The 230,686-nt window shown below is 45.0% G+C and carries 210 protein-coding genes, 1 tRNA gene and 7 pseudogenes (1 of these 218 running past the window's edge); 98 read left to right on the plus strand and 120 right to left on the minus strand.

Translation table 11 applies throughout. The features are described from left to right. Positions 1–141 (minus strand): annotated as a pseudogene (locus PLE7327_RS03225) (NCS2 family permease) (its annotated part extends 258 nt beyond the left edge of the window); the annotation flags it as partial. A 60-nt stretch (positions 142–201) separates the two neighbouring features. On the opposite strand from PLE7327_RS03225, the pseudogene PLE7327_RS23105 reads away from it, so the two are divergent. Then, positions 202–1,044: pseudogene (locus PLE7327_RS23105) on the plus strand (IS5 family transposase). Between the two features lie 18 nt (positions 1,045–1,062). Here PLE7327_RS23105 and PLE7327_RS03235 read toward each other — a convergent pair. Beyond that, a pseudogene (locus tag PLE7327_RS03235) lies at positions 1,063–2,031 on the minus strand (NCS2 family permease); the annotation flags it as partial. Positions 2,032–2,201: 170 nt separating this feature from the next. Here PLE7327_RS03235 and glcD point away from each other — a divergent pair. After that, positions 2,202–3,683: a glycolate oxidase subunit GlcD gene (gene glcD, locus PLE7327_RS03240; protein ID WP_015142428.1), complete on the plus strand. Its 1,482-nt coding sequence runs from the start codon at positions 2,202–2,204 to the stop codon at positions 3,681–3,683. Between the two features lie 203 nt (positions 3,684–3,886). Here the strand turns inward: glcD and PLE7327_RS03245 are convergent, their stop codons facing one another. Continuing rightward, entirely contained in the window at positions 3,887–4,567 is a 681-nt protein-coding gene (locus tag PLE7327_RS03245) for a Crp/Fnr family transcriptional regulator (protein WP_015142429.1), read from the minus strand. Between the two features lie 176 nt (positions 4,568–4,743). On the opposite strand from PLE7327_RS03245, the gene PLE7327_RS03250 reads away from it, so the two are divergent. After that, complete coding sequence (locus PLE7327_RS03250) at positions 4,744–5,637, plus strand: hypothetical protein (protein WP_015142430.1); 894 nt, start codon at positions 4,744–4,746, stop codon at positions 5,635–5,637. A gap of 71 nt (positions 5,638–5,708) precedes the next feature. Beyond that, positions 5,709–5,996: a DUF2288 domain-containing protein gene (locus PLE7327_RS03255; protein WP_015142431.1), complete on the plus strand. Its 288-nt coding sequence runs from the start codon at positions 5,709–5,711 to the stop codon at positions 5,994–5,996. Between the two features lie 118 nt (positions 5,997–6,114). Here the strand turns inward: PLE7327_RS03255 and PLE7327_RS03260 are convergent, their stop codons facing one another. The 3 genes from PLE7327_RS03260 to purE form a co-directional block, all read right to left on the minus strand. Beyond that, positions 6,115–6,543, minus strand: coding sequence for a hypothetical protein (locus PLE7327_RS03260; RefSeq protein ID WP_015142432.1), 429 nt, complete (start codon positions 6,541–6,543; stop codon positions 6,115–6,117). Between the two features lie 12 nt (positions 6,544–6,555). Next, entirely contained in the window at positions 6,556–7,311 is a 756-nt protein-coding gene (locus PLE7327_RS03265) for a tetratricopeptide repeat protein (RefSeq protein ID WP_371265291.1), read from the minus strand. 421 nt (positions 7,312–7,732) lie between these two features. Next, a complete protein-coding gene (gene purE / locus PLE7327_RS03270; protein ID WP_015142434.1) occupies positions 7,733–8,254 on the minus strand; it encodes a 5-(carboxyamino)imidazole ribonucleotide mutase in 522 nt (173 codons plus the stop codon). A 14-nt stretch (positions 8,255–8,268) separates the two neighbouring features. Between purE and PLE7327_RS03275 the strand changes: the two genes are divergently transcribed. Further along, complete coding sequence (locus tag PLE7327_RS03275; RefSeq protein WP_015142435.1) at positions 8,269–8,571, plus strand: hypothetical protein; 303 nt, start codon at positions 8,269–8,271, stop codon at positions 8,569–8,571. Between the two features lie 130 nt (positions 8,572–8,701). Beyond that, complete coding sequence (gene nagA, locus PLE7327_RS03280; protein ID WP_015142436.1) at positions 8,702–9,949, plus strand: N-acetylglucosamine-6-phosphate deacetylase; 1,248 nt, start codon at positions 8,702–8,704, stop codon at positions 9,947–9,949. Here nagA and PLE7327_RS03285 read toward each other — a convergent pair. Then, positions 9,937–10,641: a PHP domain-containing protein gene (locus PLE7327_RS03285; RefSeq protein WP_015142437.1), complete on the minus strand. Its 705-nt coding sequence runs from the start codon at positions 10,639–10,641 to the stop codon at positions 9,937–9,939. The two genes, nagA and PLE7327_RS03285, sit on opposite strands and share 13 nt — an antisense overlap. A gap of 236 nt (positions 10,642–10,877) precedes the next feature. Then, a complete protein-coding gene (locus PLE7327_RS03290) occupies positions 10,878–11,579 on the minus strand; it encodes an HAD family hydrolase (protein WP_015142438.1) in 702 nt (233 codons plus the stop codon). Positions 11,580–11,918: 339 nt separating this feature from the next. On the opposite strand from PLE7327_RS03290, the gene PLE7327_RS03295 reads away from it, so the two are divergent. The 8 genes from PLE7327_RS03295 to PLE7327_RS03330 all read left to right on the plus strand — a co-directional run bounded on the left by PLE7327_RS03295 (position 11,919) and on the right by PLE7327_RS03330 (position 18,871). After that, complete coding sequence (locus PLE7327_RS03295) at positions 11,919–12,140, plus strand: hypothetical protein (protein ID WP_015142439.1); 222 nt, start codon at positions 11,919–11,921, stop codon at positions 12,138–12,140. A 116-nt stretch (positions 12,141–12,256) separates the two neighbouring features. Beyond that, positions 12,257–12,607, plus strand: coding sequence for a hypothetical protein (locus PLE7327_RS03300; protein WP_015142440.1), 351 nt, complete (start codon positions 12,257–12,259; stop codon positions 12,605–12,607). A gap of 447 nt (positions 12,608–13,054) precedes the next feature. Continuing rightward, the gene (gene der / locus PLE7327_RS03305) at positions 13,055–14,413 is read left to right on the plus strand and encodes a ribosome biogenesis GTPase Der (RefSeq protein WP_015142441.1); all 1,359 of its coding nucleotides are present in this window, start codon (positions 13,055–13,057) and stop codon (positions 14,411–14,413) included. Between the two features lie 262 nt (positions 14,414–14,675). Continuing rightward, positions 14,676–14,987 carry a TIGR03792 family protein gene (locus tag PLE7327_RS03310; protein WP_015142443.1) on the plus strand — a complete coding sequence of 104 codons (312 nt, stop codon included), beginning with the start codon at positions 14,676–14,678 and terminating at the stop codon, positions 14,985–14,987. Positions 14,988–15,096: 109 nt separating this feature from the next. Further along, positions 15,097–15,459, plus strand: a complete 363-nt coding sequence (locus tag PLE7327_RS03315; protein WP_015142444.1) for a hypothetical protein — start codon at positions 15,097–15,099, stop codon at positions 15,457–15,459. 341 nt (positions 15,460–15,800) lie between these two features. Beyond that, positions 15,801–16,115: an NfeD family protein gene (locus tag PLE7327_RS03320; RefSeq protein ID WP_254658078.1), complete on the plus strand. Its 315-nt coding sequence runs from the start codon at positions 15,801–15,803 to the stop codon at positions 16,113–16,115. Between the two features lie 39 nt (positions 16,116–16,154). Continuing rightward, a complete protein-coding gene (locus PLE7327_RS03325) occupies positions 16,155–17,546 on the plus strand; it encodes a flotillin family protein (RefSeq protein ID WP_015142446.1) in 1,392 nt (463 codons plus the stop codon). 35 nt (positions 17,547–17,581) lie between these two features. Next, positions 17,582–18,871 (plus strand): flotillin family protein, encoded by a 1,290-nt coding sequence (locus tag PLE7327_RS03330; protein ID WP_015142447.1) that lies wholly within the window; start codon positions 17,582–17,584, stop codon positions 18,869–18,871. Between the two features lie 99 nt (positions 18,872–18,970). Here the strand turns inward: PLE7327_RS03330 and PLE7327_RS03335 are convergent, their stop codons facing one another. Then, on the minus strand, positions 18,971–20,770 hold the full coding sequence (locus PLE7327_RS03335) for a glycosyltransferase family 39 protein (protein WP_015142448.1): 1,800 nt from the start codon (positions 20,768–20,770) through the stop codon (positions 18,971–18,973). 168 nt (positions 20,771–20,938) lie between these two features. Here PLE7327_RS03335 and glgX point away from each other — a divergent pair, with 168 nt between their 5' ends. Both glgX and eno read left to right on the plus strand, forming a co-directional pair. Then, positions 20,939–23,041: a glycogen debranching protein GlgX gene (glgX, locus tag PLE7327_RS03340; RefSeq protein ID WP_015142449.1), complete on the plus strand. Its 2,103-nt coding sequence runs from the start codon at positions 20,939–20,941 to the stop codon at positions 23,039–23,041. 80 nt (positions 23,042–23,121) lie between these two features. Then, positions 23,122–24,417, plus strand: coding sequence for a phosphopyruvate hydratase (eno, locus tag PLE7327_RS03345; protein WP_015142450.1), 1,296 nt, complete (start codon positions 23,122–23,124; stop codon positions 24,415–24,417). Positions 24,418–24,781: 364 nt separating this feature from the next. Here the strand turns inward: eno and gatC are convergent, their stop codons facing one another. Continuing rightward, the gene (gene gatC, locus PLE7327_RS03350) at positions 24,782–25,078 is read right to left on the minus strand and encodes an Asp-tRNA(Asn)/Glu-tRNA(Gln) amidotransferase subunit GatC (RefSeq protein WP_015142451.1); all 297 of its coding nucleotides are present in this window, start codon (positions 25,076–25,078) and stop codon (positions 24,782–24,784) included. Positions 25,079–25,137: 59 nt separating this feature from the next. Further along, complete coding sequence (locus tag PLE7327_RS03355) at positions 25,138–25,659, minus strand: photosystem I assembly protein Ycf3 (protein ID WP_015142452.1); 522 nt, start codon at positions 25,657–25,659, stop codon at positions 25,138–25,140. Positions 25,660–25,761: 102 nt separating this feature from the next. Here PLE7327_RS03355 and PLE7327_RS03360 point away from each other — a divergent pair, with 102 nt between their 5' ends. The 5 genes from PLE7327_RS03360 (at position 25,762) to PLE7327_RS03380 (ending at position 30,750) form a co-directional block, all read left to right on the plus strand. Beyond that, complete coding sequence (locus PLE7327_RS03360; protein WP_015142453.1) at positions 25,762–25,992, plus strand: hypothetical protein; 231 nt, start codon at positions 25,762–25,764, stop codon at positions 25,990–25,992. A gap of 7 nt (positions 25,993–25,999) precedes the next feature. Continuing rightward, positions 26,000–27,217 (plus strand): AI-2E family transporter, encoded by a 1,218-nt coding sequence (locus PLE7327_RS03365; protein WP_015142454.1) that lies wholly within the window; start codon positions 26,000–26,002, stop codon positions 27,215–27,217. Beyond that, positions 27,195–28,409 (plus strand): homocysteine biosynthesis protein, encoded by a 1,215-nt coding sequence (locus PLE7327_RS03370; RefSeq protein ID WP_015142455.1) that lies wholly within the window; start codon positions 27,195–27,197, stop codon positions 28,407–28,409. Before PLE7327_RS03365 ends, PLE7327_RS03370 begins: the two co-directional genes overlap by 23 nt. Before the next feature lie 179 nt (positions 28,410–28,588). Further along, positions 28,589–29,953: an AAA family ATPase gene (locus PLE7327_RS03375; RefSeq protein ID WP_015142456.1), complete on the plus strand. Its 1,365-nt coding sequence runs from the start codon at positions 28,589–28,591 to the stop codon at positions 29,951–29,953. Then, positions 29,953–30,750 carry a hypothetical protein gene (locus tag PLE7327_RS03380; protein WP_015142457.1) on the plus strand — a complete coding sequence of 266 codons (798 nt, stop codon included), beginning with the start codon at positions 29,953–29,955 and terminating at the stop codon, positions 30,748–30,750. Before PLE7327_RS03375 ends, PLE7327_RS03380 begins: the two co-directional genes overlap by 1 nt. A gap of 35 nt (positions 30,751–30,785) precedes the next feature. Here the strand turns inward: PLE7327_RS03380 and PLE7327_RS03385 are convergent, their stop codons facing one another. Beyond that, positions 30,786–31,622, minus strand: a complete 837-nt coding sequence (locus PLE7327_RS03385; protein ID WP_015142458.1) for a metal ABC transporter permease — start codon at positions 31,620–31,622, stop codon at positions 30,786–30,788. 64 nt (positions 31,623–31,686) lie between these two features. Continuing rightward, the gene (locus PLE7327_RS03390) at positions 31,687–32,433 is read right to left on the minus strand and encodes a metal ABC transporter ATP-binding protein (RefSeq protein ID WP_015142459.1); all 747 of its coding nucleotides are present in this window, start codon (positions 32,431–32,433) and stop codon (positions 31,687–31,689) included. 72 nt (positions 32,434–32,505) lie between these two features. Between PLE7327_RS03390 and PLE7327_RS03395 the strand changes: the two genes are divergently transcribed. Continuing rightward, the gene (locus PLE7327_RS03395) at positions 32,506–33,582 is read left to right on the plus strand and encodes a metal ABC transporter solute-binding protein, Zn/Mn family (protein ID WP_015142460.1); all 1,077 of its coding nucleotides are present in this window, start codon (positions 32,506–32,508) and stop codon (positions 33,580–33,582) included. 8 nt (positions 33,583–33,590) lie between these two features. Here the strand turns inward: PLE7327_RS03395 and PLE7327_RS03400 are convergent, their stop codons facing one another. After that, complete coding sequence (locus tag PLE7327_RS03400) at positions 33,591–34,532, minus strand: alpha/beta hydrolase (protein WP_015142461.1); 942 nt, start codon at positions 34,530–34,532, stop codon at positions 33,591–33,593. 33 nt (positions 34,533–34,565) lie between these two features. After that, positions 34,566–36,374: a translation elongation factor 4 gene (gene lepA, locus PLE7327_RS03405; protein WP_015142462.1), complete on the minus strand. Its 1,809-nt coding sequence runs from the start codon at positions 36,372–36,374 to the stop codon at positions 34,566–34,568. A 195-nt stretch (positions 36,375–36,569) separates the two neighbouring features. On the opposite strand from lepA, the gene PLE7327_RS03410 reads away from it, so the two are divergent. From PLE7327_RS03410 to PLE7327_RS03420, 3 genes are all read left to right on the plus strand, one after another. Beyond that, positions 36,570–36,797 carry a type II toxin-antitoxin system CcdA family antitoxin gene (locus PLE7327_RS03410; RefSeq protein ID WP_015142463.1) on the plus strand — a complete coding sequence of 76 codons (228 nt, stop codon included), beginning with the start codon at positions 36,570–36,572 and terminating at the stop codon, positions 36,795–36,797. A 314-nt stretch (positions 36,798–37,111) separates the two neighbouring features. Further along, a complete protein-coding gene (locus tag PLE7327_RS03415; protein ID WP_371265292.1) occupies positions 37,112–38,803 on the plus strand; it encodes an ATP-binding protein in 1,692 nt (563 codons plus the stop codon). 104 nt (positions 38,804–38,907) lie between these two features. After that, positions 38,908–39,144, plus strand: a complete 237-nt coding sequence (locus PLE7327_RS03420) for a NifU family protein (RefSeq protein ID WP_015142465.1) — start codon at positions 38,908–38,910, stop codon at positions 39,142–39,144. 66 nt (positions 39,145–39,210) lie between these two features. On the opposite strand, the gene PLE7327_RS03425 is transcribed toward PLE7327_RS03420, so the two are convergent. From PLE7327_RS03425 to PLE7327_RS03460, 8 genes are all read right to left on the minus strand, one after another. Then, on the minus strand, positions 39,211–40,005 hold the full coding sequence (locus PLE7327_RS03425) for an ion transporter (RefSeq protein WP_041391822.1): 795 nt from the start codon (positions 40,003–40,005) through the stop codon (positions 39,211–39,213). Positions 40,006–40,077: 72 nt separating this feature from the next. Further along, the gene (locus PLE7327_RS03430; RefSeq protein WP_015142467.1) at positions 40,078–40,998 is read right to left on the minus strand and encodes a prephenate/arogenate dehydrogenase; all 921 of its coding nucleotides are present in this window, start codon (positions 40,996–40,998) and stop codon (positions 40,078–40,080) included. Then, positions 40,991–41,353 (minus strand): cupin domain-containing protein, encoded by a 363-nt coding sequence (locus PLE7327_RS03435; protein WP_015142468.1) that lies wholly within the window; start codon positions 41,351–41,353, stop codon positions 40,991–40,993. The genes PLE7327_RS03430 and PLE7327_RS03435 overlap by 8 nt, the downstream gene beginning before the upstream one ends. 154 nt (positions 41,354–41,507) lie before the next feature. After that, the gene (locus PLE7327_RS03440) at positions 41,508–41,777 is read right to left on the minus strand and encodes a hypothetical protein (protein WP_015142469.1); all 270 of its coding nucleotides are present in this window, start codon (positions 41,775–41,777) and stop codon (positions 41,508–41,510) included. 236 nt (positions 41,778–42,013) lie between these two features. Then, a complete protein-coding gene (locus PLE7327_RS03445; RefSeq protein WP_015142470.1) occupies positions 42,014–42,925 on the minus strand; it encodes an Hpt domain-containing protein in 912 nt (303 codons plus the stop codon). A 220-nt stretch (positions 42,926–43,145) separates the two neighbouring features. Further along, the gene (locus PLE7327_RS03450) at positions 43,146–43,826 is read right to left on the minus strand and encodes an HAD-IA family hydrolase (RefSeq protein ID WP_015142471.1); all 681 of its coding nucleotides are present in this window, start codon (positions 43,824–43,826) and stop codon (positions 43,146–43,148) included. Positions 43,827–43,842: 16 nt separating this feature from the next. Further along, positions 43,843–45,036, minus strand: a complete 1,194-nt coding sequence (locus PLE7327_RS03455) for an NAD(P)/FAD-dependent oxidoreductase (RefSeq protein WP_041391825.1) — start codon at positions 45,034–45,036, stop codon at positions 43,843–43,845. A 74-nt stretch (positions 45,037–45,110) separates the two neighbouring features. Beyond that, entirely contained in the window at positions 45,111–45,692 is a 582-nt protein-coding gene (locus PLE7327_RS03460; RefSeq protein ID WP_015142473.1) for a GUN4 domain-containing protein, read from the minus strand. A gap of 359 nt (positions 45,693–46,051) precedes the next feature. On the opposite strand from PLE7327_RS03460, the gene PLE7327_RS03465 reads away from it, so the two are divergent. Both PLE7327_RS03465 and arsS read left to right on the plus strand, forming a co-directional pair. Further along, positions 46,052–47,263 carry a methyltransferase domain-containing protein gene (locus PLE7327_RS03465; protein WP_015142474.1) on the plus strand — a complete coding sequence of 404 codons (1,212 nt, stop codon included), beginning with the start codon at positions 46,052–46,054 and terminating at the stop codon, positions 47,261–47,263. Between the two features lie 261 nt (positions 47,264–47,524). Beyond that, positions 47,525–48,538 carry an arsenosugar biosynthesis radical SAM (seleno)protein ArsS gene (gene arsS, locus PLE7327_RS03470; protein WP_015142475.1) on the plus strand — a complete coding sequence of 338 codons (1,014 nt, stop codon included), beginning with the start codon at positions 47,525–47,527 and terminating at the stop codon, positions 48,536–48,538. Positions 48,539–48,673: 135 nt separating this feature from the next. Here arsS and PLE7327_RS03475 read toward each other — a convergent pair whose 3' ends face one another. The 4 genes from PLE7327_RS03475 to PLE7327_RS03490 form a co-directional block, all read right to left on the minus strand. Next, positions 48,674–50,338, minus strand: a complete 1,665-nt coding sequence (locus tag PLE7327_RS03475) for a response regulator (RefSeq protein WP_015142476.1) — start codon at positions 50,336–50,338, stop codon at positions 48,674–48,676. Between the two features lie 65 nt (positions 50,339–50,403). After that, positions 50,404–50,886, minus strand: coding sequence for a response regulator (locus tag PLE7327_RS03480; RefSeq protein ID WP_015142477.1), 483 nt, complete (start codon positions 50,884–50,886; stop codon positions 50,404–50,406). A 10-nt stretch (positions 50,887–50,896) separates the two neighbouring features. Continuing rightward, a complete protein-coding gene (locus tag PLE7327_RS03485; RefSeq protein WP_217523321.1) occupies positions 50,897–53,350 on the minus strand; it encodes a PAS domain S-box protein in 2,454 nt (817 codons plus the stop codon). A 475-nt stretch (positions 53,351–53,825) separates the two neighbouring features. Continuing rightward, positions 53,826–55,304, minus strand: a complete 1,479-nt coding sequence (locus PLE7327_RS03490; RefSeq protein ID WP_015142479.1) for a leucyl aminopeptidase — start codon at positions 55,302–55,304, stop codon at positions 53,826–53,828. A 594-nt stretch (positions 55,305–55,898) separates the two neighbouring features. On the opposite strand from PLE7327_RS03490, the gene PLE7327_RS03495 reads away from it, so the two are divergent. Beyond that, positions 55,899–56,357, plus strand: coding sequence for a hypothetical protein (locus PLE7327_RS03495; protein WP_015142480.1), 459 nt, complete (start codon positions 55,899–55,901; stop codon positions 56,355–56,357). A 249-nt stretch (positions 56,358–56,606) separates the two neighbouring features. On the opposite strand, the gene PLE7327_RS03505 is transcribed toward PLE7327_RS03495, so the two are convergent. The 3 genes from PLE7327_RS03505 to gor all read right to left on the minus strand — a co-directional run bounded on the left by PLE7327_RS03505 (position 56,607) and on the right by gor (position 59,574). Continuing rightward, on the minus strand, positions 56,607–57,461 hold the full coding sequence (locus PLE7327_RS03505; protein WP_015142481.1) for a M48 family metallopeptidase: 855 nt from the start codon (positions 57,459–57,461) through the stop codon (positions 56,607–56,609). Positions 57,462–57,594: 133 nt separating this feature from the next. Then, on the minus strand, positions 57,595–57,888 hold the full coding sequence (locus PLE7327_RS03510; RefSeq protein WP_015142482.1) for a hypothetical protein: 294 nt from the start codon (positions 57,886–57,888) through the stop codon (positions 57,595–57,597). Positions 57,889–58,221: 333 nt separating this feature from the next. Beyond that, positions 58,222–59,574 (minus strand): glutathione-disulfide reductase, encoded by a 1,353-nt coding sequence (gene gor, locus PLE7327_RS03515; RefSeq protein WP_015142483.1) that lies wholly within the window; start codon positions 59,572–59,574, stop codon positions 58,222–58,224. A gap of 210 nt (positions 59,575–59,784) precedes the next feature. Between gor and PLE7327_RS03520 the strand changes: the two genes are divergently transcribed. The 5 genes from PLE7327_RS03520 to PLE7327_RS03540 all read left to right on the plus strand — a co-directional run bounded on the left by PLE7327_RS03520 (position 59,785) and on the right by PLE7327_RS03540 (position 66,523). Next, positions 59,785–62,106, plus strand: coding sequence for a DUF3488 and DUF4129 domain-containing transglutaminase family protein (locus PLE7327_RS03520; RefSeq protein ID WP_015142484.1), 2,322 nt, complete (start codon positions 59,785–59,787; stop codon positions 62,104–62,106). Between the two features lie 57 nt (positions 62,107–62,163). Beyond that, on the plus strand, positions 62,164–62,880 hold the full coding sequence (deoC, locus tag PLE7327_RS03525; RefSeq protein WP_015142485.1) for a deoxyribose-phosphate aldolase: 717 nt from the start codon (positions 62,164–62,166) through the stop codon (positions 62,878–62,880). 107 nt (positions 62,881–62,987) lie between these two features. Continuing rightward, positions 62,988–63,845: a DNA repair protein RecO gene (recO, locus tag PLE7327_RS03530; RefSeq protein WP_015142486.1), complete on the plus strand. Its 858-nt coding sequence runs from the start codon at positions 62,988–62,990 to the stop codon at positions 63,843–63,845. A gap of 107 nt (positions 63,846–63,952) precedes the next feature. Next, positions 63,953–65,305 carry an MFS transporter gene (locus PLE7327_RS03535; RefSeq protein ID WP_015142487.1) on the plus strand — a complete coding sequence of 451 codons (1,353 nt, stop codon included), beginning with the start codon at positions 63,953–63,955 and terminating at the stop codon, positions 65,303–65,305. 60 nt (positions 65,306–65,365) lie between these two features. Further along, complete coding sequence (locus PLE7327_RS03540; RefSeq protein ID WP_015142488.1) at positions 65,366–66,523, plus strand: glycosyltransferase family 4 protein; 1,158 nt, start codon at positions 65,366–65,368, stop codon at positions 66,521–66,523. 208 nt (positions 66,524–66,731) lie between these two features. On the opposite strand, the gene PLE7327_RS23110 is transcribed toward PLE7327_RS03540, so the two are convergent. Further along, positions 66,732–66,956 carry a hypothetical protein gene (locus PLE7327_RS23110; protein WP_015142489.1) on the minus strand — a complete coding sequence of 75 codons (225 nt, stop codon included), beginning with the start codon at positions 66,954–66,956 and terminating at the stop codon, positions 66,732–66,734. Positions 66,957–67,462: 506 nt separating this feature from the next. On the opposite strand from PLE7327_RS23110, the gene PLE7327_RS03550 reads away from it, so the two are divergent. Next, positions 67,463–68,272: a squalene/phytoene synthase family protein gene (locus tag PLE7327_RS03550; RefSeq protein WP_015142490.1), complete on the plus strand. Its 810-nt coding sequence runs from the start codon at positions 67,463–67,465 to the stop codon at positions 68,270–68,272. A 60-nt stretch (positions 68,273–68,332) separates the two neighbouring features. Here the strand turns inward: PLE7327_RS03550 and PLE7327_RS03555 are convergent, their stop codons facing one another. From PLE7327_RS03555 to PLE7327_RS03565, 3 genes are all read right to left on the minus strand, one after another. Next, positions 68,333–68,908, minus strand: a complete 576-nt coding sequence (locus tag PLE7327_RS03555) for a hypothetical protein (protein WP_015142491.1) — start codon at positions 68,906–68,908, stop codon at positions 68,333–68,335. Between the two features lie 106 nt (positions 68,909–69,014). Continuing rightward, positions 69,015–70,106, minus strand: a complete 1,092-nt coding sequence (locus PLE7327_RS03560; protein ID WP_015142492.1) for an ABC transporter ATP-binding protein — start codon at positions 70,104–70,106, stop codon at positions 69,015–69,017. A 27-nt stretch (positions 70,107–70,133) separates the two neighbouring features. Beyond that, complete coding sequence (locus PLE7327_RS03565) at positions 70,134–71,216, minus strand: PotD/PotF family extracellular solute-binding protein (protein WP_015142493.1); 1,083 nt, start codon at positions 71,214–71,216, stop codon at positions 70,134–70,136. A 173-nt stretch (positions 71,217–71,389) separates the two neighbouring features. On the opposite strand from PLE7327_RS03565, the gene PLE7327_RS03570 reads away from it, so the two are divergent. Further along, complete coding sequence (locus PLE7327_RS03570) at positions 71,390–71,896, plus strand: dual specificity protein phosphatase family protein (protein WP_015142494.1); 507 nt, start codon at positions 71,390–71,392, stop codon at positions 71,894–71,896. 51 nt (positions 71,897–71,947) lie between these two features. Here PLE7327_RS03570 and lysS read toward each other — a convergent pair whose 3' ends face one another. Continuing rightward, entirely contained in the window at positions 71,948–73,666 is a 1,719-nt protein-coding gene (lysS, locus tag PLE7327_RS03575; RefSeq protein ID WP_041392734.1) for a lysine--tRNA ligase, read from the minus strand. Positions 73,667–73,855: 189 nt separating this feature from the next. Between lysS and PLE7327_RS03580 the strand changes: the two genes are divergently transcribed. Next, positions 73,856–74,434 (plus strand): GNAT family N-acetyltransferase, encoded by a 579-nt coding sequence (locus tag PLE7327_RS03580; RefSeq protein WP_015142496.1) that lies wholly within the window; start codon positions 73,856–73,858, stop codon positions 74,432–74,434. A 78-nt stretch (positions 74,435–74,512) separates the two neighbouring features. On the opposite strand, the gene PLE7327_RS03585 is transcribed toward PLE7327_RS03580, so the two are convergent. Next, the gene (locus tag PLE7327_RS03585; protein WP_015142497.1) at positions 74,513–75,133 is read right to left on the minus strand and encodes a DUF938 domain-containing protein; all 621 of its coding nucleotides are present in this window, start codon (positions 75,131–75,133) and stop codon (positions 74,513–74,515) included. 35 nt (positions 75,134–75,168) lie between these two features. Here PLE7327_RS03585 and PLE7327_RS03590 point away from each other — a divergent pair, with 35 nt between their 5' ends. After that, a complete protein-coding gene (locus tag PLE7327_RS03590) occupies positions 75,169–76,005 on the plus strand; it encodes a class I SAM-dependent methyltransferase (protein ID WP_015142498.1) in 837 nt (278 codons plus the stop codon). 363 nt (positions 76,006–76,368) lie between these two features. Here PLE7327_RS03590 and PLE7327_RS22525 read toward each other — a convergent pair whose 3' ends face one another. The 9 genes and pseudogenes from PLE7327_RS22525 to PLE7327_RS03625 all read right to left on the minus strand — a co-directional run bounded on the left by PLE7327_RS22525 (position 76,369) and on the right by PLE7327_RS03625 (position 83,344). Continuing rightward, the gene (locus tag PLE7327_RS22525) at positions 76,369–77,889 is read right to left on the minus strand and encodes a hypothetical protein (protein WP_015142499.1); all 1,521 of its coding nucleotides are present in this window, start codon (positions 77,887–77,889) and stop codon (positions 76,369–76,371) included. Between the two features lie 87 nt (positions 77,890–77,976). Next, positions 77,977–79,257 carry a histidine--tRNA ligase gene (hisS, locus tag PLE7327_RS03600; RefSeq protein WP_015142500.1) on the minus strand — a complete coding sequence of 427 codons (1,281 nt, stop codon included), beginning with the start codon at positions 79,255–79,257 and terminating at the stop codon, positions 77,977–77,979. A gap of 20 nt (positions 79,258–79,277) precedes the next feature. Then, a complete protein-coding gene (locus tag PLE7327_RS03605; protein WP_015142501.1) occupies positions 79,278–79,493 on the minus strand; it encodes a hypothetical protein in 216 nt (71 codons plus the stop codon). Continuing rightward, the gene (locus PLE7327_RS26335) at positions 79,490–79,585 is read right to left on the minus strand and encodes a hypothetical protein (RefSeq protein WP_371265156.1); all 96 of its coding nucleotides are present in this window, start codon (positions 79,583–79,585) and stop codon (positions 79,490–79,492) included. Before PLE7327_RS26335 ends, PLE7327_RS03605 begins: the two co-directional genes overlap by 4 nt. 37 nt (positions 79,586–79,622) lie before the next feature. Then, positions 79,623–79,685, minus strand: a pseudogene (locus PLE7327_RS26340) (hypothetical protein); the annotation flags it as partial. Positions 79,686–79,721: 36 nt separating this feature from the next. After that, the gene (locus PLE7327_RS22530; RefSeq protein ID WP_015142502.1) at positions 79,722–80,225 is read right to left on the minus strand and encodes a hypothetical protein; all 504 of its coding nucleotides are present in this window, start codon (positions 80,223–80,225) and stop codon (positions 79,722–79,724) included. Positions 80,226–80,230: 5 nt separating this feature from the next. Further along, positions 80,231–81,043, minus strand: a complete 813-nt coding sequence (thiD, locus tag PLE7327_RS03615) for a bifunctional hydroxymethylpyrimidine kinase/phosphomethylpyrimidine kinase (RefSeq protein ID WP_015142503.1) — start codon at positions 81,041–81,043, stop codon at positions 80,231–80,233. Positions 81,044–81,045: 2 nt separating this feature from the next. Next, positions 81,046–82,296 (minus strand): cell division protein FtsZ, encoded by a 1,251-nt coding sequence (gene ftsZ, locus PLE7327_RS03620; protein WP_015142504.1) that lies wholly within the window; start codon positions 82,294–82,296, stop codon positions 81,046–81,048. Positions 82,297–82,528: 232 nt separating this feature from the next. Further along, a complete protein-coding gene (locus PLE7327_RS03625) occupies positions 82,529–83,344 on the minus strand; it encodes a cell division protein FtsQ/DivIB (protein ID WP_015142505.1) in 816 nt (271 codons plus the stop codon). Positions 83,345–83,704: 360 nt separating this feature from the next. On the opposite strand from PLE7327_RS03625, the gene ctpC reads away from it, so the two are divergent. Beyond that, positions 83,705–85,003, plus strand: coding sequence for a carboxyl-terminal processing protease CtpC (ctpC, locus tag PLE7327_RS03630; protein ID WP_015142506.1), 1,299 nt, complete (start codon positions 83,705–83,707; stop codon positions 85,001–85,003). A 128-nt stretch (positions 85,004–85,131) separates the two neighbouring features. Here ctpC and PLE7327_RS03635 read toward each other — a convergent pair whose 3' ends face one another. Further along, positions 85,132–85,356: a hypothetical protein gene (locus PLE7327_RS03635; RefSeq protein ID WP_015142507.1), complete on the minus strand. Its 225-nt coding sequence runs from the start codon at positions 85,354–85,356 to the stop codon at positions 85,132–85,134. Positions 85,357–85,389: 33 nt separating this feature from the next. Between PLE7327_RS03635 and PLE7327_RS03640 the strand changes: the two genes are divergently transcribed. Continuing rightward, on the plus strand, positions 85,390–85,761 hold the full coding sequence (locus PLE7327_RS03640; RefSeq protein WP_015142508.1) for a hypothetical protein: 372 nt from the start codon (positions 85,390–85,392) through the stop codon (positions 85,759–85,761). A 5-nt stretch (positions 85,762–85,766) separates the two neighbouring features. On the opposite strand, the gene PLE7327_RS03645 is transcribed toward PLE7327_RS03640, so the two are convergent. The 3 genes from PLE7327_RS03645 to PLE7327_RS03655 form a co-directional block, all read right to left on the minus strand. Next, positions 85,767–86,549 carry an ABC transporter ATP-binding protein gene (locus PLE7327_RS03645; RefSeq protein WP_015142509.1) on the minus strand — a complete coding sequence of 261 codons (783 nt, stop codon included), beginning with the start codon at positions 86,547–86,549 and terminating at the stop codon, positions 85,767–85,769. Positions 86,550–86,559: 10 nt separating this feature from the next. Beyond that, positions 86,560–87,849: a response regulator gene (locus PLE7327_RS03650; protein WP_015142510.1), complete on the minus strand. Its 1,290-nt coding sequence runs from the start codon at positions 87,847–87,849 to the stop codon at positions 86,560–86,562. Positions 87,850–88,083: 234 nt separating this feature from the next. Continuing rightward, the gene (locus PLE7327_RS03655; protein WP_015142511.1) at positions 88,084–89,961 is read right to left on the minus strand and encodes a DNA-directed RNA polymerase subunit gamma; all 1,878 of its coding nucleotides are present in this window, start codon (positions 89,959–89,961) and stop codon (positions 88,084–88,086) included. A gap of 292 nt (positions 89,962–90,253) precedes the next feature. Between PLE7327_RS03655 and PLE7327_RS03660 the strand changes: the two are divergent. Further along, positions 90,254–91,354, plus strand: a pseudogene (locus tag PLE7327_RS03660) (precorrin-8X methylmutase). 1 nt (position 91,355) lies between these two features. Here the strand turns inward: PLE7327_RS03660 and PLE7327_RS03665 are convergent. From PLE7327_RS03665 to PLE7327_RS03675, 3 genes are read right to left on the minus strand one after another with little or no spacing between them, the layout of a single operon-like run. Next, the gene (locus tag PLE7327_RS03665; protein WP_015142512.1) at positions 91,356–91,880 is read right to left on the minus strand and encodes a TolB family protein; all 525 of its coding nucleotides are present in this window, start codon (positions 91,878–91,880) and stop codon (positions 91,356–91,358) included. After that, positions 91,877–92,413, minus strand: coding sequence for a TolB family protein (locus tag PLE7327_RS03670; RefSeq protein WP_041392744.1), 537 nt, complete (start codon positions 92,411–92,413; stop codon positions 91,877–91,879). Before PLE7327_RS03670 ends, PLE7327_RS03665 begins: the two co-directional genes overlap by 4 nt. 50 nt (positions 92,414–92,463) lie before the next feature. Continuing rightward, the gene (locus PLE7327_RS03675; RefSeq protein WP_015142514.1) at positions 92,464–93,417 is read right to left on the minus strand and encodes a Ycf66 family protein; all 954 of its coding nucleotides are present in this window, start codon (positions 93,415–93,417) and stop codon (positions 92,464–92,466) included. Between the two features lie 392 nt (positions 93,418–93,809). On the opposite strand from PLE7327_RS03675, the gene PLE7327_RS03680 reads away from it, so the two are divergent. Next, positions 93,810–95,117, plus strand: a complete 1,308-nt coding sequence (locus tag PLE7327_RS03680; protein ID WP_015142515.1) for a pitrilysin family protein — start codon at positions 93,810–93,812, stop codon at positions 95,115–95,117. A 100-nt stretch (positions 95,118–95,217) separates the two neighbouring features. Beyond that, the gene (locus PLE7327_RS03685) at positions 95,218–96,087 is read left to right on the plus strand and encodes a fructosamine kinase family protein (RefSeq protein WP_015142516.1); all 870 of its coding nucleotides are present in this window, start codon (positions 95,218–95,220) and stop codon (positions 96,085–96,087) included. Between the two features lie 63 nt (positions 96,088–96,150). On the opposite strand, the gene rpsU is transcribed toward PLE7327_RS03685, so the two are convergent. Both rpsU and purH read right to left on the minus strand, forming a co-directional pair. Continuing rightward, on the minus strand, positions 96,151–96,327 hold the full coding sequence (rpsU, locus tag PLE7327_RS03690; RefSeq protein WP_015142517.1) for a 30S ribosomal protein S21: 177 nt from the start codon (positions 96,325–96,327) through the stop codon (positions 96,151–96,153). Positions 96,328–96,647: 320 nt separating this feature from the next. Continuing rightward, on the minus strand, positions 96,648–98,198 hold the full coding sequence (gene purH / locus PLE7327_RS03695; RefSeq protein ID WP_015142518.1) for a bifunctional phosphoribosylaminoimidazolecarboxamide formyltransferase/IMP cyclohydrolase: 1,551 nt from the start codon (positions 98,196–98,198) through the stop codon (positions 96,648–96,650). 515 nt (positions 98,199–98,713) lie between these two features. Between purH and PLE7327_RS03700 the strand changes: the two genes are divergently transcribed. From PLE7327_RS03700 to PLE7327_RS03715, 4 genes are all read left to right on the plus strand, one after another. Continuing rightward, positions 98,714–99,061 (plus strand): YtxH domain-containing protein, encoded by a 348-nt coding sequence (locus tag PLE7327_RS03700; protein WP_015142519.1) that lies wholly within the window; start codon positions 98,714–98,716, stop codon positions 99,059–99,061. An 11-nt stretch (positions 99,062–99,072) separates the two neighbouring features. Next, a complete protein-coding gene (locus tag PLE7327_RS03705; RefSeq protein ID WP_015142520.1) occupies positions 99,073–99,546 on the plus strand; it encodes a hypothetical protein in 474 nt (157 codons plus the stop codon). Positions 99,547–99,659: 113 nt separating this feature from the next. Further along, a complete protein-coding gene (locus PLE7327_RS03710; RefSeq protein ID WP_015142521.1) occupies positions 99,660–100,466 on the plus strand; it encodes a TPM domain-containing protein in 807 nt (268 codons plus the stop codon). A gap of 110 nt (positions 100,467–100,576) precedes the next feature. Further along, positions 100,577–101,188, plus strand: a complete 612-nt coding sequence (locus PLE7327_RS03715) for a precorrin-8X methylmutase (protein ID WP_041391833.1) — start codon at positions 100,577–100,579, stop codon at positions 101,186–101,188. An 11-nt stretch (positions 101,189–101,199) separates the two neighbouring features. Here PLE7327_RS03715 and PLE7327_RS03720 read toward each other — a convergent pair whose 3' ends face one another. Beyond that, positions 101,200–101,754, minus strand: a complete 555-nt coding sequence (locus tag PLE7327_RS03720) for a peroxiredoxin (RefSeq protein ID WP_015142523.1) — start codon at positions 101,752–101,754, stop codon at positions 101,200–101,202. Positions 101,755–101,940: 186 nt separating this feature from the next. After that, a complete protein-coding gene (aroA, locus tag PLE7327_RS03725; RefSeq protein ID WP_015142524.1) occupies positions 101,941–103,290 on the minus strand; it encodes a 3-phosphoshikimate 1-carboxyvinyltransferase in 1,350 nt (449 codons plus the stop codon). A gap of 180 nt (positions 103,291–103,470) precedes the next feature. On the opposite strand from aroA, the gene PLE7327_RS24705 reads away from it, so the two are divergent. Beyond that, positions 103,471–106,512, plus strand: a complete 3,042-nt coding sequence (locus PLE7327_RS24705; RefSeq protein WP_015142525.1) for an EAL domain-containing protein — start codon at positions 103,471–103,473, stop codon at positions 106,510–106,512. After that, positions 106,512–107,819, plus strand: coding sequence for a hypothetical protein (locus PLE7327_RS03735; protein WP_015142526.1), 1,308 nt, complete (start codon positions 106,512–106,514; stop codon positions 107,817–107,819). Before PLE7327_RS24705 ends, PLE7327_RS03735 begins: the two co-directional genes overlap by 1 nt. A 65-nt stretch (positions 107,820–107,884) precedes the next feature. Here the strand turns inward: PLE7327_RS03735 and polA are convergent, their stop codons facing one another. Continuing rightward, on the minus strand, positions 107,885–110,809 hold the full coding sequence (polA, locus tag PLE7327_RS03740; protein WP_015142527.1) for a DNA polymerase I: 2,925 nt from the start codon (positions 110,807–110,809) through the stop codon (positions 107,885–107,887). A gap of 139 nt (positions 110,810–110,948) precedes the next feature. Here polA and PLE7327_RS03745 point away from each other — a divergent pair, with 139 nt between their 5' ends. Further along, positions 110,949–111,161, plus strand: coding sequence for an AbrB/MazE/SpoVT family DNA-binding domain-containing protein (locus tag PLE7327_RS03745; protein WP_015142528.1), 213 nt, complete (start codon positions 110,949–110,951; stop codon positions 111,159–111,161). Positions 111,162–111,256: 95 nt separating this feature from the next. Here PLE7327_RS03745 and PLE7327_RS22535 read toward each other — a convergent pair whose 3' ends face one another. From PLE7327_RS22535 to PLE7327_RS03760, 3 genes are all read right to left on the minus strand, one after another. Continuing rightward, on the minus strand, positions 111,257–112,102 hold the full coding sequence (locus tag PLE7327_RS22535; RefSeq protein ID WP_015142529.1) for a GUN4 domain-containing protein: 846 nt from the start codon (positions 112,100–112,102) through the stop codon (positions 111,257–111,259). A gap of 288 nt (positions 112,103–112,390) precedes the next feature. Then, positions 112,391–113,215, minus strand: a complete 825-nt coding sequence (locus PLE7327_RS03755; protein ID WP_015142530.1) for a SirB1 family protein — start codon at positions 113,213–113,215, stop codon at positions 112,391–112,393. A gap of 20 nt (positions 113,216–113,235) precedes the next feature. Further along, the gene (locus PLE7327_RS03760; RefSeq protein WP_015142531.1) at positions 113,236–114,777 is read right to left on the minus strand and encodes an NAD(P)/FAD-dependent oxidoreductase; all 1,542 of its coding nucleotides are present in this window, start codon (positions 114,775–114,777) and stop codon (positions 113,236–113,238) included. Between the two features lie 299 nt (positions 114,778–115,076). Between PLE7327_RS03760 and mrdA the strand changes: the two genes are divergently transcribed. Together mrdA and PLE7327_RS03770 are read left to right on the plus strand one after the other, a co-directional pair. Then, positions 115,077–116,912, plus strand: a complete 1,836-nt coding sequence (mrdA, locus tag PLE7327_RS03765; protein WP_015142532.1) for a penicillin-binding protein 2 — start codon at positions 115,077–115,079, stop codon at positions 116,910–116,912. A 91-nt stretch (positions 116,913–117,003) separates the two neighbouring features. Beyond that, entirely contained in the window at positions 117,004–117,618 is a 615-nt protein-coding gene (locus PLE7327_RS03770) for a hypothetical protein (protein ID WP_015142533.1), read from the plus strand. 22 nt (positions 117,619–117,640) lie between these two features. Here the strand turns inward: PLE7327_RS03770 and PLE7327_RS03775 are convergent, their stop codons facing one another. From PLE7327_RS03775 to PLE7327_RS03785, 3 genes are all read right to left on the minus strand, one after another. Further along, positions 117,641–118,966: a phenylacetate--CoA ligase family protein gene (locus PLE7327_RS03775; RefSeq protein WP_015142534.1), complete on the minus strand. Its 1,326-nt coding sequence runs from the start codon at positions 118,964–118,966 to the stop codon at positions 117,641–117,643. After that, on the minus strand, positions 118,963–120,585 hold the full coding sequence (nuoF, locus tag PLE7327_RS03780) for an NADH-quinone oxidoreductase subunit NuoF (protein ID WP_015142535.1): 1,623 nt from the start codon (positions 120,583–120,585) through the stop codon (positions 118,963–118,965). The genes PLE7327_RS03775 and nuoF overlap by 4 nt, the downstream gene beginning before the upstream one ends. Positions 120,586–120,684: 99 nt before the next feature. Further along, complete coding sequence (locus PLE7327_RS03785) at positions 120,685–121,116, minus strand: hypothetical protein (protein ID WP_015142536.1); 432 nt, start codon at positions 121,114–121,116, stop codon at positions 120,685–120,687. A 217-nt stretch (positions 121,117–121,333) separates the two neighbouring features. Between PLE7327_RS03785 and PLE7327_RS03790 the strand changes: the two genes are divergently transcribed. The 4 genes from PLE7327_RS03790 to PLE7327_RS03800 all read left to right on the plus strand — a co-directional run bounded on the left by PLE7327_RS03790 (position 121,334) and on the right by PLE7327_RS03800 (position 123,472). Next, on the plus strand, positions 121,334–122,182 hold the full coding sequence (locus PLE7327_RS03790) for an alpha/beta fold hydrolase (RefSeq protein WP_015142537.1): 849 nt from the start codon (positions 121,334–121,336) through the stop codon (positions 122,180–122,182). 96 nt (positions 122,183–122,278) lie between these two features. Then, positions 122,279–122,881, plus strand: a complete 603-nt coding sequence (locus tag PLE7327_RS03795) for a cytochrome b/b6 domain-containing protein (protein WP_015142538.1) — start codon at positions 122,279–122,281, stop codon at positions 122,879–122,881. Positions 122,882–122,886: 5 nt separating this feature from the next. After that, the gene (locus tag PLE7327_RS24710) at positions 122,887–123,057 is read left to right on the plus strand and encodes a hypothetical protein (RefSeq protein WP_015142539.1); all 171 of its coding nucleotides are present in this window, start codon (positions 122,887–122,889) and stop codon (positions 123,055–123,057) included. Between the two features lie 25 nt (positions 123,058–123,082). Further along, positions 123,083–123,472 (plus strand): nuclear transport factor 2 family protein, encoded by a 390-nt coding sequence (locus PLE7327_RS03800; protein WP_015142540.1) that lies wholly within the window; start codon positions 123,083–123,085, stop codon positions 123,470–123,472. A 40-nt stretch (positions 123,473–123,512) separates the two neighbouring features. On the opposite strand, the gene PLE7327_RS03805 is transcribed toward PLE7327_RS03800, so the two are convergent. Further along, positions 123,513–124,280 carry a glycosyltransferase family A protein gene (locus PLE7327_RS03805; protein ID WP_015142541.1) on the minus strand — a complete coding sequence of 256 codons (768 nt, stop codon included), beginning with the start codon at positions 124,278–124,280 and terminating at the stop codon, positions 123,513–123,515. A 13-nt stretch (positions 124,281–124,293) separates the two neighbouring features. Further along, a complete protein-coding gene (locus tag PLE7327_RS03810; RefSeq protein WP_015142542.1) occupies positions 124,294–125,316 on the minus strand; it encodes an Npun_R2821/Npun_R2822 family protein in 1,023 nt (340 codons plus the stop codon). Between the two features lie 107 nt (positions 125,317–125,423). Here PLE7327_RS03810 and PLE7327_RS03815 point away from each other — a divergent pair, with 107 nt between their 5' ends. From PLE7327_RS03815 to PLE7327_RS03825, 3 genes are all read left to right on the plus strand, one after another. Continuing rightward, the gene (locus PLE7327_RS03815) at positions 125,424–126,347 is read left to right on the plus strand and encodes a glycosyltransferase family 2 protein (protein WP_015142543.1); all 924 of its coding nucleotides are present in this window, start codon (positions 125,424–125,426) and stop codon (positions 126,345–126,347) included. Positions 126,348–126,464: 117 nt separating this feature from the next. Next, entirely contained in the window at positions 126,465–127,439 is a 975-nt protein-coding gene (locus PLE7327_RS03820) for a GDP-mannose 4,6-dehydratase (RefSeq protein ID WP_015142544.1), read from the plus strand. Between the two features lie 197 nt (positions 127,440–127,636). Further along, entirely contained in the window at positions 127,637–128,842 is a 1,206-nt protein-coding gene (locus PLE7327_RS03825) for a glycosyltransferase family 4 protein (protein WP_015142545.1), read from the plus strand. A 6-nt stretch (positions 128,843–128,848) separates the two neighbouring features. On the opposite strand, the gene PLE7327_RS03830 is transcribed toward PLE7327_RS03825, so the two are convergent. The 6 genes from PLE7327_RS03830 to pheS form a co-directional block, all read right to left on the minus strand. Beyond that, entirely contained in the window at positions 128,849–129,697 is an 849-nt protein-coding gene (locus PLE7327_RS03830; protein WP_015142546.1) for a carbohydrate ABC transporter permease, read from the minus strand. 54 nt (positions 129,698–129,751) lie between these two features. Further along, positions 129,752–130,651 (minus strand): carbohydrate ABC transporter permease, encoded by a 900-nt coding sequence (locus tag PLE7327_RS03835; protein ID WP_015142547.1) that lies wholly within the window; start codon positions 130,649–130,651, stop codon positions 129,752–129,754. Positions 130,652–130,783: 132 nt separating this feature from the next. Then, positions 130,784–131,845, minus strand: coding sequence for a recombinase RecA (gene recA / locus PLE7327_RS03840; protein ID WP_015142548.1), 1,062 nt, complete (start codon positions 131,843–131,845; stop codon positions 130,784–130,786). 337 nt (positions 131,846–132,182) lie between these two features. Continuing rightward, the gene (locus PLE7327_RS03845) at positions 132,183–133,199 is read right to left on the minus strand and encodes a WD40 repeat domain-containing protein (RefSeq protein WP_015142549.1); all 1,017 of its coding nucleotides are present in this window, start codon (positions 133,197–133,199) and stop codon (positions 132,183–132,185) included. 61 nt (positions 133,200–133,260) lie between these two features. Next, the gene (locus tag PLE7327_RS03850; RefSeq protein ID WP_015142550.1) at positions 133,261–133,614 is read right to left on the minus strand and encodes a DUF4870 domain-containing protein; all 354 of its coding nucleotides are present in this window, start codon (positions 133,612–133,614) and stop codon (positions 133,261–133,263) included. Positions 133,615–133,642: 28 nt separating this feature from the next. Further along, positions 133,643–134,650, minus strand: coding sequence for a phenylalanine--tRNA ligase subunit alpha (pheS, locus tag PLE7327_RS03855; protein WP_015142551.1), 1,008 nt, complete (start codon positions 134,648–134,650; stop codon positions 133,643–133,645). Between the two features lie 126 nt (positions 134,651–134,776). Here pheS and surE point away from each other — a divergent pair, with 126 nt between their 5' ends. After that, positions 134,777–135,586 (plus strand): 5'/3'-nucleotidase SurE, encoded by an 810-nt coding sequence (surE, locus tag PLE7327_RS03860; RefSeq protein WP_015142552.1) that lies wholly within the window; start codon positions 134,777–134,779, stop codon positions 135,584–135,586. Positions 135,587–135,657: 71 nt separating this feature from the next. After that, on the plus strand, positions 135,658–136,221 hold the full coding sequence (locus PLE7327_RS03865; RefSeq protein WP_015142553.1) for a DUF3727 domain-containing protein: 564 nt from the start codon (positions 135,658–135,660) through the stop codon (positions 136,219–136,221). A gap of 222 nt (positions 136,222–136,443) precedes the next feature. Here the strand turns inward: PLE7327_RS03865 and PLE7327_RS26345 are convergent. Then, a pseudogene (locus tag PLE7327_RS26345) lies at positions 136,444–136,959 on the minus strand (M23 family metallopeptidase); the annotation flags it as partial. Positions 136,960–138,436: 1,477 nt separating this feature from the next. After that, positions 138,437–138,898 (minus strand): tRNA (cytidine(34)-2'-O)-methyltransferase, encoded by a 462-nt coding sequence (locus PLE7327_RS03875; protein WP_015142555.1) that lies wholly within the window; start codon positions 138,896–138,898, stop codon positions 138,437–138,439. 151 nt (positions 138,899–139,049) lie between these two features. Here PLE7327_RS03875 and PLE7327_RS03880 point away from each other — a divergent pair, with 151 nt between their 5' ends. Beyond that, complete coding sequence (locus PLE7327_RS03880; protein ID WP_015142556.1) at positions 139,050–139,646, plus strand: peroxiredoxin; 597 nt, start codon at positions 139,050–139,052, stop codon at positions 139,644–139,646. 100 nt (positions 139,647–139,746) lie between these two features. On the opposite strand, the gene PLE7327_RS03885 is transcribed toward PLE7327_RS03880, so the two are convergent. The 5 genes from PLE7327_RS03885 to PLE7327_RS03910 form a co-directional block, all read right to left on the minus strand. Then, the gene (locus PLE7327_RS03885) at positions 139,747–140,079 is read right to left on the minus strand and encodes a type II toxin-antitoxin system PemK/MazF family toxin (protein ID WP_015142557.1); all 333 of its coding nucleotides are present in this window, start codon (positions 140,077–140,079) and stop codon (positions 139,747–139,749) included. Positions 140,080–140,332: 253 nt separating this feature from the next. Then, positions 140,333–140,863: an O-acetyl-ADP-ribose deacetylase gene (locus PLE7327_RS03895; RefSeq protein ID WP_015142559.1), complete on the minus strand. Its 531-nt coding sequence runs from the start codon at positions 140,861–140,863 to the stop codon at positions 140,333–140,335. Positions 140,864–140,951: 88 nt separating this feature from the next. After that, a complete protein-coding gene (locus tag PLE7327_RS03900) occupies positions 140,952–141,377 on the minus strand; it encodes an EVE domain-containing protein (protein ID WP_015142560.1) in 426 nt (141 codons plus the stop codon). A gap of 57 nt (positions 141,378–141,434) precedes the next feature. Next, positions 141,435–141,950, minus strand: coding sequence for a hypothetical protein (locus PLE7327_RS03905; protein WP_015142561.1), 516 nt, complete (start codon positions 141,948–141,950; stop codon positions 141,435–141,437). Between the two features lie 112 nt (positions 141,951–142,062). Continuing rightward, on the minus strand, positions 142,063–142,791 hold the full coding sequence (locus PLE7327_RS03910) for a 2-phosphosulfolactate phosphatase family protein (protein WP_015142562.1): 729 nt from the start codon (positions 142,789–142,791) through the stop codon (positions 142,063–142,065). Positions 142,792–142,949: 158 nt separating this feature from the next. Between PLE7327_RS03910 and PLE7327_RS03915 the strand changes: the two genes are divergently transcribed. Both PLE7327_RS03915 and trpB read left to right on the plus strand, forming a co-directional pair. Then, positions 142,950–144,272, plus strand: a complete 1,323-nt coding sequence (locus PLE7327_RS03915; RefSeq protein ID WP_015142563.1) for a DUF3747 domain-containing protein — start codon at positions 142,950–142,952, stop codon at positions 144,270–144,272. Between the two features lie 368 nt (positions 144,273–144,640). After that, on the plus strand, positions 144,641–145,894 hold the full coding sequence (trpB, locus tag PLE7327_RS03920; protein ID WP_015142564.1) for a tryptophan synthase subunit beta: 1,254 nt from the start codon (positions 144,641–144,643) through the stop codon (positions 145,892–145,894). A 71-nt stretch (positions 145,895–145,965) separates the two neighbouring features. Here trpB and PLE7327_RS03925 read toward each other — a convergent pair whose 3' ends face one another. Together PLE7327_RS03925 and PLE7327_RS03930 are read right to left on the minus strand one after the other, a co-directional pair. Continuing rightward, entirely contained in the window at positions 145,966–146,430 is a 465-nt protein-coding gene (locus tag PLE7327_RS03925) for a DUF29 domain-containing protein (protein WP_015142565.1), read from the minus strand. Between the two features lie 202 nt (positions 146,431–146,632). Continuing rightward, positions 146,633–146,878: a hypothetical protein gene (locus PLE7327_RS03930; protein ID WP_015142566.1), complete on the minus strand. Its 246-nt coding sequence runs from the start codon at positions 146,876–146,878 to the stop codon at positions 146,633–146,635. Between the two features lie 295 nt (positions 146,879–147,173). Between PLE7327_RS03930 and PLE7327_RS03935 the strand changes: the two genes are divergently transcribed. Together PLE7327_RS03935 and PLE7327_RS03945 are read left to right on the plus strand one after the other, a co-directional pair. Beyond that, positions 147,174–148,901, plus strand: coding sequence for a diflavin flavoprotein (locus PLE7327_RS03935; RefSeq protein WP_015142567.1), 1,728 nt, complete (start codon positions 147,174–147,176; stop codon positions 148,899–148,901). 533 nt (positions 148,902–149,434) lie between these two features. Beyond that, the gene (locus tag PLE7327_RS03945; protein ID WP_015142569.1) at positions 149,435–151,165 is read left to right on the plus strand and encodes a diflavin flavoprotein; all 1,731 of its coding nucleotides are present in this window, start codon (positions 149,435–149,437) and stop codon (positions 151,163–151,165) included. A 79-nt stretch (positions 151,166–151,244) separates the two neighbouring features. Here PLE7327_RS03945 and sds read toward each other — a convergent pair whose 3' ends face one another. After that, positions 151,245–152,216, minus strand: a complete 972-nt coding sequence (gene sds, locus PLE7327_RS03950) for a solanesyl diphosphate synthase (RefSeq protein WP_015142570.1) — start codon at positions 152,214–152,216, stop codon at positions 151,245–151,247. 855 nt (positions 152,217–153,071) lie between these two features. Then, a complete protein-coding gene (locus tag PLE7327_RS26220) occupies positions 153,072–155,339 on the minus strand; it encodes a putative calcium-binding protein (RefSeq protein ID WP_015142571.1) in 2,268 nt (755 codons plus the stop codon). A gap of 938 nt (positions 155,340–156,277) precedes the next feature. Between PLE7327_RS26220 and PLE7327_RS03965 the strand changes: the two genes are divergently transcribed. The 3 genes from PLE7327_RS03965 (at position 156,278) to PLE7327_RS03975 (ending at position 160,308) form a co-directional block, all read left to right on the plus strand. After that, on the plus strand, positions 156,278–157,282 hold the full coding sequence (locus PLE7327_RS03965) for a pentapeptide repeat-containing protein (RefSeq protein WP_015142573.1): 1,005 nt from the start codon (positions 156,278–156,280) through the stop codon (positions 157,280–157,282). A gap of 175 nt (positions 157,283–157,457) precedes the next feature. Beyond that, entirely contained in the window at positions 157,458–157,856 is a 399-nt protein-coding gene (speD, locus tag PLE7327_RS03970; protein WP_015142574.1) for an adenosylmethionine decarboxylase, read from the plus strand. A 205-nt stretch (positions 157,857–158,061) separates the two neighbouring features. Next, positions 158,062–160,308, plus strand: a complete 2,247-nt coding sequence (locus PLE7327_RS03975) for a PBP1A family penicillin-binding protein (protein ID WP_015142575.1) — start codon at positions 158,062–158,064, stop codon at positions 160,306–160,308. Positions 160,309–160,320: 12 nt separating this feature from the next. On the opposite strand, the gene PLE7327_RS03980 is transcribed toward PLE7327_RS03975, so the two are convergent. Then, entirely contained in the window at positions 160,321–161,034 is a 714-nt protein-coding gene (locus tag PLE7327_RS03980; protein ID WP_015142576.1) for an SDR family oxidoreductase, read from the minus strand. Positions 161,035–161,302: 268 nt separating this feature from the next. On the opposite strand from PLE7327_RS03980, the gene PLE7327_RS03985 reads away from it, so the two are divergent. The 3 genes from PLE7327_RS03985 to PLE7327_RS03995 all read left to right on the plus strand — a co-directional run bounded on the left by PLE7327_RS03985 (position 161,303) and on the right by PLE7327_RS03995 (position 163,961). Then, positions 161,303–161,755 carry an LpqB family beta-propeller domain-containing protein gene (locus PLE7327_RS03985; protein ID WP_015142577.1) on the plus strand — a complete coding sequence of 151 codons (453 nt, stop codon included), beginning with the start codon at positions 161,303–161,305 and terminating at the stop codon, positions 161,753–161,755. A 98-nt stretch (positions 161,756–161,853) separates the two neighbouring features. After that, positions 161,854–162,837 (plus strand): LysR family transcriptional regulator, encoded by a 984-nt coding sequence (locus PLE7327_RS03990; RefSeq protein WP_015142578.1) that lies wholly within the window; start codon positions 161,854–161,856, stop codon positions 162,835–162,837. Positions 162,838–162,890: 53 nt separating this feature from the next. Further along, a complete protein-coding gene (locus tag PLE7327_RS03995; protein WP_015142579.1) occupies positions 162,891–163,961 on the plus strand; it encodes an anthranilate phosphoribosyltransferase family protein in 1,071 nt (356 codons plus the stop codon). A 275-nt stretch (positions 163,962–164,236) separates the two neighbouring features. On the opposite strand, the gene PLE7327_RS04000 is transcribed toward PLE7327_RS03995, so the two are convergent. Further along, a complete protein-coding gene (locus PLE7327_RS04000; RefSeq protein ID WP_015142580.1) occupies positions 164,237–164,800 on the minus strand; it encodes an NUDIX hydrolase in 564 nt (187 codons plus the stop codon). Positions 164,801–164,857: 57 nt separating this feature from the next. On the opposite strand from PLE7327_RS04000, the gene PLE7327_RS04005 reads away from it, so the two are divergent. The 3 genes and pseudogenes from PLE7327_RS04005 (at position 164,858) to PLE7327_RS04015 (ending at position 167,248) form a co-directional block, all read left to right on the plus strand. Continuing rightward, on the plus strand, positions 164,858–165,922 hold the full coding sequence (locus tag PLE7327_RS04005) for a dipeptide epimerase (protein ID WP_015142581.1): 1,065 nt from the start codon (positions 164,858–164,860) through the stop codon (positions 165,920–165,922). Continuing rightward, a pseudogene (locus PLE7327_RS04010) lies at positions 165,913–166,183 on the plus strand (hypothetical protein). The gene PLE7327_RS04005 and the pseudogene PLE7327_RS04010 overlap by 10 nt, the downstream one beginning before the upstream one ends. 30 nt (positions 166,184–166,213) lie before the next feature. Continuing rightward, a complete protein-coding gene (locus tag PLE7327_RS04015) occupies positions 166,214–167,248 on the plus strand; it encodes a DUF1611 domain-containing protein (RefSeq protein WP_015142583.1) in 1,035 nt (344 codons plus the stop codon). Between the two features lie 350 nt (positions 167,249–167,598). Here PLE7327_RS04015 and PLE7327_RS04020 read toward each other — a convergent pair whose 3' ends face one another. Genes PLE7327_RS04020 through PLE7327_RS04035 form a run of 4 tightly spaced genes read right to left on the minus strand, consistent with a single transcriptional unit; the run spans position 167,599 to position 172,532 of the window. Beyond that, positions 167,599–169,050: a c-type cytochrome gene (locus tag PLE7327_RS04020; protein ID WP_015142584.1), complete on the minus strand. Its 1,452-nt coding sequence runs from the start codon at positions 169,048–169,050 to the stop codon at positions 167,599–167,601. A gap of 39 nt (positions 169,051–169,089) precedes the next feature. Then, positions 169,090–169,542, minus strand: coding sequence for a hypothetical protein (locus tag PLE7327_RS04025; RefSeq protein ID WP_015142585.1), 453 nt, complete (start codon positions 169,540–169,542; stop codon positions 169,090–169,092). A 10-nt stretch (positions 169,543–169,552) separates the two neighbouring features. Then, positions 169,553–171,043, minus strand: coding sequence for a hypothetical protein (locus tag PLE7327_RS04030; protein WP_015142586.1), 1,491 nt, complete (start codon positions 171,041–171,043; stop codon positions 169,553–169,555). Positions 171,044–171,086: 43 nt separating this feature from the next. Further along, positions 171,087–172,532 (minus strand): NADH:flavin oxidoreductase, encoded by a 1,446-nt coding sequence (locus PLE7327_RS04035; RefSeq protein ID WP_015142587.1) that lies wholly within the window; start codon positions 172,530–172,532, stop codon positions 171,087–171,089. Positions 172,533–173,369: 837 nt separating this feature from the next. Between PLE7327_RS04035 and PLE7327_RS04040 the strand changes: the two genes are divergently transcribed. Both PLE7327_RS04040 and PLE7327_RS04045 read left to right on the plus strand, forming a co-directional pair. Continuing rightward, the gene (locus PLE7327_RS04040) at positions 173,370–175,538 is read left to right on the plus strand and encodes a hypothetical protein (RefSeq protein WP_015142588.1); all 2,169 of its coding nucleotides are present in this window, start codon (positions 173,370–173,372) and stop codon (positions 175,536–175,538) included. Positions 175,539–175,685: 147 nt separating this feature from the next. Further along, positions 175,686–176,486, plus strand: coding sequence for an SDR family oxidoreductase (locus tag PLE7327_RS04045; protein ID WP_015142589.1), 801 nt, complete (start codon positions 175,686–175,688; stop codon positions 176,484–176,486). A gap of 147 nt (positions 176,487–176,633) precedes the next feature. Here PLE7327_RS04045 and PLE7327_RS04050 read toward each other — a convergent pair whose 3' ends face one another. From PLE7327_RS04050 to PLE7327_RS04095, 10 genes are all read right to left on the minus strand, one after another. Then, entirely contained in the window at positions 176,634–178,484 is a 1,851-nt protein-coding gene (locus PLE7327_RS04050; protein WP_015142590.1) for a serine/threonine-protein kinase, read from the minus strand. Between the two features lie 104 nt (positions 178,485–178,588). Further along, a complete protein-coding gene (locus PLE7327_RS04055; protein ID WP_015142591.1) occupies positions 178,589–179,467 on the minus strand; it encodes a tetratricopeptide repeat protein in 879 nt (292 codons plus the stop codon). A gap of 45 nt (positions 179,468–179,512) precedes the next feature. Beyond that, a complete protein-coding gene (locus PLE7327_RS04060; protein ID WP_015142592.1) occupies positions 179,513–179,827 on the minus strand; it encodes a 2Fe-2S iron-sulfur cluster-binding protein in 315 nt (104 codons plus the stop codon). Between the two features lie 34 nt (positions 179,828–179,861). Then, the gene (locus PLE7327_RS04065; RefSeq protein WP_015142593.1) at positions 179,862–180,335 is read right to left on the minus strand and encodes a phycobilisome protein; all 474 of its coding nucleotides are present in this window, start codon (positions 180,333–180,335) and stop codon (positions 179,862–179,864) included. Positions 180,336–180,422: 87 nt separating this feature from the next. Continuing rightward, entirely contained in the window at positions 180,423–180,905 is a 483-nt protein-coding gene (locus tag PLE7327_RS04070) for a 2Fe-2S iron-sulfur cluster-binding protein (protein ID WP_015142594.1), read from the minus strand. Positions 180,906–180,924: 19 nt separating this feature from the next. Further along, positions 180,925–181,587: a V4R domain-containing protein gene (locus PLE7327_RS04075; RefSeq protein WP_015142595.1), complete on the minus strand. Its 663-nt coding sequence runs from the start codon at positions 181,585–181,587 to the stop codon at positions 180,925–180,927. Between the two features lie 19 nt (positions 181,588–181,606). Then, positions 181,607–182,095 (minus strand): hypothetical protein, encoded by a 489-nt coding sequence (locus tag PLE7327_RS04080; protein WP_015142596.1) that lies wholly within the window; start codon positions 182,093–182,095, stop codon positions 181,607–181,609. Between the two features lie 11 nt (positions 182,096–182,106). Beyond that, positions 182,107–182,487, minus strand: coding sequence for a hypothetical protein (locus tag PLE7327_RS04085; RefSeq protein ID WP_015142597.1), 381 nt, complete (start codon positions 182,485–182,487; stop codon positions 182,107–182,109). Further along, complete coding sequence (locus tag PLE7327_RS04090) at positions 182,484–183,206, minus strand: V4R domain-containing protein (protein WP_015142598.1); 723 nt, start codon at positions 183,204–183,206, stop codon at positions 182,484–182,486. Before PLE7327_RS04090 ends, PLE7327_RS04085 begins: the two co-directional genes overlap by 4 nt. A 244-nt stretch (positions 183,207–183,450) precedes the next feature. Then, entirely contained in the window at positions 183,451–184,062 is a 612-nt protein-coding gene (locus PLE7327_RS04095) for a TetR/AcrR family transcriptional regulator (protein WP_015142599.1), read from the minus strand. Between the two features lie 92 nt (positions 184,063–184,154). Between PLE7327_RS04095 and PLE7327_RS04100 the strand changes: the two genes are divergently transcribed. Together PLE7327_RS04100 and PLE7327_RS04105 are read left to right on the plus strand one after the other, a co-directional pair. Continuing rightward, on the plus strand, positions 184,155–184,391 hold the full coding sequence (locus PLE7327_RS04100) for a hypothetical protein (RefSeq protein WP_015142600.1): 237 nt from the start codon (positions 184,155–184,157) through the stop codon (positions 184,389–184,391). Between the two features lie 50 nt (positions 184,392–184,441). After that, on the plus strand, positions 184,442–186,088 hold the full coding sequence (locus PLE7327_RS04105) for an NAD(P)/FAD-dependent oxidoreductase (protein ID WP_015142601.1): 1,647 nt from the start codon (positions 184,442–184,444) through the stop codon (positions 186,086–186,088). Here the strand turns inward: PLE7327_RS04105 and PLE7327_RS04110 are convergent. The 9 genes from PLE7327_RS04110 to PLE7327_RS04140 form a co-directional block, all read right to left on the minus strand. Then, positions 186,052–187,047, minus strand: coding sequence for a cyclase family protein (locus PLE7327_RS04110; protein ID WP_015142602.1), 996 nt, complete (start codon positions 187,045–187,047; stop codon positions 186,052–186,054). The two genes, PLE7327_RS04105 and PLE7327_RS04110, sit on opposite strands and share 37 nt — an antisense overlap. Before the next feature lie 165 nt (positions 187,048–187,212). Continuing rightward, positions 187,213–187,611: a hypothetical protein gene (locus tag PLE7327_RS04115; RefSeq protein ID WP_015142603.1), complete on the minus strand. Its 399-nt coding sequence runs from the start codon at positions 187,609–187,611 to the stop codon at positions 187,213–187,215. 39 nt (positions 187,612–187,650) lie between these two features. Next, on the minus strand, positions 187,651–187,806 hold the full coding sequence (locus PLE7327_RS25605; RefSeq protein WP_015142604.1) for a hypothetical protein: 156 nt from the start codon (positions 187,804–187,806) through the stop codon (positions 187,651–187,653). Between the two features lie 301 nt (positions 187,807–188,107). Next, positions 188,108–188,386, minus strand: a complete 279-nt coding sequence (locus PLE7327_RS23120) for a DUF4419 domain-containing protein (protein WP_083888282.1) — start codon at positions 188,384–188,386, stop codon at positions 188,108–188,110. A gap of 66 nt (positions 188,387–188,452) precedes the next feature. Then, on the minus strand, positions 188,453–191,338 hold the full coding sequence (locus PLE7327_RS04120; protein WP_015142605.1) for a glycerol-3-phosphate acyltransferase: 2,886 nt from the start codon (positions 191,336–191,338) through the stop codon (positions 188,453–188,455). A gap of 195 nt (positions 191,339–191,533) precedes the next feature. After that, entirely contained in the window at positions 191,534–192,385 is an 852-nt protein-coding gene (locus PLE7327_RS04125) for a hypothetical protein (RefSeq protein WP_015142606.1), read from the minus strand. Between the two features lie 401 nt (positions 192,386–192,786). Further along, entirely contained in the window at positions 192,787–194,097 is a 1,311-nt protein-coding gene (locus PLE7327_RS04130) for an ATP-binding protein (RefSeq protein ID WP_015142607.1), read from the minus strand. Positions 194,098–194,136: 39 nt separating this feature from the next. After that, positions 194,137–195,828, minus strand: coding sequence for a TrkA family potassium uptake protein (locus PLE7327_RS04135; protein ID WP_015142608.1), 1,692 nt, complete (start codon positions 195,826–195,828; stop codon positions 194,137–194,139). 76 nt (positions 195,829–195,904) lie between these two features. After that, positions 195,905–198,631 carry a CBS domain-containing protein gene (locus PLE7327_RS04140; protein ID WP_015142609.1) on the minus strand — a complete coding sequence of 909 codons (2,727 nt, stop codon included), beginning with the start codon at positions 198,629–198,631 and terminating at the stop codon, positions 195,905–195,907. Between the two features lie 450 nt (positions 198,632–199,081). Here PLE7327_RS04140 and psbZ point away from each other — a divergent pair, with 450 nt between their 5' ends. Both psbZ and ribH read left to right on the plus strand, forming a co-directional pair. Next, the gene (gene psbZ / locus PLE7327_RS04145; protein ID WP_015142610.1) at positions 199,082–199,270 is read left to right on the plus strand and encodes a photosystem II reaction center protein PsbZ; all 189 of its coding nucleotides are present in this window, start codon (positions 199,082–199,084) and stop codon (positions 199,268–199,270) included. A 127-nt stretch (positions 199,271–199,397) separates the two neighbouring features. Next, entirely contained in the window at positions 199,398–200,003 is a 606-nt protein-coding gene (gene ribH, locus PLE7327_RS04150) for a 6,7-dimethyl-8-ribityllumazine synthase (protein ID WP_015142611.1), read from the plus strand. Positions 200,004–200,019: 16 nt separating this feature from the next. Here ribH and PLE7327_RS04155 read toward each other — a convergent pair whose 3' ends face one another. The 5 genes from PLE7327_RS04155 to PLE7327_RS04175 all read right to left on the minus strand — a co-directional run bounded on the left by PLE7327_RS04155 (position 200,020) and on the right by PLE7327_RS04175 (position 202,827). Continuing rightward, positions 200,020–200,247, minus strand: a complete 228-nt coding sequence (locus PLE7327_RS04155) for a hypothetical protein (RefSeq protein ID WP_015142612.1) — start codon at positions 200,245–200,247, stop codon at positions 200,020–200,022. A 77-nt stretch (positions 200,248–200,324) separates the two neighbouring features. After that, positions 200,325–200,702: a hypothetical protein gene (locus PLE7327_RS04160; protein ID WP_015142613.1), complete on the minus strand. Its 378-nt coding sequence runs from the start codon at positions 200,700–200,702 to the stop codon at positions 200,325–200,327. Positions 200,703–200,720: 18 nt separating this feature from the next. Further along, positions 200,721–201,035 carry a DUF1830 domain-containing protein gene (locus PLE7327_RS04165; RefSeq protein ID WP_217523324.1) on the minus strand — a complete coding sequence of 105 codons (315 nt, stop codon included), beginning with the start codon at positions 201,033–201,035 and terminating at the stop codon, positions 200,721–200,723. A gap of 256 nt (positions 201,036–201,291) precedes the next feature. Next, a complete protein-coding gene (locus PLE7327_RS04170; protein ID WP_015142615.1) occupies positions 201,292–202,002 on the minus strand; it encodes a Crp/Fnr family transcriptional regulator in 711 nt (236 codons plus the stop codon). Positions 202,003–202,107: 105 nt separating this feature from the next. Beyond that, positions 202,108–202,827 (minus strand): Crp/Fnr family transcriptional regulator, encoded by a 720-nt coding sequence (locus PLE7327_RS04175; RefSeq protein WP_015142616.1) that lies wholly within the window; start codon positions 202,825–202,827, stop codon positions 202,108–202,110. 206 nt (positions 202,828–203,033) lie between these two features. Here PLE7327_RS04175 and PLE7327_RS04180 point away from each other — a divergent pair. The 8 genes from PLE7327_RS04180 (at position 203,034) to PLE7327_RS04215 (ending at position 210,478) form a co-directional block, all read left to right on the plus strand. Continuing rightward, positions 203,034–203,105 (plus strand) — tRNA-Gly (locus tag PLE7327_RS04180). 166 nt (positions 203,106–203,271) lie between these two features. Next, a complete protein-coding gene (locus PLE7327_RS04185; RefSeq protein ID WP_144266179.1) occupies positions 203,272–203,673 on the plus strand; it encodes a hypothetical protein in 402 nt (133 codons plus the stop codon). 10 nt (positions 203,674–203,683) lie between these two features. After that, positions 203,684–204,946, plus strand: coding sequence for a glutamate-5-semialdehyde dehydrogenase (locus tag PLE7327_RS04190; protein WP_015142618.1), 1,263 nt, complete (start codon positions 203,684–203,686; stop codon positions 204,944–204,946). Positions 204,947–205,079: 133 nt separating this feature from the next. Then, on the plus strand, positions 205,080–205,865 hold the full coding sequence (locus PLE7327_RS04195) for a response regulator transcription factor (RefSeq protein ID WP_015142619.1): 786 nt from the start codon (positions 205,080–205,082) through the stop codon (positions 205,863–205,865). A gap of 140 nt (positions 205,866–206,005) precedes the next feature. Continuing rightward, positions 206,006–207,007 carry an NAD(P)-dependent alcohol dehydrogenase gene (locus PLE7327_RS04200; protein WP_015142620.1) on the plus strand — a complete coding sequence of 334 codons (1,002 nt, stop codon included), beginning with the start codon at positions 206,006–206,008 and terminating at the stop codon, positions 207,005–207,007. Positions 207,008–207,109: 102 nt separating this feature from the next. Then, entirely contained in the window at positions 207,110–208,126 is a 1,017-nt protein-coding gene (gene dusB / locus PLE7327_RS04205; RefSeq protein ID WP_015142621.1) for a tRNA dihydrouridine synthase DusB, read from the plus strand. 130 nt (positions 208,127–208,256) lie between these two features. Beyond that, positions 208,257–208,436 carry a hypothetical protein gene (locus PLE7327_RS04210; protein WP_015142622.1) on the plus strand — a complete coding sequence of 60 codons (180 nt, stop codon included), beginning with the start codon at positions 208,257–208,259 and terminating at the stop codon, positions 208,434–208,436. 146 nt (positions 208,437–208,582) lie between these two features. Continuing rightward, positions 208,583–210,478 (plus strand): alpha/beta hydrolase, encoded by a 1,896-nt coding sequence (locus tag PLE7327_RS04215; RefSeq protein ID WP_015142623.1) that lies wholly within the window; start codon positions 208,583–208,585, stop codon positions 210,476–210,478. A 12-nt stretch (positions 210,479–210,490) separates the two neighbouring features. Here PLE7327_RS04215 and plsY read toward each other — a convergent pair whose 3' ends face one another. Together plsY and mnmG are read right to left on the minus strand one after the other, a co-directional pair. Continuing rightward, positions 210,491–211,141, minus strand: a complete 651-nt coding sequence (plsY, locus tag PLE7327_RS04220; protein ID WP_015142624.1) for a glycerol-3-phosphate 1-O-acyltransferase PlsY — start codon at positions 211,139–211,141, stop codon at positions 210,491–210,493. A gap of 240 nt (positions 211,142–211,381) precedes the next feature. Next, a complete protein-coding gene (gene mnmG, locus PLE7327_RS04225) occupies positions 211,382–213,286 on the minus strand; it encodes a tRNA uridine-5-carboxymethylaminomethyl(34) synthesis enzyme MnmG (RefSeq protein WP_015142625.1) in 1,905 nt (634 codons plus the stop codon). Between the two features lie 120 nt (positions 213,287–213,406). Between mnmG and PLE7327_RS04230 the strand changes: the two genes are divergently transcribed. From PLE7327_RS04230 to prmA, 3 genes are all read left to right on the plus strand, one after another. Next, positions 213,407–214,792, plus strand: coding sequence for a dolichyl-phosphate-mannose--protein mannosyltransferase (locus PLE7327_RS04230; RefSeq protein WP_041391842.1), 1,386 nt, complete (start codon positions 213,407–213,409; stop codon positions 214,790–214,792). 494 nt (positions 214,793–215,286) lie between these two features. After that, positions 215,287–216,867, plus strand: coding sequence for a phosphoglycerate dehydrogenase (serA, locus tag PLE7327_RS04235; protein WP_015142627.1), 1,581 nt, complete (start codon positions 215,287–215,289; stop codon positions 216,865–216,867). 91 nt (positions 216,868–216,958) lie between these two features. Then, positions 216,959–217,849: a 50S ribosomal protein L11 methyltransferase gene (gene prmA, locus PLE7327_RS04240; RefSeq protein WP_015142628.1), complete on the plus strand. Its 891-nt coding sequence runs from the start codon at positions 216,959–216,961 to the stop codon at positions 217,847–217,849. Here the strand turns inward: prmA and cobM are convergent. Continuing rightward, entirely contained in the window at positions 217,836–218,642 is an 807-nt protein-coding gene (gene cobM / locus PLE7327_RS04245; protein WP_015142629.1) for a precorrin-4 C(11)-methyltransferase, read from the minus strand. The two genes, prmA and cobM, sit on opposite strands and share 14 nt — an antisense overlap. Positions 218,643–218,819: 177 nt before the next feature. Between cobM and PLE7327_RS04250 the strand changes: the two genes are divergently transcribed. Continuing rightward, positions 218,820–219,089 carry a hypothetical protein gene (locus tag PLE7327_RS04250; RefSeq protein WP_015142630.1) on the plus strand — a complete coding sequence of 90 codons (270 nt, stop codon included), beginning with the start codon at positions 218,820–218,822 and terminating at the stop codon, positions 219,087–219,089. A gap of 94 nt (positions 219,090–219,183) precedes the next feature. Then, on the plus strand, positions 219,184–219,714 hold the full coding sequence (locus tag PLE7327_RS04255; protein WP_015142631.1) for a hypothetical protein: 531 nt from the start codon (positions 219,184–219,186) through the stop codon (positions 219,712–219,714). A gap of 251 nt (positions 219,715–219,965) precedes the next feature. On the opposite strand, the gene PLE7327_RS04260 is transcribed toward PLE7327_RS04255, so the two are convergent. After that, positions 219,966–220,709, minus strand: a complete 744-nt coding sequence (locus tag PLE7327_RS04260; protein WP_041391843.1) for a hypothetical protein — start codon at positions 220,707–220,709, stop codon at positions 219,966–219,968. A 287-nt stretch (positions 220,710–220,996) separates the two neighbouring features. On the opposite strand from PLE7327_RS04260, the gene PLE7327_RS04265 reads away from it, so the two are divergent. Then, complete coding sequence (locus PLE7327_RS04265; RefSeq protein ID WP_041392776.1) at positions 220,997–221,848, plus strand: ABC transporter ATP-binding protein; 852 nt, start codon at positions 220,997–220,999, stop codon at positions 221,846–221,848. A gap of 130 nt (positions 221,849–221,978) precedes the next feature. Then, on the plus strand, positions 221,979–222,533 hold the full coding sequence (gene scpB / locus PLE7327_RS04270; protein ID WP_015142634.1) for an SMC-Scp complex subunit ScpB: 555 nt from the start codon (positions 221,979–221,981) through the stop codon (positions 222,531–222,533). 338 nt (positions 222,534–222,871) lie between these two features. Here scpB and PLE7327_RS04275 read toward each other — a convergent pair whose 3' ends face one another. Continuing rightward, positions 222,872–223,825 (minus strand): metal ABC transporter solute-binding protein, Zn/Mn family, encoded by a 954-nt coding sequence (locus PLE7327_RS04275; protein ID WP_254658084.1) that lies wholly within the window; start codon positions 223,823–223,825, stop codon positions 222,872–222,874. A 131-nt stretch (positions 223,826–223,956) separates the two neighbouring features. On the opposite strand from PLE7327_RS04275, the gene PLE7327_RS04280 reads away from it, so the two are divergent. The 3 genes from PLE7327_RS04280 to PLE7327_RS04290 all read left to right on the plus strand — a co-directional run bounded on the left by PLE7327_RS04280 (position 223,957) and on the right by PLE7327_RS04290 (position 227,100). After that, on the plus strand, positions 223,957–224,712 hold the full coding sequence (locus PLE7327_RS04280; protein ID WP_015142636.1) for a metal ABC transporter ATP-binding protein: 756 nt from the start codon (positions 223,957–223,959) through the stop codon (positions 224,710–224,712). Between the two features lie 52 nt (positions 224,713–224,764). Beyond that, positions 224,765–225,667 (plus strand): metal ABC transporter permease, encoded by a 903-nt coding sequence (locus tag PLE7327_RS04285; protein WP_015142637.1) that lies wholly within the window; start codon positions 224,765–224,767, stop codon positions 225,665–225,667. A gap of 548 nt (positions 225,668–226,215) precedes the next feature. Then, a complete protein-coding gene (locus tag PLE7327_RS04290; RefSeq protein WP_041392780.1) occupies positions 226,216–227,100 on the plus strand; it encodes a choice-of-anchor L family PEP-CTERM protein in 885 nt (294 codons plus the stop codon). A gap of 152 nt (positions 227,101–227,252) precedes the next feature. Here PLE7327_RS04290 and PLE7327_RS23125 read toward each other — a convergent pair whose 3' ends face one another. The 3 genes from PLE7327_RS23125 to clpS form a co-directional block, all read right to left on the minus strand. After that, on the minus strand, positions 227,253–227,591 hold the full coding sequence (locus PLE7327_RS23125) for a type II toxin-antitoxin system PemK/MazF family toxin (protein ID WP_015142639.1): 339 nt from the start codon (positions 227,589–227,591) through the stop codon (positions 227,253–227,255). A gap of 239 nt (positions 227,592–227,830) precedes the next feature. After that, a complete protein-coding gene (locus tag PLE7327_RS04300) occupies positions 227,831–229,783 on the minus strand; it encodes a pentapeptide repeat-containing protein (protein ID WP_015142640.1) in 1,953 nt (650 codons plus the stop codon). Positions 229,784–229,937: 154 nt separating this feature from the next. Continuing rightward, positions 229,938–230,264, minus strand: a complete 327-nt coding sequence (clpS, locus tag PLE7327_RS04305) for an ATP-dependent Clp protease adapter ClpS (RefSeq protein WP_015142641.1) — start codon at positions 230,262–230,264, stop codon at positions 229,938–229,940. Positions 230,265–230,686 lie beyond the last annotated feature (422 nt).

Consider the following 230,686-nt stretch of genomic DNA (forward strand, 5'->3'; position numbering starts at 1 on the left):
TAACAAAGCAGGAACGGTCGCAAAAGCAGGAATGGCTGAAATTAGAGGAATAAAAAAGATAGAAATCGTTAATAAAATTGCGACAATAACTGCGGCAAAACCTGTCCTTCCTCCTTCAGAAACACCGGCTGCTGATTCAACAGACCTCCAGCAAAAGTCAGAGTAAGTTAGGTAAAATAAAACCAAATTACAATTCGAGTTATGACTTACTCTCAAGTAAAAAATTTAAAACCGACAGAGTTTAAACGGCTTTGTGGAGTATATCCAGAGACGTTTAAAGAGATGGTAAAAGTTCTAGAAGCCGAAAAAGTCTTACAAAAAAAAACAGGACGACCAAATAAATTAAGCGCAGAAGACCAAATCTTAATGACTCTTGAATATTGGCGAGAGTATCGCACCTATTTTCATATCGGAACTAGCTGGGGAATAAACGAGACAACGGCTTTACGAATCACCAGAAAAGTAGAAGATATTTTAATGAAATCGGGACTTTTCAATCTGCCTGGGAAAAAAGCTGTTCAACCCCAAAATACAGAAATTGAAATTGTCGTAGTAGATGTAGCAGAACATGAAATAGAAAGACCGAAAAAAACAAAAAGCTTACTACAGTGGTCGGCAAAAGTGTCACACGATAAAATCGCAAGTTTTAGCTGACGCAAAAACGAGACAAATTCTTTGTATTGCTCATGAGAAGGGAAAAAGTCATGATTTTAAGATTTGGAAAAATAGTAAAATAGGAATCGAACAACAGATAGAATGTTTGGCTGATAAAGGATATCAAGGAATTCAGAAACTTCATCCCAACAGTAGAATTCCCAACAAAAAAAGCGCAATCAACAGTTAAGTCTAGAGCAAAAGAAGTTTAATCGTAAGTTAGCAAGTGAAAGGATTGTAATTGAAAATATTCATCGCAGTCTAAAAATATTCAGAATTCTTTCAAGTCGATATCGCAACCGAAGAAGACGGTTTGGGTTGAGATTTAATTTGATTGCTGGCATTTATAATTATGAACTTCTTTCCCACTCCAATTATGCGATCGCGTAACACTTTTGCAGGAGGTCTAACATAAGTAGTTACAGTAGAAGTTCCCAAAAATGCGCCTACAGTAGTTCCAATTGCGTCTGCCATCAATGCTCGATTAGCGCGGGGCAATTCTCCTTTTGCATTAATATAACCTGCTTGGATTCCAACACCAGATAGCGTTCCAATTGTGTCAAAAATATCGACAAATAGAAAAACAAATGTTACTGCTATAAAATCCCAGATTGTAGATAATTTAATTTGTGAGAAACCAATTAGCGCTTGACCGATTAAATCTATAGGAAATTGCGGAATTGCAACAATTCCTGTAGGCAAAGGAGCAATTCTTAGAATCCATCCTAATAGTGCGGTTGCTAAAATGCCCCAGATTAAGGCACCTTTAACGCGACGGGCAACAAACGCAGCAGTAATCAAAATTCCTACCAATGCCATCAGAGTTGGGGGGTTATTGAAGTTGCCTAATGTCGTGGTGGTTGCTTCGCTAGAAACGATAATTCCCGAACCCGTAAAGGCAATATAAGCAATAAAAAAACCGATTCCTGCTGCCGTTGCTTGTTTAAGACAACTGGGAATCGCTAAGATGAGCTGGCGGCGAATATCTGTAAGCGTTAGCGCGATAAAAATTACCCCTTCAATAAAGACTGACGTAAGTGCGACTCGCCAATCAATTCCCAATCCTTTGACGACGGAAAAAGCAAAAAAGACATTTAATCCCATTCCCGGCGCAAGAACAAAAGGATAGTTGGCCATTAACCCCATCATTAAAGTTGCGATCGCGCTCGAAATTGCCGTAGCGATAACGAGTTCGCTAAAAAGATCTTGGGGTTGTTTGAGAAAGATGGCATTGGACAGAATCGTCGGATTAACCGCCAAAATATACGCCATCGTCAAAAAGGTGGTAATTCCTGCCAAGATTTCAGTGCGAAAATTGGTTTGATATTCTTGAAAGCGAAAGAAAAGAGCGATCGCGCTTAATAAACCGTCATACATTTCAGTGCGTTTCTTGAGACTATTACGGTCACATGATACTGAATCCCAATTAGAAAGACAGCGATCGCGCCAATAAAATCCAAAACCCGCTAGCAGCAGAGACAATTGGTTAGGGGAATCGGGAGAAAGACTTAGAATGATAGAAAAATCTCTACAAAGCGCGATCGACCATGCTACTAAGAAAAATCTTTAACGATACAGATAGTAAATGGAAACCGATTATTCAAGAATTTGAAGCTGTCCTCGGTAAAGATGGAGTAGTGCGGCGCAAAGATGAATTGCTGACCTACGAATGCGACGGATTGACGGCATACCGCCAACGCCCCGCAGTTGTCGTCCTGCCACGCACCACCGAACAAGTCGCCGCCGCCGTCAAAATCTGCGATCGCTACAATCTCCCTTGGGTTGCCAGAGGCGCGGGAACGGGTTTATCTGGGGGGGCTTTACCCGTCGAAGATTGCGTTCTCATCGTCACCGCCCGCATGAAACAAATCCTAGACGTTGACCTAGAAAATCAGCGCGTCGTCGTGCAACCGGGAGTTATTAACAACTGGGTCACTCAAGCTGTTAGCGGGGCTGGATTCTATTACGCCCCCGATCCGTCCAGTCAGATTATTTGTTCCATTGGCGGCAACGTCGCAGAAAATTCTGGCGGCGTTCACTGTCTCAAATATGGCGTTACTACCAATCACGTCATGGGATTAAAATTAGTTATTCCCGACGGTTCGATTATCGATGTTGGCGGTTTCGTCTCGGAAATGCCGGGATACGATCTAACGGGATTATTTGTCGGATCTGAGGGCACCTTGGGCATTGCTACAGAAATTACCCTGCGAATTCTCAAAACTCCCGAATCGATCTGCGTTCTTTTGGCAGACTTTACTAGTATTGAAGCGGCGGGAAGTTCGGTGGCGGATATCATCAGCGCGGGGATTATTCCCGCTGGAATGGAAATTATGGACAACCTCAGCATTAATGCCGTAGAAGACGTCGCCAAAACCAATTGTTACCCCAGAGATGCAGAGGCAATTCTGTTAATAGAATTAGATGGATTAGAGGTAGAAGTTGCCGCCAATAAGAAGCGCGTTGCCGAAATTTGTCAAAAGAATGGGGCAAGAAATATTACTTCGGCAAATGACCCAGAAACGCGCCTAAAATTGTGGAAAGGTCGCAAAGCCGCTTTTGCTGCGGCAGGGCATATCAGTCCCAATTATTTCGTGCAAGATGGGGTAATTCCTCGCACTCAGTTAGCCAGGGTACTTAAAGAAATCAATGCGTTAGGGGAACGATATGGCTATCGCATCGCCAATGTTTTCCACGCAGGAGATGGCAACCTTCACCCCTTAGTTCTATACGATAATTCCGTGCCCGGTGCCTGGGAACAAGTCGAAAAATTAGGCGGGGAAATTCTCAGACTCTGCGTTGAAGCGGGAGGCAGTCTTTCTGGAGAACACGGCATCGGTTCGGATAAGAACTGTTATATGCCCTATATGTTTAATCAAGTCGATTTAGAAACCATGCAATACGTGCGAGATTGTTTTAATCCTAAAGGATTAGCAAATCCTGGCAAGGTGTTTCCGACTCCTCGCACCTGTGGCGAAGCGGCTAATGCTCAAAAGATGGCGCAGTTTAAGGAAGCGGAGTTGTTTTGAAGACAAGTTAGAGGATTGGGGAGACGGAGGTGTAGGGAGTGTGGGAGGTGTGGGGAGAAGGGAAACAAGACTAACCACTAACTTCTATCCGCTGTACGGGCGGGTTTTTGACAATAACTTTAGGGAAATCTCCAGGTTTTTAGATAAACCCGTCCCTAGGGCTACTCCCTAATCCCCAATGACCAAAATCCTTTCATTTAAAATCAAATAGCTGATTTGTTCGGCCAACAAATTAAATTTTCTCCTTCGAGCGAAATAAGTCCTTGCCGACGCAACCTACCCATCAAACGCGTGACAGTAACGCGAGTTGCCCCGATCGCGCTGCCGATTTGGGCGTGGGTTAATGGATAGGGCAGACAATAACCGCGATCGCTCGGTTCTCCATATTCTTCGATCGATAGTTTGAGAAAGCCTACCAATCTGTCAATGGTACGCCTTTGTCCTAACAGGCACAACCAAAGTTGTTTGCGTTGGTGCTGGTAGCGGAAAATTTCTAAAACCTCTCGGCGCAGGTGAGTCCAATTGTCTAGTTCTTGCCAATACATCCAGATGACTGCGGTTTCCTCTACATGGGCGTAGGCTTGCAGGCTAAAAGGCGACTGTACTACAATTTCAAACGGTTGACCCGCCCCGACAAACCCTAAAAAGGCTTTCTCGATGGTTTCTGAAGGCGGAGGATTTTCAGTCTGGCTTGCTTGCATCGATCCGACGATGCGGACGGCACCTTGCCGTACTAAATACAACAAACCCGGACGAGTCGGAATTCTTTCGTCTTTGCTAAAAATTCTCTCGCGGTAGTGAGATTGTGCCCAGTCAATAATATCTTGCCAAGTTAAAAATGGTCGAAATTCTTGGGGATCTGGTGAGGGAGTAGACGAAGACATGACTTGTACCAATTCGCAATTCGCAATTCGCAATTATTAATTCGTAATTGGCTATATATAGTTAAGAATTCCCAATCGGACAATTATTTTGATTAGAATTTTTATTCATTTTTATCAAGGTCAATTATTAGATAATTCCTTTGGAAACATCAGAGATCGAGTACTTTAGAGGCTGTATGAGGTTAAATGTATCAGAAATTCATTTTTCTTGTCAGAAGTTTTCACTCGCAGTTCCTTTTGGTTTTTTATCGATAGGCAGATTACTTCGGCAAAAACTTTTTGCCCTAGCACTTTTAGAGCAAAAAAAACAAACAGAAATCATCTCGGACGATTTTTTTCCAGAGAAATTTACTTTGTATTATCTAAAATCTCAAATTGGCTATCGTAGCGCGATCGCGCTGCAATTGGCAAAAGGACAAACTCGCTCGTCTCAAGAAATTGCAGAACAATTAGTCAAGCATTTGACTATACCCGAAGAAAGCGATCGCGTCTCGTTAGATTTTATAATTCGAGTTTGGGAACCCGGTTGGATCGATTTTTACATCAGCGATCGCGCTTTAGCTTTGTGGTTGCAACAACTGCCGCAAATTTTCTATCCGACGCTTGTAAGATCGGTAAAAGAAGCGATCGTTCCTTATCTATTTTCTAGCCAATACGCTTATGCTCGCTGTTGTTCCCGATTGCGTTTAGGACATCGGGAGGGATTAATTGAACTGCACGAACTAGATTTCAGTCAACCCATTTGGCAATGGAAACATCCCCATCCCATTCCTTTTCTCGCCTCCGGCAAGTTTCAGTTAGTTCGTCCGACAGAACAAAATTTGATTCGTCAAATCCTCGTAGTTACAGACGCGCTGGATGGCAATGCAACAGAAAACTGGATCGAACTAGCGACTAATTTGAGCGAAGCCATTTTGGAGTTTGAGCGTCGCTGTCGAATCTGGGGAGAAGTAAAGCAAGAAACGCCACAATTATCCCAAGCGAGATTGGGATTAATCGCGATCGCTCAATTTTTGTTGCAGCAGCTTTTACAAGAAAAAATAGGTGTTTGGGCACCCGCAGAACTGTAACCTCTTATCGCGATCGCGTTATCTATAGGAAGATATACTAAACCAAAGTCGATGAAAAGGATTTTTCGATCGTGTCGGATGTAAAAGCTCAGTTAACCGAACAACTCGCCGAGATCGAATGGAGCGATCTGATTCCTCACGCTCAACGCGATGCCGTCATCGTAGTTAACGAAGAACTTTCCATCGTTAATGTTGGCGTAGCGATAGCCAATGATAATGTCGCGTTAGTTCAGCAGTGGATCGGTCAAAAGCTAATTCACAAACCCTCATTTGACGAACTCAGCGACTGGAACAGTCAACCCGGTAAAAAATTTAGCACTTTAATCGTGCAGCCTTTTGTTTTAGTGTGTGCGGCATAGCCCTTGTTTCCAAGAGTGCGATCGCTCAAACAAATTGTTTCCAAGGGGTTAGAGCAAACCCCATTGCTTTGGTCTCCCATTAAAACTGCTTATGCCTGGGTTCGGGAGGTGGCTTAGGTTATTTTTCTGTTTCTGTTTCTAAGCGAATCGCGTTTCCTTGGGCATCTGTCCGATAAATCCAACTGCGATCGCCGTGGGACAAGACAACTCGCCAACCTTCTACCAGTGCTTGCGTACAAATTTCATCGGGTTTAGCCAATCCCAGACAACCATCCGACCAAATTTGTTGACGGGTTTCCACGACTTTGAACTTGTTAGGTGCGATGCGAGTTCGATTCGATAACTCTTGGCGCACTGCATCGATAACTTGGGAAGGAACGCTTTCTCTGGGTTGTTCGCTCATGAATGCTTGTTGGATCGTCCCGGAGCGATTGCCTAAAGAATCTGCCAGAATAATTTGAGTGTTTCCCAAACAAAAGATATTTGCTAGCAATAGAATCCCAAACCAAAAGCGAAAGCGTATTTTTAGGGAACGGGGCGCGTGCATCGAATGGTCTCTCTACTTCAGGTTCAAAAATTTATCTAATGCTGCTACCATTTGCGGAGGCCAGCGGCGTGTAGTTTTAACCCAATTGAGATCTTGATAGCGATTGTCCATGCCAACCGCTGCTACCCAGTTACTTTCTGCTTCTCCCTGCTGTCCCTTCTCCCAAAGGACTGCCGTAAGAGCAGCTCGCATGTCTGGAAACATCGGATATTTGCGGACTAAATTGCGGATTTCGCGGAGAGCTTCGTCTTTTTTGCCGACTTGATAGATAGCTAGAGCTGCATTAGCGCGAGCAAAGGCAAAGTTAGCAGCTAAGTTGGCCGCCTTCTGATAATCTATCAAAGCTTCTTCCCATCGTCCCAATCCGCCTTTGGCATTGCCTCGGTTATTATACGCCATGGCATCGTTGGGATCGATCTCTAGGACTTTATTATAATCGGCGATCGCGGCTTCGTATTGTCCTTTTCCTTCTAAAGCTGCACCGCGATTGAGATAGGGATCGGGTGCATTGGGTGCGAGTTCGAGCGCTTTATTAAAATCGGCGATCGCTTCGTCTAATTTATTCTGACTGACTCGGGTATTTCCTCGGTTGCTCCAAACTGCGGGATTTGTTGGAAAGTCTCTAATCAGTTGCGTCCAATATGCCTCAGCTTGGGCAAAATTCCCTTTTTCCGTAGCTTCAAAAGCTTTCTTGGCTATTTCTTCGCCCTTCTGTAACTGTTGCTCAGTATAGCTAGGGAGTTGAACTTCTTGCGCCAAGACAGGCATCGTCCAACTGCAAACAAACAGCACGAATAATAAACTCAGAATCCAGCGAATCATTGCTCTAAAAACTTTTAGGCTTTATATTAACACATTTATTTGGCTCACCTCAGACCTTGCCAAAATGGCAACTTTCGTCTTCTTTTTCTATCTAAGCTGGAGATAAATCTTATGAGCTAAAAGTAGCGATCGATATTAAATTAGTTGCTATGTCAATCTAGTAAAGGAATGCGATCGCTACTAACCCAAGTTACTGCTAACAATTGTAGGGATAGAAGGTAATTTCATTCAGTTTAGCTTTAAGAAATTGACCTTCATGCAAAACGCGATCGCCGACATTTTCTTATTTTAGCAATATAAGCCATCTGCCGATCGGTAGAGTTTCTCAATTGTTATGCTCATTTTCGAGCGAATAGTAGTTGCATTGTTACATTTGCTCCAAATACTGCTTGTAACCTAGCTGCTCTAATTTAGCTTGCTTTTCTAACACTGACTGAGCTAAATTTTGACGGTACTGCCGAACTTTTTCGAGTAATTCTGGGTTGTGAGAAGCGAGAATTTGCACTGCTAATAAACCTGAATTTTTAGCATTACCAATGGCAACCGTAGCAACAGGGATTCCGGCTGGCATTTGGACGATGGAATAGAGAGAATCCAAGCCTTGTAGGTGTCGGCTAGAGACGGGTACGCCAATGACGGGTAAAGGGGTAAGAGATGCTACCATTCCTGGTAGATGAGCGGCACCGCCCGCACCGGCAATGATAACTTTGATGCCTCGTTGGTGGGCAGTTTGAGCATAGTTAACCATTCTTTCTGGGGTACGATGGGCAGAAACGATCGCGACTTCGCAAGCGATACCAAATTCTTCGCAAACTGCGATTGCGTCTCGCATAGTAGGCAGATCGGAATCGCTGCCCATGATAATGCCGACTAATGGGGGATTACTCATAAAGGAAGGTCAATATGGCTATTCAAGCAATCGAACATCTGACAGACGAGCAAATTGACGACTTACACCGCCTATATCAAGACGAATGGTGGAGTCGAAGTAGAAAAAGAGCCGACATCGAGGGCATGTTACCACATTCGGATCTTATTGTGGCATTTTGCGACTCTGACAGCAAACGACGGGTAGCTTTTTCTCGTATCCTTACCGATTCTGTTTACAGAGCGGTAGTTTTTGACGTTATTGTCGAGCTTACTTACCGAGGCAATGGTTTGGAACATATTTTGATGGATGCGATCGCGAAATTTATTAACATTTAATTTTGCTAGTTAAGAAAAGGCAACAAGCAGATGATAGACAAAAGTTATAAAAACGTTCTATGAAACGTTTCTAAAAAAAAACTGCAATTTAGATTTGGCAATAATTATAGCTGCGTCGCTTGGTAAAATAATGAGTCAATTTTCTATTCAAATCATTAACGTATCGATGCCATCTACTGCGCGTTTAGATATTATCAACGCCCGTTTGCCAGGGTATCAAGGTTTATACCAAATTCATATTAATAATCGAGGAGTAATTGAAGCGATAATCGCTTTAGATGAGCCTATCCTACCAAGCCATGATAAAAAAGTTTTAGATGTTCGCGGAGACTGGATTTCTCTAGGTGGAGTCGATTTACAAATTAATGGCGGATTGGGTTTGGCTTTTCCCGATCTAGAAGAAACAAATCTTCCCCAGCTTCAAGAAATTTGCGATTATTTATGGCAACAAGGAGTCGATGCATTTTTACCAACTATCGTAACAACATCGGTGGAAAAGATACAGCGATCGCTTTCAGTTATCGACGATTTTATTAAACTACAAAAAACTGAGCCAAAACCCACTGCTAAGGTGCTTGGCGTTCATTTGGAAGGTCCTTTTCTCAATTATGAAAAGCGGGGCGCTCATCCAGCCGAATATTTATTGCGTCCAACCCAAGAAACCGTTGAATGGGTTTTAGGAAACTTTGCCCGCGTCGTAAAAATTATTACCCTAGCACCAGAATTAGATCCGGCTGAAGAAGTCATTCCCTATTTACGTTCTCTGGGAATTATTGTTAGTTTGGGTCACTCGACCGCATCGGCAGCAGAAGCTAAAAAGACATTTGAGCTAGGGGCTTCTATGGTGACTCATGCTTTTAATGCCATGCCGCCTTTACACCATCGAAAACCGGGATTATTAGCAGAGGCAATTGTCAACAAAAACGTTTATTGCGGCTTAATCGCTGATGGCGAGCATGTCTGTCCGACGATGATAGATCTCTTATTGCGGGCGAGTCGCTACGAAAAGGGAATTTTCTTGGTTAGTGATGCACTAGCCCCAATCGGTTTGCCAGATGGAATTTATCCTTGGGACGAACGTCAAATAGAAGTCAAAGATGGAACGGCTAGACTCGCAGATGGAACGCTAGCAGGAACGACTTTACCGTTGCTAGTTGGGGTAGAAAATCTGGTCAAGTGGGGAATTTGTGGAGTGGGTTCGGCGATCGCGATGGCTACCGAATCTCCCAGAAAAGCGATCGGGATGCCAGGAATTTCTGTAGGACAATCGGCTAATTTACTGCGCTGGCATTGGGATAAAATTAACGCGCAATTAACCTGTAAGCGATTAAAATTCAGAATTTATAACCCACAACTCAAAACCGTTCAGATACGTTGAAGCAAGCTCATCCCATGGGTATCGGTTCCACAAGTCGTATATAAATTGTAAATCTCGCTCAAGTACTTAACCTTCTCGGTTTCTTTGAGGCTAGCTCTCCAGGGCTTGGGATTATTATAAGCATAGTAAGCTTCTACGCCATCGACTCCTATTTCAGCCGCAGCTGGAATGAGTTCGTGGGCGGGACGGTGATAGCGGGCGGGGTGCGCTAGAATGGTCAATCCTCCGGCTTCGTGAATGGCAGCAATAACGCGATCGGCATGGGCATCGCTTCCCAAAGGGCGATCGCCTTGAAGATAAGGCTGCATGACCGAGCGATCGGGATCGAATCCATAGCCGAGGATATGGACTTCTGTTCCCAGCAACTGAGAAGTCACTTCTATCCCCGTCCAGAGATGGGGCAGGTGAGATTTCGGTTGTTGGGAGCGGATTCGCTCCAGCCAGCTTTGAGCCACTCGATAGCCGCCAACCGAGTGATGGTCGGTAATTGCCATGCCTTTCAGCCCAATGGTGAAAGCTTGTTCCATCAGTGTTTCTGGAGTCAGTTGTCCGTCAGAACAGATGGTGTGCATGTGGAAGTTGTAGTGATAGGGGCAACTCTCCAGATGAATTGTATCCCAAACTTCTGCTAGAGCTTGAGTGTTTTGAGCATCTAGCTCGTTGATAGGAGAAACCACTAAATCCAAAGTCATAGGTTTTAGGAACGAGTCCGAGTTAGAGGTTTAATCTTACAAAAGATTACAAATTATTAAGATCAAAGATAGCAAAACTTAGAGCAAAGTGACAGCTGGGATTGTGTGGAATATCGATTGGCTTTTCAGATGAGAACTATAAGTCAATGTATCAAATGTAACAAATCAAGCTAACAGGTAATTATACTTACCGTTAATCGCGAATTTGACTTAACCAAAAAGATCGAAAATCCGGGCTAAATTCTGGGAATTTGAGCCGTTTCTAAGACTTTTTTAAAGTTTTTGATGCGATTGAAGTTTTCAAAAACGCGATCGCTTCCTTGTTCAAATAATTTTTTGGCTTCATTTGCTCCAGCAATACCAATAAAAGGAATACCGAGCTTTCCTGCTGTTTTTACATCCCAAATTCCATCCCCAACAAAAACAATTTTCTTAAAATCTTTAATTCCATATAAATACTTGGCTTTTTCAACAGATTCCTTGATGATATCTTCACGGGAAAATTTATCATCGTTTGAAACAAAAGGAATCCCCGAAATTCCAACCTCAGCTTTCTTGAGTTTGAGCAATGCGGGATCGCGCCAACATCCAGTGGCAATGGCAATATTCCAGTTGGGATCTGTTTTTAATTCTTGAATTATCTTGGAAGCGCCAGGAATTTCAAAAAATAAACCGGAATGGCGATCGCAAGCTTCTTTAAGCAAATGAAAAAAACGGATTTTTATTCTTGATAATTCTTTATCTGACGGAAAACATCCCAGTCGCTCTTGCAAAATTTGAGAGGCAATTCCAGAGTCCGTTACATGAGTATATTCTGACCAGTTAGGATTAATCCTAACTATGCCAAATTCTTCTGCAAAAGCACGGATAAAACAATCTTCTTCTATTTTGTTTATATTAATCAGTGTGCCGTCAACATCAAAAACAACCAACTTCATGATTAAATAGGGAATCTAACTCGTAGAAGAATTTTAGCTCTATCCCCTATCCCAGTTATCTATTCTTTTAATTCAGTAACATTACAAAAAATTTCTTTGAGGCAAAATTACTTAATATACTGGCGATCGCATTTCGTTCTTCTACAGTAATCTTACTTAATCGAGTATAGTTACCTAGCCACCCTTGCGAACACTCCATCCAATATTTTATGGAACTCAATTCTTGAACTTGAAGCAACTCTAAATCCAGAAATCGTAATAGTAGAAGGTATTTTATGAAATTTGAAATAAGGGTTCAAAAAATAAATAACGATAGCTGGCAAGCAAAGATCAAAGGTTATGATATCTAGGGATATTTTTCTTTCTTTTTTATGTATTGTTTTAGTCGCATCGCTAGCTGCTTTAATATTTAAATTTACGAATAAAGAAGTTGTTTTTGCCGCTATTCTAACAACATTAACAGCGATTTCTATTACCTTGATTCAAAACAAACACAAACCCAAAAACAAAACCGATCTTGTTGAAGAAATACAAACAGTTTACAGAGATTTTCCTAGTTGAGTGACAAAACTCAGATCGCCCTCACCCCAACCCCTCTCCCGCTCTGGGAGAGGGGCTTTCAACATGAGACTTTTGCCTGAAGTCCCTTCTCCCACAAGGGGCGAAGGGATTTAGGGATGAGGGGACAAAGATTTGTCAGTCAACCAGGAGATTTTCTGCAAATTCCTTCTAGATATAAATCCGGTGAAATTCAAGAGAATGAACTTAAAAAGTTTATCAATGATCCTAGCTCAAAAGTCTACTCGGAGGCTTCCCAGCCAATAATCTATCGATGGAAAGAGTTACAAAAAGATTTTATTTACATGTTAAATAAACGAAGACTGTCTAAACTTGAAAAGTATAAACTGGTTATTTTTAGGATGACAATAAGAAAAGAGTTTGGTTGCATTGATGATGTTAGAGGTCGTCTTTATCAAGCTCAAGAAATGGAAAGAATTTGGGAAATAGAACCAAAAAGAAATAGTTAAATGTCTTTGAGAGGATGTGTGGAAAGTCCAAGATAAGTATACTTTGTCATTGGTCGCGCAATGAAATGGAGCGAAGAATCCTAATTTTTCGTTGAAGCTGAGATACTTCACTTCGCTGCCCTACGTTCGGCATGACAAAAACTATACTTTTCAAACATCCTCTAAAAGAAGCTTGCAACAATTTTGAGTTCAAAAAAGATAGACTCAATTAAGATATTATTAAAATATGATTGCGCTAATTAAAGATTAACTTAAAGTATTCAAGCTAGCTGATAGGTTACTTGGTTGTTTGATTACTGCTTGTTGAAGATAGCTGGCAAGGCAAGAATAGAATATTGCTTGAACTAAACTATTCTGCCAGTCTTATCTTCTAGCCGCTATTATAGAAGATTGAACTTTAACTCTCCACAGAGATAAATTATTAAACTTTCTAATTGAAAAATTATTATGCCTCTTCCTATTGTTGCAATTATTGGACGACCGAATGTAGGGAAATCGACGCTGGTGAATAGACTGGCGGGCGACCAACAGGCAATCGTACACGACGAACCGGGAATCACGCGCGATCGCACCTATCGTCCTGCCTTCTGGCGAGACAGAGAATTTCAGGTAGTCGATACGGGCGGCATCGTCTTTGACGAAGACACCGAATTTTTGCCCCTGATTCGCGAACAGGCAATGCTGGCACTAGCAGAAGCTTCCGCAGCCATTTTCGTCGTAGACGGACAAAGTGGTCCCACGACAGGCGATCGCGAAATTGCCGACTGGTTGCGCCAACAATCCGTCCCCGTCCTCTTAGCAGTCAATAAATGCGAATCTGTCGAACAGGGACTCGTTCAAGCTGCCGAATTTTGGGAGTTAGGATTGGGCGAACCCTATCCCATTTCTGCCATTCACGGCAACGGTACGGGCGAATTACTCGATGACTTGATTGCCTATCTTCCCCCGACAAGCGAACTGCCGGAAGTCCCAGAAATAAAAGTCGCTATCATCGGTCGTCCAAACGTGGGCAAATCCAGTCTACTCAATGCCCTGACTGGAGAAAAACGCGCGATCGTCAGCCCGATTTCTGGCACCACTCGCGACGCGATCGATACCGTTATAGAGAGGAAGGGCAAAAATTACCGCTTGATTGACACCGCTGGCATTCGCCGCAAAAAAAATGTCGATTACGGTGCAGAATTTTTCGGGATCAATCGCGCTTTTAAAGCCATTCGCCGTTCTGATGTCGTCCTCTTCGTCATCGATGTCCTCGATGGCGTAACCGATCAAGACTTAAAACTCGCCGGACGCATCATCGATGATGGCAAAGCTGCTGTTATTGTTGTCAATAAATGGGATGCAGTCGAAAAAGACTCTTACACCATTTATGATTACCAAAAACTGATTCAAGACCGCCTCTATTTTATGGATTGGGCGGAAAAAATTTTTGTCAGCGCCATGACGGGGCAACGGGTTAACAAAATTCTCGATTTGATAGATACCGCTGCCGAAGAACACGGTCGCCGCGTCAGTACGGCAGTAATTAATGAAGTCCTTCAAGAAGCAATGAGTTGGCACTCTCCTCCTGCCACTCGACAAGGCAAGCAAGGAAGGATTTACTATGGCACTCAAGTCTCCACTAAACCTCCTACCATTGCTTTATTTGTCAACGATCCCGATCGCTTTAACGACAATTACCGCCGCTACATCGAAGGGCAATTTCGACAGCAATTGGGCTTCACTGGAACGCCCATCCGCTTGCTGTGGCGAGGCAAAAAAGCCCGTGAAGTAGAAGGTAGCATCAATCGGGCAACGAGGGTATAGTTAGCACTCACTCTCAAACGACAGGGGCAGAAGTAAAGACCAACCAAACCAGTATCGCCAGAATGAGGACGCAGATTTTAACGATGAGAAAAGTTAGGCTATCAGGATAGAGAAATGAGTTCAGCATTTTGCCCTCCTTTGCCAAGCTTGCCCAAGGAAGAGGGAATAGTCTAATTCTCCTCTATCTCCATCTTGCTTCCAAAAGCAGCAAAGGAAGGATGAAATTTATTAACCTTAATGTATAGAGGTTAATTCAACGGTTATGGTCATAGAGTGGCTCAAATTTCGCGTTTCTCCCCAGTCGAGAGAAAAGTTTATTCAAAAGGACGAGGAAATTTGGACGGCAACGCTAGCTAAGTATCCCGGTTTTTTAGGCAAAGAAGTTTGGATTAATCCAAGCGCACCAGAAGAAATCGTTCTTGTGGCACGCTGGCAAACCCGCGAAGAGTGGAAAGCCATTCCTCAAAAGGATTTAGACGAAACCGAACGGCAATTCGCTCAAGCGATGGGCGAAGATAGATATCAGATGATAGAAACCGGAGAATATCAGGTACGAAAGTTTCCAGCTAGTTGAGCATTCAATCTCATACTATTTTGGATTTTGGATTGAGAAAGACTGATCCCATAAAGGTTTTAAAAATCCATCTGTAGCCAAGATTTTTCAAATTGGTATCATTTTTCCTATGACTACTTGTCCTCGCTGTCATCAGTCCGTCGATGCAAAAGCCGTTCGCTGTCCCCATTGTTTTGCCGTCCTAAAAGCCTACGGTCATCCCGGAATTCCTCTCTATCAAACCACTGGAGAGACTTTTTTATGTGATAGTTGCCGCTATCACGAAGACGATACTTGCATCTTTCCCCAACGTCCCTACGCGAAAACCTGCACCATGTATCGGGATAAATTCGAACCAGTAGAAGCTGAGTTAAAGTCTCCTCTCTATCCGTCGGATGTGTGGGGTCGGTTTAAGACTTGGTGCCGCAGAAATAAAGGTTTATTGTTACTGATTGGGTTGATTGGAATTAGCATCCTGGTTGCAATAAGGTAAACCATCGCATAACCGTTTTCGATCCTAATGCCTGCGAACGTCTAGGGTAGGGGTTTAGCATTGTCAAATTCCTACCCTAGCCTTTTTTAGATAGCTGGCTATTTATAAATTTTTGTAAAGAAATTGAATAATTTACGCGATCGCTCCCAATACACCTATAGCAAGCTCAATAGTTTGAATTTTTGCTAAAGCATTTGGCAGTTAAGAAATTCTAGATTACGATTGAAACATATTATTGCAGTATGGGTATTCAAGCAAGCTATCTATTGCCGATTTTATTTTCCAAAATTAACCGCTAAAATATGAACCATCAGCTGATTGCAATAGCGATTATTTCAATCTTGATTGGAATATCGTGTGGTATTTTAATTGCTATTTTAATCAAAATCATACGAAGAAAACAAGAAGTAGATAGTCTCATCCGTCCCCGCAATATTGTCGGTTTATTTGGCACGGTAGAAGTTCCTTTCGATCGAGATAGTAAAGGAAAAATTAGAGTCAATATCAAAGGCTCGATCGTCGATTTTATTGCCATGACCGATCGACCCATAACCTTAAATAAAGGAGATAAAGTTTTCATTGTAGAAATGAAAGATAGTCGAGTTTGGGTTATTCCGGCTGAGGATTTAAAACTTGGTTACGATGCAGAAAATTAAAACTCACTCAAAAGCTTTACAGAAGAAGGAGTATTACCAGTGAAATTCAACCAGGAATTGAAATCATCCTTTGAAGAAAAAACGATAGTATTGCAACTAGCTCAGCTCGAACAAAATTCGTCAATTAATCAGCCTAGAAATAGTTTTGACGGGTTATTTTTTACTAGCATTCCCATTGCTTTATTAATTTTTGGTGCTATCGGGACTGTTTGGTTTCTTAACTCATTTTTGTGTATTTGCAAGCCCAATGAAGTTGTCATTATCTGCGGTAGAAAAAGACGATCTAAAGATGGGCAAGAAGTTGGGTATCGCGTCCTTTCAGGAGGGCGATCGATTCGGGTTCCAATTATCGAAACCGTCAAGCGAATGGACGTAACGACTATGCCCATTAGAGTTGAAATTCGCAATGCTTATTCTAAAGGAGGAACGCCAATTAATATTCAGGCGATCGCTAACGTAAAAATATCTAGCAATCCCGATGTAGTTGGCAATGCGATCGAACGATTTCTCGATCGCGATCGTTCGGAAATTATTCGCGTCGCCCAGGAAACTCTAGAAGGAAATTTACGCGGAGTTGTCGCCACTTTAACCCCAGAACAAGTCAATGAAGATCGCCTGAAATTTGCTGAAAGAATTACTTCGGGAGTGAGTAGCGATTTAATCAAACTAGGATTAGAAATCGACACCCTAAAAATTCAAAATGTCTCTGACGATGTGGATTATTTAAATTCTCTGAGTCGAGAAAGAATTGCTCAAATTATCCGCGATGCAGAAATTGCCGAATCAAATGCCCTCAGTGAAGCAGAACAAATCGAAGCCGAATGCGAAGAAAAAGCTGAAGTGGCTAAAACTCAGGATCGAATCATCATTCTAGAACAAGAAAACGACCTGAGAAAAGTTAAAGCAAAACTCGAACAACAAGCCAAAACTGAAGAAGAAATTACTACTGCCGCAGCGAAAGAAAAACGTGCCAAAGTCGAACAAAAATTACAAGCAATACGCGCAGAATTAGAACGCCTGCGACTGGAAGCCGATGAAGTTTTACCAGCCCAAGCACAAAAACAGGCACAAGAATTGCGGGCTAGAGGCGAAGCTTCCATCTTTGAAGAAAATGCCAAAGCAGCTGCATTAGTAACGGAAATGCTATCGCAAGTTTGGCAAGAAACTGGTAGAGATGCATCAGAAATTTTCCTAATTCAGCAATTAGAAACTGTCCTAAAAGAAGCCGTTCAAATTCCCAGGCGACTGCATTTAGATAACATCAATGTTGTAGACAATGGCAACGGCAAATCGGTATCAACTCTCGTCAAAGTCTATCCAGAAATTGTCGCTCAGTTCCTAGAAAGCGTCAAACAAACCCTCGGCATCGATGTTGTTGGAACGCTGACTCGTAAAGATGAAAACGGACATCAGTTACCAGTAAATAAATAACCAAAGACAAATGACCAAGGATAAATCACAAAACTATGGATATTCTGGCAATTTTATTAGGAATTTTTGGTCTTGGTACGGGGACAGGATACTTCGTATTTCGGAACCTTTACTACATCTGCCAACCCAGCGAAGTTCTCATTTTTGCGGGTTCCAAAAAAAGAATTTCTAGCAGTAAAGAGGTTGGCTATCGCTTAGTCAAAGGAGGAAGTAGCTTCCGTACTCCCTTACTAGAACAAGCTTTCCGCATGGATTTAACCAATATGATTATTGACCTCAAAGTGGTCAATGCTTACTCAAAAGGAGGAATTCCTCTGACAGTAGAAGGTGTAGCCAACATCAAAATTGCCGGAGAAGAACCGACCATTCACAATGCGATCGAACGCCTTCTCGGAAAAAGTCGCAAGGAAATCGAACAGCTTGCCAAAGAAACCTTAGAGGGCAATTTACGAGGCGTATTAGCCAGCTTAACGCCCGAACAAGCTAATGAAGATCAGATTGCCTTTGCTAAAAGCTTGCTAGAAGAAGCCGAAGATGACTTAGAAAAATTGGGCTTGGTCTTAGATAGCTTGCAAATTCAGAAAATCTCCGATGACGTGCGCTATCTCGATTCCATTGGACGCAAACAACAAGCAGATCTGTTAAGGGATGCGCGAATTGCGGAGGCAAAAGCCAAGGCAGAATCGATTATCAAAGATTCCGCCAACAAGCGGGTTACTGCCTTGCGACGCATTCAACGAGATTTAGAAGTTGCCAAAGCCGATGCCCAAAAACGGGTGCGAGATGCCCAGACGAAGCGAGTCGCCATGGTTGCCGAGGTAGAATCCATCGTCTTGGCAGAAATCGCGCGAGTGCAAGCAGAAGTTGCCGTACAAACCGAACGAATCAAGCAAGTCGAACAGCAACTACAGGCAGATATCGTTGCCCCAGCAGAAGCGGAATGCAAGCGGGCAATTGCTAAAGCCCAGGGAAAGGCAGCAAAAATTGTCGAAGAAGGCAAAGCACAAGCAGAAGGAGCAAAACGCCTAGCCCAATCGTGGCAAGCAGCGGGGACAAGCGCCAAGGAAATCTACCTTTTGCAAAAACTAGAAGTTTTGATGAAGATGATGGCAGCCAGCGTACCCGAAGTCGAAGTACAAAACGTAACGGTTATCGATGGTAACGATGGTAAGAATGTTGCCAAAATTGCCTCGTTTGCCGAACAGTTGCGCCAGGCAACAGGAGTAGACTTGGTGCAGCTGGCAAATCGGTTAGCTGGGGAGAAGCCTTCAAGTCAAGAAATCTTGACGCAACAGCCTCCCAATTTTAAAACATTAAAACCGTAAGGGGGAAAGGGGAAAGTTAAGCTCATCCCCTTTTCTTAGCGCGGGGGATTTCACGTCCTTCGTCATTTGTCAATAGTCATTTGTCCTTTGTGCCAATGACTATTGACAGTAATAAAGACTATAGTGATAGCCATAAACCTTACGTTTAAAATTAAGATTTCGAGCGCAGTTACGGGCTTCTAATGCTTCTTGAGAAGTCGGAAAATTAACCAGCCACAATTGAAAAGGGCGGGCAAGTTGCGGTAGAACTTTATGAAGCGTTTGAGATGCCGTTGGGATATCTTCGTTTGCTTGGTGGGCTAAAAGAAATTGAGGGGAATAGACAATCGAATTTGGCGACAATCGCGCCATCTGCTTCTTCATTCTCTCAAACTCCCAAGCCAATCCCATGATTTCTCCTGTTTGTTCGTGGGTTTTGTGAAGGTTGGCGATGAAGATGGGCGTATCTGGAGAGACGAGTCGATGTGCTTCGAGCATGGTAGTAACGACGAGATCGGGGCGATCGGGTTTCTGAAAACCAAAATCGCCAACAACCGTCAGCCCGCCCAATAAACTCATCAGCAAGACGGCGACAACAGCACCTTTGCCTTGCGCGGGAAAATAGCGAGGAAGCTTAAAAGCAAGCCGCTTCTTCGGAGATTGTTGCCAAATTTGGGCAAGTACGGCTGCCATCAACAAGATAACCGCAGGAAAATAGATAAATTGGTAGCGAGCAGCCAACGATAAATCCGTGCCCAGGGTGTAGGTGACGAGCAAAATTAACGCGATCGCGCCGACGATAAATCCCTCGAAAATCCTCATCTCCAAACGACTTGAATGCCCCTGGATTGGCGCTCGTAAGTAGCGAACGATCGCTGGCATCAACCAGCAGAGAAACAACAAGATAACAACAGCCGACGTTATAGTGACCGGGCGAGGCGTTCCCTCTACAGGAAGCAGAAAAAGCATCGTGATTATCCACAGCAGAAGTCGCCCGATTGGTTCGAGAAAAGCTATCCCTAAATGTTCGCCCCGATAAATCCAATCGACCAGCTTATCTTCAGGGATGGTGCGCCAAGCCGACAGCCAAACAGCGCCTCCTATCGCCGTCCCCGCCACAGCAGCGTAAATCCTCAGCCAATAGGAAGGAAATAACGCCGCCCAACCAGACTTTTTAATCGCTTCCATTTTTAAATCTGCCAGCCAAACTCCTATTAGAACTAGCATCTGAGCCATCAAGGTCAAAGCAAAAAAATAATGGGTAGCAATCCCCAAACTGTTGACTGCCACCCAAACCAAGACAATCCATATCGGTAAAGGAATGCGATCTCGAACGTGTCGCACGGCAACGATAAAGCAGACAAGCGAGGCAATAATCCATAGAATAGAAATGGTATAGTGACGAGATTCTTGCGCTAAATAGATCCCGAAAGGAGAAACAGCCATCAAAGCCGCAGCCAACTGAGCGACTAACAGCGAACGAAACGCCAGCCACCCCAAACCGAACGCGGCAGGAATCGAAACAACCCCGAATAGAGCGCTCGGCGATCGCGCCGCCCACAGAGAAACTAAACTGCCTTCACTAGAAAAAAGCTTCAGCCACAGATGGGTTAGTACGAAGTAGAGAGGCGGATGGGTACTTTCCGCCATCAAGCGATCGATAACATCTCCCGGCTGAGTCGTTCCAGTGACTTGTAGCGGCTGCAACAGTTCTTGTGCAGAAATGACGCGATCGAGGGGAACTGTCCGAAAACTATGACCTAGACTGAAAACAATCGTTGCCCATTCATCAGACCAAGGAGGCTTGAACTCTAGATGATAAAAGCGCAATCCAGTTCCCAGTGCCAGCCACCCTAAAAGCAACCATAGATGCAACCAAGCATTCCTATTTTTCAATCCGGGCGGGGTTAAGCTGGTCATATTCCAAACCTGGGACAGAACTGTCAATTCATTGTAGAGGCTATTGACAGAACAATTATCAATTGGCTTGCTCCTTATCTGATTTAAGCTTTTCCTCCAATCTAAATCGGTCGAGTCTCCTTAGAATGATGGTTAGGGGACAACCCTTGTATACATTAGTGAGAGGAAATGACTGGCTATGTCTTGCCCGGCAAAAGTTTTCCCATAGGCGCTACCGTGTATGCCGATGGGGTGAACTTTTGCATTTTTTCCAAACATGCTACGAGGATCGAGTTATTGCTATTTGACGAACCCAACGACCCAAAACCCGCCCGCGTTATCGCACTCGACTCCAAACGCAATAGAACCTTTCACTACTGGCACGTTTTTGTTCGAGGCATTGGCGCGGGACAGATTTATGCCTATCGAGCTTACGGTCCTTTTGAACCAGAAAACGGACATCGATTTGATGGCAACAAAGTCCTGCTCGATCCCTACGCGCGGGCGATCGCGGGAGAGGAAATTTACGATCGCCAAGCGGCGATTAACAAGGGCGATAATTGCGATCGCGCCTTGCGAGGCGTGGTCTTCGATCCGAGTACCTACGATTGGGAAGGCGATCGTCCCCTGCGCCATCCCTATGCCAACACCGTTATCTACGAAATGCACGTGGGCGGTTTTACCCGCCATCCCAATTCGAGTGTCGCACCAGAAAAACGCGGGACATTTGCGGGATTAATCGAGAAAATTCCCTATCTCAAAGACTTGGGGATTACGGCAGTAGAGCTATTGCCCATCCATTATTTCGACGTTGAAGATGCGCCACCGGGACATGACAACTATTGGGGTTACAGTACCATTGCCTTTTTTGCGCCCCATCGGGGTTACAGTTCTCGTCGCGATCCCCTCGGATCCATCGATGAATTTCGGGATATGGTCAAGGCGCTGCATCGCGCCGGGATCGAAGTTATCCTCGATGTCGTCTTCAACCATACGGCAGAGGGCAATCAAGAGGGACCGACCCTCTCGTTTCGCGGCTTGGACAACTCAATTTACTACATTCTAGAAGAGGACAATCTTGCCGAATATAGCAACTATAGCGGCTGCGGCAATACCTTTAAAGCCAATCACCCCATCGCTGGCGAATTAATCTTAGACTGCTTGCGCTATTGGGTTGCCGAAATGCACGTCGATGGGTTTCGCTTTGACTTGGCATCGGTATTATCGAGAGACACCTCTGGTTCTGCCCCGCGCGATTATCCGAAAACGCGAGAAATTCTCTGGGCGATCGAATCCGATCCGGTTTTAGCAGGCACGAAACTGATCGCGGAAGCTTGGGATGCTGCGGGATTGTATCAAGTCGGGACGTTTATTGGCTTTGCCGATTGGTTCTCCGAGTGGAACGGACCTTTTCGAGACGACGTGCGTCGCTTTGTTAGGAGCGATTCGGGAACGGTTGACAAGTTAGCCCAAAGAATTCTCGCCAGTCCCGATATCTACCCGCGACGGGATATCGATGTCAACCGCAGCATTAACTTTGTCACCTGTCACGATGGCTTTACTCTCAACGATCTCGTTTCTTATAACGAAAAACACAACGAAGCCAATGGGGAAAACAATCGAGATGGTTCTGATTACAACTTTAGTTGGAATTGTGGGCAGGAAGGAGAAACAGACGATCCCCAAATCCAAGCGCTGCGTTTGCGTCAGATAAAAAATCTGCTGACGATCCTATTTATTTCTCAAGGTACGCCCATGTTATTGATGGGAGACGAAGTGCGGCGATCGCAAAAAGGTAACAATAACGCCTACTGCCAAGATAACGAATTGAGTTGGTTTGACTGGAGTGCCGTCGCAAAAGAAACCGATCTATTGCGCTACGTCAAGGGACTCATCAAGTTAGTTCAGTCTTTCAAAATCTTTCAAGAGGAACGCCTTCTAGAAGTGGCGAGCGAAACTCATAAACCCCATCTGGTTTGGCATGGAGTCAAATTGGAACAGCCAGATTGGGGATATGATTCCCATAGCTTGGCGTTTACGCTACGCCACCCAGCAGCAGACGAACGCTTGCACGTAATGCTTAACGCCTATTGGGAACCCTTGACCTTTGAATTGCCCTTGCTGGGATACTGCGATGGCTGGCATCGAATTATCGATACATCTTTAGCTTCACCCGACGATTTTTGCGATCCCAAAACCGCGCCGCCTGTTAGAGGAGAACAATATCAAGTTATGGCGCGATCGACGGTGATTCTTACGGTCAAGCCAATCGATAGTTGCGATCTTGTCTAGATTCAGAGAAACAATAATCAATTAGACTAGACTTTCCGGAGATGAATTAAAAAAACAGTCGATTTTGGAGAATACAAGTCATGTTAAACAAACCCGAAGTCAGAATTGAGGCGATCGCGGCGAGAGAGATTTTAGATTCTCGCGGTCGTCCCACGGTTGAAGCAGAAGTCCTCCTGGAAACGGGAGCATTGGGGATCGCTCAAGTGCCTAGCGGCGCTTCTACCGGAACCTTTGAGGCACACGAACTGCGGGATGACGATCCCCATCGCTACGGCGGAAAAGGAGTTCTGCAAGCCGTCCGCAACGTCGAAGAAAAAATTGCTCCCGAACTGATCGACATGAATGCATTCGACCAGCTATCCGTTGACCTGAAAATGATCGATCGCGACGGTTCTCCCAACAAAAAATACTTGGGAGCCAATGCAATCTTGGCAGTTTCTCTTGCCAATGCGAAAGCCGCAGCAGCCGAGTTGGAATTGCCCCTCTACCGCTATCTAGGCGGTCCTCTCGCCAATCTCCTTCCCGTACCGATGATGAACGTTCTCAACGGCGGCGCCCACGCAGACAACAACGTGGACTTTCAGGAGTTTATGATTATGCCCGTGGGGGCGGACTCTTTCGCAGAAGCCTTGCGCTGGGGCGCCGAAGTGTTTGCGGTGCTGGGCAAGGTACTCAAGGATAAAAAATTGCTCTCTGGAGGAGTGGGCGATGAAGGCGGTTATGCGCCTAACCTGGGTTCTAACCAAGAAGCATTGGATTTATTGATGGAGGCAATTGAAAAAGCTGGCTATAAGCCAGGAGAACAAGTCGCCTTGGCGATGGACGTAGCCGCCAACGAGTTCTATCAAGACGGTCGGTATATCTACGACGGCAGCGCTCATTCTGCCCAAGACTTCATCGATTACCTTACTAAATTAGTCGATACCTATCCCATCGTCTCGATTGAGGACGGACTTCACGAAGAAGATTGGTCGAACTGGGAGCTTCTGACACAGAAGTTGGGATCGCGGGTTCAGTTAGTCGGCGACGATCTCTTCGTCACTAACCCAACCCGACTGCAAAAAGGCATCGATGCGGGAGTCGGTAATGCCATTTTGATCAAACTCAACCAAATTGGTTCTCTCTCGGAAACCCTACAAACAATCGAACTAGCCACGCGCAAAGGCTATCGTTGCGTTATCAGCCACCGTTCCGGCGAAACGGAAGACACGACGATCGCGGATTTAGCAGTTGCTACCCGTGCCGGACAAATTAAAACGGGTTCTCTGTGCCGCAGCGAACGAGTGGCGAAATACAATCGGCTGTTGCGGATTGAGGATGAATTAGGCGATCGCGCTATTTACGCCGGCAAAGTCGGACTCGGACCCAAGCAGTAATCGGCGAGAAAGGATAATTAGTTGTCATTCCCAACGAAGTGAAGAATCTACCAGAGCTTTTGCTTCACTGCCTTATGCTCGGTATGCTAGTTGAGTGACAAAACTCAAATCGCCCTCACCCCAACCCCTCTCCCGCTCTGGGAGAGGGACTTTCCACTTAAGACTTTTGCCTGAAGTCCCTTCGCCCCTTGTGGGAGAAGGGATTTTTTAGGGATGAGGGGACAAAGATTGGTCAGTCAACCAGCTCGGTATGAGACAACGCTCTTTTGATAAGTATTCAACCTAACCTGATATAAGATACAAAAACTCCAAGATTACATCAATCCTGGAGCTAAAATTTTGTCGGGAAAATGAAATCCCCCTGCTATTGTTCATCGCTATTGAGAATCTGTGGAACTCGAAAGAAGTCTCCTTCAATTTCTGGGGCTTGTTTAAGCAATACTTCTCGATTGGGATAAGGGATCGTCTCATCGGGACGAGTGATATTGCTAGTTTCAATTGCTCTGGTTGTTGGCGGCACATTTTTGGTATCTAACTCGCTAAGCTGTTCAAAATACTCCAAAATGCTACTGAGTTGAGTTGCGAATTGCTCTTCTTCTTCAGGAGTAATTTCTAGGCGAGCTAAATGAGCAATTTTTTGAACTTGTTGGCGATCGAGCATTGTTTTGTGATTAGTTATTGGTTAGTAGTTAGTCGTATTTATCGCTTATCCCTCATCTTCTAGAAATAGACATCCATTTCGGAGCGTCCTGTAGTCTTTAGCCAATTTTGTGCTTCTATATAGTTATTGGGAGCGAGGCGAATAGCCTGTTTCCAATATTCAGCCGCTTTGTCAAAAAATGCTTCGGCTTCTTGAGGTTGTCCGGCTTCTTTGGCTTTTTCGCCTTCGTAGTGATAAATAACGGCAATATTGTTCAATGCTGAAGGCATGCGGGGATTGAGTTCGATCGCTTGATGATAATACTCTAGCGCTCGATCGCGCTCTCCGTTACTTGCGTAGATCAAACCCATATTATAAAGAATGTAGCTGCGATCGGTCGGGTCTTCCTCTAGCTTGAGAGCTTCGTTGTAGTTTTCTAAAGCTTCGGCATATTCCCCGTCCGCTTGAGCGGACATTCCATCGCGGTAATAAACGAAGGCTTCTTTGGCTTTTTGATTAGCCGGCAAAATTTTCAGCAGAATATCTGCCATTACTGTAAAGCTTTTGTCAATAAAATTGTCGTTGCGTTGGGTACGTGGCATGGCTAAACGCTAATGATGAGTATTTATAGTTAATCCTAAACTAGAAATTAGCACGCGATCGCGTGCAATGGTTTAAAGTTATCTCTATTTTGTATTTGTAGAATGAATAGTCAGATAGGGTTTATTGTTAAAGTCTTAATTCTTGCCATCGCGTTGTCTGTCGCGATTAAATATGGCGGTCAAGCGCTGGCAATCGCTCCTACCCCAACCAACGTTTTATTAGGAATTTTACTGCTTCCCGCGCTCGTTGCAGTCGCACTAGGGTGGCGAGCGAGAAACGCGGTAAAGCTCAAAGAGTCGTCACCCGAAAGGTTAAGCCAAAAATCGCTATAGCTAGTCCATGGGAGAGAAAACCTTGAAGTTCGGTCAATGGCTTGGCGTTGTTGCAATCGGAATTGCCCTATACATCATGTGGCAAATTCGGCAGATCTTGCTGCTGCTGTTTGCTGCGATCGTTTTAGCCAATGCTTTAAATATTTTGGTCAAAAGACAGCAAAAATGGGGAATAAAACGGAGTTATGCCGTTGCCATCTCCGGTATTCTTCTAATGGCTGCTTCGATCGGATTTTTTTGGTTAGTCGTTCCCCCTTTTGTCAATGAATTCCAGCAGTTAGTGCAGTTAGTTCCTCAAGGGATCGAAGAGTCGATCGCGTGGCTCGAAGAATTAGGCAATCGCCTCGATCCCGAACTCATTCGAGCTTTGCCCACCATAGAACAACTAACTCAACAACTGCAACCGCTAGTCAATCAAATAGCCGGACGAGGATTGAGTTTTTTCTATAGTTCTTTGGGAATCCCGCTGAGCCTGGTCTTTTTGCTAGTGCTAACTTTTATGCTGCTAGCCGATCCCCATCCCTATCGTCAAGGATTCATTCGTTTGTTTCCTTCTTTTTATCGGCGGCGAGTCGATGAAATTTTGATTCATTGCGATCGCGCTCTCAATGACTGGCTGGCAGGCATTTGCTTTAATATGCTTGCCATTGCTTTGTTAAGTTTTGTGGGATTATCAGTGCTACAAATCCCGCTAGCGCTCTCTCAAGCCACGATCGCGGGTCTGTTTGCGTTTATTCCCACTATCGGTCCCGTCTTAAGCGTCGTACCGCCCATGGCGATCGCACTTTTAGACGATCCCTGGAAAGCTCTTGCCGTCCTGATTTTCTACATTGTCATGCAGCAAGTAGAAACTCAGGTGCTAACTCGCCTGATTCTCAAGCATCATATCTCTCTCTTCCCGGCGATTACCCTACTGGCACAATTGTTTTTTGCAACTGTCTTTGGCTTTTTGGGTTTATTTCTGGCTTTTCCTTTAATCATTGTCGGTCAGGTTTGGCTCAAAGAAGTTTTGATTGAAGATATTCTCGACCGATGGAAAACAGGAACAGATAAGGAGGACGGAGAGACGGAGAGACTCGGAGAAGTCGGAACTCAGAAGTCGCAAGTCGAAAGTCCAAAGGCAGAAGGCTTTTATGCAGAAGGGAAAGAAGGAGATATAAGGGAATCAATCCAAAATCCTTTCATCCAAAATCAAATGACTGATGAGAACGATCGCAGAAATTAACGATAAAATTCGCCGTCAAGCTGCGGTGGCGTGGACGGTAGAAGAACTGAAAGTCAGAGTACAAGACATCGGCATTGCCCAAGCTTTTAAAGAAGTAGATGTCATTTGTACGGGAACCTTTGAGCCGATGGAGTCATCGGGTGCTTTGATTAATCTGGGACATACCGATCCCCCTATCAAAATCCGCCAGTGCTGGCTCGATGGCGTACCTGCTTATGCTGGATTTGGGGCGGTAGATTTGTATGTCGGCGCAACGGCTATGGCAGATTATACTGGTAGCTCAGAAATGGCTGATGGAGAAATTCGCCAGGGCGCAACACTTCCAGAACGAGGTGGCGGTCACGTCATTGAAGATCTAATCGCTGGTAAAACCGTTCAATTGCGAGCAATCGGACAAGTGACAGACTGCTATCCTAGAGCTTCTTATGAAACCACTATTAGCGCTAAAACGATTAATCAATTTTATCTGTATAATCCTCGCAATCTCTATCAAAATTTTATTGTGGGAGTCAACGGGGGCGATCGCCTTTTATATACTTATCTCGGTCCCTTGCAACCCAGACTAGCCAATGCCGTCTATTCAAGCCCCGGTGCCATTTCTCCCCTTCTCAACGATCCAGATTTGCAACTAATCGGTATCGGCACGCGCATTTTTCTGGGAGGCGGGATCGGTTATGTTGCTTGGGAAGGAACGCAGCATTTTCCCCTACAAAAACGTCTACCCAACCGCACGCCCATTGGACCCGCTGCTACTCTCGCTCTCATTGGCGATGCCAGACAAATGAATCCTCGTTGGGTGCGAGGCTGCTATTTCAAAAACTATGGTCCTTCTCTGATGCTTGGCGTAGGCATTCCCCTTCCCGTTTTAAACGAGGAAGTCGTTCGCTATTGCGCCGTCCGAGACAAGGAGATCGTCGCGCCTGTCGTCGATTTTTCCATTCCTCGGCGCGTCCGTCCTACCTTTGGTTTAGTTAGTTACGCCCAACTCAAAAGCGGTCAGATTACCATCGAAGGAAAAACAGTACGAACTGCTCCGCTTGCCAGTATTTTTCTCTCTAGGCAAGTTGCCCGGGAATTAAAGCAATGGATCGAAGCAGGCGAGTTCATGCTTGCCGAACCCGTCGCCTCGATTCCGATGGATCGTTCTTTTTTACCCCAAGATCGTTGGGGTTCTAAAATTACGCTCGATTGACTTTTCCTCTAGTTTTTAGGGGATTCTGGGCGGATAGAATTTAGAAGACTCAAAACCTCAGTTGAGCTTTTAACTTGCCTGGTGTTATGGAAGCGCGATCGCATATAGTTTTTTCGACTTTTGTTATTTCTACAGCATTATTGGGAATTATATGACTGTAGATCGAAAAAGATGGGTTAATGACAAGAGATCAAGAGATGTGGAATCACATTTTAGACAGTATTCCAAACGATGCACACGAAGCGATTATTTGTAATGATTTTGTAGAACCTCTTTTAGAAGAACTGGGATTTACAAAACTAGAATGGTTTCCACAGTTTCCGACAGGTAAAGGGGCTGTAGATTATGCAGCTAGAAAAAATAGTGTTGGTAATATTTTTAAAAATACAAAAACAAATCCTTATGTTCTAATTGAGGTTAAGGGACGAGGAACGGTTGCTGGAACACAAATTAACTTAGCAGACGGAACTCCCCAATACAAAGCGACAAAAGAACAAATCAAAAGATATCTACTTTCTCCTAAATGTCAAACCGCTCGCTGGGGAATTATTACTAATGCAACGCATATTCAGTTATTCCAACGACATGGAAAAGTTATAGTTCCCGCCACTTCTAACTATTTGATTAAAAAAGACAACATCACTCAAATTGTCTCCCAGATTAAAAATTTAATTGATTGTCCTCCTAGAGCCTTATCTATTTGTGTTTATAACAATAAAGGGGGAGTTGGCAAAACGACAACGGTAGCTAATTTAGCGGCAATTCTTGCATATCTAGGCAAAAAAGTTTTAGTTATTGATTTCGATCCACAACAGGGAGATCTGACGGCTTCTCTGAGAAAACAAGAAGGAAAAGTTAAATTATCTGATTGTCTTATCGATCATAAGATTAATGTTCGTGATACTATTCAAAAGTTTCAAATAAGATTTAAAAATCAGCCTACGCCAAAAAATATCTTTGACTTAATTCCTTCTGACTCTGTACTCGAAAAATATATGGAACCTGGGGAGCAAGCTAAAATTCAGGGAGGATCTTCTCGCTTAAAACGATTAATTGAACCTTTATTGCAAGAATATGACTATATTATTTTTGACTGTCCAACAAACTGGACATTTTTTAGTCAAAGTTGTGTTTATGCTTCAGATGTTATCTTAATTCCAACGCAGCATAATAATTTTGCCTCTCTCAAAAACTCTCAAAAAGTTATTCAACAATTCATTCCACAGATACAAAATAAAAAAGAAGATGGAAGACCGATTGCTCTACCAATTTTCTTTAATCATCATAAACCTACCGCTGCTTCAATGAAAAAAACGCATAACTTTATCCAATCTTTATTGACAACAAGTAGCGGTGGAATTAATAAAAACTTACTTCCTTACTACTATCCAAAAGCAAGTTTGGGTAATTTTAATAAATCAATCTTTACTATTCCTGCATATCCTATTGTAGCCAGTGCTGGATTTTCTGGGATTCCTGCTGCTTTAACGCATAAAATCGCACATACATCTTATCTCGCTTTAGTTGAGGAGTATTTTCTATAATGGGTGACTTCGATAATATTGGTAAACTTATGCACTTGCCTTTAGAAGACATTAAACCAAGTGACGAATTTTTTACAGCACCTGAGTTTATTGTCAATGCGGCAGCAGAAGCAGTAAAGACAGAAGGAAGAAATTGGGTTCCTTTAATTGTTCAGGAAATTGCTGAATATAAATATCAAGTTGTCAGTAATCTGTTGGTTTATGCAGTTACAGAAAAAGCTGGACTAGAAAGAGTTTGGTGTATTGTAATCGATCCAAAACCAGAAAATATAGAACAGGCAAAAATTCTAACAGGAGCAACTAAGCCTCGTGTCAATTTAAACACCGCTTCTAGAGAAACTATTCTTGCTGCACTTAATTACTTAATCAAAGAACCTAATAGTGCTTTAAAGGGAGTAGATGCCATTATAGCTACTCAGAAAATTGCCGAAGCTAAGCGAGAAAACTGGCAAAGTTTTAAGGAAATTACCAAATTAAAATGTGGGATAACACAAGGGAAAAAATTAGATGCTTTGAAAGAAGTATTTTTTCTCTCTCCTCCGCAAAAAGTAAAATTACCCCCTCTTCCCGAACCTGTTAGTATTAAACGCGCATCTAGAGATGAAATTTTTGAGCGTCTTAACTACTTATCTACCTATAAGATAGATGGATTTGATACTATCAATCCAGACAAAGCAGCAGATATTATCTTTACAGCCAGTAAAAGCAAGTGGAAAAGCCTAAATCCCATCTCAAAATTAAATTGTGGTCTTAATCAAGCACAAATTAAAACTTTAAAAACTGTGTTCTGCCTCTAATAACAAACTCTGCTTCTCTGCATCTTTGTGCGAGATTAAGCCTTAGCTTTAGGTCGAATTAAAATTCTCTGAGAAGGACTAAATAATAATGCAACCAAAAACAACGCAGAAGAAATTAATACGATCGCGGCTCCAGAAGGGAGATTATTGTAATAACTAATATACACTCCTGCCACACTCGCAAATGAGCCTATTAATGCGCCTAAGATCATCATCTGGTGCAATTCTTTAACTAATAAATAAGCTGTCAGTGCGGGTCCAATTAAAAGAGAGATAACGAGAATTACTCCTACTGCTTGCATGCTAGCAATAATAGTCAAGGTAATCGCCGCCATAAAACAAAAATGAATCGTATTAATCGGCAAACCGATCGCTTGCGCTCCCATTTTATCAAACGTAAAAAATAGGAGTTCTTTATAAAATAACCAAACGACTAAAAGAATAATCGCAGCAATAATAGCTGTTCGATAAATATCATGAATGGTAACGCCTAAAATATCTCCGAAGAGAAAACTATCTAAATCTAATTTGCTCTTGAGAACTGTAATTAGCGTAATTCCTAGCGCAAAAAAAGTAGAGAAAGTTAACGCCATAGCTGAATCAACTTTAACGCGAGATTGAGCGCGAATTAAGGAGATCAAAAATGAACCCAGAAGCCCCGATGCAAAAGCACCAATGAGAATATCAATTCCTAAGAAAAATGAAATTACCAGTCCGGGAAAAACACAGTGGGCGATAACATCTCCCAGAAGTGCCATACGCTGAACGATTAAATAACTGCCTACAACTGGACAGAGAATACCAACTAGAATGCCGATCGCGATCGCGTGTCTCATGAATTCATAATTCCAGGGTTCGAGTAACCAATTCATATTATTATTAGTTAATAGTGATTGATTAGTTGTTAAGAGAAAATAGTCGCTCTCCTACTAACTACTAACAAAATAGCGTATTGTCCCAATCGGGTTGTAGAGAGCTTTGTAAATTCGTCCCATAAGCGCGACATAAATTTTCAGGAGTCATTACTCGATCTGGACTTCCATCTGCAATTAAGCTTCGATTGATCAGCAGCAGTCGATCCAACTGGTTCAATACCCCTCCCCAATCGTGACTGCTGATTAAAAGAATTTTGCCCTCTCTTTTGAGTTGGGCAAACACCTCTAACATAATTCTCTCGGTTTTTGTATCCACCCCAGTAAACGGTTCGTCTAATAAAAATATTTCCGCTTGTTGCGCTAAGGCGCGGGCAAGAAATACCCGTTGTTGTTGTCCGCCAGAAAGTTCTCCGATGCGACGGTGACGCAGGGAATACATTTCTACCCTTTCCAACGCCGCTTTTACAATTTCTTTGGCAGCAGCGCCAGGACGACGAAACCATCCTAAATGTCGGGTTCGCGCCATTAGGACGACATTCCAGACAGTGATGGGAAAGTCCCAATCGATTTGCGATCGCTGGGGAATATAGGCAACTTTCTGTAATTGTTGGTGAAGGGGACAATTACAATAATGCACCACGCCACTCGCTGCTGGAATCAGTCCCAGCATGGCTTTTATCAGGGTGCTTTTCCCCGCCCCATTGGGACCGATAATACCTACCAGTTGTCCCGGTTCGATGTGAAAACTAATTCGATCTAAGCCTCGCACTTCTCGATAATTGACACTAAGTTGCCGAACATCTAACATGAAAAGTCGAGAATAATAATGATAACAAAACTCATTTTACTCGTCCCAGTTAATTAGAAGTCTTAAAAATCTATGATTCCTACCCCGCGTCAAACCTGGGCAAAAGCTGCTGTCGTTCTGGCTGTAGGATGCTTAGTTGGTTGCGGTCAATCTACGCCCACTACTCAGACTAGCCAGATTAATCCTGCCGCAACTCCAGCAGAAGTAGAAAATACAGCAGGCGATCGCCCCAAAGTCGTAGCAACTACCAGCGTTTTGTGCGATCTGACCAAACAAATAGCTAGAGATACAATCGATCTGACCTGTTTATTGAAACCTGGAGTAGACGCTCATGTCTACGAACCCGTACCCGAAGACCGCAAGGCAATAGAAAACGCTCAACTCATCTTCTATTCAGGCTACGATCTAGAACCGAGCTTAATCAAAATCATCAAATCAACCTCTAATTCTGCACCGAAAATTGCGGTTGCCGAAGTAGCAGTTCCCGCTCCTCTCATGGGCGAAGAACACGAACACAGGTACGAAGGCGAAGGTAAAGAACACGAGTATGAGGAAAAAGACCAAGGAGAACAAGTTCCCGATCCTCACGTCTGGCATGACGCTCAAAATGGCATTCGTATGGCAGGCGTAATTCAAGCTAATCTGGCTCAGTTAGCTCCTGCTAATGCCGAACTGTATGCTAAAAATGCTCGAGCACTCAAAGAAGAATTGACCCAGATTGACAGTTGGATAAAATCTCAAATTGCAACGATTCCCAAGACGAATCGGAAGATAGTCACCACCCACGATGCAATGGGATATTATGCCGCTGCCTATGGCATTCCTGTTGAAGGAGCGATTCAAGGAATCAGTACAGAAGAAAAGCCCACTGCGACGCGGGTAAAAGAATTAGTCGATTCGGTTGAAGCAACTAAAGTCCCGACAATTTTTGCAGAAATTGTGGTCAATCCCAAGCTAATTAAAACCGTTGCCAAGGAAGCTAACGTTAAACTATCAGATCGCGAACTTTTCTCCGACAGCTTGGGCGAACCGGGTTCGCAAGGCGATACCTATCCCAAAATGTTAATTGCCAATACTCAAACCATTGTCGAAGGCTTGGGCGGGAAGTTTACGCCTTTTGCAGCTCAGAATTCTAAAGAATCTGAGTAACTTAAGAATTACTGCTTCAAATGTCGCTCGAAAAAATTTAACGTTATCTCCATCAGATTTGGATCGAAAGGTTCTCCATTTTGCCCTCTGTAAGAGTGCTTTAAGTTGCGATCGCGAACGTATTCAACTTCAACGCCTTTCTCCTGCAAAGCTTTGACTAACAAATCGCTTTGACTGACGGGAACGACATCATCTAATTCCCCGTGAACGATAAGAAAAGGCGGATCGCGCTCGTCGATGTGAGCGATGGGATTGGCGAGAGCAGCTAATTCACGGCGTTGCGAGATGGGACCGCCGAGTAACCGATAAACCACTTCTGTTAATTTTAGCCAGGGCTGGCCTTGGTTTTTTTCGAGAACTTCAGGGGTAGGAAATTCCGCAAACGCTCTGGGAAATTTTGTCAAGTCCGTCGGCCCGTACCAATTGCTAACTGCTTGAATTTTACTGGAGATTGGTTCGTTGCCCGTCGCGCCTTCCAAGCTGGGAACTCCAGCTGAAGTTCCCAGTAGGGCGCTCAAATAACCGCCCGCTGAATCTCCCCATGCCCCAAATCGATTGGGATCGAGATTATATCGAGTTGCATTTTTTCTTAACCAGCGAACGGCGGCTTTAACGTCGTGAATCTGTGCCGGAAAGATAGCTTGGTAACTGTAACGATAGTTAATACAAGCTAAAGCCAATCCTCGTCGCGCAACCAATTCGCCCGGACAATCTTCTTTATTTCTTTCTACCCAACCGCCTCCATGAATAAAAATCAGAACGGGTAGAGGTTGGGAAGAGGCAACTGTGGGTAAATAGAGATCGAGCAATAATCTTCCTTGACTGCCCCCAAGCGAATAGGTGCCATATTCGAGGTCTTTTAAGACAGTAACGCGATCGCTACAACCGAGCCGGAAGAATAGACCGACCGAGATTAATACAAGCAGCCTTAAGGAAGATAAAAGCTTCATCGAGTGCGCGATCGATACTAAGTCCAAATTACGTTACTGCTCCAATCGCAACACCGCCATGAATGCCTCTTGAGGAACGTCTACGGTTCCTATCGCTTTCATACGCTTTTTCCCCTTGGCTTGCTTCTCTAAGAGTTTCTTCTTACGACTAATATCGCCGCCGTAGCATTTCGCCAAAACGTCCTTGCGCAAGGCGGGAATGTGTTCGCTAGCAATAATCTTACTTCCGATCGCGGCTTGAATGGGCACCTTAAACTGATGGCGGGGAATCAATTCTTTTAGTTTTTCCACCAAAGCGCGACCGACGTAATAAGCTTTATCGCGATGGACGATGGTTGACAGCGCATCCACGGGATCGCCGTTGACCAGAATATCTAGCTTCACCAGAGGATTTTCCCGAAAACCGAGCAATTGATACTCCATGCTCGCATAGCCGCGCGATCGCGATTTAAGCTGGTCGAAAAAGTCTGTCACCACTTCTGCCAAGGGCAATTCATAAATCAAAGCCGTCCGAGTTTGGGTAAAGTAGCGCATATCCTTAAACGTGCCCCGACGACTTTGACACAATTCCATCAGTGCCCCGACAAAGTTTTCAGGACAAATAATTTCTACCTGAATGTAGGGTTCTTCGATTTTTTCCCGTTTCTGTGGCGGCGGCAATAGGCTGGGATTGTCAATTTCTATAACCTCTCCATCTACGGTCGTGACGCGATAGACTACCGAGGGAGCCGTCGTAATTAAGTCCAGATTGTACTCTCTCTCTAGTCTTTCCTGGACGATTTCCATATGCAACAAGCCCAAAAAGCCGCACCGGAATCCAAATCCCATCGCCGATGAGGTTTCGGGTTCGTAGGAGAGGGCAGCATCGTTGAGTTTCAGCTTTTGTAGGGCATCTCGCAGATCTTCGTATTGGTCGGCATCGGTGGGAAATAAGCCGCAGAAGACCATCGGTTTGGCTTCTGTATAGCCCGGTAGCGGTTCGGAGGCTGGGGCTTGAGCTAAAGTAATCGTATCGCCGACGCGCGCATCTGCCACGGCTTTAATTGCTGCCGCCAGGTAGCCAACTTCTCCGGCATGCAGTTCTTCAACCTGGATTTGGTTGGGAGACAGTACGCCTAATTCGTCGATTTCGTATTCTTTGCCCGATGCCATCAGGCGAATGCGATCGCCTTTTCTCACTTTGCCGTCCATAACTCGGAAGTACACGATTACTCCTCGATAGGGATCGTAATAACTATCGAAGATCAGAGCGCGTAGGGGGCGATCGACAGTATCGGTTGGCGGGGGAACTAAATGAACGATTGACTCTAAAATTTCATCGATGCCAATCCCAGCTTTTGCCGATGCTTTGATAATATTGCTGCAATCTAGGCCGACGATTTCTTCAATTTCTTGCGCTACCCGTTCTGGTTCGGCACTGGGAAGGTCAATTTTATTGAGAACGGGAATGATTTCGAGATTATTTTCTAACGCCAAATAGACGTTGGCTAGGGTTTGTGCTTCGACTCCTTGGGAAGCATCGACGACTAACAAGGCTCCTTCACAGGCAGCCAGAGAACGAGACACCTCGTAGGAAAAATCTACGTGACCCGGCGTATCGATGAGATTGATAACGTATTGCTGACCATCCTTGGCAGTATAGTTCATTCGCGCCGCCTGTAATTTGATGGTAATTCCTCGCTCGCGTTCTAGATCCATATTGTCGAGGAATTGTTCCTTCATCTCTCGCTGAGCGACAGTACCAGTGATTTGTAACATGCGGTCAGCCAAAGTAGATTTACCATGGTCGATGTGAGCAATAATCGAAAAGTTACGAATGCGAGAGACGGGAACGTCAGTCATAGAGGTCAAGTGTGATTTGAGTAGTAGTTCGTAAAAAGCAAGAATCCTTAATCTATTTTAAAGTTTAGCTTCTGGATTTTATTGTAAGCTCGATCTGTCGTGGGCGATGTCAATTATTTGCGTCTTTGGGCAGAAGCGCTATTTGAGCGAGAACGCTGGCTACTACAATAGAAGTAAGAATAATAATAACGACTTATGAACGATAATATTCATCAACAACGTTCTGCCGATAAAGTTGAAATATCAATTCATTTAGATTCAGAACTGTTGGCTCAAATTCAACATCTGACAAACGATCCCAGTCGGATAATAGAAACGGCAATCAAACAATGGCTCAGAAACGAGCGCGAGGGGGATGACGACCTGGCACGTTCCTTACGGCGCAACCCGCCCGTACCGCCTAGAGGCGAATGGAATGACTGAAACAAAGCACTGATGTTTTCTGCTTGAGAGCAAAGTTAAAATTCTTTTTTAGAGGTTAAACTAGATTTCCTGTCAATCGGTATTTAATTCCCTAAAATCTGTAGATTAGTTAAAATTTTTAACGAAAAGCTATTTACTGTTATTTTGGGGAACTATTGGGGCATTTTAAAGTTGGGGGTGTGGAATAGGCTAAGCGCGTCGCAGTCGCAATATCTAGTTTTTTAGTGCATGCCTAAAGTTTTCGTACTCTAAAACTGGTGCGAACCATGAATCCTCTGCTTGATGTCGGTGCTCTTCCAAGGCAAGGAATGTCTATGAAAGCCGAGCTGGCGAAATCCAAGCCCAATAATAATTGGCAGCATTTAGGAGCCGAGCTGGTCTTTACTCAAGATAGCTCTGGAAAATATCTATCTTTTTACTGGCAAGCAGCTTCAGATTATGGAATTGGGGAAGAAGAAATCGTTGGCAGCTATCTTGAAGAAACCTTAACTCCAGTTCGCATCAAAGCTTACTACGAGAGGGTTAGACGAGTATTAGAGAGAAGAGTTCCCGAACAATGCCACTGTCTGTTCCAGTATCGGGGGCAAACTTTGCCTTTTGAATTGGTTATTAGCCCGATCTTACCAAAAGAAGGCAAGCCTCAAGCCGTCTTGGTCATGGGACGTTTATTAAGCGAGACAGAAATTGCCCTGACTGCCAATACCGATCTTCCTCCCCATCCAGGACCCTATCAAAAGCTACTTACCAATATCGCCCGAAAAATTCGCCGCACCTTGGATCTGACAACGATTTGGAAGCAAACGGTCGATAGCATTGGCGAGGCGCTGCAAGTCAGCCGCTGCTTGACGCTTGCCTGCGATCCCAAACAGAGGTATCTGGACGTCAAAGCCGAATACTGCCAGCAACCGTTTAAATCGATGCTGGGATATCGTTTGGATGGCAAATCCGAAGCGTATTGGCAACAAGCTCTATGCCAGCGAGAACCCGTCATCGTCGAGCAACTCGTTGAGGACAGATTTCAAGCAAAATCTATCTTAGTCGTCTCTACCTTTTACCAAAATCAACGCAATGGGTTAATCTGTCTTCAGCAATGCGATCGCCACCGCTATTGGACTCCCGCAGAAATTGAGTTAGTCCAAGAACTCGCCGACCAAGTGGGAACCGCGATCGCCCATGCTACTCTCTACAAAGAACTCGAACAAGCTACCCTAGCGGCAGAAGAAGCCTCTCGCCTCAAAAGCGAATTTCTAGCCAGCACCACCCACGAACTACGAACTCCCCTCAATGGCATCATCGGCTTTCTCAAGCTGATTCTCGACGGCATGGCAGACGACCCCGAAGAACAGCGAGAATTTCTTGAAGAAGCCTATAAATCCTCTCTTCATCTGCTCAATCTCATCAACGACATTCTCGATCTTGCCAAAATCGAAGCTGGCAAAATGGATCTAGAATTGGGTGCCGTCGAGCTAGATGAGTTATTGCAATCAGTAGATAACTTTACTCGTCCCCTGGCACAGCAAAAAAATCTCAGCTTTAAGATTAGACCACCTCAGACCCTAACGCCAGTGATTCTCTATGGCAACTATCAGCGTCTGTTGCAAGTAATGTTGAATTTAATCGGCAATGCCATCAAATTCACTCACGAAGGGGGAATCGTCGTGAGTGCGGAAATCTCTAAGAAGAAAGTGAAACACGACAATCAAGAGTTTCCCGGCATCGTCAAAATCAGCGTAGCCGATACGGGAATAGGCGTTTCTCTAGAAAAACAAGCCAAACTGTTTGAAAAATTCGTGCAAGTCGATGGCTCTCTAACTAAAGCCTATGGCGGAACGGGTTTGGGACTAGCTATTTCCCAGAAGCTTGTAGACGCGATGGGAGGACAGGTAGACTTTTATAGCATGGGAGAAGGATTGGGTTCGACGGTCACTTTTACCGTCCCTCTCAATCATATGCCCGTCATGAAAAGCGTTCAGTCGATCGACGATTCTTTCGATCTGGCAAGTTAAGATTTTTCTATAGAGAGCGTCCCGAACGGTTTGTCCGATTGCGATCGCCTTAACGGTAGGATAGAAGTGGCTACAATTTAAAAGTAGTGAATTGAGGTCAACGTATGTCATTAGCACTGACTCCAGATAACGTCGAGCAAGTCTTAGATGAAATGCGCCCCTACCTAATGGCAGATGGCGGTAATGTCGAACTGGTTGAAATCGATGGTCCTATAGTTAGACTGCGCCTACAGGGAGCTTGTGGTTCTTGTCCCAGTTCTACTATGACGCTGAAAATGGGCATCGAGCGCCGTTTGAGAGAAATTATTCCTGAAATTGCTGAAGTAGAACAAACTATGTAGGTCAGGTAGTTCTTTGTGAGTAGTTATGAGTAGTTAGTAGTTATTAGCAATTCGACTAGCTACTAACTATTTCAACCAATCTTTTAACTTCGTACCGCAGATTTTACAATAATTGGCATCAAAGTCGTGAATTGATAGTCCGCAACCCGAACAACTTTTTTGTACTTGATTGGTTGTTTTGAGTAATTGCTTAACTAACTCGCCTACCTGCCAAGGAATTAATAAAATTCCCGTTAAAATCATTAACACGGTTAAAAAGCGACCAGTATCAGAAATAGGAGTGACATCGCCAAATCCCACCGTTGTCATGGTCACGACTGAAAAATAAAGAGCATCGAAGAAGTTTCTAAAAATAGTAGGATTGACGGAATGCTCGGCTTGATAGATAAAGCCGGAGTAAACAAAAATAATTGAAAATAAAGTTAATAATATTCTGGTAAGAATTACTCCGTCTTCTGTTTCGATTTTAAAGATAGAAATTTTAAACTCAAGAAATCTAATCAGTCGCAAAAGACGAAACCATCTAAAAATCCGAATAAATCTAATGTCCATTACCCCTATTATTAAGGGAACTATCGCCATTAGATCGAAAATAGAAAAGAGACTAAAAACAAATTTTATTTTAGACTCAGCACACCAAAAGCGAATTAAATATTCTATCGTAAAAATAACCAAAATTGCTATATCGATGTTATCTAGCCAAATTCTTATTATTTGGGGAATGGAATAAGTTTCTGCAACAAATATAGTTAATGATAAAAATATTAGTCCTAAAATGGTTAAATTAATCGTTTTTCCTATAGGGTTTTCAATATCTTCTAAGTAATGCGAAACTGTTTTTCGCCACGAAATGAAATCCATACCAATTGTCAAAGCAGTTCGCACTAATTCAAAAACTTCTTATGAGAATTGTATATTGATGGAAAATTGGTATTAGTTATCAATAATTGAACAGTGAGATGAAGATAAAAACTCAGGTCGCGATCGCTGGGTTAACTCAAGAATGCTTTCAAGATTATCCCAATTTTCCCGTTCGATTGTATCAATTAAGCGATCCAACCGAGCGCGATATGAAAACAGCGATCGCAACAAATTCTCTTGATTATACTGTGCCATCATTAAACCTAATTCTGGATTTCCCGCGCCAACGCGACTGGTATCGCGAAACCCCGAACTTGCTAACTGTTTTGCTAACTTTAATACTTTTAGATCGGTTTCGCTCGTGCAAGCATCAATCAAAGCTGCACTTACTACAACGGGTAAATGGGAAATCCAAGCGACAGCGCGATCGTGTTCTTCTGGCATACAAGTATAAATAATCGAACCCAGCGATTGCGCTATTTCTTCAACTCGTCGGGTAGCGATGGGAGGAGTGGTTTCTGTTGGGGTTAAAACGTAAGCAGCACCGACAAATAAATCGTTTTGTGCCGCTTCAATCCCTTGCCGTGCAGTTCCTGCCATAGGATGTCCGCCAACAAAATTTTTCCATAACTGAGAACATTCTTCGACGATAGAAGTTTTTACCGAACCGACATCAGTAACGATAGTTTTAGGAAGAAGATAAGGAATTAGTCGTTTGAGAGTTGGAGTAATTTTATCAATAGGCGTACAGATAAATACTATTTCTACTCCTTGCAACAGCTTGGTTTTCACTTCATCAACTTCGCTGTTCTCCGACAGGACGATATACTCATCAACTGCGCCTATCTGTTTTGCTTTCTCGCAAGTCTCTTGGCGATGAGAGATTCCGAGTACGTTAAAACTGTGCGATCGCAAATCTAATCCCAACGATCCACCAATTAATCCCAGTCCGACAATTCCTATCGTCGTCATTTGTTCTGTGCTACTATTCATAGACTGTTTCGTCTTCCTTACGCCATGCCGGATCGACGATACAGATAAAGACTAGCGGTTCGTCTGCGCAATTGCGAATATACTGCTTGGCATTGGGTGGGATATAGACTGCATCTCCAGGTTCGACGATTTGCGTTTCTTCGCCGATGTGCATTTCTCCCTTCCCGCTAAGGATGTAATAAACTTCTGAGGTTTTTAGAGAATGGGGTGTCGAAGTTTCCCCGACGGGGACGACGGCATGAGCTAAACTGTAGCGCAGTTCTATTGGTTGCTTGTCAGGATGCAGCAATTCTCGCAGGCGAGTGCTATCTCCTGCGAGAAATTCTTCACATTCTTTCAGTTTTTGAACTAACATAACGCGCGAATTGTTGTCAGGAGTTAGTCAATGATTCATTAATCATAGTTCGAAATCAAAAAATAATTCGTAACTCTGTAGAAACGTTCGAGAGAACGCCTATACTAACTTTCGATCCAGCACGCTACCGCAAGTCTCTATCAATCTTTGTATGTTATCCAGGTCGATAATCGGAACAACCGATCGCTTGTTCTGTATTGGCAAGTGTCGGTTGTACCGTACATTTGAGATGGTAATCGTTAGTAAAAAACTGACAGTTAGCGCAAGGGATTTGATGCATTTGCTTAGCTTTGGTGGCAGTATCGCGAATGATACTCCACAACGTCCAGCTTAGTAAAATAATAAAACCCCAAGCAACGAAAAAACAGATAGGAACAAGGAAAGGTTGTATGGCTTGAATTAAACTGCGTAGGAGTTGAATCACCGCTGATCCTTAGCCCGAAACGTCACTTAATAATAATCGAGTCTTTGATTGATTTAAGCGCGCTTTGTGCGTTCTCGATTCTATCTTGCGATAGATAAATTTAACTTCCCTTACCTAGTATAAGAGTGAAGATTGAATTATGCTTTAAAAATTGCTTCAGATGGGGCACACAGACGCGAGCGCTCGCGTCCTCATCCCTTCAACCGATGTAAAAGCCAGTCCAATTTCACCAATACCTAACTTCCCGCACTCAGTAATTGAACGATCTGAGATATCTGCTGTTTGTTGAACACTTTAAGCAAAGTTTTTGCTGCTGCTTGGGGATCTAGAGCGATGGTAATCTGTTGTGGGGCTTGTGAGTGAGCCACAACCAGTTGTTGTAGCTCTGGAGTAATAGCAATTTGACTGCCTTTGCCCATCTCAAGAAGATCGCCGCCCTGTTTCAGTTCTTTGATAACGACAGGGGCAAGGACGCGATAGGATAGTCTAGGATTGGCGATCGCCGCATCGGCAGCTTTTAGAAGCTTTTGCCAGCCTTGCTCGCCAGGAGCTAATTGTGCTAACCCGGCACAGATCTTCCGCAGTTGTTGGCGGCTGGCAGGCGTATCTTGTTGCTTGAAGAGCTGCAACATTTGCATCAGTAGGTTCTTCACCTGGGGCGCGATCGATACCTTGGCAGGAGCAGTCCGCACTGCCAACATTTCGTCTCTAGGAGCTGAGACAGCGCCGCCGAGCAATTGTTTGAGGTAATCTTGCAGTTCGACAAACTTGGGTTCGGAGCGCGAGACGATCGCGTCGGCTTCTTCTTCTTGAAGTCCCATCGGACTTTGCAGGTGTTCGATTAAATCCTGAAGAACATCGTATCCGGTCAGGAAAAGAGATTCCAGCTTTCGATCGACCGATAGGGTATGTTCTTTGAGAACTTTAAAAGCATCTTCTAGACGGTGAGCAGTTTTCTGAATGCTGCCGTAACCTAGCATTGCTGCTCCCCCTTTAATCGAATGGGCAGCCCGAAACATTTCGTTGACTCGTTCGGGATCTTCGATGACCGAAGACAACTCCAGTATTCCACGTTCGAGGGTTTCGAGGTGTTCTTTGGCTTCTTCTATGAAATAGCCAAGAATTTTTTGCTGATTTGCGGCATCCAAGGCAGTTTCTCCCAATCTGAATAAGGTTCGCTATCGCTAGGTTACTGCCGCCTTGCTCGCAATTTGAGCTAGGCTGAGATGGCGACATAACCCGATCGACTATCTCCCAATGCTTCGCGCAAAAAGCAATTTAGGAGATCCTAGTAATAGTATTCCCTAAAATTTCCAAAAAGTAACAGAGGATAGGGATAAATCAATTTCATCATAGATTTAAAAGTAACTACGGCGATCCGCGAAATATTTCCGAAAAAGAGCGTTTGATGAGGAAGGAAGTTAGTCCTGCTGCCTTCGCTCCGTGATAGTCTTCTTTTAAGCTATCTCCAATGTGCCATGCCTGTTGGGCGAGACAGTTATGTTTTTGTAGTGCGACCAGAAAAATTTGACTGTGGGGTTTTGCCGCCCCTACTTTTGAAGAAATTGTGATACTGCTAAAAAAATCTTTCAGTTGCAAGCGTTCCATTACTGAATACAAGCGAGTATCAAAATTAGATATTATACCTAGTTGAATGCCTTTTTGCTGCCAGTGTTCCAAAGCAGGAACGACATCGGGATAGACGTACCAAGGCCGATCTGTGGTGAAGTAGGCGTAGAGTTGGCTAAAGAAGGCATCAAAGTCAGAAAAGCGATCGAGAACACCAGCTCCCTCAAAAGTCTCCTTGGCGATCGCTCTCCACCATTGATACTCCAGTTCGGGAATTTTGGCAGCATCGATTCCTGGAAAAGCTAGCGGACTGGAAGTTTTGAAGCTTTGGATAAAGGCTTCGTCGAGGCGTTCGGGCGAGATATCTACTCCAGCTCCCCTGGCGATCGCGCTATAAACTTCGCCGACGCTTCCCTTTATACCAAATAAAGTCCCGACAGCATCTAAGAAAATGACTTTTGGTTGTTTGTCATTGGTCATTAGTCCTCCGAGCTATTCACCTTGCCAGCAATTCTATAACGGGCTGGGTTATCCAGTTCAACCCGACGTTAAGTTGATGTTTTAGGGTTGGCAGGCGATAGAGATAAATCAAACGCCGCAGAATATAGGCTGGTATTCCTTCTAGTTTCACTCCCAAACCGCTAATAGTGGCATTATCTATTCCCAAGGTCATCATCTCGCCCATAGAGAAGTAACGGAAGGGCAATAAAGGTCGTCTGGTAATAGAGGCCCAGATATTCCAAGCGCAGAAGTCAGACTGCTGAAGGGCAGATTGAGCGGTAGCTGGAACTTGTTGTCCGGTTATATCCTGACAATTGGCGACATCGCCGAGGGCATAAATTTCGGGGCGATCGCTTGCTTGCAGAAAAGCATTTGTTGTCAGCAACCCGCGTTGATCGTGCTTGAGGGGTAGTTTTTGGATCGATTCGGAAACTTGAGTTCCCACCGTCCACAAAACTATATCTACCGGAATCGTATCGATTTGTCCTTTATAAAGCAAGGAGATGGTATCCGATGTTATCGACTGGACTTCCGTATCCAAGTCCAGCCATACCAGTCGTTTTTCTAACGCTTTCTTGGCTGCTTCTCGGTTAAATTGTGGGGAGGTAGCGAGAATTGTGGCTTGCTTTTCGATCAGCCGCAAGCGTCCCCTCTCTCCTAAGCGATCTGCCAGCTTGCAAGCGAGTTCGACTCCACTGTAGCCGCCGCCAACGATCGCGACGCGGATCTTGTCTGCATCGGACTGTTCTAAGATTCTCAGTCGTTCTCCGAGTCGATAAGCATCGTTTAGAGTCCGAAACGGGATCGCGTGGTCTTTTGCTCCTGGAATGATATCTAGGGGAGTTTTGCCGCCGATGGCAACGACCAATTTGTCGTAGCTTATGCTGGTTTCGTTATCGAGTTGTATTTCTCTAGCTTCAATATCGATACCAGTGACGCAAGCTTGTTTGAAGAGAATGTCCGTACCTGAGAGCAGTTCTTCAAAAGGCGGAGCAATTTCCCAACTCTGCATTTCTCCGGTCATTAATTCGTATAACAAGGGAGAGAATAAAAAGCGATCGCTTTTGTCGATCAGAGTAATTTCCGGTTGGTAAGAATTATCCCAGGGGAACTGGGTTAGGCGTAACGCGGTATATAAACCCCCGAAACCGCCACCAAGAATGCAGATGCGTATAGTTTGTTTGTTCATAAGACCAGGCTCAGGTGTTATATGCAAGGCGACTGTATTCAGCATAGCAAGGGAATCGCTAGCTTCAAGGACATCTATAGCCCGCAACCAATCAGTCGCATAAAGAAATGATGCGCTATCTTGGGTCTGTAGGGAGAATGCCAACAATAACCGGGAAGACTGCCAGTTGCTAAGGATTTGGAGAAATCAAACTCATCGAACTCTAGCCATCTTTTCTCGCGATACCAACCTAATTGTTCGCCCAGGCGAATTAAAATTTCGTTATTGTAGGCTCTGAGAGTATCCAGATTTCCTCCTAAGCTATGGTATAGATGTAGCTGAATGCTAAAGCCAAAAAGATCCTTACTGTATTTTCTCCAAAGGCGATCGATAATGCGAGTTCCATTACAGCAAAAGCTGTTCATATCTTCAGGAGTACAACCAGTTTGCGAATCGTTGCCTGCAATTTCTTGCATGACCCTGGTCGTCTCTAGGTCAGCGTCTTTCCACTTACCTGCCTTTAGCAAATCTCGCAATTTGCCATATCGGTGTAGATCGGGAAGTAATAAACGAGTTTCCTCTAGTTCTTCTTCCAGACGAGATATTCTCTGTCCAATCGTCGTTTCTAGTTGAGCTAAACGCGAGAGAACTTCTGATTCAAATTCTGGATCGAGCATGGGATAATTTTATGAGGTCGGTTTCTAACTACTCTAACAATCGAAAGGAGCCGAAGAAGTTGACGGCTTCTAGAGGGATTTTTCGTGCATTTTGTATTCCTATAGCGACGAGTCAGCTTGCGGTGCGATCGAATACACTCGCTCGGTAATCGTTGTTTTTTGTTGTCAATTTCTTGATTTCAGATCTTGGGATTCGGCAAATTTCAAGCTAATTTTCAGGAAAAACTCATTTTTGCTTATTTTAATAGTTTTTCAAGGAATAACTGTTAAATTTGTCCAAGGTTATTTGAAAATAATTTTAGCTTTAACCTATACTTTTCTTGATTTCATTGTAGTTAAAGTAAAAAGGAAACTCATCCGTGACTGAAACCTCTATCTCTCAACAGCTGTCTCATTCTTCAACCCTAGCAGGTTATGACATCGAAAAGGCAGTTTTAGAACGCTACCAAGCTGGTGCAAAGCAACAAGAACCTAGCTTGTGTTGTCCTACAGAGTATGAAGGAAACTATTTAGATATTCTGCCTCAAGAAATTATTGAGAAGGATTACGGCTGTGGCGATCCTACTCGTTACGTTTCTGTGGGCGAGACGGTGTTAGATTTAGGTTCTGGTGCCGGAAAAAATTGTTATATTTTAGCGCAGAAAGTGGGTGCGACGGGCAAAGTCATTGGGATTGACTTCAATGATGAAATGCTGGCACTAGCGCGAAAATATCAATCTGAAATTGCCAGAAAAGTTGGATATTGGAATACGCAATTTTTCAAGGGGAAAATCCAAGATCTTAAGCTAGATTTAGAGAAAGTAGAAGCATGGTTGCAAGACAATCCGATCGCTTCTATCGAGCAATTTAGTCAATTTGATGCCCAATGCGATCGCTTGCGCGATAAATCCCCTCTCATTCATGATGAAAGTATCGATTTAGTCATCTCTAACTGCGTTCTTAACCTAGTTTGCCCTAAAGATAAACAACAGTTATTCCAAGAAATTTATCGCGTTCTCAAACGAGGCGGAAGGGCAGTTATTTCTGATATCGTTTGCGATGAAGATCCGACCCCAGAAATCCTTAATAATCCCGAACTATGGAGCGGTTGTATTTCTGGCGCATTTCGAGAAGATCTCTTCCTTAAAATGTTTGAAGAATTCGGATTTTATGGTATTGAGATTCTCAAACGAGATGAAAAACCATGGCAAGTTATCGATGGAATTGAATTTCGTTCCGTTACTGTTCGTGCTTTTAAAGGAAAAGAAGGTTCTTGTTTAGAACGCAAACAAGCCATTATTTACCAAGGTCCTTGGAAACAGGTACAAGATGATGACGGTCACACCTTTTGTCGTGGAGAAAGAATGGCAGTTTGTGATAAGACTTATCAAATTTTAACTAATCCCAATAGTCCTTATGCCAAAGATATTATTCCCGTGCCTCCCTATCAAGAAATCTCTCTAGAAGAAGCAACAAACTTTAGCTGTAAAAATAAAGCCATTCGCCATCCAAAAGAAACCAAAGGACACAACTACCATCTCACCGAAATTAACAATGATGCTGGTTGTTGTAGTTCAGGTGAATGTTGTTAACAGCTACCCAGCAGGGCTATTTCATTCTCGAAAGCCAGAGAATAAATTCTCTGTCTAATCCCTTAAGTCCTATAAGACGGACTTAAATTTTAAGCCAAGAAATTCATTTCTTGGTTAACTGCAATCAGAATGAAATAACCCCGACAGTTACCGGTTATCAGTCAGTCATTGGTCGTGTGTTTTTTCTTTATCTATCTTTCTTATCTCCTCTGCATCTGAAGGATCGAATTAAAAAACTTAGTAACTAAGCCAATATTTATAATGACTCAATCAGCATCTACTTCTCAATTCTTTCTCTCAGAAATTACTCCATTTCAAAAAAAACTCAATCGCCCCTTAACTAAGCAAAAAATTACCATTCTACAAATTAATCTAGGCAAGCGTTGTAATCTAGCTTGCAATCATTGTCATGTAGAAGCAGGACCAAAACGAACAGAAGAACTATCTTCAGAAATCTGCGAACAATTAATCGAATTAATTCATTGTTTTCCTCAAATTAAAACAGTTGATTTAACTGGCGGCGCACCAGAAATGAACTATGGGTTTAAACCGCTAGTAGAAGCTGCCAGAAAAGCAGGAAAAGAAGTCATTGTTCGCTCTAACTTAACTATCTTTTTTGAAACTGGATATAAAGATTTGCCAGAATATTTGGCTAAGTATCAATTGCGAGTCATCGCATCGCTTCCCTGTTATTTAGAAAACAATGTAGATCGACAGAGAGGCGCAGGAGTTTATCAGGCTTCAATTAAAGCAATTCAAAAATTAAATCAACTCGGTTATGGAAAAAAGCAAGATCTAATTCTAGATTTAGTTTATAATCCCCAGTTACCTAAAAATGATAACTTTTCTCTAACTCCTAATCAAGTTAGCTTAGAACGAGATTATAAACAATATTTAGAAGAAAATTTTCAAGTCATTTTTAATCGCTTATTTGCTATTACTAATCTTCCTATTGGTAGGGTCAAAAATTATCTCAATAATAATCATTTATATGTTCCCTATCTAAAATTTTTAGAATCTCACCATAATTCCAGTACTGTTTCTCATCTAATGTGTCGCAATCAGCTATCAATTGATTATTTAGGTAATGTATATGATTGTGACTTTAATCAAATGGAAAATCTTCCGGCTACTTTACCCAATGGAGAAGCTTTAACAATAGTCAAACTATTAGAAGCAGGCAATCTCGACTTAATTCAAGAAATCAAAACCGCAGCCTACTGTTATGGGTGTACTGCTGGGAGCGGTTCGAGTTGCGAAGGAGCATTAATTTAATAGCTTAAGTGGACTGATGTGAGCTACTAGCCTAGAAGATTGGTGTTAATTGTTATCTATATCAATTATCTAAATCCTGGCTACAAATCTCTCTACCTGTTCTCCTCTCCTAGTTTCCTAGTCTTCCCTTCCGTCCTAGCCGTCCAGAACTTTTTTTATGGCTACAATTAGATCGTGGGGAGCGACGGGTTTAGCTAGATGGAGTTGAAATCCAGCGGCGATCGCCTCATCGCGGTCTTGGTCTCTAGCATAGGCTGTTAGAGCGATCGCAGGGATTTGTCCTCCTTGTTCTGGGGGCAACAACCGGATTTTGCGAATTAAACTGTAACCATTTTCTTCTGGCATGCCGATATCGCTGAGTAAAACATCGGGGTGAAAAGAAGAAAAGACTTGCAAAGCGGATTGAACAGACGCGGCAACTGTAGCGATCGCGCCAGATTGTTCGAGCATGAAAGCGATAAACTCGCTGGAATCGCGATCGTCATCCACTACCAGGATGCGCAGATTAGTAAGAGGGCGTGAGGTTTCGGGGGTTGAAATGTCGGGTGTGCTATTTGGAGAGGTTTCTGCTCTTAACAAAGGCAATTCGATTCTGAAGGTTGCTCCTTTTTCTTCTCCTGGACTGCTTGCTGAAATGGTGCCGCCGTGTAACTCGACTAGATGACGAACGATCGCCAACCCTAAGCCCAATCCACCAAAACGACGAGTTGTCGAACCATCAGCTTGACGAAAGGAATCAAATATGTAGGGGAGAAAATCAGCAGAAATCCCTCTACCCGTGTCAGTGACGGTAATTTGGGCATAGGGTCTTGGATTTTGGATTTTCGATTTTGGATTTTCGATTTTGGATTGAGAAATCTCTTTTTCTCCTTGTCCCGGAGTTTCCTTGTCCTCCTTGTCCCCCCATCTCCCCGTCTCCAATCTCACTTCCACCCGTCCTCCATCTGGCGTAAATTTGATGGCATTGGTGAGGAGATTCCAGACAATTTGTTGGAGGCGACTGGGGTCGCCAAGTACGAGGAGTGGGGTAGGGTTTTCATCTTGTTTGTACTTAAAGCGCAGTTCGATCGCTTTAGCTTGGGCAGAAAGGCGCACGGTATCGATCGCGGCGGCAATAACGGCAGCAAGATTAGTAGGTCGCGATTCGAGGACGATTTTGCCTCGGATGATACGGGAGATATCGAGTAAATCTTCGATCAGTTGGGTTTGCAGTTTAGCGTTGCAAGCAATGGTATCTATCGCGCGATCGACATTGGCTGGATCGAGTTTTTGAGTTTGTAACAGCTGTGCCCAACCTAGAATAGCATTGAGGGGCGATCGCAACTCGTGAGATAAGACAGCGAGAAATTCATCTTTGACGCGATTGACCCGTTCTAATTCTTCTTTTTGCTGTCGCAATTCTGCCTCCGCCTGCCGACGGGCGCGGCGTTCTTCGGCTTCCCGCAAGGCGCGTTTGACTGAGGGAACGAGTCGTTCCAATCGTTGTTTGAGAACGTAATCGGTTGCCCCCCTCTTGAGGGTTTCGATCGCTACTTCCTCGCCCATGGTAGCGGTAACGAAGATAAAGGGGGTCTCCGGGCTAAGCTGTTGCGCGATTTCTAATGCCGAGATCCCATCGAAACTAGGCAAAGCGTAGTCCGACAGGATCGAGTCATAGCTCTGTTGTGCTAGTGCGGTTTCAAATTCAGTGCGAGTTTGTACCCGCACTAGCTCGCACGAAATTCCACCTTCAGTTAGTAGAGTGTGAATTAGCTCCATGTCTAATACACTATCTTCTAGTAACAAAAACCGGAGAGTCATAACAGTTCAAAATTCAAAGTTCAAAGTTCAAAATCGATTAACTGGTCGCGGACTCGGTCACTGTTTTAGTCTCCTCCATCTTGAATTGTTTGACTGACTCGAAACGGGGGCATCGAACCCGGCGGGGGTTCGTTAATGATTGCCCAAAACAATCCTAATCCTTTGATTGCATCGACAAATTCATGAAAGTCTATCGGTTTGACCACATAGGCATTCGTGCCCAACTCATAACAGCGAGTTAAATCCTCTTCCTCGCGCGAGGAAGTTAAGACAACGACGGGGACAGTCCGCAAGGCTTCATTTGTTTTAATATCTGTTAAGACTTCTATGCCGTCAACCTTTGGAAGCTTGAGATCGAGTAATACTACGACAGGATTTCCTTCTCTTCTTAGTCGATACAAACCTCGACGGTACAAATAATCGAGGGCTTCTTCACCATCTCGAACGACGACAACTTCGTTGCCTAAATTGTTTTCTGCTAGGGAAGTCAGGATGAGTTCAACATCTCGGATACTGTCTTCTACCAGGAGAATTCGTTTGAGTTCCATTTGTCGTACTCTATTCTCCACTCCTGATTTCTAACTCCTTGGGTAGCGCGAAATAAAACGTTGCTCCTTCATTGATGGCACCTTCAGCCCAAACTCGTCCGCCATGACGGTGAATAATGCGTTGGATGTTTGCCAATCCCACTCCCGTTCCCTCGTATTGAGGATCGCTGTGGAGACGTTGGAATACTCCAAACAGTTTGTGTACGTATTGCATATCAAAACCAATTCCATTGTCTTTTACGAAAAATATTACTTCTTGCTCAGTCAAATGACTGCCGACAGAAATCTCTGTCTGGGGAGAGAGTTTAGTATATTTAAGTGCATTTTCGAGTAGATTTTGCCAAACCAATCGCAGCATTGAAGGATCGGCTCGCACGGTCGGTAGTTCGTCAATGTGCAAATTAATCTCTCGATTTTTCATTTCCGAGCTGAGATCGCTGAGAACTTCTCGTACCAAGAAATTCATATCGATCGCCGCATAGCGCATCTCGGTTCGTCCCATGCGCGAGAAGGCGAGGAGATCGTCGATCAGTTCGCCCGCTTGTTTGGTAGTTTCCACGATGATATTCAAATAGCGTTGACTCGTCGCATCTATTTCAGTTTGCCGCAGACGTTTTTGCAGCAGATCGACGAATCCGGCAATATGGCGCAAGGGAGCGCGCAGATCGTGAGAAACCGAGTAGGAAAACGATTCGAGTTCTTTATTGGCAGCTTCTAATTGCGCAGTGCGCTGTTGAACCCGTTCTTCTAAAATGACGTTGAATTGCCGAATTTCTGTCTCAATTTGTTTGCGATTGGTGATGTCATGGGCAACAGTATAGAACAATCCTTCTTCAATAACCGGGAACGTGTTCCAAACCAGCCACTTGTAGGAACCATCCTTACAGCGATAGCGATTTTCAAAATTTAAGGCTGTGGCTCCAGTTGCCAGTTTTTGCGCTTCTGCTAGGGTACGATCGCGGTCGTCGGGGTGCACGAATTCGATGTAAGGCTGACTCATTAACTCCGTCGGCGTGTATCCCAGAATGCGCTCGCAGGCAGGATTGAGCCGCTTAAAGTAGCCATCTATACCAGCTACTCCCAGGATATCTAGCGACAGATTGAAGAAGCGATCGCGTTCTAATTCTGCCCGTTTGCGATCGCTGATATCTAAAATAAAAGCGATCGATTCTTCTCGTTCCTCTCCCAGTAAAACGTATCCAATTAACACCCAAACGCGACGACCATCTTTGCGAATGTATTCCTTTTCGTAGGGCGTACATAGTCCTCTCACTCGTGCTTCGGCAATGCCGATTTCATCCAACGGCAGATATTCCGGCGGCGTGATTTTATCCCAACGCAACCGTCCCGCTTCCATATCCTCGCGGGTATAGCCAACAATTTTCAAAAAGGCATTATTAGCTTGATGAATCCTGCCATAGATATCGCCAAACAACAGCCCAACCAAATCCGATTCGGCAAACAATTTCAAGCGTTCTTGGGATTGTCGCAGAGCAGCTTCTACCTGAGTGTGCTTGCGATCGATTCGATTTAATGCTATTGCAGTGCGCCAAATTAGTATGAAATAAATAATGCTCAACGACACGACTAGCAAGGTGAAACTGAAGGCAGGATGATAGGTGCCGAGTTTTTGCCCCTCTAAGATCGACCAGCCCAAGAGCAAAGGAGTGACAACGGCAGTAGGAATGAGCCTGCGGGCAACGATACCCCCATTCAAATCGCTCGTGAGCGGTTCCATCAAGCCGCGATCGGGTCGAACAAACAAAACTCCAAGACACAGTAGGATAAATGTGACAGCAGTGTGCCATGCCATCGAAGTTGAGCAGACAAAGAACCGATGAAAGGTACCTACGCCATAAGCATGACCTGCGAGAGCAAGAAAAGCGATCGCCGCCGCAACTGCTACCAGCAATTGAGCCAGTCCATCCCTGCGGTATATCTGGCGAGGCAGCAACCAAAGCGCCCCACCTATCAGGCAAAAACTCAATGCTGTATTGTCTCCCATGCGACCGGGATATTTAGTTTGGGAGAAAAAGGGCGAATCTCGCAACAGCAGTTTGTCAATTCCCAGATTCCAACCAAATAGGTATTGAGCGAGGGTAAGGAATCCGATTAGGAAAACTGCGATCGCACAGCCATCAGCAACAAGTCTTCCTATCCTTCTGTGCCTTTCCCTTCCCCCCATCTCTTTGTCTCTGTGTCTCCTTGTTCCTCCGTCTCCAAGTAAACGCCCTTCGCTTTTGACGGTTAATCCTAAGGAAATTCCTGCCAGGATAAACGCAACTGCGCTATTGACTTTCATCGTGGATCCCATGGCGACAAATCCACTTTTGAGCCAACCAAGGAGAACTAGACAACCGACAAGCAGGGTGATGAGGCTAGCTACCGAGGGAATTGCTCGCATGACTTGGGAGTTGCACAGCGATCGCATCTTTGTCGATTGAGAGTTGTTATAATAATTCAAAAAGAGATTTTCCGCAACAACCGAGCGATAAATTTAGAAAAGAAACTTGGGATCTAACTTAAGATAGCCGATCGATCGATGGAAACCTACTTTAGGTAGATGTTTATAGAACTAATAGCGTATTGACATCAGAGTGATTTCATTCTGACTCGATCGCACCTAGAAATAATACCAATTCGCAATTGGAATTTCCTGTCCGAGCGAAAAAGTCTTCTAAAGAAGACCCGATAGGAATTTCAGTCGATTTTAATCGAATTGAGCTTTGAGCCTAGAACCTTAGTTTTAGGCGTTGACTTCCTGCAATCAGATTTATCTGACTTTAGCTATAAGCCAAGAAATTTATTTCTTGGCTTATAGCTGGTGCTTATCCAATCGTATGAAAACTTTACCTTTACCTATGAGGCAGCGATTTGAATCGCTGACTTTTTGACATCGGAAGTGCTTGGGCAGGGGCAATGCCTGCCCAGATCGTCAATTAACTGTAACTCAGCACCCAATTAACCAGCGTCCGTACGGGAAAACCAGTCGCGCCTGCATTATTAACCCCATTTTCTTTATCGGCCCAAACCGGACCCGCAATATCTAAGTGTGCCCAGGGGGTTTCTTTGACGAACTGCTTGAGGAAGAGGGCAGCAGTAATCGACCCGCCAGCACAAGGTCCGGTGTTTTTCATGTCGGCAATCTGAGATTTGAGACCTTCAAAATACTTCTCTTCCATTGGCATTTGCCAGAACTTTTCTCCTGCTTTGTCGGAGGCTTCTTTGAGTTGATTGGCAAGGGTTTCGTCCGTACTCCACAACCCAGCAATATCATTGCCAAGGGCAACGACACAGGCACCCGTGAGAGTGGCGAGATCGACTATCGCGTCAACTCCCAGTTTTTCTGCAAATACTAATGCATCGGCTAGGGTCAACCGTCCTTCTGCGTCGGTATTATTGACTTCAATCGTCTTACCGTTAGAAGCCCTGAGAATATCGCCGGGATGCAGGGCGTGACCGCTAATCATATTTTCTGTCGCCGCACAGATGAAGTGAATCTCGACCTCTGGTTTTAGCTGCGCGATCGCTTTGGCTGTTCCTAGCGCTGCCGCACCGCCTCCCATGTCCATTTTCATGGTTTCGATGCCGCTACCCGCCCCTTTGATATTCAGTCCGCCAGAGTCAAAGGTCAGACTCTTCCCGACGATTGCTAGCTTGCGTTTGGGCGTACCTGCGGGTTTGTAGGTCAAGTGAATGAATTTAGGCGGCAAGTCCGATGCCATCGCTACGCCTAAAAAGGCTCCCATGCCCAGCTTTTCACAGTCTTCTTTTTCTAGGATTTCGACGGCTAAACCGCCCTCTGCTGCTATTTGCTCGGCAGTTTGAGCCATTGTAATCGCCGTGACCGAATTAGCGGGAGCGTTAACTAATTCTCGCGCTAATATAACCCCAGCACAGATGGCTTCGGCATGGGCAATTGCTTCATCTTGACTGCCTAACCCAATCAAATCGACGGTTTCTAGTTTGAGTCCTTTGTCTTCCACCTCCGACTTAAAGCGGGTATCCTGGTGTAGAGCTAAGAGCATGCCTTCTGCGATCGCCCCAGCAGTAGCGGCTGGATCGTTATCGACGACGGGCAAGCTAATTCCCAAGGTTTTGACCTTCTCTTTTTTGGCAATGCGCGCGATCGCTGCCCCAGCTAGGCGAACTGCATTCAGTTTTAAGTCCTCGGCTTTGCCCAATCCCACTAAAATAATTTTGCGGACAGGACTGTTACTGCCGACGCGCGTCACTGCCGTACTGCTGGATTTTCCTTCAAATTCCGTCTCAGCAATTAATTCTTGAATCGTCCCTGCCAGTTTCTCATCTAAGTGAGCTAATTCTCCAGTTAGTTCTATATTGCTCTCAAATAGACCAATTGCTAAAGCATCGCCAGTCCAATCTAATACTGGCGTATTTATCCCTCGAATTTGCATTCTTGTTTAATTGCTCTCATACGACTTCCGTCTGAAATTGTAGCTTACTGAAGGTTGAGGATGCGATTTCCTGAGTCGGTGCTTTACGGATCGTCTGGGTCAAAAACTGAGAGAAGCGTAAACCAATATTAATTAAAGAAGGCTTATTAACATTTCTTAGAGTCTAGATTGGCAATATATATTAATTTTTGTAAAAAATAATTGCAAAAGGTATCCATTTCTGGCTTGATGGTATACGAAGGGAAACCTCGTTAACCTGTGCTTTAACCAATAAATTTAATAAAAAATTATTGGAAAGCAAAAAGTTTTTTTACCTTCTATCTTGTTTTTGAGAGAGAAACCAGCAGATAATTTATAACTGCTAAAGTCGCTTTCTCGCTCGTCCAAAATATTCGAGTACAAAGAGACAGAATTAATTAAAATTAATTCTTGTCAGGGAATTACGGCATGTCTGCCCTTAGTTTCTCAGCTCTTCTTCAAGCGAATTTGTGTTCGATTTCTACTTCTATTTCATGTAAATTGATTTAGCAGGAACTAACAGGTTTCTCAAACGATTATTTGTACAGTTCACCTCATCAGACGGAGTTGTTGTCAATGTTTAAAAAGTTATTTGGCGGTAAAAAAGATGCTTATTTTCTTGAATTAGACGAAAACAAAAGTCAGCAGCCTGCAAAGGATAAAACAGAAGCACCAGCCAAGCCAGTAGAAGAGAAAAAAGCCGAATCTAGCCAAGCTAGTGAGGTCAAGTCACCAAAAGCCGCACCTGTCGAAGCGAAAAAGACGAAGAAAACCTCAGTCAAGAACAATGGACAAAATGCTAAGGCTGCGCCAGAACCAACCCCTAAAGCTTCTGCGCCTGCGGCATCCGACCCAGAAGCCATAATTAGAGCGGCAGTCTTTAAAAAAGATAGCAACGGCAAAGTTGGTACTCAAACCGTTCAATTTGCCGATAAATATCTAATGATGCCTACCATGTCGCGACGAAAACCGGGCCCGAGTTTAGATATGTTTAAGAACATGGCACGTCAGGTCAAGGTTCCCAAGAAAGGATAAGTTTGACTAAGGCGATTGGCGATCGCTGGGAAGCTAATCATCAAGATAATTCGCAATAAACAGTTCGCATCGAGGCTCCTCGCGCTGCGAAGGGGCGGCTTGCGCAGCGTGCGCGTCGGGGAGCAATTAACCCCATGCAGTTGCGGCAGGGGCTTGCCATCATGAAAAAATCTTTTGCTCAAAACCGGAATTAACAATTGCCAATTGACAAATTGACAATTGTTTTGGTCAATATTATCGCCCTACCAGTTACAGAGCAGCGCGAATTCGGTTTCTGTAGGCTTGATTATCTAATCCATCGCCTGCATTTGCTTTCTTAGAATCGATTGACTGCTCTAAGGCAACGATTCGATCTAAGACGTTTGGATGAGTACTGAGAAAAGTTGGGACAGAGTCACTCTGAGCCAAAAGTTTTTTCATAAAACTCACCATGGCTGAGGGAGCGTAACCTGCTTTTTCTAGATTAGCTAGTCCCAGTTTATCGGCTTCAAATTCATCTTCGCGGCTGTTGGGGAGGCTAATTGCCAATTGTACGCCTAGATTGACCAGAGTCTCTTGTTCGAGTCCGGCTGCCGAAAGCAATCCTTGAGAGATTGCCGCATCTCGCATTTGGTCGATCGCATGACGAGCAGCGATATGACCGATTTCGTGAGCGAGGACGCTAGCTAACTCTGCTTCGTTATCTGCTTTCTGCATCAAACCACTGTTGATATAAACATAACCTCCCGCGGTGGCAAAGGCATTGATTTGTTTGTCATTGACGATCTGAAATTTATAGGGAATGTTAGGTCGCTCGCTCGCTGGCACGAGTCTTTGTCCGATTTGATTCAAATAGCTGTTGAGAGAGCGATTTCTCAAAATCCGAATTTTTTTTGTTTGGGTTAGTTCGCGATCGATTTGTTTGCCCAGTTCGATTTCTTGTTCGTCTGAAATGCTGGACAGTTGGATAACTTGAACTCCCCTAATTAAGATATCTAGCCAAGAGCCTCCGTAGCTTGGTTTAGGAGTGCTTACGATTAAAGTGCCAGCGATCGCAAGCGACAAAATTATATAAATCCATCCTTGGCGAAAACGACCAAAAAAGCGATCGAGTTGATTTAACATGGTCAACTAGGCGAAACTGTAGTGAGGAGATCGTTTTGATAAGCGCCATCCGATTCTTTTAAACGGCAGAGCTTGTCTAATTCCTAGTTTAGCTAGATTGACCGGGAAAAATAGGAGCGATCGCGCAACTGCCTTATTGGCTGCGCAAATCTTGATAGAGGTAAAAGTTGTATAGATCGAACAAACACCCTACCATACCGCAGCTAAAGCCGATAGCAAGAATTCCTTGAAGGGGATACCCGCCGCCAAAAATTGCCAGAAATTCCCAAATTTGACTGGAACCGATGCGTCCGAAAGCAGTTAATCCCGGCACGTGAGCGATCGCGAACGCAGCAGCTAGTAGCGTACCGATTGCCATAATTGGCATGATAAAGCTTAAAAAGGTGGTTAGCAGTAGAGAACGGATTAAATTGGACACTAGACTCATCTCCAAGCTAGTAAAGAGTTGCCGAGCAAGAGCAGAGCGAGGTCTTTGTTCTTGCTCCTTTTTTACAATAGGTGCATTTACTTTGTCCAGACAGAAATGTCAAAAATCTTAAATCTTTATTAAAAAACTTGGTAAAAGGCAGCTTATCGTTATGAAAAAGATAGGGAATTGTAGCATTTCGTGAAGCAGTGTTATCCCAATTCGCAATTGGGAGAATAAAACCGTCTTGGTTATAGGAAACTGCAATATTTTTTTGATAAAGAAATGCGATCGCGTTTCCGAACAGCTTTTGCGAATTGCGAATTGTAAATTGCGAATTGGTTTGACTGGTTTTTACCGCATGGTGACAAATTCTTCGGCAGCGGTGGGGTGAATGGCAACTGTAGCATCGAAATCAGATTTTTTCGCGCCCATTTTTACTGCGATCGCAACTCCCTGGATAATCTCGGCAGCATTGTCGCCAACCATGTGCGCTCCCAAGACTCTATCTGTATTGCGATCAACCACCAATTTCATCATTGTTTTTTCATCTTTGCCAGTCAGGGTGTAATAAGTGGGACGAAACTTAGCGCGATAGATTTTAATAGCATCATTGCCGTATTTTTCCCTAGCTTCTGCCTCGGTTAATCCTACGGTTGCTGCTTCTGGGGTGCTAAAGACTGCCGAGGGAATATTCTCATAACTCATCACGCGAGATTTGCCGCCAAAGTGGGTATCAGCAAAGGCGCGACCTTCATTGATGGCAACGGGAGTCAGATTGATGCGATCGGTGCAATCGCCTACAGCATAAATATGTTCGCAAGAAGTCTGACTGTATTGATTAACCGCGATCGCGCCGTTACTCACTTCTACGCCAGCATTTTCTAAACCCAGCTTTGCCAAATTGGGTTTGCGTCCCGTTGCCGCCAAACTCACGGCATCAGCAACGACAATTTCAGAGGCATTGTCGTTTTCCATGTGTATTTTCAATCCTTCGGAGGTCTTTTCTATTGCCGTCGGCGTACTATTGGTCACGATGCGGATGCCATGCTTCTCCATCGCCTCCTGAACGCAAGACCGAAGATCTTCATCGAATCCCCGCAAAATCTTCTCTCTGCGAATAATCTGCGTCACCTCGGAACCCAACCCGTTCATGATGCAAGCGAATTCCACGCCAATATAGCCACCGCCAATAATGACAATGCGTTTGGGTTGTTCTTTGAGGTGAAACATATCGTCCGAGACGATCGTATGTTCGCTCCCTGGAATATCAGGTCTGACGGGATGACCGCCGACGGCAATTAAGATCTTATCTGCCGTTATCTTTGTATCTCCAATTTCGAGCGTGTGAGGGTCGAGAAAGCGAGCATATCCTCTAAACAGTTTCACCTTGGCATTGTCTAGCATTCTTTGATAAACCCCGTTGAGGCGGTCTAATTCCTGGTTGACGGCGGTTATCATCTTTGTCCAGTCGAGGGTACTATGCACCGGACTCCACCCATATCCTTCCGCGTCTTGAAAATAATCAGGGAAATGGGATGCGTACACCATTAGCTTTTTGGGGATGCAACCTCGATTGACGCACGTCCCTCCCAAGCGATCGAATTCTGCGATACCAACCTTGGCACCGTATTCTGCGGCGCGTCTGGCAGCAGCAATTCCTCCAGAACCCCCGCCGATCGCAAATAGATCGAAATCATAACTCATAATTCAATCGACTCCCTCGCTCGGTCTTTTCTAGTCTACTTTGTTAGTCTCTATCCCCTACCAGACAAAATTCTCGATTCTCAAACTTGAATATTGAGCAAATCAAATACGTGATTTACAAGGAAAATATTTGCTGAGGAATAAATAGCAAAAATACTTCACAATTTAAATTAAACACATTTTGGCTTCTCCTGCTTTGTTTCTCAAGCTATGGTTAATAGATCGCTACGACAGCTACCGTTTTTTCAGCAAATCCGGCAGCGACTGGAAGACATGCCGCCACCCAAGACAGAAGAATCGATTCTGCTGCGGGTTTTGGTACAAGCTTTAGTCATTGTTGGAATTATTGCTACCGACATAGCTGCTGAAACTCAAATGAGTTGGTGGGCAGTGCCTTTGAGTATTGTAGGGGCAACCTGGAGTTGGTATCGACGACGGAAGCGCAATATTACCGCTAAATTTTTAATTGCCATCGGAATGATGGTGGTGTTAGTCGTTTTTTTGGGAAATTTGGTCGTCAATTTAAGCGACAGTCGCATCTCCCTGGCAGAATTACTCGTTCAACTCCAAGTTTTGCACAGCTTCGATCTGCCTCGGCGCAAGGACTTGGGCTACTCCATGGTTATCGGCTTAATTTTGTTAGGGGTAGCAGGAACGGTATCTCAAACTTTGGCGTTTGCCCCTTGGCTAATCGTTTTTCTGGCGATCGCTCTCCCTACTCTAATCCTAGACTATCGCTCCCGTCTCGGTCTTGAGAAGATTAAGCTTACTTTTCCTCCGTCCTCTCATTTCTCTCCCCTTTCTCCTCAACACCTTTTCCTTTTTCTAGTCATCATTATCGCGGTAGGACTAGCGATCTTTGCCCTCATGCCTCGCTTTCCTGGCTATCAGCTACAAACCTTTCCCGTCAGCAGTCCAGTGGATATGCAAGATCGAAGTTTTGATAGCGAAAACCGCGATATTGTCAATCCCGGTTACGTGAGAGAAGGGAAAGCGAGAGAAACTGGCGCAGGAGGAGGCACAACCCAACAACAAGGCGCGGGTGAAATCGATCGCAAGTATTATTATGGCTTTAACAGCCAAATGAACCAAAATCTGCGCGGAGAAATGGAACCCGAAATTGTCATGCGGGTTCGTTCCCAAGCGCCCGGATTTTGGCGGGTCATGTCCTTCGATCGCTATACGGGACAGGGATGGGAAGTCTCCCGACAAGACCAACTCCAAGACATTTGGCGTTCTCGCTGGTCCTATCGATTTTTTATTTCGCCTCCGCCAACTCGCGGCAGGACAAAACAGGTGATTCAGAGTTATACGATGGTTTCTGATTTGCCCAATATCATTCCCGCGCTATCGTATCCAAAATATGTCTTCTTTCCAACAAAAGAAATTGCCATCGATCCCGAAGGAAGCTTGCGATCGCCAGCTGGATTGATGGAGGGAGCAACCTATACCGTAATCTCTCAAGTGCCCTACCGTGATCGTACTCTTTTGGGTCGTGCTTCAGATAACTATCCCAAAAAGATTAAAGATTACTATCTACAAATTCCATCCGAAATTAAAGACAAAATACGACAAAAAGCCGAAGAACTCTTGGCGAAATCGCCTAACTCCCTGACTTCTGCCTACGAAAAATCTCTCTTTTTGGCACAGGCAATCAAGCAAAACTATCAAATTCAACCAGAACTACCATTTTTGGCAGAAAAAGAAGATTTAATCACAGCCTTTCTTTTTCGCTATCAAGGTGGCTATCCCGACCACTTTTCTACGGTTTTAACGGTGATGCTGCGTTCTCTAGGCATTCCGGCAAGATTAACGGTAGGGTTTGCACCCGGACAGTTCAATCCGTTTACGGGATACTATATCGTTCGCAATACCGATGCCTATGCCCTAACGGAAGTTTATTTTCCCAATTACGGCTGGTTCGCCTTCGATCCGATTCCGGGGCACGAATTGATTCCTCCATCCTTTGAAGAAGACCAAACCTTCAGCGTTCTCAAACAGTTGTGGAACTGGGTAGCCGGTTGGTTGCCCTCTCCAATCGTCAGTTTTATTAGTATTCTGTGGGGCGAAATTCTTCGGGGATTCTTGAGAATTCTAGGCGGGTTGTGGCGCTTCATTTCTGGCAGTCTCATCGGCGTGCTGGTGGGAATAATTGCAGCGATCGCGTTAGGATTCTTGGGATGGCTTGGCTTTAACCAAGTAAGGCGTTGGGGGTATCGCCGTCACCTCGCCAAGTTACCGCCAATGGAGAGGCTGTATCGGCAAATGCTGGAGGAGTTAAAGGCAAAAGGCTACCCCAAGCATCCCGCCCAAACTCCTTTGGAATATGCACGCGCGATCGAGCAGAACTACTCTTCTGCTGCGGCTGAAATTATTGAGGAAATCTCACAAGCTTACGTGCGCTGGCGTTATGGCGAACAAGGACAAAATCTCGATTATCTTCGCCAGCAAATCAACGCATTGATTCGGAGTTTGAGAAGAATTACTCGAATTGAAAAGTTAGAAGAAGGACAAATGACTAATGACCAATGACTAAAGCTATGTAAATTCTGCAACAATTGAACAGGGAGTCCTTTAGGAGGAGCGAAGATGACTGTAGCGGGTTCGGAAATTGATATTGCCAACTATATCGACCATGCATTGCTCAACCCTACAGCTACCCCCGAACAAGTAGAACAGTGCTGTGCCGAAGCGGATCGCTTCCACTTTCCGGCAGTGTGCGTGTATCCGACTGCCGTGAAACAAGCAGCCGAACTGCTGCATGGAAAACGAACGCAAATCTGCACCGTCATCGGGTTTCCTACCGGGGCGACCACCTCAGCCGTTAAACTTTACGAAGCGCAAGAAGCTGTCGAGAATGGCGCAACCGAACTCGATGTCGTTATTAATTTAGGCTGGTTAAAAGCGGGGCGATCGGAAGAAATCTATCGTGAAATCGCCTCTATCTGCGAGGAAACTGGAAAAACGGTTAAAGCTATCTTAGAAACAGCTCTTCTCACCGAGACAGAAAAACGGCTAGCTGCCGAAATTTGTATGGATGCTGGAGTAGGATATTTAAAGACGAATACGGGTTGGTTTGGTGGGGCTACCGTCGCTGACGTTCGTTTCCTCCAAAATATTACTAAAGGACAGATAGGAATCAAAGCCTCTGGGGGAATTCGCACTCTCGAACAAGCTTTAGAATTAATAGCTGCTGGGGCAACTCGGCTGGGAACCTCTCGCGGAGTCGATCTCGTTCGACAGCAAGAAGAAGGAGGCGTTTTAAGGACAGAGAGCAGAGGACGGAGGACCGAGGAGAGGGAGTAGGGGGAGACGGGGGTGTGGGGAGTGTGGGAGGTGTGGGGAGACAATTAACGACTAACCACTCACTACTAACTAATCCCCAATAACCAATAACCAATGACCAATGACCAATGACTCGAACTTATCAAGCCACCGGAATTATTCTCAAAGGGATGCCGCTAGGGGAAGCCGATCGCCTCTTGACGATTCTTTCGCCAGAATTCGGCTTAATTAGGGCTGTTGCACCGGGGGCAAGGAAGCATAAATCGAAGCTGCGGGGCAGAAGTGAGTTGTTTGTCGTCAATCAATTATTAATTGCCAAAGGGCGATCGCTCGATAAAATTACCCAAGCAGAAACCCTAGAATCCTATCCGCGCTTGAGTCGCGATCTGGGCAAACTCACTGCCAGTCAGTACATAGCCGAATTAGTACTCTGTCTTGCCCTCAGCGAGCAACCCCAAGCAGAACTCTACGAATTGCTCAACGAACATTTGCGCCGCATCGAACAATTTGCCAATTCTAGCAACCTCGTCGCTCATCTAGCTCAAGCCGTTTTTCACCTGTTGGCGATCGCGGGAATTGCCCCGGAAGTCCATCGCTGCTGCCTGACCCAAAAATCTCTGATTCCTCAGTTTAGCGACCCGCGTTGGCGAGTAGGATTTAGTTTTGAAAGCGGCGGACTGGTTAATTTATCCGTTCGGGGAGCTATCGCTCGAACTGCAACTCAAACTCTAACCGATGCCTCTGAGGCTTTTCTGCCCAAGGTCAATGCGAAGCTGGGTGCCTTAGAACTAAGTATACTGCAACATTTGGGAGTTAAATCCTTGCCAGAACCGTCTCAAATTCTGGCGGCAGAATCTCTGAAGCTACCGCTAGATGTAGCTTGGGTGAAGGTAGAGCACCTTTTAAGGGATTACGCTCAGTATCATTTCGGTCGTTCTTTTCGCTCTGCTAGCCTAGTCGATGCTTTATCTCCCTTAGAATTTTAACTATTCGCTTAAAATCTTTTTAGTAAAGATCTTTATCGAGAATACAAGTCTCCGAATCGAACCAGAACGAAACTCCCTCTGACAACCCTCGCCCGTCGTCTATATCTATGGATCGCCGACCACTCTATTCATCGCGTCAACCTTCCAGTCAGGGGTTTGCCCCCGTGCTGAGAAATCCCCGCTTTTTGACTCTCTGGGGAGGTCAAATCTTTTCTCAGCTTGCCGATAAGTTTTATCTGGTGTTGATGATTGCTTTCATTGACAGTCACTTTAAAGCAGTCGGTCAACCAATTAGCGGTTGGGTATCGGCAATTATGATCGCCAATACTATTCCTGCCGTGTTGTTTGGTTCTCTAGCGGGGGTTTATGTAGATAGATGGTTTAAAAAAGGGGTGCTGGTCGTTTCTAACCTGATGCGCGGTTTTCTGGTCTTAATCGTGCCGACTCTATTGTGGTTTTCTCAGGACATAAAAACCTGGATGGATTTGCCAGTCGGATTTTTAATTTTGTTGGCCGTTACTTTCTTGGTTTCTACCTTAACTCAGTTTTTTGCGCCAGCAGAACAGGCTACCCTAGCATTAGTTGTCAGGAATCGCCACCTATTGGCGGCAAATTCCCTCAATACCACGACGACAATGGCAGTCTTGATCGTGGGGTTTGCGATCGGAGAGCCTTTGTTAGCGATCGCCGATCGCCTTTTGGGAACGTCGGCGGCATCCTGGAATTTTGGTAAAGTTTTGGTCGTAGGCGGCGCATATATCGTTGCCGGATTAATCTTACTCTTTTTGAGAACTGGAGAAAAATCGGAACATTTCCGCCCGGAACCTCCCCACATTTTTGACGATATTTTAGATGGCGTGCGCTATCTACAAGAAAATCATCGCGTTCGCAATGCTTTAATGCAGTTAGTCATTCTCTTTTCCGTGTTTGCTGCTTTGTCCGTTTTGGCAGTACGGATGGCAGAAATCATTCCGGCAATGAAAGCCGACCAATTCGGTTTTTTACTGGCGGCTGGCGGCGTCGGACTGGCAATCAATGCCGCTATCTTGGCTTATTGGGGTCAACGATTTGCCAACGCTCAATTGAGCCTTTGGGGGTCGATGGGAATGGCTGCCTCTTTAATCGGTTTGTCCGTCGCAACGAAAAGCCTTTGGCTAGCGCTAGCGATGACAACTTTGTTGGGAGCTTTTGCCGCTTTGGTGGGAGTGCCGATGCAAACGACACTGTTGGCAGAAACGCCCCCCGATATGCGAGGCAAGGTTTTTGGCTTAGAAAACAATGCGGTCAATATTGCTCTATCATTACCGTTGGCTGTGGCAGGGGTAGCAGAGACGTTTTTGGGTTTGCAACCCGTTCTCTTGGCTTTAGCAGCCCTGACTGGGGCTGGAGGAATCTTGAGTTGGTATGTTGCTCGTCTGGAATCTGTAAAGTCATCTAAAGTTGACAGATGGGGAGGTTAGTTGTCAGATATTCTTAATCTTCGTTAAGGTGTCTAATTTCTTCCTAAGATTGTCAACTGAATGCATATTGCTTGGCTGGGAAAAAAATCTCCCTTTTGCGGAAACGTTACCTATGGTAGAGAAGTTACCAATGCTCTGCTCGATCGCGGCTATCAAGTCAGTTTTCTTCATTTTGCTCAAGAAGAATCGGAATCTAGCGACCAAGGCTGGCCCGCTTGCCCCGAAGTCGTTCTTCCCTTTTTCTACAAGTCTCAGGTTTATACGATTCCGACTCCAAAATCGAGTAAAGTTTTAACGCAAGCGCTTGCGAAACTCAAACCCGACATAGTACACGCTTCTCTAACGCTTTCTCCTTTGGATTTTCGGCTGCCGGAAATTTGCGAAGAACTGAATTTGCCTTTGATTGCGACTTTTCATCCTCCCTTCGATAGCAAGCTTCGCAACCTCAAATCCAGCACTCAGTTTTTGACCTATCAGCTTTACGCGCCTTTTCTTGCCAATTATGACAAAACGATAGTTTTTTCGCGCTTGCAACAACATTTACTCGTTAAATTAGGCGTGCCACGGACAAAGTTGGCAGTGATTCCCAACGGCGTTGACGTGCAGAAATACTTGCCGGGAGTCTCCGATCTCAAGTCTCGCTTCGATGCCAAACGCCTATTTGTCTATTTGGGTCGCATTTCTACAGAAAAGAACGTAGAAGCCCTCTTAAAGGCTTGGAAGCACTCGAATATGAATCGAGATAGCAAATTACTTATCGTTGGGGATGGACCGCTTACAGCCGCTTTAAGACCCTTCTACAATGAAGAATGCGGCATTATCTGGCTTGGATTCGTCGCTGAAGAATATCGACGCATCGAAATTTTGCGGGCGGCGGACGTATTTATTCTTCCCTCACTGGTGGAGGGATTGTCTCTCTCTCTGTTGGAGGCGATGGCTTGTGGGATTGCTTGTATTGCTACCGATGCCGGTGCGGATGGGGAAGTCCTAGAAGATGGTGCAGGGATCATTATCAAGACTCAGGGGGTTACGACTCAATTAAAAACCCTGCTTCCACTCTTTCAAGATCATCCAGAAATTACTAAGCTACTGGGGAAAAAAGCCAGAGAGCGAGTTTTGGAACGCTATACTCTTTGTCACAATATCACCAAGCTGGAAAAACTTTATGCTGATGTGCTCAACGATAGACAATCTCGTTTACTCGACAAGTTAACTTAATTTGATAGCAAATAAGGACGCGGCATCAACTCCTGTGTCTTTTTCGCGTTTGCTTTTCTCTACCAAAAAGCCCTTTTTAGCTGCTAAAGCTGCGTTTGAGGAAAAAATAAAAAAACTATCGGTTCGTTTGTAGCGCTGCGTTGTCTGTCGTCTTGTCCTGAAAACTGGCGCGATCGCCGCTTTTTTGCTCGAAATTCTCTATTTATAACTAATTAATCGATTTTTCGGTTGACCAGTTGTTCATCCTGTCGATCGCTAGAGGAATGGCTACAATTGCCAGCTTAAGCGCCCAGGGAGCAAGCAAGAGCGTTAAAAAGGAGAAGATTACAGCCGTACACCCCATGGCTGCCTTGAAAACTTCCTCTCTAGTGTTGAAACTCACAAAAGCCGCAATCGAGGCGATAGCCAGAGTAATTAGTGAAAGCACAAGCATTGCCGTGTTCCTTTTGACGCATATATCAAGTGCATTTCTTCGCTTTAAATCTCGCTTTTTCTACCTCGCATTTCGATGCTTGCCGATAGCTATAGCGATAATTTTTTAAGCCCATTCTATAACTATACATAATTTTTTCCCTAAGTGTCAATCTTCGCTCGACAAATTTTGACTAATACAATTCTCAGCGAAATTTTCCTTGACATAAAACTTTTTTGTGATAAATCTCAAGAGTGATAGATCGATAACGAAATTCCTACAACGCGCTTTTAACCAAGATAGCCACTGGCAGGCGATCGCAATAGTTGAGCTAAAAAATCAAAAAGGAGTTAGGTAGGTTATAGAAAAAGTTGGCTGAAACAGTGTATCATTTGATGCTACAAATTAGCCATAAAAAAAATCAAGTTTACCTATCACCCTCTTAAGATGTAAAAATTTAGCATAGTCTGAGTCCATCGCATCGCAAATGTATACCCAAGCAAAAGTGGGCGTGAGGAGATAACTGAATGAATTTACGCGATAATGCTCTAGAAGTTCTCAAACAAACGAGTAGAACATTTTATATCCCTATTAGCCTTCTGCCGTCAAAACTCCAGGAAGCAGTAGCATCAGCTTATCTGTGCATGCGTGCCATCGATGAAATAGAAGATTGCCCAGAGCTAGATAATTTTACCAAAGCCAAGCTGTTGCGCGGAATTAGCCTCAACTTGCAAGCTGGTACCGATAGTAGCGCGATCGAGTATTTTTCGGCTGGGTTAGCTGACTACATTCTCCTGCCGGAGGTGACTCTTCGCATTGGAGAATGGGCATTACTCGCACCTAAAACCATCGCGCCGCGCATTTGGGATGCGACGGCAGCCATGGCAGATCGAATGGCATATTGGGCTGAGAATAACTGGGAAATTCATACAGAATCGGATTTAGATCGCTATACCTTTAGCGTAGCTGGGGCAGTTGGTTTGCTGTTGTCGGACTTGTGGGCGTGGTACGATGGAACTCGCAGCGATCGCACCTGTGCGATCGGTTTTGGTCGAGGCCTACAAGCAGTTAACATTATCCGCAACCGCAGCGAGGATCTCAGTCGAGACGTAAATTTCTTTCCCGACGGTTGGCGCGACGAAGAGATGCACGCCTATGCGCATCGCAACTTGAAGCTGGCAGAAGGATACACAAATGCTCTTCCTCCCGGTCCGGCACTCGACTTCTGTAAAATTCCCCTGGCATTAGCTTATGGCACCTTAGAGGTTTTAGCCCTGGGAAAAGATAAATTAAGTCGCAGCGATGTCTTGACGCTTGTCGAACGGGCAACGCATTGATAAAAAATATGAATTCTGAATTATGAATGATTGAAAATTCAGAATTCATAATATAATTTATTATTGGTTAGTCTGTTGTAATTCGGTGAGAACTTCCTGAGCGATCTTCATGGTGAGACGGACTTTTTCAATCTCGGATAGTTCGTCCCAAGGCGCAACTTTAACGCCATTGTCGCCGCGCATGGCATAGACTAAAGGACGAGCAAAAACTTGTAAATCTTCTTCTCCCCAGTTCGATAGTAGGGGGTTGACGCACGCCACCAAGCGCTCGATGGGAGAAAGATTTTCAGAAATAATGCGAGTGGCTTGTTCGGCGATCGCATCTATCCAATCAGAGGGAACGAGATTACCGAACCTTTGCAGGATCGATTGCTTAGCTTGAAAAATTTCTGCCGATTCCCAACACTGATGCAGACAATTATAAAACTTTTCTGCTTGGGGGGCGATTTCTTCTGAATCCAGGGAGTCTAGGAGAGAAAAATTTTGTTCTAATCTTTCAAAGTAAGCTTCGGTTTCGGGTTCAGCTGGATTCCAAAGATAGCAAGCTTCATCTTGTAGCAGCACTTCTAGAAATTCTCTGGCACAGCGGTCGAGAGAATCTTCGGATTTAATATGGCGTATCGGTTGGTTAGTCATGATGGAACGAATCCTTCAATTTTAACGATCTAGTAGCAGCTTGGCAGAAGTAACTACACGGTTATTGGCTTCGATTCCGAACTAAAGAAGTAATGATTTGTTGGAACTAGAGAATCAGACGCATATTTTCTGGAGAGATATTAATTTGAACTTTTTCTCCGGGTTGATAAAAATGGATGCGACTGCGATGCAAATTTTGTTGGCGAATAGTAATGACAGTTTGTTCGGTCAAGCGAACCAAATAGCGCGTATCCGTTCCAATATAAACCGCTTCTTCTACTTTTGCCAGCCAACCGGATCGATCGCCTTCTTGAGGGGAAGAAATTGTGATTTTTTCGGGACGAATGACGATCGTAGCTATCTGTCCTACTGAGAGGCGATCGCGATAGGATACTTTTATCGGTAGGGTTTCATCGACTAGGACAATGGCTTGCTCGCCCTGTTGTTCTATAATTTTTCCCGTCAACAGATTCGTTTCTCCAATAAAATCAGCGACGAAGCGGGAATTGGGTTCTTCGTAGATTTCGATTGGCTCTCCTACTTGTAAAATTTTACCTTCTGACATCACCGCCATGCGATCGGACATGGTTAAGGCTTCTTCTTGGTCGTGGGTGACATAGATAAAAGTAATACCCACCTGCTGCTGCAAGTGCTTTAATTCTATCTGCATTTCTTTACGCAGCTTTAAATCCAAAGCGCCTAGTGGTTCGTCTAGTAGCAATACCTTCGGTTGCTTGACAAGCGCTCTCGCTAGCGCTACTCGTTGCTGCTGTCCTCCCGATAGTTGGCGAGGATAGCGTTTTTCTAGTCCATTCAACTTGACCATTTCCAACGCCTCTGCCACTCGGCTGCGAATTTGAGCGCGAGGCAATTTTTCCATCTCTAGTCCAAAGGCAACGTTTTGGGTAACGGTTAAATGGGGAAAAAGGGCATAATTCTGAAAGACCGTATTGACGGGACGGTGGAAGGGAGGCAGTTGCTCCATCGGTTTGCCGTATATATAAATGTCTCCCGACGTAGGTAGCTCAAACCCGGCTAGCATTCGCAAAGTTGTCGTTTTACCGCATCCAGAAGGTCCCAAAAGCGAGAAAAATTCCCCTTGAGCGATTTGCAAATTTAGTCGGTCTACCGCCAAAAATTCCTTGTGTCGAGAACTTGTAAAAGACTTGGAAACTTCTACTAACTCAACTGCTTGCATTCCCACCCCCTATTTGAAATCTAAAATTTACCCGCCAATTTCGGCTTTAATTTCCGTCCAGGCTTGGTCGTATAGTTGATTAGCTTCGCCAACATCTTTAATAAAAGTCATTTTGTCAAATGTCTCAGCTGATGGGTAAATCCCTGGATTCTTCAAATCTTCTTTGTTAATTAAACCTTTTTCTAATGCCATTTTGTTGGGCGTAGCATATTTGATAAAATTAGAAATCTTAGCACCTACTTCGGGTTCGAGGAGAAAGTTGATGAATTTCTCGGCTAATTCTTTGTGAGGAGCGCCCTTAGCAATGCTCATATTATCTATCCAAATGACCGCTCCTTCTTTAGGGATTGCATAACGGATATTCAGGTTTTCTTCCATAATCTGGAAGATATCGCCGCTCCACTCGACGGCAATATCAACTTCCCCCTGGTCGAGGAGCATTTGACCCGTATCTGGTGCAAAAGCGGCAATGTTATCTTTATGTTGAATCAGAAAATCTTTAGCTTTGTTTATCTCGTCGGGATTAGTCGTATTGGCATCGTAACCTAGGTAGATTAAGATTGCGCCCATCATCGTTCGCAATTCATCCATCAACGCGACTTTTGCTTTATATTTAGGGTCAAAAACCATTGCCCAGCTATCGATCTCGCCGCCAGTTTTTTGAATGTTGTATCCGAATCCCATTGTTCCCCATTGGTAGGGAAGACTATATTTATTCTCTGGATCGAAGGGTGCTTTAAGAAACTTCGGATCGAGATTTTTAAGATTGGGGATATTGGCTAGGTTGAGTTCCTCGACTAAATTTTCTTTCCCCATAATCGTTACCATGTAATCGCTGGGAAAAATCACATCATAGCCAGGATTTCCTGGTTTTAGCTTGGCATAGAGATCGTCCATGCTTTCGTAGGTGTCATATTTGACTTTGGCGCTATATTTTTGCTCAAATTCTTTAATCATTGCCGGATCTATATAGGCTGAAAAATTGTAGACGCTGAGAACGTTTTCTTGGCTGTTATTTTCCCTTCTAAAGTTAGATTGATTGGCCGCACAACCAAAGGGTAAAGTTACGCCAACAATAAAGAGAAGCAGAAAGACAAATATCTTTTTCATTTATTCGTAGTTGTAAATATTATCGATTGACATGATAAAGCAAAAAGAGCTACGGCGATCGCGATCGCCTCTCAATGTCAGCAGAATTAAACTTGTTGCTAATATTAAGGAATATTACAGTATAGTGTCAGGAACGCTTAGGAATTGAGGCTGCGTCGCTTTGATAATTTATAATGCATAAAAAAACGTATAAATTCGCTTCTGCTAGAGAGAACGAGCTAATCGTATTTTGGGCGTCAAAACCGGGAAATTCTGATAAAGAAGTAAGCGATTGGATCGCGTTTATAAAGCGTCAAGGCATCAAGCGAGTTTGTTGTTTGCTTGCCGATAGTCAACTCAATCGTTACTCAGATCTTTTGGGAAAGTATAAACAAGAATTTGGTAGCCATTGTGTTTGCTGGACTCCAATTGAAGATTTTCATCTGTGCGACCTAGAAACGCTGACTCAGAAAATACTGCCGTTTCTAGCACAAGCAGACAAAAAGGGCGAGAAAGTTGTCGTCCACTGTTCTGGCGGCATTGGACGAACGGGGCACTTGTTAGCCGCATGGTTGGTAAGTTTTCAGGGATTATCAAATCAAGAAGCGATCGCAGCCGTTACACAAGGAAAAAATCCTTTCAAAGTTGTCAAGGCTCTTAATGAACTTCTTAATAATTGTCGTTTAGCTTTTGGAGGTTAGTTTGTAGTAACGCTTTATTTAGCGCTACAATCAACAATTGATATCGCCCACTTATAGCTCGCGATCGAAGCCAAATTTATCTCGAATTTGAGCATTAAAATACTGACCCTTTGAAGGAGCATTTTGCAACTCCTTATAGATTGATTCGGGAACGTCGTGATATTTGTAGATGCTGCCGCTAGCAAATTCAACTTTCAGAATTTTCTGTTTTGAATCGTAGTCGAAGGATTTAATAACGGCACTGTGAGTTTTGAGTAGCGGGAAGGCGATTACGTCGCGAATGCTAGCAGAATCGGTTAATAACATTACCAGGCGATCGATTCCAATTCCTAAGCCGCCAGTAGGAGGCATTCCATATTCTAATGCAGCTAGGAAATCTTCATCGACACCGTGCGCTTCTAGATCGCCTGCTGCTTTTTGGGCTGCTTGGGCTTCCAATCTTTCTCGTTGATCGATAGGATCGGTTAACTCAGAAAAACTATTAGCCGTTTCCCGTCCGACAATAAACAATTCAAACCGTTCCACCAATCCAGGTTTAGAACGATGAGGTTTGGCTAGCGGTGAAATTTCAACTGGATAATCGACAACAAAAGTTGGTTGAATTAAGCTTTCTTCTACCTTTTGTTCAAAAGCTTCGTTGAGAAGTTTTCCGATAGAATCGCAATCTTCTGGAATTTCAATGCCTGCTTTTTTCGCTGCTGTTTTTGCCTCATCCAATGTTTTAAATGATGCGAAATCCACCCCCGTTTTTTCCTGCACTAACTCGTGCATAGTTACTCGCCGCCAGGGAGTCGTCAGGTCAATTTCTTGTCCTTGATAATTAATTTTTAAAGTGCCTAAAACTTCTTGGGCTACATTAGTAATAATATTCTCCGTCAGCACCATCATATTATTGTAGTCAGCATACGCCTGATAAACCTCAATCATTGTAAATTCAGGATTGTGCTTGGTAGAAACCCCTTCATTGCGGAAAATGCGTCCGAGTTCAAATACTTTTTCAAATCCGCCGACAATCAATCGCTTCAGATGTAATTCCGTCGCGATGCGGAGATATAAATCCATGTCTAGGGTATTGTGATAGGTAATAAACGGACGTGCTTCCGCACCGCCTGCTTCGCTTTGTAGCACGGGAGTTTCTATTTCCAAAAAACCTTGTTGTTCCAAATAGCGACGCATCGAAGCAGTAATTTGAGCGCGACGGCGAAAGGTTTGTCTAACTTCAGGATTGACGATGAGATCGACATAACGCTGGCGATAGCGCTTTTCTGTATCAGTCAATCCATGCCATTTATCTGGCAAAGGTAACAAGGATTTCGTCAGAATTGTATATTCGCTGACATAAACAGAAAGTTCGCCTTTTTCTGTCCGTTTAATCGTTCCTTTTGTTCCTAAAATATCTCCGGTATCTGTTAGTTTTATCAGGGTATTAAAGGCATTAGGAATCTCTGCCATTGTTTCCTGAATTCTTTTTTTATCCAAATAAAGTTGAATAGTTCCGGTCTCATCTTGAAGATTAAAAAACGCAATTTTTCCCATGATCCGACGAGCCATAATTCGACCGGCGACAGAGACTTCTACTCCAACTTCTTCTCCATTAGTAAGGTCTGCATATTTATCCTGTAATTCTGCTGCGCGATGAGTCGTTTCCCATTTATAAGCATAGGGATTCAATCCCAATTTTTTTAGTTGTTCGACTTTCTCAAGACGTGTGGCGCGAATTTCATCTAGGGTAGAATGTTGCTGTGATTCTTGGGATCGATCTGAACTCATGGCCATCAATAGTTAACAAACTTTATTGGGAATAGATTTAACAGTTTTTTGCCTTTTTTCGGAGCAAAATGGATAATCTAATTATAGTCGGTTTTTGCTCCTATCGACTAAAATGCTCTGTCATTATACAACTTCTTCTAGATAAGATCTTCTAGATAATAATTGTTCCTTTAATTTTTTTTATTTTTTATGAACGCCGATTCCGAGACCAATTCCAACTTAACATCGAATTCGTCTTGCATTATCGAAGTGCGCGATATGACGATTGACGATATCGCGCCCGTCTTTCATCTCGGAGAAAGTTTGTTCACTAGCGAACTATATCCCTATCTCTATCGCACTTGGGATGAGTGGGAAGTAATTGGACCCTACAATACCGACCCTGAATACTGTTTAGTCGCGAAGGTAGACGGGCAGTTGGCAGGTTTCATCTTGGGAACAATTATCAGCAAAGCAGCCTGGACTTACGGTTATATTATTTGGTTGGGAGTGGACAAGAATTTCCAGCGTCGGGGAGTTGCTGACAAGCTGGTGGATAAATTGATAGAACGCATGATTGAAGATGGCGTTCGCTATATGCTAGCCGATACCGATCCTAAAAATGTTTCTGCGGTTAAGTTTTTTGCCCGAAAAGGGTTTGGCAATGCTCGCAAGCATATTTTTATGTCGATGAATTTAAGCAAACATGAATACTATGGCAGATTAATTGCTTACGAGCGCGATAAAGCCGAACGTTCTGGATTCCGAACCCCTCGCCGTCACCTTTGATGGGGGACGGGGAGACAAGGGGACCGGGAGACATACTTCCGAGTTCCGAATTCTTAAAGATTTCCGACTTCTCACCATTCACCTTTGAAACACTACAGATAGGTTATTAGCTGGCATTGGAATGACTTCTAATAAATTTAAGTCTTCGGCATTAGCTGCTTTGACGACATCTTCTAGGTTGCGGACTCCCCATTCTGGATTTTGAGCGCGTAACGATTCGTCGAAGGCGAGATTGCTAGAGGATGTGTATTCTCCGTCTTGCTTGAAAGGTCCATACAAGTAGAGAATGCCGCCGGGAGACAGCAAGCGATTTGCCCCCGCCATCAGTCCCAAACAAGCCGACCAAGGAGATATGTGAATCATGTTAATGTTAACGATCGCGTTTACAGGAATTCCTGTCTCTTCAATCGACCAAAGGGAATCCCGCGCGTCTATCTGGTATGGTGGATGTAAATTATCCGATGGATTGCGATCGCGCCAAGCATTGATACTTGAGAGCAAAAGCGGATTGGGGTCAGAGGGAATCCATTGGCGAGGTCCGAGGCGCGGTGCGAAGAAGACAGCATGTTCTCCCGTTCCGCTAGCAATTTCTAAGATATTGCCGCTAGGAGGCAGTACTCGCAATAAGACTTCTAGAATAGGTTCTCGGTTGCGTTGCGTGGCAGGTGCATACTGTCGTGCATCTGTCGGTGTATTCATAGGGCGCTACTTTAGTCTGGATTAACAATTTAAATATGGAAGCACAATCTAATCAAACTGAAAATTATATTCATGGTTATACAGCCCAAGAACAACAGCGTTTGATAGAGCAAGCGCGGTATTGGCGAGAAAAACTAATTCTCAGAGATGTTAAGCTTCTACCAGGCGATCGCATTTTAGAAATTGGCTGCGGTGCGGGGGCAGTTCTTGGAGTGTTAGGACAAGCTTTTCCTCAGTTGCAGTTAGCGGGTATCGATTTACAAGCATCGCAAATTGCTTATGCTAGGCAGCATTTAGAAAATCTCGGTTTATTGGAGGTCGATCTACGAGTTGGCAATGCTTCCCAGCTTCCTTGGACTGATAAAAACTTTAACCATATTTATAATATTTGGTTTTTAGAACATATTTCTAATCCAGAACCCATCTTGCAAGAAGCATATCGCGTTCTCAAACCTGGAGGCACGATTATGCTTAATGAAACCGATTATCGGACTATTCTGATTTATCCAGAGTCAGCCGATTATCGATATTTACAAGATACACTATGCGAACTGCTGATTTACTCTGGAGGCAATCCTTATATTGGTAGAAGATTGGGATTACTGCTGCAAAAAACTGGGTTTAGTCGAGTTAATAATTCCCCTTGGGCTTTCCATTATTTTCAAGGAGAAAATAGTCAGGAACTACGCGATTTTATTGAATATATTTATGCTTGGTTAGCACCGACCATTTCACAAATGACTGAGAAGTTGAGAAAAGATGAGAAAAGATGGCGATCGGGCTCAGAATTTTTCCGTTCTATCCCGGATTTACAAGAAAGTGCTGCCAGTATCGTCGTTTACCCTGCGTTAGCAATTAAGGTTAGTGATTAGTTATTGGTTAGTGGTCATATCAAATCCGATTGAATAACTATAATGGCAGGTAGTGCGAGCATTCTGCTCGCTTCCCTTGACGATTGCGCAAAGCGCAGCGCCCAAAAGGGCGGACGCAAGGCAATTTACGGTTAATTAAATGGAGCAAATATTAGAAATCCGCCAGAGAATTAATTTCCTAGCTCAAAGCTAAAGTCGGTTAAAACCAACAGACAAAAAAATTAATCTTTTAGTCGCATTAGCTTCCGGGGAATAAATTCCCCGTCTTATATATCAAGTTCATTAAAATGAACTTAGACATTTATCCAGTCGTCTTTAGATGACTTTAAATATAAGGCAGTGATAGAACATCGAGGGGAGATTCTACTCCGAACTCACATTTGCCTCCGTTTCTTGCTCGGCTATAGAATTGAGGCGTAAGAGAAAACGTTCTTCTAAGTGCAAAGATTGAAAAGCTTCTTCTACCGAAAGAGTTGGTTGGCTAAACGCTACCGAATCCGCTTTCTCTAGCATCTCTCTTTCGGAAAAGTCGAGTTGGTCCGATTCAACGGGAGTATCGTCGATCGCTTCTGGCGAGGGGGTGGGTTGAGGTTTAGGAAGGGGTGGAAGTTGAGGAAGTTTAATCTCTTCAGTCGCGTCAGAGAAAACAAGCTTTGGCGGTAAAATTTGACCCGAAGGAGATTTCGATGGTTCGAGTTTTTTGGTCATTTTACTCGGTTCGGGCAAATCTAGATTTAGCGGTGGAGTTTTGGCTTCTTCAGCAAGAAGATAGTTAATCGTGAGGGAAAGTTCCTCGGCAGAGTCGGGAAGTGCGATCGCGTAGTTAGTTGGACGTTGAACTTCTGCTGGCGCTTGCTGCGCTTCGGTAATCACGATAAACGGTTCGCGAATGGAAGCAAAACCAGCAGCCGTTTCTAAGATAACCGTTCCGATCGCAAGCGGAACATCCCAGTCGCTGGGGATTTCTAAGCAACAGTTAAAGGCATGGGGCAAAGTTGTTTCGGGAAGCGATTGGACGAGGGCGATGCAAATTTCGCCAGTTTCCGGGTTACAAAGTTCGTAAAGCAGCTTGCCCAGAAGAACCGACTCTAGATTTTTGGATAAATTGGGGTTGAGGGCTTCAATGCGTCCAGAAATCGAGATCGCCTTTCCTTTGCCTCTGACAACCGTATCTTGCTCCAAGACGATCTGCAACTCTTGAGCGGCAATCTTAGCAAAACTGAGCCAGAGAAAGTCAGCTATCTTTACAGAATCAATCGTTTCTTCTTGGGCAAACGTCTTTATCTCTATGTCCCCGTCTTCTGGCGATAGGGGCGCGATCGCTTCTGCTGATTTCTCCTCTTCCAAACAAACAAAGGAGGGAGATTTAAAACAGAGAACGGTTTTCTTGTCTGTCTCATCTGAGGAAGAAGCGCCTTCTCCCAACATTGGTTCGATCTCGTTGCGCAACAGTTGTTCTAACTGCTGTAGATAGGGATTAGGGGAAGGGGTAGAAGGATGGGGAAGGAATTGAGGTTCCCAGTTGCTAGCGAGCGGTTTAGAAACGATTTTTAGTTGCATGCTCTCCTGCCAGAATTCACCTAGTAACTCGGACATTATGTCGCCACGGCAGCGGATTTCCCAACAGCCGGGCGTTAAATCGGTGAAGGGAAGAATTGTAACTAATCCTTCCGAGTTGGTGCGACGGGAATACTTATCGCAATGTTGCACAATTCGACCGTTTTCCTCAATTTGATGGGCAACGCGAATTTCGACATCGAGATTGGAGCGATTGGCGCGGGCGACAATTCGATATCTGCCTTCTTCAAGTTCTAGGGTTGGCTCTTCGACCGAAAGCCAAGCGCGATCGCCTTCTTGTTGTATGAGGAACTCCCAGCGCTTCATCAGTAATCAGTAATTCAGTATCAGTAAAGTTACTTGCGGTTAGATTTCGCTTGCTGTTTACTGGTTGCTGTTAATGACGGTCGCTCGCTAGTTTTTGTGCCTTTCAATTTCTTGTTTTAAGTTGTCTAGATTACTGAGCAGATCGGACTGAGCGATCGCTTGTTGAACTTGAGTTGCCATCCATTTTAATTGGACGGTGTTGTTTTGAGCTTCTGAGTCTCCTAAGACTAAACAAGCTATGGCACCGCTGCGATCGGCTCGTTTGAATTGCTTGCCAAAGGCACTGCCGCTTAAGTCTAACTCTACTCTAAATCCAACACTGCGTAACTTTTGCGCCAAAATTAAAGCTTGGGCTTCTGCTGAGTCTCCCTTCGAGACAACATAAAAATCTGGAACTAGGGCAGGTGCTGAGACGAGTTTTTGCAGCAATAAAATCAGGCGTTCCATGCCGATTGCCCAACCCACGGCAGGCGTATCGGGTCCTCCCAATTCTGCCACCAAGCCATCGTAGCGACCGCCACCGCAAACGGTAGATTGCGCCCCCAAATCGTCGGATTTAATCTCAAAAGCTGTATGGGTGTAGTAATCCAATCCGCGCACTAAGCAGTGATTGATTTGATATTCGATACCGAGATCGGTTAATAACTGCTGCACGCGATCGAAATGCCGTCGAGATTCATTGCTGAGATGATCGATAATTCTGGGTGCATTTTGAGCGATTGCTTGAGTTTTTTCATCCTTACTATCTAAAATGCGCAAGGGATTGCGATGTAAGCGTTCTTGTGAGTCTTTATCCAACTCGTCTTTGTAGGGCGTGAAATAATTAACTAAAGCCTCTCGATGGGCGATGCGGTCTTCCCCTCTACCCACCGAGTTAAGATCGAGTTTGAGGTTTTTCAGTCCTAGCGCTTGCAACAAGTCAGTAGCAATGGCAATCACTTCTACGTCTGCTCTAGGATCGGCACTGCCGAGAAGTTCTACTCCGATTTGGTGGAATTGTCGCTGGCGACCTGCTTGAGGACGTTCGTAGCGAAACATCGAGCCTTTATACCAAAGGCGCTGCACTCCTCCACTCGTTAGGAGTTTGTGTTCGATTAGAGAGCGAACGACTCCCGCCGTTCCTTCGGGGCGCAAGGTAATCGAGCGATCGCCGCGATCGCGAAACGTATACATTTCTTTTCCCACGATATCGGTCGCTTCGCCGATTCCTCGCTCAAATAGTTCGGTTTGCTCGAAAATTGGCGTGCGAATTTCTTGATAAAGCGCCCGGCTGAGAATTTGTGCCGCTACCGTTTCTACTTGCTGCCAATAACCAATTTCTTCTGGCAGAATATCTCGCGTTCCTCGTATTGCTTGAATTGCACCCATTGGGGAATAAACCTTCAAAATTACTGATTATTTTGCTTTTTAGCTCTTTGGATTGTCTCAAGAAGTTCGGCAAAGCGATGTGGATCTTCTAAATCTTCTAGGGTTCCAGATGCCAAAACTGGCTCGTTTGCGAGTTTGTCCATGTAGGCATGAAAAGCTCGTTTGTCATCTTTATGCTTAAGAATATAGGCACGAAGTTCTGTTCTACTCATCTGATAAAAGTTTGGCTGCGTCATTGAAACTCCCACTTACCATCGCTGTCTATAACAATTTCTGTCTCTTCCCCAGCCAAAATGAATATGTATTCCGTGCGTTCGTCCAGACGCACTATGAAATATGGGTCGATACATATCGGTTAATCGCTGGCACAAAATAAAGCAAACTAGAGCCCGTGCTGATGTCGGAAGAATAGCTGTTTTCTTGCTAATACGATCGTATTTTCAATTTACCCGATTTCTCGAACTTTAGCGCTCGCTACTGCTGCCCAAGCGCGAATGTACGATTAAAAATGTTCCCAGACAAGAGGTGACAACAATGATAATCAGCGCGATCGCCAATACCCAACCATTCATTGTGCCGTCGCTATTCGATTGAGATGCATAACGAGAGCGATCGCTCTCTACTTCTATAATTTGTTGCTTGTCATCCCCGGCGGCTGGCGATTGGGGAAGCGGTGACGGAGTCGGCACGTTATGGGAAGCGATATTCGCATCTTGCGCTGCAATAACCTCCTGTAAATGCTGTGCGTAATGAATCACTCGTTCGATTTCTTGTCGAAGTTGTTGATTTTTCTTGACAAGTTCCCGATTTTGTGCATACAAGGTTTCTTCCCGTGCTTGAGCTATCTGAAGTTCTTCTACCAGTTCTCGATAAACGGAAAGCGGCACTGAGGGAGCATAAAAATTTGAAGAGGAAGAAAGATTTTTGGCTAAGGGGTTTGGAGACTGGCTCCGCGAATTAGCTGTCATGCGTTTTAGCTATTTTTCTCTAAGCGTAACGGGAAAAAGTGCCCCACTGGACCCGTGCCTCGACCGATATCGAGAGCATACTTTAAGGCTGTCGTCACGTAGTTCTTCGCCTGCTCGACTGCGAGCCAAAGATCTTTGCCCAAGGCTAAATTAGCCGCGATCGCTGCCGAAAGGGTACAGCCCGTTCCGTGAGTATTAGAGGTATCGACGGTTTCCGTCGTTAAAGTTTCCCAATGCTCGCCATCAAACCAAACATCAACCCCTCGCCATTCTCCCATCATACCGCCCCCTTTGACTAAAACTACCCCTGCTCCCAATTTATGCACCATTTGGGCAGCTGCTTTCATATCTTCGAGGGTATTAATTTCCAAGCCGCTTAAAAGCTGTGCCTCATAGCGATTTGGCGTAACGATTAACGCTTTAGGAATTAATTTATCGCGTAAACTCGCGATCGCGTCGTCGTCGATTAACTGGGCACCCGTGCGCGATACCATCACTGGATCGATGACCAACTGCTTCAGTTGCCACTTTTCAACTTGTTCGGCGACCGTTTCAATAATCTCTCGATTTAACAACATTCCCGTTTTCGCCGCATTGGCTCCAATATCGCTCATCACTGCCTCAATTTGAGCGGCTACTGCGGCTGGACTCATTGCCTCTACTCGCGTCACGCCTAGCGTATTTTGCGCCGTCACGCAGGTAATCGCGCTCATGCCGTGGACGCAGTGAAACGCAAAAGTGCGCAAATCCGCCTGGATTCCCGCACCGCCACCGCTATCGGAGCCAGCGATCGTTAGAGCAATAGGAACTTTACTCATTTCTAGCGTTGAAAACGCCGTTTTTGCAGGAACGGAGGAATGTCTAAACCGCCCGGCTTATTCGGTGGTGGTTCTGGTTCGGGTTGAGGTGTCGTTGGATTGACTGGATTAACGGTTGTCCTCACTTGACTTTTCGCACCAGCTTGGATTTCGCCGGAAAATCCGGTCGCGATCGCCGTAATTCGGATTTCGCCCTGCATTTTCTCGTCGATTACCGCCCCGAAAATAATGTTAGCGTTGGGATCGACGATTTCATAGATAATATCTGCCGCCGCATTAACTTCGTGCAGGGTCAAATCGTGACCGCCAGTAATGTTTAAAATCACGCCTTTAGCGCCTTCAATAGAAGACTCTAGTAGGGGAGAAGAAATCGCTGCGATCGCGCCTTCTTTTGCCCTCGATTTACCCGTGCCTATGCCGATCCCCATCAATGCCGAACCCGCGTCTGCCATAATCGCTCTGACATCGGCAAAGTCAACGTTGATCAGCCCGGGAATCGTAATGATATCCGAGATCCCTTGCACCCCTTGCCGCAGAATATCGTCAGCCATCCGAAAGGCTTCTTGCATGGGAGTTTCCGCATTAGCGACCGCAAGCAATTGATTGTTGGGAATGACAATCAGAGTATCGACTCTGCTTTGTAAGTTGCTAACGCCTTCTTCTGCGTGACTGTTGCGGCGACGACCTTCAAAGGTAAAAGGACGAGTGACCACCCCAACCGTCAGACAGCCTATTTCCTTTGCCACTTCAGCGACGATCGGAGCAGCTCCCGTCCCAGTTCCTCCTCCCATGCCTGCCGTGATGAAAACCAGGTCGGTGTTTTCTAGGGCATGGGCGATTTCTTCGCGCGATTCTTCAGCCGCTTTTTGCCCAATTGCCGGATTGCCTCCAGCGCCGAGACCTCTGGTCAATTTTTGTCCGATTTGTAAGCGTTGGGGAGCTTCTGATTGCGATAGGGCTTGGGCATCCGTATTAATTGCCCAAAACTCAATTCCAGAAACGCCGCTTTCGATCATGCGATTGACGGCATTGCATCCACCTCCGCCAACACCGATGACTTTGATTTTGGCAACGTTACTTGGCACGATTTGGTCACTCCTAAATTCTTCCCTAGGTTTCCCAGGGATCCGCTCGGTTCGATACAAGGGTAACCCAGCCGAGTTGAGGGGATAGTGATTATCCTCTTTTGCTGGAGGTTCGCTAATACTATTTAAGCTCTGATGGATCGGTCTTAATTCATTATCAAGTGTCATTGCAATCGGGAAAAGTTTATACACAAATTTTAAGGATTCGACGGTTAGGAGTAAACCTATTTACCCTATTTCTAATCTTGTGAGGTTTAACCCTCAGGTAATTTATATAACTTTATTTCTCATCTAGAAAGTTATTTCTATTTTTCTTAACGTTACGCTTTTAGACTAAAAATCTTATTTGCACTTTGTCAAGAGACTTTGCTCTAAAGTTATCGGACAGACAATATTGTTATTAGTTCCTAACAGAAGAGGGATCTTGGCGATCGCTTTTTGGCGAGTTTAGTTGGATGGTAGGGAAAGCTGGATCGCTCAAATCGATATAAGTCATTCGAGCGCTGGGAATTCGCGATGGCAACTGGCGCATTTGAGCCAAAACCGATAATTGTTCGGGAAATCGTTCGGTAAAGGAACCAAAATAAACCGTCCCCAACTCCGTGTTGAGAACGAGATTGTTAGCATTTCGCCAATCGACTTCTAGAACCTTTACAGGAGAACGAGCGACGAGCGAATACAATTGCGTCCACTGCTGGCGATAGAGATCCCGATAACCAATGACTTTAAGCGTTGGGACTTTCCAATTTTGACCCGCTTGCTCGTAGAAGCTTTTAGGGATAAAAATGCCTTGGGCATCTATAAACCCGACTTCCCGACCGGATACGGCAACGGCTACGGGTTGACGTTCGGTTACTTCGACGGTCAATTTAGGCGGCAGAATTTGACGGGTAATTTCAGCGTCGGCGATGGGAGGCGTGGCTTTGAGTCGGGCGATAATCTGTTGCGTTGGCAGTTGCCAGACGGACTGAGGTTTTTCTAGAGGAATCAGCTCGCGAATTTGCTCTTGAGAAACCAATCGATTTCCTACTATCTCCAGCGATTGTTTGCCGACTATCCATTGGGGCAATGTGACGATCCACAGCGAACCGCCAGCCGTAGCCGCGATCGCACAAAAACGCCAAATTGCTTGTAAAGCCTTCAATCTTCTTCTGCCTTGCAGTTTTTGCCGACGACTTTTTAACTGCGCTGAGGAAACAGATGCTATATCTGTCATTGCTCACCTCATTTTTTTTTCGAGGTCGGAGCCAACCCCTATACAATATTTCAATTAAGCCTACCAAAAAGTTTGGTTTCCGTTAAAACTTTTCCAGACTTTTTTTAAAAACGCAATATAAGATTGGAGAAACCAATGTTATAAATAGATTAAAATGTACGTTTAACAAAAAATCTAACAAAACAAACACGACGATGTTTTACAAAACAAATTAGCGATTTGTCCTAGCTTGGGAAGCGATCGCATTTCAGTAGGAAATCTTAATTGATAAGATTGTTGCCCGATTATAATTCCTACGCCAGAGTTAGCGTTAAGATCGTTCTAAAATAGATAATCCTCCACCAGCACACGATTAGGCTTATGGTCATTACAAAACGCGGACTTGTTCTGGGCGCTACAGCAGTCGTACTGACAACAGTCGCCGTAACGGGAGCGGGTCTTCGCCTTTCACAAAGTCAAGCATTTTTTCAGGAAAGCCCGAAAGAGTTAGTCGATGAAGTTTGGCAAATCATCAATCGAACCTATGTCGATGGCACATTTAATAAGGTAGATTGGCGAGCTATCCGCAACGAGTACTTAGGGAGAGAGTATGCTAACAAAGAACAAGCATACAAAGCTATTCGGGAAATGCTGGAGAAACTTGGCGATCCCTACACTCGATTTATGGATCCAGAAGAGTTCCAAAACATGCAAATCGATACTTCTGGAGAATTGACGGGAGTAGGCATTCAACTGGCAAAAGATGAGGAAACAGGCGAGCTGACAGTCATAGCTCCGATAGAAGATACTCCAGCCTACAAAGCAGGAATTTTAGCAAAAGATGTCATTGTTAAAATTGATGGCAAAAGTACCAAGGGAATGGAAGTCGATCAAGCCGTGAAGCTGATTCGAGGAAAGCCCGATACTCAAGTCACCATTACCGTCAAGCGAGGCGATCGCGAAATTGATTATCCTCTCACTAGAGCACGAATCGAAATTCATCCAGTACGCGCTCACATTGAAGATACGCCAGCCGGAAAAATTGGTTACATTCGCCTGACTCAGTTTAGTGCTCAAGCTAGCGAGGAAATGCGCCAAGCAATTCAAAACTTTGAAAAACAAAAGGTAGTAGGTTATATGCTCGACCTACGGTCTAATCCTGGCGGTCTGTTGTACTCTAGCATTGACATCGCTCGGATGTGGCTCGATGAGGGAACGATCGTATCGACGGTGGATCGACAAGGAGAAGTCGAACGGCAACGAGCTAACGGCAGTGCCCTAACCGATAAACCTTTAGTCGTGTTAGTGGATGGAGGATCGGCAAGTGCTAGCGAAATTCTCTCTGGTGCTTTACAAGATAACAAGCGTGCCATTGTAGTGGGAACCAAGACTTTTGGGAAAGGGCTGGTTCAATCGGTACGCGGATTGGGAGACGGTTCGGGATTAGCTGTAACGATCGCCAAATATTTAACCCCAAGTGGTCGGGATATTAACAAACACGGCATCGATCCCAACGTCGTGCATGAGTTGTCAGACCAACAGCGCAAAACCCTACAGAAGGATCGCACTCAAATTGGAACGTTTAACGATCCTCAATTTGTCAAGGCATTTGACGTTCTCAAGCAAGAGATTGCCAAAAAAACGCCAGCTCCTCAAGCGACTAATCAATCAAGCAATTAGCGACCCGATAGCTCTGCACGGATGTAACGTCTGGCATCCACACCGGTCGCTGTAAGGGCGGGTTGGAATTTATCGCTATTGGGGAAGAGCGATTATGTTAACAATTAACCCACTCCTACTGATAACTGTCAACGGGGTTGGCATTTGCCAGCTCGAATCAGTCCAACCCGACGAGCGATCGCTTCGTCTTGAGAAAGAAAAGGTCCCCATTTTTCTCGAACGTCTAAAACTCGGTCAAGGTTTGGCGCGACGCTCTCGAGCGCGGTTGCGTTGCCTGCATCATTGTCGGCGGCAACAATTTGACAATGACCATCTTGTGTTTTAACAATATACCAGTGAGTTGTATTACTCATTGCTGTGGAGAATAGCAAAACGATCGACAATTAATGGCTAACCTCGATCCTAACCTGAAAAAGCAAGTGCAGCGGTTATACCAGCTAACTGTTTGCACGAGGTGGTTGTTTGTCGTGGGTTGTTGGATGACGCTGGGAAGTTTTGGAATCTGGGGATTGCGAGAAGAAATTCCCCTCTGGCAAGAACATTTTACCTGGGTTGCCGTTCGCTACGCGATCGCCTTCAATCGCATTCCCGCTCTCTGTCTGGCTTTTTGTATCGGAGTAACAGCAGCCGTTTTAGTCTGGCAAAGCAATCATCGGTTTGGTGGACTTTCTGTCCAGGAAAAGCGGCGATTGGAGAAAGAGGTCAGAAAAATTCACGCCATAGGATCGCGCCATCCTTTGTGGAAGTGGATTAAATAACCGTTTTACGAACCGACGGGAGCCAGGGGACAAATCTGGAGTCCGACGGGCGTTTTGATGACTGCGACGCGAACGCCAAAAACTTGAGCGATTGTCTCTGGAATTAAAACCTCTGCTGGCTTGCCGACGGTGTAAAGGCTGCCCCCTTTTAGCAAGGCCAAGCGATCGCTGTAGCGTGCCGCTAAATTGATATCGTGCAAGACGGTAATAATTGTCAGTTTTTGCTCCTCGTTAAGTCGCTTTAGTAGTTCGAGCAACTGCAATTGATAATTAATATCTAAATAGGTGGTCGGCTCGTCGAGCAGTAAAACTTTGGGATCTTGGGCGAGTGCTAGAGCAAGAAAGGCTCTTTGCCTTTCGCCACCCGATAAATGAGTTACCGGGCGATCGCGATAGTCTTCGAGTCGGGTTTGCGCGATCGCTTCGTCCACTTTTTGTCGATCCTGGGCATCTAATTCCCATCGCCACCAAGGTTGATGGGGCGTTCTCCCCAAACTCACCAATTGATAGACGCTTAACCCCACAGGAATCGTTGGCTGTTGCGGTAGAATTGCCATTTTTTGGGCGACAACGTTAGGAGGTAAATCGCGTACAGCTTTTCCATCCAAAAGAACGATGCCTCCTGTCGGGTTGAGGATGCGGCAGAGAAGTTTCAGAAAAGTCGATTTTCCAGAACCATTGGCTCCTACCAAGCTCAGCCATTCACCCGTTCGTAGTGCGAGATTGATGTCGCGAACGACTGGCTTGGTATCGTATCCACCCGCAAGATGTTGAGTTTCTATTGGCATTGGAGATTGGTTATGTTAAATATCTAAAAACCATTTTGACTAACTCTGCTTGAGTAAATGGTTTAGTCATATAATCTGTCGCTCCTGCAATTCTCGCTTTAGCGCGATCGATCAAACCTGTATTGCCTGTTACCATGACGATTGGCGTATTCTGAAACAGGGAATGATTTCTGATCAGGCGACAAAGTTTATAGCCATCGATCCCTGGCATGCCAACGTCCATCAAAATCATATCGGGTTTAATGCGGATAATTTCTCTGAGCGCTTTACCGGAATCGTTAATTGCATGAACTTCGAGATCGTAATTTTCTAAAAAGCGGTTAATTTCTTTCAAAATAGTCGGGCTATCATCAATGCAAATAACTTTATAGGTTTTTTGCACTCCTGTTACTTGGGGCAAGCCAGCTAACGTAATATTAGAGAGCGTGTTCTTAGCGGAAGTTTCCTGAGTTGGCTTGACAATCGTCGGCTCGGAAACAAAAATTGATGCACTATCAAGAGTCGGAATTTTGGGCAGGCGATCGAAAGGAGGCTGAGGATCGCGCAAGACAACGAATTTATCTTTAATCAAAGGATAAAGCCCTTGCGCCAATCTTAGCTCGTCTTTTTTAGTCAAAACGGCAAGCTGACGAAAACTAAAGCCTTTCAAAAGCTTGCTGAGTTTCTCGCCTTTGTCGGGGGGAAGTTTCTGTTGAGCGTGAGCTAGGCTGACAAAATAGGGACGCTGTTCTGGCGACGAGATCGCAGAACTCATAGCTTGCCAACAGCTTAACCTTTGCTGACATTCTTCAACAAAAGGCTGTACTTCAAAACGGCAAAACTTAGGGTACTTTTCATTATTAGAGATGAATTGATAAGCGCCCTCTTGTAATAATAAGTAGGACTCAAACACTTCTTGAGTGATATTTTTAAGCAACTCGGCTGCCTGTTCTGGTTTGAGATGCTCTTGCTCGACTAGCCAACAGATCGCTAAATAATCCGGGCAGATATTGGGATTGCTTGGCGATTCAGATTCAAAGTTCACTCTGGCTTGGGTGCGAACGGCGCTAGTCAGCGTAGGAATTTCGTCGCTCAAACGACGTAAATGACGTTCTAAGCGCTCGAAAGGGTCGAGGGAATGGGTAGCGTAGATTAATTTTCCCAGATTGAAATAAATCTGCCACTCTACTGAATTGTGAGAGATTCGTAAATATCCATTAGCTTGAGAGCTAGATATCTGTTCTAATAATTTGATAGGAGAAACATTTTGCTGGTTTCGACCGTTTTCAGCCGGAAATTGGTCAATTATTGCGGGGTTCATAATAGAGGAGTCCTAACGATTATTGCGATGACAGCTACCGTTTTCTGTATAATTCCCTGCGATGACCAAAATCTAACAGCACAATAAAAAAATTGCCTGTACCCAACTTTTTCCTATCTTAAAATCGGTAGAAACGCACGACTGTCCGGCAATAGCCAATAAAAACTGGCGATCGCTAGGATACAACAATATTCGCTCGCGATCGCCAATCACCAACAATTGAGTTTCTATTCGTTAGACTGCCAGCGCATCCTGGATAGTCTTGTTATAGATAATCCGACCCGGCGTAGTGCGAATAAATTGAGAGAGCATTTGTCCGTCAGCGCTTTCTCTGACCTTGCGCTCTCGATAGTGTTTGATGACGCTGCCATCATCGAGTTTTTCTATCTTGAGAACTTCTGTATCCGGTTCTTCCGTCTCTACTTCATCGTTATGGCGTACCCAAATATAAGCGTGCAGGTCTACATATCCTTGGTCGTAAGCTTTTAAAGCATCGTCGAGGCTAGCAAAATGCCGTTCTGCGCCTTTTTGAGCCTTAGGATTTTCCGCCGTCAGATAGTAGCATCCCAACACCATATCCTGTGAGGGAGCGACGATAGGACGACCCGTTGCTGGAGAGAGAATGTTATGACAAGCCAGCATCAGTAGGCGTGCCTCAGATTGAGATTCCAGAGACAGAGGAACGTGAACCGCCATTTGGTCGCCGTCAAAGTCAGCGTTAAAAGCAGGACAGACCAACGGATGTAATTGAATGGCACGACCTTCTACCAAAATCGGTTCAAATGCCTGAATCCCCAAGCGGTGAAGGGTTGGGGCGCGGTTGAGTAAAACTGGGTGTCCCGTAATCACTTCTTCCAAAACGTTCCAGACGCTGGGATCGCCTCGTTGAATCAGCTTCTTCGCCGCCTTGATATTGTTGACCATTCCCAGCTTGATGAGGCGATGAATCACGAAGGGTTGAAAAAGTTCGATCGCCATTTCGCGAGGCAAACCGCACTGATAAATTTTCAGTTTGGGACCGACGACGATCACGGAGCGACCGGAGTAGTCAACCCGCTTTCCGAGTAGGTTTTGGCGGAAACGACCCTGCTTTCCTTCGATAATGTCCGAGAGCGATTTGAGGGCGCGATTGTTTGCCCCTACTACGGTACGACCGCGCCGTCCGTTGTCTATAAGAGCGTCAACCGCTTCCTGTAGCATCCGCTTCTCGTTGCGGACGATAATTTCTGGCGCGAGGATTTCTTGCAAGCGCGAGAGGCGGTTGTTTCGGTTAATCACCCGTCGATAAAGGTCATTGAGGTCGGAGGTGGCAAAGCGACCGCCATCGAGTTGCACCATCGGACGCAGGTCGGGCGGAATTACGGGAATCACGCTCAGCACCATCCATTCCGGTTTAGAGCCGGTGGCGATAAAGTTGTCGATCACCCTCAAGCGTTTGATGAGCTTCGCCCGTTTTTGTCCTTTGCTCTCGATGATTTCTTCGCGCAGTTTTTCGGCGACCTCTTCTAAATTTATTTCTTGGAGTAGGCGTTGAATTGCCTCAGCACCAATACCGACTTCGATATTGTAGAGTTCGGAGTCTTCGGCATAGATTTGCTCTTCAATCTCTAGCCATTGATCTTCCGTGAGCAGTTGCTTGTAGGTGAGGTTAGCTGCATTGCCGGGGTTGAGAACGACATAGGCATTGAAATAGACAATCTGCTCTACATCTCTCAAGGGCATATCCAGCAGGATGCTGAGATAGCTGGGAATGCCTTTAAGATACCATACGTGAGTTACTGGAGCCGCTAGCTTGATAAAACCCATGCGGTGACGGCGGACGCGGGATTCGGTAACTTCTACCCCACAGCGTTCGCAAACGATACCCCGGTGACGCACTCGCTTGTACTTACCGCACCAACACTCCCAGTCTTTGGACGGACCAAAAATGCGCTCGCAAAAAAGCCCGTCCATTTCGGGTTTTAGGGTTCGATAGTTGATAGTTTCGGGTTTAGTAACTTCTCCGACGACTACGCCATTGGGTAACGTTCTTTCTCCCCACTGACGAATCCGCTCTGGAGAAGCCAACCCAATCTTAACGTAGTCAAACCGTTGTTCTACTTGAGTTCTCATTACTGTTCTTTCTGTTGGTGAGATTCTAGTTTGAGGCTGTGAGAGCAATTGAAGGAGCGTCGCGACTTCTGCGAGCTTTGCTGTTAACTAATAACTAAACTGAGTTCAGATCCAACCACAAATAAATAGCCTATAAACCTAACATAGGCTCTAAGATTATACAATTAATTCTTTCCAAATGACAGAAGCGATCGCGCGCTCGATAAAAATCCGAAAAACCAAGTTGGCTTGCGATCGCGTTATTGAGTAAAGCTGTGCGAAGCGAAAATTCTACGAATATACTAACATTGGCATGAGCGATCGCTATTTAACCATCAAAGACCTGACAAAAGCCGTTGGCGGCGGGTTAACTCCTCGGATGGCGAGACGCTATCATGCCTCTGGATTGCTACCAGAAGTCAAGCGCAGCGAGGGCAATTATCGACTCTATAGTGCAGAAGACGTACAGCGTCTCCAGCGCATCATGGCACTGAAACAACAAGGATTTCAGCTATCCCATATTCGCAAATTATTAGAAGAGGAATCTTCTGAGGGTGATACTCTCAGTTCGATCCTACAACAGCAGTATCAGTTAGTCATCCAAAAATTGACGCGATTGCGGCGCACGGCATCGGCGTTAGAGGGATTATTGGGACGCGATCGCCATTGTCAACAAGTGCAAGCAGAAGCTCTCGCCCAACTGCGGCACTTAAAAATAGAAACCGCCGACGGACTCGATACGATCGAAAAGCTGTGGCAGAGTTGGGACGTTGCCGCAGATAATCATCCAGAAGTTTTTAGCGAATCCCTACAACAATTATCACCCGATTTATCTAATCGTTCTAAGATTGAAGTCGATTTGCTTTCAAAATTAGTCTTAGCCAGCGGCGATGTCAGTTTGGTCAACTTCGTGCGAGTGGGACAAAGCGCGATCGCAGCGGCACGCGATCGCCTCAAAACTGGCTGTCAAGTCGTTGGCGACATTCCTGCCGTTGTCCGCGCGCTCGATCGCGTTCGCCTGCAACATCTCAATTGCACCGTCGAAACCCTAATTTCTAACCCTCACGTTATCAGTGCTACTGATGCCGAAACCCAATTCTGACGGGAGCAACAGCAGTTAAATCCTTGGCAATTCGAGCCGGGATGCATTTTAGTCATCGACTATGCGCCTTCGGTTCTTCTATCTGCCTTAGAAGCGAGCAAACGAGGAATATTACAACCCGCTTTAGTCATCGGCATGCCAATTGGCTTTAGCCACGCTCCCGCCGCCAAGCGTCGTTTAATGCTCTCTAGCGTTCCTTACATAACGGTTGAGGGATCTTTGGGAGGCGGTTTACTAGCGGCAACTGCCCTCAATGCCTTAGCCGAATCTTTGCTAGAAAAACCTGACTGTCATTGCTATCTCAGTCGATAAATTATCTGGCATTGCCGGGAATATTGAGCGGCTGTCCGTTGCGATCGCAAACTAAAATATCCCACTGACCGTTTTTAGCGACTTCAAAGGCAATCCGGGAACCATCGGTACTAATGGTTGGATTTCTCACTTCTGCTGGCAAATTTTCCGTTAAATTTCGCTTTTGCTGCGTTTCGCGATCGTAGAGATAAATATCCGCTCGTCCCTGACGGCTTCCTGCAAAAACAATATAGCGACCGTCTTCAGAAATTGCAGGATGAGAGGCAATCTCATCGAGGGAATTGAGTCCCGGCAAATCGATGAGTTGCCGTCTGCGAGCGTCAAACAGATAGACATCTTGGGAACCATTGCGATCCGACACAAAAACAATATACGGTGCATTCACTTGAGGAGATAATTCCGAGTTGGGGCTATTCAAACTTCGTCCCCCCGGATCGAAGGGAAAGTTAAGGAAGCGGGGATAGCCAGTACAACTGCTTAACAAACTCGTCAGAACAACAATTAAAACTAAGACAGGGCGCTTCACGTTGGTAGATTTTTTTGAGGGTTCTCTACTGGAGTGCCATCTGGAATATCTAACTCGATTAAAGGACCGCGATCGAGCACTTCGATATCCCATTGTCCTCGACGAGAGGTTTCAAACACAATATAGCGACCGTCTGGACTAATTTGGGGATTTCTCACCCAACTGCGATACCCTTGAGTTACCAATTCCGAACGCCTGGTTATTCGGTCGTATAGAACGATATCTGGTCGTCCCTGAAGGCTGGCAATATAAACGATATAGCGAGCAGTACGGCTCAGACTGGGACTTTCAGCAACAACATCGCTGCGGTTGAGTCCTGAAGGATTGTCATATCGCTTCTCTTGGAGATTGTAGAGTACAATTTGATTGCTTCCATTGCGATTGGAAACAAAAGCCAGCCAGCGACCATCCCCGCTTAACGCTGGCTGCTCGTCATTATAACGACTATTGAGAGTAGCTGGACCCACTTGACGAGGAGCGATGCCGCAAGATGCCAGCAAGCCAATCAGAATCCCTGCCGCTCCCCAGGTAATCGGGCGAAGAAAATGAACGATTGAAGTAGAACGTGTCACTGCGATCGCAATCAGTAATCGAATCGCATGGGATTATCGCGATTTTCTACTTCTTCGTCGGAGTAGGATTCGCCTAGGTCGGTGCCGCGAGAGTTGCGAATCCCCTCAGAAGTATTACGCAGCTCGCGCTCTGGCTCTCTCTCCGATCTAGATTGAGCAGACTCCCGCTCCCAATCGGGACGCTCTCGTTCTGACTCGTCTATGGGTTGATAATCCACATAATCTGTAGGAATGGATTCCGTATCTTCATAGGGAGTTCCGCCTAGATCCGAAGGACGCGGACGACGTTTTCTCGGAGGCGCGGAATAGCTTTGGGAAACATCACTTTCTCGACGAGGACGGCGAGGACGAGTGGCTTGGGGTTTTTCTTCCCAATTCTCTTGCGTATCTTCCCAAACGTCGTAATGACTGCTTGTCGGTTCGGCAGTCGGACGAGGGCGACGCTTGCGGGAAGCTTCTCTGTATTCGTCGTAGCGTTCAGACGAGCGGCGGCTTCTTTGAGAGCGGGGTTCTTCGGTTTCGTAGCTCGAAGTGCGGCTAGAGCGAGCCTCTTCAGAACCTCTTAAGCTGCGGCGCTTACCTTCGGAATAATCTTCTTCCTCGTAAGGTTCTAGACGATCTAACTCGGCTTCTGTATAGACGCGAGTTTTACTAACCGGACGCTTTTCGACAATTGGCGTATTGCGTTTGGCTTGCTCTACCGTCGCGCCGCGCAAGCGCACTGCCTCTACCGCAAAAAAGATTGCCGTTCCCGTTAGGAGAAACTGACCGAATTGGAGAATGGGATCGAGCCGCCATCCATTGAATAATAAAATCAGACCGCACAACAAGCCGACAGCAGCAAAAAAGATATCATAGTCTCTCGACAGTTCTGGACGAATGGAGCGCACGAAATAAAGTCCTACTCCAGCGACTGCCAGAAAAATTCCCAATATAGCGGCTGAGTTCAGCCCAAAATTAACCATTATCGCTCTCCGTTCTTCTTTTTTGGCCCTAAGTGCCGAGGATTTTCTCCGATTTCCGGAACACTTGCCTCTCTGGCTTGGAAACCTTCGCTATAGCGTTAGATTACTATAGGCGAGGATAGACATGACTTCTAGCCTGGAATCGGTTTAGAAAAAATCCCTCTGAAACGGGACTTAATGCTCGCACATCAATTATAGGCGATATGCGAACTACCGACATTGACCCGATCGGGTACGGTCTGGGCTTTTAACTTGACTGGACTTTCCCCTGGCTCAACCTACTGCATTTTTAAACTCCTGCCTGCGAGGTTTTCGATGATTTCTAATGGGGATAGGAATTCCCGCGCGGTTTCTTTAAGATAGAGAAGTAAGGACAAAATGATAAATCGCCCATGACCTCTATTTTGCTCAAATCTCCAACGCTAACTATGCCAAAAATTTGTCAACTGCCGAATGGCTTGACAATTATAGCCGAACAGATGCCGGTAGAAGCCGTGAATCTGAATGTATGGCTCAATGTGGGTTCGGTCATGGAAGCAGACGAAATTAACGGGATGGCTCACTTTTTAGAGCATATGGTGTTTAAGGGAACTCCCCGACTCGGAAGTGGAGAGTTTGAGCGCTTTATCGAAGAAAGAGGAGCGATTACGAATGCAGCAACGAGCCAAGAATATACCCACTACTACATCACGACGGCTCCCAGAGATTTTGCCGAACTGGCTCCATTGCAGTTAGATGTCATCCTTAACCCCAGCGTTCCCGAAGCGGCTTTCGAGAGAGAGCGATTGGTGGTGCTAGAAGAAATTCGTCGTTCGGAGGACAATCCCCGTCGTCGCACTTTTTACAGAGCCATGGAAACCTGTTTTAAAAGCTTGCCCTATCGCCGTCCGGTTTTGGGTTCTGCTTCAGTTATCAAGAAGTTAACCCCTCAACAAATGCGAGACTTTCACGCCTACTGGTATCGCCCCCAATCAATGACGGCTGTTGTCGTGGGCAATCTGCCTGTAGAGGAGTCGATCGATATTGTGGCAAAAGGATTTTTAGAAGTCGGAGGTTGTCGAGACCCCGGAGGAGGCGTCTGTAGAGAAGTTCCAAGTCAGAGTTCGCAATTTTTAACTCCCGAACCGCCTTTTAGAGACATCGTGCGCCGAGAATTCGTCGATGATAGCCTACAACAATCGCGTTTGGTCATGACGTGGCGAGTTCCCGGACTGACGGCTCTCTCCCAAACCTATGCGCTGGACGTTTTGGCGGTCATTTTAGGACAGGGTAAGGTGTCTCGGCTATTTCGGGATCTCAGAGAGGAGCGAGGACTGGTATCGCAGGTGGGGGCGAGCAATATGACTCAGGGAGTACAGGGCGTTTTTTATATTTCAGCCCAATTGCCGACAGAAAATATTTCTGAAGTAGAAGCCGCGATCGCCGAACACATTCGTAAAATTCAAACAGAGTCAGTGACGGAAGCAGAACTTGCTCGCATTCGTACCCAGGTTGCCAATCGCTTTATTTTTAGCAATGAAAGACCGAGCGATCGCGCTAATCTCTATGGTTACTACTACTCTCAGTTGCGAGATTTAGAACCCGCCCTCAATTACCCTGCCTATATCCAATCTCTCGAAGTTGCCGATCTCCAAGCCGCAGCTCAACGCTATCTCGATCCGGATGCTTATGGCATAGTCGTCATGAAACCCACTGCTTAAAACCCACTGCTTAAGAAGAAAAAAATAAAAAGGAAAAGGGAAAAAAATTTTTTACCTTCTTACTTTTTGTCTTTTAACTTTTACCTTTTGCCTTGTAATAATGTGGAATCAAATTGCCGATCGCATTTCTCAAGTTACTGGAGAAAAGTTTCAGGTTAAGGATCGCCGTTCTGTCAGCGGTGGCTGCATCAATCAAGGTTATGCACTGATAGGGAATGGATCGACATACTTCGTCAAACTCAATCAAGCCTCCCAGGTCGATATGTTTGAAGCAGAAGCCCTGGGATTAAAACAAATGCTGGCAACTCAAACGATTCGCGTTCCCGTGCCGATTTGCTGGGGAGTGATAGATCGTTCCAGCTATCTCGTAATGGAATGGCTCGAATTTGGAAGCCCAACGACTCGCGCTTGGGAACAGATGGGTCGCAAACTAGCTGCTATGCATCAAGCGGGCGGTTCTGCTAAGTTTGGTTGGGAGCGCAATAATACAATTGGGTCAACGCCACAAATCAATACTTGGACGGAAAACTGGGCAGATTTTTTTGCCGAACACCGCATTGGCTACCAGTTACAACTCGCCAAGCGGCGAGGCGGGGGTTTTCCCGATTATTTTCAAGTGGTAGAAGTCGTCAGAGATCATCTAGCCGATAGAACTCCGAAACCGTCTTTGGTACATGGCGATTTATGGTCGGGGAATGCAGCTGTAACGAATGCGGGAGAACCCGTTATTTTAGATCCTGCTACTTATTATGGCGATCGCGAAGTAGATATTGCCATGACCGAACTCTTCGGCGGTTTTCCAGCCGCTTTTTATCGCGGCTACAATGAAGTTTTTCCTTTAGAGGAAGGCTATCAACAACGCAAAACCCTCTACAATCTTTACCACATCCTCAATCACTTCAATCTTTTTGGTGGAGGATATGGTTCCCAAGCCAATCGAATGCTTCAACAAATTCTTTCTGGCAAGTAAAGGGTAATGGGTTATTGCTAAGTTATCAAACCACTCCCATTACCGATTTAACCATTTATTTAATTAACGAAAACGCTTTTTACGACGGGCTACAGCTTTCCGCTTTTTCTTTTCAATGGGAGTCTCGAAGTGGCGACGACGCTTAATATCTGCAAAAATTCCCGCTTTAGAGACTTGACGCTTAAAGCGGCGTAAGGCTGATTCAATATTTTCGTTTTGTCCTACAACCACCTGGGTCATTCAGTTTCCTCCTAAAACATTAGACTTGTAAGTAAAAAACGCGGGTGATGTTTGTTTGTTTGACGATTGGGAGAAGGTTTCGATCGAGCTATTGTCATAAAGCGTCAAAAATAGTCGAGGATAGGATACCCCCGACCTCTAGTCGGCTTGCTTTTTTTAATACTGATTTTTCTTCTCCTCTGCAATCTTAACACGAGACGATTAATCTCTGAGAAATTGAGAGAGAGAGGTTTTCCCTATTCTCATACAGACATTCCATCGACTAAATCCGCCATTGCACGGCGGATATTGTCTATACGACTCTCGATTTTCCAACAACATCAATGCAAGAAATGACGGATGCCAGTCAACACCATCACTAACCCTAACTCGTCGGCAGCCTCAATAGAATCTTTATCCCTCAAAGAACCTCCCGGTTGAACGATCGCTACAATTCCAGCTGTGGCAGCCGTCCGCACCGAATCATCAAAGGGAAAGAATCCATCGCTAGCTAGAAATCCGCCTTTGGCTTTCTCTCCCGCTTGTTCGAGGGCAATTTTAACCGAACCGAGGCGATTCATCTGTCCGGCTCCGACCCCCAAGGTCGCGCGATTTTTGGTTACAACAATAGCATTGGATTTAACGTGCTTGGCGACTTTCCAAGCAAACAGCAATTCCGCCATTTGTTCTGGAGTGGGTTGCTTTTGGGTGACGATTTGCCAACTATCGGGACTATCGATAACATCATCAGACGCTTGGACTAAAATTCCCCCTGCGATTACTTTTGCTGTGTATTTGGGACCGCTTTTGAAATCTGGCAGAATTAACACCCTCAGATTGGATTTTGTGGCTAGAATTTCTTGGGCTTCTGACTCGCATCCCGGCGCTACAATACATTCTAAGAATGTTTTGGTCAGTGCTTTCGCTGTTGCAGCGTCGATGGGTTGATTGAGTGCGACAATTCCTCCAAAAGCCGAGGTAGAGTCGGCATTGAAAGCTTTTTGATAGGCTTCGGCTAGCGTCGTTCCGACAGCCACGCCGCAGGGATTGGTATGCTTGAGAATAGCGGCGGCGGGTTCTTTAGGGTCGAATTCGACGATAATGCGCCGTGCGGCTTCTAAATCTACCAGATTATTGTAACTGAGTTCTTTTCCTTGCAATTTTGTCGCGGCTGCCCATCCTGACGGTTGCGTTCCGGTTTTATACCAACTGGCGCTTTGATGGGGATTTTCTCCGTAGCGGAGGGATTGTAATTCTTCTCCAGTAAGGCTGAAACGAGTTGGAAGGGAACTTTCTGCTTTTGAGGCGAGACTGGCAAAGTAAGACGCGATCGCGCCATCATAAGCATTAGTCAGCGCAAAGGTTTCTTCTGCCATTTTTCGACGAAACGCTAGGGAAGTGTCTCCATTATTTTGGCGTAATTCCTGAATATAGAAATCATAATGTTTGGGATTAGACAAAACTGTCACATGGGCGAAGTTTTTCGCCGCCGCGCGTAACATTGCTGGACCTCCGATATCAATCTGCTCGATCGCTTGTTGCTCGGTTACATCGGGTTTGGAAATTGTCTGCTCGAAAGGATAGAGATTTACTACCACCAAATCTAAAGGACGGATTTGGTTCGCTTCCATATCTACCACGTCATCGGGAACATCTCGCCGCCCTAAAATTCCCCCATGGATGCGAGGATGAAGGGTTTTGACTCTTCCTCCCAAAATCTCTGGAAATCCCGTGTAGTCGCTTACTTTGGTAACGGGCAATCCTGCTGCTTTTAGGGCATTGGCAGTTCCTCCACTGCTAATTAACTCAAATCCAAACTCTTCTACCAGTTGACGGGCCAGCTCGAGCAGCCCCGTCTTATCAGATACACTGAGCAGCGCTAAACGTGCCATAACAAAACTATCTCCTTAGTATTAGCGATCGATAATTATCCCAGCTAATACTATAGACTTTACTAAATCTTGAAAACTAAAAAAGTCTTAAAAATTCTAGGAAATCAGTATGAGTTTTTTAATATCTTCAAAAGACTCTTTGATTTAAATCAAAACTTTTAGTGATAATTGCAATTTATTTTAGTTATTCTCGATCGATCTTGCAGTTTTTAGAAAAAATTGAAAATTTTAAACGAAGTATATTTTGTGCATTTAAGTTGCATTTTTACAAGCGCTATAATAACTAATAAAAAATAATGGCTTTGGTTTATAGCGAATCTTTAAATGGCCATAGGAACGCGAGCGACTGTAAAGCGTTGCCAGACAAAAAATTTGAGGAAGATGGGGGATAGGAAATGGGGGTGGCTGGGGAATGGAGAGAGCGTTATTTCTAGAAAGGAAAACTAATTCTCAGTAAAAGCTCATCTTAGTGCGAAAATCTGCATAAAATTGGTGTTAAGCATAGAGGCGAGAAAATGAAAAAAGGTAATGGAGGAGCATTTCTGGCAGGAATGCTAGTGGGTGGTGCGATTGGTACGATAGCGGGACTGTTAATCGCCCCGCGTTCTGGCAAAGAAACGCGACGAATTTTAAAGAAATCGGCTGATGCTCTGCCAGAGTTAGCAGAAGATCTATCTACGAGCGTACAACTACAAGCCGATCGCTTATCGGAGTCGGCTATGCGAAACTGGAATGAGACGCTTGGTCGTCTTAAAGAAGCGATCGCGGCTGGGATTGAAGCCAGCCAGATAGAAGCGCAAGAACGCCAACAACCTCGCCAAGTTACCGTCGATACTAATTCCTCAGAAAATCATCATTTATAGGCTACTAAAGCGTGAGCGATCCCATATTTTGGCTTGGACTTTCCATTTTACTGGTAGCCGTCAGTTTGACGGCTGTATTGATTGCTGCCCTCCCCGCTTTGCAAGAACTCGCACGGGCAGCTCGCAGTGCGGAAAAACTCTTCGATACTCTCAGACGAGAATTTCCACCGACGCTCGAAGCCATTCGTTTGACGGGATTGGAAATTAGCGAGCTGACGGACGATATCAATGATGGCGTTAAAAGCGCCTCCGGCGTTGTCAAGCAAGTCGATCTCAGCCTTAGCAGTGCCAGAAAGCAGATTAGTAAAGTCCAAATAGGGACTCATAGCGTCGTCGCTGGCGTAAAAGCAGCCTGGCAAACCTGGAATGGCTATCCTAATCGTCGGAAAAATCGTTCGAGCGAGCGCTTAAACCCTTCTGTACAAGCACCGTTTGAGGTTCGCGATCGCTCGCGCTCCGAGCGAGAGGCACAAGACAAAGAGTAAACATTGCTAGCTTCGATGGTTTGACTTCCGACTTAATATCAGTAATCTTAAAATAAAGTAAACAAGTGTAAAGAAACTCAGGGTTTAATTTAAGGTCTTTAGTCAAAATTGCCATGCAAAATTCTTGGATTCAGCGGCTCTCAATCATTATAGTCGCCTGTTGTTTAACCTTATTGACTTGGGTCGTTGCCCCAGCCCCAGCGCGTGCGGTCAACAATCCAGAGCTATTGCCCGATACGGTTACTCCCGTGGTCGATCTTGCCAATTACCTTCCCAAACTTCAGGAAGAATCTTTGATTAAACATATCAATGAGTTTGAGGCGCAGACTGGCTGGAAACTCAGGGTACTGACTCAGTACGAGCGCTCTCCCGGAAGAGCAGTAATTAATTTCTGGGGGCTGGACGATAAAAGCATCCTCCTAGTCGCTGACGGGCGGGGAGGAAATCTGCTGGCTTTCAGCATCGGCGATGCTGTCTACGAACTCCTGCCTCGTACCTTCTGGATCGAATTACAAGCTCGTTTCGGGAATATGTACTTCGTGCGAGACAATGGCGAAAATAACGCGATCGCCCAATCCTTAGAAACCGTTGAAAATTGTTTGCTTAGAGGAGGCTGTCGCGTCGTTCCCGGACTGCCGAGGGAACAGTGGATTCTCACGCTCGCTACTTCAATCGCAGGCGGGATCGTTTGCGGACTGGCAGCAATTCCCCGCAAAGAAGGACAAAAATTTGCTTGGCAATGGGTTTTGATTATGTCGCCGCTGTGGGGGATTTTATTTATTTCTTTTGGCATTGGACCGGTAGTCAGCCGGACTTCGGATTGGTTGCCGCTCTTTCGCAACGTCATCGGTTTTGCGCTCGGAGGATTGGTTGCCTATCTCTCGCCGCTAGTCAATCAACCAACTGCTTCAAAAACTTAAGGAATCAAAATGAATGGCGAGCGGCGATGGCTTAGCCATTAAGATAACTGTACGGGCGATTTGCCAATCGCCCCTACCGATAACGAATAGCAGATAACCGATAATTCATGATGGAATGGCACGTAACAGACGCGCAAAGTCTGGCGATCGTTGACAGCGAAATCGGCGATACAGAATTAGCTCCTGCTGAATATGAAATAGTGCGTCGCGTTATTTACGCAACGGCTGATTTTGAATATAAGTCTTTGATTCGATTTTCTGAGAAGGCACTTCAGGTAGGAGCAGCCGCTTTAGCTGCCCGCACCACCATAATCGTTGACGTACCAATGGTGCAGGTCGGAATCTTGACGAACTTGCAAAAAACCTTTGCCAATCCAGTCTATTGCAGCATGGAAACCAGTACTCGACCTCAAAAAGAAAAGACACAGACAGCCTGGGGGATGGAAACCTTAGCCAGACGCTATCCAGAAGCAATTTTCGTTATCGGACAATCTCAGACTGCCTTAGCAGGTTTGGTCGAATTAGTCAAGCAAAATGGGATTAAACCTGCTTTGGCGATCGGCACGCCATCGGGCTTTATTGGCGTAGATGAAGCAAAAGCCCAATTAAAAGCGTCTTCAATTCCCTACATCAGCGCTGATGGTCGCAAAGGGAGTTCCGTGGTGGCAGTAGCCATTGTCAATGGATTAATCGATTTAGCTTGGCAGATTTATGGGCAATAGAATCTTAACACTCACGAGTTAGCTGCCTGTAATTCATCGAGACGGGCTAGCACTTCAGCACTGTGAATGGCAGGTCTAACTCCCAAAAAGCGCTCCCGCAAAATCCCTTGCGGATCGATTAAGTAAGTATGGCGAACAGACATCGAACCCAGCCAAGAACCATACGCTTTACTCACTTCACCCGTTGTATCGGCAAGCAGAGGAAATTTGAGACCTTCTGAGTCGCAGAATTCGCTGTGGGAATCGACATCATCGACACTAACTCCGAGAATTTGAACGTTTCTGGCTTGGTATTTCGGCAGATCTTCTTGGAAGCGACGGGCTTCTAGCGTGCAGCCAGGAGTAAAGTCTTTGGGATAGAAATACAGGACAACCCATTGGCCTCGATAGTCAGATAGAGAGACGTTGCCATCGCCTGTATTGGAAGGCAAAGTAAAATCTGGGGCAAGTTGGTTGAGGGGAGGCTGTTGACCGCCCAAGGCTAGGGCGCTGGGAATTGACTGATACCAACCGAGAAAAACAAGACAGCTTGCTAGTATAAGCGTAAAGAAAGTACGTCGAGACATGATAGCGATTCACCTTTTTTCCAAATATACTCCTCGAGTCTCTCTCGCCGCCAGGATTCGTTGCATCCAGTCGAGAGATCATTGCTCATTGACGGATGAATTTTCTGTCGCATCTGGCATGGTAATCCTTTGAGTATTTTGAGAAATCTCTTGAGAAAGAAGTTTTTTAATGGCGAATTGTTTCGGTCAATTCCTGCAAACTGCTTGCAGCGTACTGACAAATTCGGGATAAGAAATCGCTGCCGCTTCTGCACGATGAATCGTGGTCGTACCTTGGGCGTTGAGAGCAGCGATCGCGAGACTCATAGCAATGCGATGATCGGTATAACTATCTACTTCCGTTCCCTCCAGAGGCGTGCCGCCAGTAATTTCTAACCCATCGGGGAGTTCGGTAATTCTAGCTCCCATACGATTCAATTCTGTGGCAATAGCGGCAAGGCGATCGCTTTCTTTAACTCTTAATTCTGCCGCATCGCGAATAATCGTCGTTCCTCGCGCGAAGACTGCCGCTACCGCCAAAATCGGAATTTCGTCGATGAGACGAGGAATTAAATTGCCTTCAATCGTACAGGCTTTTAACTGGCGCGATCGCACTCGTAAATCCGCCACGGGTTCGCCTGTAACCGCTCGCTTATTTTCTAGTCGAATATCGGCTCCCATCATCTCTAAAACTTCTAAAATCCCCGTGCGCGTAGGATTGATGCCGACATTTTCGATCAGCAATTCAGAACCGGGAACGATGGATGCCGCGACTAACCAAAAAGCCGCAGAACTGAGATCTCCCGGTACGATGACTCGCTGTCCTTGCAAGGTGGCGGGACCGATGACGGTGACGCTGTGGGTTTCGGGATCGATCTCCAATTGTGCCCCGAACGCTTGTAACATTCGCTCGCTGTGATCGCGGGAGAGAGACGGTTCGGTAACGGTAGTTTTCCCTTCTGTCATTAATCCTGCCAGGAGAAGGCAGGATTTGACTTGAGCCGAAGCGATGGGAGAATGATAATGGCTGGGTTTGAGTTGCTGTCCTCGAACTGCCAGAGGTGCCAGAGAATTGTCTTTTCGTCCCCAGATTTGCGCTCCCATTTGCTGCAGAGGTTTGATGACGCGGGACATAGGACGCGATCGCAGCGAACTATCTCCCGTTACGGTAAAAAAGCGATCTCGATGGGAAGCTAGCAATCCCAGCATCAGGCGAATCGTCGTTCCTGAATTTCCGGCATTCAAAACATCTTGGGGTTCTTGTAAATTTCCCAGTCCGATGCCTTTGACAATGACTTTCTCAGTATTTAATGGAGAAATTTCTGCTCCCATCGCCTGAAAACAACTTGCCGTACTGCGCGGATCTTCTCCCAACAACAGTCCTTCAATGGTGGTTTCTCCAGAGGCGATCGCGCCTAACATCAAGGCGCGATGGGAGATAGATTTATCGCCGGGAACCGCGATCTTTCCGCCCACAGACAGTCCAGAAGGCGGTGGAGAGATTGATAAATTTTGCTGCGCGATCGCGTCGTGTAGGGTAACGATAGGAGATGGCATGACGAGGAATAGGAAAATTGAGATAGCGTTGCCGATCTTAGCAAAGGAGGGCGATCGCCCTCCAACTTTCTTTTGAGTTTTCTACTTTAAAATTCAAATATATTTAATTTAAATATTTAAGTTAAGCTAGGTCAAAATCGATTAAAACGGTACTGTTCTTGTGAAGAACGAGGTAGGCAAGTGAGTGATAACGAGCGGGAGAAAGTCCGTCACATCTTAGCTATTGAAGACCCTCAAGGTCAACGAATGATTCCGCTTGAAGGAGCTACGTATTCCATTGGGCGAGACCCGCGCAACTCCATCGTTCTTAACTCCAAATTAGTGTCTCGCCAACACGCCATTTTGTTGCGGGTGACCGCCCCTGATAGCCAATACTATCTATTTCGCATTGTCGATGGCAATCTCAACGGGCAGAGAAGCAAGAACGGCTTATTTGTCAATGGGAAAAAATGCTTATCTCACGACCTAAAACACGGCGATGCGATTGACTTTGGTCACTACGTTCGAGCCAAGTACTATACTGTCTCCAATTTAACCGATTCAGAATTTGCCGAGTCATCTGAAGCAGAAGACTTTTCTGACTTTCTATCGAGTCGAGCTAGCTTCTACGATACCCTGATAGCTCCCGAACCCGAACTAGCAAATAATAGCGAGGCAGCTTTGGTTCGCTTAGCATCCTTTCCCGAACTGATTCCCAATCCCATCGTTGAAGTCGATTTGAAGGGAAACGTCACCTATCTCAATCCAGCCGCCATCCTCAAGTTTCCCACACTCAAAGAGATGGGACAATCTCACCCGATTTTGAGCGGGCTAGCTTCGAGCCTTAAAACTCAAAAGCAAAACGCCTTTGCAAGAGAAGTCCGAGTTGACGGGGAATTTTTTGAGGAATCGGTACACTACATTCCCGAAAGCGATTTAATTAGAATTTTCATTATCGACATTACCGAACGCAAGCAAGCAGAGGAAGCGCGGCGGCAGGCAGAGGAGCGATATCGCAGAATTTTTGAGAACGCTGTTGAGGGCATTTTTCAAACTAGCTTAGACGGACGCTATTTGGTGGCCAACCCCATGCTAGCCCGCATCTATGGATACGATTCCCCAGAAGAATTGATCGATAGCATAACCGATATCGGGCGGCAGTTCTACGTCGATCCGCTCCGTCGGCTGGAGTTTATCGGTCTGATGCGCGAGAAAGGCGAGATACGCAGCTTTGAATCGCAAGTATACCGCAAAGACGGCAGCATTATCTGGATTTCTGAAAAAGTGCGTCCTCTGTGCGATGCAGACGGCGAGGTAATCGGTTATGAAGGCTCGGTAGAGGATATTACCGAACGCAAGCGAGTTGAGGAAGAACTGCAAAAGCGCGATCGCCTGTTGCAAGCGGTAGCAGAAGCCGCCAGATATTTACTCGCCGAAATGGAGTACGAGAAAGCAATTTTCCAAGCTTTAGCGGTATTGGGAACGGCGGCTACCGTCGATTTCGTCGTTATCGTCGAAAATCATCCCCAGCCCGTCACTGGCGAATTATCTATGAGTTTGCGCTATGCTTGGTCGCGAGAGTCTTTAGAATCGCTCGTGCATCAGCCTCACTGGCAAAATCGCACTTACAATGCATTCGGCAAGTCTGACTGGTATGCGACTCTCGCTTCGGGTCGCTCGATTAACCGGACCATTCAAGAATTCTCTCCTGCCGAACAATCTTTGCTTGACCTAGACGGCATTCAATCGCTGCTTGTGGTTCCCATTTTTTTAGGCAACGAATTTTGGGGCTGGATTGGCTTTGCCGACTGCCAGCAAGAACGGTGCTGGTCGGTTCACGAAGAATCGACGCTCTTTACCATGGCAGCGAGTATTAGCGGTGCCCTACAACGACAGCAAACCGAACAACTAATGAGTCACCGCGCCCTTCACGACCTGCTAACGGATCTGCCCAATCGAACCCTATACAACGAGCAGCTATCCTTAGCGATTCCCAATGCGACTCGGCAGGGCAAAAGTCTCGCCGTCATGTTTTTAGACCTCGATCGCTTTAAAAATATCAATGACACCCTCGGACACACGGTTGGAGATGAATTGTTGAAAGCCGTCGCGCAACGCTTAAAAAACTCCCTCAGAGCGGGCGATATTGTCGCTCGTTGGGGAGGAGATGAATTCACCGTCCTGCTGTCTCAAATCGAAGAAATTGAGGATGCGACGAGAACTGCCGAGAGAATCCTACAATCCCTAGACGAAGTATTTCACCTTGACGGTCACGATTTCTACGTGACCAGCAGCATCGGCATTGCTTTGTTGAACGAAGACAGTTACGATGCTGAAACCCTCATCAAAAACGCGGATACGGCTCTGTATTACGCCAAAGAACAGGGCAGGAATCAATACCAGTTTTACACTTCTGCTCTGAGCGCCAAAGCTCCCGAACGGCTGAGCCTAGAAAAGCGGCTGCGTCAGGCGCTAGAGAAAAAAGAATTTAGCCTTCATTATCAACCTCGCATCGATGTGGCGACGGGACAAATTACTGGGATGGAGGCATTGCTTCGCTGGCAAAGTCCCGATATGGGAGCGGTGTCTCCTGGGATTTTTATCCCCGTTGCCGAGGAGAGTGGTTTGATTCTTTCTATCGGGGAGTGGGTGCTGCGAACTGCCTGCATCCAAAATAAGGCTTGGCAAGCGGCAGGATTGCCTGCTATCTGCGTGGCGGTCAATCTCTCGCCTTTGCAGTTTCGTCAGCCCCAACTGGTCGAAACGGTCGCGAGGATCTTACAAGAAACGGGACTGGAACCTCGCTACTTAGAGCTAGAAATCACGGAAACGACAGCCATCCAGGATATTGAATTCACCCGAACCGTGTTGCAAAAACTCGATCGCATGGGGGTTCGCCTCGCCATCGACGACTTTGGAACGGGTCATTCTTCCTTGAGTCGCCTTCAGCTTCTGCCCCTACACAACCTAAAAATCGATCGATCTTTCATTCGCGATTTGACCAATGATAAAAAAGTCTCTCATATCGTTACGGCAATAGTTACCCTCGGACAAAGTTTAGGCTTGAGCATCATTGCTGAAGGGGTGGAGAAAGAGGAAGAACTGGAGTTTCTCAAATCGATTAACTGCGAGTCGGTACAGGGTTTTCTCTTCTATCGCCCGTTGTCCGTCGAAGGAGCAACCGAGATTCTCGCCAATGCAACAGAAAATAATCAACTCGCAGTACGAGAGGAACGCGACTGATGAGCGATCATCGCCCAACTCTAGACGATCCCCTACAACCCAGCGACCGGGAGGCGCAACTAATCTACGCTCACGTTCTCAACTGCGTTCGGACAGAATCGACCGAGCGGGTTCTCGATGACTTCCGGCGTTTGTTGATCGAAGGCAGAGACTATAAAGACGCTCAAGTCCGTGCAGCAGTGCAAAAAATCGTCGTCTCCAAGAATGCTGACCGAGACTTTAAGCTCGTTCTTTATCGATGCTGTCAGATCGCGATCGATTGCTGGTATCAACAACCCCAACTCCAACCCGCCATTCCAGAGCTAGTAGAACTGTTCGAGCAGTTGCCTGCTTCTCTGGTTAGCGCTTCTCGCCTCTCAAGTCGCTGTCTGCAATTGGTCAAAAATTTCACCGAAACCGAGCAGTATCTGAGACTGAAACGGTTGGTACGAGTTATCCAACCCGCCCAGAAAAGCGAGGCGATTAATTCTCAATCCCTCGGAGACATCCTCAGTCGCTATCCCTACTTGTACAAATATTGCTTGCTCGATGAAGATTGCAGCCTCGACTATCAGCGAACCATCAGAAAAATTAAATCGCGCAACCAACGCAACTATGAAGTTACCCTAGCTCAGTACTTAACTTATCGAGTCAGACTCGTGCAAATTGCTCGCGCTCGTCAACTTTCGGGGGGAGCGGGAAAACTGCTACGACGAGTTGAAAATCCCACTTTGCTTAACTCAGATGAGCTAAAAGCTGCTCTGAGGCAATTTGCTGCTAAAGGTGCGACTCACTCGACAACGGGGAATTTAGCCTTCGAGCTGCTCGCGAATCAGAATCAAATTCTATCCTATAAAAACTTTAAAGATAACTTATACAATTATCTTATATCTATTATCGATCCTGACTACGCTAAAAATCGGTTCGGCAAACTCCTTTATGAAAAATTACAAAGGATTCTGCCAGATTATCACGCTCAAAAACTGAGTGAATTTCTCATTCTTCGTACTTATAATCAACTCTTAAATTTCTTAGTAGTAGAAAGCCCACAAAATCTCAATCATCAGATTTTTACCGATCTAATTGTTAATTTGGGTTCGACAAAAGCGAGTATTCTTCTATTTAGATTGGTAATGCTATACCCAAAAATTAAACCCCATTTGGAAAATAGATTATCGCTTTTATTCGAGTATTATGCATTGACTTCTCAAGAAAAAATGAATTGGTTTATCAAAGTTTTAGAAAATTTTCAAATCGCTTTCAGTATTCATTTTGGAACGTTAGATTTATCGGGTTTGAAATTATATAGCGATCTCCAATCCGATTAAACGACCATAATTAGAGAAGTGCGACCAATTATGACTTATCTTTAGCAGATATTTACGCCTAATATCTATTTTGCCTCCATCCAATTTTTCCCAGCACGCACTTCGACGACTAAAGGAACTGTCAATTCTACAGCATTTTCCATCGTGAATTTGATTTTAGGTTGCAACTCTTCCCATTCAGTAGGAGGAACTTCAAAGACTAATTCGTCGTGGACTTGTAATAGCAATCTCGCTTGATAATCCTGTAAAATTTTGTGCAGTTTTACCATAGCAATTTTAATAATATCTGCACTCGATCCTTGAATGGGAGCATTAGCAGCAGCCCTCAAAAGTTGGGCATCCGTATTGCTAAGTTTTAGTGCATCTAAATCGATTTCTTCTGGATTACTTCCTCGTAGTTTTTGTAAATTCTCATTAGCAAAGTCAAAATAGCGTCGCCGTCCAAAAATTGTTGTAACATATCCCTTAGCGATCGCTTCTTTTTTTACCCTTTCTAAATAGGTAAAAACTCGTGCATATTTTTGTCGATATTTTTCAATAAAATCCTTACCAATTTCGACACTTAATCCTGACGATTGCGCAAATCTATGCGCCCCCATTCCATAGATTACACCAAAATTGATTGTCTTTCCTAAATTGCGCTGTTCTGGCGTAATTTCATTAGTATTAAACATTACTTTAGCCGTTACGCTATGCACGTCTTCTCCTTGGCGGTATGCTTCGACCAGAAGGGGTTCTTGACATAAATGGGCTAGAATTCTTAACTCAATTTGAGAGTAATCAGCTGAGACTAACAGCCATCCTTCTTCGGGAATAAATGCCTTGCGAATTTGACGCGAAAATTCTGTCCGAATGGGAATATTTTGTAAGTTTGGATTAGAAGAAGATAGCCTTCCTGTTGCAGTGATAGTTTGGTTAAAATCGGTATGAATTCGCTTCGTATCAGGACTAACTAATTGAGGTAATGCATCGACATAGGTAGATTTCAGTTTAACAAGCGTTCGATGTTCGAGAATTTTATCGATGATGGGATGATCGCCTTGTAGCTTTTCTAAAATCGCGCGATCGGTAGAATAACCCGTTTTCATTTTGCGCGATTTTTTAGAATTTAACCCTAATTTATCAAACAAAACTTCGCTCAATTTTTTAGGAGAACCTAAATTAAACTTCTCTCCAGCTTCTTCATAAATTTGTTGTTCGATCGCTTGTAAATCTCGTTCTAATTTTACGGAAAATTCTTTCAAATAATTAACATCGATCCGAATTCCCCGCGTTTCCATTGCTGCTAGAACGGGTTCTAAAGGCAATTCTATGTCTAATAACAGTTTATAAAGTTCTGGATTTTTTTCTAATTCGGCTTTCAATTTTGGCATTAATAGAAAAGTTACATAAGCATCCATGCCACAATAATTGGCCACCGTCTGAATATCTAAATCGCCAATGTTTTTTCCTTTAGGAATGCCCAAATCGTCATAGTTTTGAGAACAAATATCTGACAAATAGCGATCGCAGATATCGCTGAGTTTATGGTTTAGTTCTGGATGGATAACATAACTAGCTAGCATTGTATCAAAAACCACGCCAGCGAGTTTTATTCCATGTTTCCAGAAGACATTGCGATCGAATTTAGTATTTTGAAAAACTTTCGGATATCGAGAACTTTCTAAAATGGGACGTAAAGCTTCTAAAACTTCTTTTGTTTCCAAACAGATCCCATCCCCATGACAGACGGGAATATAAGCAATATCTGTCGGTTTCTCTCCCCAACAACACCCAATTCCCACTAATTTTGCTTCTCGCGGATTTATAGAAGTGGTTTCAGTATCCCAAGCAACGGGTTTATTTGAATCTATATGAGTTTTAAGCAGTGCAATTAATCCTGTCAGCTTCTCTTGAGTATCTATAATTTGAGGAGAAATAGATGAGGGCGATCCGGCTTGTTTTGAAGTTTTTACACTGGAGTTGGATCGCTCGAATAAAGATAGCTGTTGTGAGGTTGAATTCTCTTCTGAAGATGAAATTATCTCGGTTGATTTCCCCCCAAATTGCTGTTGTAATTTATCGAGTCTTGTAATAATTGTCTTCAGTTCTAATTTTTCTAATAAAGGTTTAACAGCTTTTACATTAAATCCCTGTAGCTTACAATCTTCTAGCTTAACTTCTACAGGAGCATTTAAAACTATCTGTGCCAAATGACGAGAATGTTCTGCATCTTGTTTTCCTTCTTCAAGCTTTTTCTTGACTGCTCCCTGGATTTTATCTAAGTTTTGATAAATCCCTTCTAAACTTCCATATTCCTCCAGCAATTTGACAGCAGTTTTTTCTCCGATTCCCCTCACGCCGGGAATGTTATCCGATTTATCGCCGCACAATGCTTTATAATCGACAACTTGATAAGGTTTAATGCCTAATTTTTCTTCAACTGCTGCCGGATCGAATTCGGTGTAATTCGCAGAAGAACTTCTGACAGTATTTCTATCAATGTAGAGGACACTAATGCTTTTGTCTAGATCGACCAGTTGAAATAAATCGCGATCGCCGCTGACAATTTTAACTCGATATCCTGCCTCGCTTGCTTGTTTTGCCAGCGTTCCTATGACATCATCAGCTTCATATCCAGCCGAGGTTACTATCTGTAAATTAAATGCCAATAATAACTCTTGCAGATTTTTTAGATCGGGAAGAAAATCGTCTGGCGCTTCTTGACGATTGGCTTTATAGTTCGCATCAGCTTCGTGACGAAAAGTTACCTCGCCGCGATCGAAAGCAATTGCGATATATTGTGGTTGTTGAGATTCAATAACCTGTACGAGCGAGTTAAGAAATCCAAAACAAACACTAGTTGGAATTCCTGTAGAGGTGCGCAGCAATCCTTGCCTAGATGTTGCAAAAGCATAATACGCACGAAAAGCGAGAGAGTGGCCGTCAATAAGTATAAACAGAGGCGATGTTTCTGAGTTAGTGGGTGTGGAGGCAAGAGAAGTAGGCATAAATCTTTAAATTAAGAGCGATCGCAATTTACAGGCAGTGCAATGGAGAGCTTCTATTCAAGCTTACTCCAACCTCAAGTCGCTTCGCTCCAAATCAAAATTCAAAATTATTAATTCAAAATTAAGACAATCAGTCTTTATGAAAACAACAAAAATGTCGGGTAAAGGTCAAGTTATTATTCCCAAGGCTTTACGAGACGCTCATCGTTGGGAAGAGGGACAAGAATTAATTGCGATCGATATGGGTGATGGAATTTTACTAAAGCCCAAAAAACCTTTTCCAGAAACAACTTTAAATGATGTAGCAGGTTGCTTGAGGTATCAAGGAATGCCCAAGAGCCTTGAAAATTAGGAATGGTCTAGGAGTGTGAGCGTCTCGCTCACAATTCTCTACTAACGAGCATCTTCCTCGCACTGCATAGAATTCCCACCCAACCGGATTGGATCTCACAGGGATTGACAGTTATCGAAGCGACTGAAAAGGATAACTGGGGTTAGCCACCACCAGTAGTAAAGTCTTTCGGCACCTAGTCCTATTTCCCAATAGGCAGCCGGAAGATGACCCGGAGGCCCATTGAGACTAAAATTGAGGCGTTCGTAAGCTACCCAGGTTCCTTGGTTATACCATCCCACGCGATCGCAAAATTGACACCAAATTTCGTAGCTAGCATCCAAAGTCCCGCCAACTTCTTGCCACAGCGACTGCTGGACGCTAAAGCCGAAATGTCCATTGCTGTATCTCGTCCAAAGGCGATCGATATTATGCAAGTCCCAAGCCGGAAAATTTTCTAGATCGGTTATTCTCAGCCAGCCTTCTTGATAGCGATCGCAGACTCGTAATAAGAGAACTACTGTTTCTCTGTCTGCTTCTTGCCATTTTTTTTGTGCTAATAAGTCTTTTAATCGAGTCAGATCTACTGTCTCAATTTTTGTCAGTTTGCCTTTCAAAATTGGCTCGACTTTGACTTTTTCTCTCTCAAAAGAATGGGCATAAAATTCAGATAATCGGTTCATTAATTGTAGGCGTTCTTGCTGTAATTTTGCCACTTCAACTCGCAGGTATTCTACTTCTTGATTGGTTTTTTCCAGCTTTGATTGAACTTTCCATAGTTGCGATTGCGATCGCGTCCACCATTCGCGTGCCCAAGTAGTTCTAACTCGTTCCTGCTTCAATAAAACTTCTGGTATTTCTGTGAGAGGCAATGTATAGTTTCTTAAATCCCATCCGCAGGTGCAACAAAAATTTACCTGCCCTCTAACATATTCTGTTTGACAGACCGGACATTGCTCCATTTTTAAATCTTTTCTTTTCACAAAGATTGGAGTTTTAAAAACAGTACATTTGTTTCTGTATATCTAAGATATCCAGAAAAGATTAGGAAATAATTGTTGATTTAGTTAACCAAAACAATTGTCAATTAGCAATTTGTAATTCACAATTAAATACAAGAAATCTTTTCATTATTTAATTGTTAATTAACGGATACGATCGAGCACTGAATTTAAAAATCAGTGGTCTTTAATCAGTGGTGGATACAAGCTCCTACTGATTAAAATTGTGAATTGTATTGACTATTAATTCTACATAAACATTTTTATCTTATCAAGTAAATTGCGAATTATGTCTGTATCTTCTGCATCGGGAAAATTGGTAAGATACAAGTCTAATTCCTGAAAAGCTTGCACCCATTCACCTAGCTGATAGTAGAGAAGACCTTTATCTCGTAACTCTCTTCGATTATAAGGAAAGAGCAATAGAATTCTTTCCATTGCTGCGATCGCTTTTAATAATTCCTGTTTATTAATGTAAATAAATTTCAGATTGGTAAGCATTCTTGCTAAAATTTGTTTATTATCTACTGGGTCGAGGAAGTGTGACTCTAACTGCACGGGTTGTTGATAAATTTGTCTGAGTCTTTCTTCACAATCTTGCACGAACAGAATCTCTCCTCGCTCGAAAACATCGACAAAAATTCCGACATTTTCAAAGTCCGGGCGAATCAAAAAATGCCCCGGCATTCCAATCCCTACCATGGGAAAATCTATACGTTTAGCAACTTCTAAATAAATGACAGATAAACTAATAGGAATTCCCGTGCGGCGATCGATAACATCATTGAGAAAACTATTGCGAGGATCGTAATAGTCGCTCCTATTAGCCTGAAAGCCAAGATCGTCAAAAAGATACTGATTAATACTTTGTATTATTTTAAGAGGATATGATGTTTGAGGCAGACGTTCTTGAAGTTCTTCTGCCATCGTATCGAGAGCATTAAGATATTTCTCAATATCCAGAACTGGATATTCTTCTTGTGCTATATAAAGTGTAGCTTTAGCTAAATCGATCTCAGAATCGGATCGCGCTATTTCTTGGGAAAAATTTTGCCTTCCTACTGAAAAATCCATCATTGGTTTGCTCTTTTTTATTACTTGTGATAATCTCCACCAGAACCATATTGCCAAGCATCTAACCAACGATGGTAGTAATATTGCGGCACTGGAGGTAAATTCTTTATCGCGGGTTGGAGCGATTTTCCTAAAGGATATAAACCGCTATAAAGTGCCAAGTTAATGTAATGAATGCTCCAATCTAATAAAGAAAAAATGCCAACCTGAGGCAGAATAGGTAAAACTAATTTAGGATTGACTAAAGGTAAAGTTTTAGAGAGTGCTGAAAATTGAATGACATCTTGAAGAAACGGTTTGAGAACATCATCGCCTAATTTATCCATGACTTGAAAAACGCCGCTCATGAGGTCGTTAATTTGATTGGGAGATACTTTTTTATCTATCCCGACGCTCATGGCTTTCTGAAAAAGCCAAGTTACAGAAATATTAGGTTGGTAAGGTTGTAATAAGGATAAAGCATTGCGATCTAAAAGATTAATTTTTAGAGCTTCATCGATCCCAAACGTCAAGCGTTTTAGATGCCTGACCATCGATCCAAATCCGCCAAAACTAACGGGAGATTGACCACCGGCACTATCTCCCACCGCTAGAATTCGATTCCAAGGCAGGTGAAGGGGACTTTTAGGATAAGAGGGGAAAAACCCAAATAAAAAACGCTCGAATTGTAGTTGGTTTAATTCTACATTTTGATACTCTGGTAAAAGACGCAGATACTCTTGCATGAAAAATTCTAAACTGAAGCGATCGCGATGGGTATCGACATAGGTAAATAGATAAGTCGTTCTACCATCTTTTGCTGGAAAAGCTTCCCAAAAATACTGACATTGGTTAAGAATTGGCGTAAAAGAAACAATTAAATCGCCCGTTTCATTGTGAGGATAACCTTTGGCACAACTGCCAACAACTAAACAGACTCCGGCTGGTTTTTCTCCTCGTCTCGCTTGTTTAACAATTGGAGAGAAATGACCCATGGCATCGATTAGCAAGCGAGTTTTTAAAGCATGTTCTCCTGCTTTGATTAGAACGCCATCGGGATGAATCGTCGCTGAATCGAAAGGTTTTTTTTCTAATAAAATTCCGCCAGCTTCTAAAAATTTTAATTTCAGGGTTTCTAATAGATATACAGGGTCGATACCAATATTGAGAACATCTCTAACCCAAACTTCAGAACCTTGAAAAAAGCTCACGCGAGCGGGATTGTATTCAGTCGCGATCGCGCGATCTAATTCGGCTTCCGAAAGAAGATCTAATTCTAAAAATACTTCTAATTCTTGACGAGAAATATTCCATTCCTGATCTCTGCCTCGGAGAATTCCTCGCTCGATCAGAGCAACCCGCCAACCTCGTTTTTGCAAAGCTGCGCCAATGAGAATTCCCAACGTACCGCCACTAATGACGACATCCCAATCCGTATTGCCGAGCAATTCTCGGCTCTCGTCAATGACACAAGGAACGGATGAAGAGCCCAAGCGAAGTTCCTGCCAGAGCTTATCGGCTGCTCGCAGTCGTTCGAGTACGTCGCCGGGGAGTTGCGAGAGAACGCGATCGCTTAGTTTCATCGAGATTTCTTGACAATTTCTTACTTTTGCTCATCTCTATCTTAACCTGCCAAACCGTCTCTCCCAGCAGAAGCAGCAAAATCAAGGAATCATGGGCGAGAGGCAACATTTGTTAATCTCCGGAGACTGCCATTTTAAAAACGCTAGGCTAGTCTAGAGTTACGATGGTTTTAGCAATGTCAGACAAAACCGACCGAGGTTGATAAAAACTATGTGTGGTCAAGTGTGTGAGAGTGAAAAACGCCAAGAAACCGGATTGAGGACGCTATCATCCAGCTCGAATTCTTTAAAGGGGTGATATGCGATCGATCCAAAGACAGAAATTCAAAAGAGTTTTTTTTCCATTGACGATCGCCGAACCCTTAAGGTTCCCAGCGAAACTCAAACAGAAGGGAAGAACTGTCGGGCGGCAGTTTCAACCACTTCTGATTATGTTATTTATCAGTCTGGTTTTGCTCGGAGGCATTGGCTCGCGTCTGGTTTATCTCCAGCTAATCGAGGGTCAAATTTATCGCGAAAAGGCAGACAACAATCGCATTCGCATCATTCCGAAACCGCCAGTTCGGGGAAATTTGTTCGATCGCAAGGGTAAAGTTCTCGCCACGACGCGCCTAACCCACGCCGCCTATCTTTGGCCCATGGTACAACTGCGAGCGGACTGGCCCGAACAACTCGCTCGCCTCTCAAAACTACTAACCATACCACAAGCAGAACTCCAGCAGAAAATTGAGCAGGCTGGCGCTAACACCCCTACCCTAATTCGGATCGCTCGCAGCCTTACTCCGGCTCAGATTACTGCCCTCGAAGAATACAAAAGTGGATTTGAGGGCATAGAAGTCGATATCGAAACGGTGCGCAGCTATCCCAACAAGCAGTTGGGCGCTCATATTCTCGGCTACACTGGAGAACTGAATGCCGAAGAACTCGCCAAACGCCGCGCCGAAGGCTATCGCATGGGCGATATCGTCGGCAAGATGGGCGTAGAAGCCGCCTACGAAAAACAGCTCCGAGGCGAATGGGGAGGGCTACAGCTTGAAGTAGATGGTTCTGGCAAAGCGATCCGAGTTTTGGGACAGAAAATCGCTAAAGCTGGCGAAGACGTAACCCTGACGTTGGATTTAAACGTGCAAAAAGCGGCTGAAGCGGCACTTGGTAGCCGCAAAGGGGCGATAGTCGCGCTCGACCCCAGAAATGGAGCTGTATTAGCTCTAGCCAGCAATCCCACCTTCGATCCCAATATCTTTTCCGGTCAAATTACGACCGCAACTTGGAAGAAACTCAACAGTCAAGGCAATCCCTTTATCAACCGAGCGCTGCAAGGGTTTCCTCCCGCGTCTACTTTTAAGGTGATAACGCAAACGGCAGGGATGGAATCCGGCAAATATCCGCCCAATACTATCCTGCCAACCTTCGCCTATCTCCACGTGGCAGGAACGGCATTTGGGGAATGGAATAAAGCGGGATTCGGTTCGCTGGGATATGTCAGGGCAATGGCTTGGAGTAGCAATACCTTTCACGGTCAAATCGGCAAAGGCGTAGGAGGACCGACTCTGATCGAATGGGCGCGCCATTATGGGTTTGGATCGAGGACGGGAATCGAACTCAAAGAAGAAACTCCTGGTTTAATTGCCGACGATGCTTGGAAGCGAAAACGATTTGACATGAAGTGGTCGGATGGCGACACGGTAAATATGTCCATCGGACAGGGATTCACCCTGGCAACGCCGTTGCAGGTGGCAGTTATGTTTTCGGTTCCCGCTAACGGCGGCTATCTAGTCAAACCGCATCTGCTCAAAGACGACAGCGACCCGAACAAGTACCGTAAGTCTATGAATCTCAAACCAGGAACGATTAAAACTCTCCGGGAAGGATTGCGAGCAGTTATCGCCAGCGGCACCGGAAAAGCTCTGAATGTCGCGCATTTACCGCCTGCTGCTGGCAAAAGCGGCACTGCCGAAGCACCTCCCGGTAAAAACCATGCCTGGTTTGGGGCGTTTGCCCCTTACGATCGACCGGAAATCGTCGTAGTTGCCTTTGCCGAACATTCTGGCGGCGGTGGCGGTAAGGTAGCTGCACCAATGGTCAAACAAGTTATGGAGGCTTATTTCAACAAGCGGCCGAAGAAGAATCAATGATATATATGGTACAACATCCGAGCAATTTGTACTTTGGGTGTGGTAATAATAGAGAAAAAGTTTCGTCCAGGACAGTCCAGGACAAAAGACTATGGAAATCGATCGCGTACCTATTACCCAACTCCCCTCCCGCTATGGGATTGCTCGTTCTAACCTCTACACTCGACTAAAAGACCTGGGGATCGAACCAGAAAGGCAAGGCAAGAAAGCGTTTGTCAATGCCGAACAATTACAACTGTTAGATGCTCTACACGAACACATTCAGAAGGGCGGCGTTACCTCTGAATTTCTAAGAAATATAGATGCTCGCATTCAGCCAGATCGGGCTTTAGCAGAGTTGCCGACCGAACAAATTCCCTTATTTCAGCCAGCCACCTTTGTCGCCGTAGTAGAAGCCATCGTCAAGCGCCTCTTACCTTCTACTGGAAGTCGCCTATCTTATCTGCGAGAATTAGAAGAGGCTTATGAGAAAGGTTGGCTGCTAAGTACTTCGGAAATCGCAGACCTCCTAAAGATGTCTCCTAAAACCATAGCAGCCTACGGACAGGAATTTGAAGATGCCGGTTTTGTCTTCACCCGTGTCGGAATTCGTAAAGGCGGAGAAATCGCCTGGGCAATAGACAAGCACTCTTCCCTCGACGTGCTGCCAAATCAGTTAGACATTGGCATTAAGGAGGCTTTTTCGTCAGATTTTGACCCCGAATAGCTAACTACTCCCATCGCTTCCGCTAATTCACGCGACTCGCGATCCGAGAGACTTTGCCCGTCGCGTTGCGCGGAATTTGTAATACGTGCTTCACGGTTATCGGCGGTACGATCGCTCCTTGTTTTTCTAACTTGCGCTGCAACGCATCTACCAACTCGGAGTCCGCTACTTGATTAGAGGGATTGCTGAGCAATATGCGAAGTCCGCTCGCATCGCGAACGACTTGCCATTCGCTGACGGGTAATGCATCCAGGATTTGATGGAAAATATGGGGATGTACCTTGATTTCGTCACCCGTTGTCGCTGGCAAGGAGAGGATTTCCTCTCTACGTCCTTGAATGTCTTCAATTAGAGGGTAAGGACGGCCGCAGGGACAGGGATCGGCCGCCATGCGCACACTGTCGCTCAACTCGTAGCGGATTAAAGGTTGAGTGCGATTGAAAAGAACGCTCAGGAGTAACTTGTCGCCGTAAACTCCTGGCGGTACGGGACGATTATTTTCATCTACGACTTCAACGATCGCCAAGTCTTCAAATAGATGTAATCCTTGATGTAAATCGCATTCCGCCGCGATCGCGCCGACTTCGGTAGAGACATATTGGTTAAAAAGTTTTGCTTTCCAAGCTTTTTCAATTCGCTGCCGCATTTCGTCCGTCAGCACTTCGGAGGTACTAATGATGTAACTCGGTTCGATCTCAAGCCGCCCATCGAGCTGTTCGTCTGCTAGTAGGTAAAGTATGGAAGCATAAGCGACTAAAACTTCTGGCTGCCAAATATTGAGTTTCTCGGCGATGCGTTGTATCGGTTCGCTTGCATCTATGCGCAGTTCTCCTGCCCGGCGGACGGTAGCGCTAATTCTCGCCGACATGTGCCAAGGGGTTGAGGATGCAACGACAGCTGAGAGCATTGCTCCCTCTAGGGACATCATGTTTTGAGCGCGTACAAACGAAGCGAGGACGGTCGCCCACTCCCAAGGGTCGAACAGAAATAGTCCGGGACTTCCCGTGCAGCCCGATGTCGCGCTCACCCAATAGCGTCCCAGATATTCGTCCTTTCGTAAGTTCCGGATATGAGCTTCAACGTCGGTTCGACGAATAGTACGATCCGTGACCAACTCGTCAAAGCATTCCATCATCATTCCTTTAGTAAGGACGGGCAACGCTTGCAGGGGACGGTCGGTTAACCCGCGATGAAATTGCTGGTAAAAGGGCGATCGCGCATAAACATACTGGCGCAGGCGGCGCAACGCCTTGGCTTGGTACGCCTCTAATTGCTCGTGCGTCCAGCGATCGCGACGCTGTAGCTGCCAGCGCTTCAGCAGCATTCTTATCAAAATCTGGACGTTCATACTGTCCTCTTTTCCTCTCGCTCTTGCCGACTTTTAATCAAGGCTAAATAGTCGTCTCGGAAATAGCGCAGCGTACTCAAAATCGGATTGGGAGCAGATTGTCCCAAGCCACACAGACTGGTAGATTTAACCATGTCGCACAACTCTTCGAGTCGTTCTAGATCGGCAAGCAAGGCTCTACCTTCGCGAATCTTCGTCAGCAACCGATATAACTGCACCGTACCGACGCGACAGGGAGTGCACTTGCCGCAGGATTCCTCCATGCAAAACTCCATGAAGTAGCGGGCAACATCGACCATGTTGGTATCTTTATCCATTACGATCGCGCCGCCAGAACCCATGATCGAACCGAGTTGTACTAAAGATTCGTAATCGACGGGCGTATCGAACGCCTCAGCGGGAATGCATCCCCCAGACGGCCCCCCCGTCTGTACCGCCTTTGCTTCACCGCCATCGGGAACGCCGCCGCCCATTTCCTCGACAATCTGCCGCAGGGTAGTTCCCATCGGCACTTCGATCAAACCTGTATTGCGAACTTTGCCTGCTAGGGCAAAGACTTTCGTTCCTTTGCTCTTTTCCGTGCCGATGCTGGCAAACCAGTCAGCACCCTTGCGAATAATCCAGGGAACGTTTGCCAAGGTTTCAACGTTGTTAATCAGCGTCGGATATCCCCATAAACCGGATTCGGCAGGATAGGGCGGACGCGGGCGAGGGGTGCCGCGCTTGCCTTCAATCGATGCCATTAATGCCGTTTCTTCGCCGCAGACATAAGCTCCCGCCCCAATGCGCAGATCGATGCGAAAGTCGAAGGGAGAATCAAAAATTTGGCTGCCCAACAAGCCGAGGCGTTGCGCTTGGCGAATTGCCATCTGAAGGCGGCTAATGGCTAGGGGATATTCGGCTCGAATATAGATATAGCCTTGGCTAGCGCCGATCGCATAAGCCGCGATCGCCATTCCTTCTAAGATGCGATGGGGATCGCTCTCCAAGACGCTGCGATCCATATAAGCACCGGGATCGCCTTCGTCGGCGTTGCAGATGACATACTTGCGATCGGCTTTTTCCTTGGCAACCGTCGCCCATTTTAATCCCGTGGGATACCCCGCGCCGCCGCGTCCCCGCAAACCGCTACGAGTAATTTCTTCTATGACCTCGTTGGGTTTCATCTCGTGCAAGACGTGGTAAAGCGCTTGATAGCCCGATACCGCGATGTAGGCTTCAATCCGTTCCGGATCGATCTTGCCGCTATTTTCTAGCACGATCGGCAGTTGCCGCGTAAAAAATGGATGCTTGAGGTCGCCTTTTTGACAGGTTGCTTCTTTCCCATCGAGGGCGGCGGCGATAATAGAAGGAGCATCGTCTGGGGTAACTTTTTCGTAGAGCGTCCCTTCCGGATCGACTCCTACTAGCGCTCCCTGACAGCACAAACCCATACAGCCAACGCCGCATACCCGAATGCGATCGCTCAACTGGGCTTGGTCAACTGCTTTCTCAAGACTTTCTTTCACAGCAGCCGAGTTAGCCGACATACACCCCGCCGCCATGCAACAACGAATTTGGATGGGTTTTTGAGAGGCGCGTTCGCGATCGGCAATTTCTAGTAGTTCGCTCAAATCCATATTCCAGCCATCTCCTTGCCACGACTGGTTTAGTTCTATGTTTAGTTCTATCTTGAAGTTAGACCAGGATGTTGAGGAACTTGTGAGGAAAGCATCGAACTACTGAGATGGGAAATGATTGAATAGTTCAAAAACTTGTCGGCAAAAATGTTTGAGTCTTTCAGCTACATCGGCTGCTGGCTGATAATCGCCGACTAACTGCCAGTTATCGATGGTTGAGAGTCGCCAAGCCTGTCCCTGATAATTGAATCCTACAGTTTCTATCCCGATCAATCTTTGGAACTTATCTTCAGGATCTTGGTGAAAGCGAATCTGTACCAGAATACTGCGACTTTGGAATCTCGGACTCCATCCAGGAAAATGAAAGCCAATATCGATAGAATGGGGATCGACCCACTCGCGAGTATCGGGATCGTTGCGCCAAGGTTTTAAATCGGCTCTGGCATCAGGAAATGCAGCCTTAAATAAATTGACGACTGCTGCAATTTTAGTGGTTATTTCTAATCCTTTCGCTTGCTCTGATGCATTCATGCCCGCCCTCCTACTATGAGTCACTCAGGATTGTTAAAGGACTTTATTATTTATTACAAGTTAAACCAAAATGATTTACTGTATCCCTTGGCAGGATTTAAAGAGAATCGGCTTAGAACAAGTTGCGAGGAGTTTCCTACCAGGTTGCTCAAAGTGCCAACAAGCAGTAAGGTGACAGAAAATAAAATGAATTGATAAATAAGGATAACAAACCCCAGTGGCAATAGTAGAAAATTCTCTTATAGTTGGTTCGCTCGCCTGGTTTTATCGAGAAGTTGTCCCAAATCGAGAAAGCGATAAGCCACCCGTCTTGTTGCTGCATGGTTTACCCGCTCAAAGTTATACCTGGCGCAAAGTTATGCCAGCTTTAGCCGAATATGGATTTAGAGCGATCGCGCCTGATTGGATTGGTTCTGGTTTTTCGGCTAAACCAGAAAAACGAGATTTTGCTTATACCCCAAATGCCTATCTAGAAACACTCTCTGCTTTTATTCAATCTTTAGCCATTAACAAGTTTTCCCTCGTCGTTCAGGGATTTCTCGCTTCGGTTGGTTTGCAGTACGCTTTGCGCAATTCAGACGCGATCGATCGCTTAGTTATCATTAATACTCCTTTGTTCCCTACAGCTAAATTACCCTGGAAAATGCAACAGTGGGGACTGCCTCTGATTGGAGATATGTTAACTCAAGATCCCCTATTGGTCGATCGCACTTTGGAGGGAGGAAGCGGATTTGTCATTGCTGATAAGGATTTAGATATCTACCGCCAACCCTTTCTCAAAAGTTCTGCGGCAGGACGCGCTTTAGTGGCTACAATCAAAAACTTAAAACTTTCCGAAACCCTAGCAGAGGTGGAATCTGGCTTTTCTAGTTGGGAAAAACCCACCCTAATGATCTGGGGAATGGCAGATCCCTGGCTTTCTGTTGAAGATGCCCAAAAGTTAGCCAATTCTAAACCAAATGTAGAATTGGCTAAGCTAGAGGAAGCCAAACATTATCCTCAAGAACATTGGTCAAAAGAAGTTGGAGGTGAAATTGCTAACTTTTTACGCCGTCAGGTAGTTTGACTATTCGGTTAACCCAGGCATAAATGAAATTAAAATCTAACTTGGCTACCAGAAGCCATCCAACCATGACAGTGTAGATTTTGTACAACAGAAACCATGTCTCGCTCTCGTCCCTATCAACCTTTGTTGCTCCGAATCCTTCACGGTTTTAATGCTTTCATTGCTGTTTTGGCAATTATTACCTCATTTTGGGTCTACAATACCTACGACGGTCGTTTGATTCGGATTCCGCTACCCAAAATTAACGACATTATCAGCATTCACGGCACATTTGGTTTAACTTTTCTGTTGATTATGCCTGCCTTGGCAATCTACAGTTTTCATTGGGGTCAAAAACGTTTAGTTCAAGCCGACTCGTTGGCAAAACTGACGCAGGTAGGTAAACCCATTTGGTGGTACACTCTTCATCGAATAGTCAATACCTTAATGTTAATTGCAGCTACTTTTGCTCTCATCACGGGAAGACAGATGAAGGAAGAATGGCTTCCTGCTGGAGAATTACATCATATTTGGTATCAACTACATCTGTTGGGATGGGGAATTTTAACCTGTTGTCTCTTCATCCACCTACTCATGTCAGTTAAGGTTGGCGGAATCGCGCTAATCGTATCGATGTTTGAGTGGCAGCATAAACCAGAAGATTCGCCTCGCCTGTGGTGGCAAAAAGTCCGTTCTCTCTTACATCGCGAGAAACCATAAAATCGATGAAGCAAAGGAATTTAATTCTTATAGGGGTAGAAATTTTGGTGATGGCAGGGATTGTTTTTGCCTTTGTTTCCCCTTTGTTTTCTCCTTCAGAAACAGAAGATGAAACATCATCTCGCATCCGCGCGATCGCTCTTAAAATAAATACAAAATCATCTATCCACTCTTGATAATTCCTTAACTGGATTTAAGATCGTGTCCGATGTTGATAGAACGGAAATATTAGCAACTAACGAGGCTTTTTATCAAGCTTTTGAGAAAAAAGATATTAAGGCAATGAGCCTAGTCTGGTGGCAAGGCGGTAGTCTGTGCATTCATCCCGGCGGTAACGTGTTAAAGGGTTGGGAAGAAGTCCGTCACTCTTGGGAGCAAATTTTTCGCCATACTGACTATCTAGAAATTGGTATCGAGTTAGTCAATATAGAAATAGGCTCTCAAATTGCTTATGTCGTTCTTATTGAAACCATACTGCAAGTTAGCCGGGGCAGATCGTTTCAAGCTCAATCGACAGCAACTAATATTTTTGAGAAAATGGCTCAAAAATGGTATTTAGTTCACCATCATGGCAGTCCGATTATGCGTTGAGTAGAGACGCGAGCGCACTCCTACGACTATCATTATACAGCTAGGCTAGATCGTACAAGCTAAATTCCTCGCGAATGGCTGGCGTTAGAATTCGATGATCCAAAAAAGCTTTAAGTCGCAAAATTCGACTTTTAATCGAGATTTTTGGGTTTTGAGCTTGTCCGTAAAGAAGATTTTCTCCATGTTTAATGTAAACCGCACCAGCAAAAGGGAGGGTATCGAGAATTTTTCCTCTTTTTTCTAAAGTATTTTTGATTTCTCTGTGACGATAATATTTATAGATATGCCAGGTTAATTCTTCTTCTGTAAACTGTTCGGGAAGATCGTATAAGTCAGTTTTAATAATGGTACTGGTACCGCAGTAGCGCTCGAATCCTTTTCGCATAATTTTTATGTATTTACTGCCGTCTTTATACCAGTAACCTCTTCTAATTAACCAGCCATTTTCTTGAAGGCGATCGCCGACAAATTTAGCTAAATGTTTACTAACGCAGTCATCTGCATCGACAATCATGACATGAGACGCATCGAGTTTTCGAGCATGATTTAGTCCTCTTAAAACTTTACGTTCTCTATCAAAATCTTTAGATTCTAGATCGGCTCCTGGTAGGGGAAAATCAACTTCAATGTAAGTAATATGAGGATGGCTAAATTGAATCTGGGGTTTTTCGTTACAGACAACAATCACTTGGAAATTTGATGAAGTCTGATTGCAAACCGAACGAATGCTTCTTTCAAATAACTTAGAAATTGCTTCCCACGAACTCGATACTTTAGGACTCTTGAGAGGAATAATAAAAGCTAACATAGTTATTGCGATTTTATTTAGCTAACGTTCTAGAAATTTTTTGAGCCGCTTTTTGCCAAAAACGGTTCACTTTCGTCAGCAAACTAGGGGGGATTAATCTTGCTGGTCTTAGCTCTGGTTGCTTGAGAAAGCGATAGTATAAGAAGATATCTTTGTAACGAATATCTGCATCTTCTCCCCGACACAAACGAGCAAAATCGCTAGAAGAATAATTCATATAATGAATGCGATGAATGGGTTTTAATCCCTGTTCGTTATAGAGAACATTATCGATATTGACAAAAGGATCTTTATCGGCACAGTTCCCCGTTCTATCTTTGCCATCGGGAGAAAGAGTAAAGTTATAAAGCGGGCGATCGCAGCGAAAGGTTAGATAATTAAACAAAAAAACATCATCCCACCAACCGAGTCCATTAATCCATTCAACTTCTTTATGTTCGATTAGTTTTTCTTTAAGTTCTAAAAGTTCTTGAGGCGAAAAAAAACCTGCTTTAGAAGCAAAAAAACTGGCATCGTGAATTTTAGGTCGAATATCTGCCTCTCGATAGGACGTTGAGGCTTCAATTAGGGAAATATTTAAAGCTGCTACGGAAGTGGCTTTTTTATGTTCCCAGTCGTCAAAGACAAAATCATATTCTTGTAATTTTTTAAATACGCCATCTACTGGCTTCATTGCTAAGTTATCGGCTTCATAGAAAACAAATTCATCAAAATCGCCGTCAAAAGCCACAAATTTTCGCTGTAGATGGCTATTATACCATCTCGGACGGTTTATTTTGCTCTCTTTCGCTCTCGAATGTGCGTTCCAAACCTCACGAGCAAAATCTTCCCATCGTTGAATAGATTCTTGTTTTTCAAACAGGATAAGGTTGGGTCGATTTTTTATCTCTTGTTTGACCTTTTCGAGGCGATCGTCGTAAGGAATTATACAAATTGGCAGATCGGAACTGACATTGGCTTCAATACTATTAATCAGAGCCACCAGTTGATCGTACACGACATCATTTGCTAAGGTATAAATTCCCTTGGAAGGCATTGAAAAAACTCCTAACTTAGCTAAGCGATCGCAATTTGCGATTATAGACCGTAGTATGGTTTAATCGAGCAGGCTATATTTAAATATACATATCTAGAATTAATGCTATGCCCCAGATAGCTGCTATTATTTGTACCCACAATCGAGAGAATTACTTAGGAGCAGCCATTGATAGTTTACTCGCTCAAGAGTGCAACGATTTTGAAGTATTAGTAGTCGATAATGGCTCTACCGATCGCACCAAAGAGGTCATAGAATCGCGCCTTTCCCATCCTCGATTGAAATACGTCTACGAACCCGTTCTCGGTTTGTCCGTCGCCCGCAATACAGGCGCCAGAGAAACGTCCGCACCGATTCTTGCCTACCTCGATGACGATGCTGAGGCAAGTTCCCAATGGCTGAGGGTACTAATAGAAGCCTACCATAGCAATGAAAAACTGGCGATCGCAGGCGGTAAAGTCACCTTAATTTGGTCTGGCGGCATCATCCCTCCCAAGTGGATTTCTCCTGACATGGCAGCGGGACTGGGTGCCTACGACCTCGGCGATCGCGTCGTCTACATTGACAAACCTAGCTTAACTCCCAGAGGATTAAATTATTCCCTTCGACGTACATTTCTCGAACAAATGGGCGGTTTTGATGCTAACTTGGGGCGAATAGGCAAAAAATTGCTATCCAACGAAGAATTATATATGACAGAATTAGCCCTCCAACACGGTTGGCAAGTTGCCTATCTTCCCGATGCCCTCGTCGCGCACAACGTCGCGCCAGAACGCTTAAAACCGGACTGGTTTTGGCAACGCAGTTGGTGGCAAGGCGTGAGCGAATGCTATCGAGAAGAAGTGGCGGGGCGCACGGGAATCGCTCAACTCGGACGCGGCGGAGAACGTTTGCTCCGTGGGCTGTACAAAGCTTTGAAGTATATTAATGACCCCGCCGCGCGCTTTGACAATCTCGCCTATGCCTACGGACAAATCGGTTATCTTACTGAAGTTATTAAAGTGATGTTAGGCGGGAAATCTAGTTCTTAGTTTTTTGTTAGTAGATAGTGGTTAGTAGGAAGAAAACACCTAGCGACTAACTACTATCTACTAATTAGCATCTTCTAATTACTAGCTAATAACTTACTAGCTAATAACTAATGACTAATGACTAAAAAAGCATTAATTTGTGGTGTATCGGGACAAGATGGAGCTTATTTAGCACAGCTGCTCTTAAATAAAGGCTATATCGTCTGCGGAACCTCGCGAGATGCTCAAATGTCCTCTTTTAGAAATCTGGCGCGTCTGGGAATCCGCGAGCAAGTAAAATTAGAATCCATGTCGCTCAATGATTTTCGCAGCGTCTTGCAAGTGCTGATGAAAATTGAGCCAGACGAGGTATACAACCTAGCGGGGCAGAGTTCAGTCGGTCTTTCTTTCGAGCAACCCGTAGAAACCCTGGAAAGTATCGCCACGGGAACCTTAAATCTTCTGGAGGCAATTCGCTTTACAGGTGCGCCGATCAAACTCTACAATGCGGGTTCTAGTGAATGCTTTGGGGATATCGGCGATTGCCCTGCCGATGAAACGACTCCCTTTCGTCCCAGAAGTCCCTATGCGGTAGCAAAAGCGGCTGCTTTTTGGGAAGTGGCCAACTACCGCGAAGCTTACGGAATCTTTGCCTGTTCCGGCATTCTTTTCAATCACGAATCTCCCTTGCGTCCCCAGCGATTTGTCACGCAAAAAATTATTGCCGCCGTCACTCGGATAGCCAAAGGAAGTAACGAACAACTTCATCTGGGCAATATTTCGATCGAACGCGATTGGGGATGGGCGCCGGAATACGTAGAAGCGATGCATTTAATGTTACAGCAAGACAAACCTGACGATTACGCGATCGCCACTGGAGAAAGTTACTCGCTAGAAGCATTCGTCGCTGAGGCGTTTGCTTGTGTTGGATTGGACTGGCGCGATCGTGTTATTACGGATTCTAGCTTATTGCGACCTACCGATTTAGCCATTAGTCGAGGCAACCCCGCTAAAGCCAAAAAACACTTAGGTTGGCAAGCTCAATATAAAATGCCCGATGTCGTCCGCATGATGGTAGAAGCGAAAATGAACGATGATGATGTGAGGGAATGACGAGGGGATGGGGAGAACCGGGAGTGTGGGGAGTGTGGGAAGAGGAGGAGACAATTAACGACTAACCATTGTACGGGCGGGTTTTGTGCGGTAAGCGTAGATAAATCTCTCGCGTTTTTAGATAAACTCGCCCCTACGACTACTTCCCAATGACCAATAACAAAAGACAAATGACAGATGACAAATGATAAACAACAATGAACATTCTAACGATCTGCTCTACCTTCCCCTACCCCCCAACGCGAGGAGGAACGCAAGGAAGGACGTTTAATTTACTCAAGACGCTTACTCAAAACCATGCCGTCACGCTGATTACCCAACGATCGCAAGACGTAACGGAAGAAATAGAGGCATTGCGTCAGTATGTCAAGGAGTTAGTAGTCTTTCCCCGTCCAACTGAGCTAGAAGCAGGAATACCTGCAAAAATAAAGCGATTTGGTCAATTTTTGCTGAGAGGAACGCCGCCTAACGTTCTCTTTCTCTACTGCGAGGAAATCCAAAAATGGATCGATAAAGCAGTCGCAGCTGAAAAATTTGAGGTAATTACCTGCGAACACAGCGTCAATGAAATCTATATCCGTCCGGAGTGGAAAAAACAGGTACGAACAATACTTAATATCCACAGTTCCGTCTACCGAACTTGTAAAAATCAACTCGAAACGGGAACGTCGGATAACGAATGGCGCGATCGCCTGTACTTGCCTTTACTACGCCGCTACGAACGGCAAACCCTACGCAAGTTTTCTCGCGTTGTCGTTACAACCGACGAAGACGAACAGCAGATGAAAGCCTTTGCACCAGAAGCAGAGATAATTTTAATTCCCAATGGAGTCGATTTAGAAACCTTTCCTTACCGAAAAGCCGATCCTGGCGGACATAATTTAGTTTTTGTCGGCGGCTTGGATTATTTTGTCAATATTGATGCGGCTTGCTTTTTTAGTCTAGAAGTTTTGCCCGTCGTGCAACAAAAATACCCGGATGCGACTCTAACTTTAGTTGGTTCCAAACCTTCCCCAGAAGTACAAGCTTTAGCCAAACGTCCTGGAATTACGGTAACGGGTCGCGTTCCTTCCGTTGCCGAGTATTTACATAAAGCTACCGTGGCAGTTATTCCCTTGCGCACGGGGTTTGGCATGAAATTCAAAACCCTAGAATCGATGGCGGCAGGAGTGCCGGTGGTCGCTAGCGATCGCGGTTTGGAAGGCTTAGAAGTCGATCGCCCGAATGTCCCTTTACGTGCCTTGCGTGCCAACCGCGTCGAAGACTATGTAGAGGCGATTAGTCGTCTGTTTGAAGATACTCGATTGCGAGAAACTTTATCTCGTAACGGACGAGAATTAATCGAGCAAGAATACACTTGGGAACGACTGGGAAAGAGTTACGAGCAAGTCCTCACAAACTGATGACCCTCAACCTTTGACTGCACCTGCCGTCAATCCTTGAACGATTCGGCGTTGGAAAAGCAATACTAATACGACTAAAGGAAACGTTCCTAAAACAGTAGCAGCAGCGATCGCTCCATAGGGAATTTCAAAGACGGTAGTACTGCCCAATTGAGCCGTTGCCACTGGAATTGTTTTCATGCTTTCGCGAGTGATAAACGTTAGCGCAAAAATATATTCATTCCAAGCAAAAATAAACGTGAGAATTCCTGTAGTTATCAGTGCGGGAATTGTCATTGGCAGCACGATATTTAATAACATAGGAATTGTTTTATAACCATCTACCTTAGCTGCATCTTCTAAATCTTTTGGAAGTTGTTGAAAAAAACTTCGCATTACTAAAATAGTTAAAGGCAAATTAATTGCCGTGTAGGGAATAATCAAGGCTAAATAATTATTTCCTAAGCCGATCGCGCGAATAATTTCTAACAGTCCTAAAAACAGTAAAACGTAGGGAAAAAGCGTAATGATAAGAACGCTTGTGAGAATAATCTGCTTGCCTGGAAGCCGCAATCTTGCTAATGAATAAGCAGCAGGCGAACCGATTGCCAAACATAAAAGAGTTGAGAGAATTGAGACTAAAGCACTGTTTAAAATGTAAAATAAAAACGGACGGCGACTAAATAATTCACTATAATGTTTTAGCGTAATTCGAGTCGGAAAGTAGACATTAGGAACCGCTGAAATCTCTTGATTGACTTTGATAGAAGTTAGAAATTGCCAGAGAATGGGGCTAAGACAAAAGATAACCACGAGTGCAACACAAACCCAAAGAATCGGATTTTCAAACATATTCTCTAATTTTTTTATCTTCATTCTTCTGAACTCCTAACCAAACAATTCAGAATTTACAGCGCAAATAATTGCTGACTAATCGCTCCTCGTTCTGACTTTTGCCAGCAAAAAAGCTGTAAGAGCTACAGCTGCTATTAGCAATAAAAATGTCACGACAACCAAAGCCGACCCATAACCAAAATCTAGATAGCGCATTACCGTTGCATAGATATAAATAGAAACGGTTTCTGTCGCACCTCCAGGACCGCCACCCGTCATCACCTGTACCAAATCGAAAATCCCGAAAGCTTGAGCAAAGCGAAATAACATCGCAATGAGAATTTGCGGCATAATTAAAGGTAAGGTAATCTGACGGAAACTTTGCCAAGAATTTGCCCCATCAATGGCATAAGCTTCATAAAGATCCTGGGGAATAGATTGCAGTCCAGCTAAGAGAATAACGCTAATAAAAGGAGTCGTTTTCCAGACATCGGCAATAATCAGCGATACCATTGCTAAGGTCGGATCTCCCAGCCAATTGATCCCTTCATCAATCAACCCCAAACGTTGCAAGAGATCGTTAACCACTCCATACTGGTCGTTGAAAATCCAAGCCCAAGCCAACCCCATGATAGCTGTCGGCAGTGCCCAAGGAAGAATGGCAATCGTGCGGACAATTCCTCGTCCTCTAAAAGACTGATTTAAAATTAGGGCAATCCCCATTCCTAAAATAAGTTCTAGGACAACGCTAATAACGGTAAAAACAGCAGTATTTCCCATACTTTGCCAGAAGCGTCCATCCCCTACCATCCGCACATAATTATCGAATCCTGCAAAAACTGGCTGTAGCTGCGTGCCTAGATTTTGGGTAAATAAACTTAACCAAAAAGCGCGTCCGATGGGATAAATAAAAACTAACGCCAGAATTAATAATGCTGGGATGACCATTAACCATCCCGTGTTTTTTTCCTGGCGTTCGATATTGCTTGTGCCCATTAGCAATTTTTGATGGTTAAGAATAGACCTGTTTTACTGTATAAAAATTTTAGTTAAAAAAAAGAGCAGAGCATAGAAAAAGACTCCAGAACGTCTCTCCTACCCCCCGCCCTCGCTTAAGTTGATGGCTTTCTACTCGTCTTCTAAACTTATTTCCTCGTCGTCACTGGTTGACGAAGCAAAACTAACAGCTCCGATATCGAGTTTTTCGCGGACTTGCTGCTCGACTTTGTTGGCAATTTCCGGGTTTTCTTCCAAATATTTAACGGCATTATCCCGTCCTTGGGCGATATTTTCTCCGTTATAGCTGTACCAAGCTCCTTTGCGGTTGACGACGTTAGTTTGTTCGGCTAAATCGATCAAACAGCCAACTCTAGATATTCCTTTACCGAAGATAATGTCAAATTCTGCGATGCGGAAAGGAGGCGCAACTTTATTCTTGGCGACCTTGACTTTCACTCGGTTTCCGTATTCTCCTTCGTTGCCTTTTTTGAGGGTTTGAATGCGACGAATATCCAACCGAACGGAGGCATAAAACTTAAGTGCCGTTCCTCCCGTGGTCACTTCTGGGTTGCCATAGGTTACGCCAATTTTCTGGCGTAGCTGGTTGAGGAAAATAACCGTACAGCCAGATTTACTGATATTACCAGCAATTTTCCGCAGGGCTTTACTCATCAGACGAGCTTGCAAGCCTACCTGATTGTCGCCCATTTCTCCTTCGATTTCTGCTCTGGGGACTAGCGCCGCCACGGAGTCAACTACAATAATATCGACAACGGTCGATCGCACTAATTGATCGACAATTTCTAGAGCGACTTCTCCCGTATCTGGTTGAGAGATTAACAGATTCTGAATGTCCACGCCCAAAGCTTCTGAGTAGGTGGGATCGAGAGCGTGTTCTGCATCGACAAAGGCGGCAACGCCGCCAGCTTTTTGCACTTCTGCGATCGCGTGGAGTGCCAGGGTTGTTTTCCCAGAACTTTCTGGTCCATAAATCTCAATGACGCGACCTTTTGGCAAACCGCCTCCCAAGGCTAGATCTAACGTGAGCGAGCCGCTAGAGATCGTCTCGACTCGCATCTGAGACGCATCTCCCAAGCGCATGATCGAACCTTTGCCAAAATTGCGTTCGATTTGATTGAGTACTAAGCTTAGTGCTTTTTCTTTATCGGGATTGTTAGTAATAGCAGCCATTAACGCCTCAAGAAGTCTTTATTCGCTTTTTCAATAGTACAAAAGTATCTATCTAGTTTAGCTTGTTTTCTGCTGGCACTTCACTCAATGTGTAGATTTATTATGAGTCGCTCGCCTGCAATAGAAATTCATCATGCCAGCCAGAATTCCATTTTAGTCTGGCTAGGGAACAGTTACCAGTTATTTGATTTTAGATTTGAGATTTTGGATTGGGGATTAGTCAAAAGCCCTTTGTTAGTGGTTAGTGGTTAGTGGTTAGTCGTTAATTGTCTCTCCACCCTCCCACTCTCCCAAACTCCCCGTCTCCCTGTCTTCTAACCTAGATCTTCTTCCTTCTTCAGCGAGCTATTTGCCAAATTTTGACAATTTTATCTTCGGCTCCGCTGTAGAGATATTTTCCGTCGGGACTGAAGGCAAGGGCTAAGACCCATCCCCGATGTCCTTTGAGAGTCGTCAATAGCTGACCCGTGGCGAGATCCCAAAGGGTAATCGTTCCCTCTTTATTGGCTGTAGCAACCGTTCGACCGTCTGGGGAAATTGCGATCGCGTTCAAATCTAAGCGCGCTCCTCTCATAGAGAATAATTCCTCGCCGCTGTCAAATTGCCAGACTTTAACCAGATTCCTTACTGCCGCTACGATTTTCTGTCCGTCGGGCGTAATCGCCACGTCGTAGATATAGCCGGGCTGTTGGGAGGACGTTTTTAGCAATTGCAGCGATCGCGCGTCCCAAAGCTTAATGGTACGATCCTCTCCAATAGAGCCAGTGACAAAGAATCGTCCGTCGGGACTGAAAGCAACGGTTGTTTCTGGACCGACTTTTTCCCCCAGGGTTTTGAGCAAATCTTCTGATTCGAGGTTCCAAATTCGGATAGTGCGATCGCCGCCACTAACGCTAACCAGCATTTTGTTGTCGGGACTGAAGGCAAGCGTGCTTATCTTGCTAACATGACCTCGCAAAGTCGCCTTTTGAGTTCCATCCTTCACGCGAAAAACGGCTATTTCTTCGCCAGCGGCAGCAGCCATGCTTTGACCATCAGAACTAATCGCGAGAGAGTTAGGCGTAGCGGGGAAAGTTTTCGTGTAGATTTCCTTTAACTCGTTGAGAGCAATGGCAGCGATCTTTCCGTCCCCAGAAGCAACTAAAAGAGTTTGTCCGTCGGGACTGACAGCCAAAGAAGTAATTGCTCCAGCAAATTCTTTGATTTCTCTAACATTGACTGGCGATTTTTGCAACTGGGCAAGGAGAGAGGATTTTCCCTCTTGAGGCATTGCTTTAGAAGCCAAAAATGAGAAGCCGACTGCCGTCATCAGGCTAGTGCTAACTAGCAAAGCAATTAAAGAGTTTTTTGGCATCGATATCCTGTCGGTTGTTTGCGTCTATCTATTCATCCCATCTCGTTAAGTTCGATCGCTGCTACAGCACGCGGAAGATAAAAGGATAACGAAAAGCCTTGTCGGGATCGCCGATGACTTTGACGATCGCAATAATCGGCAAAATCCAGGTGAGCAGGATAAATATAGGAACTAAAGGCAGCAGTAGATACCCGATCAAAAGCGCAGTCAGGACGGCATAGATTGCTCCATAAAACCAAATATTTAAGTGGAAGTTGAGGGCTTCTTTGGCATTTTCTCTAATAACTGAGTCGTCGGAAACAAACAGAATCGCGATCGGAATGCCAATAGACACGAGTAGAGCGCTAAAGAAAATCGAACCGTGGCATAGTGCCGACAGTAGCCTTCGTTTGCCCGAAAGTGAAGTATCGTTCATGAGATTAGCTCCGTTACTGGTAACTGAATTAAAATTGTCGCAAAAAGCGCAAATCGCTATTATAAAGGCGGCGAATATCGTCGATTTGGTGCAACACCATGGCAAACCGTTCTACGCCCAGACCCGCAGCAAATCCAGTATAGATCTCCGGATCGTACCCAACTGCTTTGAGGACGTTAGGATCGACCATGCCGCACCCCATCACTTCCAGCCATTTTCCTTGCCACTGTACGTCTACTTCCGCCGACGGTTCGGTGAAAGGGAAATAGCTTGCCCGAAAACGTACGGGCAATTCCGCCCCAAACATCTGCCGGATGAATTCCTTAATCGTTCCTTTCAGGTCGTTGAAAGTCAACCCGCGATCGACTGCCAATAGTTCGACCTGATGGAAAACAGCCGAGTGAGTTGCATCTACCGTATCTCGACGATAAACTCGACCGGGTGCGACGATACGAATCGGCGGTTCGTGGGTTTCCATGTAGCGAATCTGTACCGACGAGGTATGGGTACGCAGCAAATTGCCGTCGGGAAGATAGAATGTATCCTGCATGTCCCGCGCTGGGTGATCGGCTGGGGTGTTGAGCGCCTCGAAGTTGTAGTAATCTGTCTCGACATGGGGTCCGGTAGCGACCTTGTAACCCAAACCGACGAAAATATCTAAAACGCGATCGATAGTGCCGTTGAGAGGGTGAATTCGACCCAGAGGACGACCGACTCCAGGCATTGTGACATCAAGGGTTTCGGCTTCCAGCTGCGCCTGAATTTGGGCGGCTTGCAAATCTTGGCGCTGGCGTTCTAATTGTTCTTGTAAACTTTCTTTGACCTCATTTGCCAGCGCGCCAATGCGCGGTCGGTCTTCTGGGCTTAATTTGCCCATCTCCCGTAGGATTTGGGAAAGTTTTCCCTTTTTACCAAGGTAATCGATCCTCAGTTGTTCCAATTGAGCGAGGGTTGTCACCTGCGCGATCGCAACTTTTGCCTCTTGCTGGAGCGAGTGAAGTTCGCTTTCTATTTGGCTTATAGATGTGATGGTCATGCTGATAATGGGTTTGGCTATCGATCTAGCTGGCTAATCCCAGTTTACCTAATAGCGATCGCTCGTCAGTATTGGAAAATGGAAATACGGTAGAAATTGGAATTCAATTGCTTAACCCGATCGCCCATGACAAAACCTCTCAGACTTCTGATCAGTAACGACGATGGGATTTTTTCGCTTGGCGTGCGGACGCTGGCAAATACTTTGGCACAAGTGGGACACGATGTCACTGTTGTTTGTCCCGATCGCGAGCGATCGGCAACGGGTCACGGTTTAACGTTACACCATCCGATTCGAGCTGAAGTTATCGACTCGGTTTTTCATAGCGCCGTTATCGCTTGGTCTTGTTCGGGCACGCCTGCCGATTGCGTCAAATTCGCTCTCAGTGCCGTTCTCAACACTCGCCCCGATTTTATCCTTTCTGGCATCAACCACGGTTCCAATCTGGGTACCGATATCCTTTACTCCGGGACGGTATCGGCGGCGATGGAAGGCACTATCGAGGGAATTCCCAGCATTGCTATCAGTTTAGCTTCTCCTACGTTTCGCGAGTTCCAACCCTCGGCTGATTTTGCGGTTACTTTGCTCGAACGCTTAACCCAACGCCCCTTACCCCAGGCAACCTTGCTTAATGTTAACGTACCCCCTGTCAAAGCTGAGGAAATTGCTGGGGTTGCGATCGCGCGTCAAGGGTTGCGCCGTTATATCGAAAATTTTGAAAAGCGATTAGATCCGCGCGGAAAAAGTTATTATTGGTTAGCTGGCGAAGTTATTGAAGAGTTGGAACAACCCGAACACTTTCATTTACCCTCTGACATTCCTACCGACGTACAAGCAATTCGGAAAAACTATATTACAATTACCCCTTTGCAATATAATCTTACCGATGTTTGGGGAGTCGAACATTTATATACAATTGGCGGTTTTAACCTATAAATCCCAATTAATTGCCAAATAACGAATAAAATTTGTGATATTCTAAGCAAGCGTCGATTTTTCTAAGTTATATGTCCTCCTTCAGATTTAATCCAGAAAACGAACTCGATGACGAAGAAAAAGTGACCTTAACTGATGAAGAAGGTCGAACTTTAAAATGTTATGTTGAGAATTCTCTCGATCGAGAAGACACCACCTATGTACTTCTCATGCCCGTCGATACGCCTATTGTTATTCTTGCCTGGGATAAGGAGAAAGACGAAGAATTTTCAGACGCTATCCTCATAGAAGATAGCGAAGAAATCGAACAAGTTTTTGCCGATGCCAAAGCCGTCTTGGCAGAATTAGAGCTGACCCTTAAAAATACCGCCTATACCCTAACTGCTAGCGGAGAATTACCTCCTTTAGAAGACGAAGAAGTAATTACTTTAGAGATTGAAGCGGAAGAGGAAGAATTGCAGTTTTTAGCAAGCTTCTATTCGCAGGATCAAAGATACTCGATTTATACCCCTCTTTCTCCTCTGCTATTTTTAGCAAAATACAACGAAAAAGGCGAATTAGAATTGGTTTCTCCAGACGACCAACAAATGCAACCTATCTTGGAAGAATTATTATTTGAAGAAATAGAAGAGTAGAAAAAAATCATTAATTTATAAGAAATCCGGATTAGATATCTTTCTTATTAATACCAAGTTGTGGTCAAAGATATTGCTTATCATTCTGAGTGATGTGAGTCGAAAAGACCCTTCGCTATCGCGACTGATGACATTTTTGAACGCAACCTAGTATAAGAACCATTTATTAATTTAGGGCGCAATTTATTGCGCCCCTGTTCCCTTTGTTTTGGTCAAGAGAACTTACGATTGCTGCTTGGGTAAATATGCCATGGGATTTGCTGCACTTTGTCCGTTGGGATGGATTTCAAAATGTAGGTGCGGTCCGGTACTGTATCCTGTGCTACCCATCTCAGCAATCAGTTCGCCTTGCTCGACAAGTTGGCCTGTGCGTACCAAGATTCTGCTGTTGTGAGCGTACAAAGTTACGCTGCCGTCAGAATGTCTGAGCTTGACTAAATTCCCGAAACCGCCAGAATTCCAGCCAGCAGAGATCACTTCTCCCGATGCCGCTGCCATGATAGGAGTCCCGATAGGTGCGGCAATGTCAACTCCTTTGTGCATTCTGCCCCAGCGCCAGCCGTAGCCAGAAGTCAGTACGCCCTTTGCGGGCCAGATATAACCCGTAAACTTCGGGAGAGTATCGGGTAGATACTCGTCGGGAACGGAGAGGGGAGGAAGATCTGGTCCGACTGTCTCTCCCACGGGAACTCGGATCATCTGGTTGTATTGCTCTGCATCGGCAGGAGCAGAACCGACGATTTGCTCGCGATCCTGGGAATTCGAGGAAACAGGCTGAGGGCTGGGGATCTGAGACTGAGCCGTTTCTCGCCTCTGAACTGCTGTGCGATTGCTTCCTGGCTTGCGATCGCTCCGCCATCCGCGATTAGGCGTTTCTGAAGCAACGAGAGTAGGGCGTTCCTCCTCAGCCGTTTCCGTTTGTGCGGAGGTAGAAACGGAAGGCGAATCATCGGCATAATCTTGCTGGAGTCTCTCAATGTCAGCGAGCAGTTTTTTAGCATGGGGAGGAAGCGAGTCTGCTTTGGACGTTTCCAGCGTAACGGGAGCAAGGGAAGCCGTTATCGCTGGTAAGGAGGCATTGGGACGCATGACAAGATGAGAAGGGGTTTTCTGCTCTCCCTCACTCTGGAGAATCGTTAACTGTTGAGAAACTTCGATTAATTTTAATTGCGCTAGACTTTCTTGTAAGCGCTTTTGCGTTTCTTTCAACTTATCCAGAGAGCTGGTGAGCTGCCGTGGATCGACAAGCTCTAAAGAGCGAGAAGCGACTTTTTTAGCAGGTTTGCGTTTGTTTGCAGATTTTTCTGGCTCTTGTCGCAAAGAGATTTTTAATTTCTGTCCGGCTAGAAAATTGGCTTGAGAAGAAAGTTTATTGTTAGCGGCTATAATTTTTGCTGCGAGGCGATATTCTTCTGATAGCTGCCACAAAGATTTGCTTTCCTCTACCCGATGCTCGATCGCTAGCGGAGCTGGTTTGACGGTTGTTAAAGAAGACGGATTGCCTACTTCATCGGATTGAGATTGGATGGCGCTCGACGACGGGCTGGCAACCGTAGTTTCCGCAGTAAAGGAATCAGCTGCTACTGCCGCATCGTTTTGGTTGAGCAGTAATAGACTGGCAGCACCCATTGAAATGGCTAAACCGATGGTGGCAGCCGAAGAACGACGAACTTTGCGATCTCCCTCGCTAATTGGCATTACACCTATAGATGCTTTTGCCGACAGTTCGACCCCTACTTCAGAGGAGTATGCTAGGCATGAGGGAGTGGATTGAACTTTCTGGATCGGTGAGTCTTTCAAAAAAACCTCCTCATCTATAACAAGCGCTAAATTATGTTGTGAATTTGACCTTGGGAATTTATTAGGGTGACTTGTTAATTTAAAAAAGTCAATTCAACTTAGCGCATTGGGATCTGATACTAAGTCGATATGCATGGGGATGTATGATTTTATCTAAGAAAGATTAACTTGGTTTGACAATTTAGACAAGCCCATGTAAGTTGGTCTGGCAAACATAAATTTGCGACCCGAAATCAAAGTTGTTGCTGTACTTAATGAATTGTTTGGTTAGACGAATTAATTTTTATAATGTTTCCGCCAGGAACGCTTATGTTCCCAGTTAACTATAGGTAATACTAAAGTTCTTTTTTTTATAGAATTTTCTTATCAAAAATTCAAGATAAACTTTGTATCTAAATCCGTATTTAAAAATTATCTAGCCGAGATAACCAAGCTGGCGACGAGCTTCAAATAACCCTACTGCGGCACTGACAGAGAGATTTAAACTGCGAACTTTTGGTTGTTCCATCGGGATATAAACCGTGGCATCGCAAGCTTCAAGAACTGCTGGTGGCAACCCTTCAGTTTCGCTACCAAATAGCAACCAATCGTCATCTTGAAATTGGTAGTGAATGTAGTTAAAACGACCGGAGACGCTAAAACCGATTAACCTTCCCCCAAGTTGCCGATGTACTGTCTCGAAAGCTTGTAGGTCGATATGATAATGCAAATTTACCCAGGGCCAATAATCTAAACCAGCTCGTTTGAGGTAGCGATCGCTCAGTTCAAACCCTAAAGGTCCGACCAAATGCAATTCCGTTCCCGTTGCGGCACAAGTTCGAGCAATGTTTCCCGTGTTGGGCGGAATTTGTGGAGAAACTAAAACGAGCCTCGGCATTTAACCCTATCTTAGTATAAGTTTTATTTATTTTAAACTGGCGCTAGACTATTTTATCTTTTACTCAAAATCGTTATGACTATGATATAGTTGTAACAGTTCGTAAAGATTAAATAACTCTAGAGATTATACAGTTAAGGAGAATCGAGACATGTCTGAAGGATGTTTGCGAGTTGGTCAACCAGCTCCCGATTTTACGGCGACTGCTGTTGTCGATCAAGAATTTAAAACCGTTAAATTATCTGACTATCGCGGCAAATATGTTGTCTTATTCTTCTATCCACTAGACTTCACCTTTGTTTGCCCGACCGAGATTGTCGCCTTTAGCGATCGCTACCAAGAGTTCGCCCAACTCAATACAGAAGTTTTGGGAGTTTCTGTAGATAGTGAATTCTCTCACTTAGCTTGGATTCAAACCGATCGCAAATCAGGTGGCGTTGGCGATATCGCCTATCCTCTCGTCTCCGACATCAAGAAAGAAATTAGCGCCGCTTACAACGTGTTAGATCCAGACGCTGGAGTTGCACTGCGCGGACTGTTCATCATCGACAAAGAAGGAATTATTCAACACGCAACCATCAACAACCTCTCCTTTGGTCGCAGCGTTGACGAAACCCTCCGTACCCTGAAAGCTATTCAGTACGTACAAACGCACCCCGATGAAGTTTGTCCCGCGGGTTGGCAAGAGGGAGACAAGACCATGATCCCCGACCCCGTAAAGTCGAAAGTCTACTTCTCTGCCGTATAAACTCAATTTTGAACGACTAGGAGTCAGAAAAATCCCAATTCTGGCTCCTTTCAAAGTTTTTAAGTAAAAAGGTTTTGGATAACCGGGTCTGACATTAGAATTACTGCTCCAAAATATTGATAATTTTGGCGATCGCTTCATTTAATTTCTCTGGTTTAATTTGACCTGCTTTGTAAAGAATAATCTGCTGGTCAGCAGTAAATAATCGGTTAGGTCGAATATTACTATTCTGATTCAAACCTCTAAAAATGAAATCTGTATTGGTAAGTGAAATTGCATAGGGATCGGTAAGGTTTTGGCTAGTAATTTGGCAAAGAATAAAATCATTTCCTTGTAAGCTTATAACGACAAGAGCAGGACGAAGTTTGGCTTGACTTAAATCTGAAAATGGAAAAGGAACGACAACAACATCGCCTTTTACAAATGTTGCCACGCCTCGTCCTCCTCTAAGCTTAACCAGTCTTTTTTCAGGGCAGATTCACTTAGTAAAATAGTTTCTAGTTTTTCTTGCTGGTGTTTGATTTTAAGAAATTGAATAAAGTCTAAGATTTCGAATAATAAAGAATCGAGAATTTGTTCAATTTCTCTAATTATTAATTCTTTTGAATTCATAGAGTTTGTAACTGTCGAGATATATATCTAATACTAATCAATACTAGATCGATAGTAAAGAGAAAGCGATCGCGCTATGATTCTGGCAAGAGTTCTAACAGCACTTGCTTGTAACACTCATAGGTTCGAGTATCGAAACAAACAAAAATGACCTGTTCGATACAGCTCGAATTCTGTAAAAACTGTTTTGCTTCAGTTACGGCTATTCTCGTTGCACGCTCCAAAGGAAATCCATAAATCCCCGTACTGATGGCTGGAAAAGCGATAGACTTAATTTCATTTTCTGCTGCTAATTCGAGACTGCGACGGTAACAACGTGCTAATAACTCATCTTCTCCTTGGTTTCCCCCTCTCCAAACGGGACCGACGGCGTGAATTACCCCTTTAGCAAGGAGTCCATAGCCTTTGGTCATTTTGGCATCTCCCGTCGCGCAACCCCCCAGACGACGGCATTCTTCGAGTAATTGCGATCCCGCCGCGCGATGAATGGCTCCATCAACGCCGCCGCCACCGAGAAGCGAATTGTTAGCGGCATTGACAATAGCATCGACGGCTTGTTGAGTAATATCGCCTTGAATCGCTAGAATTTTTTTTGAACTGGTCATTAGTCATTTGTCCTTAGTCTTTTGTTATTGGTTATTTGTTAAGGGTTAATAGTTGGTCGTCAAAAATTTCTACTAACTACTAACTACGTCATCCCTTTAACTGATAAACTCTCTCCCACTGTTGCGGTATAACTTTGAAATTGGTGCTGTTGGGAGCGCGAATTACCAGTAACTCTTTGAGGATGCGATCGTGTTTGATTTCGTTGCGACGCAAGGGTTGTCCGAGAAGTTTGCGGAGAATGCGAAGTTTAACGCGAGGTTTGTCTCTTTTAAGGCTGTCGGGATCTAGCCAGAAATGGGCATCGATAATCTCATCGAGTACTTGCGGGAAATCAATAATTTCTGCGATCGCGTAAATTCCGGCTTTCTCTCCAGCCATCCACATCAATACCCCATCTCCTATTGCCATCTCCTTGGCGTAACGAGTGACTAGCCACGGAATCTCGTCTAACTCTCGGATAGCATCTAGAAAACGATAGTATTTGGGATTTGCTTGGAAAAGCCAATAAGCCATTTTTAACAGCGAGCGGTTATCAGCAACCAAAAAGCTGATAGCTGATAATTGATTGGGTCAACCGAGCCAAATTACTCCGCCTAAGAGCAGGAGAATGAGAACTAAGGCAACCCAAATAAAATGATTATCCTTCGTATTGACCTGGCTGAGATCGATTGGTTCTATTGTAGACGAAGAAGCTTTGTTGGTCGTGCTGCTACCGCTACCGCTTAGAGAGCGAGCGTCACTTTCTGAAGCCTTGCTCAAGTCAGGAATTTCGCTCATCCACTCGCGCGGTCTTTTCAACTGAGGCGCTTCGATAATATAGAGCAGACGCTTGCTTTGTTTGCGAATTTCTGGGTGAGGGTGTTTGGTGAGTTGCCGGCACAGAGAGATTGCCTCTTGTAGCTGACTGGCTGCTTGATAAGCTGTGACCAACCAAATTTGTACCTCTCCTCCCAAACGCGATCCCAAAGCGACCAGTTGGCTTGCCTTTTCTAAGTGTTGTACGCTGAGCCGATATTGACCCCGTTCAAAGGTATATTTGCCCTTCTGATATTCGGTTTGAAATTGTTCTTGTTTATCTGAAACCACGTTGAAAATTATGAATGCTAAGTTCTCAGTTCAGAAAAAGAGCATCTTCAGTAAGAGTCTAACATTCAGGATAAAGCTTGACGAAAGGATTCCGACGCGATCGCGAATCGCGCTATAATTTCACTAACAGACCGGGTTCTTTCTGAATTGGCACGATGTCAAGGGAATCGATTTGAGCGCAGTATTGTAAATCTTCATCGCACCCCAGACGCAACAGGCGTTGACCATGACTGGCAAGACGAAACAGTTCAAGCAAGTTGTCTTTCCACTGGTGATAAAGTGCGATCGCGGCAATCGCTTCATCATTGCCAATCTCGACTCCTTCGCATTCCTGCGACATGAGAGATTGAGCGATCGCTCCCGCGCAAACAGTATCTTCTAAAGAATAGCCGCCTTCCCATCCAGAACCAAGCAACCAAACTGTTTCTGGCTGTTTTTCCAGTAAATAGCAGACGATGGCTTGACGATTGATAATCGTTCCAGCAGTAACGAGTGGGGATTGCTCGACTCGTTGCAAGGCGCGAGTACCATTTGTCGTGCTGATAAACAGTCGCTTTCCTCGCACTCGCTCTGGAGTATAGTCGAGGGGAGAATTGCCCAAATCGCAGCCTTCCACCTTAGCGCCGCCCCTTTCTCCAGCGCGAAGTCGTTTTTCTGGAGACCAAGCTTCGCTTGCTTGCATTAGGCGATCGAGATCGCTAAAAGCTTGCACGGCTTCTGCTCCGGCATTTAAAGCAGTTGCGATCGTGGTAGTGGCTCGCAAAACATCGATGACGACGGCACAATCGGGGAAGCCGTCTGGTGAAGTCAGTTCGGGAGTGTGATAGACAAATATCTTCACTTAGAGAGTAATTAATAGATAAATGGATATGCTGTCGCGATCTTATCATGACTAATAAATTATAAAGTTCAAAATTGTGGTAAACAAAAAACCATAACTCTCGTCTAATTAACGGAACTTTCCATCCAACTTAAATAAACGTCAGACCGTTAGACCCTATGAGACTCTCACTCACTCTTACTAAAATATTGGCAGTTTTAGCCACAGCAACCTTGACAAACGTCGCGATCGACAATCCCGTTAAAGCAGCAGTTACCTTCGACGAACAAGAAATCGATCAAAATCAAATTATTGCTATAGCCAGACCTTATGGGACGAATAAATACGATCTCCTAGTCATCGAACAGATCCCAGGGAAAAAACCCTGTTGGAGTGAAAGTGGCTCCAGACCGACAATTGTTGAGCCATTGTTGCTCGAGTTTGACTTTACCGGACATTGCAACCGCAGCACCGATAGCAACGGCTACTCAATTCGCGTTGACGGTCGAGATTTTGGCTTAGATTATCTGCTCAGAATCGTGGAGCGCAACGGAGAACTCTTTCTAGTGGGAACTTCGCGAACCAATCCCAGTCAGCGAGATATTGTTATCGGTAGAACCTATGGGCTGCAACGGGGTTTTCTCAAAATCCACCTCAATGCGGGTTGGCGATTCAGCAAACGCGCCTATCAGGGCAAAGTACTCGGTCACGTCTATTTTAGCGGCGATCGCACTGCCATGAATTCTCCCGCTAGTTCCGCGACCGCTACGGCTATTCTCCCCCCCGCAGAAAATCGAACGCGCTCTCAGCCCAATGCTATAAATAGCGATCGCACTGATACGAGCATCTCTAGTCGTTCTAGTAGAGAGACTAGTCGTTCTTTGCCCGTTCCACCCAATGCCATCAACCGCGATCGCACCGACACGAATGTGCCTGCTACCAACACGGGTAAAGAAATCCGATTTACAGCCGGAAATTCCATCCCTCCTTCTTCTCCATCTTCTCCCCGTCTCCCCGTCCCCTCATCTTCTCGTTCTTCCTCTTCTCTCCCCCCTCCTCCTTCTATTCCTTCGGGACGGACGCCAAATCCTCCCGCAGCCAACGCTGCTTCTCCGTCCTCCGAAGAGTCTTCTCCCCTTCCAGTTCCCCCACAGATAAATAGCTCTCAAGTCGTGCCGCAACCGACTGCCAGTACGAGAGCGAATTCGGAAAGAACTCTCTCCGACGCGATCGCAGTTACTCCGCGCCCCCTTCCTGGGGCGAGTAACGCCAATGTTGCTGCCAGATCCGAGGTTCCGAGTTCTAGCAACTATCGGGTGCTAGTGGAGGCATCCGATAGCAGCCAACAAAAGCAACTGCGATCGCTTTATCCCGATGCTTTTCGGACTGTTTATCAGGGACGAGCTATGTGGCAAGTAGGCGTTTTTAAAACCTGGGACAGTGCCGATAGAGTATTGCAAAGCGTGAAAAATGTAGGGCTAGATGGATTAATTCTAGAATAATATCCAATCCGCTCAAACCACTCCACCTGACTGAAATCTTGTAGCAGTTGCATTAGCCGCCCCCGAAATTAATTTCCCGGAATCTATAGATAAAGTGCATTCAATTGACTGAAACATCTAAATGGTCTTATCTCGAACTGACATTAATCTAGTCGTCTTTAGACGACTTTAAATATGAGGCAGCGATAGAACATCGCTGACTTCGCGCTTAGCTCAGTACGCTTCGCAGACAATATGAAAGGGCCTTGCCGTCCGCAGGTGGCGGCAACTCCTCGGATTGCAAAAATGTCACCGCGTTTCATCGGCTCAACCACATACCGCAGAGAACGTTTTATAATAACCTCTATATTGGTTATTCTGCCCTTATCGTGACTACTACTCCTATCTCTTCATCCCAAGCGAATACCGAAATTCAATATCCAGATCCATTTGGACGGTTCGGTTGCTATGGCGGTAAATACGTTCCCGAAACTTTAATGCCTGCCCTGAGCGAACTAGAAACCGCTTACGCCCGCTACAAAGACGACCCCGATTTTCAGCAGGAACTGCAACAACTTCTGCGAGATTATGTAGGCAGACCCAGCCCTTTGTATTTTGCCGAACGCCTTACTGCCCATTATGCTAAACCCGATGGCAGTGGAGCGCAAATCTATCTCAAACGAGAAGATTTAAACCATACGGGCGCTCATAAAATCAATAATGCCCTCGCTCAAGTCCTACTAGCCAAACGCATGGGCAAAAAGCGTATCATTGCCGAAACGGGCGCGGGTCAACATGGAGTCGCTACAGCTACTGTGTGCGCCCGCTTTGGTCTTGAATGCATTATTTACATGGGCGTTCGCGATATGGAGAGGCAGAAATTGAACGTCTTTCGGATGAACTTGCTAGGGGCAAAAGTGGCACCAGTCGAAGCGGGAACGGGAACCCTTAAAGATGCGACTTCTGAAGCGATCAGAGACTGGGTGACGAATGTAGAAACCACTCATTACATCCTCGGTTCTGTTGCCGGACCGCATCCCTATCCGATGATGGTGCGGGATTTCCATGCCGTCATCGGGCAAGAAACTCGCATCCAAGCACAAGAGAAATGGGGCGGTTTGCCAGATATTCTGATTGCTTGCGTGGGTGGCGGTTCCAATGCAATGGGATTGTTTCATGAATTTATTAAGGAACCTTCAGTGCGATTGATTGGTGTGGAAGCAGCAGGAGAAGGGATCGCGTCGGGAAAACATGCAGCAACCTTAACTCACGGTCGTCCTGGAGTTTTGCACGGGGCGATGAGTTATCTGTTGCAGGATAATGAAGGTCAGGTCTTAGAAGCGCATTCTATCAGCGCGGGATTGGATTATCCCGGAGTCGGACCCGAACATAGTTATCTAAAAGATAGCGATCGCGCTGAATATTACAGCGTCACTGACAAAGAAGCAATAGAGGCATTCCAGCGAGTATCCCAGTTAGAAGGAATTATTCCGGCGCTAGAAACCGCTCATGCTTTTGCCTATTTAGAAACGCTCTGCCCTCAACTCGAAGGCAGTCCTCGAATTGTCATTAACTGTTCGGGACGAGGGGACAAGGACGTACAAACCGTGGCCAAGTATCTCAGCAATTCTGTGGATATTTAGCACTAAAAGCGTCCCAACATCTTCAAGAAAGCAATCGCGCGCGTTGGAAAAACTCCTTCTTTTTACTTGTTCTAGTCGGGCAAAAAATTTGGAGCAAAGATATTTGCCAGTGAAAAAGGACAACGTTCTAGAAAAATATCTTTGCTCAATCCCGTTTCAAGAGATGCATCTTCTACTGCATCTTGATAGCAAGTATTAAAAATTTCCTCTATTCTATTTTTTAGTGAAGGACTGTCAGCTAGAAGCGAGCCAATCTGTCTTCTTTGCTCTCTAATCGTAGAAATCCAGCTATTGGAGCGTTTATCGGGCTGATACTTCCATTTGAGTAAATACGTCAGCAAAAGAGTCAAACGATTGTATAGCTCTCGTTTCTCGCTCCTTGCCCTGCTTTCTATTTCTTCAATTAAGTTGTCTAAATCTAATTGTTCAAACTTCTTCTGTCGTAAGAGTTGAGCCGTGGTTTCTAGCCACATCAAAAAGTCTCGATCGTATAAAGATTTAGTGGTTTCATCTGTTGTTGTCTGAGGATTAGCCATCTTTCTCTCCTTTTTCGCTCAAAGCGCAACATCCTCATAGAGGAACGGTCCGACTTTTTTTGTCTAATTTATGTCTGGCTCTTCGGCATTTCGGACTCTCTAAAATGCTTCTGGACAACGCTAGCAAATAGACCTTTCAAGCGGATGCTTACACCTTAGTCTAGAATTGCCAGATATAAGCAAAGCGATCGCATATCGAATTTTAGTCAATTAGATAGTCAAGTTCATCGTCGTATATTTCATGGAGCATTTCACAAGCAACGTTCAGCGCGTCGGCTTGACGATCCCAATTAGCTGCCGCTTGGTCTTGCTGTAAGATTTTTGCTAATTCTGCTTGCATATCGGTATAACCGTAGAGCGTTTCGACGATATCTTCTAAGCTATAGCGTTCCAGCAATTTTAAGAGGGCGGTTTCTAGATTTTTGTCGGCATTGAATGTAGGTAACATCTTTATCGATCCACAGCAGCGAACTTACATTTTCTATCGTCAAGGTTTTTCTAAAGCTCGCCTGTGAGATAAACGATCGCAGCGCGTGATATTATCCAATCCGAAGCTTGATGTAGCCAACAATGTCTTGTGAGCGCGATCGCTGTTTTAGAATTTTAATAATAACAAAATTTATCGATTCTTTCTTAAGCAATTCTTAGCTTATAGTCAATTTTAGATAAGTTTCTTAATAAACCGTTACAAAGTGACTGTGTCAAAATAAAAACAATATAAAAAAGCGTAAAGGAGAAGGTTGATGGTCGCAACGCCCGTAAAAGCAGAAAAGCGGCTGACGATGCAAACCGCCGAGATCGCGGCAAACACCACAGCCATTCGTTCCCTAGATTGGGATCGCGATCGCTTCGATATCGAATTCGGTTTACAAAATGGTACGACTTATAACTCTTATATCATTCAGGGCGAAAAGCTAGCCTTAGTCGATACCTCCCACGAAAAATTCCGCCAATTATATTTAGATACTCTGACAGGATTAATCGATCCCAAAACGATTGATTACCTAGTTATCAGCCACACCGAACCCGATCATAGTGGCTTAGTCAAAGATATCTTGCAACTTGCCCCTCAAGTGACTGTTGTCGGATCGAAAGTGGCCATTCAATTTCTAGAAGATTTCGTTCATCAGCCTTTCCAACGGCAATTGGTAAAAAGCGGCGACACTCTCGACTTAGGAAAAGGTCACGTTCTCGAATTTGTCAGCGCGCCCAACCTTCACTGGCCCGATACCATTTTGACCTACGATCGCGCCACGCAGTTATTATTTACCTGCGATGTCTTTGGAATGCACTATTGTTCCGACAGTCTCTTCGATGAGGACTTAAAAGCAATAGAACCGGATTATCGTTTTTATTATGAATGTCTAATGGCTCCCAATGCCAGATCCGTTCTATCTGCCCTAAAACGGATGGAGTCCTTAGCGGGAGTTACAATGGTAGCTAACGGTCACGGTCCTCTATTGCGCTATAACGTAGACGAGTTAATCGGACGCTATCGCACCTGGAGTGAAGGGCAAAGTAAAGCCGAGAAGACAGTCGCCGTCTTTTATGTCTCTGACTATGGCTATAGCGATCGCATTTCGCAAGCGATTGCCAGAGGAATTATCAAGACGGGTGTCGCCGTAGAAATGGTGGATTTAAAATCTGCCGAACCCCAAGACGTGCAAGAATTGGTCGGTCGTTGTGCTGGCATTGTTATCGGCATGCCACCTCTTTCAGGCAGCCATCTAAAAGAAACCACGACGAGTATCGGCACAATTTTAGCAGCTGCCAAACCCAAGCAATTCATCGGCATGTTTGAATCCTACGGCGGCGACGATGAACCCATCGACCCGCTTTTAACCAAGTTTCGAGAGGCTGGTTTGACAAAAGCCTTCCCCTCAATTCGCATCAAAGATACGCCTAGCGAAGCTATCTATCAATTGTGCGAAGAATCGGGAACCGACTTAGGGCAAGCGCTATCGATCGATCTCAAAGTCAAGCAACTCAAAGCGATCGATAATGAATTAGAGAAAGCAATTGGACGCATTAGCGGCGGACTGTATATCATCACCGCTAAAAAAGGCAACCTTTCCGGGGCGATGTTGGCTTCTTGGGTAGCACAAGCGAGTTTTGAACCCCCAGGATTTACGGTTGCAGTGGCGAAAGATCGCGCGATCGAGTCATTAATGCAAGTTGGAGACAAATTTGTCTTGAACGTCCTCGAAGAAGGCAAGTACCAAGCGTTGATGAAGCATTTTCTTAAACGATTTCCGCCAGGCGCCGATCGCTTTGCTGGAGTTAAAACCCAATTTGCTGCCAATGGTTCTCCCATTCTAACCAATGCTCTAGCTTATTTAGAATGTGAAGTCATCAGTCGTATGGAGTGTAGCGATCATTGGATTGTCTACAGCAAAGTAACCAACGGGCGCGTGTCCAATTCCGATGCGTTGACTGCGGTTCACCATCGCAAGGTGGGCAATTACTACTAAAATTAATGTGTATTGAGTAGTTTTTGCCTAAAGCAGAAGATTATAAAAATGTCAGAAGACAAGGGAGAAGTAGACAAAACTTTGCCTTCAAAGTTATTTTCTCCCTCTGACACTTCCGCTAATATTAGGTGCGATCTTTTATGAACTTGCACCAGAATATTTGCAAAATAATCTTTCAAAAAAAGTAGATTCGGAGAAAATGAAGACAGCTAAAACTTTTCAGAAATCGAATTACCGGAGTTTGATTGTTGGCTCAATGGATTGCTTGTTATTGTAAGAATGACTACCATTGCTGCGCTATCAGCATTTAAACAATATCGAAAAGATCGAGCAATTCTTTCAGAGGCTGAAATAAATTTCAATCGAGAATCGAAATTTGAATTTTACAAGACATTTCATCAAGATTTGAGGTTAGAACAATACGAACAAACCTTAAAAAAATTGTCAAAAAAAAAGCTAGTCAATACTCATGATTAAAATCAAAAAAAGAAAAATTACCTATAAAAACTGATAAATAATACTAATAACTAGATATGAAACCAAGAGATGTTCAAGTATTCCCTATTGCTGCCCAAACAACCGTATTGCGATCGCGCACTTGGAATAGACTCAAATTCGAGATAGAATACGGTTTACAACGTGGAACGACCGCCAATTCCTATCTCATTCAAGCCGATAAAATTGCCCTATTCGATCCGCCTGGAGAATCTTTTAGAGATATTTTTCTCAAAGCCTTACAGCAACGGATCGATCCGAAAACAATCGATTACGTCATTTTGGGTCATGTCAATCCCAATCGCTGCGTTACCTTAGAAGCCTTATTAGAAATTGCACCACAAATAACCTTTATTTGTTCTAATCCTGCTGCAATTAATCTCAAAAACATTTTCTCGGAACCCGAATTTAATATTCAACAATACAACGTTAAGGTAGTCAAGGGAGAGGAAATTCTCGATTTAGGACAAGGGCATCAACTGGAATTTATTCCCACTCCCAATCCTCGTTCCCCCGGTCAATTATGTACCTACGACCCCAAAACCCAAGTCCTTTTTACCGATAAACTTTTTGGGGCGCACGTTTGCGGCGATCAGGTATTTGATGAAGGATGGAAGGTCTATGACGAAGATCGACGCTATTACTTTGATTGCTTGATGGCACCCTATGCCAAACACATCGCAACGGCATTAGAAAAACTCAGCGACAAACCTGCTAAAATCTACGCCACGGGCCACGGACCATTGGTGCGCTACGGATTGACCGAATTGAAGGCAGCTTATAAAGAGTGGACGAGTGCCCAAAGATCTCAAGAACTCGCGGTAGCCTTAATTTATGCTTCTGCCTACGGAAATACGGCTACTCTGGGGCAGGCGATCGCGCAAGGCATCATTAAAGCAGGAGTCGGAGTAGAATCGATTAACGCAGAAGTCGCCGAACCCGAAGAAATTAAAGCAGCCATCCAAAAATGCGCCGGATTTATTTTTGGTTCTCCCACTCTAGGCGGTCATGCGCCTACCCAAATTCAAACAGCACTGGGAATTACTTTAGCCAATGCCGATAAAACGAAACTAGCAGGCGTATTTGGATCTTACGGTTGGAGTGGAGAAGCGATCGATCTATTAGAAAGTAAATTCCGCGATGCGGGTTATCGATTCGGATTTGAAACCATTCGCGTGAAATTTAAACCCACCGATGTCACCCTCAAATTCTGTGAAGAAGCGGGAACGGATTTTGCCCAAGCGGTGAAAAAAGCCGCAAAATCCCGCAAACCCAAACCATCGGTTAGCGAGTCCGAATCGGCAAGAACCGAACAAGCTTTAGGAAGAATTGTCGGTTCTTTGTGCGTGGTGACTTGCCAGCAAGGAGATTTAAGCGGGGCAATGCTAGCGTCTTGGGTATCTCAAGCAACCTTTAATCCGCCGGGATTAACCATTGCAGTGGCGAAGGAACGCGCGATCGAATCTTTATTGCATAGCGGTAATCGATTCGTCCTCAATATTTTGCAGGAAGGCAATCATTTGGGGTTGATGAAACACTTTCTCAAACCTTTTACTCCTGGCGAAGATCGCTTTGCCGGGTTGCCAATAGAAGCAGCAGACAATGGTTCGCCTATCCTAAAAGATGCTCTTGCCTACCTAGAATGTCGCGTTGAGAACCGAATGGAATGCGGCGATCACTGGGTTGTCTACGCAGTGGCAGAGAAAGGCAAAGTTCTACACCAAGGAGTTACAGCCGTTCACCATCGCAAATCGGGAACTCATTATTAAGATGAGTTGGCGACGCAGCGAGCAATCGCCGCCTTAAAACGTCGCAAAACTTCCGCAAGTGTAGATGCGCTTCGATCGCTCAATACAAACGACTCAGAACATAATCTGCTAAGTCTGCTAGTGCCTGCGAAGCTTCAGAAGGTTTGAGACAATCGAGCTGTTGTACGGCAAGCTTAGCATAATCAGCAGCTAACTCTCTCGACCGTTCGATTCCATTGCCTTCTTTAACTAAAGCGAGGGCTTGTTCTATGTCTCCCTCCTGGCTAAATTCTCGTTTGATGAGGACTTCTAAATAAGGCTTGGCTTCCATTGCATACAGCGCTGGCGCCGTCAGGTTTCCGCTAATGAGATCCGAACCTGCGGGTTTTCCTAATATTTCCGTCTCAGTCGTAAAGTCTAAAATGTCATCGACGATTTGAAAAGCCAGACCAATGTAACGACCGTATGAATATAAATGTTCTGCTACCGCTTCTGGAACTTCGCTCAATAATCCCGCCGCCTTGGCGCTGTTTGCCATTAACGAGGCGGTTTTATAATAAGTTTTTTCTAAGTAGGCTTCGATCGATAAACTCGGATTAAACCGATTCATTGCTTGCTGGATCTCTCCTTCTGCGTAGTCTCGAATCACTTCCGACAAGAGTTTCACCACTTCCAAGTTATCCAAATTAGCCAGATACCAAGAAGACTGGGCAAATAAGAAATCTCCGGCGAGGACGGCAACGCGATCGCCAAATAAACTGTTGACCGTGGGAACGTTACGGCGGAGTTCTGCTTCATCGATTATGTCGTCATGGACTAGGCTGGCAGTGTGAATCATCTCCGTGATCTCTGCCAACCGTCGATGTCGTAGCGTAATATCTCGATCTAGCATGGTAGCCCGCGCAACCAGCAGGACAATCGCAGGTCTAATTCGCTTTCCCCCAGCTTCAAACAAATGTTCGGCAGCCGCTTCTAAAAGTTCGTGACGAGCACCCACGAGTTTTTTAAGATTTTCTGTTAAAAGGCGCAGATCGTTATCTACGGGAGCAAATAAAGAAGTTGTTGAGATCATTGGTTAGCCAGTTTTGGCGAGATAGTTACGAAAGTTTACATATCCTTGTATTTATTTTAAGCTAAGCTTCCCAGACAAGAAAATTTTGTTTGATTCTCAATTTGTCGCGATCGCTCGCAAGCGTTCTTGGCTGGCTCGATCGCCACCAAAAAAAATCTTTCAAATCGGGCTTTGTATGTTAGTCTAGTTATTAAGAGATTTCAGAATTTAAAAAACTTATTCGCTCCAAAGCTAGACACAAGATTTGTTGTAAAGCTTTGGAAAGGCTTAGATTGGGTAGATGCTTTGCTATCTTTTCCATAGCCATTTTGTGAGCGAAAAAAGAGCACTTTGTTGCTCTCATTAGTTATAAAAGGAAGGCAAACATCTCTTATTAAGAGTTTGCCCAGCCTTAGACTAGGCACGACAATATACTTGTTGGAAAGGCTAAAGGGAAAAATATCCCTTTCCCTCTTACCCATTTCCCCTTACCCGCTCTAAAGCAAGAAGTCTAATCCAAAACAGTGAGGAGAGACAGACTTTCTCTTCTTATTGTCGAGCGAACGTTTGATAAAGTCAAAAAGCCGCGCCAGGGTTTCTTTGCCCCGACTCTCTAGGGAGTCAAAAACTTTTAGTATTTTTTTATCCTTGATTCTGGAAAAATGCCTGCGATCGTCTTGCTTCTCGCCGCCGCTTATTTGTTGACAATTTATATCTTACTTGCGCTGGCAAAGCGAATTAACAAAGTTATGCCCAGCTCCTCGCGAGACATTAGTCATTAGTTGTTAGTCATTTGTCCTGAGTAACAAATGACCAAAACAATTGGCAATTGCCAATTGGCAATTGCCAATTGAAGTTTAACCAAACCTAACTCAATTAACTCGTAACTGTAATGTCAGTATTGGTTAGAGACGGTAAGCCGTTTAGGATCGCTATCTGGACTTCGGCAGAAGATCCCGTTCCATCGCTATCAAAGAATAACGAGCCGTCAGCATTGTTGTAAATAAATCGGTCGTCTGCATCAGTCGCTGCCGTCCCTACAGTAAACTGAGATGCTGCTAGCGTAGCATCAGCCGTCAGTCCGCCACCGAAACCAGCAGCAGAGACGAGAATCGTATCGTCAGCAGTAGAAAAATCAGTAATGCGATCGATCCCTTCCTTGGCAGACTGGAAGACGAAACGATCCGCGCCCGCACCGCCAGTAAGAGTGTCGCTACCCATACCGCCGACTAATATGTCATTGTTCGCTCCACCAGAGAGACTGTCGTTACTTGCTCTCTCTTGTAAGGGGTCTGGATTGGAAGCAACAGTGGATTTATTACCATCAATCGCAGCGTTACTCCCATCTCCATCAGTAGAGCTAGGCGTAGGCGTTGCACTGGCAGTAGACGCTCCACTACTCGCACCTAGTCCGGCAGCCGGACTATCTGAAGGCACTGAATGTACTAATAAACCATTACTTTCTTGCAAAGATCCTAATTTTGGATCGGCAATGATAATATTCGCAGTAGCGTTGGTATCGTTGAAATTCTTCGTTTGTTTGGGGGGATATTGAATGTTGTTACCATTGTCGGTTAGCGCCCGATTGGTGTGCTGTTGAATCCCCCAACCCTCCGTACCGTTAGAGGCGGTGTTTTTATAAAAAATCGTATTTTTGACGCTCACGGGCGAATTGTCTGCCGACACCCCACCGCCTACCCATCCGGCGTAATTGTAAGCAATCGTGCTATTGACAATATCTGTCTTGCCATACAACGCCATTGCCCCACCATTACCGCTCTTTTCGAGGGATTCGGCTCGGTTGCCAGAAAAAGTAACGTTATTGATTTGCGTCGGGGAGTTCATCATCCACAATCCACCCCCTTGACCAGCAGCTTTATTACCAGCAAAACTGCTGTCAGTAATCGTCAATCCTCGATTGACCTCATTACTCATCACCACGACACCGCCGCCATTTCCCCCATTTCCCCCATTGGGTAGCGCTAGGACATGGTTGTTCTCAAAGACGCTTCTGGTGATGCTGACTCGATCTTGTCCGCCTGTATATAAATATGCGGCACCGCCTTCGCCTCTGCCTTGATTGTTTTTAAAGGTGCTATTGCTAATCTCAATTGCACCGCCTGCGCCATCTCTCGCACTGGCGCGATCGGCAAAAATAGCTCCACCATAGCCTCTCAAAAATGGATTGGGGTTGCCTGAATCGTAAGAAGCTGCCGTTGTTTTGTTATTGATAAATTGACTATTTTTAACAGTCATGTTGCCGTTCAGGCTGTTGATAGCCGCGCCATTAATGCCTTCATTACCGATAAAGGCACTATCGGTGACGGTCAAGTTATTGGGACCCCAAAAGGCGATTGCCCCCGCGCCTCTTTCATCGTTGCCTGCTGTCGCTTTATTGCCTTCAAATCGACTGCCCTTGACCGTTAGATTGCCTTCATAAGCGATAAAAATCGCTCCTCCTCCAAGGTTGGCATTATTGTTGATGAAGTCAACATTTTCTACGATTACGCTTCCTTGGTGAGTGGTACTAATGGCTCCACCGCGATCGCTGGTAGAGCCATTAGCAAGCGTAAGGTTTTTGATGGTCAAGTCGGTTGGCGTTGCAGAAGTGGAATTGAGATAGAATATGCGAGTTTGGTTATTCCCACTTATCGTCAAATTAGAGGCGCCTTGTCCGTCTATGATTAAGTTTTTGCCCGTGGGAATCGAAAGTTCGCGATTGAGGGTAATTGTTTTATTCGCTAGCTCGGCAGCAAATCTAATCGTATCTCCCGATTTTGCATTTTCGAGTGCTTCTCTTAAAGACCCAGCGCCACTATCATTGGTATTTGTAACGACTAAAGAATTCGCTCCATTCTCAGTAGAAGCGACAGATATGGGTTGAGTTTCTTGTGGCGATGATTTTTCTCCTGCTAGGGTTTCACTGTTTGCTAGTTTTGGATCGCGAGCAGAGTTATTGGGTTTGGAACTGGAAGTGTTTCCCGAATTAATGAGAGCATCGGAGTTATTATCTGTCTTCTCTTGAACCTTCGAGCTGGTATCTTTCTCAGCTTCAATCTCATCGGAACGACGTTTTAAAAGTGTAGTTGTCTCTTGGTTGTCTTCTAAGGAAAGCGAGCGTGAGAGGCGATTGTTATTAGACATGATGGATCGAATTATAAACAGAACAACAGTAGAAAGATGAGGTCATCTTTCGAGCTTGTCTTAAAGTAATGTTCGATTTAATTGTTATCAGTACTTCTCCAAGAACATGGTTATGTAAGCATAACTGACCGAGAAGTATAAGCTTCTAAAAGCTTACGATATTGAGGTCAAAATGAAAAGCGTTTGCGACAATACAAAATGAAAATCAAAGTTACAAAAGCTAGAGCCTGGGAATTGGAAGGCGATCGCAAGCACTATAATTCAAGAGCAGATTTAGAAATCTAAAATTATCTTGGAAATCTTGACGTTAAATAGCTAAAAAGTTATTTTGGAAAGTTGAGGATATAATTGCTATATAAAGACAACAAATAAGCTTCGCGATCGCTGCTTGAACCGTTAATAATTATTTTAGAGTTGCTAGAGTTGCATGGCTTGCGATCGCAACCGTCCAAACTCATCGACAATCTCAGCCAGCAAAACCTTTCTGTAGCGAGCGTAACCGACAGAATTACTCTGTCATTAGAAACTTTACTTTTACTAAAATTTATGTTATAGCAGTATGTAAGCGCTATATAAACGTATGTTACCGAGCAACGTCTTCGGAAGAGCCGTAGATTATATTGAAAGAGGCGACAAACAAGATTTCTCTAGTCTGATGCCCAGACCTGGTTGGGGAAAAGTTCCAGATTTATAGGTTTGGACACAACCAGTTTTTGGTTATTTTAACGCCACTCTGTCTCCTTAGCATTAGAAGAAGTAACAGGCAAAATTTTCGGAACAAGATTGTTTCTAACTAGAAAGTTTGGACGATCTAAACCGAACCAATTTTTAATTAGGGCAAATAGATTAAACTGTCCTCGCAATTCCATTGAAATTTAACTAGAAAAAAGCAATGGAAAGCCTGGAAGTTCCTATTCCAGAAAACTTAGCAATTTTTTATGAGTACCAAGCAACTGCTAGATGTCAAGCAACTTTTGAGTCGATATCAAAAAGGCGAACGCAATTTTCAAGGCGTACAAATCCTCCAAGCCAACTTTAAGACTGCCCATCTCAATCGCACCAATTTTAGGCAGGCAGATTTCCAACAAGGCAATTTAAAAGGTGGGCAATTCATTAGCTCGAATTTCAGCAATGCAGATTTACAGCAAGCTAATTTATGCCGAGCTAAACTGATAGAGGCGAATTTGTCAGGAGCAAATTTGACAGAAGCATTCTTGATTCAAGCAGATTTAAGCGGAGCGATATTGAGCGGTACGATTTTAAGAAAAGTCGATTTGAGTAGAGCATGTTTAGTCGGTAGCAGTTTAGTTCAGGCACAACTGTTCAGGGCAAAGCTGAAATCAGCCAATTTTACCGGGGCTAGCCTTACCAGCGCGATGCTGCGTCAGGCAAACCTACGCGAGGCTATTTTAACCCGTGCCATTTTGACTGAAGCCAACCTCAGCGAAGCCAATTTAAGGAAAGCAACGTTGATCCGCGCTTATTTGCATCGAGCGAATCTCAGAGACGCTAATCTAGAGAAAGCAGATCTGAGTTTTGCCGATCTGCGATCGGCTGACTTGAGGGGGGCAAATCTGCAAAGTGCAAATTTAGAGGGCGCGATTCTAACGGGGGCAAATCTGGCTGGAGCGAATTTGAATCGAGCTTATTTGCAAGGAGCCGACTTAAGCCGTGCAGATCTTCAGCAAGCCAATCTAACCCATGCCGATCTCAATGGATGTAACTTACTCAATGCTAACCTGGGCAATGCCGATCTGTGTGGGGCAAACCTAGCCAATGCAGGTTTGTTATTGACTCATCTAACAGGCGCAAATTTAAGTCGGGCAAATTTGCATCAAGCTAATTTGATTGGCGCTCAACTCTCCGAAGCCAATTTGATGGCGGCTTCTCTGGAAGAAACGATCCTACCCAATGGAAGTCAAAGCGAATTGTGTTGGGATTGACTTTGCGAACAAATAAAATAGATTATTAGTGAGTGCAAGTATCGGGGAGATTACCTAAGTAATTTCCCTAATTGCGTTGTTTTCAACAAAAATACGGATAGCCATTGAGATTGTAACCTTGCTATGCTATACCTATATATCTTGGAAGGTTTTAGCAGGAGTAAACATAGAAAGAATGAAAAAACTGGGGACCCATCTGATTCTGGAAGCTTGGCAAGCACCAGCGGACCTTCTCAACGATGCCGAACGAATTCGTCAAGCTCTGATGGACGGGATTGCCGCCGGAGAAGCAACGTTGATCGATATGTGCGTGCATCAGTTTAGTCCTCATGGTGTCACGGCAACTGCAACGCTTGCAGAGTCACACATTGCTATCCATACCTGGCCAGAGCACGGCTATTTCGCAGCGGATTTCTTTTTCTGCGGACGGGGTAAGCCAATAGAAGCAATGAAAATTTTGCAAACAGCGCTTCAAGCCAAGCAAATTAAAGTTCAAGAAATTGAACGAGGGTTTCCTATGTCGCCTAGTATGATGCAACACCAAGAAGAAGAAGTTTTTCAAGGTGTTGCTTAATTTGTAGATAGTCAGAGGAGTTATCTCTGCTTGCTGTTAACTAAAAAAATCTAGCCCGCCCCAGATCGTTATCGCAGTAGGGGCGGGTTTGTTATTGATGAGAGGAATCAGGAGAAAACCCCATCAATCTAGCAACTTTCCCCTTCAAGGATTTGATGGTTGGTTTAATGTAGATATGTAAGTATGCCAGTCCGAGCGATCGCCGATGACCAAGAATCCGCCGCCACAGTCACAAACCCAACTGAGTCGGATGTTGACTCAGGCAGTACAAAAAATCCAGGCAAAGGTAAGAACGGGTGTCCTCAAGAAAGGAGCCAAAGTACCGGAGTTGTGGATCTGGGATGGCAATGCAGATAAACCCGAAAAATTGCCGCTAGTGGGCGATCGCTATACCTTGGGACGAAGTTCGAGAGCTAGCGATATCGTAGTGCGCAACCCAATCGTCAGCCACGTTCATTGCTCGCTGCATCGCGATCGCAAAAATCCCCGCTCTTTTATCCTTAAAGACGAGCAGTCAACCAACGGCATCTATCTCGGCAGGCGCAAACTGCGATCGCACTCTCTTTATCACGGCGATAGGATTAGTCTCGGTCCGCCAGAACTCGCCGCCGCCGTTCAAATTAAATACTACAATCCGCCGCCAATTTGGGTGAAAGGATTTCGCTACTTTCTTTACGGAACTGGGGGAATTTGCGGGGTATTGGCGCTATGGATCGGAATTGAATGGACAAAAATTCCCGTCCGTCCCCTGCCATCGGGAATAACGGGTCCGGTGGTCATCTATGCCGGAGACGAACAAACGCCCCTAAGTCCCGTTCAACAGAATACTCACCGAGAACTGGAAAATTTATCCGACTTTTCGCCCTATTTGCCCAAGGCAGTCATTGCCTCAGAAGACAGCCGCTACTACTGGCACATTGGCATCGACCCTTACGGAATTTTGCGAGCAGCGATCGTTAATTTGCGCGGACAGGGAATTCGTCAAGGAGCTAGTACGCTCACGCAACAATTGGCACGAAGCCTATTTTCCGAGGTTGGGCGAGAGAATACGGCGGGACGGAAGCTGCGAGAGATGGTAGTTGCCCTGAAACTGGAAGCTGTTTACAGCAAAAACGAGTTGTTGAAAACCTATCTCAATCGAGTCTATCTTGGGGCGGGAAGCTATGGATTTGAAGATGCGGCGCGGTTTTACTTCGAGAAATCTGCCCAAGATTTAACCCTGGCGGAAGCGGCGACTTTGGTAGCGATGTTACCTGCCCCGAATAGTTACAATCCGGTGCAGAATTACGATACAGCTTTACAACTGCGCAACCGGGTGATTAGCCGCATGGCAAGCTTGGGAATGGTGAGCGCAGAGGAGGCGGATAGAGCAAGGCGATCGCGCATTGAAGTCAGTCCTAAAGCGACAGAAGCGCTCTCCAGTATCATTGCTCCCTATTACTACAGCTACGTCTTTGAAGAACTTCGTATGCTGCTGGGAGAAGAATTAGCCAAAGAAGGGAATTTTATTGTCGAAACCGCCCTGGATTTGGACATGCAAGCGGATGCTGAAAAAGCCCTGCGCAATGCCGTGAACGCCAATGGAGCAAGCTTGAATTATTCTCAAGGCGCGATCGTTACCATCGATACTCGTACCGGAGCCGTTCTCGCCCTCACAGGCGGCGTAAATTACAAAGAAAGCCAGTTCAATCGAGCGACTCAGGCACAGCGGCAACCCGGCTCGACCTTTAAAGTATTTGCCTATGCAGCAGCCCTAGAACAAGGCATCTCTCCCCAGAAAACCTACTCGTGCGATGCCGTCAGTTGGCAGGGACAACGGTTTAAGCCCTGCGAACGCAGTAGCGGCGATATCGACATGTATCGCGCCCTAGCACAGTCAGAAAATGCCGTTGCCCTACGAGTAGCTAGGGAGGTTGGTTTGGATCGGGTAGAAGAGATGGCACGTCGCCTGGGCATTAAATCCAAACTCAATCCAGTGCCGGGGTTAGTCTTGGGGCAAAGCGAAGTCAACGTTTTAGAAATTACTGGCGCTTACGCCACCTTTGCCAATCGAGGAGTCTGGAATCGTCCCCATGCCATCAAACGAATTCTCGATGGAAGCGATTGCAAGGATGCTGACGATCTCGATACTTGCCGCGAGATTTATGCTTTTGAGAAGGATAATACCGCCAGCAGGCAAGCGATCGCGCCTGCCGTCGCCGATACGATGACCGATCTCTTGCGAGGAGTCGTTCGAGGTGGAACGGGTAAAGCAGCCCGCATTGGTTTGGGGGAAGTTGGAAAAACAGGCACGACAAATGATTCCGTCGATCTCTGGTTTATCGGTTACGTTCCCAGACGCGATCTGGTGACGGGAGTTTGGCTGGGCAATGACAATAATTCTCCGACGCAGGGCAGTAGCGCTCAAGCTGCTGCCCTGTGGGGTGACTATATGAGAGAGGTAGCGCAATGAACGAGCGCGAGATTAAATTGCGGCGGAATAGGCTTCGTCAACCTTAAGGGTTGTGCCAGTGACGAATTTGGCATCATCAGAAAGCAGAAAAGCCACCGTTTTGGCAAACTCGGCATAGGTAGCTGGGCGACCAAACATAAGATCGGTCGGAACATTCCATCCTTCCAACTCTTCCATCGAATCGGCTACGAAAAAAGGCGCTACAGAAATCATGCGAATTTTGTCAGATCTGTAGCGCCTGGCATACAGTTTGGTAAATCCTTCCATGGCAGCGCGGAGGGTTCCGCTAAAAGGGGTTCCCAGTGCTGGTTCGTGGGAGTCAGAAGCTGAAATATTGACGATCGCGCCGCCTCCTGCCTGTCGCATGGGTTCTGTTACCAGTCTTGCTATGCGAACGACGCTCAAAAATAGCATTTCAAAATTTGCCTGCCACATTTCATCAGAAATCGAGAGCAAATCTGGTCGCGGCGGATCGCCAAAACTATTTACTACAGCATCAATGCGACCAAATCGAGCCAGCGTTGTCTCAACTAATCGTTGCAAATCTTGGGGGTTGGCGATCGATCCTTGAGTGGCGATGCCGCCCAACTCATTGGCTAGATTTAAAATATCGGGCGATCGCGCCATGAGCGAAACGGCGTAGTCCCGCGTTGCTAATTCTCGCGCACAACCCGCTCCAATTCCGCGACTTGCCGCCGTAACGATCGCAACTTTTTTTGCCCTCATAGCCGCTTTCCTAACTTTATAAAGTTTTTTTTCAACTAATCCGCTGCTTGACGCGCTCCTATTGATGGATAGGTCTGCATGGCTTTAATGAAGTTTCGCGATCGCATCGATCGCATTTTGCAGTAGTAGCAGTAGTAAAAGTATAGGCTAATCTGCCAATATACTGAAGTTCCTAGAACCCTGAAATTAGCTTATGATCTCCATTTGCTGTTCTCATACTCTCCTACCGTCAAACATCTTGAAAATTTTACTTATATTACTGACCTCGATGGTTAGTGGCTGTAGCAATGCCCTTTTGATTTCGCCTCAAATTCCTACTGGAGGATTAAATAGTCAAGCGCCCGACGAATCGCCCGCTTATAGCAGCGATGGACGATATTTAGCATTTTCATCGGATCGCAACGGCAATCGCGATATCTTTCTGTACGACTTGCAACAGCGCCGTCTCGTTTCCTTGCCCAATTTAAATCGCGGCGATTCGAGTCAAGATAGTCCCGCCCTAAGTGCTGACGGACGCTACATTGCTTACGTTTCCAACGAGCGGGGCAAGACAGATATTATGGTCTACGATCGCAAAACCCAACGAGCGGAACTACTGAGCGCTAACGTGCGGGGAACGGTCAGCAACCCAACCATTAGCGGCGACGGACGAAAAGTAGCGTTTCAAACCAGTCAATTCGGTCAGTGGGATATCGCGATCGTGGAGCGCAATATAGATTAAATAAAATAATTAGATGTATCAATTTCTACCGAACTTAAGTACTAAATTCGCTATCTTCAAAAAATTATGACAATAATGGGAGCGAGCCAAGCTAAATAATGCGGATCGAGCAGTTACAGGCTTTTTTATCAGTTGCAGAAACGGGGAATTTCGGACAAGCGGCGCACAAATGTGGCGTAACCCAGTCCACCATTAGCCGACAAATTCAGGCGTTGGAACAGGATTTGGGTCTGCCCCTGTTTCATCGAACCTCTCAAGCTAAACTCACCCTGGCAGGAGAAAAACTATTGCCTCGCGCTCGCAAAATTTGCCAGGAATGGACGACGATTGCTCGAGAAATCGCCGACCTACAAGCAGGAAAACAGCCAGAACTCTGCATTGCCGCGATTCACTCCGTCTGTTCCTCTTACTTACCTCCCGTTTTACAACAATTTTGCCGCAACTATCCAGAAGTTCAACTACGGGTAACGGCATTGGGAAGCGATCGCGCCCTAAAAGTCCTGCGGGATGGTTTAGTCGATATAGCGATCGTCATGAACAATCGCTTTTTAACGTCGAGTCCCGAAGTCGTCGTCGAGTTACTTTACGAAGAAGACATCGAAATTTTAATGGCGGCCGACCATCCACTGACTCAACACGCGCAAGTTTCTTGGTCGGAATTAGTGCGTTATCCCCAAGTCGTTTTTAAAGACGGCTATGGAATGCAAAGGTTGGTACAAGAATGGTTTTCCCGTCAAAATGCCACTCTCAAAGCCGTGATGGAACTGAACACGCTCGATGCCTTCCGAGGCGTGGTAAGACAGGGAGAAATGATTGCCCTGCTGCCCAAAAGTGCTTTAGTAGAAGCTTGTTACGATCCTACCCTAGCCGTGCGCCCGATTGCCCCGCCCACCGACTCCGCCGCTACAGTCCTGTCTAATGGCAGATTCAAAAGCAGTTTAACCCGTCAAGTCGTATTAGTCACTACTAGCGATCGCCTGCAAATTCCCCCTATTGCTCACTTTTGCCATTTAGTCCGACAATTAACCCATGCCGCCGAACATCAGCGCTCGATCGACGGCAAATCATTATTAGTACGCTGATAGTTAATGTACAGAGCCGATCCGATCGCGTCTCTATTGAAAACCGATCCCTGATGAGCAATACATTTAGAGAACTACTAAAAAAAATTGGCAGTGGAGTCCACACGGGAGAGAATTTAACCCGCCAAGAGTCAGAGGCGGCGACGGAAGCGATCTTGCGACAGCAGGCAACGCCAGCGCAAATTGGGGCATTTTTAATCGCGCACCGCATCAAGCGCCCCACCCCCGAAGAACTGGCGGGAATACTAGATGCCTACGATCGCCTCGGACCAAAAATCGATGTCGCCAACTTGCCTTTTGAAAAACCCGTTACTGTCATAGGTACTCCCTACGACGGGCGATCGCGTACCGTTCCCGTCACGCCAATTACAACTCTCATCTTAGCCGCAGCAGGCGTGCCAGTCGTGATGCATGGCGGCGATCGCATGCCAACTAAATACGGCATTCCTCTGGTTGAAATTTGGCAGAAATTGGGAGTCGATTTTACCGCTTTATCTCTTCCTCAAGTTCGACAGCTACTGGAGAAAACCGGACTGGGGTTTATTTATCTTCCCAAACATTTTCCCCAGGCACACGATCTAGTTCCCTACCGCGATCAAATTGGCAAACGCCCTCCCTTCGCCACGGCAGAATTAATTTGGTCGCCCTGTGAAGGCAAGGTGCATCTCGTCGCTGGATTCGTTCATCCTCCCACAGAAGAACGTTTTCAAGAAACTCTCCCCATGCAGGGCATTAATTTTTATACGACGGTCAAAGGCTTGGAAGGAAGTTGCGATCTCGCATGCAGCCGCACTGCTATTATCGGTTTAGGACAACCTACCGATCCGCCTACCTTTGAGCGTCTGTTGTTAAATCCTCGCGATTACGATTTCAGTCCCAAAGACGTGCCTCTCGAATCGACAGACCAAGCAATCGAACAGATGCGATCGGTATTGCAAGCCCAACCCTGCGAACTGATGGATGCGGCTATTTTAAATGGTGGGTTTTATCTCTGGCGATGTGGCGTTTGCGAAGATTTAAAAACAGGTTTCGCCTTAGCAGAAGCGATGTTAATTCAGGGTAAAGTAGCAGAAAAATTAAAGGAAATCTCGACATTTAGTAGCGAGGAGTTAGTTGTTAACTAACAGCTAGTTAAGAGCGATCGTGTTAAAAAAGAAAAAGAGAACTTTTGCAGAATTCGATTTTGCTTCAAATTTCGCTTGGAAATTAATTTCCCAGCTTACAGCACAAGTCCTCGCCTATAGGACTTACATATATTGGTTCCAAGAAATTAATTTCTTGGTGGGCGATCTCAAATTCGTTTAATTAGCCTAATAGTTAGTGCGAAAGAGCCTTCGCGCTTCGCGTCTTGAAAAGCGAGCAAGATGTATGCCCCTCCGGGGCACGCTACGCGAACGCACTACTGGATATTTTGACACTCAAGAAAATCCAATCCTAGAAAAATTGCTGTAATTGTTCCAGCAACACAAATTTCTCCGCTAGTTATCTTTTTCTTAACCTCTTCGATCGGAATTACAACTACTTCGATGTCCTCCGTATCATCTAAATTTTGCTTGCTAAGAGGGGAAGCATTAAGCGCAATAAAAATATGAATTTTATTAGTATCTTTAACGGGATTGTCGTATATAGTTGCTAATTTAATGAATGGCTCGGCAATATAACCCGTTTCCTCTTCTAGTTCGCGACGAGCTGCAATTAAACTATCTTCTTTGTGCCCGTCAAAAGTTCCTGCTGGAAGTTCTAATAATATATCTTCTATGCCATGACGATATTGACGAACAAAAACAATCTCTTTTTGTTCGGTAATGGGTAAAATAAGAGTAATTTCTGGTCTAACGTTGACAAAGTAGTCGTCGATAATTTTTCCATTTGCTAGCTCTACTTTATCTTGTCTAACCTTGCACCAATGATTATTAATAACCCATTTAGAATTAAGAATTTTCCACTTATGAATTTCTTTCATCTGAAGTCGCGACTTAAGCAATAATTAAATTATCCATAAAATCTTTGAAAATTCAATATGCAAATTTCTGTTGAAACTTTTACCGTTAATAAGCGGTTTCCGTTAACGATTAGTCGCGGTACAACGGCTCAAACAACAAATATTTTAGTTCGGATCGAACAAGATGAGATTGAAGGATGGGGAGAAGCTTCGCCATTTTCTATCGTTCGAGAAGATCGCAAAAATACCGACGAACTTTTAAAAGAATTAGAGCAAATTATCCCAACTTTAGAAAAATATAGCTCGCTAGATCGACAAGAAATTGAAAAAAAACTCCAAGAAATGCAGGTATCCTCATCGCTGCGGGCAGCCATTGATACGGCACTCCACGACTGGTTGGGAAAACGGGCGGGTTTACCCCTGTGGCGATTGTGGGGATTAAATCGCGATCGCATCGTACCAACTTCGGTGACAATTGGAATTAATACGCCCCAAGGGGCTAGGAAACGGGTTAAGGACTGGATAGCATTGATGGGGGCAAAACTATTGAAAGTAAAACTAGGAAGTCCAGAAGGAATTGAGGCAGATCGGGCAATGTTGCTAGCAATTCGCGAGGAAGCCCCCCATGCCCAATTAACCGTAGATGCCAATGGGGGATGGAATCTCGAAGGGGCAATGGAAATGTGCGATTGGCTGGCACAGCAAGGGGTTAAGTATGTAGAACAACCACTGCCAGTAGGAGAAGAGAAGAATTTGTCACAATTGCGATCGCGATCGCCCATCCCGATCTTTGTCGATGAGAGTTGCTTTAGTAGCGGCGATATTCCCCGACTTGCCAACTGTGCGGACGGAATTAATATCAAACTGATGAAAGCGGGCGGTTTAACCGAAGTAATGCGATCGATCCACGTGGCGAAGGCGTGCGGGTTACAGATCATGTTTGGCTGCTATTCCGATAGCAGTTTAGCTAATACAGCCATGTCTCACCTCGCTCCTTTAGCCGATTATCTCGACTTAGACAGCCATCTCAATTTAGCTGACGATCCTTTTGCCGGGGCTATCTTAGAGGAAGGGCGCTTGCTTCCCAACGATTTACCAGGATTGGGAGTGCAGTATCGTAGGAATTTAGCACCATGTCCATAACCATTGATGAATCGGATCTCAAGGAAATTCTGACCAGATTGGAGATGAAAATTGACAACGTACAGAAGGATGTAGGAGAGATAAAAATCTCCATGACAGAATTCAAAGGCGAGTTAAAGCGAGTAGAAGTAGAACTTGGGGGAGAGATTAAATCGCTAGACGAAAAAGTTATTGGTTTTGGAAAGCGGAATCCTAATATCGCTTGTAATAGCTATTTTAGGTGGCTTTGCTAAATTATTTGGATTTGTAGGCAATCCTTAGAAAAACTATTTTTGATGTAGTAATAAACTTATGCGAATAGTGGCTCAAAATCGAGTTGCCATTTTACTCCACGAAGGAATTCGCGGAACTCATGGAAAAACGGGGTTGGCATATTTGCGTTACGGAGGAGCAACCGTCGTAGCGGCGATTGACGCGCAATGTGCCGGAGAGTCTTTAGCTGCCTTGACGGGGATTGAGAAAGACATTCCCATCGTAGCGAATGTGACAGAGGCATTGCCTTACAATCCCGACGTTTTGTTAATCGGCATTGCCCCGTCGGGAGGTGCATTACCCGATGCTTGGTGGGAGGAAGTCAAAGGCGCGATCGCTGCCGGGTTATCTTTAGCCAATGGTTTGCATACGCCAATGGCAAATCGGTTCAGACAGTTGCGCGAGGGGCAGTGGATTTGGGATATTCGTCAGGAACCGAAAGAATTGCACATCGGGCAAGGAAAGGCGCGATCGCTTACATGTAAGCGGATTTTAACAGTTGGCACGGATATGGCGATCGGCAAGATGTCAACCAGTATAGAGTTAAATCGAGCCGCACAGAAACGGGGAATTAAGTCTAAGTTTTTGGCAACCGGACAAGGCGGATTGACGATCGCCGGGGATGGAATTGCCCTCGATGCCGTGCGAGTCGATTTTGCAGCTGGGGCTGTAGAACAGATGGTACTTGATTGGGAAGACGAGCATGAGGTACTGTTTATAGAAGGCCAGGGATCTTTGCTGCATCCTGGTTCTACGGCAACTTTACCCTTACTCCGAGGCAGCCAACCGACAGGATTGGTTTTGGTTCATCGAGCAGGACAAAAGCATATCCGGGATTTACCAGATATTTTAATCCCGCCATTAACAGAGGTCGCAAAGCTTTATGAGATGGTAGCGAGTGCGGCTGGGGTGTTTGGGCAGGTTAAAGTGAAAGCGATCGCGCTCAACACGTCTCATCTCGATGCAGAAGCGGCGCAAGAAGCGATCGAACGAGTGAGACAAGACACCGGGCTTCCTTGCACCGATGTCGTTCGATTTGGGGCTGATTCGTTACTTGATAGAGTTCTTGTTTAAAAAGCTTCGAGGGGTAATAATCGTGACTAAACCAAGCTAGATCGAGCTTTGGAAGACAAAAAAAGTTTCTCGATGTAGTCTGGCTAGTTAACTGACTAGCTGGTCGCTTAAGCGTTTGAGAGCATCGCTGTTGTCGCGGATGATTTCTTGGGCGACTGACTTAAGAATATGGATATTGGTAAGACTCGTTAGGGCGGACGAGTTCCCTTGTTCCTAGCGAGACGACTAAAAAATCGTTGACATTTGGAAAAGTCGTTTTCGCTTCAACCAGCGCACACATAGTTGAATTATTGGCAAAAACGCCGCCGTCGATTAACGCATAGGATTTTGCTAAATCATCCGTTTCTATCCTAATAGGCTCGAAATAAGTTGGCGCATTTGAGATATTCGATCAAGGCTTTTTTATCGTCGGCAGGCAGATCGGTGCCGTAGAGATGTCCCTGGTTTCCATTTGCCTCAACGCTGGTATCGTATTTAAAACCGACTTTCTGGGCTTCTTGTCCTTGAGCAACAAAGCCAACTTTTTCTGGGTCGTAGACATCGTAGCCTCGATAAAAAACAGGAGTGCGTTTCTCTGGAACTTCTAGGAGGTCTGTTAGGTAGGGAACCGAACCATTATGCAGATAAGGCGCTCTCAACCACAGTCCATCGAGAGAGACAGATACATAGCCATCAGTCTTGCGAAGGTTGTCAAAGTCCCAATCGTAACCTTCTGCATATTGGTTATAGGCATCTGCCGCTTGCTGAGTCCACATATCGAGGCGATAGCGATCGGTTCCTACCTCTTCAAGCGGGATAACCGTTCCCGTTCTTTCTCCGCCAAAGGCATGACAGGAGGCACAACTATTATCAAAAATCTTACTTCCCTTGTCAGCTAAAGCGCGATCGATAGGAAATGGGTATTTCGGCGGATCGAGTTGAGTAATATAGTCTTCTACGCGCTGGAGATCCGCGATCGGAATTGACTTTCTCGTCGCACCGTCGCCGATCGCTCCCGTATTCACAGTCTCCGTCAGTGACGTTTCCAAGCCATCCCAATGCAGCGCAAACCCTTGATGCTGCTTTTGATTCCAAAGCGACATCATATCAGAATTCCCGATGGTATCGTCTAGCGGCAGACTGAGGGTTCTAAACTTTACTGGGTTAAATGGATCGATGCGACCGGGACCCCAATTAGGTCGAGAATCCATCCAGGCATAAGATTGCTGTTGTTTGAGAATTGCTTTTTTGGTTTGCGGAATAATCAGATAGCGATATAGTAGTTTTTCCAACCAAGACAACTGATGATTATATTGGATCGCCGGAAGAATGTAATCGGCAGTAAATCTGGGGTCGTTGGCACAGGCAAACAAAAATCGCAGGTAGCCTTGAGAATCAAATTTGTTAGCAGGTCCGGCGAGAACGATGGTAGGCTTATCTTTAGGGTCTTTCCGATAGGTGGTGTTGTGGCAAACCGCACAAGTAATTCCCTGACGAGGAAACCCGATCGTTTTCTTGGAAATCCCAACGGGAGTCTCTTTCCCCTCTTCCCAGGTCAATCCTAAAGAAGTATAGCCGCCGGATCCTGGCAACTTTTCTGGGAACAGTCGAGGAAGTACCAGCCATACCCAATAAGGCATTCCTTCGGCATTTTCCGTACCGATGGAACCATATTTAAAATGTTCCTCTGGCGATTCATAGTAGGTAGGAACTTCTCTAAAGAGGTTATACCAGCCGACGTAAGCCACCACGCCTACCAGGAGACTTAGACTAATAGCGATGGCTGCGATCGCTCTTATTAATTTACTCCTTAATATTTCCATTTTTTAGTTAATAGTTAGTGGTTAGTAGTTAGTGGTTAGTTATCTCCCCGTCTCCGAGTCCCTCCGTCTCCCTGCTCCCCGTCTCCCCGTCTTCCCCATCACCCCATCGCCACGCATGGCAAGATATAGGAGAATGCCCTCGACGACTCCGAAGACAAGATCGACTAGAGCGATCGTCACAAACCCCAGATCTTGACCGAAGAAGAAGACGGCAACCAGGAAAAACGACGACCCACCCCCTCGCGTCACCAATACTGACATCCAAGCCGTTGCCTTGTAACGAAAGGGGTCGATCGCGCCGGGAATATAGAGAATACTAATTTCTAAAAGCAGCAACCCAGCCGCACGCACCCAGATAATCGGAACGGGAATTTGCATTCTTAGCAAAGAAAGTAGTGCTTCTGGAAAGAAAAGTAGGGGAACGACAAAAAACATATTGACGACAATCCCCAGCCAGACAACTCGCCCAAACCATTTTGCATAAACGTTCATGCGTTCTCCTTCAAAGCTTCTTCATATACTCAACCAATGCCTCTTTGTCCTCCGACGAGAGATCGGTGCCATATACATGACCGCTATTGCTATTACCTGCCAGAGTCGTATCGAACTTAAAATATTGCTTGCCGTTTTCTGAGGCGACATTGGAGACAAAGCCGACGTTCTTTTGGTCGAAAACGTCATACCCCCGATAAAACACCTTGGGTCGCTTTTCGGGAACTTCTAACAACTCTCTTAAAGTCGGTACGGAACCATTATGCAAATAAGGCGCTCTTAACCACACCCCATCTAAAGGCATATTGGCATAGCCATTCGTCTTGCGGAAATGTTGAAATCGTTGATCCACACCTCGATAAAAAATGTCAGTAAAGAGGGTATTCTGATTCGAGAGCGTCTCGTAGGTATAAGAATCCAGGCGACCGGGATCGGTGCCAATCTCCTCAATCAGAACTACTTTACCTACCCCAGACCCCCCAAATGCATGACAACTGGCACAAGTGCTTTCAAAAATGGATTTCCCGGCAGTCGCCAATTCTTCATCGATCGAATATGGATAGCGAGGAGCAGGCAGATCTAGGAGCCAATCTTTAACGCGGTGAATCGCATCAAAGTCGATGGTGGTTGGCGTAACTAATGCCAAAGCCGCACTATTATTGCGTTCGTCAACGGAATCGTTATTGCCATCCCAGTGTAGCTGCATTCCCTGGCGCGATCTCTGCTGCCAGATGCTCGGAAAATCTGCGATGCCGTTCAGTTCGTCTTTTGAGAGCTTCTCTATGGGAAAATTAAACTGGCGCGTTTTATAGCCAGTAAAGGTATCGACTCTCCCCGGACCGTATTCTGATTGGTCATCCATAAACGCAAATTTACTTCTCTGCAAGAGCAGCGCATCTCGCGTTTGCGGAATCGCAAAAAAGCGGTAAACCAATTTCTCAAGCGGGTTGAGTTTGGTTCCCATCGCTTCAATCTGCGGCATCAATTCCCTAGCATTGAGCCGCTCGTCGATCGCGATATTGGAGAGAAATTGGATATACGCCCCCAAATTGACGGTATTTGAGGGCATAGTCGTAATAATGCGCGGTTGGCTATCAGGTGTCTCTCGCAAGCTTCCAGCATGGCAGGTAGCGCAGTTTTGAGCGACCCGTTCAAACCCAATCTTACTTTTTGAGAAGCCTATCGGAAGATCTTGTCCGGGTTCTTGAATAAAGCCTAAAGAGGTATACCCTTCGCCGGGTAATTTATCGGCAAACACGACCGGAAGCACTTTCCAGATCCAATAAGGAATGCCATTAGCCTTCTCGCCGCCAATTGACCCATATTTAAAATGTTCGTTAATGTCTGCATGTCTAACAGGTCCGTTATTGCTAATGATGGGCAAGGCAAGAAGGAAGACAATGAGAGTCGCAACTACGACGACTCCACCCACAAACATCAAAATTTGCTTAAAAATCGCTTTAAATCCTGCTGCCTTCTCTTGTTTCTCTTGTTCGCTCATAAATCGATCGCCTGCATGCAAATTTTCAATCCAAAATCCAAAATCATTTAAATGGTGGTGGATCGAACACGGTCATCACTTCTCGAATCATTGCCTCGTAGTCGTCGCCGTAGCGTGCTGGCTCGTAGCATCCTAACGGGTTTTCTAAGGTGTTGAGCAAGCAACGGTTGCAGTAAGTGCAAGGTCGCTCTGGAAGGTCTTTTCCTTGCTCGAAATGCTCGACCAAATCGTTATTGGCAACTAAAGGACGGGCGATACTCACCGCATCGCAAAATCCTTCGCTAATGGCTTTGCGAATATAGGAGGCTTGCTGAAATCCACCCGTGCAGATGATTGGAATCTTAACATTCTTCGCGATCTCCCGTGCATAGCCGAGATTTCTTCCCTGATAAGTCTCTAGGAGTTTTTGTAGCTCTTGCGGCGAGACAAATTTCCGAAAATCGGGGTGCAACTCTTCTGCTTTGACGGGCAATCCTTGCAAGAGATTCGGTTGTCGGTATACTTTTCGCGGAATCCGATACCAAAGCCACTCAAAAATCTTATGCAAGGCTCGATAACGGAATAGGAGATAATTGCGGAAGGTTTGGTTGCCGCTAGAGAGCATCGTATCGTAGGTATTGCTTGCTTTATCGGTAGCATACTTGCCTGCGAGGGGAAATGTTCCTGGCGGATTTAAAGGATGGGGAAAAAGACTGCCAACTGAAACATGAATCGCGTCTACCCCTGCCTCTTCTATCCACTGACAAATTTGAACGGTATCTTCTAGCTTATTTCCGGTTTTTTCCCAGGGAATGACTGCATTGTTAAAGTCTTCGGCACTGATTTTGATCTGGAAGTGAAAATCGTCTCCGACTTCTGTGCGAACTGCCTCGATAATGTCTAGCAGAAAGCGAGCGCGATTTTTTAAAGAACCGCCAAATACATCCGTGCGATCGTTGATCCCCGAACTGAGAAATTGTGTAATTAGATAGCCGTTCGCTCCATGCAATTCTACACCATCTAATCCTGCCTCTTTAGCGCGTTTAGCCCCTTTGCCAAACGCTTGCACGACCTGCTTAATTTCATCTACGCTCATTGCCCGACACTCCAATCCGTGGAATAATTCGGTACGACCAGTCGAACTCTGGCGTATATCGTCGTTCTCAACGCCCTGTATGTCCTGCTGACGACCAGAATGGCTCAGTTGCATGATAAACTTACAGCCGTATTCGTGAACTTTTTCGCCGACTTTGTGCCAGAAAGGAATGCGATCGTCGCGATCAATCGTTGCATAATTGGGAACGATTCGTCCTTTAATCGTGACGGGAACGAAGGAAGAAACAATTGCTCCGACACCGCCTCGCGCAAATTTCTCTTCCCAATTTATCCTTGCCTGATTGCCCGAACCATCGTAGTTGTCAAATCTTCCAGAAATATTAGAGCGAAAGATCCGATTTTTAATGGTTAGATGGCGGAATTCCAAAGGTTGAAAAATAATATCGCTTTCCATGAGCGTTTTGCTTTATTTGCGATCCCTTAAATTTGCTGCAATATACTACTAACCGAATCTAGAGCTGTAGCAATGCTAAAGATAGACCGATTCGGAAGTACTTTTTATGAAGTAATCACTAAGCGCTATTGAGGGAAATACGGTGGGATCGAGGGATAAATACAAGAGTTAATCCACGTTTAATTTCCGTAGAATCTCGTTAAATCTCTCCCTGTCTTAAACAATTCAGGAATTTTTTGCTTAGTTTTAACCTTTCTTTCAATATATTTAGACGATTTCTTCCCCACAATACCTTACCGATCGCTCGCTTGAAAGCCTGTTTGTGACAAAAATTTATCTTTGAGGCGAATCATTATCTTGCTAAGCCGTTCGAGAGCTTTATGAGAGGACTAAACTCTTTAATAAGAGCAAGTAAAATTATTAATACTCCATAATTATTCAAAAAAATATAGATATTAAATGGCTATTTAATCCACGCTTAACAGAAGTAGCAATTCAAGAGATACAATTTTAGTATCCTTATTCTAGTAAAGCTTTTGAGATCCAATCGCCATTCAGCGACGGAAGATAAGCTCAGCACAATTCGTTAAATTGTTGCCTTGAAGAAATTTTAATTGTTAATAGGTTTTTGGCTATAAGTAATTTAACCTGTTTATAATAGCAAACTTTCTTAACATAAAGAGATAATATAACAAATATTAAAAAATCTGCCAATTTTAAATTACAAATTATTACAAATACGAGATTTATTTCTAACAAGAAGACAGGGTAGTATAGAAAACCACAGTTGAGAAAAAGTTCCCTAATCGAAGCTTTAATATCCGACAGGAGAAATTTATGAACAAGCCACGCATAGGCGCGATCGCCTGTTTAGTGGTGCTGATGCTAATGCTTCTGAGTTGTTCCCCCTATGAATATGAAACGACATCTGTCGAACGCCTCAGAGAGTTGATAGCACAAGCCGAGGCAGCTAATGCAGCTAAAGCTGATGTCTCTTCTGCATCGCCCAAGTACGACCAAAACCAAAACACAAATCTATCTACGCAAGCAACTGAGTATAGCCAGAACGAATCTACAAAAAATGCAGAATCCTACGATCGCGATTATCTCGGTTATGTACCCGACGATTATTATGGCAATTTAACCGAAGCCGAGAAGCGCGGTTTGCAGACCTGGTACTTTTGGACTGGCGGCAACGAAAAATTCTTCCGCGATTTTGCCAAGCGAACCCACGGGGAAGCCGATTTTTTTAGCCTTCTCGATGCCCGTCCCGATAGCGAACTGTTGCCAGGCGACACCCATCACATTCAACGCAACGAGCGTTTTAAGACCATTGGAGCCATTAACGATCCTGGATGCAAACAAGCAACAGAACCAGACGAGTACGGTTTATGGTTGGATAATTGTGATAAAGATCCCCAGGCAGCGGGAATTATGGGAGCGCGTAAGTTCCCCAATCCCAACTTCGATCCCCAGAAATGGGATGTAGCCAAATACTATGCAACCGGAGACGAAAAAGCACAACTCGAACCTCCTTACCGAATCGGGATTTCTTGTGGGGTTTGTCATATCGCTTACGATCCCCTCAAACCCCCTGCCGATCCAGAAAATCCGAGATGGGAGAATCTAGCGTCGGCGATCGGCAACCAGTATCTTAAAGAAGGAGCCTTATTCGGCGGCAATCTACCAGCCAACGATTTTCGCAGACAGGTAATTGACAGACAGCCGCCAGGGACTTCCGATACCTCTCGCATCGCTACCGATCATATCAACAATCCCAATGCCATTAACGCGATTTTTAATCTCGAAGAGCGGCTGATCTTAGCAAATCAACCCAGCCATCAACAAGTCATGAACGATGGGACAACCCAGGGAGTGCCCAACATTCTCAAAGATGGTGCGGACTCCGTTGGTGTTGCCCTCGCTTCGGAGCGCGTATATATCAATATCGGCTCGTGTTCGGATTATTGGCTGACACTCCACGATCCGTTGCTGGGCAGAAAGTCCCAGAAGCCTTTTGATATTGAGACAGCTAGGAAAGAATGCGAATATTGGCCCAAAACGGAAGCACGCATGGCAGATGCCGAAGCCTTCTTGAAGACTCTCAAACCGCTTCATCTGGCAGATGCACCTGGAGGGAAAGCTTACTTAACCAACGATCGAACGGTACTCGAACGAGGGAAAATTGTCTTTGCCGATACTTGCGCGACCTGTCATTCTAGCAAGCAACCACCTGCTGAAATTGCAGCCAATCCCGAACAAGCAAAGCAATGGTATCGCGAGTCCGTTCTGAGTTCGGATTTTCTCGACCATAACTTCTTGTCCGACGATCTGCGCAAACCAGTCACGCTGATTGGCACCAATGCTTCCCGCGCCTTGGCAACTAATGCCATGCAGGGTCATGTTTGGGAGCAATTCTCGTCAAAGACCTACAAAGAACTCCCATCGCCGGGTACGCTTACGCTTGAGAATCCTTTTGACAAAGATAAGCCGATCGCATTTAAAATACCAGCCGGAGGCACGGGCTATTACCGAACTCCATCGCTGATTAGCCTATGGTCGAGCGCTCCCTTCTTCCATAATAATGAGCTGGGTAAATATAATGGCGATCCCTCAGAGGAGGGACGGATGGAAGCCTTCAACGATGCGGTTGAAAAGCTTCTCTGGCCCGAAAAACGCCAGGGAAGGATCGAGCAAACGGATCGAGAAACTTATCTAGAAATCGGCAGACTCAAAGCAACGGTTCCTCAAGGCACGCCAATTAATCTGCTGGCAAATTTAGATCCCCGCAATACCCCAGCCATCCTGCAAAAAACGTTGGACTCAGAAGCAGGGGCTAAAAAGCTACAATTTCTGGCTAGATTCATTCCCGATGATGTGCTCGCCCCGCTGCTGCTGAAAAACAACCAGTCTCCCGATTTTATCGAAGACCACGGACACTACTTTGGCACGGATTTGCCGGATGAAGACAAACGAGCATTGATTGAGTTCTTGAAGACTTTTTAATTGAAGGTGATTGGTGACTGGGAAATTCCTTAATCGCTCATTACTAATCTCACCAATCCTTTCATATTCCGAGTAAGGTAGGGTGGATTGTAATCTACCCTACCAATCTCAGCAAATGAATGCAAAGTTTCAATAGGGCTTAAGATCGTGAATGCAAACAATTTTAATTCTTCCAAAACCGCCCTAATTACTGGTGCTTCTAGCGGCATTGGCTATGAATTGGCGAAGATCTTCGCCGATCGCGGTTACAATCTGGTTTTAATTGCTAGAAACGAACAAAAACTCAGTCGGGTTGCCGATGAATTCCAAGAAAAATTTGGCACTTTAGTGAAGATTATTGTTGAAGATTTATCTATACCAGATGCGCCAACAAAAATTTTTCAACAACTCCAACAAGACGCGATCGCAATTGACGTTCTAGTCAATAGTGCTGGTTTTGCTGCCTATGGATTTTTCTGGGAAACCGACCTGAATGCCGAATTGCAAATGATGCAAGTTAATATGGTAGCGCTGACCCATTTAACCAAATTATTTCTTAAGGAAATGGTGGCTAGAAGGCAGGGGAAAATTTTAAATATCGCATCTACTGCTGCTTTTCAGCCAGGTCCTTTGATGGCGGTTTATTACGCCACTAAAGCTTACGTTCTCTCATTTTCTGAAGCGCTTGCCAACGAATTACAAGGAACGGGAGTAACCGTCACGGCGCTTTGTCCCGGACCGACAGAATCTGGCTTTCAAGCGAGGGCCAACATGGAGCGATCCAAGCTGGTGAGCGGAAAACGCATTATGGATGCGAAAACTGTTGCCGAGATAGGCTATCGCGGCTTAATGAACAATCAAACGGTTATCGTCCCCGGTCTAAAAAATAAGCTGCTGACTCTCAGTGTTAGGTTTACTCCCAGAAATCTCGTGACCAAAATTGTGAGAAGTATGCAGGAAAGAATTTAAATAAACTAAATACTATTAAACACTAAAAATGCTCGCCTCGATCGCAATCCCGATTCAGACTATGACAAATGTCATAGAATGAAATGTAGTAAATATTAATCTTGGTGAGGTGAAGCGAGAAGCTCTGCCCCGTGTAGAAAAGACGATCTAAACTAACCTGCGTAAATCTCCATCATCATCTTTCTTGAAATTAACAATTTTTTGGAAATCAATCGCAAACAAGATTCCTTTGCGTTCGGACCACGTCGCAACTAACATTTTAAATTCCCCAAACGCTGCCATTGCCGTGGGAGGGAAAGGCACTTCAAATTGTCCGATGCGGTTGCCCTCTCGATCCAAGAGGCGGAATTGCCCCGAACGATCCACAAGAATGTAACCCCACTCTCGTTCGAGAATAAATTCTGGGACGATTTCGAGAGTAATGCGAGTAACTTTCAAAGGTTTGAGATTGATGAGTACGCTCATAATCGGATCGCTTTTTTCAATCGCAAAGAGGCGATAGGGTTCGCTTGTGCTTGGCGTAACGCGATGTAAAGTAATGGGTAAGGAAAAAGCATCTATTAGTCTTCCGCGACGATTAAACAATCGAAATACCGTATCGTCGCTGCCCTCTTCGAGAAAAGAAAAGATCGCGAGTCCATGATGGCGATCGAGAGCAATTAATTGAGAAGGTAGGGGAGAATCGATCGATGTTCCAAGGGATTGAAAATCTGGTAATTTGAAAATTTGTAGCGACTTGGACGGGGTATCGCTAGCGATCGCGATCCAATGTCCCTGGGATTCGATCGCGCTGACGAGAGTTTTAGCGTTGTGAGAAAATAAAGGCACTAGCTCGGATGTTTCCGAATCGTTGGCACCGCCAGATAAGCAGCATATTAAATCGATGGCGCTTTTGGATAAGCAATAGATCGCATAAGTCTCCTGGTGGGACTTCGTGGTAACAAATCCGCCTTGAGGACGCACGTTCAAATCGACGACAGGCGCATCAAATTTGACTTGCCACTGCTGTACGGGATTGCCAGTTAGCTCGTTACTGGCATAAATGCGACCCAAAACGCGATTGCCAATGGCTAAATATACTTGCTGCGAGTCAACGGCTAAATGAGTAATGGGTTCTGAAAGAGGTTCTTGAAAGAGAATTTTCAGATCGTTAGAGGAGACTTCTAAGGGAGCAAGCGATAAAAAGCCAGTTGGATACTTCTCGGCTGCCAAGACTTCAGCCGCTAACCGAACCGACTTTAACATTTCGCTGGCACAGGAAAATCGCCTTTGGGGTAATTTTTGTAGGGCAGTCAGAATAGTAGAACGCAGAAGAAAAGGCACGCTTTTAGGAATTTCTATGGGTTGATTGAGGTGAGCTGACTGTAATTCCCCAGGCATTCCAGAAAAAGGTCGTTTGCCAAGAATTAGTTCGTAGAGCATCACGCCAACCGCATAGAAATCGGAGGCAGGAGAATATTGTGCATAAAACCGCTCTGGTGCCATATAAGCGGGACTGCCCGTGTATCCTCGTCCCGTCCCTTTCCCGCCTGCCTCTAGCTTGAGCCGAGCGATCCCGAAATCAGAGATGCAAGCGGTCCAACCAGAGCGATCGATCTTGAGGAGAATATTTTCTGGCTTGAGATCGCAGTGAACGATATCTCGACTGTGAGCGTGTTCTAGTGCCAACAAAACATCGGTAATAATTTTTAGACCATGCACTAGACTAAGCTTACCTTCAGATTCCATCACGTCTCGTAACGTCCCGCCCTCGCAGTAATCCATCACGAGATAGCGCCTAGTCTTGCCATATTCAAGCCCCTGGCAACTGACGATGTTAGGATGTTTCAGGCTGGTAAGGTGGGCAAATTCGCGTAAAAATAGCCGAGTAGGAAATCTGTCTTTGTCGAGGTCTTTGAGCGCCACTATCTCTCCGGTTTCGCGGTGGACTGCACAGAATACTCGACCAAATTGCCCTTGTCCTATCTGACCCAAAATTCGGTATTTGGAGCGCTGCATGTTTATCAGTGACCAGTGATAAGGGCGGGTTTATTTGTCAAAATCATTAATCTTTTCCCAGGAAACAATCTAAACCCGCCCGTACAGTTACTTCTGACTCCTTCTTATTCAAACAATCCGCTAACAGGGATTCTTTGAGAGAAATGATTATTAGTTTCTGGTTCCTCGTGTTTGGCAACAGTGCGGAAGTCGTGCATTCCTTGGCTAAGATTTCTAGCTTTTTGGTAATTCCCGATATCTCCCTGTTCGAGAAAGTATTTAGCCGCCTTGCGAAAATCTTCAACCGCCATCTTGCGATGTCCGATATCTTTGTTGAGCATGCCTCGATGGAAGTAAGCATTGGCATAGGTGGGATCGAGGCGAATGGCTTCGCCGTAATCTTCAATGGCTTTTTGCTTGTCTCCCAAACGCTCTTGGCTAAATCCGCGTTGGAAATAGAATTCAGCCGAGTTGGGATTAGCTGACATTTTCTGGGTGATTTCTTGGATTTCTCGCATTTCCAGCACGACGGCTTCCAATTGCTTTTGTTGGGATTCTAGGGCGCGATCGAATTCGTTTAACTTGTGAGTTTCTTGGTTGAGATTAGCTGTAAATTTCTGAAGTTCTCCAAGTTGTCCCGACAGGGTGTCGAGGCTAGTTTGATGGGCTTGCGTTTGCTGGCTCAGTTGAGCGACAGACTTTTGCTGAAATTGATTCAACTCGGCAATGCTCTTTTGTACGCTACTAAGTTGCTGGCTAATTTGCTGGTTTAATTGCGCGATCGCGGCTTGCTGGCTGTCAGCCATCTGGGTCATCAGTTGCTTGCGATTGAAAACATGAAGGGCAACTGAGGCAGATAGCGGAATCGCAGCGAAGGCAACTTGTTGAAAAACGAGCGAGGCAACCGAGCCGCCAGCAGCACTAACTAAGGCAATAATATCTAAAGTATTTAACCCAGAAGCGTTTTTGGCGGTTGCTTGGGGATTTTCTAATGGCTTTTCCATAGTGTCACGCTACCTTTCAATAAAATGTTCTAAATTATTTACAAACTATGAGAGATATTTTTCTGCTTGATGGGTAAGGATCGTACAATCTGAGGCCGGAGAACAAGAACACAGAAGAACGAAACCAGCCTTGATTTCGTCAGATTTTAGGAAGCTTGAGGCTTGTCCTGTTTGCTCTACTTTCCCCTCAACGACTTTACCCAGACAGTCGAAACAAGAACCCGCTCGACAAGAGTAAGGAAGTTCTATTTCTCTTTCTTGTGCGGCATCGAGAATGAATTGGTCGCTAGGAACTTGAATCGCTTCCTGAGTTCCCTTGGCTTCGTTGACTAAAGTGACGGAAAAGGTTTTGTCGTTCATAATCTAGAAAATTGAGCTGAGAGAGTAGACTGAGTTAAGCAGCGCCCAAAACCGCGCGATCGAGTTGCAAGACAGGGAGCATGAGTGCTGCTTCCTCAGCACTCAGATATAGTTTGATAACATCTTGAATGAGCAGATAGTTGATCTGAGCGTATTTGGTATAGCCAAAAGACTTGACGATGGTTTTGTACCAGAGCAACAGACCGTCTTGCAGGCGATCCAAGTCATCAAATAGCATGAAAGTAGCAGAGCAGCGCAACATATTTGTCATGTCTCGACGGCAGATTTCGGTAATATCCTTTCCGTTCAGCTCAAAGAGATTTTCATTGCGACTGCGCTTTTGAGCTTCCCACCGATGAATGATTTGCTCTTCATTATCCCGAATCTTCTCGTAAGCGCTCAGACGATCTTTGACAGATTCAAGATATGCTTCGAGAAACTGTAACTCTTTGTCAGTAGCGTAACGACCTTCAACGTCCACACTCAAACGAGCCAATTGTTTCAACATTGTCCTAAATTTCCTCGATCAAACTGTTAATTATTAATTAATAGCTGTGGCATTCATCCCACTAACGACTAACCATTAACCAACCAATTAAGCGTCTTTCGTTTTCGCCAGATACTCCGAGACTTGTCCCTTCGTATCTTTGAGTTGGGTAATCATGGTACGGGTGATTAACTTTCCGGCTTCGACTAAAACGGCACCAGTTAAAGGATGCAGAATATCTTGTTCGGCTCGACGACCGATCAAGGATTCAACGTCTTCGATTTGGTTGACGTAAGTACCGGAAGGCAACTCAATCACAACTCCCTCTCCCATTACCCTTGCCTGGCAAGCTAGGCGAGATAATTGATTGCAGGTGGTAATGACTTCGAGGGTTCGCTGTTCTCGGCGATTCATTGGAGACAAGCTCTCCATGCCTTCTTTAATAAATACGTGGCAAGTGGCACACATTCCCCGACCGCCGCATTCTTTCATGATGTTCAACTCATTTTTGAGCAACCCAGACAAAAGATTGTCGTTAGTTTGGATAGCTATTTCTGTGTTAATGGGGTCGAGCTTAACGACTTTAGCCACTTAATTTATCCTCCTATGATTAGTTTCCGCACAGTAGTTCCATAATCTTGTTATGGTCGTGTCCTTCTTCTCGCCATGCTTCTACGGATTCGAGTCGCTCGGCTAAACCTAAGATAAAAAAGTTGCATTCTGCACCCATCGATTCGCAGGCAGTTTGCACGCAGTGCAAGTTGCGTCCGGTTAGCTGGCTGAAGAAGGCGCTCAGAATCCCTGCTTCAAAAAAACACATAGGTTGCTTTCCCGAAGGAGCCACTCGAGCAAAGGCAGAATTCTCAACTTTGACAGCCAGAAATCCTTTTTGGTAGAAATCGAAGTCGATATCGATAACGCCCCAACCGTGGGTTTTCCAACATTGCTTAACGCATTGTAAGAACTCTACCATCTCCATCTGAGCGATAGGCTTGCCATAGTATTCGCCAACTTCCTCAGCGAATCGCTTGAAGAAGCTCTTGCCCCACCAGCGACCGCAGTTGAACATAACTAATCCCGATCCTTCTTGACCGACTTCTTGTTCGAGTCCTGTATAAATGGCTTGCAACAGCGTATGGGGTAAGGCCAGCAAGCGAGAGCCACTGCGGTTTTCAATCAGACCGAATTCAAATTCGCCTTTAACGTAGGCATCGGGAGCGAAATAATTTCCTAGCGAGGAACGTTCTTTAACTAAAGTTGCAATATTAATCATTATTTTTCCTACCCCGTTATCAGTTGTTAGTATTGGCTTCAACGGACGCTTCACCCACCAGGGTTTTATAGGCTTGTGCCAGGAAAGGTTGAATTAGGACGAATTGCTCGGCGGGTAGTTCTTGTTGCAAGCTGAAGATTAACGATTCGTAAAGGTGCTTTTCAATTGCCTCCATTTGGTGAGCTTTGACGATATCGGTGAGCCATTCGAGCAGGCGGCGCTCTAAATATTCGGGATTGTTTAGCAGCATTGCCATAGCACAGTAGCGCATGACTGAGAGCCAGTGCTTGAGCGCGCGTTCTAGAGTTTTAGAGTTTTCATTAGGAAAAGTTTCTAGCAGTTTGTCGGCAACGGGTTGGAAAACAACGACTTCCTGGTCGCGCAAGGATTTATAGGTTTCGAGTCGTTTGGCTAAAGACGAAACCTGAAGATTGAAAGCGTTAATTTCCATGGGTTGCAGGTAGCGATCTTCGGCTTGTTGAAACAAAGCCTCAAAGTCAGTATGCATAGGAGTTCTTTCTAAAATAAATCGGATAAATTACTGAGTTTCATTTGTTGGTTTCGAGAAGGGATGGGATTCGACGCAGGAGTAGATTTGCGAGAGGCAAGAGGAGCCATTCCTGGTTTGCCGTCCCATGCGCTCATTTGGAAAAATTCGCCAACTGACAGGATAAGTGACAGTTCTTTAGGTGCCTGCTGGTAGAAAATTTGCTTGCCGAGAAGCTTGCCTTCCCAGTTACTTTGGTTGAGAAAGTCTTCGAGACTCAGACACAGCCAGGAAGTTGGCGCGATCGCACTTTCAAAAAACTCTCCTTGTGCGGCAAGCTGACGACCTTCCCAATTGGAATTGCCAAAAAAATCTTGGACGCTTAGGCATTGCCAGAAAGTTACCTCATTCATCTGAGTTCCCCATCTTGCAAGCGCGTTTCAATATCTCGTGCTGTCGCGCCTTCGTGCATCCAGAAGGTAGCGGCATCGAGGCGGTCTTGTTTGCCTAAGAGGAACTTGCAGTAGGTTTCTCCCATGGCGTAGCATTGGATCTCAATGCAGTTCAATTCTTTTTTAACTAGGCTGCTGAAGAACCCGGCTAGAAGACCTGCATAGATGTGACAGACGGGTTTGCCAACATCGCCTAATGTCCGGGCTACGGCTGAATCGAAGATGTTGACGAACATAAAGCCATTTTTTTGATCGCTCAGGTCGAAATCCCAGTTGCCCCAGCCTTGAGCGGTAAAGGGCCACCACCACGCTTCTAGCACGTAGGGCAGATTGAGTTGGCTGATTTCGGTCTCATACTCGTACTCTTTGATAAACCAGTTTCGGAAAAATTCGGCATCTCTTTTGCCCCATTCTTTGCCAATGTTGTACATAACAACGCCAGAGGCATTACCGACTTCTTGCTCTAAACCTTCGATCAATCCGACGATGAAGTCTTCGCTCGCTAAAATGTTACGGGATTCGTTCCAATCGAGAATTTCTCCGCTTTGAGTTTGGAAGACGAAGAAATCTTCCCAGCGAAAGTGATGGTGCTTTTTAGGATATTTCTTTTTTAGAGTATGTTCTGCTGTTTTGAGAAAGAGTTTTTGACCGGGGTTGGAATTGGTTGGAGTATAGACCATAGGATAAATATCCTCATGTTTATCAAGCTAATCTATAAGCTTAAATTTCTTAGCTTGATATCATCCTATGGGAATCTTTCTTTGAGACCATCGGTAGTAATAGGGAATTAACTCGCTGAATTTTCTTAGGGTTCCGCGATTGTACTTAGATTATTTGTGACGGCTGTCAATGACATTTATGGAAAGTCTGTAGGCTGATAAACTTTTACTTAAATATCTGTAATGTGTATTAATTAATAAATCGTTATCTATCAGCTTGTAAGCCCTCAGTCAACATTTGCGTTGTAAAGCTAGCTAAAGCTTCTACCGTACTGTTTTCTGGAACTTTAATCTGACCGTCAACGAGCAGCATGGCTAAGCCGTGTACCAAAGACCAAGCAACCCAGGCTAATCCCTTGGGATTTTCCTCACGAAACGCTCCGGCTTTTTGACCTTCAATAATGACATTGACTAGCATCATAAAGGCTGTTGTGGCTGCTTCGCTCAAGGCAGGATATTGCCCTTCATCTTTCTGAGAATAGCGAAACATGACCTCGTATTCGCAGGGATGCGCGATCGCGTATTGCACGTATGCAACGCCAATGGCTTGCAATCGTTGGGAATGCTCGTTCGGGATTTTCTCTAGGGTTTGGAGCAAATAGTTACTCATCTCTTGAAACCCTTTTTCGGCAACGGCTGCCAAGAGAGCTTCGCGATCGGCAAAATGTCGATAGGGAGCAGTATGAGACACACCGATGCGCCGCGCCACTTCTCTGAGCGACCAATTGCTCATGCCTCGTTCTGCGATTAATTCTATAGCCGTGTCAATCAAAGCTTGGCGTAGATCTCCGTGGTGATAGGTTTTTTTAGACTGCATAGGATTTCGTAATTTTTCTTAACTCTATTTTCACCTATCAATGTTGACAGTGTAAACATATTGGTGCTAGATTAAATGTTAACAGTGTAAACATGCATGAAGAACCCATTTATCTAGGTGGAGGCATCACGATGTCTAACAGCTACAGCAACGAAGACGTACAACAGATTCTGCGACAGGCAACGACTCTTGAGCAGGAGAATTCTATCTCGCGAGAGCAACTTCAAGAAATCGCAGCTGAAGTCGGCATTTCGGCACTGCATGGAGCCTTTGTTTATGGCACAGATGAGAAAACTGCTCAATTGGAGCGAATTAGTTGTTTTCATTGAACTTTTGCGATGCGATCGCGCCAAAAACAGTAGATTCAGGAGGAAATAATATGAATACCTCACACTACGACATAATCCTAATTGGTTCGGGGATGGGCGCTCTAACCGTTGCAAGCCTAATGGCACAGATGCGAGGGAAAAAAGTCTTAGTCCTAGAACGCCATTTCAAAGCAGGCGGATATACTCATTCCTTCAAACGACAACAGTTTCATTGGGATGTCGGCATTCACTATGTCGGACAAATGGGAGAAGGTTCTCAAATGCGCCGCTTGTTCGATCTAGTGACTCAAGGACGAGTTGGCTGGCAAAAAATGCCCGATTTGTTTGAGAAGTTCGTCTATCCCGACTTCACCTTTAATCTATACAGCAATAAAGAACGCTATATTCGGGATTTAATCGAGCAATTCCCCGAAGAAGAAAAAGCGATTCGCCAATATTTCCGCGATACGGCTAAAGCAGCGATCGCTCTTGGGATGCAGGCAACCAGCGAATCTGGTGGCTGGTTGAAGTTGCTCGGTGCCATTGTCAACCTATTTAATCCTCCCAGACTAAACCTAACGACTCAGGAATATTTAGACAGACATTTTCAAAATCCCAAACTGAAAGCCTTATTAGTGTCTCAATGGGGAACTTACGGACTTCCACCAAGCAAGAGTTCTTTTGCCGTTCACTCGGCGATCGCGCAACATTATTTAGAGGGGGCATACTATCCCGTTGGCGGTGCGGGTAATATTGCAGCCAGCGTTCGAGAGACTGTAGAAGCGAGCGGGGGTAAGATTCTTTTAAATCGGGAAGCTACCGAGATTTTAATAGAATATGGAAAAGCTGTAGGGGTAAGGGTTCGCAAAGTCAATGCCAAGGAAGAGACTTTTGAGGAATATTATGCCCCCGTTATTGTCAGTAATGTAGGAGCGACGGCTACTTATCTCAAACTAATTCCCAGCGATTATCCTATTCCTTTCCGCGAGTCGCTGCGACGCTTTGTAGGGCAGCATTCCCCAGTGACGAATATTACCCTGTATTTAGGATTTTCCGAAGATCCGCGCCAACTAGGATTTCAAGGGGAAAATCACTGGATTTACGAGAGTTTTGACCACGATAGTATTTATAATCGCCGGGGTGAGTGGATTGAGAATGGAAAACCGATGGGAGTTTATCTATCGTTTCCATCGCTCAAAGATCCCCAGGCGAAAGCTCATACCGCAGAAATTATTGCTTGGGCAGATTATGAAACATTTGCTCGCTGGCGGAAGCAACCTTGGTTGAAACGAGATGAGGAGTATCGGGCACTCAAGCAGCAGTTGAGCCAATCGTTAATCGACTTGGTAGATCGTCATTATCCCGGATTTGCAAAGATTGTTGAATATCAAGAACTTTCAACGCCGCTAACTAACGAGCATTTTACAGGACACGATCGCGGGGGAATTTATGGACTGCCTATTGCTCCCGAACGCTTTGAGAAGGAAAATGCTGCTTGGACTCATCCGAAAACTCCCGTACCGGGACTATATCTAACGGGCGCGGATTTGTTTATGGGAGGCATTGTTCCTGCCATGATGGGCGGCGTAGTTACTGTAGCCAATCTCCCGGATGGGATTTCTCTGCCTCAAGTCTTCATGGCAGCGAGACAGTTCAAAGCAGCAATGGAGAAACAGGAGTCTCACCTGACGCGCACGCCGAGTGCCTTGTCCCAATGAATTGGCTTATCGGACTTGGGCAAGGGAGCTTCTGGAGTCTGTCCCACTGATACCCCATACTTCCAGTCTGGCGGGCAAATAGCAATATAACGTGCATACCCTCCCAAACCGCCTTTGAACTTGGAATATCCGATGGCAACCAAAGCCCCCGTTTCAGGCACCCGATCTAAATTCGCCACTCCTTCTGCCTGGGTATACCCGTTGTGTAAGAGCCAAGCTTCTCCTTCGAGAGTAGGCGTGCTGTCGGTATCGAGTGGCTCGTGCCCGTGCAGTAAGATCTTGCGCTCTAGATGCAGAAATTTGAGCGCCTCCAGCCCTACGCCAGGAAATTTGCGTCTTTTAGCCAAATCGGGGTTGGGCCATTCCTTAGACCAGTCGGAGCGCACGAAGACAACCGAGCCTTCGGGAATCTTGCCGTGCTTTTTCTCCCAAGCAAGAATATCCTTAACGGCGAGGTGATAATTGGGGTCTTTGGCAACTTTGTCTTGGATGGGAATGACGACGAGAGGACGAATGGCATAAGTGGCTGGGAGTTCGTCGATGGTTGGATAGTAAGGATCCCAATGGGCGGGCGGATCTAACTGAGTACCGAGCTGATCTGTAGATAAGTCGTAGTGGGTTGCCTCGAAGCCATCGGTTTTGTAGGTGTAGGGTTTGCCAGTCTTGGGATTGACTGTCGGCTCGAACTTGGACGGTCCAAACCCTTCCCAGACGGGAATTGAAGGCGCGATCGCATGGGTGAGATCGACATATTTGGCGTTTTTGAGCGACTGCTGATAGACTTGCCACAGGGAAGGCTCGCGTCTGGACTTTACCGCCTCTGCGGGCAAAGAGATCGCCGCGATCGCCAAAGCCACAAAACAAAAGATTGCGAAAATAGTTCTCTTGGTTGGCTGACTAAAAAATCTATCTAAAACGCTTTTTAGAAAGGATTTGACGCGAAAGATAGCCTTACTCATAAGAAAAGCTTGCTTTAGGTCTATTGATAACTAGATACATTATCCAGCACTCGCTAGATGTTAAATCGCTGCTTCTCGTCATTTCCAGCAATAAAAATTAGGCGATCGCGATAAAATAGAAAGGTTAGGATGATAAAATTAGTCGTCTCCTTCTTTTTGAAAAACTTATTTTTCCTCAGTTGGAGATTTAACTCCGCGATCGAGCTGCCAAATAATGGCGTTGAGTATGAGAGTGCCATTTCCCGTGCAACGTTCTCGATAGTCTTCTTGCTCGGCAATAGCAGCTCCCAGTCTTTCTATGGTCTTTCCATATTTTTTATCTTTAACTAACTCCTTCTCTTCAGCAGTGAGAGGTCGCGTTTTCTCTAAAACGGATTGAATGATAGGAACGTAGGGAAAAGCTTCCTCAGCTGCCTCTTGAACTTCTAGTTGCAGTTTAGTCAGTTGGACGATTTCTTGTGCTCCTTGAATTACGAGAGCGAGGGTATCGGTTTTTTGAGAAACTTGCGACTCTTGCAGGCGAGAACTTTCCGGAGGAACGTAAAACAAATGTTCGGCAGTCATGCCATCGGGGAATTTGTCCGCTTCGATTTCTCCTCTTTCTCACATTTGCTGGAGAATCTCTAAAGCTTTGGTTCGATTTTGTGGGGTATCTCCTTCTTTGCCTTCTACTTCAATGAGAATTCCTTCTTGCTCGTCGGCAGGCTGGTTAATGTCGCTAACCGCTACAAAATGGGTAACAGTCTTCCGTCTAGCCATTATTTTTAATCCTCAAGTTTAAATTTACGCTGAAGTAATCGATACAATTGTACTAAAATTGCGTATTTAGGAGGGATTGATTCTTCCTATCAAAATTTTGGTATCGAGCTAGGCCGCACTTTGCTAGTCGTAGCCATTCCTAATATGCCTGCCGAAGTATTTTGGTTCGAGAAAGCAGAGATTGACTTTTACTGGCAGCAGTGGAAAGAAAAAACGAGTTAATGCCTATTGGAGTGCCCAAGCACCAAATAAATAAGTAGTCGTCCTGAAAAATTTCCAAATCCCAATAAAATTGAACGTTTTAGTCAGATTGAGTTATTGCCCAACCAATTTCTGCTTGTAGAGCCAAATTATTTCGCTCTTGAGAAACGCCAACAAAACCTCCAATAAAATTCAGATTAAATATTTCTTGATAGTATTTCCAAACAAAAGGAACTTGCGATAAACCAACTGGGAAACAATCCATAGTTGATTCGGCTAAATATGGACTGTCCCAATTTTTAATTGCTGCATCTACATAAGGATTTATTTCAGTGTAATTTCCTTGTATATCTCTGAGATAAGGAAAAAAGACGTTAATCCAACCCTAATTGAAGCTCCTCCAGAAGTATCATCAAATTTGTAGAAAGAACGCCAAAATAGAACTCTAATCTTCCAATATTTCCACCACCCCCATTTGACCGTCAACTCGCACTCGCTGACCATCTCGCAACAGGTGAGTTGCATTGTAAATATCCATGACGGCGGGAATTCCGTACTCGCGAGCAACGATCGCGCCATGGGATAAAGCACCGCCAACTTCAGCAATAATTCCGCCAGCACGAGCGAGGATAGCTGTCCAACCGGAATCAGTATAGGGAACGACGAGAATGGTTTGTGGGTCGATTTCCCCTATTTGTTGCAGCGTTCTGAGAATTTTGACTTGCCCTTCTGCTATGCCAGGACTGGCAGCAATTCCCTGCAAGCGTCCTTTGGCAGGCAGAGGCGCAGCAGACAGAAAAGAGGTTTTCGGACTGCCGTAGACGACGAAGGGAACGTGAGTAATCGCTTGATTCTTCTTATATTGAGTTCGTCGTTGTTGGATGAGTTGGGGCAACCGTTCTCTCAGTTCGGGAGCGGAATTTTCAATAAAGCGGTGAATTTCATCAAATTCTAGAAAAAAGATGTCCCCTTGAGCAGAAAGCGTGCCGTCTTTAAGCCAAAATTCCTCTAGAGCGACAAAAGTCCATCGCAGATGAGCGAGCAGTTGCGAGTAGATTTCAGTTGCTTGTCCTTTGAGATTGAGACGCTTTTGTACGAGTTGTACTTTCCATGCCTGCGTTTGCACTGCGTTCTCTTTCGGTTGCGGCGGATGAAAGAGAAAGCGGGTAAATAGGGCTCTCATCGGGCGAGGATCTTCTATCCAGCGAGGAACTGCGATATCGGTTGCCACTTCGCTCAGGTAGCCATAGCGTTCGAGCCATTGTTTAAACTGTTCTAAAATGTTTTGTCCGTCGGGGGTTTCTGCCAAATATGCGAATAGGGAGGGGCAGCTATAACCGCTCAATTGTTCGATAGGTAGTAAGTTGCGAGCATAAACAGCAAGATCGGCAAGCGATCGCGAGGAGGCAACTTCTGGAGTTTGGCTGTTATCGAGTTGTTCGGGCGATACTTTGAAGATTGCTTGTCGCAGGGCAAGACTTAGAGGAGCGAGTATGCTGTAGTAAGTTGCCTGTTTCAGAACGGGTAAAATCGTATCTATCCTTTCCCATAACTCCGAAAGAGACGATTCTGATAGAGGGATAGCTTGGATCAAATTAAAAGTTGGCGTAAAGTATCTATATTTGTCTCGCTCAAAGTCTCGCTCTAAATTCCACTCTCTCTCCAATAACCTCAGCAATCCCGGAAGGTTGCGCAAGGTAGATTCTAAGGGAGGCTTGCTAAATTTTGCGCCTCTGGTAAGAAACTCTAAACTTTCTGAAGGGAGTCCCATGCGGCGGAAAATCTCTCCCAACAGCGTCGCGTTAAAATAGGCGCGTTGGTAATGTAGCGTTGCCGTTTCGTTAAAATCCAATCCCCTTGACCGTTTTCCCAAAACTATCCTAAAAATCTCGCCCCACACGCCACAAGTGAGGGGACGATTGAGCGACCACGTTAGCGGACGAATGACCCCTGGAATGACTTCAGCGGCAATCTTGCGCGTCCAAATCGGATGCAGATTGGTAATCGATCGCGCTTGAAGCAACCACAACTGTTGTCCGTCAAAAGTCCATTCGATATCTTGAGGAATGCCGTGATACAGATCTTCTATTTCCCGTGTTATTTGGGCAACTAATTGCAGTAATTCTCGCGGAACGTCGCCATTTTCTGAATTCTGTCCGGGCGAACTGCCGTTTGCTCCTACTTCTATATAATATCTTTCGGGAGTAACTTTCCCCGATACCACTCGCGCTGCGTCTCCTGGCAAGGCTTCGATGACAACGGCTGTATTCAAGGGATTTATAGGATCGCGGCTAAAAGCAACGCCAGAAAAAACGCCTCGAACCTGTTTTTGAATCAATACCGCCATCGCAGCATTAGTTTGATTTCTGTCTTGACGATACCTGACGGCAGAGGGAAGACTGTAGGAGGTTTGACAGTCGAGAATGGCAGCCTGTAGGGCTTCGCGGCTAGTAACGTTCAAAATGGTAATATACTGTCCCGCTGCTGAGGCGGTTTCCGAGTCTTCGCCAATGGCTGAAGAACGAACGACCAAGGGATTTTCAACCGAGGGTTCGAGAAAGGCAAGTAACGGTTGCGGGTCGTCGCCTGGGGGAAGAACCCAGCCATCGGGAACGTCGTAACCTAATCGTTTTAGGCGCGAGAGAGTCGCAGCTTTTTGTCCGACTTTGCGGGCATCCAGCTTATCATTTAAGGAGGGGATGGCGCGATCGCCTTGGAAAAAACGAAACAGTTTTCGCGATCCTGCTTTTGCCGAGCGCGAGGGAAGATCGAGATCGTCGGGGATTTTTTGATAGATCCAGGCAAGCAACCCAACTAGCGCGATCGCAGCAGCAATGTATTCGCTGCTATTGGGATGTCGCAAGGCTAAAATCAGAGCTAGCACAAACAGTCCTACCAAACGCCCGGATTTGCGCTCCCGAAAGATCGTAAAACTAATTCCCCCTATCAGAACGGTCAAAAGGGCTGCCTTCCAATCGTGAGCGACAATTCCCCAAAATACATTGGTCGTTCCGGCACCTTTGCCCATCCAATAACGTCCGGCAACTAGGGCAATCAAGGCGATTAACTCCCATACTGGTTGGGAGGGAAAGAACCAACGGGCTAAGAAAACGGCGGCGATTCCTTTTGCCGCTTCTGACAAAACGGCTAATATTCCTACAACAGTCCCGCCGTGATAAAAAGCTGCCGAGACGGAGATATTTCCCGTTCCCAATCTCGCTAGCTTTCGTCCCGTTAGCCCATAGGTAATCCAGTCAATTAGAGGAAGTCCTCCTAGCAGGGGACACGCTATAAAAATCAGTAGAGAACCCCAAAGCTGTGTAAGCGTCATTTGATGTTTAAACCAATCCTTTGGATAAAGTCAGGGGCTTGCTCATAATACTAAGGTATCTGCTATTTTTTCGGAATTCAAAATTCGCTATAGACGATCCTAAACCTAGCACGAGTCCGAACCATCTATCCGCTGTATTAGAGATGCTTCATAAAGAAGTCGGAAGTCGGAATTGGAGAGCGAATCAAGTTTAGGTTAGATGCTATCTAAAAGTTCGTCCCACTCTTCCCATTGTGGGGCTGACGCTTCTGAGATGTTTCTATCCTCGTGAGGCTGAGTCGATAAAGCCTCTTCTGTTTGTTCTTCTGGTTCTATTTCTATGAAGGATTGTTTTTGCTCCTCAAGCTGACAGAGATGCAATTGTACATCGTTAACCGAACCTAATAATTGCTGTTTCTGGCTTTCTAATTCATATAGGTCGCGATCGAGTTGCTCTTTCTGGGCATATATCTCTGAGATATGGTCTTGCAGTTGCTGGTATTCTTCCCTTAATAGGGTTAAGCAAGTTTCCTCTCGATCGATTTGTTCTTGTCGATTTGCAATAATTTGGTCGAGTTCTTTTTTGAAATAGCTCATTTGCTGCAATTCTACTTGCAAAGCTTCACAAGCTTCTTCTAACTCCTGCTTTTGTTCGGAAAGTTGCGGTAATTCTTGTTGGATTTCTCCTCGTCGTTCGTGCAGTTCGTTAACTTGGTTGATTAAATAATTTCTTTCTACATTTAAATTACCAAGGCTCAATTCGATTTCTTGTCTGACGTTTGTCGTCGTCATTAAAGACTGACGCAGTTGATTTTCATAATTTTCGAGGCGATCGATCTCATCTTTGAGAGCTTGCGCTTTATTTTTTAAAGAGTTTCTTACTACTCGCTCTTGTCTGAGGGATTTTCTATCTACAACTGATGCTCCGATAAAACTAGCAGTTGTTGCGATCGCACCCGTTGTCAGTGCTTTTTTTAGATCTCTGTCGGCGATGAATCCAATACCACAACCTACGCCAAAAGCCACTAAACAGAGCAAAATCCGATTCGCTAGCTTGGTTGACGGCATCTCAATTACTTATCCTGCCTTACTAATATAAGGGTTACGCAAAAATCTAACAAAGAATTTTATTTTTTACAAAAATCTAAGATTTTGAGGTTGGGTTGCCCTCTCTTAAAATAGCAAAAGTTTTCTATAAAGAGGAGCGATCGCGATGACAAAATTTGGAAATTGAGAATTCCACCATAAATAACAATCGTTCAAATGGCATACGGTTACGGGATTTTTCAGTGTGTCTATGTCTTAGACATAATATGTAGTGCGGAAAGCGTAGCGTACGCGTAAGCGCGTGCGTCTCGCTTGCGATCGCGATGGTCGCACTTGTTTAATTACGATCGTATAATTGGATTCGATATTAGTAGTTAGACTACCCATTAACACCTAACCACTATCCATTAACCACTAACCAATTACTGTTTACTGTTAATCGCTAATTCTCCTCTCAAAAAATCGATCAATTGTCTGGCAGTTCTTCCTGAACATCCGTTATGATGAGTTGCCCATTGTTTGGCACAAAATTCTAATTCATCTTTGTCGAGAGGAATGTTAGCTAATTGTGCTAAATGACGGACAATTTCTAGATAGGTGTTTTGATTGGCAGGTTCAAAAGTAAGCGTCAAACCAAAGCGATCGCTAAAGGATAATTTCTCTTGTAGTGTATCCCAAGAATGCACTTCATCTCCATCGCTCGGACGAGGGCGATCGCTAAAAAATTCTCTCACTAAATGCCGTCGATTGGAAGTCGCATAAACCACAACATTTTGAGCTTTAGCGGTCAAACTGCCTTCTAAAACAACCTTGAGTGCTTTAAAAGCATCATCATCTTCTTCAAAGGATAAATCGTCCACAAAAATAATAAATTTCTGAGGGAAATCTCGTAGCTTTTCTAAAATAACTGGAAGGTCTTTTAACTCGGATTTGCTAACTTCAATTAATCTCAATCCTTGCGAGCTATATTGGTTTAATAATCCTTTGACTAAAGAGGATTTTCCCGAACCGCGACTCCCATAAAGTAAAACATGAAGGGCAGGATATCCAGCTAAAAGAAATTCAGTATTTTTGAGTAAGGCTTCTTTTTGAGACTCGTAGCCAACAATTTCTCTTAACTCAATTGGATCGGGATGAGCAATTCCTAGCATTTTCCCTTCTTGCCAGCGTAAAGCTTTATATTTAGCCAAAATTCCCGTCCCATTTTTTTGATAATAAATGGCTAATTCTTCTAAAGCATCTTCCCAATTCTCGTGCCAATGGAAAAAAGATTTCGAGATTGATTCTAGATCCCACGCAATGGGAGTTACTGACACTTGCGTCGCTGTTTTTACCCATTGGCTAATCTGTTGCGGACTACAACGAGAGAGATTCTGTAAGATTTTTAGATCGTGTTTTGCGGCAGCAATTAGCGATCGCGGTAAATTTTCTAGAGAAACTGTTTGGACTTGTCTGCTAAAAGGATTATCGTCGTGCAAAATTTGTGCAATTAAATAATCGCCCCAGCTTTTATTTAGAGCTGCTAAACTTTTAAACCAATTTCCGTAAGCTTGTAAGCAATTAATCGAAGTAAATGGTTGCGTTTTCGGATCGCTTTTATTACTGTTTAGCGTTTGCAGTAAATACAAAAAACTCCTTCCTACTTCATCTTTTAAAACTGATTGATAAAGCAGCAGTGAAGCAACTTGATTATGGAGAATTTTACTTGAAGTAACAACAGAATAATTAGTCATAATCAATTCCGAATTCCTAATTCAGAATTCCGAATTCTATTAACCTACCATCATTTCCGAATCGTTAGTACGCCACAGCTGTTCTAGTGCAGTGGCTGGCATGGTAAGGTACAGTATGTCTTCAGGTGCGAGACGAGTTTCCAAAAGCTCCCAACTATGAATTGTATAGTTTTTTCGTTCGAGATAAAGGGGAACAAAATTAGCTTTCATTGCAGATTCTTTTACGGCTTTGCCACAAAAGGGATGTTTGGGAGTAATGAAAATCGCCAGGGCTATCCATAGTAAATCGTCAGTCATGCCATTGCCTAAAATTTTGCCTCCCAGGGCGGCAGCGGCAAAAGAAGGGGTTGCTAATTCAGTCGGACACAATACGCTATCAAACTCAAAAAACTCTTGAATCGAGCAAGCAAATTGAGAATCTTGAGAACGAACGACAACCGATAGTTTTGGAGAAACCGCTTTAGCAGTTAGAGCGATTTCCAAGTTTACCATGTCGTTGCTGGTAACGACGAGAAGGGCATCTGCGCGATCGCTATTTGCTGCTTTGAGCGTCGCGCTCATGCGGGCATCTTCTAGAATAATCGGAATGCCAAGAGAGCGAGCAGTATGTAAAAAGCGATTATTATCATCCGATTCAATGACGACAACTTCGTGTCCTTGAGCGTGCAATTGACGGGCAATTTGCGTGCCAATCCCCCCTAAACCACAGATAATAAAATGGTTGCGGGTAGGAACTCGTGCCGCGTCCCAAAATTGTTTGAGGCGACTGCCCAGAATAAAATCGTTGAGCAGAGCGTAACAAATTCCAATGACTCCCGCGCCGACAATCATCATAATGACAGTAAAGATTTTGATGCTAGCAGGAGCTTTTTCAACCACGTCTTCCTCTCCGCCAGCCCCCGTAATCATGCCGACGGAGAAATAGAGTGCATCTACAATAGAAGTATTGTAATTGACGCAAACATAGGTCAGAGTTGCCACAAAAATCATTGCTAGCAGCGACAGACTGACAAGCATGACAGGACGAACGTAGCGCTGATATTGACGCAGATTAGCGATCGCTTTGACAAATTTTTGCCAAAAAGAACGGCGTTTGACGCGAATCGTCGGTTTAGTCCCGATAATTAAATGATCTCCTGTCTGTAAGGTTTTCCCTCGCACGACTGCCGAAATCAAATCGATTTCTCCATCTTTGGGTAAGTAGTAAATTAGCATTCGCGAGGGATCGTCCCAAAGGTCGCTCAACTTCAATCCTTGCCACGGATGATTCTCACCAATGAGAATTTCTTGTATTGGCCAGGTACAATTGTAGAGTTCTAATTGTCCGATCGCTTTATTTCCCAGGGCCGCAAAAGAAAATATCGGTGCTGCCAGTGCGGAAACGCTCATACTGACATGATCGGGTAAAATGCGATCTAAGCGTTCCCCCAGAGTTTGATTGAACAGGCGGTTAATGATGCGAATGCGAGGATTGAGCAGTCGCGCTTGGGTTAAAACTCCTAAATTAATTGCATCGTCATTGCTGGCAAGCACGAGAGTATGAGCGTCTTTAATTCCAGCAGCTACCAGGGTAGCAGGAGAACGCAAATCCCCAACGACGATATTTTCGCTTCCTTCGCCAGGAATGGTGCGATCGCTTATGCCAAAAACCGCTGCGCCTTGTTGTTTGAGCAAGCAAAAAATCTTATACCCAGTACGACCTAAGCCGCAGACAATGATTCGGGGTTTCATCGATTTGCCTAGCTAGCCGCTATCGTTCAAAAGCTAAACTTTAATCTTCCCCTATAAATCTGCTGGAGAACTGTAGCTAGCAACACAATCGATTCCTGGCTTTTAGATCTTGCAAAAACTTTTCTGCTTCCTCGCGGGTACCGATCTTTCCATCAAGTGTAGCTGCTAATAACTCATCCAAAATTTCTCTATATTGAGGACCGGGTTTATAACCCATTGCTTTGAGATCCTTTCCATCCAATGGCGAGCGAACTTGCGACCATCGAGCGAGATACTGCCAAATTGTACGGCGGATATTTTTTGAACTTCTAACGGCGACTAATATTAAACTCGCCAATTTATATTGACGCAATAAGTTGACGACTTCGCTAGGGCGATCGCACTTCGGCAAAGCACTATTAACTTCTCGTTCGATGGTTTTTAATTGCTCTAGTCGTTCGAGGCTATCTTTCGGTAACTGAAGATTGGTAGCAATTTTAACGCCTTCTGACGATTCTATAGCGCTCAACAAAACTTCTAATCTAATTAACCAGTGATGCAAAAGATTTTCTGGATCGAGCCACCTCAACCAACGAGAAACGCAGCGAATTTGCCACCATAATTTTTTATCCAAAACTAAAGTAGGATGCAAACAGCGCAGCGCTCCTAAATCGGCAAGCAATTGCAGGGCAGGCTTCCAATAATCAGCTTCGAGAATATAATGTAATTCTGCTTTCAGTCGAGTCGTGAGCGCGGGTGCGGGATGATTTTCTAGTTTTAGGCGATCGTAAACGCCACTTTCGATCGCATAGCGGATATATTCTTCGGTTTGAGGTTCGATTCCAAATCCTAGCCTGACGGCAAAGCGTACTGCTCGATAAATTCTGGTCGGATCTTCGATAAAACTATTGGCATGTAGCACTCGAATTTGACGCGATCGCAAGTCGAGCATCCCGCCAAAGAAATCTAACAATTCCCCTTCTCTCGGAGAAGTCAACCGCACGGCTAGGGCATTGATGGTAAAATCCCGTCGGTATAAATCTTGGCGAATCGAACTCGCCTCAACTTCTGGGTTAGCGGCAGGATAGGGATAGAATTCCGTCCGTGCCGTAGCAATATCTACCCACAGAGAGCCGAATTCGGGGTCTTTGTGCCACAAAAGGGCTGCCGTTTGAAACTCGCCATGAACCGATAAACGCGCCTGCGGATAAATTTCTCGCAGCCTAGAGGCTAATTCTACCCCCGCACCGACATCGGCAGAGCGGTGAAACCCATCTACTACCAAATCAATATCTTGCAAAAGCAGGGATTCGTGGTTTTCTGCCAACAGTAAATCTCGAACGGCTCCCCCGACTAGGTAGAGGTGCCAGCCGCGCTTTTGTGCCTCTTGTGCCGCTGTAGTGAGGAATTGCCAAAGCGACGGGCGAAGGCGATTTTGGAGCGAAGGCAGCAGACAAGAAACCAAAGGCTCTTTTTTCCCTTGTTCGTCTCGCTTGTGAGTGCGATCGTTATGAATTTGTCGCAGAACATCCGTGCGCGTGACAATGCCGATCAATTGACCGGACTCTACTACAGGCAAGCGTCCGACATCATAAGTGACCATGATCGATTCAATGTCTGGCAGCGGCGTATCCGATTTAATCGTCCTCAAATTTCGGGTCATGTAGCCTTTGACGGGTGCGTGACTAAAACCGTGATGCAAGGCTAAATCGATATCCCGTCGAGAAATTACCCCTACCAAGCGATCGCTCTCGTCCACCACCGATAAGCCAGAATGTCCGTAACGGAATAAAATTCGCTGCGCCTGTTCGATGGTGGTATCGGGACGAATGGTACGTACGGGAGAAGACATCAAATCCCGTGCTGTTGGCGGGTGAGGAATTTGCTCTTTGAAGCGCTCGACCAATTCTCGTAACGTCGCTTCTGGATCGACTCCTCGCAGAATCACAGAGGCTGCTTGCGCGTGTCCGCCGCCGCCCAATGGCTCGAATAACTGATGAAGATTGGTCCCCTCAATGCGCGATCGCCCAATAATCGTCAACCGAATTTCCTTAAAAGGCTCCTCTCCTCTACCCTTGCTGTACTGATGGGCAAACAGTAGGGCATCGCTTTCGGTTAACTCGATCAATCGTTCTGCCAGATTGGACAATCCTGGCACGAAAGTCTCGGTAGTGAGAAGAATCGAGGCAATCGTGTAACCTCGGACGACAGACATTTGCAGCCTTTCGATCGCTTCTGTCAGTAATTGCTGCAAATAAGGCGGAAAACCGGGATCGGCATATTCGGCGATCGTTTTGACATTCGCTCCTTGTTCCATCAGCCATGCCAAAGCGCGAGCATCGCGAGCCGTACTTTGGGGAAATGTCAGCGAACCCGTATCCACGTGAATTCCTAGCGCCATGACAGTTGCTTCTACAGGGTTCAATCCAACCTTCGCCTGCTGCAATCGTTCGACAATGAGCGTAGTGGTTGCGCCTACCGCTTCAATTTGCTTCTGAGTCGCCGGAATATCCGAGCTGCTATCGAGATGATGGTCGTAAATCGCGATCGCCTTCACTTGTGGCAGATCGAACCATTCAGCCGCTTTTCCCAAGCGATCGCGCTGTTGGTTATCTACCACTACCAAAGAGCGAATTTTTTTCGGGTTGACGCTGCGCATTTCGATGAGCGACAATTCGTCTCGATGCAATGCCAAAAAGTCTCGCACGGCTGGATGCGCTCCCCCGGTCAAAACAATCCTGCTGCCAATTTTCAGCCGCGACAGCCCCACTGCTGCCCCCAGCACGTCAAAATCAGCCGTCTGATGACACAAAATTAAATCCATCGTTCGATTTTAGATTTTGAATTGGTCAATTGTTCTTTGTCATTGGTCATTGGTCATGTGATTTTAGATTTTAGATTTTGGTCGCCGTTCCGCAGATTTTGGATTGGGGATCGGTTAGTAGTTAATGGTTAGTAGGGGCGGGTTTATCTAAAAACCCTAGAGATTTACCTACATTTAGTAGAAAAAACCGCCCGTACAGTGGTTAATCGTTAATTGTCTCCCCATCTCTCCACTCTTGCTTGTCCCCTTGTCTCCTTGTCTCCTCATCTCCTTGTCCCCCAGTCTTCTTCCCCCATTCCCTACTCTACCGCGTCTGATAAATCCAGTGAGACAGATGGGTCAATTTTTGGTAGCGTACTATTCAGGAAGTATTTTAAAATCGACCGATTAAAGGTGAGAATTATCAAAGGCTCACTTTCTGTAATAGGAGAACTCTAGGAGAACTATAAGATGACTTTCCTTTTTCAAATCGCGCTGCTTGCTTTAGTTGCATTTTCCTTTGTTATGGTGATTGGGGTTCCGGTAGCTTATGCTTCCCCCCAAAACTGGGATCAATCCAAACCTTTACTCTTTGTCGGTTCTGCGATTTGGGTTGTTCTAGTTATCCTAGTCGCCGTTTTAAACTTTTTCGTTATCTAAGAGAAAATAGCTTAGCAAACACAGACCAGGGAAAATTCAAAGTTAGAGGATAGTAGTTCGGAGTTATTTTTCTTTAACTCCGAACTCCGAACTCCCAACTCTAATTGCTGATAACTAATTATTGATTATGGCTGTTTTCGAGGGCACTTTTACTCAAGATCCGTCTTCCTTGCGTTTTGCGATCGTCATTGGTCGATTCAATGACTTGGTGACGGGCAAACTCTTGTCTGGATGCCAAGATTGTCTTAAACGTCACGGAGTCGATGTCGATCCCAATGGAACGCAAGTAGACTATTTTTGGGTGCCAGGGAGTTTTGAAATTCCTATGCTAGCGCGAAAAGTGGCAGCTTCTCATGCCTACGACGCAGTAATTTGTCTGGGGGCAGTGATTCGCGGACAAACTCCCCATTTCGATTATGTTTCTGCCGAAGCGGCTAAGGGAGTGGCAGCGGCTAGCTTTCAAACCGGAGTGCCAGTCGTTTTTGGCATTCTGACGGCAGATACCATGCAGCAAGCTTTAGAAAGGGCAGGAATCAAAAGCAACCACGGCTGGAATTACGCCCTTGACGCGCTGGAAATGGCAAGTTTGATGCGACAAGTCAACCGTCAATTTCCCTCGCCTACCTACAACAGCCATGGCGAGTTGCATGGGGAAATTCCCCCAGCTTTACCTGTCTCTTCTGAGAGTAATGCGATCGCACCAGAATCGATTGAAGAGGTCAAGGAAAAATGAGGCTTAGAAAACCCGATTAAACCGACTCATCAATTTTTTTAGTAAGGTAAGGAGGCTCGATCGCTTCAAAATCTGATTCTTCTAAAGATAACAGCAAAGGCTCTTTATCATCTTCATCTTCAAGCGGATTTTTCAGTAACTTAACTATCCAGCGACCCGATTTTTCCTCAGCTTGAAGATACCCATGAATGCCTACTGCATATTCAGGATAAATAACCCGAATTAAAGTTCCTACTTTAAGCATTAAAAAAAAATTAAAGTCAAAAAAATCACTGACTTGTAGCGACTCAACTAAGAGAATTCTGTCACTTAAAATTGAAGCTAATTTCTTTGATTGTCCCTAATTAAAGGAGTAATATTGAGGTTATAAATTACTTTTTCCTTTTGAGGGATTTGGTAATTATCCCAGTCTGGATTGTCTTGGAGGAGAATAATTATCCCCGAACGAATCCAATTTTCTATGCGTAACCGCTCGTCCGAGGGAAAAGATGTCAAATTTGGGTCTTCGGAAAGTTGTTTTGTATTCTCAATCACTATATGCCGATTGCGAACATGATTGAGGACATAGGCAATTAGCCTTTGCCGCCAATAAGGAATAGAGAAGGCTACTTGGTAGGGATATTCAGGATAATACACCAAAATATCTTCAATTTCTTTAATGACAAATAGCAAAGTTAAGTTGACAATTTGGTAAGACATTGACTTATAATTTCTTTCTTATTTTGTGAACTTAAGTTTTTCTTCGGTAACGCGCAACTGCTGGCAAGGAATGACATCAGCAATAACGTTAGCGCCATTCTGACTGGTGTGAATTTCTAATTGGGCATCTGCTACTGTCTCAAATAGCAATTTCTGACCTGGCAAAATCACTTTTTCCCAGTGAAAATTAGGAATATTGGTAATCCGAATTACCTGAATTCGACTGGTAGCATTAATATAAAAGCAAAGAAGCTGGAAATCGCTCGGAGTCGCTACAGATCGATCGAGTGCGCATATATTTGAATCATGGTCGCTAGCTCCAACTGAGAACAATTCTAGTTAGATTTACCGCATCTAGCTCAGGAAACCTAGCAACTTTTGCCATAATTTGTTTTAAGCTGTCATCTCGCGATTGACAACTTCTAAATACTAGAAAAGAAGCTTTGCTTCCTGGTTGTGAGTTCTTAAATTTTTGTTATTAAAAGCTTTTCTCAATTGTCTTTTCAGATGCTATATGGATTTTAGCGCCTTGTCTGTACGTTAGCGTACATAAATCCCCCAACCCTTACAATTGATTAAACATTTAACCTCATCGAGAGTCAAGCAAGCGCATCAGTTCGCTTTGCACGAGGCGATAACATTCGCAAGCAGCGGCTTCCAAATTCTCCCGCTCCATAATGGTAATCTTCCCACGGCTATAGCGAATCATTCCCGCCCTTTGAAGGGTGGCTGCTGCCACCGTAACGCCGGAACGACGGATACCCAGCATATTGGCGATAAATTCCTGAGTCAGCGGGAATTCATTTTTCTGGATACAATCTTGAACTGATAGCAGCCAGCGAGCGAGTCGCTCCTCTATAGTATGCTGACGGTTGCAGGCAGCACTTTGCGAAACCTGAGTCAATAGCGCTTGGGTATAGAGTAACAGCCGTCGTTGAAGTTCTCCTCCCCGATGAAACTCCTCCTTAAGCACACCTGCATCTAGCTTCATTGCTCCGTCTGGAATTTGCACGATCGCGCAGCTAGTAGTGAACTCTCCTCCTAAAAAGACGGGAAGTCCCACCATGCCTTCATTGCCCACCAAACCAACTTCGGTTGTCGAGCCGTCCTCCATAATAGAGACGAGAGAAATCATAGCTCGATTGGGAAAATAAACCTCTGAAATCCTTTCCCCAGGTTCGTAGAGAATCTGTCCGGCGGAGAGCGATACAAGCTGTAGGTGGGGAGCAAGGCGCTGGTATTCCGATCTGGGTAAAGCTGCTAGCAGTTGGTTAATAGGAACAGAATTGTCTTCGGGCACCGATAATAGAAATCTCCTGCAAATGAGAGAATTAATCATACCTCTATCCGGGGGATTTTCAGTACGCTAGCGTACATAGAGGGGTGAAGGGTTTAGTTTTAAGATTCAACTGCTTTGCCTCGTGCCTAGCAAGCGGATCGACTCGCTGCGCACGAGGCGATAACACTCGCAGGCAGTTGCTTCTAACTCTGATTGATTGAGGATAGCAATCTGACCGCGACTATAGCGGATTAGTCCTGCTCTCTGAAAGGTGCCAGCCAATTGGGTGACGCTAGCGCGGCGCACTCCCAGCATCTCAGCGATGAATTGCTGAGTCAGCCGGAACTCGTCTTGCCCTACGCAGTCTCGAACTAACAGCAGCCAACGAGCCAACTGCTGCTCTAGTCGATGACGGGATTTGCACGCAGAAATTTGGGAGATTTGAGTCAATAGCGCTTGGGTATAGAGTAGCAACCGTCTTTGTAGTTCTCCCCCTCTGTCAAACTCTCTTTTGAGTACGCTAGCATCCAGCTTCATCGCATTTCCGGCAATCTGCACGATAGCGCGGTTGATGGTAAAATCGCCTCCTAAAAATGCGGGGAGTCCCACGATGCCTTCATTGCCTACCAAGCCGATTTCAGTTGTCGAGTTGTCTGCGAGCGCAGAAACGAGAGAAATCATTGCGCGATCGGGAAAATAGACCTCTCTAATCGGTTCGCCAGGTTCGTAGAGGACTTGTCCGAGGAAGAGCGAGACAAGCTCTAGGTGAGGAACGAGATACTGGTACTCTGAGTCTGGCAAAGCTGCCAGTAGTCGATTGACGGGGACATGCAAAGCTTCAGACACGGGAATTAGAAGCCTCCTTCCTTGAGGTATTACCTGACATGACCGCATAAGGAGAGTAATTACCGTCCGATCTCCATATCAAAATGTTTTTTATTAGAAAATCAACAAATACAAGCTTTTCAATAGTAACTTCAATTTCTTGGATGGGGCTAAGCCCTTGACAGATGAAAATCCTTTTGAGATACTAGAGAAGGTGTTAAGATTATGCGGGTATAGCTCAGTGGTAGAGCGTCACCTTGCCAAGGTGAACGTCGCGCGTTCGAATCGCGTTACCCGCTTTTAAGATAAAATAAAATCAAACCAGTTGAAGCCCAGTCAGAGGAAGGTGCTAGGATTTATAGTCTGACTCGTTTTGTTAATGAGAGATTAAATTCGCTTGATATCTTGATTCGAGTGCTGAGACTATACTATATAGTGCCAACGCTCTAACGATCGTTAATGCTCGTGCGACCTCAGAAGTCTCTGAAAATAGATTTAAGTAAAGAGTATCCTTGTCCCTGTCGGCGGCGCGGTCGTCTGTTACCGATTCTGCTGACAGACGCATTTGGCTGCGATCGCTGCCAGCAAATTTTTGTCGTTGATGAAAAAAATCAGATAATAGAACAATTATCTTCTAACTATCCCGGCAAACGCGCTTGGCGCTGGACGGGATATCGTTGGATTGCTGCCGGACTCGGAGACAGTGGGCTGCCTTTTATGTTGGTCATGCTCTTGGCGACGATCGTCATCGTGCTCGCCCTGGCATTGCGATCGCTACCGAGTATCGGTATGATTTGGGCAGCGATCGCAGTAGGATTGATTTTTAGTATAGTAGTACTGATGTCCTGGCTAGCCAATCGGCATTAAAGGTCAAAATATGACGCAAGAAAGCTCCTCCAACCCTCTGCTTGCCCAAGCCAAGCGCGCCCATAACGCTTTTGTCGAATTGGGAAAAAGCAGTGGTTTGGAGCGCAATCGGGGTGTTAAAGCGATGGTTCGAGGACTTCAGGATGCCTTTAACGACATTCTGGAAGCTAACACCCTCGATCTGGAAATGAGCCGAGAAATGGCAGTCCCGGAACTGATCTTGGAGTGGTTAAAGCTTACGCCAAAACGGTTGCAAACAACGGTCGAGATTTTGCAACGGTTGGCAGAGTTACCCGATCCCCTGCAACAGGTAATCGTTGCTTCCTATCAACTGACTCCTTTCCAAACCTACTGTCAGCGCATGCCCCTAGGCACGATCGCGTTAATTCACGAAGCATTTCCCGAATTAGGTGCGATCGCAGCCGGGTTGTGTCTGAAAACCGGGAATAGCCTTATCCTGCGCGGATGCAGCGCGTCGAGCTATGCTAATGCGGTCATTGCCAAAGCGCTACAAAATGCCTTAGAAGACGCTGGATTGCCAGCGGGATGTATAGAAGCAATTCCCTCGGATTCGGGAAGTTCGATTCAAGAGCTAGTAACCCAAGACCAGTATATTAACTTGGTTATTCCCTACGGTCGTCCCAGTTTAGTCGAACAAGTAACGCAACTGGCAACTGCCCCCGTTCTCAAATCAGCCATGGGAAATTGCTATCTCTATTGGTCGCTTAGTGGCGATCTCGATCTCGTGCGCTGGATCGTTATCGACAGCCACGGTAGCGAACCCGATCCGGTCAACGCGATCGAGAAAGTTTTAATCGGTCCCAATCACAATCCTTCGTTGTTAGTGCGTCTGTTTAATAGCCTTCAAGAAAAGGGATTTGAGTTGAGAGGCGATAAAGAATTATTAGCAGACTTCTCCGACTATTTAACGCCAGCCACAGAAGTAGAATGGGGCAAACCCTATCTCGATAAGATCGTCGCTTTTAAAGTCGTTGGGGATCTCTCGGAGGCGATCGCCTGGATTAATCGCTACAGCAGCGGTCATGCCGATTGCCTGGTGACAGAATCTTATCAAGAGAGCCGCCAATTTGCTATGGAAATCGATAGCGCCCTGGTATATATTAATTCCTCACCTCGCTTCTCGCGCAATCCCAAACAGGGAGAATCTGTATTTTTAGGAATATCCAACCAGAAAGGTCACCGTCGGGGTCTGATTAGCTTAGAAACCTTTACGACTCTCAAACAAGTAGTGCAGGGAAACGGGAAATATTAAAAATGCTGAATATTGCCACTTTTTTTTATTTTTTTCTGAGTTTTTAGGGCTTCTCTCCGTAGCCAATGTTACAAAATCATGACATTGACTCTGTTAGCTTATAAAACAACTGTTTTGAAGGAAAAAAGCAAAGGTGGGTTCGATCTACGTTGCTATTGTTGAGGGAAATCCGCATCTGCGATCGCTGCTAGGCTGGCATCTACAGCAAGCAGGCTATCGAACGCAACAAATCGCTACGATTGGGCAAGCCAGAACGGCGTTTCTCCATCGCCAACCGACATTAGCTATTGTGGATTCCGATCTGCCCGATGGAGACGGGATCGAATTGTGCCATTGGCTTTATCAACAGCGACAGACGCTGATCTTAATTCTCTCGGCACGCAATAGCGAAAAAGAGATTGTCAAAGGACTGAAAGCGGGTGCGGATGATTATTTAACCAAGCCCTTTGGCATGCAGGAGTTTATGGCGCGTATAGAAGCCCTAACCCGCCGCATGAGAGCCGCTTCTGCGCCCTTGTATCTAGAGTACGGCGACCTGAAAATCGATTTAGTGCAGCGTCGGGTACAATTCAAGGAAGAATTTATCGAGCTAACGCCTCAAGAATTTAGCTTGCTCTACGTTCTTGCCCAGGCAGAGGGAATGGCACTGAGTCGGTCTGAATTGCTGCGTCGAGCTTGGCCCGAAGCGATCGACAACCCTCGTACTATCGATACTCACGTACTCTCGCTGCGCAAAAAAGTCGAAACCGATCCCCGGCAACCCAGTTTAATTCAAACCGTTCGCAACGTCGGCTATCGGTTTAATCCAGATGTCCTTGAGGATGCGCCAATGCCTGCAATGCCGCCAGCCGCGATCGCGCGCGATCGCAGCAATGGAAACGGACATAATCTGTCGAGAATTGCCGCCAATCATTCTTAAAATTTGCCGCATCGATGCTGTCCAAGAGTTTGGATTTTCCCCAGAAATATATCTTGAGAAAGATTTTTTTCAATCCAATCTCCAAAGTCGGTCGAGTCATCTATCCTAAAGAGGAGATTGACTAGAGGAGAGGGAAAATCATGATTCGAGCCTACGCAGCCCGCGAACCCGGTGCAAAACTAGAGCCATTCGAGTACGAACCAGGTTCTCTAGGAGAAGAAGAGGTAGAAATCCAAGTCGAATACTGCGGCATCTGCCACAGCGACCTGAGCATGTTGAATAACGATTGGGGCATGACTCGCTACCCATTCGTGCCCGGTCATGAGGTTATCGGTACGATCGCCGCTTTAGGAGACAGAGTTAAACAACTGAAACTCGGACAACGGGTTGGACTAGGCTGGTATTCCCGTTCCTGTATGACGTGCGAGTGGTGCATGGGGGGCAACCACAACCTCTGTCAGACAGCAGAGGGAACGATTGTCGGTCGCTACGGCGGTTTTGCCGAAAAAGTTCGCGCCCACCAAGGCTGGGTACTTCCCCTGCCCAAAAACCTCAATCCCGCTACGTCAGGTCCATTATTTTGTGGCGGGATAACCGTTTTTAACCCACTCGTCCAATTCGATCTTAAGCCGACCGATCGCGTCGGCGTGATAGGCATTGGCGGACTCGGACACATGGCGCTACGTTTTCTTCGCGCTTGGGGATGCGATGTGACTGCCTTCTCCACCAGTTCCGACAAAGAAGCCGAGGCGCGAGAAATGGGGGCAAATCATTTCGTCAACTCCCGCGATCCACAAGCGTTGAAGGCAGTAGCCAATTCCTTTGACATGATTCTTTCTACCGTTAATGCCGATCTAGACTGGGGCACCTACATTGCTACTTTACGCCCCAAGGGTCGGTTACATTTCGTTGGAGTCGTTCCCAACCCCGTATCGGCTCATGTTTTTCCTCTTATAGAGGGTCAGAAGTCAATTTCTGGCAGTCCGCTCGGCAGCCCTACTACTGTCGCTCGCATGCTCGATTTTGCTGAGCGCCATCAGCTCGAACCGATTACCGAAACCTTCACCTTTGACCAAGTAAATGAGGCGATGGAAAGACTCCACAGCGGCAAGGCACGATATCGGATAGTCTTGAAACATTAGGAGCCAAACCAATTGACAATTCGCAATCGGAAGACAGCAGATTCCCATACTGCCCTGCTCGCTAATGAAACAACCCTGCGCCCCGAATTTCTCCGCCCTTAAATGACCCTATCTCCTAGCCTACAAGCCAAACTCTCTACACCTCTAAAGATCGGTTCGCTTGAGGTTAATAGTCACGTTTTGCAGTCTCCTCTCTCTGGGGTGACGGATTTGGTATTTCGACGCTTGGTGAGGCGTTATGCGCCAAAATCGATGATGTATACGGAGATGGTAAGCGCGACCGAAATCCATCACCTCAAGGAACTGCCGAGAATCATGGAAATCGACCCCGACGAACAGCCGATTAGCATTCAACTGTTCGACTGTCACCCCGATTTTATGGCTGATGCCGCTCAGAAAGCAGTGGCAGAGGGCGCTCAAACAATTGATATCAATATGGGCTGTCCGGTCAATAAAATTACCCAAAAAGGCGGTGGTTCTTCTTTACTGCGCCAGCCAGAAATTGCCGCAGCGATCGTCAAAGAAGTAGCCGGAGCGGTCGATGTTCCCGTAACCGTCAAAACTCGCCTTGGCTGGGACGATGGCGAAATCAACATTCTCGACTTCGCCAAACGAATGGAAGACGCAGGCGCAGCAATGTTGACTTTGCACGGACGCACCCGCGCTCAAGGATACAACGGTTCGGCGCGGTGGGACTGGATCGCACGAGTCAAGGAAGTACTCTCAATTCCCGTTATTGCCAACGGAGATATCGTTTCTGTCGAATTCGCCGTGCGCTGTTTAGAAGAGACGGGTGCTGATGGGGTTATGTGTTCGCGGGGAACCCTAGGGCATCCTTTTTTGGTTGGAGAGATCGATTATTTTTTGAAGACGGGAAACCCATTACCATCACCGACACCCGTCGAACGTCTCGAATGTTCCAAAGAGCATTTGTGCCTTCTGTGGGAATATAAAGGCAAACGAGGGATTTTTCAGTCTAGAAAGCATCTGGCTTGGTATTGTACGGGATTTGCTAATGCATCTGAGTTGCGAGACAAAGTATCTCGGATCGAAACCGTCGAGGAAGGATGCGAGTTGCTCGATCGCGCCATCGCCCGTCTGGTTTGTTTGGAAAAGTAGTATTTTTTTCCCTTTTGAATGGGACTGACATGCCGAAATCGGGAGCTTACGCTGAAATTTAGGTCAAACGGTAGAAGCTATGCTTGAGTTTGAGAGCGATAATAGAATCTATGGAAAGCCCCGAAAAACTATGAGTCTTAAGGAGATCTTCAAACAGGGTTTAAGAGATGGTTATCTCGATCCAAAGCTCAAAGCAGAAGTGATGCGAATTTGCCATCCCGATTCAATTTTGTCCGCTGAAGATCGCGTTTATTTAGATCGGTTAATGGGTGCAATTTTAACGGGAGAAATTGCTGGATTATATTTATAAAAATTTGAATGGGAAATTGATACAAAGATAGGATTTCGGGGCAATCTATAAAAAGAAGTTCGCTAGCTCGGATCGATCGCGCCATCATCGGGGTCAGAGAGGGGCTAAGGCTAACAATTTTTTCCTCTTGCAATTAAACCGGACTTATGAAATCTTGGCTCGGTTGGCGTAACGATAACGGATCTAAATTTCCTGAAGGCACGATCGCCCGCGATCGCGCAAAAGCTCAAAAGCCCTTCCAATCCTCCATTCCTTTATTCGGCAGCGTTGCCGCCCTTCTATTTTCCCTCGGTTATTGGATTGCTCCTTCTGCTTGGGCAGCCGAACGCTTAACCGTTCGCGCGGGACTTTTTGAGCACTCAGTCGAAGTAAAGTCCCTGGAACATTTAGCCAAGACGGGAGAAGTGCCATCCTCGCTAAAATCCTATGAGTTTTTGTTAACCCCTACTATCAAGCAGGCGTTTACTAAGAGCTTACATGTCGATTCGGCTCTAATCGAGCCACTTCTAGCAGATTTATTTAGCTCTCCCGATGGCGAAAAATTACTCGACCAACTCAGCAAAGCGCTACCGGGAACCGACGCGCAACGGATTAAAGATACCTTCAGCCTTGCTTTGCACGGAAGAGATGCTCTGAATTTTCTGAGTTTTATACGCGCCTATCCCGACGCAAATCTTACCGTCGATCTTGCCGAGGTGGCTAAGATCGCCGTGCAACTTAATGCTTCCGCTTGGCAAAATCAAATGATGAGTCCTCGACTAGAACGCGACCTCCGAGTAGAGGCAAATGAAAATGTTCCTCTCGGTATAGATCCAACCGTATCGGGTAACGAAGCCGTTTCGATGGTGACGTTGAGGTTGAAAGATGGAACGAGACAGCGCAATATTCCCGTAGACATTTACTACAGCAGCAATACTCGCGGTCCTTTGGTCGTCATCTCTCATGGATTTGCAGCCGATCGCAAATTTCTCCGCTATCTTGCCCGACATCTAGCGTCCTACGGCATGACAGTCGCTGCCCTAGACCATCCCGGTAGCAATATTGCCGTGCTAGTGAAAAAAGCCTTGGGCATGCGAGTCAGTCAGCTATTGCCTGCCTCCGAGTTTATCGATCGCCCTCAAGACATCAGTTTCTTACTCGATCGACTAGAGATCCTCAACCGACGCAAAGGTGTCCTGAAAGGTAAATTGAACGTGCGGCAAGTAACGGTTATCGGTCACTCCTATGGCGGTTATACGGCTTTAGCCGTCGCGGGAGCAGAACTCAATCCGAAAGCGCTGCGCAGCTTTTGCCAAGCCGTGTCTCTTCTACAGCGTTCGCCTGCCGACTGGTTGCAATGTGCGGCTTCCGAATTGCCCTACGGAAGACGACAGTTTAGAGATCCCAGAGTCGCCCAAGTTATTGCCTTCAATCCCATTATCGGCAATCTCTTCGGCAATGATTTGTCTGGGGTAAAGGTGCCGACATTAATGGTTTCTTCATCGGGAGATGGGATCACGCCAACTATCTCTCACCAACTGCAACCGTTTCAGCAATTGTCGGGAGAAAAATACCTTCTAGTCGCGATCGGCGCAACTCACATGAGCTTGACGGATATCAGTAACTTAAATAGTACTGTCGGACAAAGTACTTTAGTGCAAGAGGTGATGGGAAAAGATGCCGAATCGATGCGACAAATGGCAAAGGCGATCGCTTTAGCCTTTGTCGAACAGCTAACGCCCGCGGCCCCAACCTATCGACCGTTTTTATCGCCTGCTTACGTCCAATCGCTTTCTGACGAGAAAATAACTTTTCGTTTGGCTAGAGAACTTCCTCCCACTGTAGATGCTTGGCTGAGCGTTCTTAATTTAGGCAATCGATACGCTGACTCCGACAAATCTGAAGGCAAGCCTTCCATTCTCAAGGCAATTCAAGGGTATTTTATTAATGCCAGAGAGATGATATCTCCGCCCGCTTACTGTAGCGGACAATTAGACCGCTTATTTACCGGACTCTTGAACACCTACGATAGCGACCGCTATTATTGGGATAGTTTGGCTTAACGACAATTAACATCAAGCTTCTTCTTGTAATTTTTGCCCGATCCGAGGTTCGGTTCCGGCAAGGAGACGACTGATATTGCTTCGGTGACGAACGATTACATATATTCCCGCTATGGCTGCAAATAGAATATAAGGAAGGGGTTGTTTGAGAAAAATCATTAGCATATTAACCGCGATCGCGCCGCCAATCGAACTGAGAGAAACGATTCTCGACAGTACTAAAACGATTAAAAAACTTGCTAACGCTCCCAAAGCCACAACAGGGTTCATTACTAATAAAATGCCTAAGCCAGTGGCTACAGATTTCCCTCCGCTAAAGTTGAGAAAAATCGATTTACTGTGACCGAAGATCGCCGCTAAACCTGTGGCAACGATGAGCCAAGGCTGCCAATTGGCAGGAAGAATTTCTGTAGGATAAACCGCATAAAAAAGATCGACCAATGCAACTGCGATCGCTCCTTTGAGGAGATCGATTAATAAAACCGCGATCCCAGCACCTTTTCCTAGCGTTCTCAGAACATTAGTTGCCCCAGTCGAACCAGAACCATGCTCTCTAATATCGATTCCTTTGAGATAGCGTCCGGCTAGATATCCAGTCGGAATCGAACCGAACAAATAAGCAACGATTGCGAGTAGTCCGCTGACAAGTATAGAGACAAGCATGGTGAGTCGTTAGTGGTTAGTCAACCGATGAAAAGATTTACGATTTTAGATTATCCCACGACTAAAGTGCGTGGGCTTGAAAGTCTTTTAATCGATCGAGAGTCTTTTGCCACTAATTGATTTCGCGATATCGCAAACGATCGCGCTAAAATCTATAGCAAATCTTCCTCATGGCTATTTTTGATCTCGCGATCGCGCGCTTTCGTTGACGATTGATAAAGTTCGATAAATCGATAATCTTTACACGGATTGATAGCGCGATCGCACTTCTAAATACACCAACAATGCATTAATGTCAGCCGGATTCACGCCGCCAATTCTGGAAGCTTGACCGATGGTTAAAGGTTTAACTTTGTTTAATTTTTCCCTTGCTTCCATTGACAAAGTGTCAATTTTTATGTAGTCAAGATCTTTGGGTAATTGGCGATTGGCGTGACGCGCGATTTGGTCGATTTGATTTTGTTGGCGTTGCAGATAACCGGAATATTTAATCTCGATTTCTACGCCTTCTTTTTCGGCGGGATCGAGATGGGGATTGCCCAAGCCAAAACGTTCTAAATCGACGTAATGAAAACCGGGACGGCGCAACAGGTCAGCAAGGGGAATCGAGCCTTTGATTTTTTGTCCGGTTGCCGCCGCGATCGCGATGCCGATTTCATCTTTTTCTTTGACGCGCGTTTCGTGCAGTCGTTCCTTCTCGGCAACGATATTTGCTTGCTTGCGCTGGAAGATTTCCCAACGACGGTCATCTATCAAACCAATTGCGCGACCTAGTGGCGTGAGGCGTTGGTCGGCATTATCAGAACGCAAAATCAACCGATACTCAGATCGAGAAGTTAACATGCGATAGGGTTCCCGCAGGTCTTTGGTACAAAGGTCATCAACTAGCGTTCCGATATAGCTTTCTTCGCGGGGAAAAACGAGCATTTCCCGCCCCCTAACGAATCTAGCTGCATTGATTCCCGCCACGATTCCCTGGGCTGCGGCTTCTTCGTATCCGGTCGTTCCGTTAATTTGTCCCGCACAGAATAATCCTTCGATTTTCTTAGTCATGAGAGTGGGATAGCACTGCGTCGCAGGCAGATAGTCGTACTCCACCGCATAGGCAGGGCGCAGCATGACGCAGTTTTCCAATCCCGGCAGAGTATGCAACATGGCGAGTTGCAGGTTCTCTGGCAGTCCGGTAGAGAATCCCTGGATATAAAGTTCGGGAATATCTCGTCCTTCGGGTTCGATAAAGATTTGGTGACTTTCTTTATCGGCGAAGCGAACGATTTTATCTTCGATAGAAGGACAGTAACGCGGTCCTTTGGAATCGATAAACCCACCATAAATTGGGGAGAGATGCAAGTTATCTCGAATCAGTTGATGGGTTTCGGCAGTTGTGCGGGTGAGATAGCAATTCATTTGCTCTCTGTGTACCCAAACTTCTGGATCGAAGCTGAACCAACGGACTTCTTCATCGGGAGGTTGAGGTTCTAATTTGCTGTAGTCAACAGAACGCTTATCTACTCGTGCGGGAGTTCCCGTTTTCAGCCTTCCGGTTTCAAAACCCAGACGGTTCAAAGTTTCAGTTAACCCGACGGCGGCAAACTCCCCAGCGCGTCCTGCTGACATCGATTTACCGCCAACCCAAATGCGACCGCCTAAAAAGGTTCCCGTGGTGAGAATGACGGCTTTGGTTTGGAAGCAAGCGCCAAAGTAGGTTTGCACGCCGATAACTTCGTCGTTTTTCCCCAATACCAAGTCTGTCGCCATGCCTTCGCGAACGAGCAAATTTTCTTGGTTTTCGACGATATTTTTCATCACTGCGGCATATTCGCGCTTGTCGGTTTGGGCGCGCAATGCCCAGACAGCAGGTCCTCGCGAGGAGTTGAGAACGCGCTTTTGTAGGTAAGTTCGGTCTGCCATTTTGCCAATTTCCCCGCCCAGTGCATCGACTTCGTGGGTAAGCTGGGATTTGGCTGGTCCTCCGACGGCTGGATTACAAGGCTGCCAAGCAATTTTGTCTAGGTTGAGGGTTAGCATGAGGGTACGACAACCCAGACGGGCGCAAGCGAGGGCAGCTTCGCAACCTGAATGTCCTGCCCCAACTACGATGACGTCAAAAGCGTCTTGGAATTCTATCGAGGATGCGATCGTCATAGTCTAAGCGTTGGCTCGGCAAATACGTATGTTTATTTTAGCGGCTAGTCGGATTTGGAAGCATTGTCTTGAGACTCTCTAAGATAGAAGAAGCCAAGTAAGAGAAGACGTTTTCCAGGCATGACAAACATACTAAAGACTAAGATAAGGTCTTTTTTCTTCGCGCCTTCTTGGTTTTGGATGGCGATCGCTATTTTATTGGCAACATCGTTAGCTTTGCGTTTTTGGGAGTTGGGACGATTTAATCAGCTAGTCTTCGATGAAGTTTACTACGTTAAATACGCTCAAAACTATCTAAGTCGCACGCCTTTTTTTGACGTTCATCCCCCGCTAGGGAAATATTTAATTGCTTTTGGGATTTGGGTTAGCAAGCTTCATTTTTGGAATCCTACAGGTCAGACGACAGCTTTTGGCTATCGCTGGCTAAATGCTTTGACTGGTTCTTTGATTCTGCTAATTGTTGCTGGGATCGCCTATCAGTTAAGTTATCGTCGCAGCTACGCTTTTATCGCGGCTTGGTTTGCCTGTGCCGACGGGTTGCTATTGGTTGAGTCTCGCTATGCTTTTTTGAATATTTATCTAGTTTTTTTCGGATTATTGGCTCAGTGGTGTTTTTTAATAGCTTTAGCCCAGAAATCTCTACTGCGTTGGTTGTATCTCGTTTTGGCTGGTATTTTTTTCGGGTGTTCTGCTGCGGTTAAATGGTATGGATTGGGATTTTGGTTGGGAATTGGTGCGGTTTGGGCAAGTGCCCGGATCGTTAGCTGGTGGCAACGCGATCGCAAGCTATCATTCAATCAACCTTTTTGGCAGAATTTATCCAAATTCAAATTATGGCCTTTATTGGTCTTTTTGGGAGTAATTCCAGTCGTCGTTTATTGCTTGCTCTGGATTCCCCATTGGCAACTCGATCGCGATCGCGGATTTTGGGAATTACATCAGAAAAGTTGGACGTTTCACCAACAACTAGGGAGTAGTTCTCAGATCCATCCCTACTGTTCTCCCTGGTACAGTTGGGTTTTGATGGTTCGTCCGGTGGCGTATTTTTTTGAGAAATCGGGAAATTCTGCCCAATCTACCGTTTACGACGTGCATGGCATGGGCAATCCAATTCTATGGTGGCTAGGCACGATCGCAATGCTCATTTTAGTAGGAAAAATAGCGCAACAAGTATACCCGATTCAGAAAAAACGACAACGGGAGTTTGATTTCTCGATTCCGCTTTATTTGCTGTTGAATTATGGGGCGAACTGGTTGCCTTGGATGCTGGTGCATCGCTGCGCTTTTCTCTACTACTATATGCCAGCCTCGATTTTTGGTTTTTTGGCGATCGCTTATCTAGTCGATCGATGGCTGTATAGCGATAATCTTTGGTGGCGGGCGATCGCTATAAATATTATTTTTTTCATTTTGATGGGTTTGGCTTATTGGTTGCCTATCTATCTAGGTCTGCCTTTATCAAGGGAGGCATTTGACCATCGCATGTGGTTTCGTTCTTGGTATTAAAGTTGTTCGCGCTACAACAATTGCGACAAAAACCGGAAATCTTTTATAAGAATTCAAAGCGGCGCGTTACCTTTACCGTTACAATAAGCTACTGCATAAACTTATATCTTGCACCTACCCAACTTATCGCCAGAGAATAAATTCTCAACCCTAACAGGATAAGTCTGTTTTAACGGACTTATCTCTTCTTGAAGTCAGATTTATCTGACTTTAGCTATCAGCCAAGAAATTTATTTCTTGGTAGGATGAAAAGCTGGTGCAAGATCTAAGAGGTTGTCCCAAAAGTATAGAATGTCATGTCGAGCGTAGCGATCGCGAAGCGAAACATCTGATTATACCAACTCCAAACAGAGATTCTTCGTTACGTTCTCCTACACTGGAAATGACAAAATGGACTTTTTAGATGTCCCCTAAGTAAAGACAAAAAGAAAAAAATTTATTCTTTTTCTTATTGTCTTCAAAGTAATAGATATCAAATTATTATTTAAAGGACTATGGCAAAAGTTCTCGTATCCGATCCTATCGACCAAGTGGGCATTGAGATTCTCTCGCAAGTTGCCCAAGTAGACGTAAAAACTGGGCTTTCTGCTGATGAATTGATTAAAATTATTCCCGAATACGATGCACTGATGCTGCGTTCTGGTACACGGGTGACGCAAGAAATCATTGAAGCAGGAACTCAACTCAAGATTATTGGCAGGGCAGGCGTGGGCGTAGACAATATCGACGTTCCAGCAGCGACTCGTCAAGGCATTATCGTCGTCAACTCTCCCGAAGGCAATACGATTGCCGCAGCCGAACATACCCTAGCGATGATGCTATCCTTATCCCGCTATATTCCCGATGCCAATGCCTCTGTCAAAGGGGGAAAGTGGGATCGCAAAAGCTATATCGGTTCCGAAGTGTACAAGAAAACGCTAGGAGTGATTGGTCTAGGGAAGATAGGTTCCCACGTCGCAACCGTGGCAAAAGCAATGAACATGAAAATTCTTGCCTACGACCCTTTTATTTCTAAGGAACGGGCAGATCGACTCGGTTGTACCTTAGTAGACTTGGATTTTCTCTTTGCCGAAGCCGACTATATCACCTTACACATTCCCAAAACGCCGGAAACCACCCATCTCATCAATGCGGAAACGCTTGCCAAGATGAAACCTAACGTTCGCATTATCAACTGTGCGCGAGGTGGCATTATTGATGAAGAGGCTTTAGTAGAAGCCATAGAATCGGGCAAAATTGCTGGGGCAGCCTTAGATGTTTTCGAGCAAGAACCTTTAGGAGAATCGAGATTGCGAGAACTCGGTTCTAAGGTGATTCTTACCCCTCATTTGGGAGCTTCGACAGAAGAGGCGCAGGTCAATGTCGCGATCGACGTTGCCGAACAAATTCGAGACGTGCTGTTGGGATTGCCAGCGCGATCGGCAGTCAATATCCCGGGACTGACCCCTGACGTGATGGAAAAACTCAGACCCTATCTGCGCTTGGCAGAAACGCTGGGCAATCTAGTCGGTCAACTGGCAGGGGGACGAATCGAGCGCTTGACGGTCAAGTTGCAAGGCGATTTGGCTGAGGTTAACAGCCAGCCAATAGTTATCGCTTCGATCAAAGGACTTCTCTCTCAAGCATTGCGAGAGCGCGTCAATTACGTCAATGCCGCAATTGAAGCCAAAGAACGCGGGATTCGCATCATCGAAACTAAAGATGCTTCGGTTCGGGATTACTCCGGTTCGCTTTATTTAGAGGCGCAGGGATCGATGGGAGAACATTCGGTCACGGGGGCGCTGTTGAGCAATGGAGAAATCCGCATTACCGATCTCGATGACTTCCCCATCAACGTTCCGCCCAGCAACAATATGTTATTTACTCTCCATCGAGATATGCCGGGAATTATCGGCAAAATCGGTTCTCTACTGGGGAGTTTTAACGTTAATATCGCCAGCATGCAAGTAGGTCGAAAGATAGTTCGAGGCGATGCGGTCATGGCGCTTAGCCTCGACGATCCGCTACCAGAGGGATTGCTATCAGAAATTACCAAAGTCGCGGGTATTCGCGATGCTTATACGGTCAAGCTTTAAGAAATTGTTATTGATTTGTTATTGTTTGTTGTTTATCGACGTACAAATAAATAACAATGAATAAACAGCGATCGATAACCAATCTCCTCCTATGTCAAACAGTTGGTGGGAAATTCAAGTTCTGTGTCATCCAAACATGGAAGAATCCGTTTTTTGGCGGTTGCAAAAGTTTGGGTGTTCGGGAACCGCGACCGAAAGAAAGGAACAATCCTATCTAATTCGCGCTTATCTGCCTCAAATCAAGGCGCAGGCGCTGGATTTAGCAGCGCTTTCTCTGTGGCTGCGCCAGGATGCGATGATTCTGAATCTTCCCCAACCGATAACTCGCTGGCAATTGATTGACGAAGAAGATTGGGCGAGTAGCTGGAAACAACACTGGCAACCAACGGAGGTGGGCGATCGCATTCTTATCTATCCCGCTTGGTTAACCCCCCCCGAAAACTCAGATAGGATTATCCTGCGCCTCGATCCCGGCGTTGCTTTCGGCACGGGAACCCACTTAACCACTCAGTTGTGTCTGGAATCGCTGGAGATGCGCATGCTCTATCCCAGCGGCGAAGCGGTGCTGGCCGATATTGGCTGCGGTTCTGGCATTCTCGCGATCGCTGCTATCTTAATGGGAGCGCCCAAAGTCTACGCTGTCGATATCGATCCCCTCGCCGTCGAGTCCGCCCGTCAAAATCGCGCCCTCAATCAAATCGATGCGGATCGCCTGATAATCGAGCAAGGCAGTCTTGAAAAAGTGCTAGAAATGGCTCCTGAAGGCGTTGATGGCGTTTTTTGTAATATTCTCGCAGAAACGATTATCGAGATGATTCCCCAGTTTGCCAAGCTGATCAAACCTAAAGGCTGGGGAATTCTGAGCGGCATTTTATTAGACCAAGCTAAATCGGTGATGGAACCTCTCGAAGACAATGGTTGGGTTGTCGCCGCCCTTTGGAAACGTCAAGATTGGGCTTGTCTGAATATTAGACGGGCTTAGTTATAGGCGGCTGCCATAATTTGTTGCGAAATAGGTGAGAATGTTCGGGATGATAAAGACGCGATCGCGCTTCCTCGCCGATCTCGCCCAAAGCCGGACTAATGATATAAAGCGTCGTTCTGATTAACGCTTCTTGCCTAGTCGTTTGAGCCATTTTTTCGAGCGGCACAATGCAAATTTTCTCATCCGACCAACCAACCCGGAAACAAATAGCAACGGGAGTGTCTGGAGGATAATGCTGTAGTAACTTCTCCTGGGCTGACTCGGCGTGACGAGCAGCCAAATACAGACACAAACTGGCTTTGTGAGCTGCCAGAGAAGAGAGTTCTTCCGACTCCGGCATCGATGAGGCGCGACCGCCGATACGGGTCAGAATAATCGTCTGTACCAGGTCGGGTACGGTCAATTCTGCCTCCAATTTAGCAGCGGCAGCTTGGAAGGCGCTAATGCCGGGAATCAGTTCGTAGGGAATATTGGCAGCAGCCAAAGCTCGGATTTGCTCGCCAACGGCACTGTAGAGGGTTAGATCGCCCGAATGAATGCGGGCTACAGACAGATTGGCTCTCACTCGTTCGATAGTTAAAGGGATAATTTCTTCTAAGGTTTTATTGCCCGTGCGAATCAGTTCGGCATTGGAACGGACATCTTGTAAAATTTGTTTGGGAACGAGAGAATCGGCAAACACGATAACATCAGCTTGCGAGATGATTTTGTGTGCTTTAACTGTTAATAATTCTGGGTCGCCCGGACCCGCACCGATAAAGTAAACGGCAGGTTTGAGAGGATTTGACATTTTCTCGGATCTATGAATGGGGCTTGTAACGGTAAATTAAACTCACAAAAAATTAGCTAGAAACAACGCCAATTCTCGGTTTATCGTTTCTTTATATACCCTTAATATTTTTATCAAGTTTTTTACTTTTCGTTGTTAGTCTTTATCTAAGCTTTAAAAACATTGGGGATTACCCTCATGCCGCTGAAGCCTGGAGCTTTATTAATCGTCATCGGTTGGACAGCTTTGTTAGGAGCTTGCTCCCCACCAGAAGAGGAAAACACTTCTTCGCCAGGAGCGAGCAAGCCTATCACCGAAATTGTCGAAGTCGATGGCGCACAGAACCCCACGGATGACCAAGAAGTATTTCTGTTAGAGCAACAAACGCAAGAAGGCGAAATTGTTGACTTTGGGAATCCTGAAAATAGTGGCTTGAGTAAAGCTCCAGAAGAGCAACCTAGCAATTAGCTTTCGCGGGAGTCTACTGATAAAGACAGCAAACAAGCTGGTCGCTACTAAGCATACATCAAAGTATTGAGAGAAAAAAGAGAGGAATTACTCTATGAAATCTCGTTCTCGTATCACTTTTTTCAATCTGTTGGCTAGCCTGCTGGGTGCAACTGGAGCCAGTATCATGCTCGGTCTGCCCACTCTAGCTCAAATGCCAGAAAGTTCTGGAACCGTGGGATCGCCAACGGAAGCAACAGAAGCTGGAAGCTCGACAACTCCAGGCTCTGGCATGGAAGTAGAAAGCGAATCCACTGGAACACCTTCTACTTCAGAAACCGAGACCGAAACCGATCCTTCGGCTACGGAAACCGAATCGACCACCGAAGACCCTTCGGCTACGGAGACCGAGACCGAAACCGATCCTTCGGCTACGGAAACCGAATCGACCACCGAAGACCCGAAAATTATGAAGACATCTCCGGATGCCGATTCTACTTCTCCTTCGGGTTCCATGGAAGAATCTAGTCCTTCGGGGACGATTGGAGAACCTAGCTCCAGCCCCTCAGAGCCGGGAACGGGCAGCACGACTTCGCCTAGCGGTACGACCGCGCCTGTAGAAAGCCCTTCAGGAACGGGTCAATAAGTTTCTTGGGTGACTTATCAGTGGAGTAGCTAGTTTAATATCAATGTAGTTCGTGTAGAATTTACGCGAACTTTTTTTGTTTTTTGGGATCGAATAACTCAGTAGACCTGTTATGAAAAAGTCAGAAAAATCAATTTTCACAGGAACAGGTCTAATGTTAAGAGCGCTTATCGGGCTTCGCTCCCTACGGCAGAGGGCAGTTCTCAGATAGCATCCGGCAAGATTATAAAATTATTAAGGCAATCCATCCCTTAAGCTGCTACGGGCAAGTCCACCTCGCTTTCAACCAGTGCGCCGTCAGTTACTAGCGAGCGACTTTTGCCACCTTTTTGTAAAAGATCGAGCGTCATCGCCAGCAGCGCCTTCGCTTTGCGAGTTCGCCATTCGTCTACTACTGCATCGACTTGTACCTGTGGTAGGCGACGCTGAAGTGCTTCGTAGAGATAGCCCGCGTGGCGGGTTTCGTCTTGGGCAACGCTGAGGATTCCCTGCTTGAGAGAGCGACTGCGAGGCTCGTCTTCTGGCAACACTGCCGCCATCCTAGCAAAATCTTTACTGGCATCTAATTCTAGGATATAAGTGCTAGCGAGGAAAACAAGCCAATCAATGCGATCGGGTTTGATATCTTCGCGAGAATATCCTTCATAGTACGCCTCGAAAAAAGGACTTTTTCTTTCTTGTTTGGACGACTTTTCCTGGGGCAATTGTTTGAAATCGATGACTTGTTTGCCATGCTGTTTGAGGGCGTGGGCAAAGATTTGACCGTGACGCATTTCATCGGACGCATGGCGGGCGAGTTTTTCGGCTAGCCATTCATCGCCTTCTGCTTGCGCCCGTTTACGGAGCGCTTCTAAAAACGGAACCGACCCGGATTCTGCCAGTTGAAAAGCAGCGAGAAAGTTTGGACGAGTCAGGGGATCGCGCAAATGGCGAGCTGAAAAGTAAGCAGCAGCACCCGCTCCAATCAAATGTAAAATATTTGTTAAGAAATTCATAATCTTTATAAAAACTTGCAACAAAACTACACATAATCCTATCAAATTATTTTTTTTTCGCGATCTTCTGTGCGATCGCGCTTTCCGAACTTTTGAAGATAGACTTTTTCATGCTAAAAACAATCACTCCTCTCATCCTCACATCAACGAAGCGCCCAATATTGATAATTATGAACTTGGTTTTGTGTCAAAATAATTGGCAATCGCTACTTTTGCAAAAGACGAGCATGATGGCGATCGCCCTCACAATCGAGGATGAAAATTTATTTTCACCCACAGGTCTATTGATGGTCGCTGCTGTTTCTCTGGAAAGGGTAGGTAAAGTCTATAATAAGATTCCTGTCGTTAACGATCTCTCCTTCGAGATCGAAGCGGGAGAAATGTTTGGGCTTCTAGGACCAAATGGAGCCGGAAAATCAACCACGATTCGGATGTTGATTACCTTAACCCAACCATCCCAAGGTCGTATCGAAGTGGCGGGTTACGAGATCGATCGCCATCGCGATCGCGTCAAGCAAAATATTGGTGTAGTCTTGCAACAAATTAGCGTTGATGGGGATCTCTCGGTATGGGAGAATATGGAGTTTCACGGACGAATGCACCACATTCCCAACCCAAAGCGTCAAAAGTCGATCGATCGCTGGCTGGAATATGTAGAACTGGCAGATCGCAAGGAATCTCTGGTGAAAACTCTTTCTGGTGGAATGAAACGCCGCTTGCAAATTGCTAGGGCACTGCTACATCAACCGCAAGTTCTCTTTTTGGACGAACCCACAGTAGGATTAGACCCGCAAACCCGTCGTCGCCTTTGGGAAATTATTCGCGATCTAAATCGTCAAGGCATGACAATACTATTGACGACTCATTATATGGAAGAGGCAGAGTTTTTGTGCGATCGCATCGGCATTATGGATGCTGGTCAACTAATCGAGTTGGGAACGATGGACTATTTTCGTTCTAAGTACGGACGAGGATTGGTGGTTAAGCAAGCGGGCGATCGCTTAGAATACAAGTTTTTTCCTACTCTAGAAGCAGCGAATGCTTATTTAGAAACCTTGCCAGACAAAACGGGGACAATGACTCGCCTATCTAATTTAGAAGATATTTTTGTCGAACTGACAGGACGTAGACTTGATTGAGGGATGGGGACTTTTGAGACGGGGAGACGAGGGGACTGGGAGAGGGGGGACGGGGAAATGGGGAGACAATTAACCACTAGCCACCAACCACTAACCACTAACTAATCTCCAATCCAAAATCCAAAATTAAATGACTAGACTAGCAACGAAAATTGAAGCTATTCTTTACCTAAAGGGTCAGCCGCTTTCGGCGAATGAGATTGCTCAGTTGGCTGGGTGCGCTCGCGAAGAGGCAGAAGAAGCGATCGTCGAACTGATGTCAGATTACGCTCATCGAGACAGCGCCTTAGAAGTTATGGAAACCCCTAGGGGTTATAGCCTTCAATTGCGCTCTGTCTTTGAAAATCTGCTTCAAGTATTGGTTCCGGCAGAATTAGGAACGGGTGCTCTGCGAACCCTAGCCGCGATCGCTCTTAAAAGTCCGATTCTCCAAACAGATTTAATCGAATTACGCGGTAGCAGTGCCTATCAACAAATTCAAGAATTAGTAGAATTAGGCTTTGTCCGAAAACGCCGTCAAGCCAACGGTCGTTCTTATTGGTTAGAAATCACGGATAAATTTCATCAATATTTTGAGATTGACGAAGGCAACGCAGCAGCTATAACCCGTATCCGACGAAACGTTGAAGAACCATCTCCAGCCATTTCAACAGACGCGATCGCTAAAGTGTTGGGTAATCAGTAATCAGTTAATCCTCATATTCTTCTCTAAATCCTAATTTTTTTAGCAAAATAAGATTAAATTTTACCAATTGCGATCGCTCGCTTGGTTTTATATGCACTTTGGCAATCTAACATCAGATAAAAAAGCGATCGCTTTTTGTTGGCGATCGCGATTGTGTGTTGCCATTGCTGCTGTTTTTTTCGGGGAGCACCTCCTTTGCCGATAGGTTACGACAACGTGGTTTGATTTAGAGGTTTGGATGGTTTGGGTTGGCTGTCTTCTTTTACTTGCCTCAAAAACCCGTTTTTTATGCTAATTGACTGAATTATTCATATTTTTTTACAAATCGTCTCAGTTCTTTATCGAGGTTCTGGAAAATCCGCTTTAAAGGCACTGTATTTTCCTCCCAAGGCTTCTACAATGGCGCGAGTATTGGACACCATCATCTTGATATAGCTATCTCCGTCGCTACCCGGTGCGCCGATGGAATCCGAATAGAGTTCTCGCGGTGCTACTTTTACTCCTGCTTCCTCGGCGACGGCTTTAATAAGAGCAGGATTAATCGTCGTTTCGGCAAAAATAGCCGGAACTTTGGTTTTTTGGATAGAATCTGACAAGTTTTTGACCGTTTGGGCGCTGGGTTGTTCTTCGGTGCTAATTCCAATTAGCGTACCAGCGATCTTCAATCCGTAGGCGCGAGCATAATATTGAAAGGCATCGTGGGTAGTTACTAGCCTGCGTTGATTGTTGGGAATGGTTTGAATCTGTTGAGCGATCCAGCGATCGAGTTGCTGTAGTTCTTTGACCAATTGTGCTGCATTTTGGGTAAATTCTTCTTTATCTTCTGGCGAACTTTCGATTAAGCGATCGCGAATTGCATTTACCATAGCAATTACATTTTTTGCATCTCCCCAAACGTGAGGATCGGGAACTCTTTTGCCTTCTTTATCCAAATCTAAAGGGGTAACGACCTCTGCAACGGCAACTTTTGTAGCTTTCACCCCTGCGGCATTCATTAATTTAATGAGTCCGGGTTCTAGATTGTAACCGTTGTAAAAAATTAAGTCTGCTTCTTCAAAAGCGGCGCTGTCTGCGGGAACGGGTTCATAAATGTGAGGATCGGCACCGGGTTGGAGGATGCCTTTGTGTTTGATTTCATCTGCGCCAACTCGTTGGGTTAAATCCGCAATGATGGTGCTAGTAGAGACGACTTTTGTCGTAGTCTCATTTCTATCCGATGATTGAGGTTGGCAGCCAAATCCGCAGAATACGATCGATATTATTAAAGCTACTAGCCACGGAGATCTATTCATTTCATTTCCTTCTATAGTTGCTTTCATAATCTTCTCATAATTATTTTCATATTTCTTTCATTTTTGCATTATCCTAGTTGAATAAGGCTGTATTGAAGTCTGTAGGCGAGCGATCGGAGTACTGGATATTTATGAGTAATACTGATGGAATTGTCATCAGCCATTTGGGAGTTTCCTATCGAACGGTCGAGGCGTTGAGGGATATCACCTTACAGATAAAACCCGGACGGTTAACGGGTGCGATCGGTCCCAATGGTGCTGGCAAAAGTACTTTAATTAAGGCTATGTTGGGTTTGATTCCCATCAATCAAGGTTCGGTACACTACGATGGACGACCTTTGATAGATTGTTTGGACAAAGTTGCTTACGTACCTCAGCGATCGCAAATTGACTGGACTTATCCTGCTACGGTCTGGGATGTGGTAATGATGGGACGAGTGCCGAAAACGGGATGGTTTCGACGTTTTTCTGCTATGAGTCGTCGCCTCGCCGCAGAAGCATTAGAGAGGGTACAAATGAGTGCTTATCGCGATCGTCCTATCGGTCAACTTTCCGGGGGACAGCAACAGCGAGTATTTTTAGCGCGATCGCTTGCTCAAGAAGCGGATATTTTCTTCTTTGACGAACCTTTTGTTGGGGTGGATCGCAAAACTGAGGACATTCTTTTTAATATCTTTCACGAATTAGCCAATGCAGGCAAAATTGTTTTAGTAGTTAACCACGATCTAGGGGAATCAATTACTAATTTTGATGATTTGATTCTTTTGAATAAAGAATTAATTGCTGTTGGTGCAAGACAATCTGTTTTGAAAGAAGAAAATCTCTATCGTGCCTATGGAGGTAAGGTGGTTTTCTTTGAGGAAAATCCCTTGCGAGTTGTGGCGTGAGTTGAAGAGGAGAGTGTTTTTTTATCTCACGCAGAGGCGCAGAGGAAGTTTTATGATAGAAACTTTAATCGAACCATTAAGATACAGTTTTATGCAGCGATCGCTGATTGAAGCGATTATTGTTGGTATTATCTGTGCGATCGTGGGTAGCTATTTAATGGTGCAGCGCTTGGCTTTATTGGGAGATGCGATAAGTCATTCGGTTTTACCTGGTTTAGCGGTTGCTTTTTTGTTAGATATTAATATTTTTGTTGGGGCTTTTACTGCTGGATTGCTCGGCACGATTTTAATTAATTTGATTAGAACGCGATCGCCCATTAAAGAAGATGCTGCTATGGGAATCGTTTTTTCTGCCTTTTTTGCCCTTGGGATTACTTTAATAACGATTATTCAAAAAGATAATAAGATCGATTTCAATCATTTTTTATTTGGCAATATTCTCGGCGTTACTTTTGAAGATGTTCGCGATACTTTAATCATTGCGATCGTTGTTTTATTAGTGGTGGCAATGCTGTATAAAGAATTGCTCTTTTATACTTTTGATAAATTAGGCGCTCAAGCAGTAGGATTACCCGTACATCTGTTAGATTTAGGACTAATGATACTAATTGGGCTGACCATCGTCGCCAGTCTAAAAGCAGTGGGAGTCATACTGGTAATCTCTCTACTGATTACGCCAGCAGCTACCGCTTATTTATTAGTGAATCGCTTGCACCAAATGATGATTTTCGGGGTGGGAATAGGCATTTTTTCTAGTATCAGTGGCATGTATCTGAGTTATTTTTATAATTTGCCTTCTGGTCCTGCTATTGTTCTAGTTGTATCGGGGCTATTTATTCTAGCTTTCTTATTCAGTCCCACTCAAGGAATTCTCACCCATCCCGCTTCTAACTCCAGTCAGTCTTTTCTGTGGCGAGAAGTAAAGCAGTTGATGAAAATGCGATCGCAAAAATAACTAAATAAAAGATCGCTAAATATTAGTCCAGAGCGAGCTTGCTGATGCGGGGTTTACTGAAAAACTTTGCAAGCAGGTTAGTTTTGTGTTGCTTGCAAGCTGAAGTCTGAAGCAAGCGATTTTACGAGAGTAAATATTACTGCCTAATTTTAATCGAGAAAAGTACTTTATTAAAACTTTACATAAAGCAAACGATATAAGCGAGTGCTATTGCTTGTTTAAGTAGCACATTGATGATAGTAAAAAGACTTGATAAGACTAGATTTTGATTGGGAAATTGACAGCTTGAATTGCTTGTATCAATATTTAGCTTCAGTGAAACTGTATAAAGATTCAGTAAAGGATACGAATAAGTATTGACGATCTTAGGTAGAAAGTAGTGAAAATAGTTATTATCAATCGGTAATTAACTAGAAATTAATTGCACTTAATCTGTATCTCAGGATTTGTCACCATTCATATTTGTGATAAATATGGACAGGATTTTCGCGATTTTTTCTGGAGTATTACTGATATTTACATTAAATTTTTTTAAAACTAGAACAATGATGCGAGCAAGCTTTAACTTTCTTAAATACAGTGCAGCAACTTTTTTGGGATTAGGATTTGCAATTGGGTCTGCTCAAGCTCTTACTATTACTCCAACTAACGATGGTAATACTCTTGCCAATAACATTTTAGGTTCCGGGATTTCTATCGTACCAGGTTCTATCAACTACATTGGTGTAAACGGTGCGGCGGGAACTTTCACGAACGGACTATCATCTGGTATTGGCATTGACCAAGGTATCATTTTAACTACTGGTCGAGCTACTAATGCAGTAGGACCAAATACTGTGGATAATATTAGCGAAAATAATTCAACTCCGGGGGATGCCGATCTAAGTACGTTAATCGGTGGAGCTACTACCTATGATGCTAATATCCTCGAATTCGAGTTTGAAAGTGCTGGTGGCGACCTATTCTTTGATTACGTATTCGCTTCAGAGGAATACAACGAGTATGTTAATTCTAGCTTCAATGATGTTTTTGGCTTCTTCCTCAATGGAGTAAATATTGCTCTCATTCCTGGAACTAGCACGCCAGTTGCAATTAACAATGTTAACTTAGGGAGCAATTCAGCTTTTTACAACAACAACGATCCCAGTGACTTAGGAACGCCTACTCCCTTCAATATTCAGTACGATGGCTTCACTAAAGTGTTTACAGCACAGGTACTAGGATTAACTCCAGGTAAGCATAAAATTAAACTAGCGATCGCTGACACTGGAGATAGTATACTCGATTCTGCTGTTTTCATTAAAGCTAGTAGTTTTTCAGATAAGCCTACCGATCCTGGCAAACAAGTTCCCGAACCTGCTTCTGTAATAAGTTTGCTTACATTGGGTGCGATTGGCATGGGATCGGTCTTAAAAAGCCAAAAAAGCAGCTAACTGAGAAGTCTAGCCTCAACTAACTGCTAACTTAATACTTTTATTCTATTTTAAAACTTGTCGCGATCGCCTAATTGTTGAAAGAAAGCGATCGCATCTTCTTTCTCCTGCTCTAACAGATACCAAGGCAGTGCGTTACGCTAAATATAACCTCAAGGAATATTTAGAGCTTTCTTAAGTGCATTTTGGACTAAAATTAAAAGATATGATGGCAAAATGTCTAGCTTTCTTTGCAAAACCGATCGAGCGATAGTAGCGATTTTATCTGCCCTAATTAAAGATGTCTTTTTCAAACCTGTTAGAGAAAATTCAGGATGGTCTTCTTTAATTAGTCCCCAAGCCTCTTGCAAGTTGCGATTGGAAATTTTGGAAAATATTCCTACAATAATCAGTTCTTCTCGATGAGTTGCTAAAACAAGAGCAGGTCTGACTTTAGTTGATGCAAGATCGCTGAAAGGAAATCTAACTAACCAAATTTCTGCTGCTAGGATTCAACATTATATATATCTCCTTCCTCGTCGTCCCACTCTTGAAATCCCGTTTCTGCCAATTGCATCAGAGTTAGAGTTTCTAACTTTTCTTCAAGGTCTTTTAATAGTGCGATCTGTTCTTGTATGGGTAATTGAAAGATTAAAGTTTTAATTTCTTCTAAAGTTAGATTGGATTCATAAGTATCTAATTAGTAACTTAATGTTGTAACTCTATTTTAGAACTTGTAGCGATCGCATTGTTACTTCAGATAAATCAGTAAGTTTAATCCAGGGATAGTTCGAGAAAGCGTCCACAATAACAAAGCAATATAGAGAATTCCCAAACTCCATTGATACCAAACTATAGTAGAAATCGTGCCGGGAAGATGTTGGTCTCGCAAGCGAATATCATTAAATCCCAATTTAATAAAATTATTTAAACTAAAATCGTAGTAATTTAACCAATTCCAGCGGCGTTCCCAAATTAGAGGTACGTAGCGATCGCGGAAAAAGGGGAAATTAGGAATGACAGGCAATCGAACGATTAATAAACGCAATTGTCGCATACTTCCATCTTCAAGAAAATAGGAAGAATGCATTAAATCGTGATAGCGACCTTTGTGATAAAGATAGCTGACTAATCCAAGCGGAATGGGAAACAAAATTACGCTCAGGCAGGCTAATGTTATCCAAGGTTCTTCTGAAGCTTGAAAAATATTGGTTAGACCGATTATCGTCAGCAAAACCACGCTGGCAATCATACAAATCGTGTCGTAGCGATTGGGAAGAATAGGAGTAGGAATGCGTCGTCGCCAGCGATCGATCGCCCAAAATAAAACCCCAAAATAACCGATCGCGATAATTCCTACTCCAAAAACAATACTAAAATTAGTTCCATAACCGCTTAGAAGAATCAGTAAGCTTAAAAAGAGCCAATTGAAAAGATTTCTCATCCATTTCAATTGAAAAACTTGTTGATAGGGAATTTCAAAAATCTCCTTGCCCAATTGTTGGAGTCTCAGTCTTTCGATTTTGTATTCGATTTGATTGGCGTCGGGAATTTGCTCTAAATTGCGAAAATTACGAATTAAATTGCGATAAACTGTCTTATTGTCTTCAAGGTTGGATAACGACATAACGCGACCGATAACTCCAGTATCTCCTAGAATTTTGGCGCGATCTGAATCAAAGGCTAACCCCGAAACATTTAAAGTAGTTTTAGGAGAAAAAAATGCATTACTAAAATCGACTTGTCCTAGAAGTTTTACATCTCGAAAGTCTATCGAACGATCGAAGCGAGTTGCCCGAAAAGCAATAGATTGTTCAAAAGTTGAATTAACTAAAGAAAGAGATCCAAAAAAGTGACTTTTAGAAAATAAAATGCGATCGCGCGCATCGATCTGACTAAAATCTGCATCTTTTAGCGACTGAATACGAGTAAAAGTCGCTAATTGAACGAATTCAGATTGGCTAAAACTAACTTCAGCTTCAAAATGACTGCCTGTAAAATTAGCGCTTTCTAAAAAGCGATCTTGACGAAATTTTGCCCCTCCAAGAAAGACGCTATTGCTAAAGTTAACCTCTCGTCTAAAAGTCGTTCGGCTAAAATCAGCCGTTCTTGCAAAACGAGTTTCCGACCAATTTCCCTCTTGAGTAAAAGTAGCATCTGTTGTTTCTACCCGTTGTAAAAAGATTACCTTACTAAAATCTGCTTGACCTGCAAATCGAGAATTATTTAGGATTAAAGGCCCTCGAACAACCGTTACTGAAGTAATTTGTTCGCCCGGTTGTGATAAAAAACGTTTATCCTGTTTGAGTTCTTCTTGTTCTATTGGCGTAAATAATGGCGGTAAAGATGCTTGAAAAAGAGGGGTTAACAGACCTAATTTACTAGCAATAAATTCTCCCTGAATAAAAGAGTCGCTAAAATCTAAACCTAATGGTTGTTTAGAACGATTGAGATGAGTCTGTAATTGCTGATAAAATTGTTCTCGAAAAATAGTATTTTCGCTAGTTAAATCGATAATAAAGTTTCGCAGATCGATTGTATAAAATCCTTCGCTAAGGAGGGGAGAATTGAGGCGTTCTTGCAATAGAGGTAGGGTTAAAGGAACTCTTTCCGATGCGGCTAAAGCTGGAGAAGTCCACAGCAACAGAAACAAAAAGACCCACAAGCTAACGATTAGCTCGAGCCAATTCCTAATTTTTGTCATTGGTCATTGGTCATTTGTCCTTTGTCCTTCGATTTCGGATTGAGGAGTAGTTAGTCGTTAATTGTCTTTCCATCCCCCAACTTCCCACACTCCCCACACTCCCCATACTCCCAGTTTCTCTTTCCTTTAGAAAAAAGCCTCTGTCTCCTGTTCCCTATTCCGCCTCCAAAGGAGCCATCGTTAATCCTTCGCGTCTTAATTGTTGGTGGTAGAGTTCGGCTTGTTCTAAGGGACCTACCCAGACGATTGCCTGTCCTTCATAATGAACCTGTTCGGTTAAACTCCAAGCACGATCGCTTGTCATTCCCGGAATATACTTAAGCAAGCACCGCGCTACGTGCTCGAAGGTATTGAAATCGTCGTTGAGAACGATTACCTTATAGTTGGGATAGGGTTGACCAACGACCTGACTGGATTTTTCTGGCGCTACAGTAGGAGCGGTAGTCATTGCTGTAACGACTGCTGACACTCTAGCGTTCATAGCTCGAATCACCTAAAAGACTACTTACTATCATTAAAGTTAATTTTTGCCGTTAGTGTAACTATATTTTAAGAAGTGGATAAACAGAAAGCGATTTGTCTTTGGCTAAAGTGCGATCGCACGATCTCCTGTTTGCCAAATGCCACGTGGATTCATCTTCTTTGAGGCAAGGCATTTGAGTTCTTAATCTAAATTTTGGATTATATTGATAGATTTTAATATAGATGCGGACAACTTCCCCCACTCAGAAGCTTGAATTAAGGTAGAGAGAAAATGGCCCAACAGATTCAAACACAATTTAGTAGCAAGAAGCTGATTAAATTCCTGACCAAGACTATCAAGAAAGCGCTCGTTCAAAAAGGAATTAATCCATCAACTCGACAGGGAAATAAAGAATTAGCTCTGCTAGTAAGCAAGATTAG

The sequence above is a fragment of the Pleurocapsa sp. PCC 7327 genome, assembly GCF_000317025.1.
GTDB lineage: Bacteria > Cyanobacteriota > Cyanobacteriia > Cyanobacteriales > Microcystaceae > Hydrococcus.

Bases quoted from the DNA above. Each gene is read 5' to 3' on its own strand.
- glcD (WP_015142428.1), top strand. From the start codon at position 2,202: ATGCTACTAAGAAAAATCTTTAACGATACAGATAGTAAATGGAAACCG.
- PLE7327_RS03245 (WP_015142429.1), bottom strand. From the start codon at position 4,567: ATGTCTTCGTCTACTCCCTCACCAGATCCCCAAGAATTTCGACCATTT.
- PLE7327_RS03250 (WP_015142430.1), top strand. From the start codon at position 4,744: ATGAGGTTAAATGTATCAGAAATTCATTTTTCTTGTCAGAAGTTTTCA.
- PLE7327_RS03260 (WP_015142432.1), bottom strand. From the start codon at position 6,543: ATGCACGCGCCCCGTTCCCTAAAAATACGCTTTCGCTTTTGGTTTGGG.
- PLE7327_RS03265 (WP_371265291.1), bottom strand. From the start codon at position 7,311: ATGCCTGTCTTGGCGCAAGAAGTTCAACTCCCTAGCTATACTGAGCAA.
- purE (WP_015142434.1), bottom strand. From the start codon at position 8,254: ATGAGTAATCCCCCATTAGTCGGCATTATCATGGGCAGCGATTCCGAT.
- PLE7327_RS03275 (WP_015142435.1), top strand. From the start codon at position 8,269: ATGGCTATTCAAGCAATCGAACATCTGACAGACGAGCAAATTGACGAC.
- nagA (WP_015142436.1), top strand. From the start codon at position 8,702: ATGAGTCAATTTTCTATTCAAATCATTAACGTATCGATGCCATCTACT.
- PLE7327_RS03285 (WP_015142437.1), bottom strand. From the start codon at position 10,641: ATGACTTTGGATTTAGTGGTTTCTCCTATCAACGAGCTAGATGCTCAA.
- PLE7327_RS03290 (WP_015142438.1), bottom strand. From the start codon at position 11,579: ATGAAGTTGGTTGTTTTTGATGTTGACGGCACACTGATTAATATAAAC.
- PLE7327_RS03295 (WP_015142439.1), top strand. From the start codon at position 11,919: ATGATATCTAGGGATATTTTTCTTTCTTTTTTATGTATTGTTTTAGTC.
- PLE7327_RS03300 (WP_015142440.1), top strand. From the start codon at position 12,257: ATGAGGGGACAAAGATTTGTCAGTCAACCAGGAGATTTTCTGCAAATT.
- der (WP_015142441.1), top strand. From the start codon at position 13,055: ATGCCTCTTCCTATTGTTGCAATTATTGGACGACCGAATGTAGGGAAA.
- PLE7327_RS03310 (WP_015142443.1), top strand. From the start codon at position 14,676: ATGGTCATAGAGTGGCTCAAATTTCGCGTTTCTCCCCAGTCGAGAGAA.
- PLE7327_RS03315 (WP_015142444.1), top strand. From the start codon at position 15,097: ATGACTACTTGTCCTCGCTGTCATCAGTCCGTCGATGCAAAAGCCGTT.
- PLE7327_RS03330 (WP_015142447.1), top strand. From the start codon at position 17,582: ATGGATATTCTGGCAATTTTATTAGGAATTTTTGGTCTTGGTACGGGG.
- PLE7327_RS03335 (WP_015142448.1), bottom strand. From the start codon at position 20,770: ATGACCAGCTTAACCCCGCCCGGATTGAAAAATAGGAATGCTTGGTTG.
- glgX (WP_015142449.1), top strand. From the start codon at position 20,939: ATGACTGGCTATGTCTTGCCCGGCAAAAGTTTTCCCATAGGCGCTACC.
- eno (WP_015142450.1), top strand. From the start codon at position 23,122: ATGTTAAACAAACCCGAAGTCAGAATTGAGGCGATCGCGGCGAGAGAG.
- gatC (WP_015142451.1), bottom strand. From the start codon at position 25,078: ATGCTCGATCGCCAACAAGTTCAAAAAATTGCTCATTTAGCTCGCCTA.
- PLE7327_RS03355 (WP_015142452.1), bottom strand. From the start codon at position 25,659: ATGCCACGTACCCAACGCAACGACAATTTTATTGACAAAAGCTTTACA.
- PLE7327_RS03360 (WP_015142453.1), top strand. From the start codon at position 25,762: ATGAATAGTCAGATAGGGTTTATTGTTAAAGTCTTAATTCTTGCCATC.
- PLE7327_RS03365 (WP_015142454.1), top strand. From the start codon at position 26,000: ATGGGAGAGAAAACCTTGAAGTTCGGTCAATGGCTTGGCGTTGTTGCA.
- PLE7327_RS03370 (WP_015142455.1), top strand. From the start codon at position 27,195: ATGAGAACGATCGCAGAAATTAACGATAAAATTCGCCGTCAAGCTGCG.
- PLE7327_RS03375 (WP_015142456.1), top strand. From the start codon at position 28,589: ATGACAAGAGATCAAGAGATGTGGAATCACATTTTAGACAGTATTCCA.
- PLE7327_RS03380 (WP_015142457.1), top strand. From the start codon at position 29,953: ATGGGTGACTTCGATAATATTGGTAAACTTATGCACTTGCCTTTAGAA.
- PLE7327_RS03385 (WP_015142458.1), bottom strand. From the start codon at position 31,622: ATGAATTGGTTACTCGAACCCTGGAATTATGAATTCATGAGACACGCG.
- PLE7327_RS03390 (WP_015142459.1), bottom strand. From the start codon at position 32,433: ATGTTAGATGTTCGGCAACTTAGTGTCAATTATCGAGAAGTGCGAGGC.
- PLE7327_RS03395 (WP_015142460.1), top strand. From the start codon at position 32,506: ATGATTCCTACCCCGCGTCAAACCTGGGCAAAAGCTGCTGTCGTTCTG.
- PLE7327_RS03400 (WP_015142461.1), bottom strand. From the start codon at position 34,532: ATGAAGCTTTTATCTTCCTTAAGGCTGCTTGTATTAATCTCGGTCGGT.
- lepA (WP_015142462.1), bottom strand. From the start codon at position 36,374: ATGACTGACGTTCCCGTCTCTCGCATTCGTAACTTTTCGATTATTGCT.
- PLE7327_RS03410 (WP_015142463.1), top strand. From the start codon at position 36,570: ATGAACGATAATATTCATCAACAACGTTCTGCCGATAAAGTTGAAATA.
- PLE7327_RS03415 (WP_371265292.1), top strand. From the start codon at position 37,112: ATGAAAGCCGAGCTGGCGAAATCCAAGCCCAATAATAATTGGCAGCAT.
- PLE7327_RS03420 (WP_015142465.1), top strand. From the start codon at position 38,908: ATGTCATTAGCACTGACTCCAGATAACGTCGAGCAAGTCTTAGATGAA.
- PLE7327_RS03425 (WP_041391822.1), bottom strand. From the start codon at position 40,005: ATGGATTTCATTTCGTGGCGAAAAACAGTTTCGCATTACTTAGAAGAT.
- PLE7327_RS03430 (WP_015142467.1), bottom strand. From the start codon at position 40,998: ATGAATAGTAGCACAGAACAAATGACGACGATAGGAATTGTCGGACTG.
- PLE7327_RS03435 (WP_015142468.1), bottom strand. From the start codon at position 41,353: ATGTTAGTTCAAAAACTGAAAGAATGTGAAGAATTTCTCGCAGGAGAT.
- PLE7327_RS03450 (WP_015142471.1), bottom strand. From the start codon at position 43,826: ATGACCAATGACAAACAACCAAAAGTCATTTTCTTAGATGCTGTCGGG.
- PLE7327_RS03455 (WP_041391825.1), bottom strand. From the start codon at position 45,036: ATGAACAAACAAACTATACGCATCTGCATTCTTGGTGGCGGTTTCGGG.
- PLE7327_RS03460 (WP_015142473.1), bottom strand. From the start codon at position 45,692: ATGCTCGATCCAGAATTTGAATCAGAAGTTCTCTCGCGTTTAGCTCAA.
- arsS (WP_015142475.1), top strand. From the start codon at position 47,525: ATGACTCAATCAGCATCTACTTCTCAATTCTTTCTCTCAGAAATTACT.
- PLE7327_RS03475 (WP_015142476.1), bottom strand. From the start codon at position 50,338: ATGACTCTCCGGTTTTTGTTACTAGAAGATAGTGTATTAGACATGGAG.
- PLE7327_RS03480 (WP_015142477.1), bottom strand. From the start codon at position 50,886: ATGGAACTCAAACGAATTCTCCTGGTAGAAGACAGTATCCGAGATGTT.
- PLE7327_RS03490 (WP_015142479.1), bottom strand. From the start codon at position 55,304: ATGCAAATTCGAGGGATAAATACGCCAGTATTAGATTGGACTGGCGAT.
- PLE7327_RS03495 (WP_015142480.1), top strand. From the start codon at position 55,899: ATGTTTAAAAAGTTATTTGGCGGTAAAAAAGATGCTTATTTTCTTGAA.
- PLE7327_RS03505 (WP_015142481.1), bottom strand. From the start codon at position 57,461: ATGTTAAATCAACTCGATCGCTTTTTTGGTCGTTTTCGCCAAGGATGG.
- PLE7327_RS03510 (WP_015142482.1), bottom strand. From the start codon at position 57,888: ATGAGTCTAGTGTCCAATTTAATCCGTTCTCTACTGCTAACCACCTTT.
- gor (WP_015142483.1), bottom strand. From the start codon at position 59,574: ATGAGTTATGATTTCGATCTATTTGCGATCGGCGGGGGTTCTGGAGGA.
- PLE7327_RS03520 (WP_015142484.1), top strand. From the start codon at position 59,785: ATGGTTAATAGATCGCTACGACAGCTACCGTTTTTTCAGCAAATCCGG.
- deoC (WP_015142485.1), top strand. From the start codon at position 62,164: ATGACTGTAGCGGGTTCGGAAATTGATATTGCCAACTATATCGACCAT.
- recO (WP_015142486.1), top strand. From the start codon at position 62,988: ATGACTCGAACTTATCAAGCCACCGGAATTATTCTCAAAGGGATGCCG.
- PLE7327_RS03535 (WP_015142487.1), top strand. From the start codon at position 63,953: ATGGATCGCCGACCACTCTATTCATCGCGTCAACCTTCCAGTCAGGGG.
- PLE7327_RS03540 (WP_015142488.1), top strand. From the start codon at position 65,366: ATGCATATTGCTTGGCTGGGAAAAAAATCTCCCTTTTGCGGAAACGTT.
- PLE7327_RS23110 (WP_015142489.1), bottom strand. From the start codon at position 66,956: ATGCTTGTGCTTTCACTAATTACTCTGGCTATCGCCTCGATTGCGGCT.
- PLE7327_RS03550 (WP_015142490.1), top strand. From the start codon at position 67,463: ATGAATTTACGCGATAATGCTCTAGAAGTTCTCAAACAAACGAGTAGA.
- PLE7327_RS03555 (WP_015142491.1), bottom strand. From the start codon at position 68,908: ATGACTAACCAACCGATACGCCATATTAAATCCGAAGATTCTCTCGAC.
- PLE7327_RS03560 (WP_015142492.1), bottom strand. From the start codon at position 70,106: ATGCAAGCAGTTGAGTTAGTAGAAGTTTCCAAGTCTTTTACAAGTTCT.
- PLE7327_RS03565 (WP_015142493.1), bottom strand. From the start codon at position 71,216: ATGAAAAAGATATTTGTCTTTCTGCTTCTCTTTATTGTTGGCGTAACT.
- PLE7327_RS03570 (WP_015142494.1), top strand. From the start codon at position 71,390: ATGCATAAAAAAACGTATAAATTCGCTTCTGCTAGAGAGAACGAGCTA.
- lysS (WP_041392734.1), bottom strand. From the start codon at position 73,666: ATGAGTTCAGATCGATCCCAAGAATCACAGCAACATTCTACCCTAGAT.
- PLE7327_RS03580 (WP_015142496.1), top strand. From the start codon at position 73,856: ATGAACGCCGATTCCGAGACCAATTCCAACTTAACATCGAATTCGTCT.
- PLE7327_RS03585 (WP_015142497.1), bottom strand. From the start codon at position 75,133: ATGAATACACCGACAGATGCACGACAGTATGCACCTGCCACGCAACGC.
- PLE7327_RS03590 (WP_015142498.1), top strand. From the start codon at position 75,169: ATGGAAGCACAATCTAATCAAACTGAAAATTATATTCATGGTTATACA.
- PLE7327_RS22525 (WP_015142499.1), bottom strand. From the start codon at position 77,889: ATGAAGCGCTGGGAGTTCCTCATACAACAAGAAGGCGATCGCGCTTGG.
- hisS (WP_015142500.1), bottom strand. From the start codon at position 79,257: ATGGGTGCAATTCAAGCAATACGAGGAACGCGAGATATTCTGCCAGAA.
- PLE7327_RS03605 (WP_015142501.1), bottom strand. From the start codon at position 79,493: ATGACGCAGCCAAACTTTTATCAGATGAGTAGAACAGAACTTCGTGCC.
- PLE7327_RS22530 (WP_015142502.1), bottom strand. From the start codon at position 80,225: ATGACAGCTAATTCGCGGAGCCAGTCTCCAAACCCCTTAGCCAAAAAT.
- thiD (WP_015142503.1), bottom strand. From the start codon at position 81,043: ATGAGTAAAGTTCCTATTGCTCTAACGATCGCTGGCTCCGATAGCGGT.
- ftsZ (WP_015142504.1), bottom strand. From the start codon at position 82,296: ATGACACTTGATAATGAATTAAGACCGATCCATCAGAGCTTAAATAGT.
- PLE7327_RS03625 (WP_015142505.1), bottom strand. From the start codon at position 83,344: ATGACAGATATAGCATCTGTTTCCTCAGCGCAGTTAAAAAGTCGTCGG.
- ctpC (WP_015142506.1), top strand. From the start codon at position 83,705: ATGGTCATTACAAAACGCGGACTTGTTCTGGGCGCTACAGCAGTCGTA.
- PLE7327_RS03635 (WP_015142507.1), bottom strand. From the start codon at position 85,356: ATGAGTAATACAACTCACTGGTATATTGTTAAAACACAAGATGGTCAT.
- PLE7327_RS03640 (WP_015142508.1), top strand. From the start codon at position 85,390: ATGGCTAACCTCGATCCTAACCTGAAAAAGCAAGTGCAGCGGTTATAC.
- PLE7327_RS03645 (WP_015142509.1), bottom strand. From the start codon at position 86,549: ATGCCAATAGAAACTCAACATCTTGCGGGTGGATACGATACCAAGCCA.
- PLE7327_RS03650 (WP_015142510.1), bottom strand. From the start codon at position 87,849: ATGAACCCCGCAATAATTGACCAATTTCCGGCTGAAAACGGTCGAAAC.
- PLE7327_RS03655 (WP_015142511.1), bottom strand. From the start codon at position 89,961: ATGAGAACTCAAGTAGAACAACGGTTTGACTACGTTAAGATTGGGTTG.
- PLE7327_RS03675 (WP_015142514.1), bottom strand. From the start codon at position 93,417: ATGGTTAATTTTGGGCTGAACTCAGCCGCTATATTGGGAATTTTTCTG.
- PLE7327_RS03680 (WP_015142515.1), top strand. From the start codon at position 93,810: ATGACCTCTATTTTGCTCAAATCTCCAACGCTAACTATGCCAAAAATT.
- PLE7327_RS03685 (WP_015142516.1), top strand. From the start codon at position 95,218: ATGTGGAATCAAATTGCCGATCGCATTTCTCAAGTTACTGGAGAAAAG.
- rpsU (WP_015142517.1), bottom strand. From the start codon at position 96,327: ATGACCCAGGTGGTTGTAGGACAAAACGAAAATATTGAATCAGCCTTA.
- purH (WP_015142518.1), bottom strand. From the start codon at position 98,198: ATGGCACGTTTAGCGCTGCTCAGTGTATCTGATAAGACGGGGCTGCTC.
- PLE7327_RS03700 (WP_015142519.1), top strand. From the start codon at position 98,714: ATGAAAAAAGGTAATGGAGGAGCATTTCTGGCAGGAATGCTAGTGGGT.
- PLE7327_RS03710 (WP_015142521.1), top strand. From the start codon at position 99,660: ATGCAAAATTCTTGGATTCAGCGGCTCTCAATCATTATAGTCGCCTGT.
- PLE7327_RS03715 (WP_041391833.1), top strand. From the start codon at position 100,577: ATGGAATGGCACGTAACAGACGCGCAAAGTCTGGCGATCGTTGACAGC.
- PLE7327_RS03720 (WP_015142523.1), bottom strand. From the start codon at position 101,754: ATGTCTCGACGTACTTTCTTTACGCTTATACTAGCAAGCTGTCTTGTT.
- aroA (WP_015142524.1), bottom strand. From the start codon at position 103,290: ATGCCATCTCCTATCGTTACCCTACACGACGCGATCGCGCAGCAAAAT.
- PLE7327_RS03735 (WP_015142526.1), top strand. From the start codon at position 106,512: ATGAGCGATCATCGCCCAACTCTAGACGATCCCCTACAACCCAGCGAC.
- polA (WP_015142527.1), bottom strand. From the start codon at position 110,809: ATGCCTACTTCTCTTGCCTCCACACCCACTAACTCAGAAACATCGCCT.
- PLE7327_RS03745 (WP_015142528.1), top strand. From the start codon at position 110,949: ATGAAAACAACAAAAATGTCGGGTAAAGGTCAAGTTATTATTCCCAAG.
- PLE7327_RS22535 (WP_015142529.1), bottom strand. From the start codon at position 112,102: ATGGAGCAATGTCCGGTCTGTCAAACAGAATATGTTAGAGGGCAGGTA.
- PLE7327_RS03755 (WP_015142530.1), bottom strand. From the start codon at position 113,215: ATGGATTTTTCAGTAGGAAGGCAAAATTTTTCCCAAGAAATAGCGCGA.
- PLE7327_RS03760 (WP_015142531.1), bottom strand. From the start codon at position 114,777: ATGAAACTAAGCGATCGCGTTCTCTCGCAACTCCCCGGCGACGTACTC.
- mrdA (WP_015142532.1), top strand. From the start codon at position 115,077: ATGCGATCGATCCAAAGACAGAAATTCAAAAGAGTTTTTTTTCCATTG.
- PLE7327_RS03770 (WP_015142533.1), top strand. From the start codon at position 117,004: ATGGAAATCGATCGCGTACCTATTACCCAACTCCCCTCCCGCTATGGG.
- PLE7327_RS03775 (WP_015142534.1), bottom strand. From the start codon at position 118,966: ATGAACGTCCAGATTTTGATAAGAATGCTGCTGAAGCGCTGGCAGCTA.
- nuoF (WP_015142535.1), bottom strand. From the start codon at position 120,585: ATGGATTTGAGCGAACTACTAGAAATTGCCGATCGCGAACGCGCCTCT.
- PLE7327_RS03785 (WP_015142536.1), bottom strand. From the start codon at position 121,116: ATGAATGCATCAGAGCAAGCGAAAGGATTAGAAATAACCACTAAAATT.
- PLE7327_RS03795 (WP_015142538.1), top strand. From the start codon at position 122,279: ATGTCTCGCTCTCGTCCCTATCAACCTTTGTTGCTCCGAATCCTTCAC.
- PLE7327_RS24710 (WP_015142539.1), top strand. From the start codon at position 122,887: ATGAAGCAAAGGAATTTAATTCTTATAGGGGTAGAAATTTTGGTGATG.
- PLE7327_RS03805 (WP_015142541.1), bottom strand. From the start codon at position 124,280: ATGTTAGCTTTTATTATTCCTCTCAAGAGTCCTAAAGTATCGAGTTCG.
- PLE7327_RS03810 (WP_015142542.1), bottom strand. From the start codon at position 125,316: ATGCCTTCCAAGGGAATTTATACCTTAGCAAATGATGTCGTGTACGAT.
- PLE7327_RS03815 (WP_015142543.1), top strand. From the start codon at position 125,424: ATGCCCCAGATAGCTGCTATTATTTGTACCCACAATCGAGAGAATTAC.
- PLE7327_RS03820 (WP_015142544.1), top strand. From the start codon at position 126,465: ATGACTAAAAAAGCATTAATTTGTGGTGTATCGGGACAAGATGGAGCT.
- PLE7327_RS03825 (WP_015142545.1), top strand. From the start codon at position 127,637: ATGAACATTCTAACGATCTGCTCTACCTTCCCCTACCCCCCAACGCGA.
- PLE7327_RS03830 (WP_015142546.1), bottom strand. From the start codon at position 129,697: ATGAAGATAAAAAAATTAGAGAATATGTTTGAAAATCCGATTCTTTGG.
- PLE7327_RS03835 (WP_015142547.1), bottom strand. From the start codon at position 130,651: ATGGGCACAAGCAATATCGAACGCCAGGAAAAAAACACGGGATGGTTA.
- recA (WP_015142548.1), bottom strand. From the start codon at position 131,845: ATGGCTGCTATTACTAACAATCCCGATAAAGAAAAAGCACTAAGCTTA.
- PLE7327_RS03845 (WP_015142549.1), bottom strand. From the start codon at position 133,199: ATGCCAAAAAACTCTTTAATTGCTTTGCTAGTTAGCACTAGCCTGATG.
- PLE7327_RS03850 (WP_015142550.1), bottom strand. From the start codon at position 133,614: ATGAACGATACTTCACTTTCGGGCAAACGAAGGCTACTGTCGGCACTA.
- pheS (WP_015142551.1), bottom strand. From the start codon at position 134,650: ATGACCATCACATCTATAAGCCAAATAGAAAGCGAACTTCACTCGCTC.
- surE (WP_015142552.1), top strand. From the start codon at position 134,777: ATGACAAAACCTCTCAGACTTCTGATCAGTAACGACGATGGGATTTTT.
- PLE7327_RS03865 (WP_015142553.1), top strand. From the start codon at position 135,658: ATGTCCTCCTTCAGATTTAATCCAGAAAACGAACTCGATGACGAAGAA.
- PLE7327_RS03875 (WP_015142555.1), bottom strand. From the start codon at position 138,898: ATGCCGAGGCTCGTTTTAGTTTCTCCACAAATTCCGCCCAACACGGGA.
- PLE7327_RS03880 (WP_015142556.1), top strand. From the start codon at position 139,050: ATGTCTGAAGGATGTTTGCGAGTTGGTCAACCAGCTCCCGATTTTACG.
- PLE7327_RS03895 (WP_015142559.1), bottom strand. From the start codon at position 140,863: ATGACCAGTTCAAAAAAAATTCTAGCGATTCAAGGCGATATTACTCAA.
- PLE7327_RS03900 (WP_015142560.1), bottom strand. From the start codon at position 141,377: ATGGCTTATTGGCTTTTCCAAGCAAATCCCAAATACTATCGTTTTCTA.
- PLE7327_RS03915 (WP_015142563.1), top strand. From the start codon at position 142,950: ATGAGACTCTCACTCACTCTTACTAAAATATTGGCAGTTTTAGCCACA.
- PLE7327_RS03925 (WP_015142565.1), bottom strand. From the start codon at position 146,430: ATGGCTAATCCTCAGACAACAACAGATGAAACCACTAAATCTTTATAC.
- PLE7327_RS03930 (WP_015142566.1), bottom strand. From the start codon at position 146,878: ATGTTACCTACATTCAATGCCGACAAAAATCTAGAAACCGCCCTCTTA.
- PLE7327_RS03935 (WP_015142567.1), top strand. From the start codon at position 147,174: ATGGTCGCAACGCCCGTAAAAGCAGAAAAGCGGCTGACGATGCAAACC.
- PLE7327_RS03945 (WP_015142569.1), top strand. From the start codon at position 149,435: ATGAAACCAAGAGATGTTCAAGTATTCCCTATTGCTGCCCAAACAACC.
- sds (WP_015142570.1), bottom strand. From the start codon at position 152,216: ATGATCTCAACAACTTCTTTATTTGCTCCCGTAGATAACGATCTGCGC.
- PLE7327_RS26220 (WP_015142571.1), bottom strand. From the start codon at position 155,339: ATGTCTAATAACAATCGCCTCTCACGCTCGCTTTCCTTAGAAGACAAC.
- PLE7327_RS03965 (WP_015142573.1), top strand. From the start codon at position 156,278: ATGAGTACCAAGCAACTGCTAGATGTCAAGCAACTTTTGAGTCGATAT.
- speD (WP_015142574.1), top strand. From the start codon at position 157,458: ATGAAAAAACTGGGGACCCATCTGATTCTGGAAGCTTGGCAAGCACCA.
- PLE7327_RS03975 (WP_015142575.1), top strand. From the start codon at position 158,062: ATGACCAAGAATCCGCCGCCACAGTCACAAACCCAACTGAGTCGGATG.
- PLE7327_RS03980 (WP_015142576.1), bottom strand. From the start codon at position 161,034: ATGAGGGCAAAAAAAGTTGCGATCGTTACGGCGGCAAGTCGCGGAATT.
- PLE7327_RS03985 (WP_015142577.1), top strand. From the start codon at position 161,303: ATGGTTAGTGGCTGTAGCAATGCCCTTTTGATTTCGCCTCAAATTCCT.
- PLE7327_RS03990 (WP_015142578.1), top strand. From the start codon at position 161,854: ATGCGGATCGAGCAGTTACAGGCTTTTTTATCAGTTGCAGAAACGGGG.
- PLE7327_RS03995 (WP_015142579.1), top strand. From the start codon at position 162,891: ATGAGCAATACATTTAGAGAACTACTAAAAAAAATTGGCAGTGGAGTC.
- PLE7327_RS04000 (WP_015142580.1), bottom strand. From the start codon at position 164,800: ATGAAAGAAATTCATAAGTGGAAAATTCTTAATTCTAAATGGGTTATT.
- PLE7327_RS04005 (WP_015142581.1), top strand. From the start codon at position 164,858: ATGCAAATTTCTGTTGAAACTTTTACCGTTAATAAGCGGTTTCCGTTA.
- PLE7327_RS04015 (WP_015142583.1), top strand. From the start codon at position 166,214: ATGCGAATAGTGGCTCAAAATCGAGTTGCCATTTTACTCCACGAAGGA.
- PLE7327_RS04020 (WP_015142584.1), bottom strand. From the start codon at position 169,050: ATGGAAATATTAAGGAGTAAATTAATAAGAGCGATCGCAGCCATCGCT.
- PLE7327_RS04025 (WP_015142585.1), bottom strand. From the start codon at position 169,542: ATGAACGTTTATGCAAAATGGTTTGGGCGAGTTGTCTGGCTGGGGATT.
- PLE7327_RS04030 (WP_015142586.1), bottom strand. From the start codon at position 171,043: ATGAGCGAACAAGAGAAACAAGAGAAGGCAGCAGGATTTAAAGCGATT.
- PLE7327_RS04035 (WP_015142587.1), bottom strand. From the start codon at position 172,532: ATGGAAAGCGATATTATTTTTCAACCTTTGGAATTCCGCCATCTAACC.
- PLE7327_RS04040 (WP_015142588.1), top strand. From the start codon at position 173,370: ATGAACAAGCCACGCATAGGCGCGATCGCCTGTTTAGTGGTGCTGATG.
- PLE7327_RS04050 (WP_015142590.1), bottom strand. From the start codon at position 178,484: ATGCAGCGCTCCAAATACCGAATTTTGGGTCAGATAGGACAAGGGCAA.
- PLE7327_RS04055 (WP_015142591.1), bottom strand. From the start codon at position 179,467: ATGGAAAAGCCATTAGAAAATCCCCAAGCAACCGCCAAAAACGCTTCT.
- PLE7327_RS04060 (WP_015142592.1), bottom strand. From the start codon at position 179,827: ATGAACGACAAAACCTTTTCCGTCACTTTAGTCAACGAAGCCAAGGGA.
- PLE7327_RS04065 (WP_015142593.1), bottom strand. From the start codon at position 180,335: ATGTTGAAACAATTGGCTCGTTTGAGTGTGGACGTTGAAGGTCGTTAC.
- PLE7327_RS04075 (WP_015142595.1), bottom strand. From the start codon at position 181,587: ATGATTAATATTGCAACTTTAGTTAAAGAACGTTCCTCGCTAGGAAAT.
- PLE7327_RS04080 (WP_015142596.1), bottom strand. From the start codon at position 182,095: ATGCATACTGACTTTGAGGCTTTGTTTCAACAAGCCGAAGATCGCTAC.
- PLE7327_RS04085 (WP_015142597.1), bottom strand. From the start codon at position 182,487: ATGAATGAGGTAACTTTCTGGCAATGCCTAAGCGTCCAAGATTTTTTT.
- PLE7327_RS04090 (WP_015142598.1), bottom strand. From the start codon at position 183,206: ATGGTCTATACTCCAACCAATTCCAACCCCGGTCAAAAACTCTTTCTC.
- PLE7327_RS04095 (WP_015142599.1), bottom strand. From the start codon at position 184,062: ATGCAGTCTAAAAAAACCTATCACCACGGAGATCTACGCCAAGCTTTG.
- PLE7327_RS04100 (WP_015142600.1), top strand. From the start codon at position 184,155: ATGCATGAAGAACCCATTTATCTAGGTGGAGGCATCACGATGTCTAAC.
- PLE7327_RS04105 (WP_015142601.1), top strand. From the start codon at position 184,442: ATGAATACCTCACACTACGACATAATCCTAATTGGTTCGGGGATGGGC.
- PLE7327_RS04110 (WP_015142602.1), bottom strand. From the start codon at position 187,047: ATGAGTAAGGCTATCTTTCGCGTCAAATCCTTTCTAAAAAGCGTTTTA.
- PLE7327_RS04115 (WP_015142603.1), bottom strand. From the start codon at position 187,611: ATGACTGCCGAACATTTGTTTTACGTTCCTCCGGAAAGTTCTCGCCTG.
- PLE7327_RS25605 (WP_015142604.1), bottom strand. From the start codon at position 187,806: ATGGCTAGACGGAAGACTGTTACCCATTTTGTAGCGGTTAGCGACATT.
- PLE7327_RS04120 (WP_015142605.1), bottom strand. From the start codon at position 191,338: ATGACGCTTACACAGCTTTGGGGTTCTCTACTGATTTTTATAGCGTGT.
- PLE7327_RS04125 (WP_015142606.1), bottom strand. From the start codon at position 192,385: ATGCCGTCAACCAAGCTAGCGAATCGGATTTTGCTCTGTTTAGTGGCT.
- PLE7327_RS04130 (WP_015142607.1), bottom strand. From the start codon at position 194,097: ATGACTAATTATTCTGTTGTTACTTCAAGTAAAATTCTCCATAATCAA.
- PLE7327_RS04135 (WP_015142608.1), bottom strand. From the start codon at position 195,828: ATGAAACCCCGAATCATTGTCTGCGGCTTAGGTCGTACTGGGTATAAG.
- PLE7327_RS04140 (WP_015142609.1), bottom strand. From the start codon at position 198,631: ATGGATTTAATTTTGTGTCATCAGACGGCTGATTTTGACGTGCTGGGG.
- psbZ (WP_015142610.1), top strand. From the start codon at position 199,082: ATGACTTTCCTTTTTCAAATCGCGCTGCTTGCTTTAGTTGCATTTTCC.
- ribH (WP_015142611.1), top strand. From the start codon at position 199,398: ATGGCTGTTTTCGAGGGCACTTTTACTCAAGATCCGTCTTCCTTGCGT.
- PLE7327_RS04155 (WP_015142612.1), bottom strand. From the start codon at position 200,247: ATGCTTAAAGTAGGAACTTTAATTCGGGTTATTTATCCTGAATATGCA.
- PLE7327_RS04160 (WP_015142613.1), bottom strand. From the start codon at position 200,702: ATGTCTTACCAAATTGTCAACTTAACTTTGCTATTTGTCATTAAAGAA.
- PLE7327_RS04190 (WP_015142618.1), top strand. From the start codon at position 203,684: ATGACGCAAGAAAGCTCCTCCAACCCTCTGCTTGCCCAAGCCAAGCGC.
- PLE7327_RS04200 (WP_015142620.1), top strand. From the start codon at position 206,006: ATGATTCGAGCCTACGCAGCCCGCGAACCCGGTGCAAAACTAGAGCCA.
- dusB (WP_015142621.1), top strand. From the start codon at position 207,110: ATGACCCTATCTCCTAGCCTACAAGCCAAACTCTCTACACCTCTAAAG.
- PLE7327_RS04210 (WP_015142622.1), top strand. From the start codon at position 208,257: ATGAGTCTTAAGGAGATCTTCAAACAGGGTTTAAGAGATGGTTATCTC.
- PLE7327_RS04215 (WP_015142623.1), top strand. From the start codon at position 208,583: ATGAAATCTTGGCTCGGTTGGCGTAACGATAACGGATCTAAATTTCCT.
- plsY (WP_015142624.1), bottom strand. From the start codon at position 211,141: ATGCTTGTCTCTATACTTGTCAGCGGACTACTCGCAATCGTTGCTTAT.
- mnmG (WP_015142625.1), bottom strand. From the start codon at position 213,286: ATGACGATCGCATCCTCGATAGAATTCCAAGACGCTTTTGACGTCATC.
- PLE7327_RS04230 (WP_041391842.1), top strand. From the start codon at position 213,407: ATGACAAACATACTAAAGACTAAGATAAGGTCTTTTTTCTTCGCGCCT.
- serA (WP_015142627.1), top strand. From the start codon at position 215,287: ATGGCAAAAGTTCTCGTATCCGATCCTATCGACCAAGTGGGCATTGAG.
- prmA (WP_015142628.1), top strand. From the start codon at position 216,959: ATGTCAAACAGTTGGTGGGAAATTCAAGTTCTGTGTCATCCAAACATG.
- cobM (WP_015142629.1), bottom strand. From the start codon at position 218,642: ATGTCAAATCCTCTCAAACCTGCCGTTTACTTTATCGGTGCGGGTCCG.
- PLE7327_RS04250 (WP_015142630.1), top strand. From the start codon at position 218,820: ATGCCGCTGAAGCCTGGAGCTTTATTAATCGTCATCGGTTGGACAGCT.
- PLE7327_RS04255 (WP_015142631.1), top strand. From the start codon at position 219,184: ATGAAATCTCGTTCTCGTATCACTTTTTTCAATCTGTTGGCTAGCCTG.
- PLE7327_RS04260 (WP_041391843.1), bottom strand. From the start codon at position 220,709: ATGAATTTCTTAACAAATATTTTACATTTGATTGGAGCGGGTGCTGCT.
- PLE7327_RS04265 (WP_041392776.1), top strand. From the start codon at position 220,997: ATGGTCGCTGCTGTTTCTCTGGAAAGGGTAGGTAAAGTCTATAATAAG.
- scpB (WP_015142634.1), top strand. From the start codon at position 221,979: ATGACTAGACTAGCAACGAAAATTGAAGCTATTCTTTACCTAAAGGGT.
- PLE7327_RS04275 (WP_254658084.1), bottom strand. From the start codon at position 223,825: ATGAATAGATCTCCGTGGCTAGTAGCTTTAATAATATCGATCGTATTC.
- PLE7327_RS04280 (WP_015142636.1), top strand. From the start codon at position 223,957: ATGAGTAATACTGATGGAATTGTCATCAGCCATTTGGGAGTTTCCTAT.
- PLE7327_RS04285 (WP_015142637.1), top strand. From the start codon at position 224,765: ATGATAGAAACTTTAATCGAACCATTAAGATACAGTTTTATGCAGCGA.
- PLE7327_RS04290 (WP_041392780.1), top strand. From the start codon at position 226,216: ATGCGAGCAAGCTTTAACTTTCTTAAATACAGTGCAGCAACTTTTTTG.
- PLE7327_RS04300 (WP_015142640.1), bottom strand. From the start codon at position 229,783: ATGACAAAAATTAGGAATTGGCTCGAGCTAATCGTTAGCTTGTGGGTC.
- clpS (WP_015142641.1), bottom strand. From the start codon at position 230,264: ATGAACGCTAGAGTGTCAGCAGTCGTTACAGCAATGACTACCGCTCCT.